This window comes from Streptomyces sp. AM 2-1-1 (assembly GCF_029167645.1).
Taxonomy (GTDB): domain Bacteria; phylum Actinomycetota; class Actinomycetes; order Streptomycetales; family Streptomycetaceae; genus Streptomyces.
Genome location: NZ_CP119147.1, coordinates 5,407,442 through 5,638,127 on the forward strand (window position 1 = coordinate 5,407,442; position 230,686 = coordinate 5,638,127).

Below are 230,686 nucleotides of genomic sequence, written 5' to 3' on the forward strand. Positions count from 1 at the left end.
CGCGGCCGACCTGGCCCGCCAGGGCTGAACCGCACCGCACGACGACGGACGCCCGCCGCGCCCTCCGGGGGGACGGCGGGCGTCCTCGTATCCTGACGCGCATGGTTCTGACGCCGTTGCCCGCATCCGGTACCGAGGCGGACGGATCGGCCGTCGTCCGCGTCCTCAGCTACAACATCCGCTCGCTGCGCGACGACCCCGCCGCCCTGGCCCGGGTCATCCGCGCCTGCGCCCCCGACCTGGTGTTCGTCCAGGAAGCGCCGCGCTTCTTCCGCTGGCGCAAGGCCGCCGCCAAGCTGGCCGCCGCGACCGACCTGGTGGTCCTCTCCGGCGGCGCCACCGCCGCCGGACCACTGCTGCTCTGCTCGCTGCGCGCCACCGTCGAACGCACCGAGGACGTCCTGCTGCCGCGCACCCCGGGGCTGCACCGGCGGGGCTTCGCCACGGCGGTGGTCCGGATCGCCGGCACCCGGATCGGCGTCCTCAGCTGTCACCTCGGCCTGCGGGCGGACGAGCGCCTCACCCAGGCGCACGCGCTGCTGGAGCGGCTGGACGCGATGGAGGTCCCGCACGCGGTGGTGGGCGGCGACCTCAACGAGCCGGCCGGGGGCGGGGCGTTCCGGCTGCTCGCCGGGCGGCTCCAGGACGGCTGGGCGGTCCGCCCGTGGGGAGGGGAGAAGACCTTCCCCTCCGACGGGCCGGTGCGCCGCATCGACGCGATCCTGACCACCGAGGGCATCGAGGTCCTCGGCTGCGGGGTGCCGGCCGGACTGCCCGGGGTGGACGACGCGGACCTGCGGGCGGCCACGGACCATCTGCCGGTGCTGGCCGCAATCCGGGTCCCCGCGGACCACGGCAGCCGGAGGGTGGATCCCTGACCAGGGGGAGGGGCGGGGCCGGTCACCGGGCCCCGGCGTGCGGCCCCGTGACCATCCGGTCGCCGGTCCGCCGGCCCGGACCCGCGACGCACCGGACCGGACCGGTCGCCGGTCCGCCGGCCCGGACCCGCGAGGCATCGGCTCTGACCCGTAACGCATCGGCTCCGACCCGCGACGCACCGGACCGGACCGGTAACCCACCGGCCGGACCCGTCACGCACCGGCCGGCGACGCACGGCCCACCGGCTCAGACCACGGCGCCGTGTCCCGGGTCGCCGAGGTCCTCGTCGTCGTCCTGAGGCATCCGCGCCACCAGCGTCGCGCAGCCGCCGACGAAACCGCCGATGCAGACGGTCGTCAGCCACCAGGTCATCTCCCACCCCAGCAGCACCGCGAGCAGCATCAGCACCGGCGAGCCGACGACCCCGAGCCAGGCGAACTTCGAGGTGGCGTCGGCCTCCGGGAGCGGCGGCGGCTCCGGCGGCACGAAGTGGCCCTCGATGTCCGGGTCGTCGCCGTCCTCACCCGCGGTGGAGCCGTCACCGGCGGCCGTACCGTCCGGCAGCACGTGGTCCCGGGGACCCCGGACGCCGGGTGCGAAGACCACCGAACTGCCCAGCCCGCTCTTGCCGGTGCCCTTGTCCGCGGAGTCGTCGGGCCGGTCGTCCCCGTCCAGCACGTTGATCTGGTCGTCGGTGAGCAGGGCGAGGTCCTCCACCGACTTGAAGGGCTTGGCGCCCGGCGGGTCCGGCGGCTCCTCGCCGTACCCCGCGACGATCGCCGCCCACACGGCGTCCTCGTCCAGCGGGCGCGCCTCGTCGGCCTCCCCGGGCGTCCCGGGCACGGCGGCCCGCTCCTCCGCCTGGGGCGGTTCGCGCTCCTCGTCACTGCCCGTGCGCTCCGCGTCCTGCTCAGCCACCGGACGTACTCCCCTTCTCCGTGACCCCGGATGCGAGACGGGCGAGGAACCGGTGGCTCTCGTCGAAGATCCGCTCCGCGTCATGGTCCAACGTCGCGACGTGGTAGCTCTGTTCCAGCAGCACTTCCTCCACGTCCCGGGAGGACACCCTGCCGAGGATGCGGACCGAGTCGGCCGGCGGCACCACGTGGTCCTGCGAGCTGTGCAGGAGCAGCAACGGCTGTGTCACCTGCGGGAGTTCGGTGTCGACGATGGCGAAGAACCGGCGCAGCGAGTGCGCCGCGTGCAGGGGGACCCGGTCGTAACCGACCTCGTACGCGCCTTCCAGCGCGATGTCCCCGGCCAGGCCCTTCGTGGTGCGGACGAGGTGGCGCGCGACCGGCAGGGCGTACGCGGAGAGGCCGTGCACCCGGTTCGCCGGATTGACCAGCACCAGCCCCTGGACCGCGTCGCCGTGCCGGGCGGCCAGCCGCAGCGCCAGCGCCCCGCCCATGGAGAGACCGAAGACGAAGACCCGCGCGCACCGCTCGCCCAGCACGCGCAACTCCCGGTCCACCTCGGCGTACCAGTCCTGCCAGCCGGTGATCGCCATGTCCTCCCACCGGGTGCCGTGCCCCGGCAGCAGCGGCAACGAGACGGTGTACCCGCGTGCGGCGAGGTAGTCGGCCCACGGGCGCAGCGACTGGGGTGATCCGGTGAAGCCATGACAGAGGAGGACGCCGACCTCTCCGCCCTCGTGGCGGAACGGCTCGGCTCCAGGGAGGACCGGCACCGGTGACTCCTGTTCGTGAGGCTGGGCTCGGGCGGGGGAGAGCGTGGAGGGCTTGCGAAGGGGCGTACGGGGCACCCGCGAGAAGAATGACTTCACCGTACGCGACCGGGCCGACACCGACCAGGGCCGTCGCGCCACCGGCACGGGAGGCCCCCGGACCGTGCGGGAGCGGCGGCCGGGCACCGGTAAGGTCGGTGGCACAGGACACAGGAGGCACCCGAGTTGATCTACGGCGCCATGCACTTCTCCCTCGGGGGATCCCTGAAGCTCGCTTTCCGGCCGTGGGTCGAGGGTCTGGAGAACATCCCCCTCACCGGCCCGGCGATCCTCGCGAGCAACCACCTCTCCTTCTCCGACTCCTTCTTCCTGCCGGCCGTCCTGGACCGCAAGGTCACCTTCATCGCCAAGGCCGAGTACTTCAACGCCCCCGGTGTGAAGGGCAAGCTCACCGCCGCCTTCTTCAAGGGCGTGGGCCAGGTGCCCGTCGACCGCTCCGGGGCCCGGGGCGCGGGCGAGGCCGCGATCAGGTCGGGCATCAAGGTCATCGAGGGCGGCGGCCTCTTCGGCATCTACCCCGAGGGCACCCGCTCGCCGGACGGCCGCCTCTACCGCGGCAAGCCCGGCGGCCTCGCCCGGGTGGCACTGGCCACGGGGGCCCCGGTCATCCCGGTCGCCATGATCGACACGGAGAAGATCCAGCCGCCCGGCACGGTGATCCCCAAGCTGCTGCGTCCCGGCATCCGGATCGGCAAGCCGCTGGACTTCTCCCGCTACCAGGGCATGCAGGGCGACCGGTTCATCCTGCGTTCGCTGACGGACGAGGTCATGTACGAGATCATGAAGCTCTCCGGCCAGGAGTACGTGGACGTCTACGCGACGGCCGCCAAACGCCGGATCGCGGACGAGGCCGAGCAGGCGGCCCAGGAACAGAAGCGGACGGGACCGGAACAGCAGCAGCCGGCACGGCAGGAACAGCGGTCCGGGCCGGAGCGGAAGCGGACGGCGCGGGACGAGGAACACGCGGTGTCACCCCCGCCCGCGCGGTAGCGGGCCCCGCCCGCGAGCGGACGGAAGGGGTGCGCCGCAGCGGCGGAGAAGAGGGTCCGGCCGAAGGGGCACGGACCGCGGGGGGCGGGGGAGATGGCCGGGCGCGAGCGGGTGGTACGGATGTCGGTGGAGCAGCCGCTGTGGCGCGCGCTCACCGGCTACCGGATGCTGACGACGGTCTACGCCCTGGCGCTGGCGGTGATCGGCCGGGCACACTTCGAACGGCCCGCCGTGGCCTTCGGCTTCCTCGCCGTGATGACGGTGTGGACGGTCCTCACGCTGCCCCGGGTCGCCGGCGCGGTCCACTGCACCCGGGCGTTCCTCGGCGCGGACCTGGTGGTGGCGCTCACCGGCATCCTGCTCACCCCGGTCGCCGACCTGGACGCCCCGCAGCTCGACGGATCGACCCTGCCGTCGATCTGGACCGCGGGAGCGGTGCTGGCGTTCGCGCTGAAGGGCGGATGGCGGTGGGCGGCCGTCGCGTCCACCGCGGTCGCCGCCGCCAACATCGTCGAGCGCGGCGAGGTGAGCCGGGACACCTTCCACAACGTCCTGCTGGTCTGGGTCGCCTCCATCGCCATCGGGTACGTCGTCGAGGTCGCCCGGGCCAGTGAGCGCACCCTCGCCCGCGCCCTGGAGATCGAGGCGGCCACCCGCGAACGGGAGCGGCTGGCCCGCGACATCCACGACAGCGTCCTGCAGGTCCTCGCCATGGTCCAGCGCAGGGGTGCGGCCCTCGGCGGCGAGGCCGCCGAACTCGGCCGGATGGCCGGGGAACAGGAGATCGCCCTGCGCACCCTCGTCTCCAGCGGCCTGGTGCCCACCACCCGGGTCTCCGAGGACACCGCGCGGGGCGCCGTCGTCCGCGTGTCCGCCCCCGGCGAGGAGCTCGACGAGGAGCCCGGCGACGTCCCCGACATCGACCTGCGGACCCTGCTCGCCCCGCACGCCGGCTCCCGGGTCAGTTTCGCGGAGCCGGGCGCCCCGGTATTGATGCCGGCCGCCGCGGCGCGGGAGCTCGCGGCGGCCACCGGCGCCGCCCTGGACAACGTGCGGTCCCACGCCGGCGGGGCCGCACAGGCGTGGATCCTGGTCGAGGACGAACCCGGCGAGGTCGTCGTCACGGTCCGGGACGACGGACCGGGCATCCCGGACGGACGGCTGGCCCAGGCCGAGGGCGAGGGCCGGCTCGGCGTGGCGCTCTCCATCCGCGGGCGGCTGCGCGACCTGGGCGGCACGGCCGAGGTGATCTCGGTGCCGGGCCAGGGCACCGAAGTCGAGTTGAAGGTTCCGAAGGCCCCACGGGGGAAGGCAGGATCGATCAGATGAGTACACCGACAGCACCGGGCACACCGCAGACGGCGGGCGCACCGGAGCCGCAGCGACAGACCCACGCCGACGGCACGGTCGTGCGGGTCATGGTGGTGGACGACCACCCGATGTGGCGGGACGCCGTCGCCCGCGACCTGGCCGAGGCCGGTTTCGACGTCGTCGCCACCGCCGGGGACGGCCCGCAGGCCGTCCGCCGCGCCCAGGCGGTCCGGCCCGACGTCCTCGTGCTCGACCTGAATCTGCCGGGGCTGTCCGGCGCCCAGGTCTGCAAGGAGCTGGTGGCGCTCCACCCGCACCTGCGCGTCCTGGTGCTCTCCGCCAGCGGGGAGCACGCCGACGTCCTGGAAGCGGTGAAGTCCGGGGCCACCGGCTACCTGCTCAAGTCCGCCAGCACCCAGGAGCTGATCGAGGCGGTCCGTACGACGGCGGCCGGCGACCCCGTCTTCACCCCGGGGCTGGCCGGACTCGTCCTCGGCGAGTACCGCAGGCTCGCCTCCGACCCGGCCCCCGCGGCCCCCGACGACCCGAAGGCGCCGCGGCTGACCGAGCGCGAGACCGAGGTGCTCCGGCTGGTCGCGAAGGGACTGTCGTACAAGCAGATCGCCGAGCGTCTGGTGATCTCGCACCGCACGGTCCAGAACCACGTCCAGAACACCCTCGGCAAGCTCCAGCTGCACAACCGGGTGGAGCTGGTCCGGTACGCCATCGAGCGCGGTCTGGACGACGCCTAGCGGACGCCGCGCGGGAGGTGCCCGCGACGGCCGGGGCGCGGGACGGCCCCGGCCGCCGCCGAGCGGCGCCCCCGGGAGGCGCGCCGTATATTCGCGGTGACCGGATCATGTGCCGTACCGCAGCACCTACGGGAGACGTCGTGGAAATCCTGGCATTCGGTGTGCAGGCCGACGAGAAGCCGCTGATCGAGAAGGCGTTCGCCGGGAAGCACGAGGTCCGCTGCCTGGAGGTGTTCCTCACCCCGGACACGGCCGTCCTCGCCGCGGGGTACGAGGCCATCTCCACCAGCGTCAACGCCGACCTCGGCCCCCGCGTCCTCGAAACCCTGGCGGCGGGCGGCACCCGGATGATCGCCCAGCGCTCCACCGGGTTCAACAACATCGACCTGGAGGTCGCCGGGCGCCTCGGCCTGCACGTCGCCCGGGTCTCCTTCTACTCGCCCTACTCCGTCGCCGAGTTCGCCTGGACCCTGGCGATGGCCGTGAACCGCAAGGTCATCCGCGCCGTGACCCGCACCCGCGACTTCGACTTCCGGCTCGCCGGCCTCCTCGGCCGGGACATGCACGGGCGGACGGCGGGCGTGATCGGCACCGGCAAGATCGGCGAGGCGTTCACCCGCATCGCCCACGGCTTCGGCATGGACCTCCTCGGCTGGGACGTCGCCGAGAACCCCGCCTGTGTGGAGCTGGGGATGCGGTACGTCGAGAAGGACGAGCTCCTCGCCCGGGCCGACCTCGTCAGCCTGCACGTCCCCCTGCTGCCCGCGACCCACCACATCATCGACGCGCGGGCCCTGGCGCTCATGAAGCACGACGCGATCCTCGTCAACTCCAGCCGCGGCGGACTCGTCGACACCCGCGCCCTGGTCACCGAACTGCGCACCGGCCGCTTCCTCGGGGTCGGGCTCGACGTGTACGAGGAGGAGGCCGGCCTCTTCTTCCTCGACAAGTCGCTGGAGGGCATCGACGACGACACCCTCGCCCGCCTGCTGACCTTCCCGAACGTCCTGGTCACCTCGCACCAGGCGTACTACACCGAGGACGCGGTCGGCCAGATCATCGAGACGACCGCCGCCAACGTCGAGGACTACCTCGCCGGCCACCGCGGGGACAACGTCCTGGTGCCGCCGGCGCCGCGGGGCTGACGACCGCGGGTGCCGGCCCCGCCCCCCGCACGAGCCGGCTCCCGGGTGGGTTCAGCCGCGCACCGGCAGCCCGGCCAGCAGCTCGGTGACGATCGCCGAGCCCCGCAGGGTCAGCACCGACTCCGGGTGGAACTGCACCGAGGCGAACCCCTCGCCCCGCAGCGCGTGCAGCTCACCGGTGGTCTCCTCCCGGCTCACCTCGATGCCGCGCGCCTCCAGTCCGGCGGCGGCGGCCCCGTCGCACCGCGCCGCGAAGCTGTTGTAGAACCCCACGGTCTCCGGCCGTCCGAAGAGCTCGATCCGGGTCTGCGCCCCCTGGTGGGGCACCGCCTTGCGCACCACGTCCAGGCCCAGTTCGGCCGCGATCAGCTCGTGGCCCAGGCACACCCCGAGCAGCCCGTCCCGGTGGTCGCGCACCAGCTCCGCCGTGACCGAGCGCAGCAGCACCATCCTGGGATCGGACGGATCGCCCGGGTTGCCCGGCCCGGGGCCCAGCACCACCGGCCCCCGGTGCGCCCGGACGGTCTCCCGCAGCGCCGGCGCGTCGAACCGGAGGACCGACACGTCGAGCCCCGAGGCGCGCAGCAGATGGGCCAGCATCGAGGTGAAGGTGTCCTCGCCGTCCACCACCAGCGCGTGGCCCGCCGTCGCCGCCGTCCGCTCCTGCATCCGCAGCCAGAACGGCGCCAGCCCGCCGCGCCGGTCGTCGAGCGCGGAGCGCACCCGCGGATCGGCGGCCAGCCGCTGCCCGGTCACCTCCCGCGGCCCGCGGCCCGGGCGCACCCCGAGGGCCGCCAGCACCCCGGCCGCCTTGGCATGGGTCTCGGCGACCTCGCCGTCCGGATCGGAGTGGCGTACGAGGGTGGCCCCCACGCCCACGGCGAGCCCGCCGCCGGCCGCGATGTCGGCCGTGCGGATCAGGATCGGCGAGTCGAGGCTCTGGGCACCGTTCGCGTCCCGGCGCAGCAGGGCCAGCGCACCGCTGTAGTAGCCGCGCCCGGCGGCCTCGTACCGACGGATCACCCGGCAGGCGTTCTGTACCGGGGAACCGGTGACGGTCGCCGCGAACATGGTCTCCTTCAGCACCTCCCGCACGTCGAGCGTCGACTTCCCGCGCAGTTCGTACTCGGTGTGCGCGAGGTGGGCCATCTCCTTGAGCCGGGGACCGACCACCACCCCGCCCATGTCGCCGACCGTGCACATCATCTTCAGCTCCTCGTCGACCACCATGGAGAGTTCCTCGGTCTCCTTGCGGTCGCCCAGGAAGTCCATCAGGCCCTCGACGGTCGGCCCTCCGGCCGGGTAGCGGTACGTCCCGCTGATGGGGTTCATCACCACCGTGCCGCCGGACATCCGGACGTGGACCTCGGGACTCGCACCGACCAGGGTCCGGCCCCCGGCGCCGCCGGTGTGCACCACGAACGTCCAGTACGCGCCGCGCTCACCCGTCAGCAGGCCGCGGAAGAGCGCCAGCGCGTCCGCCCGCCCGTAGCCGGGAATCTCGCCCCGGAAGGTCCGCCGGATCACGAAGTTGGCGCCCTCGCCCTGCCCGATCTCGTCCTCGATCACCCGGCGGACGATCTCCGCGTACTCCCCGTCCGGCACGTCGAAGGCGCCCCCCGTCACCCGTACCTGGTGCGCGGGGAGCGCGGCGAGCACCTCGTCCAGCGGGAGTTCGTCCATCTCGTCGGCGACCAGGACCGCGAGCGGTGTCCCGTCGTCGGTCGCGTCGAAGCCGCGCTCGGCGATCTGCCGGTAGGGCACCAGGGCCAGCGAGGGCAGTTCGCCCACCGGCAGGTCCGCGAGGTGCGCCACCTCCCGGACCTCGCCGGTCAGCACCTCGACGGTGTCGTGGTCGTGGCCGGGCGTGCGGCGGCGCAGCAGGGCGAAGGGCGGGGCGTCGTCCCGGAGCAGACGCTGGACGAGACGCGTGGCGCGGTGCGGCATGAGGAGTTCCTTCCAAGGGGGGAGGAACGGCTCCGCGAACGCGGAAAAGGCCGCCCCTCGGGGCGGCCTTCGCGAGATGTTCAGCGCGAACTGTCAGCGGGCCGCCTACGAGCGGGCCACCACCAGTTCTTGGTCGTCAGCGTGAACATGAGGTGATCCTAGCGGCCCCGCGCCCGCCATGCGAGCACGCGTCTCAAGTGATGAGCGACTGGAGGAACGCGTCCCGTGACCCCGTAGGGTGGACGCCGTGACCGTGAACGCCAACACCTCCGTCGCCGGTGGCAACACCTGGCGAGACCTGCCCGCGGCGCAGCAGCCCGAGTACCCCGACTCCGAGGCGCTGCGCGATGTACTCGCGGACCTCACGTCGTATCCGCCGCTCGTCTTCGCGGGCGAGTGCGACCAGCTGCGCGCCCGGTTGGGAGCCGTCGCCAAGGGCGAGGCGTTCCTGCTGCAGGGGGGCGACTGCGCCGAGGCATTCGACGCGGTGTCCGCCGACCACATCCGGGCCAAGCTGAAGACGCTGCTCCAGATGAGCGCCGTCCTGACCTACGCGGCGGCCGTCCCGGTCGTCAAGGTGGGCCGCATCGCCGGGCAGTACTCCAAGCCGCGCTCCAAGCCGACCGAGACCCGCGACGGCGTGACCCTGCCGACCTACCGCGGCGACTCCGTCAACGGCTTCGAGTTCACCGAGGCCGCACGCATCCCGGACCCCGAGCGCCTGAAGCGGATGTACCACGCGTCCGCTTCCACGCTCAACCTCGTCCGCGCCTTCACCACCGGCGGTTACGCCGACCTGCGCCAGGTGCACGCGTGGAACCAGGACTTCGTGCGCTCCTCCCCCTCGGGGCAGCGCTACGAGGCGCTCGCCCGCGAGATCGACAACGCGATGAACTTCATGAAGGCCTGCGGCACCGACCCGGCCGAGTTCAAGGCGGTCGAGTTCTACTCCTCGCACGAGGCGCTGCTGCTGGACTACGAGACGGCGCTGACCCGCACCGACTCGCGCACCGGCGAGCTCTACAACACCTCCGGCCACATGGTCTGGGTCGGTGAGCGCACCCGCCAGATGGACGGTGCGCACATCGAGTTCGCCTCGAAGATCCGCAACCCGATCGGCATCAAGCTCGGCCCGACGACCTCCGTCGACGACGCGCTCGGCTACGTCGACCGCCTGGACCCCGAGCGCGAGCCCGGCCGGCTGACCTTCGTCGTCCGCATGGGCGCCGACAAGGTCCGCGACAAGCTGCCCGAGCTGGTCGAGAAGGTCACCGCTTCCGGCGCTGTCGTCGCCTGGGTCACCGACCCGATGCACGGCAACACCTTCGAGGCCGCCTCCGGCCACAAGACGCGCCGCTTCGACGACGTCCTGGACGAGGTCAAGGGCTTCTTCGAGGTGCACAAGGGCCTCGGCACCCACCCCGGCGGCATCCACGTCGAGCTCACGGGTGACGACGTCACCGAGTGCGTGGGCGGCGGCCACGAGATCCTCGTCGACGACCTGCACCAGCGCTACGAGACGGCCTGCGACCCCCGGCTCAACCGCAGCCAGTCGCTCGACCTCGCCTTCCTCGTCGCGGAGATGTACCGCGACCAGTAGGCCCGTGGGGCCCCGAGCCCGCGAAGAGCGCCCGTGGGGCACGGATCCATGTGATCCGTGCCCCACGCGCGTTCCGGGGCTTTTGCCCGCCGCACCCGGTGGGTAAGGTTAGGGTTGCCTCACCGCATCGGGCGGCTGAGTGCCCGTACTCCCCGGGAGGTGAACCGCGTGTACGTCTGCTCCTGCTTCGGCGTCACCGAACAGCAGGTGAGGCAGCATGCGGCGGCGGGCGCCTGCACCCCCCGGCAGATCGCCTCCGCCAGCAAGGCCGGTACCGACTGCGGTGGCTGCGTGCGCCGTATCCAGGCCCTGCTGGGCCGGGGCGAGTGCCCGCGCCGCGAACTGCTGGAGCGCCGCGCCGACCCCCTCGCCGCCCCGGCGACCCCGCCCGGGACCGCGCTTCCCGAAGCCGCCTGACCGGACCGCGCTTCCCGAAGCCGCCTGACCGGTCCGCCCGACGGGCGCCGCCCGACGCGGCGGCTCCGCCCGGCGGCTCGCGGGGATCAGCCCTCCGGCTGCTCGATCTGCTGGGCGATGTAGAGCGGCTCCCCGAGCTTCTCCACCAGCTCCAGCTGCGTGTCGAGGTAGTCGATGTGGTGCTCCTCGTCCTCGAGGATCGACTCGAAGATGTTGGCCGAGGTGATGTCCCCCTTGGCCCGCATGACCTCGATGCCGCGCTTGAGGCGGTCGATGGCCTCCACCTCCACCTGGCGGTCGGCCTGGAACATCTCCGTCACCGTCTGGCCGACCCGCACGTGGAAGAGGCGCTGGTAGTTCGGGAGGCCGTCGAGGAAGAGGATCCGGTCGGTCAGGATCTCCGCGTGCTTCATCTCGTCGAACGACTCGGCACGGGTGTACTTCGCGAGCTTCGTCCAGCCGAAGTTGTCCTGCATCTTCGCGTGCAGGAAGTACTGGTTGATGGCAGTCAGTTCGGCGGTCAGCTGCTCGTTCAGGAACTCGATGACCTCGGGGTCGCCCTGCATCGCAGAGGCTCCTTCCAACCGGTGTACCGGACAGTTGCGCGCATCCTCGCACCGCACCCCGCGGCCGTCCAGTAAGTACATGCTTAGTGCGAGTTGTCACCTCCTCCCGTGCCTGGTCACCACCACCCCTGCCTGTCTGTCACCATGGAGGCATGGGTCAGCCGGAGAGCGAGGGGTACCGCGCAGCGGGGCAGTCCGAGCTTCCGCCGGGCCAGCGGCTCCAACGCGGCTGGCCGGTGACCCACTACGGCCCGGTGCCCAAGTTCCGGCCCGAGCGCTGGGAATTCCGGGTCTTCGGAGCCACCGCCGACGGCGGGAAGCACTGCTGGAACCACCAGGAGTTCTCGGCGCTGCCGTTCTCCTCGGTCGTCGCCGACCTGCACTGCGTCACCAAGTTCAGCATGCTGGGCGCCGAGTGGGGCGGGGTGCCCGCGGAGGTCGTCCTCGGCCTCGCACCGCCCGCCGACGACGTCACCCACGTGATGGTGTGGGCCGAGTACGGCTTCTCCTCCAACCTCCGGCTCGCCGACTTCGCCTCCGCGCGCACCCTCTTCGCCACCCACAAGGACGGCGAACTGCTCACCGCGGAGCACGGCTTCCCGCTGCGCCTGGTCGTCCCGCACCTGTACGCCTGGAAGGGCCCGAAGTGGGTCCGCGGCATCGAGTACATGACGGCGGACCGCCGCGGCTTCTGGGAGGAGCGCGGCTACCACAACATCGGCGACCCGTGGAGCGAGCAGCGCTACTCGTACCAGGAGGAGCCCGGGGACGGCCCCGAGCTCTGAGGGCTCAGCGCCCCGCGGAGTCCCGCAGCTCCTTCAGACGGGCCACGTCCGCAGTGTTCCCCTCCTTGCCGCCCGGCGTCTCGACGACCAGCGGCACCCCGGCGGTCGCCGGGTGGGTGAAGAGCTCCCGGAACGGCTCCGCCCCGATGTGACCCGAACCGATCCTCTCGTGCCGGTCCTTGTGGGCGCCGACCACGTCCTTGGAGTCGTTGGCGTGGATCAGCTTGAGCCGCCCCTCGCCGACCGTCTCCACCAGCAGGTCCAGCGTCCGGCGCATCCCACCGGGCACGGCCAGGTCGTGGCCCGCCGCGTGGATGTGGCAGGTGTCCAGGCAGACGCCCAGCTTCGGGTGGGAGTCCAGCGCCTCGAAGTACGGTCCGAAGTCCCAGGTCCGCGAGCAGAGCGAGGACCCCTGACCGGCGGTGGACTCCAGCAGCAGATCGGGATCGTCGTCGTGGGTCAGCTCGTCCAGCAGCGGCAGCAGGTGCGCGCGGACCTGCGCCAGCGCCACCTCGCGGGGCCGGCCGCCGGTCGCCGAACCCGTGTGGACCACGACGCCCCGCGCGCCCGTCGCCCGCGCCCGGCGCAGCGAGTGCCGCAGGGAGTCCACGGACTTCTCCACGGTCGCCCCGGTGTGCGAGCCGAAATTGATCAGGTACGGGGCGTGCACGTACACCGGCATCCGCCGGGCCTCGCACTTCTCGCGGAAGAGCGCGTCCTGGTCGGGCTTCCCGGCGGGGGTGGCCCAGCCGCGCGGGTTCGCGACGAAGATCTGGACGGTCTCGGCCGCCAGCTCGTCGGCGTGGCCGAGACCGGACTTGACGAGGCCGCCGGCCACCGGGACGTGTGCGCCCACCGGATTGCGCACGCTCAGAGTCCCTTGGTCCGGATGGTGACGGTCGATCCCTCGGCCGCCGTGCCGCCGCCGTCGACCGACTGGCTCGCGACCGTGTCGCTGAAGGAGAGGAACGGCCGGTCGACCCGGACCTCGAACCCGGCGTCCTCCAGGAGTTCCCGGGCCTCGTCCACGTCCCTGCCGGTGACGTCGGGGACCTCGACCATCGGGGGGCCCTTGGAGACGGTGAGCCGGACGGTGTCCCCCTCGGCCGCCTCCGCGCCCGCGTCCGGCGCCTGCCGGTCGACGTCGCCGGCCACCTGGGACGACTCGACCCGGCCGGGCTCCACCTCGGCCTTGAGCCCTTCCTCCTCCAGGGCGGCGGTGGCGTCCTCGACGGAGAGCCCGGAGACGTCCGGCACCTCGACCGGGGCGCCCTTGCTCACCACCAGAGCCACGGCCGAGTCCGGGTGGCGTCCGGTGCCCGCCTCGGGGTCGGTACGGACCACCTCGCCGCGCCCCACCTCGTCACTGAACTCGCGGGTCACCATGCCCGGTGCCAGCCCGGCCTCCTTCAGCGCCTTGCGGGCGTCGGCCAGGGAGATCCCCGCCACGTCGGGGACGTCCACGGTCTCCGGCCCGCGCGAGACGACGAGCTTCACCGCGTCGTTGCCCCGGACCCGGTCGCCGGGCGCGGGGTCGCTGCTGATCACCGAACCCCGGTCGACGGTGTCGCTGTAGGCCTTGTCGACGCTCTCCACGTCGAGCCCGGCGTCGCCGAGCCGCTTCTCGGCGTTCGCCTGGGTCTGGCCCAGGAGAGCGGGCACCTCGGTGAACTGCCCGGAGTTGATGTACCAGACGCCGCCGCCCACCAGCAGCACCAGCACCAGCGCGGTCACCACGGCGTAGAGCCCGCGACGCGGCGCTCCGCCGGGGCGTCCCGCCCGCGCGGAGCGCCGGGGCCGCGCGGTCGCGACCGAGGCGGTCGCGGTCGCGGGCATCTCCAGCCGGCTGGTGCGGTGGGTGGTGCCCCGGTCCTCCGGCACCGCGCGCGGCAGCACGCTCGTACGGTTCTCGGCCCCGGCGCTCACCGGGGCGAGCGCCTGCGGAGGCACCGCGTCCAGGTCCGCGTCGCCGAGGACGGCCCGGGCTTCGAGGGTCTGGGCGAGCAGCACCACCGCGTCCTGCGCGCGGGCCTCCGCGTCGCGCGCGGTGGCGCCCGCGACCAGCGCGTCCAGCGCCGGGGACAGCCCGGGGACCGCGGCGGACGGCGGGGGGACGTCCTGGTTGAGGTGCCGGTAGATGATCTGGGCGGCGTTCTCGCCGGTGTGCGGCTTGGCGCCGGTCAGCATCTCGTACAGGACCACACCGCAGGCGTACACGTCGGAGCGGGTGTCCGCCGTGCCGTGCTCGATCTGCTCGGGGGCGAGGTAGGAGACCGTGCCCAGCAGGGAGCCGGTGGTGTCCGTGGAGGTGCCGACCGCGCGGACCAGCCCGAAGTCGGCGACCTTGACCCAGCCGTCGTCCCCGATCAGGACGTTCTCCGGCTTCATGTCGCGGTGCACGAAGCCGGCCCGGTGCGCGGCGCCCAGCGCGGCCAGCACCGGCTCCAGGATGTCGAGCGCGGCACGTGGCTGGAGGGCTCCGCGGTCCCGGAGCACGTCCCGGAGGGTGCAGCCGGCGACGTACTCCATGGCGAGGTAGACCCAGGCGCCCTCGGCGCCCTGGTCGTAGACGGACACCACGTTGGGGTGCGCGAGCCGTGCCACCGACTTGGCCTCGCGGATGAAGCGCTCCACGAAGGAGGCGTCGGCCGCGAGCGCCGGGTGCATCACCTTGAGGGCGAGCACCCGGTCGAGACGGGTGTCCACGGCCCGGTAGACCGTGGCCATCCCGCCCACGGCGATGCGCGCCTCGACGCGGTAGCGGCCGTCGAGCAGCCGTCCGATCAGCGGGTCCTGGAGGGTCGTGTCCACCCGACGAGTCTACGAGCCGCCGCCGGCGCCCCGGGCGCCCCGGAGCGGGCCCGGGGCCGTATCGCAGCTGAGCCGTGACAACGAGGGACCGGGCAGGGGCCGCAGCCGGGGCTCAGAACGCCGGGCGCTCCGGGTCCAGGGCCGCGCGGCCCTCCACCGGGGAGGACGCCTCGGCGAAGTGCCGGCGGGGGATGCGGCCCGCGCGGCGGGCGAGACGGCCGCCGTCCACCGCGTGCCGCATCGCGGACGCCATCAGCTCCGGCTCCTGCGCCCGGGTCACCGCCGAGGCGAGCATCACGGCCGCGCACCCCAGCTCCATCGCCAGCGCCGCGTCCGAGGCGGTGCCCGCCCCGGCGTCCAGGATCACCGGGACACCGGCCCGCTCCACGATCAGCTCGAAGTTGTGCGGGTTGCGGATGCCGAGGCCGGAGCCGATGGGGGAGCCGAGCGGCATCACGGCCGCGCACCCCACGTCCTCCAGCCTCCGCGCCAGCACCGGGTCGTCGCTGGTGTACGGGAGCACGGTGAACCCGTCGTCGACCAGGATCTCCGCCGCGTCCAGCAGCTCGACCGGGTCCGGCAGCAGGGTCCGCTCGTCCGCCACCACCTCCAGCTTCACCCAGTCGGTACCGAGCGCCTCCCGGGCCAGCCGGGCGGTCAGCACCGCCTCGCCGGCGGTGAAGCACCCGGCCGTGTTGGGCAGTACCAGGATCGAGAGGCGCTCCAGGACGGAGAGGACCGAACCCCGCACGGTCGGGTCCAGCCTCCGCATCGCGACGGTGGTCAGCTCGGTGCCGGAGGCGACGAGCGCCCGCTCGAGCACGTCCAGGCTGGGGGCGCCGCCGGTGCCCATGATCAGCCGCGAGGAGAAGTCACGGCCGCCCAGCGAGAAGAGGTCGTCGGACACGGTCAGCCTCCCTGCACCGCGGTGAGGACCTCGATCCGGTCGCCCCCGGCGAGAGGGGTGGTGTCCCACGCCGAACGGGGCACCACGCTCTCGTTGACGGCGGCGGCGACCCCGGAGGGCGCCCGGGTGAGGGACGCCACCAGGGTGGACAGGGAGGTGCCGGCGGGGATCCGGCGGGGATCGCCGTTCACCTGGACGCTCACGTCGGCCGGGTCGGTCATGCGTACTGCTCCTCGCGCACGGGGACGGTGGGGGCGGTGAAACGGCTCGGCGCGAACGGGCGGGCCCACTCGGGCAGTTCGCCGGTGGTCAGGGCGTGCGCCATCGCGTCGCCGGTGACGGGGGTGAGCAGCACCCCGTTGCGGTGGTGGCCGGTCGCGACGAGCAGCCCCGGCAGCGTGGTCGGGCCGAGGACCGGGGCGTTGTCGGGGGTGGCGGGACGGAGTCCGGCCAGGGTCTCGGTGAGCGGCAGTTCGGTGATGCCCGGCACCAGCTCGTGGGCGTCGCGCAGCAGTTCGTACACCCCGCCCGCCGTGACGGTGGTGTCCCAGCCCATCTCCTCGCTGGTCGCGCCGACGACCAGCTCACCGTTCTCGCGCGGTACGAGGTAGAGGTCCTGGCCGCGCACCACGGCGCGCACGGTCCGGCTGAGGAAAGGGGCGAACGCCCGCGGCACGGTCAGTCGCACCACCTGGCCCTTCACCGGGCGCACCGGCGGGGCGACCCCCTCCGGCACCCCCGCGAGCTTGCCGCTGAGGCTTCCGGCGGCCAGCACGACCTGTCCGGCGGAGACCGCCGTACCGTCCGCGAGCAGCGCCCCGGACGCCCGGCCGCGCGCGACCTCCAACCGCTCGCAGGGAGTGCGGTGGAAGACCACCCCGGCCCGTTCGCAGGCCGTCAGCAGCGCGGTCGCCAGCCGCCGCGGGTCGACCTGGTGGTCGCCGTCGACCCGCAGCCCGCCCCGTACGCCCGGTGCCAGCATCGGTTCCAGCCGCCGGCACTCGCGCCCCGACAGCCACTGGGACGCGAGACCGGAACGCTCCTGGAGAGCGTGGAGTTCGCGCAGGTGCGCCCGGTCGTCGGAGTCCAGCGCCACCGCGAGCGTGCCGCAGGCGCGGAAGCCGATGTCCCGGCCGCTCGCCGCCTCCAGCTCGGCGGTGAACTCCGGGTAGCGGGCGGCGGAGGCGAGGTTGAGGCCGAGCAGCATCTGCTCGCCGTAGTGGAGTTCGGTGACGGCGGCGAGCATCCCGGCCGCCACCCGGGCGGCGCCGCCCCCGGGCCCGGGATCGGCGACGGCCGTCCGCAGCCCCGCCAGCGCCGCCCGCCAGGCGGTCACCAGGCCGATGATCCCGCCCCCGACGACGAGCACGTCGTACGAGGGCCCCCGGCGGTCCGCCGCAGCCGTGTTCCCGGCCTCCGTGTTCCCGCCCGCCGTGTTCCCGGCCTCCGTGGCGGACGGGTCTCCTGAAGCACGCATGGGTGTCCAGCCCCTCCCTTCGCCGGCATGACCCGGATCAGGTTCGTACGGTCGGAGGCCGCCGGCCTCCCTCTCAGCCCGGCGCGCCCGGGCTCCCGCGAGTGTCTTTGCGCAGCCACCCTAAACCCCCACAGTCCGCCGGGTACGAGGGAGCCGCCGGGGACCGCCGGCACACCCCGCGAACTGACGGAGCGTCAGGTGCTTAGGGTGGGTACGTGAGCGAAGAGAACGAGCAGCGGACCCCGGCGCACGGCGTCGTCATCGTCGGAGCGGGCATGGCGGGCGTGCGGACCGCGGTGGCGCTGCGGGACGAGGCGTACACCGGTCCCCTCACCCTGATCGGCGCGGAGCCGCACCAGCCCTACGACCGGCCGCCGCTCTCCAAGGCCGTCCTGCTCGGCACCGCCGAACACTCCGCCTTCGGCATCGACTTCGAGGCGCTCGACGTGACGCTGCGCCTCGGACTCCCCGTCACCGGTCTGCGCCCCGCCGACCGGGAGGTGGACACCGGGGCCGGCCCGGTGCCCTACGACGTCCTGGTCGTCGCCACCGGCGCCGAACCCCTCACCCTCCCCGGCTCCCGGGGCGTCCCCGGCGTCCACCTGCTGCGCACCCTGGACGACGCCGCACGGCTGCGGCCCGTCCTCGCTCGGCAGCACGACGTCGTCGTGGTCGGCGCGGGGTGGATCGGCGCCGAGTTCGCGACCGCCGCCCGCGCCGCCGGCTGCGCGGTCACCGTCGTGGAGGCGGCCGACCGCCCGCTCGCCGGGGCGCTGCCCGCCGAGGTGACCGCCCCGATGGCCCGCTGGTACGCGGGCAGTGGCGCCACCCTTCTCACCGGCGCCCGGGTCGCCCGCGTCGAACCCGGCACCGTGGTCCTCACCGACGGCCGCCGTCTCCCGGCCGGCGCGGTGGTCGTCGGGATCGGAGCCCGCCCCGCCACCGGCTGGCTGGACGGCTCAGGCATCGCGCTGGGCCCGGACGGGTCGGTCACCGCCGACGCCAGGCTGCGCACCTCGGCGCCCGGGGTGTACGCGGTCGGGGACTGCGCCTCCTACCCCTCCGCGCGCTACGGCGCCCGCCTCCTGGTCCACCACTGGGACAACGCCCTCCAGGGCCCGCGCACGGTCGCGGCGGACATCACCGCGGCCGGCGGGACCGGCGCCGCGGAGCCGTACGACCCGGTGCCGTACTTCTGGTCCGAGCAGTTCGGGCGCTTCGTCCAGTACGCCGGGCACCACGCGGCGGCCGACACCCTGCTGTGGCGCGGTGACCCCGCCGACGACGCCTGGACCGTGCTGTGGCTGCGCGGCGGCGCGCTCGTCGCCCTGCTGGCGGTCGGCCGTCCGCGCGATCTCACCCAGGGCCGCAAGCTCGTCGAGTCCGGCCGGGTCCTCGACCCCCTACGCGCCGCCGATCCCGCCGTCCCCCTGAAGTCAGCCGTCCGCTGAACCCCGCGCCGGGCCGCACGCGCCCGGCCGGGTCGCGCCGGACCCCGGCGCGACCTGCGGGGACGCCGGTGCGGTGTGGTCCGCGCGGTCGGCCCGGCTTCCGGCTTCCGGTCCCAGATGGCACGCTTGTCCTCGTGACCCAGATTGACGCAAAGATCGATGCTCTCGTCCCCGCCTGGCTCCACCTCCCCGACATCGCGGAACTCCTCGACATCGAGGTGACGCGTGTGCGGCAGCTGGTCAAGGAGGGCCAGCTGATCGCCGTGCGCCGCGGTGAGAACCGGACGCTCCAGGTGCCCGCCGCCTTCATCGACGGTGACAAGGTGGTCAAGGGCCTCGCGGGGACCCTGACGCTCCTGAGGGACGACGGCTACTCCGACGAAGAGATGCTGGAGTGGCTCTTCACCCCCGACCCGAGCCTGCCCGGTACCCCCGCGCAGGCCCTGAGCGAGAATCGCGGGACGGAGGTGAAGCGCCGCGCCCAGGCGCTCGCCGTCTGACCGAGACGACCGCACACGCGGGTACGGGCCGTGCCGAGCACGGCCCGTACCCGCATCGACCCCCGGGGGGACCCATGTCAACGCCGCGCGGCCTGCTCGCCGACGCTCGTCTCTACCTGTGCACGGACGCCCGCAAGCGGCAGGGCGACCTCCCCGCGTTCCTCGACGCCGTGCTCGGCTCCGGGGTGGACATCGTCCAGCTGCGGGACAAGGGGATGGAGGCCGCCGAGGAGCTGGAGCACCTCCAGGTGTTCGCGGAGGCCTGCGCCCGCCACGGCAAGCTCCTCGCCGTCAACGACCGCGCCGACATCGCCCACGCCGCCGGCGCCGACGTGCTCCACCTCGGCCAGGGCGACCTGCCCGTCCCCGCCGCCCGCGCGATCCTCGGAGGGGCCCCGCTGGTCGGGCGCTCCACGCACGCCGAGTCCGAAGTGGACGCCGCCGTCACGCAGCCCGGAGTCGACTACTTCTGCACCGGCCCCTGCTGGCCCACCCCGACCAAGCCCGGCCGGCACGCCCCCGGCCTCGGGCTGGTCCGGTACGCCGCCTCCCTGGACCAGCCGCGCCCGTGGTTCGCCATCGGCGGCATCGACGCCGGCAACCTCGACGAGGTGCTGGACGCCGGCGCCCGTCGCGTCGTGGTGGTCCGGGCGATCACCGAGGCCGACGATCCCGCCCGGGCCGCCGCGTCGCTCGCCGGGCGCGTCCGGGAGCGCTGACCCGGAGCCGGCCCGCCCCGCCGGGCACCCCCGGGCGGAGTGCCCGGCGCGCACTGTCCGAGGCGTGGACGGAATTCACCGCAATACGGACAACAAATCCCGCTCTGGTTGGGGGATGGCCGCGCCCTGGTTAACCTCGCGGTATGGCCCTTGGCACCCCTTCCACCCGGACGGACCGCGCGCACACCGTGCGCGAGCTCCTCGCGTCCGGCAAGACGACGTACTCCTTCGAGTTCTGGGCACCCAAGACCGAGAAGGGCGAGCGGAACCTCTGGAACGCGCTGCGCCGGGTCGAGGCCGTGGGACCCAGCTTCGTCTCCGTCACGTACGGAGCCGGCGGGTCCACCCGGGCCGGCACGGTCCGGGCGACCCAGCAGATCGCCGCCGACTCCACGCTCACCCCGGTCGCGCACCTCACCGCGGTCAACCACTCCGTCGCGGAACTGCGCAACATGATCGGCCAGTACGCCGACGCCGGGATCAGGAACATCCTCGCCGTGCGCGGAGATCCGCCCGGCGACCCGATGGCCGAGTGGGTCGAGCACCCGGAGGGCGTGCGGTACGCCGCCGACCTGGTCCGGCTCATCAAGGAGTCCGGGGACTTCTGCGTCGGCGTCGCGGCCTTTCCCGAGATGCACCCGCGCTCCTCGGACTGGGAGACCGACACCCGCCACTTCGTCGACAAGTGCCGGGCCGGTGCCGACTACGCCATCACCCAGATGTTCTTCGAACCCGGCGACTACCTCCGGATGCGTGACCGGGTGGTCGCGGCGGGTTGCGACACGCCGATCATCCCCGAGGTCATGCCGGTCACCAGCGTCAAACAGCTCGAAAGGTTCCCCCAGCTGAGCAACGCCGCCGTCCCCCGGGCGCTGGAAGAACGCATCCACGCGGTCAAGGACGATCCGGCGGCTGTACGCTCCATTGGCATCGAGTTCGCAACGGAGTTCTGCGCGAAGCTGCTGTCCGAAGGCGTGCCCGGACTGCACTTCATCACGCTCAACAACTCGACGGCAACGCTCGAGATCTACGAAAATCTCGGACTGCACAGGCAGTCGTGACCGGCCGTACCCGCCACCGATTTGGGGGCGGCGGCCGTAGAAGGGGGCGGGCGTGGGCTGGACGGTCCTCTACATCGCTTTCGGCGTGGTGGCGTTGTGGCTGCTGGGCGAGGTGCTCCTGCAGTACAAGGCGCGGCTGCGCTGGAGGCTTCTCGCCTTCACCGGCTTCCTCGTCGTGGTGCTCGGGGTCCTGATCCCGTCCGTGCTGGTCATCGCGTTGGGCGCCATCGCCTTCGCGGTGGGCCAGACCTACGTGACCCTCTCCTTCCGGCGTGGCTTCTCCACCGGCTGGGCCATCGGGGGCAGCCCCGGGGCCAGCCGCCGCCGTCGCGCGGAGCGGCCCGCCGCCCCGCAGGAGCCGGTCCTCGAAGTCTCCGGCCTGGAGTACGAGGAGCCCGTCGCGGCCCCCCCGGACGAACCGGCCGCCGTGTACGAGCCGCAGCCGATGCCGGAGGACACCGGCCAGTACGGCGTGTACAGCCCGAGCCCGTACACGCAGCCCGCCGGCGGCCTCCCGGACGAGCGGCACCCCTCCGGCGCCCAGCCCCAGTACGCCGCCTACGACCCCCACACCGGCTACGGCGACCCGGCGCCGGACCCCTCGCACCAGGGCGGCTACGGCTACGGCACCGACCAGCACGGCTATGCCGCGTACTCCGACCCGTACATCGGTACGGGCGGCACGGCCGCTCCGGCGTACGCGTCCTACGACGCCTACGGCAACGCCACCGGCTACGACGCCCCGGGGGCCGGCGGTTACGAGGGCTACCCGAACCAGCAGCAGTACGCCGCGCAGCCGTACGGCGCCGACACCCCGCCCGGCGGCGTCTGGGTCCCCCAGCAGCGCGAGGGCGAGCAGTACCCGCAGGACGAACCCGCCCCGTACGGCAACGGCCACCCGGCCGGCGGCGACGGATACGGCCAGGGGTACGACACCGGCCAGAACGAGCAGTACCGCTACTGAGGCGGTGCCGGCGGCTCCGCGGTGCGCCCCCTCCCGCGAGGGGGCGCACCCCTGTCATGCCGCGCGCGTCCCGCCCGGCTCACCGCGAGCCCCGGAAACCGTCGCCCTCCACGATCAGGCCGGTGACCAGGGCGCCCGACATCCCCGCGTGGGCCGGACCGCCACCGGGATGCGCCCAGCCGCCCGCCAGGTAGAGGCCCGGCAGACGGGTGCGGTTGGCCGCGTGCAGCAGGGCGCCCGCCGCCCCCGCCAGCGCGGGCGGCGGCACCGAACCTCCTGTCGCGCCGGTCTGCGCCTCCGTCTCCGCGGGGGTGCGCACCTCGGAGTGCAGGACGCGTCCGCGCAGTCCGGGGAGCGCCTTCCCGGCTGCCGCGACCACCGTCGCGGCGTACCGCTCGCGCAGCGCCGGGTCCGTCCAGTCGACCGGACCGTGCGGGGCGACCGTGGCCACCAGCGTCACCGCCTCGTGCTCCTCGTCCGGCCGGGTCGCAGGATCGTCCGGGCGCAGCACGGTGACCGTGGGCACCTCGGCGAGCCGCCCCGCGAAGAGCGCCGCCTGCTCCGCCGCCCCGTCCGGGGCGTGTACCACCGTCCGGTGCGGCGCCCCGGGGTCCCGGCCCCCGCGCAGCGAGAGCATCACCACGAAGCGGCCCGGCAGCGGCCCGGTCCCCGGACGCGGCTGCACCGGCACGTCGTCCGCCCCCAGCGCCCCGGCCGGCACCAGCTCCGGGCGCGGGCGTACGCCCAGCACCACCTGGTCGGCCCCGACCTGCGTACCGTCCGCCAGCTCCACACCGGCCGTCCGGCCGTCCTTCTCCACGACCCGGACCGCCTCCGCGCCGAACACGAACTCCACCCGCCGGGCCCGGCACCGCTCGTACAGCGCCTCGGCCAGCGCCCGCATCCCGCCGGCGACGTACCAGGTACCGAAGGTCTCCTCCATGTACGGCAGCAGCGCGGCGCCCGCCGGCGCCCCGCGCGGGTCGAGCCCGTACGCCAGGGCGTAGCCGTCGAGCAGGGCGGCCAGCCGGGGGTCGCCCAGTTCCCACGCGCCGACCTCCGCCAGGGTGGTGGCCCGCCGCGCGCGCAGCAGCCGGCGCGTGCGGACCGCCGGGTACGGGTCGCGGCCGAGGACCTGCCAGTCCGACCGCAGCGGTTCCTCCAGCAGGGGCCGCCGCGAGCGGTCCCAGGCGTCCCCGGCCCGGTCGAGGAAGGCGCCCCAGCGGCCCCCCGCACCCCCGCCGAGCGCCTCGTCCAGGGCGGCGACGACCCCGGCCCGGGAGGCGTTGGGCAGGGACACCCGGGTGCCGTCCGCGAAGACGTGGTGGCTCGCCGGATCGACCTGGGTCAGCGTCACGCGCTGCTCCAGGGGCTCCTTCCCGGTCTTGACGAAGAGGTCGCGCTGCACGGCAGGCAGATGGAGCAGGGCCGGACCGGTGTCGAAGACGAAACCGTCGCGCTCGTACCGCCCGAGGGAGCCCCCGTACGTGTCCGACCGCTCGTACACCGTCACCCGGTGGCCCGCCACCGCGAGCCGGGCGGCCGCCGCCATGGCGCCCGTGCCGGCGCCGATCACCGCAATTCGTGCCATGCCGGTGACCTTATCGAGCACCTGCGCAAGCCCCGGCGCCAGGTGGCGCCGTCCGCCCGGGTCCGCCGGCCCCGTCAGCCGTACGGCCGGGGCCGGCCCGCCCCGGCCGGCTCCCGCTCCTGCCGCCGCTCGGCCCGGCGGCGGAGGTAGCGGCGGATGCGGGAGGCGAGCAGGAAGAGCGCCAGCAGGCCGAGCACCAGCAGCACCGCGGCGACGACGGCCGCGGCCACCGGATGGAATATCGCGAAGGTGATGATCGCCGCCACGCCCAGGTCCTCCGCCGTGCTGACCACGACGTTGGAGAACGGTTCGGGCGAGGAGTTGACCGCCATGCGCGTACCGGCCTTGACCAAGTGGCTCAGGAGCGCGGTCGAACCGCCGAGCGCGCCCGCCGCGATCTGAGGCAGCGAGCCGGAGTCGCCCGCCAGCAGCGCGGCGACGACCGCCCCGGACGCCGGTCTGACCACCGTGTGGACGGCGTCCCAGGCGGTGTCCAGGTAGGGGATCTTGTCGGCCACCGCCTCGACCAGGAAGAGCAGCGCCGCCACGACGAGTACGTCGGTGCGCTGCAGGGACGCGGGGACCTCGTCGCTCAGGCCGGTCGCGCCGAAGACGCCGAGGAGGAGGACCACCGCGTACGCGTTGATCCCGCTCGCCCAGCCGCTCGTGAAGACCAAGGGGAGTACGGACACGGAGGCGATCGTAACGAGCCGCGGGCGGCCGCGGGTGAGCTCCGGCACACAGGGCTGAGTACGCGTACCCAGGGCCCGGGATGAGTAGGTGCGCGGATGGGCCACCGCCCGCCGAGGCGGAAGAGTGGGGGGCACGGAAGGGGCACGGTGCCCGGACCGCCGGCACGGGGCGGCGGACGGCCCGGGCCCCCACCGCAACGGGGGCACGACGGGGGAGCCGGGGGCCACGGGGGACCGGGGCCACGGGGGAGGGCTCCTCCGGCAGTGCGCGGGACGCCGGTCCGGTGGAGTCCGAGGGGGATCGGACTCCACTGGACCGGCGTCTCCTCCGTCTCGCGGCCGTGCGGCCGCTGAGGGAGCACGGGGCCCGAGGGCCCGCGCCGCCCTTGCCGTCGTCGGGCGGCCCCGCGGACGCTCAGTGCCCGCTGACCCGGCCGTGCAGCAGCAGCGAGAGCGCCGAGTGGACCTCGTCGAGCGAGCGCTCCGGCTGGAACGCCTGCCAGTCCAGCGCCGCCACCAGCACCATCCCGACCAACGCGGCGGCGGTCAGCGGAATGTCGATCTCCGCACTCAGCTCGCCGTTCTCCACCCCCGCCCGCAACTCGTCCTCCACCACCGCGACCGCCTCCTGACGCACCACCAGGAGGGTCGCCTGCCACGCCCTGTTGGTGCGCCACAGCTCGGCCACGTAGAGCTGGGTGAAGGACGGGTAGCGGTCGATGAAGGCGAGCCCCGCCCGGATCATCGCGTCCAGCGCGGCGACCCGGGTCCCCCCGCGTGCGGCGGTCTCCTCGGAGGCCGCCCGCAGCGCGGCGGTCAGCAGGCCGACGCCGTGCCGCAACAACTCCTCGAAGAGCTCGGTCTTGCTCTTGAAGTTGTAGTACACCGTTCCTTTGGCCACACCGGCCCGCTCGGCGATCTCGTCCACCGTGGTCGCCGAGAAACCCTTCTCGGCGATGAGGGTCACGGCCGCCTCGTAGAGCTTCTGCCGGGTCGCCTGGCGGCGCGTGGTGCCACTGCTTTCCATGACGGTGATTCTCACAGGTCCGCCCGCGCTCCGAGCCCGTTCACAGAGCGAGCTCCGGATGCAGCCGCTCCAGGGTCCACACCTGCCGGCGGCGGGCGGCGACGGCCGTCAGCGCCAGGGCCCCCGCCGTGAAGGCGGCGAGCACCGCGCAAGCCTGCCACACGGGCCCGAGCCCGCCGCCGGTGATCAGCCGTCGCAGCGCGTCGACGACGTGACTCATCGGCAGCCAGGGGTGGAGCGCCTCGAAGAAGCCGGGGCTGGTCCGGACGGGGTACGTACCGCCCGCCGAGGTCAGCTGGAGCATCAGCAGCGCCAGCACCAGGATCCGTCCCGCGGCCCCGAAACGGGCGTTCAGCCACTGCACGATCGCGGCGAAAGAGCAGGTCACCAGCGCCAGGAAGGCGACCGTGCCGACCGGGTGCGCCATCTCCAGGCCCAGACCCCAGTGGAGTACGGACATCAGCGCGGCGACCTGCAGCAACCCGATCGCCGCCACCGGCAGCCAGCTCGCGAGCGCGGTCCGGCGGGCCGGGGCGCCGACCGCCAGGGCGCGCCGGTTGAGCGGTTGCATCAGCATGTAGGCGACCATCGCACCGACCCAGAGGGAGAGCGGGATGAAGTAGGGGGCGAAGCCGGTGCCGTAGTTCGGCGCCGCGTGCAGGGACGAGGAGGCCAGCCGGACCGGGTCGGCCATGACGCCGGTACGCGCGTCGCGGTCGGCGTCGTCGTAGTCCGGAATCCTGTCGGCCCCGTCCTTCAGCCCGTCGGCGAGGGTGGTCGACCCGTCGCTCAGACGGTGCAGCCCGGAGTCCAGGCCGGTGGCGCCGGTCCTCAGCTCGCCCACCCCGGTGTCCAGGGCGGTGGCCCCGGACTTCGCCGTCGTGAGCCCGGTGTGCAGGGTCCCGGCGCCCTCGGCGACCCGCTGCGCGCCCGCGTCGAGCGCGTCGACCTTGGCCACGGCCGCGTCCAGATCGTCGTCGAGCGTCGGTGCGCGGCGTTCGAGCTCCCGGGCCCGGCGCTCCAGGTCCGTCAGCCGGGTCCGGAGCGTGGTGAGGTCTCCCTGCTCGTCGGTGACCAGGGCGCTGACGTCGTCGGCGACCTCCGCGACACCGGCCGCTGCCGTCGCGGCCTTCTCCAGGGGTGCGCAGAGGGCCGGGTCCGGCGACGCCGGGTCCTCGCACCGCTGGGTGTGGACGGCGGCGAGGTCGTCGGAGGCGGTGTGCGCGGCGGTGGCGGCGAGGGGTGCGGCCTTCACCAGCTCGTCGAGGTTCTGCCGCACGGTCCGCGAGGCGTCGGCGACCAGCCGGGCGGTGTCACCGATGGACTCGCCGTCGTCGCCGAGGAACGGGCGGATCCCGCTCGCGACGGCGTCGACCCGGTCGGCGAGGAGCCGGGTGCCCTCCGCCACCTGCCGCGAGCCGGTCCGCAGTTCGGCGGAGCCCTGGTCGAGCGCGGTGAGGCCGGCGGCGAGCCGCTCGCTGCCCGCCTTGCTCTCCCCGAGTCCCTCGGCGAGGTCCTTCGACCCCTTCTCGGCCGTCGCGATGCCGCTGTGCAGATCGCCGGCGCCGGCGGCGGCCTTCGCGGTCGCGTCGTGGAGGTCCGAGAAGTCGACGAAGATCCGGTCCAGGAAGCCGCGTGAGGCCTCGGCCGACGCGGCCGCGCGGATCTCGGAGAACACCGTCCGGGAGATCTGGCCGACGATGTAGTTGTTGGCGTCGTTGGTGCGCACCCGCAGGGCCCCGGTCTCCGGGGAGTCCCCGCCGCTCGACGCGATCCGCCGACTGAGGTCGGCCGGCAGGGTGAGCGAGAGGTAGTACGTGCTGTCCTCCACACCCCGCCGGGCCTCGGCCGCGTCCACCCGGTGCCACTCGAAGGTCCGGGAGTCCAGCAGCTTCTCGGTGAGCTCGTCCCCGGCGGCGAGCCGTTCGCCGGAGGACCCGCTCCCCTTCTCCCCGGGCACCCGCGCTCCCCGGTCCTCGTTGACCAGGGCGACGGGGATCCGGTCCAGATGTCCGTACGGGTCCCAGAAGGACCAGAGGTAGAGCGCGCCGTACAGCAGGGGCAGCAGCAGGAGGGCGGCGAGCGCGGCGCGCGGCAGCTTTCCCCTGCCGAAGCGTTTCAGCTCAAGCCCGGCGAGTCCCGTCGCCCGCATGGTCGGCCTCCTTCTCGGTGTGGGTGGTGCCGGGGGTACCAGGGGTGCCGGCGGTGACCGCGGTGGTGGTGCGCCCGGCGCCGGGGGCGGGGCTCCCGGCGGTGTCCGTGGCTGCGGCGCCGGGGGCCGCCCCCGGGCCGGTCCGCACGGTGAACACGTCCTGCGGGGCCTCGGCGCAGACGGCGAGCACGGTCGTGCCCCCGGCGGCGACCGAGCGCAGCAGCTCCCACGCCGCCGCCCGGCCCGCCGCGTCGAGCCCGAGGTCCGTGTCGTCGACCGCGAGCAGCCGGGGCCGGTCCAGCAGGGCCAGGGCCACCGAGAGCCGCAGCGACTCCAGCCGCTCCAGGTCCCGGGCCTGGGTCCGTCCTGCCTTCGGCAGGGCGGCGAGGTCGAGCCCGGCCGCTGCCACCGCCTCGTCGATCCGCTCGGCCACCGCCGCGCGTTCGCGGCCCGGACGGAGCAGCGCCCGCACGGGCCCGGTGTACCGGCTCCGGAGCAGGGCGCGTTCGCGCAGGTGCTCGGCGACGGTCAGTGCCGGGTCGAGCTCGCTGACGCCGGGGACCGGTCCGAGGGCGGTGACGCGGCGGACCGCCGCGAGCCGGCCCGGCAGTGCGAACCCGCCGGTCTCCGCGCGTCCCTCCGTGGTCCGCATCCGGCCGGTGAGCGCCAGCAGCAGTGAGGTGCGGCCGGAACCCGACGGCCCCTGGAGGGCGACGAGCGTGCCGGCCGCGGCATGGAACTCCACGCCCCGGAACGCCCATCCGCGCGGCCCGCGCACCCCGAGGCCGCGCACGTCGACGGCCGCGCCTCCGGGAGGCGCCGGGCCGGGAGCGGCCGTCGGCTCTTCGTCCGTCATCGGTCCCCCTTTGAACTGACTGGTCAGTGCAAAAACGTAGCCGCAACCTGCCCCCGAAGCAAAAGGCCAGGTCACCGAGGGCGTGAACCGGACTGTCAGTGGTACCCGACACCATGGACACATACGGCCACCGTGCCGTCACAGACGACAGGAGGATCGTCATGGCCAGCTCGTCCGCAGCCGCCGCCCCGCGGCGCCGCGCAGGCAGCCCTGCCCCCTCACCGACCGGTCCGCCCGACGACGTCCACCCCGTGTCGCGCCGGGCCGGAGCGCCGCCTGCCGCCCTCGACCTCCTCGCCACGGCCCACGCCGGCCTGACCGAGGCCGCCGTCCTCGACGTCCCCAACGAGCGCTACGCCACCGCACACCTCGCCGCACTGCGCGCCGCCGCCGCGGTGCTCGCCGCCCGCGGCCGCCCCGAGACCAGCAAGCGCCACCGCGAGCGCATCCGCAGCGCCTGGGAGGTGCTCCCCGAGATAGCGCCGGAGCTCACCGAGTGGAGCGCCCTCTTTGCGTCGGGCGCCGCGCGCCGGGCCCGCGCCGAGGCCGGTCTCCCCGGGGCGGCGAGCCGGCGCGACGCCGACGACCTGCTGCGCGACGTCGCGATGTTCCTGCGCCTGGTGGAGCGCCTGCTCAGCCTCCACCCCACCCTCCCGCTGCCGAGGAGCGGCCGCCCCGGCCAGGGGTGACCGGCGCCGGCGGCGGGCCCGGGCGGGCCTCCCGGCGGCCCGCCGCCGACCTGCCGCGGGGTGACGGGGCGGGAGGTGCGAGGCAATAGGGTGGAGTCCACCCGCACCACCTGCACCGTTCACGCTCCGCCGCCCGCGGCGGCACCGCGCCGAGGAGTCATCTGCCGTGTCGGACCAGCCGCGCCCCCGCGCCTCCCTCCGTACCGCCGTGGTCTGGGAGGTCCTCAAGGACGCCCTCGACCGCCAGACGAAGGCGACCGGCAGCGACAGCCTGGAGGTCCTGGACACCGGAGGCGGCACCGGCAACTTCGCCGTGCCCGCCGCCCGGCTGGGGCACCACGTCACCGTCGTCGACCCCAGCCCGGACGCCCTCTTCGCGCTGGAACGCCGGGCCGACGAGGCGGGCGTCGCCGACCGGGTGCGCGGGGTCCAGGGCGACATCCTCGGGCTCTTCGACGTGGTGCGGCGCGGTTCCTTCGACGCGGTGCTCTGCCACGGCGTCCTGGAGTACGTGGACGAGCCGGCCGAAGGCGTACGCAACGCCGTCGAGGCGCTCCGCCCGTCCGGCGCGCTCAGCCTGCTCACCGCCGGGTCGGGCGGCGCCGTGCTGGCCCGCGCCCTCGCCGGCCACTTCGCCGAGGCCCGACGGGCGCTCACCGACCCGGCGGGCCGCTGGGGCGACGGCGACCCCCTGCCCCGCCGCTTCACCGCCGACCAGCTCTCCGGCCTGGTCCGGGACGCGGGTCTCGACGTGGCCTCGGTGCACGGCGTACGGGTCTTCGCCGACCTGGTCCCCGGCGTCCTCGTGGACACCGAACCCGGAGCGCTCCAGGCCCTGCTGCAGCTGGAAGCGGCCGCCGCCGAGCTGCCGGCGTTCCACTCGGTCGCCACCCAGCTGCACGTCCTGGGAGAGCGAAGGGCCTGACGGCCCCGGGGCGCGGCACGGAGCGGGCGGCGGGGGAGCGGCTGATCAGCGGCGCGCCGCCGCACGGACCGGCGCATCACCTCCGGCTCCGGCCCCCCGATCCGGGCCCGGGCCCCGTATGATCGGGTGACAGGATCCGGCATGACGGATCGGTCGCCGGGGAATCAACGCCTCAAGGGCCGAACCGACATGGCGGTACGGACTGGCTGCTGGCTGGTGGGCGGGTTTCCCGGGGGTGAATCCCTGCCTATCCTGGAAGGGCCGCTTACCGGTCGCCCCCGCGGCCGACGACGAGGAGGACTCCGTGCCGCTCTCGGAGCACGAGCAGCGCATGCTCGAGCAGATGGAGCGAGCGCTGTACGCCGAAGATCCCAAGTTCGCGACAGCGCTCGAGGGAAGCGGACTGCGTACGTACACCCGGCGACGGGTCTACCAGGCGGTCGCTGGATTTCTGGTGGGTATCGCGCTCCTCATGGCCGGAATGGTCGCCCAGCAGATCTGGATCAGTGTGGTCGGGTTCCTCGTCATGCTCGGTTGCGCCGTACTCGCGGTCACCGGCTGGCGCAGGGCACCCAAGCCCGGGGAGCAGCCGCAGCGCGGTGCCCCGGCCGCCGGGCGGCAGCCCCGGCAACACCGGTCCGTGATGAACCGCATCGAGCAACGGTGGCAGCGCCGCCGCGACGAACAGGGCCAGTGAACCTTCCCCCGCCGCGGTGAGCGGGACGGGGACGGTAGGACGTACGGCGAGGGGCGGGACGCGCAGGACGCGTCCCGCCCCTCGGCCGTACCCGCTCAGCCCCGCGAGCGGGAGGGGCGCAGCGACCGGCCGAGGGCCGCGAACCGCTCCGAGAGCCGTCGCGCCAGTGCCGTCCGGCTCTCCGAGGCGGCCCACACCACCCGGACGGCCGAGCGGGGGGCGAGTGCGGCCCGGAGCCGGGTGAGCCGGCCCGCCCGGTCGGCCAAGCCCCCGCGCACGGTCACCGCGTCCTCGGCCAGTCGGCTCGCCGGAAGCGGCCGGGGCGCGTACAGCACCTGTTCCACCGCCTCCGCGACCCGCCGTGCCGCCGCCGCCGGCTCGTCCTCGAGACCACCCAGCCGGGCGAGGCGGCAGGCGGCCGCACGCGGGGTCAGCGCCTCGTCCGGGACGATGCCGTAGTCCCAGGCCGAGTCCGTGATCTCCCGCCAGACCGCCAGCGTTCTCGCCGCCGCGTCCGCCGGGGTCCGGCCGCCCGACCGGTACAGCCGCCGGTCCCGCACCCGGGTCCGCCACAGCAGGGGCGACAGGAGGAACAGCACGACCAGCACCACCCCGAGCACCCCCAGGACCACCGTGCCGAGCGGGAAGCCCGGCCCGCCGGTGTCCACGGCGGCCGGGGCCGCCGTCGCACCGCAGTCGCCCTCCCGGCGCATCTGCGCCGGGCAGCTCTCCGAGGCGGACGGGGCGGCCGACGGCCGCTCCGGGGCCGCGGTCGTCGGCGCCGCCGAGGGGTCCGCCGCCCCGGTGGGCGCCTGGGGCACCGTGTACGGGGGCACCGAACCCCGCGTCGGGGTGGGCTCGAACCGGGTCCAGCCCACGCCCTCGAAGTACAGCTCCGGCCAGGCGTGGGCGTCCCGCAGCCCCAGGGAGACCGAACCGTCCGCCTGCGTCGTGCCCGGGGCGAAGCCCACCGCGACCCGGGCCGGGATGCCCAGCGTCCGGGCCATCGCCGCCATCGCGAACGAGAAGTGCACGCAGAAGCCCCGCCGGTCCTTGAGGAACCGCGCGATCGCGGCCGATCCGGTCCCCGAGTTCACCTTCGTGTCGTAGGAGAAGCCGCCGTTCAGCGCGAACCAGTCCTGCAGCGCCACGGCCTGCTCGTAGTGGTTGGCCGAACCCCGCGCGACCTCGGCGGCGGTCTCCGCCACCACGTCCGGCAGGGCCGCCGGGACCTCGGTGTACTCGCGGGTCAGCTCCGCCGGGGGCAGCCCCGCCGACGCCAGTTGCCCGGCCGTCGGCTCCACCACCAGACTGCTGACCTCGTACTCCGCGCCGCGTGTGGTCTGCCCGCCGTCGCCGATGAGGGTGCGCCCCTCGGGCTCGTACCGCCAGCGGCCCTCGACCTCGACCTTCGTCGCCGGGTACGGCATCGGCAGGTAGTCCTGCCGGTAGCCCCCGGAGGCCGAGATCCGCGAGGTGATCTCCCGGGCGGCGACCCCCGCTCCGAGACCCGTCGGCTGCGGAAGCTGGTCCGGCACGTCCCGCAGGGCCCGCTTGGACGGCAGCCATTCGGCGCCGGTGAACCGGTCGAGCGAGAGGATGCGCAGGTAGAGGTCGCCGGGAGTGCCGTCGCTGGAGCGGTACGTCAGCACCTCCCGGTCCTCCGACTGGTTGAGGCTGTCCTGCAGCGAGACCAGCGGGTTCACCGCCGAGATCGTCCCCCCGCCGCCTCCCCGGCCGTTGCCGGTGCCGAAGTCGCCCAGCAGGCCGGTGCCGAGCGAGGGCAGCGCGTACGACACCGCCAGCGTGACGCCCAGCGCCGCCGCGCCGATCCGGCGCCCGGTCCGCACCGGCGACTTCACCACCGGCCGTACCCCGGTGCGGGGCGACGGCCCGCCGAAGAGCCGCCCCCACTGGGCGGTCCGGTCCCGGCCCTCGGCCAGCAGGAGCAGCAGATAGCCCGGCGCCGCGAGGGCGAACCACCATCGGCTCGCCCCGTCGTCGGACAGCCCCGCCGCCACCGAGTAGAGCGCCAGCAGCGGGAGCCCGGCGGGCGCCGCGGCACGCAGCGTCACCGCCAGCACGTCGACGAGCAGCCCCACCACGAGGACCCCGCCGACCAGCAGCAGCCGGATGCCGTCCGTCATGGGCGCCGGGATCGCGTAGCGGCCCACGTCGTCCACGCCCGTCGTCAGCAGGTCCCCCAGCCACTGGACCGCCTGCGGTCCGGGCAGCACCCCGAGCACCGCCCGGTCACCGGCGAAGACCGCCGTCAGCAGCACGAGCGCCACCACCACCTGCACGGCGACGGTCGCGGTCCGCGCCGCGACGAACCGGCGCGCCAGTGACCCCGCCCCGCTCTGCACGGCGAGCAGCAGGGCGGCCTGGCCGATCCACGTCCAGGGATCGACCAGCGGCAGCAGCGCCCCCGCCGCCAGCAGCGTCGCCACGCAGGCCCACAGGGCGAGCCGGACGGGACTGCTCATGACCATCCTCCGGAGAAGCCTGTCGCAGCGCCGCCACCGGCGGGCTGGGTGTCACCGGGCTGCCCGGCCCGCTGCCACACCTGGGCGAGGTCCGCCCCCGGCGGCACCGGCACCGCGGTCCAGCCCTCCTCGCGCAGCAGCCGCAGCCGCTCCCCGAACGGGACCGACGGCGTGGACCCCGCACCCGGCGCCCACGCCTCGCCGTCCAGGACGAACGCGACGGCCGCACCGCTGCGCCGCCGCATGGCGGCCGCAGTCGCCACCTGCTCCTCGTCGAGGTCGCCGAAGAAGGCGAGCAGCAGCCCTTCGTGCCCGCCGCGCAAGACGTCGTGCGCACCGCTCAGCCCGCTCGCGTCGGAGTGCTCGACGACCGCGAGGGCGTCCAGCATCGGCCCGGCCGCCTCCGCCGACCCGTGGGCGGAACCGGTGAAACCGTCACCGCCGTCGCCGGGCGCGGCCCCGCCCTCGTCCGTCAGCAGCCGTACGGCGAAGCCCCGCTCCACCAGGTGGGCCAGCGCGGAGGCCGCGGCCGCCACCGCCCACTCGAACGCGGCGTCGGGCCCGGCGCCCCGGAAAGCCGACCTGCGGGTGTCCAGCAGCACCGAGGCGCGGGCCCGCTGCGGCTGCTCCTCCCGGCGCACCATCAGCTCGCCGTACCGGGCGGTGGAACGCCAGTGCACCCGGCGCAGATCGTCACCGTGCCGGTAGCCGCGCGGCAGCACGTCGTCCTCGCCCGCCTGGGCGAGGGAGCGCTGACGCCCGTCGCCGTACCCGGAGGCCGCGCCGGTGAGACGGAGCGGGGGGAGCGCCTGGGTACGGGGGACCACCACCAGGGTGTCGTGGGCGCTGAAGGAGCGGGTCAGCTCGCACATCCCGAACGGGTCGGCGAGCCGCAGCTGGAGCGGTCCCAGCGGGTAGCGGCCGCGCAGGTCCGAGCGGACCCGGTAGGAGACCTCCCGCCGCCCTCCGGGCTCCATCCGGTCCAGCACGAAGCGGGGCCTCGGACCGAGCACGTACGGGACCCGGTCCTGGAGCATCAGCAGTCCGGAGGGGAGCCGAGAGGTGTTGTCCACCCGCAGGTGCACCCGTGCCTCCGAGCCGGCGGGCACCCGCGAGGGCGAGAGCCGCCGCGTCCCGGCCACCCGGTAGCGGGTGCGGTGGAGCGCGCCGACGCAGACGAGCGGCAGCACCGCGAGCAGCAGCCCGACCAGGAGCAGGTCCGCCTGACCCAGCACGTAGGCGCAGCCCGCGGCGGCGACGCCGGCGGCCAGGAAGGAACGCCCCCGGGTGGTCAGACCGCCGAAGGCCGCCCGCAGGGTGCCCCTGTCACCGGCGTCGCCGGCCGTGCCGGCGCGGGGGCCGGAGCCCCGGTGCGCGTCGTCCATCACGCCCGCCGGGCGCCGGGCGCGTACGCCGGTCCACCCTGCGGGTACGGGGGTATGCGCCGGTCGGCGCCACCGGAGCCGGGAGAGGTGGGCACGGGGGTGCGCTGGAGGATCTCCTGCACCACCTGCTCCGCCGTGCGGCGGTTGAGCTGCGCCTGCGCGGTGGGCAGCAGGCGGTGTGCGAGCACCGGCACCGCGAGGGCCTGGACGTCGTCGGGCAGCGCGTAGTCCCGGCCGCTCAGGGCCGCCGCCGCCTTCGCCGCCCGCAACAGGTGCAGGCTGGCCCGGGGGGAGGCGCCGAGCCGCAGATCCGGGTGGCCGCGGGTGGCCCGGACCAGTTCGACCGTGTACCGCCGCACCGACTCGGCGACGTGGACCGAGCGGACGGCTTCGATGAGCTTCACGATGTCGTGGGCGTGGGCCACCGGCTGCAGGTCGTCCAGCGGCGGGACCCCGCCGTGGGTGTCGAGCATCCGCAGTTCGGCGTCGGGACCGGGGTACCCCATGGACACCCGGGCCATGAACCGGTCGCGCTGGGCCTCCGGCAGCGGATAGGTGCCCTCCATCTCGACCGGGTTCTGGGTCGCGACGACCATGAACGGGTCGGGCAGCGCGTAGGTCTGCCCGTCGGTGGTGACCTGGCGCTCCTCCATCGATTCGAGGAGGGCGGACTGCGTCTTGGGCGAGGCGCGGTTGATCTCGTCGCCGATCACGATCTGCGCGAAGATGGCGCCCGGCTTGAATTCGAAGTCCTTGCTCTGCTGGTCGAAGACGGACACGCCGGTGATGTCCGAGGGGAGCAGGTCCGGGGTGAACTGGATGCGGCGTACGGAGCAGTCGATGGACCGGGCCAGCGCCTTGGCCAGCATGGTCTTGCCGACCCCGGGCACGTCCTCGATCAGCAGGTGGCCCTCGGCGAGCAGCACGGTCAGCGCGATCCGCACGACCTCGGGCTTGCCCTCGATCACGCGTTCCACCGACCCGCGCACCCGCTCCGTCGTGACGGTCAGATCAGTGAGGTTCGCTCGCTCGTCATAGGTGGTCACCCGGTCCTCCTCGGCCCTTCACGCACGGGCCCGCACCGCTGAACGGCGTGACCCACCCCGATTTGCGGACGCCTCTCCGGAAGCCCCGGAGCACGTCACCCCACGCATTGTTGTTGCCGTTACCGCTTCGTGTCACTCGCGCACGGACAACCAGGGCCGATATGTCGGGTGTTGTCGATATTCGGACCCCGGTACGGGGCCGGGACGCGCGCCGCGCCGCCCGGTGCGGCGGCACGGAGGAGGGATCGGCCACGCCGTCCCCCACGCGGCGGGACGGCGGTCGTGGGAGGTCGTGGGCGGCCGGAACGCGAGGTCCCGGCCGCAGCGGCGCCGGCGGCCGGGGCGTCAGGAGGCCGGGGTGATCTCGCGCAGCAGACCGGTCGTGACGTCGAAGACGAAGCCCCGGATGTCGTCGGTGTGGACGAGGAAGGGCGAGGTGCGGACCCGCTGGATGGACTGGCGCACGTCCTGGTCGACGTCGGAGAAGGACTCCACCGCCCACACCGGCCGCTGGCCGACCTCCAGCTCCAGCTCGTGGCGGAAGCCCTCGGTCAGCGACTCCAGGCCGCAGTTGGTGTGGTGGATCAGTATGACGCTGCGGGTGCCGAGGGCCCGCTGGCTGATGGTGAGCGACCGGATCACGTCGTCGGTGACCACACCGCCGGCGTTGCGGATGGTGTGGCAGTCACCGAGTTCCAGTCCCAGCGCGGCGTGCAGGTCGATGCGGGCGTCCATGCAGGCGACCACGGCCACCTTCTGGACCGGGCGGGCATCCATGCCCGGGTCGGTGAACGCGCTCGCGTACCGACCGTTCGCCGCCACCAGGCGGTCCGTGACGGAATCGCCGGAACGCGGGGCGTCCGGGGTGGTGGGGACGGCTGCGGGAGGGGTCTGCGCGGAAGTCGACATGGAGACGACGTTATCCGTCCCGCCTGCTCCGAGCGGCTCGGGGAAGAGGACAAAAAACGCCAACGAGGCTTGTTGTGAGCTAACCCACAGGACTCACCGCGGCTCGCCCGTCCGGGTGAGGACGAGGGGCCACCGGAGCGGGACGACGCGCAGAGCGGTTCGTTGATCCGGAATCGATCGAATGGCAGGGTGGACTAAAGTGACGCGAAGTTACCGACCGGCCCCGAAGGCCGGTTCCGTCCCGTCGGCACCGCATGTTCCGCGTGGCGATCCGGTCCTCGTGGTGGTGCTCGCGCTGGTGCGGTCCTCCGCAGCACGCGCAGCGCAGCCGCTCCGCCCTTCCCCGCACGTCCGATCCTCCCGTGATCCGCGTCGCACGTGCGGCCCGGCCCTCTCCCGCTCGCGGCCGGCCGGCGCCCCTTCCCCGGCGCCGGCAGACCTCCCCTTCCGAGCGGGCGGGGACCAGGCCGCACGTGCCGCCCCACGGACCTGAGCCTGAGAGGGCGCATTGAGCCAGACCCGACACGTCCCGGTGATGCTCCAGCGATGCCTGGACCTGTTGGCCCCGGCTCTGCGGGCGGACGGCCCCCCACCGGTGGTCGTCGACTGCACCCTCGGCCTCGGCGGCCACAGCGAGGCCCTGCTCACCGCCTTCCCCGAGGCGCGCCTGATCGCCCTCGACCGGGACAAGGAGGCGCTCCGGCTCTCCGGCGAGCGCCTCGCCCCGTACGGCGACCGCGCCACCCTGGTGCACGCGGTCTACGACGAGCTGCCGGAGGTGCTCGACCGGCTCGGCGTCCCGAAGGTCCAGGGCGTCCTCTTCGACCTCGGTGTCTCCTCCATGCAGCTCGACGAGGCCGAGCGGGGCTTCGCGTACGCCCAGGACGCGCCGCTCGACATGCGCATGGACCAGACCACCGGGATCGGCGCCGCGGAGGTCCTCAACACCTACCCGCCGGGCGAACTCGTCCGCATCCTGCGCGCCTACGGCGAGGAGAAGCAGGCGAAGCGGATCGTCTCGGCGGTCGTGCGCGCACGTGAGAAGGAACCGTTCACCAACAGCGCCCGCCTCGTCGAACTGATCCGCGACTCCCTGCCGCAGGCCGCCAAGCGCACCGGTGGCAACCCGGCGAAGCGCACCTTCCAGGCGCTGCGCATCGAGGTCAACGGTGAGCTCACCGTCCTGGAGAGGGCCATCCCCGCCGCGGTCGCCTCGCTCGCGGTCGGCGGCCGGATCGCCGTGCTCTCCTACCACTCGCTGGAGGACCGGCTGGTCAAGCAGGTGTTCGCGGCCGGTGCCGCGAACACCGCCCCGCCCGGGCTGCCCGTCGTACCCGAGCGGTACCAGCCCCGGCTCAAGCTGCTGACCCGGGGCGCCGAGCTGCCCACCGAGGAGGAGGTCGCCGAGAACCGGCGCGCCGCCCCCGCCCGGCTGCGCGGCGCCGAACGCATCCGCGCGGAGGAGCGGTGACCGCCCCCCTCGGGCGCGCCCCCTCCGAGGGCGCCGGATCACCGGAGGCGACGCGGTGAGCAGGCCGGCCGTGCCGCGGGGCGGACGGGCCGGCCGGCTCGCCCGGCTGATGCCGTCGGGGCCGAGCAACGCGGCCCGTACCCCCTTCATGCTGCTGGTCGTGGTCCTCCTCGGCGGTGGACTGATCAGCCTGCTGCTGCTCAACTCGGCACTCAACGAGGGTTCGTTCCGACTCAGCGAGCTGCGGAAGCAGACCACCGACCTCACCGACGAGGAGCAGGCGCTCCAGCGGGACGTGGACGGCTTCTCGCAGCCCGACGCGCTGGAACGGCGGGCCAGGGAGCTGGGCATGGTCCCCGGCGGCAGCCCCGCCTTCCTGAACCCGGACGGCACGGTCCGGGGCGTGCCCGCCGAGGTCACCGCGGACCCGCAGCCGTCCCCCGCCTCCTCGCCGCCGGAAGAGCCGCAGACGTCCGAAGACCCTGCGGCGACCGGTACGGCACCGGCCGACGGGACCGGCGCGGGCGCCGAGGACACGTCGTCCACCGGCTCAGCGGGCAGCACCCCACCCCTCGCCGTACCCTCCGCCGCGCCCTCCCCGACGGCCGCCTCCCCGGATCCGGCGTCCCCGGTCGCGCAGGGCGTCCAGGGCGCGCGGACCACCGGCACCGAGCCGGTGGCGGAAGCCGACGCCGAGGACGCGCGGGAGCGCGCCGCGGCGACCACGACCCCGACGACCCCGGGCAGGTGACGCAGTGCCGTCCAAGGAACCGCCGCGCCGCCGTGTGCCCGGCCCCGCACACCCCCGGAGGGCCGCGGGCGGCACGGGACGCCCCCGGCCGCCCGCCCGGCCCGAGGCACGCCGCCCGCACCCCCCGTCCGGCCGGAACCGCCCCGGGCCGCGCTCCCTGCGCCTGGGCAACCCGCGCCCCCGGCTGCGCCTGGTCAGCCTCGGCCTGACCCTCGTCATGCTGGTCTTCGTGGGCCGGCTCCTCCAGGTCCAGGCCATCGACGCGCACGCGTACTCGGCCAAGGCCCGGGAGAACCGCTACCTGGAGTACACCGTCGCCGCCGAACGCGGCGAGATCACCGACCGCAACGGGATCGCGCTGGCCACCAGCGTCGACGCGTACGACATCACCGCCGACCCCAAGATGTTCACCCCCGCCGAGAGTGAGATCCCCGACGCCCCCGAGCAGGCGGCCGCCCTGCTCGCCCCGATCCTCGGCAAGGACGCGGCCACGCTCACCGCGCAGCTCTCGAAGTCCGGCAGCCGCTACACCGTGCTCGCCCGGCGGCAGACCCCGCAGGTCTGGAAGCAGATCAAGGACCTCAAGGCGGTCCTCGCGGAGAAGGCGTCCGCGGCCGGCGCGGAATCCAACGCGCTGGCGGGCGTCTTCCAGGAGCCGACGACCAAGCGCGTCTACCCCAACGGCGATCTCGCCGCCGGGATACTGGGATTCGTCAGCGCCGACGGCAAGGGCGGCGGCGGTCTGGAGTCCCAGCTGAACGAGGAGCTCTCCGGCCAGGACGGGAAGATCAAGTACGCCCAGTCGGGTGGCCGCCGGGTGCCCACCGCCGGCGCCAAGGAGATCCCGGCGGTCGAGGGCACCGACATCGAGCTCACCATCGACCGGGACATCCAGTGGGCCGCCCAGCGGGCCATCACCGACCAGGTCGCGAAGTCCAAGGCGGACGGCGGTTACGTCGTCGTGCAGAACACGAGGACGGGCGAGCTGCTGGCCATGGCCAACGCACCCGGCTTCGACCCGAACGACCTCTCCGCGGTCGACGCCGGCTCCCTGGGCAACGCGGCGCTCCAGGACGTCTACGAGCCCGGCTCCACCGCCAAGGTGATGTCGATGGCCGCCGTGCTGGAGGAGGGCGTCGCCACCCCGGCCACGCACGTCACGGTGCCCAACCGGCTGCACCGCGGGGACCGGCTCTTCAAGGACGACATCGACCACAAGACCTGGTACCTCACGCTCAACGGCGTCCTGGCCAAGTCCAGCAACATCGGCACCATCCTGGCGACCGGTCAGCTCGGAAAGACCCAGCCCGAGGCGAACAGGGTCCTCTACTCCTACCTCCGCAAGTTCGGCATCGGCAGCCCCACCGGTCTCGGCTACCCCGGCGAGTCGGCGGGGCTCCTCACCAGGCCCCAGGACTGGTCGACCTCGCAGCAGTACACGATCCCCTTCGGCCAGGGCCTCTCGCTCAACGCGGTCCAGGCCGCCTCGGTCTACTCCACCATCGCCAACGGCGGGGTACGGATCGCCCCCACGCTGGTGCGCGGCACCAAGGGAGCCGACGGCCGCTACACGCGGGCGGCGGAGCCCGAGGAGACCCGGGTGGTCAGCGAGAAGACGGCCAGGGAGCTCTCCGCCATGCTGGAGTCGGTCGTCGACGACGAAGAGGGCACCGGCACCAAGGCGCGCATCCCGGGGTACCGGGTCGCGGGCAAGACCGGTACCGCCAACCGGGTGGATCCAGTCAGTGGTGTCTACGACGGCTACACCGCCTCCTTCGCCGGGTTCGCGCCCGCCGACGATCCGCAGATCACCGTCTACTGTGCGATCCAGAACCCCACCCGGGGCGACTACTTCGGCGGCCAGATCTGCGGACCGATCTACAAGAAGGTCATGGAGTTCGCGCTGAAGACCCTCCAGACCCAGCCGAGCGGCACCGCCCCGCCCGGACTGCCGGTCTCCTTCGCGCCGGGCGGCTGAGACGGCCGGGCGAGGGGGCGCGGGAGCGCCGCGGCGCGCGCCGGGCGGACGGAGGCGTTCCGCCCGGCGCCGCCGCACCGCGCGCCGGATCCGGCCGTGACCTCGTACGGACCAGGGGAGCACCAGTGACCACCATCACCCCCGATCCGGGGAACCGGAACGAGAAGTTCCGCAACCCCGGCCCCTCGCTTGGCGACAGCCCGGGTCAGCCCGGTACGCTCACCGCCGTGCCCCACGCTGATCAGTACCGAATCACCCAGAAGGACGCCCCCGTGAACTACCCGGGAGCGCCCCGACCGGAACGGCTGCGGCCGGTCCCCCTCGACGGGCCCGCGGCCCGCCTCGGACTCGAACCGCCCACTGCGGCGGAGGTCACCGGCATCACCCACGACTCCCGGGCCGTCCGCCCCGGCGACGTGTACGCCGCCCTGCCCGGTGCGAAGCTGCACGGCGCCGACTTCGCGGCCCAGGCGGCCGGGCTGGGCGCCGTCGCGGTCCTCACCGACCCGAGCGGCGCCGAACGCGCCGCCGCCACCGGTCTGCCGGTGCTGGTCGCCGAGGACCCACGCGCCGTCATGGGCGGCCTCGCCGCCGAGATCTACGGCAGCCCGGGCGCCGGCCTGCTCCAGATCGGGATCACCGGGACCTCCGGCAAGACCACCACCGCCTACCTCGTCGAAGGCGGCCTGCGGGGCGCCGGGCGCACCACCGGGCTCATCGGCACGGTCGAGACGCGCATCGGCGACGAGCGGATCAAGTCCGAGCGCACCACCCCCGAGGCCACCGACCTCCAGGCCCTCTTCGCCGTCATGCGCGAACGCGGGGTCGAGGCCGTCGCCATGGAGGTCTCCAGCCACGCGCTGGTGCTCGGACGGGTCGACGGCTGCGTCTTCGACGTCGCCGTCTTCAACAACCTCAGCCCGGAGCACATGGAGTTCCACTCCGGCATGGAGGACTACTTCCAGGCCAAGGCGCGGCTCTTCACCCCGGAGCGCAGCAGGCGAGGGGTCGTCAACTACGACGACGCGTACGGCCGCAGGCTCGTCACCGAGGCGGGCGTCCCCGTCACCACCTTCTCCGCCGAAGGGCACCCGGACGCCGACTGGCGGGCCGAGGACGTCGAAGTCGGCCCCCGGGACAGCACGTTCACCGTCGTGGGGCCGGAGGGCGAGCGGGTCACCGCCCGGGCCCCGCTGCCCGGCCCGTTCAACGTGGCCAACAGCCTCGCCGCGATCGTCACCCTGGCCGTCGCCGGCATCGACCCGCAGACCGCCGCCGACGGCGTCGCCGCCGTCCCCGGGGTCCCGGGGCGGCTGGAACGCGTCGACGCCGGGCAGCCGTACCTCGCCGTCGTCGACTACGCGCACAAGACCGACGCCGTCGAGTCGGTGCTCCGCTCGCTGCGCAAGGTGACCCGGGGCCGGGTGCACATCGTGCTGGGCTGCGGTGGCGACCGTGACACCACCAAGCGCGCGCCGATGGGCGCGGCCGCGGCCCGCCTCGCCGACACCGCCGTACTGACCTCCGACAACCCCCGCTCGGAGGACCCGCTGCGCATCCTCTCCGCGATGCTGGCGGGCGCCGCCGAGGTGCCGGTCCACGAGCGCGGCGACGTCCTGGTCGACGCCGACCGGGCCGCGGCCGTCGCCGCCGCCGTCGCCCGCGCCGAACCCGGTGACACCGTCCTCGTCGCCGGGAAGGGCCACGAGCAGGGCCAGGACGTCCACGGGGTGGTACGCCCCTTCGACGACCGCGAGGTCCTGCGCGCCGCCATCGCGCGGTCCCTGGGGCGTCCCGGCGCCGAGTCCGCCGTCCCCTCCCCGCAGCAGCACGAAGCCCACCACGAGAACAACAGTCAGGGATGACCAAGTGATCGCCCTCTCCCTCGCCGAGATCGCCGAAATCGTCGGCGGGCAGCCGCACGACATACCGGACATGGCGGCCACCGTCGACGGTCCGGTGGTCATCGACTCCCGGAAGGTGGAGCGCGGCAGCCTGTTCGCCGCGTTCGTCGGTGAACAGGTCGACGGCCACGACTTCGCCCGGGGCGCCGTGGCGGACGGCGCCGTCGCGGTGCTGGCCACCCGCCCCGTCGGGGTGCCCGCGATCGTCGTCGACGACGTCGTCGCGGCGCTCGGCGCCCTCTCCCGCCACGTCGTCGAACGCCTCGGGGTCCCCGTCGTCGCCCTCACCGGCTCGGCCGGCAAGACCTCCACCAAGGACCTCATCGCGCAGCTCCTGGAGCGCATGGGGCCGACCGTCTACCCGGCGGGCAACCTCAACAACGAGATCGGCCTGCCGGTCACGGTGCTGCGCGCCACCGAGGAGACTCAGCACCTCGTGCTGGAGATGGGCGCCCGGTACATCGGTGACATCCGCTACCTCACCGGACTGGTCCCGCCCCGGATCGGTCTCGTCCTCAATGTCGGCACCGCCCACATCGGTGAGTTCGGCGGCCGGGAGCAGATCGCCCAGGCCAAGGGCGAGATGGTCGAGTCGCTCCCCGAGGACGGTGTCGCGGTCCTCAACGCCGACGATCCGCTCGTGAGCGCCATGTCCTCCCGGACCGCGGCGCGGGTCCTCACCTTCGGGGAGTCGCCAGAAGCGGACGTACGGGGAGAGAACGTGCGTCTCACGGCGGACGGGCGCCCCGCGTTCAGCCTTCACACACCCACCGGGTGCAGCGAGGTGACCATGCGCCTGTACGGTGAGCACCACGTGTCGAACGCGCTCGCCGCGGCCGCCGTCGCCCATGAGTTGGGCATGCCCGTACACGAGATCGCCGAGGCGCTCTCCGAGGCGGGCTCCCTCTCCCGCTGGCGCATGGAGGTCACCGAGCGTCCGGACGGTGTGACGTTCGTCAACGACGCCTACAACGCGAACCCCGAATCCATGAGAGCCGCACTCCGTGCGCTGGCCGCCATGGGCCGGGACCGGCGGACCTGGGCGGTGCTCGGTGAGATGGCCGAGCTCGGTGACGAGTCGCTCTCCGAGCACGACGCGGTCGGACGGCTTGCCGTCCGGCTCAACGTCAGCAAGCTCGTCGCGGTCGGGGGAAGAGAAGCCTCCTGGCTGCAACTGGGCGCTTACAACGAGGGTTCGTGGGGTGAGGAGTCGGTGCACGTGTCCGACGCACAGGCGGCCGTCGACCTGTTGCGCAGTGAACTGCGCCCGGGAGACGTCGTGCTGGTGAAGGCGTCCCGGTCGGTCGGCCTGGAGAAGGTCGTCCAGGCACTGCTGGAGAACTCGACCGAGGGCGAGGTCACCGGCCGATGAGGCAGATCCTCTTCGCGGGGGCCATCGGGCTCTTCCTGACCCTGGTCGGTACCCCGCTGCTCATCAAGCTGCTCGCCCGCAAGGGCTACGGGCAGTTCATCCGGGACGACGGCCCGCGCACGCACGGCAGCAAGAAGGGCACGCCCACCATGGGCGGCATCGCCTTCATCATGGCGACGATCATCGCGTACGTCGTGGCGAAGGTGGTCACCGGTGAGGAGATGCGGTTCTCCGGCCTCCTGGTGCTCTTCCTGATGGCGGGGATGGGGCTCGTCGGCTTCCTGGACGACTACATCAAGATCGTCAAGCAGCGTTCGCTCGGGCTGCGGGCCAAGGCGAAGATGGCCGGCCAGCTGATCGTCGGCATCGCGTTCGCGGTGCTCTCGCTCCAGTTCGCCGACGTCCACGGCAACACCCCGGCCTCCACGCGGCTCTCGTTCGTCGAGGACTTCGGCTGGTCGATCGGGCCGGTGCTCTTCGTCGTGTGGGCGCTCTTCATGATTCTCGCCATGTCCAACGGCGTGAACCTGACGGACGGTCTGGACGGCCTCGCCACCGGCGCGTCGGTGATGGTCTTCGGCGCCTACACCTTCATCGGCCTCTGGCAGTTCCAGGAGTCCTGCGCCAACGCGATGGAACTCACCAACCCGAGCGCCTGTTTCGAGGTGCGCGACCCACTCGACCTCGCGGTCGTCGCCTCGGCGCTGATGGGTTCCTGCTTCGGCTTCCTGTGGTGGAACACCTCGCCGGCCAAGATCTTCATGGGTGACACCGGTTCGCTCGCACTCGGCGGCGCCCTCGCGGGCCTCGCCATCTGCTCGCGCACCGAGTTCCTGATGGCCGTCCTCGGCGGTCTCTTCGTGATGATCACCATGTCCGTCGTCATCCAGGTCGGCTCCTTCAAGATGACCGGCAAGCGGGTCTTCCGGATGGCGCCCCTCCAGCACCACTTCGAACTCAAGGGGTGGTCGGAGGTGCTGGTGGTGGTCCGCTTCTGGATCATCCAGGGCATGTGCGTGATCGTCGGTCTCGGACTCTTCTACGCGGGATGGGCAGCCAAGAAGTGAGTGACGCCAAGGGGGCCGACTGGCGGGGGAAGCACGTCACGGTCGCCGGACTCGGGGTCAGCGGGATCCCCGCAGCCCGGGCCCTGCACGGACTCGGGGCGCTGGTCACCGTCGTCAACGACGGCGACGACGAGCGCTCCCGCGCCCAGGCGGCCGGCCTGGAGGCGGAGGGGATCACCGTCCGCCTCGGCGACGGCGACACGCTGCCCGGCTCCACCGAACTGATCGTCACCGCCCCCGGCTGGAAGCCCGACAAGCCGCTCTTCCTCGCGGCCGCGGCGGCCGGTGTCCCCGTCTGGGGCGACGTCGAACTCGCCTGGCGGCTGCGGGGGGTCAAGGGCGGCGAACCGGCCCCCTGGCTCGCGGTGACCGGTACCAACGGCAAGACCACGACGGTCCGGATGCTCGCCTCCATCCTGGAGGCCGCCGGGCTGCGCACCGCGGCCGTCGGCAACATCGGCGTCTCCCTGCTGGACGCCGTGCTCGGCGAGGAGAGCTACGACGTCCTCGCCGTCGAGCTCTCCAGCTACCAGCTGCACTGGGCGCCCTCGGTGCGCGCCCACTCCGCGACCGTGCTCAACCTGGCCCCGGACCACCTCGACTGGCACGGCTCCATGGAGGCGTACGCCGCCGACAAGGGCCGGATCTACGAGGGCAACACCGTCGCCTGCGTCTACAACGCGGCCGACCCCGCCACCGAGGAACTGGTGCGGGGAGCCGACGTGGAGGAGGGCTGCCGGGCCATCGGCTTCACCCTCGGCACACCCGGGCCCTCCCAGCTCGGCGTCGTCGACGGCATCCTCGTCGACCGCGCCTTCGTCACCAACCGGCAGAAGCAGGCCCAGGAGCTGGCCGAGGTCGCCGACGTCGACCCGCCCGCCCCGCACAACATCGCCAACGCCCTCGCCGCCGCCGCGCTGGCCCGCGCCTTCGGCGTGAAGCCCGCCGCCGTCCGCGACGGCCTGCGCGCCTTCCGTCCCGACCCGCATCGCATCGAGCACGTGGCGGACGTCGCCGGGGTCGCCTACGTGGACGACTCGAAGGCCACCAACACCCACGCCACCGAAGCCTCCCTCGCCGCCTACGAGCCGATCGTCTGGATCGCCGGCGGCCTCGCCAAGGGAGCCGCCTTCGACGAGCTGGTGAGCGGTGCCGCCGAGCGCCTGCGCGGCGTGGTCCTCATGGGCCGCGACCGGGCCGTAATCCGCGAAGCCCTGACGCGACACGCGCCCGAGGTACCCGTGGTCGACCTGGACCGGACCGACACTGGGGCCATGTCCGAGGCGGTCGCCGAGGCCGCACGCCTCGCCCGCCCGGGCGACACCGTGCTGCTGGCTCCGGCCTGCGCCTCGATGGACATGTTCACCAACTACAACGAGCGGGGCGACGCGTTCGCGGACGCGGTCCGCGCACTCGCCGGCGACAGCGCCTGACAGGACCGGCCCCCGGGCCGTACCGTCCTGACCGGACGGCTCGGGCCGGAGGCCGCACGCCCGGAGCCCGGGCGGGCGTGCCGCCGCCCCGGGCACGATCAGCGGAGGGGACAGCGACTATGCCGGCCGATGAGGGTCCCGACGCCCGGGGGCGGGTCCGCGCGCGGACGCACGCGACGAGGACCGGCGCCTTCCGCACCCGTCCGCTCCCCGCGTACGGCTCGCCCGGGGCCGGGGTGCCGACGCACCCCGGGACGGCTCTGCGGGGACGTCTCGCCACCGGCTCCGGCCGCCGCCCCCAGCAGCCCCGCACCCCGGGACGGGCCGCCCCCGCCTCCGGCGACCCCCGCGGCGGTGGGGTGCGCCGGGCCTACGAGCAGGCACGGCGGGCCTGGGACCGCCCCCTGACCGCGTACTACGTCATCCTCGGCTCCAGCCTGCTGATCACCGTGCTGGGCCTCGTGATGGTCTACAGCGCCTCCATGATCAAGGCGCTGGAACTCGCCAAACCGAGCACCTACTTCTTCCGCAAGCAGTTCCTGGCCGCCGTCATGGGAGCCGGGCTGATGCTGCTGGCCGCCCGCATGCCGGTCAAACTCCACCGCGGGCTCGCCTACCCGATGCTGCTCGGCACGGTCTTCCTGATGGCGCTGGTCCAGGTTCCCGGGATAGGGAAGTCGGTCAACGGCAACCAGAACTGGCTCTACATCGGCGGACCGTTCCAGCTCCAGCCCAGCGAGTTCGGCAAGCTGGCCCTGGTGCTGTGGGGAGCCGACCTGCTCGCCCGCAAACAGGACAAGCGGCTGCTCACCCAGTGGAAACACATGCTGGTGCCGCTGATCCCGGTCGCCTTCATGCTGCTCGGCCTGATCATGCTCGGCGGCGACATGGGCACCGCGATCATCCTGACCGCGATCCTCTTCGGCCTGCTCTGGCTGGCCGGGGCGCCCACCCGGCTCTTCGTCGGGGTGCTCGGCTTCGCCGCGGCCATCGCCGTCCTGCTGATCAAGACCAACCCGAACCGCATGTCCCGGCTCGACTGCGTGGGCGTCAGCGAACCGGACGCCGCAGGCGGCTGCTGGCAGGCCGCGCACGGGATCTACGCGCTCGCGTCCGGCGGCTGGTTCGGATCCGGACTCGGCGCCAGCGTGGAGAAATGGGGGCAACTTCCCGAACCCCACACCGACTTCATCTTCGCCATCACGGGTGAGGAACTGGGGCTGGCGGGCACTCTGTCGGTGCTCGCCCTCTTCGCGGCTCTAGGCTATGCGGGTATCCGCGTGGCCGGACGCACGGAGGACCCCTTCGTGAGGTACGCCGCGGGAGGTGTGACGACGTGGATCACCGCGCAGGCTGTGATCAACATCGGTGCGGTGCTCGGCCTGCTGCCGATCGCCGGTGTCCCGCTCCCGCTGTTCTCCTACGGGGGGTCGGCCCTGCTGCCGACCATGTTCGCGATCGGGCTGATGATCGCCTTCGCGCGGGACGAGCCCGGCGCGAGAGCGGCCCTGGCCATGCGGAGGCCCGGGGTGAGATGGAAGACGATGAGACGGCGTGTCACCAGGCGCCCGTCCGGAGAGCGGTGAATTTCGGTGCATGTCGTACTCGCCGGCGGGGGGACCGCCGGCCACATCGAGCCCGCGCTTGCCCTCGCAGACGCCCTGCGCAGGCAGGACCCGACCGTGGGCATCACCGCCCTCGGCACGGAACGCGGCCTGGAAACCAGGCTCGTACCCGAGCGGGGGTACGACCTGGCGCTCATCCCGGCCGTACCGCTGCCGCGCAAACCCACACCGGAGCTGATCACCGTGCCGGGCCGGCTGCGCGGCACCATCAAGGCCGCCGAGCAGATCCTGGAGCGCACCAAGGCCGACTGCGTGGTCGGCTTCGGCGGTTACGTGGCGCTGCCCGGGTACCTCGCCGCCAAGCGCGCCGGCGTCCCGATCGTCGTGCACGAGGCCAACGCGCGCCCCGGGCTGGCCAACAAGATCGGCTCCCGGTACGCCCACGGCGTCGCCGTCTCCACCCCCGACAGCAAGCTGCGCGGCGCCCGCTACATCGGCATCCCGCTGCGCCGCACCATCGCCACCCTGGACCGGGCGCGGGTGCGCCCGGAGGCGCGGGCGGCCTTCCGGCTCGACCCCAACCTGCCCACCCTGCTGGTCTCCGGCGGATCGCAGGGCGCCCGCCACCTCAACGAGGTGGTCCAGCGGGTCGCGCCGCTGCTCCAGCGCTCGGGCATCCAGATCCTGCACGTGGTCGGCCCGAAGAACGAATTGCCGCGCATCGACAACATGCCCGGTATGCCGCCCTACATCCCGGTACCGTACGTGGACCGGATGGACCTCGCGTACGCGGCGGCCGACATGATGCTCTGCCGCGCGGGCGCGATGACCGTGGCCGAACTCTCCGCCGTCGGGCTGCCCGCCGCCTACGTCCCGCTGCCGATCGGCAACGGCGAACAGCGGCTCAACGCCCAGCCGGTGGTCAACGCCGGCGGCGGTCTGCTGGTCGACGACGCGGCCCTCACGCCGGAGTGGGTGCAGGCCCAGGTCCTCCCGGTGCTGTCCGACCCGCACCGGCTGTACGAAATGTCGCGGGCCGCGGCGGAGTTCGGCCGGCGTGACGCCGACGACCTGCTCGTCGGCATGGTGTACGAGGCGATTGCCGCGCGCCGCAAGGCGTGAGGCTGGGCGGGCCCGGGGCGTGGTTCCCGGGCCCGGCGAAGGAGCGAGCGTGGCCGGACCGACGACCGCCCAGCGCGGTTCAGGGCAGCAGGCGGACACCCCGGCGCGCGCGCCGCACGCCGGCCCCGGAAAGGGCGGGTCCGCCCGGCGCAGGGCACTGGTCCTCGGCGCCGCCGGGACCGCCCTGTGCGCCGGAGGGCTGGCGTGGGCGCTGTGGGGCTCCTCCTGGCTCCGGCTGGAGCGGGTCGGCGTCAGCGGCACCGACGTCCTCTCCGGGGCCGAGGTGGAGGCGGCGGCGGCCGCTCCGGTGGGCTCGCCGCTCGTCTCCGTGGACACCGGCGCGCTGGAGCGGCGGCTGCGGCAGAAGTTGCCCCGTATCGACACCGTCGTCGTCACGCGTTCCTGGCCGCACGGAATCGACATCGAGGTCATCGAGCGCAAGCCGGTGCTTTTGCTGGAAAAGGGTGCGAAATTCACCGAAGTGGACGCCCAAGGTGTGCGTTTCGCCACCGTGGACCGTGCGCCCGGGGGTGTTCCTCTGCTGGAATTGGCGCCGGAGCGGTCCGCGAGTCTGCGGCGCTTCGGCAGTGACCGTCTGTTGCGGGGAGCGGTCGAAGTGGCCGGTGACCTCCCCGCCGCCGTCGCCCGGGACACCAGGGTCGTGCGCGTCACCTCGTACGATTCGATTTCCCTGGAGCTGACGCGTGACCGGGAAGTGTTCTGGGGCAGTGGTGAACAGGGCGCGGTGAAGGCGAAAGTCCTGACGGCCCTGATGAAAGCGGCACCCGAAGCAGGACACTTCGACGTGAGCGCGCCCACCGCTCCCGCTGTTTCGGAGAGTTGACGCCCATGCGGGCTGACCAGCACCCTGGTTGGTCATCGCTACGGGTGATCACATAGGGTGAAAAGAAAAACGGGAGGTTCGGCGTGTTCGTTGAACGCGCGCCACTTGTCGACTTAGTGTCCTGTTCGGAAGAGTCCAGCAAGCAGACACACTGGTAACCCTAAACTTCAGCGTTAGGGTTTGGGTCGGCGTTCGGACCGTCCCCATCGACATCCGTCGTCGCGGCGGGCCACCGCAGAGCGACGACACGTAAATCGAGGCGAGAGGCCTTCGACGTGGCAGCACCGCAGAACTACCTCGCAGTCATCAAGGTCATCGGTGTCGGCGGCGGTGGTGTCAATGCCATCAACCGAATGATCGAGGTCGGTCTCAAGGGCGTCGAGTTCATCGCGATCAACACGGACGCGCAAGCGCTGTTGATGAGCGACGCCGACGTCAAGCTCGACGTCGGCCGCGAACTCACCCGGGGCCTCGGCGCCGGGGCCAATCCGGCAGTCGGTCGCAAGGCGGCAGAGGACCACCGTGAAGAGATCGAGGAGGTCCTCAAGGGGGCCGACATGGTCTTCGTCACCGCAGGAGAGGGCGGCGGCACCGGCACCGGCGGCGCACCCGTCGTCGCCAACATCGCGCGCTCGCTGGGCGCCCTGACGATCGGTGTGGTCACCCGCCCGTTCACCTTCGAGGGCCGTCGGCGCGCGAACCAGGCGGAGGACGGCATCGCCGAACTCCGCGAAGAGGTCGACACCCTCATCGTCATCCCCAACGACCGGCTGCTGTCCATCTCGGACCGCCAGGTGAGCGTGCTCGACGCGTTCAAGTCGGCCGACCAGGTACTGCTCTCGGGTGTCCAGGGCATCACCGACCTCATCACCACCCCCGGTCTCATCAACCTCGACTTCGCCGACGTCAAGTCGGTCATGTCCGAGGCGGGTTCGGCGCTCATGGGCATCGGCTCGGCGCGCGGCGACGACCGTGCGGTGGCCGCCGCCGAGATGGCGATCTCCTCGCCCCTGCTGGAGGCGTCCATCGACGGCGCCCGGGGCGTGCTGCTCTCCATCTCCGGCGGCAGCGACCTCGGTCTCTTCGAGATCAACGAGGCCGCCCAGCTGGTGAGCGAGGCGGCCCACCCGGAGGCGAACATCATCTTCGGTGCGGTCATCGACGACGCGCTGGGCGACGAGGTGCGGGTCACCGTGATCGCGGCGGGCTTCGACGGCGGTCAGCCGCCGGCCCGGCGCGAGAACGTGATCGGCGCCGGTGCCGCCAAGCGCGAGGAACCCGCGCCGCCGGCCCGCCCCGAGCCGGTCCGGCACTCCGCCGGACTCGGTTCCGTGCCGGTCCGCGAGGAAGCGCCCGCCGAGCCGGCGCCGGTCGCGAACGACGGCTCGCAGTCGCCGGTCGCCCCGCCGCACGTGCCGACGGCCCGCCCCTACCAGGAGACCCAGGCCGAAGAGCTGGACGTACCGGACTTCCTGAAGTGATAGACCGGCACCACACGGCTCCAGCGGTTTCAGCGGTACCCGCAGCGCATCCGTCCGGCGGCGCCGGCGCCCACTTCGCCTTCACCGACAGGTGGGGCGGGGTGAGCGCCGCCCCGTACGGGTCGCTGAACCTCGGCGGCGCGGTCGGAGACGACCCCGCCGCCGTGGTCGCGAACAGGGCCCGCGCGGCCGGCGCCCTCGGCTTCGCTCCGGAGCGGGTCGTCTGGATGAACCAGGTGCACGGCCGTGAGGTCGCCGTGGTCGACGGGCCCTGGGGCCCGGACCGCGAGATCCCGGCGGTGGACGCGCTGGTGACCGCCCGGCGGTCGCTGCCGCTCGCGGTGCTCACCGCGGACTGCGTGCCGGTCCTGCTGGCCGATCCGGTCGCCGGGGTCGTCGGGGCGGCGCACGCCGGGCGCCCCGGCCTCGTCGCCGGAGTCGTCCCCGCCACGGTGGAGGCGATGCTCGCCCTCGGTGCCGAAGCCTCCCGGATCGTCGCCCGTACCGGGCCGGCGGTCTGCGGCGGGTGTTACGAGGTCCCGGCCGCCATGCGGGACGAGGTCGCCGAGCGCGTCCCCGCCGCCCGGGCCGAGACCCGGTGGGGCACTCCGGCGGTGGACGTCGTCGCCGGAGTCCACTGGCAGCTCGACGCCCTCGGGGTGCGTGGTGCGGAGCGCTCGCCGTTCTGCACGCGGGAGTCGGACGACCACTTCTCGTACCGGCGCGACCGCACCACCGGACGGCTCGCCGGATACGTCTGGCTGGACGAGGACCCCCGGGGCGACCGGAGCCGCGAGGACGCACAGGACCACGAGGACGCAGCATGACGGACCGCAGCACGGAACTCGCCGAGAACCTGGGCCGGGTGGAGGAACGTATCGCCTCCGCCTGCGCCGCGGCCGGCCGGTCGCGGGACGAGGTCACCCTCATCGTGGTCACCAAGACCTACCCCGCGAGCGACGTGCGGATCCTGCACGGACTGGGTGTGCGTCAGGTGGCCGAGAACCGGGATCAGGACGCTGCCCCGAAGGCCGCCGATTGTTCGGATCTGCCGCTCACTTGGCACTTCGTCGGTCAACTTCAGACCAACAAGGTTCGTTCGGTTGCACGTTATGCCGATGTGGTGCAGTCGATCGACCGGATCAAGCTCGTTCGCGCACTCTCGGCGGCCGTGGACGGAGAGCGGGAACGCGAACTCGGCTGCCTCGTCCAGGTCGCCCTCGACGCCGGCGACGGCGAACGCGGCGACCGGGGCGGCGTCGCCCCCGGGGACGTGGCGGAGCTCGCCGACGCGGTCGCGGCGGCACCGGGCCTCAGGCTCGACGGCCTGATGACGGTCGCGCCGCTCGCCGGCCCGTACGCGGGACGGCAACGGGCCGCTTTCGAGCGGCTGATGGAAATCTCATCCCGCCTGCGCGCCGACCATCCGACTGCGAACATGGTCTCCGCGGGGATGAGTTCGGACCTCGAGGACGCCGTGGCGGCCGGAGCGACACATGTACGCGTCGGTACTGCGGTGCTCGGAGTCCGACCCCGGCTCGGGTAACGTCGCGAAGAAGGTCGGACCACAGCAGAAAATATGGTCATTCCCGCTCAGTACGGGGCAGACCACCGTGGATCGCTGGCACTTGGTGACGATTGCCGATCCACCACAGAGCGGAGGACTCGGAGCATGGCCGGCGCGATGCGCAAGATGGCGGTCTACCTCGGCCTCGTGGAGGACGATGGGTACGACGGTCCGGGGTTCGACCCCGACGATGAATTCGAACCCGAGCCGGAGCCCGAGCGGGACCGGCGCAGGCATCAGCCCGCGCATCAGGTGGAGCGCGAACGGGACGAACCGGTACGAGTGGTGCAAACCCCCGCGCCGCGCGAGCCTGTTCAGCTCCCCGCGGAGAGCGTGCGACCCGCCCGGATCGCACCCGTGGCATCCATCACACCTGAGCGCCCCAACCTGGAGAAGAACGCACCCGTGATCATGCCCAAGGTCGTCTCCGAGCGGGAGCCGTACCGCATCACCACGTTGCACCCCCGGACCTACAACGAGGCCCGTACCATCGGGGAACACTTCCGCGAGGGCACTCCGGTGATCATGAATCTCACGGAGATGGACGACACGGATGCGAAGCGACTTGTCGACTTTGCCGCGGGACTGGTCTTCGGACTTCATGGCAGCATTGAGCGCGTGACGCAGAAGGTGTTCCTGTTGTCGCCTGCTAACGTCGATGTAACGGCGGAGGACAAGGCCCGCATCGCTGAGGGCGGGTTCTTCAACCAGAGCTGAGAACACGACACGGGAACGACCCGGCCGGGAGGCCGGAGCTACGAGAGCCAGGGGAGAGGGAAGCGCGGTCATGGGCGTCGCACTCGAGGTGGTCAGCATCGTGCTGACGTGCTTCCTCATCGTGCTGATCTTCCGGCTGGTCATGGACTACGTCTTCCAGTTCGCGCGCTCATGGCAGCCGGGCAAGCCGATGGTGGTCGTTCTTGAGGCCACCTACACGGTCACCGATCCACCGCTCAAGCTCCTGCGGCGGTTGATTCCGCCGCTGCGTCTCGGGGGCGTGGCACTCGACCTGTCCTTCTTCGTTCTGATGATCATCGTCTACATACTGCTCAACCTCGTGGGTCGCATTGCGAGCGGCGTGTGAACGATACGGTCTTGCCGACTGCCGACGACTACGTAGAGGTGAAGAAGAGATGCCGCTGACCCCCGAGGACGTGCGGAACAAGCAGTTCACGACCGTCCGCCTCCGAGAAGGCTATGACGAGGACGAGGTCGATGCCTTCCTCGACGAGGTCGAATCCGAGCTGACGCGCCTGCTCCGCGAGAACGAGGACCTGCGCGCGAAGCTCGCAGCGGCGACCCGTGCCGCCGCGCAGAACCAGCAGCAGCAGGCCATGCGCAAGCCGCCGGAGCAGCAGCAGCAGGAGAGGCCCGGGGCTCCCGTGCCCGCCGCCATATCGGGTCCGCCGGTCCAGCAGCAGCCCCCGCAGATGGGTCCGCCGCAGCTGCCCGCCGGTCCCAGCGGCCATGGCCCCCAGGGTCAGCACGGCCCCGGCCCGCAGGGCCAGCACGGCCCCGGTCCCATGCAGGGCGGCCCGATGGGCGGCTCCATGGGCGGTCCGATGGGCGGCTCCATGGGTGGCCCGATGGGCGGTCCCATGGGTGGTCACGCACCCCAGCAGATGCAGCAGCAGATGCAGCCCATGCAGCAGATGCAGCAGCCCATGCAGCAGATGCAGCAGCCCGGTCAGGGCCCCGGCGGCGACAGCGCCGCCCGTGTCCTCTCGCTCGCGCAGCAGACCGCCGACCAGGCGATCGCGGAGGCCCGCTCCGAGGCCAACAAGATCGTCGGCGAGGCGCGCAGCCGCGCGGAGGGACTGGAGCGCGACGCGCGGGCGAAGGCCGACGCGCTGGAGCGGGACGCGCAGGAGAAGCACCGCGTGGCGATGGGCTCGCTGGAGTCGGCCCGCGCGACGCTGGAGCGCAAGGTCGAGGACCTGCGCGGCTTCGAGCGCGAGTACCGCACGCGTCTGAAGTCGTACCTGGAGAGCCAGCTGCGCCAGCTGGAGACCCAGGCGGACGACTCGCTGGCCCCGCCGCGGACCCCCGCCGCCGCGTCCCTGCCGCCGTCGCCCTCGCTGGCTCCGGCCGGTGCCGGTGCGATGGGTCACGGCATGGGCGCCGGCAACCACGGCGGCCCGCCGATGGGCGGCAACCCGTCCATGGGCCCCGGTCCGTCGTTCGGTGGGCAGCAGCAGATGTCACCCGCGATGACGCAGCCGATGGCGCCGGTGCGGCCGCAGGCGCCGCAGCCGATGCAGCAGGCACCGTCGCCGATGCGCGGCTTCCTCATCGACGAGGACGACAACTGACCGGCTCGCGCTCGCGGAGCGCGTAGCCGTCGGCAGGCTGAGGGCCGGGCCCCGGGGATCTCCCCGGGGCCCGGCCCTTTTCGTGTGTCTGCCGCGCGCCGCGTGCTTACCCGCCACCCGCCCCCGGAGTCCGCCGCCCGTCGCCCGCCGGCCCGTGCGGCGCGGCCGGTCACCGGTCCCGGGGACGCCGAAGGCCCGGCGGGAGAGCCGCCGGGCCTTCGGACGGACGCTCCCCGGTGGTCGGGGGCGGCCAGGATCAGTGCTTGCGGAGGCGGAAGCGCAGACCCAGGCCCTCGTCCTCGAACGGTGTGCCGTAGGAGTCGTCGGCCTCGCCCCGGGCGTAGTCCAGGGCGAGCACCTCGTCCGCGATCAGCGAGGCGTGCTCGGTGAGCGCCTCCGCCGTGGCGGGCGAGTCGGACGTCCAGCGCACCGCGATCCGGTCCGCCACGTCCAGGCCGCTGTTCTTGCGGGCCTCCTGGATCAGCCGGATCGCGTCACGGGCGAGGCCGGCGCGGCGCAGCTCCGGGGTGATCTCCAGGTCGAGGGCGACCGTCGCGCCCGAGTCGGACGCCACCGACCAGCCCTCGCGCGGGGTCTCCGTGACGATGACCTCGTCCGGGGTGAGCGGGACCGTCTCGCCGTCCACCTCCACCGACGCGGTGCCCTCGCGCAGCGCCTGCGACAGGGCGGCGGCGTCGGCGGCCGCGACGGCCTTGGCGACCGCCTGCACGCCCTTGCCGAAACGCTTGCCCAGCGCGCGGAAGTTGGCCTTCGCCGTGGTGTCGACCAGCGAGCCGCCCACCTCGGAGAGCGAGGCGAGCGAGGAGACGTTCAGCTCCTCGGTGATCTGCGCGTGCAGTTCGGTGGAGAGGGTTTCGAAGCCTGCCGCCGCGACCAGCGCGCGGGAGAGCGGCTGGCGGGTCTTCACGCCCGACTCGGCGCGCGTGGCCCGTCCGAGCTCCACCAGCCGGCGCACCAGCGCCATCTGCGTGGAGAGTTCCGGGTCGACCGCGGAGGCGTCGGCCACCGGCCACGAGGAGAGGTGCACCGACTCGGGGGCGTCCGGCGTCACCGGGACCACCAGGTCCTGCCAGACCCGCTCGGTGATGAACGGGGTCAGCGGGGCCAGCAGCCGGGTCACCGTCTCGACGACCTCGTGCAGGGTGCGCAGCGCGGCCCTGTCGCCCTGCCAGAAGCGGCGGCGCGAGCGGCGGACGTACCAGTTGGAGAGGTCGTCGACGAACGAGGAGAGCAGCTTGCCCGCCCGCTGGGTGTCGAAGCCGTCCAGCGCGGTCGTCACCTCGCCGACCAGGGCGTTGAGTTCGCTCAGCAGCCAGCGGTCCAGCACCGTGCGGTCCGCCGGCGCCGGGTCGGCCGCCGAGGGCGCCCACTTCGACGTACGGGCGTACAGGGCCTGGAAGGCGACCGTGTTCCAGTACGTCAGGAGCGTCTTGCGGACGACCTCCTGGATGGTGCCGTGACCCACGCGCCGGGCCGCCCACGGAGAGCCGCCCGCGGCCATGAACCAGCGCACCGCGTCGGCGCCGTGCTGGTCCATCAGCGGGATCGGGTCGAGGGTGTTGCCCAGGTGCTTCGACATCTTCCGGCCGTCCTCGGCGAGGATGTGGCCGAGGCAGACCACGTTCTCGTAGGACGACCGGTCGAAGACGAGGGTGCCGACCGCCATCAGCGTGTAGAACCAGCCACGCGTCTGGTCGATGGCCTCCGAGATGAACTGCGCCGGGTAGCGGCTCTCGAAGAGCTCCTTGTTCCGGTACGGGTAGCCCCACTGCGCGAACGGCATCGAACCCGAGTCGTACCAGGCGTCGATGACCTCCGGGACGCGGAACGCCTCCAGCCGGCAGTCCTCCTGGGTGCAGGTGAACGTCACCGCGTCGACGAACGGCCGGTGCGGGTCGAGGCCGGACTGGTCGGTGCCGGTGAGCTCGGTCAGCTCGGCCCGGGAACCGACGCAGGTGAGGTGGCCGTCCTCGCAGCGCCAGATGGGCAGCGGGGTGCCCCAGTAGCGGTTGCGGGAGAGCGCCCAGTCGACGTTGTTCTGCAGCCAGTCGCCGAAGCGGCCGTTCTTCACCGAGTCCGGGAACCAGTTGGTCTTCTCGTTCTCGGCGAGGAGGCGGTCCTTGACGGCGGTCGTGCGGATGTACCAGGACGGCTGCGCGTAGTAGAGCAGCGCGGTGTGGCACCGCCAGCAGTGCGGATAGCTGTGCTCGTACGGGACGTGGCGGAAGAGCTTGCCGCGGGCGGCCAGGTCCTCCGTGAGGGCCTCGTCGGCCTTCTTGAAGAAGACCCCGCCGACCAGCGGCAGACCCTCCTCGAAGGTGCCGTCCGGGCGGACCGGGTTGACCACCGGCAGGCCGTACGCCTTGCAGACCAGGAGGTCGTCGGCGCCGAAGGCGGGGGACTGGTGGACCAGTCCCGTACCGTCCTCGGTGGTGACGTACTCGGCGTTGACGACGAAGTGCGCCTCGGCCGGGAACGGGATCAGGTCGAAGGGGCGCTCGTAGGTCCAGCGCTCCATCTCGCGGCCGGTGTACGACTCCCCGGTGAGCTCCCAGCCCTCGCCGAGCGCCTTCCCGGCCAGCGGGCGGGCCACGACGAGGCGCTCCTCGCCGTCGGACGCCACGACGTACTCGACGTCGGGGTGGGCGGCGACGGCGGTGTTGGAGACCAGGGTCCACGGCGTCGTCGTCCAGACCAGCAGCGACGCCCCGCCGGCCAGCGGGCCGGAGGTGAGCGGGAAGCGGACGAAGACCGAGGGGTCGACGACCGTCTCGTACCCCTGCGCCAGCTCGTGGTCGGAGAGGCCGGTGCCGCAGCGCGGGCACCAGGGGGCGACACGGTGGTCCTGGACCAGCAGGTCCTTGTCGAAGATCTTCTTCAGCGACCACCAGACGGAGTCGACGTACTCCGGGTCCATCGTCCGGTACGCGTCGTCCATGTCGACCCAGTACCCCATGCGGGTCGTCAGGTCGGAGAAGGCGTCGGTGTGGCGGGTCACGGACTCACGGCACTTGGCGTTGAACTCGGCGATGCCGTACGCCTCGATGTCCTTCTTGCCGGTGAAGCCCAGCTCCTTCTCCACCGCGAGCTCGACCGGGAGGCCGTGGCAGTCCCAGCCGGCCTTACGGCCGACGTGGTAGCCCCGCATCGTGCGGAAGCGCGGGAAGACGTCCTTGAAGACGCGGGCTTCGATGTGGTGGGCACCGGGCATGCCGTTGGCGGTCGGCGGGCCCTCGTAGAAGACCCACTCGGGGCGGCCCTCGGACTGTTCGAGGCTCTTGGCGAAGACCTTGGCCTCGCGCCAGAAATCGAGCACGGCGTGCTCCAGCGCGGGCAGGTCGACCTGAGCGGGGACCGGGCGGTACTGCGGCGATGTCATGTTCGGGCTTCCTCCGGCGGACGTCTTCCACTTCCGTCGGAGGGACGAGAGCACGGGGCTCCCGCGGTACCACCCTCCTTGGCCCGGGCAGGTGCCCGCGGCCCCCTCATTGGGGTGCGATGCCGGGTCTACTTGCCTGCCTGCGGCGTTCTTCCGACGGCTCCGGGGTGATCTTCACGACGCGCTCGCCCCCGGGCTTCCACCGACCCCGGGTCGCTCTGGGCTGCGTACGACGCTACTCGTCCCATCCATGCCTCTCGCTGCGCCCAGTGTACGGGGCCGGACGCCGGGCGTCCGACCGGTTTTCCCCGGAGCGCCGCACGGGCTCGGCGGGGCCCCGCGATGACCCGAATGGCGCGTCGGGGGCCCGCGGAACTCCCGGCTCCGCACCCGGGCGGAATACCCGGCGGGGAGCTGGGCACAACGGATGCAGGCGCGCCGCGTCCGGGTACGGGGAGGGGTGGCAGGGCGGCGTGCCCCGTTGCCGAGGGTTATGGGCCGATTTATCGTCCCAGCACGATCCGCGAGCAGGATCACCCGAGGTGAAGGGGCCCCGCCCATGGTGGCGAAGAAGACCGTCGTACCGACGACGGCCGCAGCGGCGTCGGACGACGCGGCGGACGCCGGGACGTACGACGGGAGCGGCGGGGACGCCGGGGGCGGTCACGGCTCCGCGGCGGCCGGGAAGCCGCCGGGGAAGAAGACCGCAGCCGGGAAGTCCGTCGCGAAGAAGACCGCCGGGAAGAAGACCGCAGCCAGGAAGACCGCAGCCAGGAAGAGCGCCGCCGGGACGACGTCGGCCGGGAAGAGCCCGGCCGACAGGAGCGCGGCGCCCCGTACCAGTACGGCGAAGAAGGCCACACCAGCGGCCACGGAGGCGGCCGACGCCGCCGAGCAGACAGGAGAGCAGACGGTGGCAGCCAAGAAGACCGCGGCCCGGACCGCGACCGGCGGACAGAGCGCGACGGCGGTGCCCCCGGCACGCGTGGCGACGGCGCCCGGGGAGCTGGCCGTACGGCCCGGGGAGGATCCCTGGACGCCGGACGAGGTCGCCGGGGCGCGGGCGGAACTCACCGGGGAGGCCACCCGGCTCCGCTCCGAACTGGAGGCGTCCTCGGCGGCCATCGCCGGCCTGATGCGCGACTCCGGGGACGGAGCCGGCGACGACGAGGCGGACACCGGCACCAAGAACATCACCCGGGAACACGAGCTCTCGCTCGCGGCCCACGCCCAGGAGACCCTGGAGCAGACCGAGCGTGCCCTGGCCCGGATGGACGCCGGCACCTACGGCCTCTGCGAGGTCTGCGGCAAGGCCATCGGCAAGGCCCGTATGCAGGCCTTCCCCCGGGCCACCCTCTGCGTGGAGGACAAGCAGAAGCAGGAGAGACGCGGCTGACCACCGGGGGTGTCCGACGGACCGGTGCCGGATCACGGCCCCGGCACCGGACACCCCCGCGGCGTGTCCGGTGTCGTACCCTCGTCCTCAATCGGCACCACGGCCGTCTCCGCACGCCCTTCCGGGCGGCCGGGCGTGCGGGACCGGACACGACCAGGTTGAGGATTCACGTGGCAGAGGCGGAGCGCACCATCGAAACGCCGGACACCCCCGACGCCCCGGGGGCCGACGGTACCGGCCCCCGGACGCCCGCCGACGGCTCCGTCCCGGCCGACGGCCCCGTCCCGGCCGACGGCACCGGGGACACCGCGGAGGGCACGGAGAGCGGGGCCACCGCCGTCGCCGGCAAGGGGAGGCGGCGGCTGGTCGCGCTCTTCACCGTGGCCGTCGTGGCGTACCTCCTCGACCTGGTCAGCAAGACGCTCGTCGTCGCGAAGCTGGAGCACCACGCCCCCGTCGAGATCATCGGCGACTGGCTCAAGCTCGAAGCCGTCCGCAACCCCGGCGCCGCCTTCAGCATGGGCGAGGCCTTCACGGTGGTCTTCACGGTGATCGCCGCCGCGGTGATCGTCGTCATCATCCGGCTCGCCCGCAAGCTCCGCAGCCTGCCCTGGGCCATTGCCCTCGGTCTGCTGCTGGGGGGCGCGCTCGGCAACCTCACCGACCGCCTCTTCCGCGCACCGGGCGTCTTCAAGGGCGCGGTCGTGGACTTCATCTCACCCGCGCACTTCGCGGTCTTCAACCTCGCCGACTCCGCGATCGTCTGCGGAGGCATCCTGATCGTGATCCTCTCCTTCCGGGGACTGGACCCGGACGGCACCGTCCACAAGGAGTGAGGGCGCCCCGTCGGGGCGGTGCCCGGCGGCCGGCCATGAGCACCGGTCACGGCAGCGGTGACCGCAAGGCATACTCGACCAGGTGAGTACGCACCCCGAGATCCGCACCCTGCCCGTACCCGACGGCCTGGAGGGCGAGCGCGTCGACGCCGCCATCTCCCGGATGTTCGGGTTCTCCCGCACCAAGGCCGCCGAGCTGGCGGCCACCGGAAAGGTGCAGGTGGACGGTGCGGTGGCCGGGAAATCCGACCGGGTGCAGGGCGGTGCCTGGCTGGAGGTCGAGATGCCGCGGGCCGCGGCTCCGGTCCAGATCGTCGCCGAGCCCGTCGAGGGCATGGAGATCGTGCACGACGACGACGACATCGTCGTCATCATGAAGCCGGTCGGCGTCGCCGCCCACCCCAGCCCCGGCTGGACCGGCACCACCGTCATCGGCGGGCTCGCCGCGGCCGGTTACCGCATCTCCACCTCGGGGGCCGCCGAGCGCCAGGGCATCGTGCACCGGCTCGACGTGGGCACCTCCGGGCTGATGGTCGTGGCCAAGTCGGAGCGCGCGTACACCCTGCTGAAGGCGCAGTTCCGCGACCGCGTCGTGGAGAAGAAGTACCACGCGCTGGTGCAGGGCCACCCGGACCCGATGAGCGGCACCATCGACGCCCCCATCGGCCGCCACCCGAACCACGACTACAAGTGGGCCGTCGTCCAGGAGGGCAAGCCCTCCGTGACCCACTACGACCTCATCGAGGCCTACCGCGCCGCGAGCCTGCTCGACATCAAGCTGGAGACGGGCCGTACGCACCAGATCCGGGTGCACATGTCCGCGCACCGCCACCCCTGCGTCGGCGACCTCACCTACGGCGCCGACCCGACCATGTCCAAGCGCCTCGGCCTGACCCGGCAGTGGCTGCACGCCGTCCGGCTCGGCTTCGAGCACCCCTCGGACGGCAGTTGGGTCGAGTTCGCCAGCGGCTACCCGGACGACCTCCGGCACGCCCTCGACGTGATCGCCGCGGAGAGCGAATGAACCCCGGCGCCCCCACCCCGTACACCACCCGCCGCACCCGCGACGAGGCGGACCGCGCGGCCTGCTTCCAGGTCCGCAAGGAGGTCTTCGTCGGTGAGCAGGGGGTGCCGCAGGAGCTGGAGTACGACGCGTACGACCGGCCCGACGCCACCACCGTGCACGTGATGGCCGTCGCCGAGGACGGCACGGCGCTCGGCACCGGCCGGCTGCTGCACGGTGCGGCGGCGGCCGGGAAGACCGGCGGCGACCTCACAGTCGGTTCGCTGGGCCGGCTCGCGGTGACCGGGGCCGCCCGCGGCCTCGGCGTCGGGGCGGCCCTGGTCCGCGCCGTCGAGGAGGAGGCACGGGCGCTCGGGCTCGCCGCCGTCGACCTGCACGCCCAGACCCACGCCCTCGGCTTCTACGAGCGCCTCGGCTACCAGGCGTACGGCCCGGAGTTCCAGGACGCCGGGATACCGCACCGCGCCATGCGCCGCGCGCTCGCCCCCTAGCAGCGCGCGCCGCTCACCCGGGGCGGAGGAGTCCTCGCACGTCACGGACCCGTCGTGGCAGGGTGGAACCCCCGCCCGGCCGTGCGCCGGGCGGGCCCCTGCACGCTGCGGAAGGCTCTCCTCGTGGACCAGATGGCACTGCTCCTGCTGCTTCTGCTGGGTGCGGTGGTCACCGTCCCGGTGGGCGAGCGGCTGGGGCTCCCGGCCCCGGTGCTGATGACCCTCATCGGGGTGGGGATGGCCTTCCTCCCCTTCGTGCCGAACATCGACGTCCCGCCGGAGATCATCCTCCCCGCGTTGCTGCCACCCCTGCTCTACGCCTCGGTGCAGCGGACCTCCTGGCGGCAGTTCGCGGCGAACAAGCGGCCGATCTTCCTGCTCGCGGTCGCCCTGGTCTTCGTGACGACGGCGGCGGTCGCGGCCGTCGCCAACGCCGTGGTGCCCGGGCTTCCCGTCGCCGCCGCCGTGGTCCTCGGCGCGCTCGTCGCGCCGCCCGATCCGGTCGCGGCCACGGCCGTCGCCGGCTCACTCGGACTACCCCGCCGCCTCGTCTCCATCCTGGAGGGCGAGGGCCTCTTCAACGACGTGACCGCGATCGTCCTCTACCACGTGGCCGTCGCGGCGGCGGTGAGCGGCACCTTCTCGCTCCCCGAGGCCTTCGGGCTGCTGATCCTCTCGGCCGTGGTCGCCCTCATGGTCGGGCTCGCACTCGGCTGGCTCACGATCAAGCTGATGGGACTGCTCGGGGACGCCACGCTCCAGGTCGGCCTCACCCTGCTCGTACCCTTCGTCGCCTACGTCCTGGCGGAGGAGCTGATGGGCTCCGGGGTCCTCGCCGTCCTCACCACCGCGCTCTTCCTCGCCGAGCACACCGCCGACGCCGACGACGTGCTGGGCCGGCTGACCGGAGCGACCTTCTGGAACATCGTGGACACCCTGGTGACCGGGATCGCCTTCGGCCTCATCGGGCTGGAGCTCCACAACGTCTTCGGCACCGCCGACGGGCGGGAGCTGCGGATGGTCGGCTGGGGGCTCGTGATCGTCGCCGTGGTCGTCGGCGTACGGCTGCTCTGGCTGCTGCCGGCGACCTGGCTCGCCAAGCGGCTGCACACGCGGCGCGACGTGAGCGAGGAGATCCCGACCAGCTGGCGCGAGACCGTCGTCATGTGGTGGGCCGGGATGCGCGGGGTGGCGTCCGTCGCGCTGGCGCTCGCCATCCCGCTGAAGACCGACGACGGCCGGCCGTTCCCGGGCCGCGACGAGATCATCTTCATCGCCTTTGCGGTCATCATGGCGACCCTGGTCTTCCAGGGGCTCACCCTGCCGTGGCTGGTGCGCCGGCTCGGTGTACGGGCCGACACCGACGCCGAACGGGAGCTGGAGCGGCGGCTCGCGGTCCGGGCCGCGAAGGCGGCCAAGGCGCGGCTGAAGGAGATCCAGGAGGTGGAGGAGTTCCCCGACGAGGTGCTGGAACGGCTCCAGCGCGCCGCGTACGACATCGGGGCGCGCATCAGCCCGGACATGGTCGACGACGAGCGGCGCGACGCCTACGCCCAGCGTGCCAAGCGGCTCAAGGCGGTCAACCGCATCCAGCGGGAGCTGCTGTCGGCCGCCCGCCACGAGGTGCTCGCGGCCCGCAGCGAGGCGGGCTCCGACCCCGAGGTGGTCGACCGGGTGCTGCGCTTCCTGGACGTGCGCAGCCTGCGCTGATCACACCGGGCACTCAGCCGCGGCCGGTGTGCGCCGGCTTGCGCAGGGCCGGCCCGTGGCCGTCACGGCGGACCGAAGCGGCGGTGCGGGAGGTCAGTTCCGGCCACTGATCGCCCGCCGGGAGGGTGGCGGGCGCGGTTGCCACCCGGGGCAGGGCGTAGGGGTGGTGGTCCCGCAGCCAGGCGATCAGCTGCTCGCGCACGGCGCACCGGACCGTCCAGACGTCGTCCGCGTCCTTCGCGGTGACCACCGCCCGCACCTGGATGGTGGTCGGCGTGGTGTCCGTCACGGCGAGCGACCAGTCCCGGCCGTCCCAGGCCCCGCACTCGCCGAGGATGTCGCGCATCTTGTCCCGCATCGCCCCCATAGGGGCCGCGTGGTCCAGGTGGAAGTAGACGGTGCCGGTCATCTGCACCCCGCCGCGCGACCAGTTCTCGAAGGGGCGGCTGGTGAAGTACGACACCGGCATGGTGATCCGCCGCTCGTCCCAGGTGCGTACGGCGAGGAAGGTCAGGGTGATCTCCTCCACGGTGCCCCACTCGCCGTCCACCACCACGGTGTCGCCGAGCCGGACCATGTCGCCGAAGGCGATCTGGAAGCCGGCGAAGAGGTTGCCGAGCGTCGACTGGGCGGCGACACCGGCGACGATGCCGAGCACCCCGGCCGAGGCCAGCATCGAGGTGCCGACGGTCCGCATCGCCGGGAAGGTGAGCAGCATCGCGGCGACCCCGACCGTGGTCACCACCGCGATGACCACCCGCTGGATCAGCGTCACCTGGGTGCGCACCCGCCGGACCCGGGCCGGATCGCGGGTGGAGCTGGCGTAGCGGGCGTAGGAGGACTCCACGACGGTCGCCGCGGCGCGCACCACCAGCCACGCCGAGGCGCCGATCAGCACCAGGCTCAGCACCTGGCCGATCGCCTCGCGGTGGTCGCGCACCGGTTCGAGACGCAGGTGGGCGAAGGTGCCACGCAGCAGAGCGGCCCAGATCACCACCTGGAGGGGTGGCCGGCAGCGCCGCAGCAGTCCCCACAGGGGTGTGTCGGGGTGAGCGACGTCGGCCCGCCGCAGCAGCAGGTCCACCAGCCAGCCGAGCAGCAGGGTGACCACCACCGAGCCGCCCACGATCAGTAGCGGGCGCAGCACGTTCTCCATCCTCGTGTCCTCCGGGGTTCGGGTGGCAGCTGGCACGATGGGCGGCATGAACATCATGCTCTTCCACTCGACCTACGGGCTCCGGCCCGCGGTGCACGCCGCTGCCGACCGGCTCCGAGCAGCCGGCCACGAGGTGCGCGTGCCCGATCTGTTCGAGGGGCACACCTTCGAAACCCAGGCGGAGGCGGAGGCATACCGGGAGGAACTGGGCAAGGACGAGCTGCTCAAGCGCGCCGTACTGGCCGCCGCGCCCTACTCCGAGCAGGGCCTGGTCTACGCGGGCTTCTCGCTCGGGGCGGCCGTGGCGCAGACACTCGCCCTGGGCGACGAGAAGGCGCGCGGACTCCTGCTCTTCCACGGCACCTCGGACCTCGCCGCGAACGCGAGCACGGACGAGCTCCCGGTCCAGCTGCACGTCGCCGATCCGGACGCCTCGGAGCCGCACGACTGGCTGAACAGCTGGTACCTGGAGATGCGGCGGGCCGGCGCCGACGTGGAGATCTACCGCTACCCGGGCGCCGGCCACCTCTTCACCGACGACGGGCTGCCGGATTACGACGAGAAGTCGGCCGAGCTGGCGTGGAAGGTCGCGCTGGGCTTCCTCGCGACCCTCTGACGCCGTGCGGTGCCCGTGTGGCGACGGCGTGCCGCGGGCCACGCGGCGGGGTGCGCCGGTGCGTGGCCCGCGGGCGTGCCGGACGGTGGATCAGCCGCGGTAGGCGGCCCAGCTGTCGCTCATGCGCTGCACCTGGCCGGCGGTGAACTGGTACATGCAGGCGTCGTAGGTGTAGTCCATGAAGTTGTGGATCGGGTCGGCCCCGGTCTTGCTCGCGCAGCTGTCCCGTCCGGTCGGGCACGCGTACGCCGCGCTCTTCTCGGCCGGGGTGTCGGCCACGTAGTCCCCGTTTCCGTTGCAGCCGCCCTGGAAGGTGTGGTAGAGCCCCAGCCAGTGGCCGACCTCGTGGGTGGCGGTGTCGCCCTCGTCGTAGTTGGCGGCGGCGCCGCCCGGCAGCGAGGTGTCGAGGATCACCACCCCGTCCATGGCCGGGCTCGACGTGTAGGAGCTGGGGAAGGTGGCCCAGCCGAGGAGACCGCCGCCGAGGTTGGCGGTGTAGAGGTTGAGGGCGTTGGCCCCGCCCTTGTGCAGGGTGCTCTTCATCGTCTTCTCGGCGCTCGAACCGGAGCTGAGGTTGTACCACGTGGCGTTGTCGGTGTAGTCCGTCCCCGCCAGGGTGAAGCTGAACCCGGTGGCGGTGTTGCCCGTACCGGCTCCGGCGTACGCGCTGTTGAGCACGCTCAGCTGGGAGCTGACGGCGCTCGCCGAGAGCTTTCCGGTCGTTCCCGAGTGGATGACGTGCACGTACACCGGTATCGAGGCGCCGGCCGCCGCCGCGGTGACGCCCGCCGAGCGGCGCTGGGCGAGTCTGGTGCGCAGATCGGCGTCCATCTCCTTCGCGGCGGCGCTGCTGACGTCGTTGGGCTCGTGCGCCGCGCTGCCCGCGCCGGGACGGGCCTGGCGCGCGAGGGCGGAGCCCGCGTCGTCGGCGCAGGCGGTGGCCTGCGGAGCGGCGGCGGCGTTGACGGGGGAGGCGGACACCGGTGCCAGGGCCAGGGTGCCGGCCAGGGCGGCGGTGGCGAGCAGGTGGCGACGCACGTGGGGGGAGAGCTTCGAAAGAGCGCGCACGGGGACTCCTCGGGACGCGCGGGCGAGGGATTTCCTCGCCCGCCGCCGGGAGATTACGTGCCCATGTCATGCCAGCGGGAGGGCTCTTCCGGCCTGTTCGGGGGGCGGGCGGACAGGCCCCCCGAGGAGTGCGCCCCGTCCCGGGGCCGCTGCCGGAAGCGAGTCCGTAACCCGGCCGCACGTGCGGAGGGGCAGCGGGTCACTCCGTCCCCCCGGCCGTTACCCCGGGGACACACGGCCGTCGCGCGGGCCGTGGCCCGAATGTGCCGGGAGACCTCGGAGCGAACGCCCCGGAGCACGGGACGGGGGCGGACGGAACACGAGCCGTGTCCGTCCGCCCCCGTCCGGGAGCATCCCCGCGCGTCAGGCCTTGAGCGCCGCGTCGACCGCCTTGGTGAAGTCGGCCACCGTCATGGGCGCGCTGTCGCTGCCCTCGCCGGTCACGTTCTTGCCGTCCATCTTCAGGGTCGGCGTGCCCGTCACCCCACTGGCGTCGAAGGTCTTGGACATCTTCACCGCCCAGGAGTCGTAGGTGCCGTCGTTCACGTTCTTCTGGAACGCCTTGTTGTCCTTGAGGGCGTCCACCGAGTTCGCGACCTCGATGAGGTAGCTGTCCTTGGCGAACTTGTCCTCGCTCTCCTCGGGGTGGTACTTCGCCGAGTACAGCGCCGCCTTGTACTGCAGGAACGCCTCGGGGCTGACGTCGAGAGCCGCACCCAGCGCGCTGAGGGCGTTCTTGGAGCCCTCGCCGTTGTCGCTGTTGTCGATGAAGGTGGCGCCGACGTACTTGACCTTGTACTTGCCGTCCGCGACGTCCTTGCTGATCGTCTCGCCGACGGTCTGCTCGAACTGGGCGCAGATCGGGCAGCGGGAGTCCTCGTACATCTCCAGCGTCTTCTTCGCCGAAGCCTCGCCGATCACGACGGTGGTGCCGTTCTCACCCGTCGTGTTCTTCGGGGCGGCCACCGTCTTCGCGTCGCCCGCCGCCTCCCAGGCGTCCGGCTTGTTCAGCTCGTTGACGCCGTAGGCGATACCGCCGGCTATCGCCAGCACCGCGACGATCGAGACGCCGACGATGACCTGCTTGCGGGCCTTGTCCTTCTTGACCTGGCGCTCGCGCTCCGCGCGCAGCCGCTCGCGGGCCGCTGCCTTGTTCGCCTGGTTGTTGCGGTTGCTCATGATGCGTTCTCCGTGGGGATGTACGTGGAAACAGGACGGGAGGAGTCGATGCCGTGCCGGGGTTCAGGCCGGCAGCGGCGGTCCTCTCCGGCCCACGGAGTGCACGAGGGGACGCGCGGCGACGAACGGACGCCGGCCCACCGCACGCACCGCGTCCCCCACCGGCCGCCGGTACCCGGCGGCCGCCGCCACCGCCACGAGCAGCGGGCGGAACGCGGAGGCGGCCGCGGCCCGCAGCAGGGCCGCGAACGCGGCCTCGCCGCGCCGCAGCCAGGCCGCCGCCAGCAGCCCCACCGTCACGTGTGCGGCGAGCAGCAGCCACGGGACCACCGGCCCCGGGTGGATCGGCAGGGCCGCGGCGGCGGGAGAGCCGACCCCGGTCACCCGAGCCAGGGGGGCTCCCACCCCGTGGCCGTCGCAGAGCACGTCGAAACCGAGGGAGCGCAGCGGACCGGCCACCGGGCCGCCCGCGGCGCCGTAGCAGAGCTGCTGGCCGGTGGTGAAGACGGTGTCGGCGGCCAGCTCCAGCGGGACCAGCAGCCCCGCTATCGCGCCGAAGCCGCGCTCCCGGCCCGCCAGCGCGTACGCGGCGGCGAAGACCAGGACCGCCATCAGCGCCAGCGCGGTCACCGGCAGGGCGGTCCGGGAGAGCAGGACGTGGGAGGCGGAGGACAGCGTGACGACGAGCGCGGTGAAGAGCGCCGCGCGCGCGGTCCTGGGTCGCGTCCCTGATATGTCCATCGCCGGAGAGTCTCGCACGGCCCCCGGTAAGCGACTCCTAAAGGCCCGGGATTCACAGCCCCGGGATGCGGCCGTTGCGGAAGAGGTCCACGAAGATCCGGTGGTCCCGGCGGGCCCGTGCGCCGTAGCCGTGGGCGAAGTCGACGAGGAGATCGCCGAAGCCGTCCTCGTCGGCCGCGATGGCGGCGTCGATGGCCCGCTCGGTGGAGAACGGCACCAGCGAGTGACCGCTCTCGTCGTCGGCCGCCGCGTGCATGGTGGCCGTCGCCCGGCCGAGGTCGGCGACGACCGCCGCGATCTCGTCGGGCTCGTCGATGTCGGACCAGTCCAGGTCCACGGCGTACGGCGAGACCTCGGCGACCAGCTGCCCCGCGCCGTCCAGCTCGGTCCAGCCCAGCCAGGGGTCGGCATGGGCCTGGAGCGCCCGCTGCGAGATCACCGTGCGGTGGCCCTCGTGCTGGAAGTAGTCCCGCACGGAGGCGTCCCGGACGTGCCGGGAGACGGCCGGCGTCTGGGCCTGCTTGAGGTAGATCACGACGTCGTTCTCCAGGGCGTCGCTGTTCCCCTCCAGCAGGATGTTGTACGAGGGCAGCCCGGCCGATCCGATGCCGATGCCCCGCCGGCCCACCACGTCCTTCACCCGGTAGGAGTCCGGGCGGGTCAGGCTCGACTCGGGCAGCGTCTCCAGGTAGCCGTCGAAGGCGGCGAGGACCTTGTACCGGGTCGCGGCGTCCAGATCGATGGCGCCCGCGCCGGGGGCGAACCGGCGCTCGAACTCACGGATCTCCGTCATGGAGTCCAGCAGCGAGAACCGGGTGAGCGACCGGGCCACCCGGAGAGCGCCGAGCAGCGGACCGTCGGCGGTGTCCAGGGTGAAGGGCGGCACCTCGTCGTTCTTCGCGCCGGTCGCCAGGGCGTGGATGCGCTCGCGGTACGCGGCGGCGTAGATCCCGACCAGCTCGGTGATCTGGTCGTCGCTCAGCGCCTTGGCGTACCCGATCAGCGCGACGGAGGCGGCGAAGCGCTTGAGATCCCAGGTGAACGGACCGACGTACGCCTCGTCGAAGTCGTTGACGTTGAAGACCAGGCGGCCGTTGGCGTCCATGTACGTGCCGAAGTTCTCGGCGTGGAGATCACCGTGTATCCAGACCCGGCCGGTGCGCTCGTCGAGGAACGGGCCGCCGGAGGCCTCCTGGGCCAGATCGTCGTAGAACAGGGCGGCGGTGCCCCGGTAGAAGGCGAAGGCCGAGCCCGCCATCTTCCGGAACTTCACCTGGAAAGCGGCCGGGTCCGCCGCCAGCAGCTCCCCGAAGGCGGTCTCGAAGACGGCGAGAATCCGCTCCCCGCGGTCCTCCGCGCCGCTCTGCTGTTCCGACATCGCTGGGTGCCTCCTGGTACATGGCGTCGAACTTCGTCGGACATGGCGTTCACGACAAAGCGGACGAGCGTCCTCGCTCCTCCAACGCGCGACCGTACTCGCAAGTGCCCCTGGGTGTACCGAGCCGCGACGACGTGGACTCCGGGGGCCCTTCCGGACGGCCGCGGCGGGCGCCGGCCGCGGTCGTCGACGATCCGGGTGCGGCGCCGGGCGGTGCGTCGGGAGGGAGCGCACGGCCGGTCGCCGGTGGGCCGCCAGCAGTGCGTGCTCCGCCGGGGCGGCCGCCAACTGCTCCCTGCCGGTGGGGAGTACGGGCCCCGGCCCGGCCCGCGTCCGCGCGCCGGCGCACGGACGGACGTGAGGGGCGCTCCCGCCGATGACGGCGGGAGCGCCCCTCACTGCGGTGTCAGAGCCGTCAGTTGTGGCCGAAACGCCGCTGGTGCTTGCGGGCCACGTCCGCGGGGCTGCCCTGGGCCTGCGACTGCGAGGCGCCGCGGTCCTCGAACGACGTCGACTTCGCCTGCTCGGCTCCGCGCTCCGCGGCGGACGCGCGGTCCTGCTGGCTGCCCTGCTTGCGGTTCTTGTTCTTGGCCATGGTGAATGCCTCCTGTGGGGAGTCCTGGGTGCCAGGACCGATGTCAGATTCACATAGCCCCACAGAGCACGCATGTTGGATCATTACCATCCGTAGTGGACATCGCGGAGTACTTGTCACCAAGGCCCCATTCCGTCCCCGGTGGCGGGGGTCCCCGCATTCGCCACGCCGAAGATCGAGTTCCGGCCGTCTGTCTCCCTGCGGTCGGGCAGACTCGACGGAAACCCTGAGTAACCCGTTCGGCGAATTACCGGAAGAGGGTGGAACGCGTGGACCGTTGCGTCGTCCTGGTGGACGCCGGCTACCTGCTGGGCGCGGCCGCGAGTCTGCTGGCGGGCGAACCAGCCCGGTCGCGCATCACCGTCGACCACGCCGCCCTGATCCAGGGGTTGCGCGAGCTGGCCGAGGCCGACACCGAGCAACCCCTGCTGCGCATCTACTGGTTCGACGGGGCACCCGACCGCGTACCGCAGCCCGAGCACCGCAGGCTGCGGGTGATGCCGCGGGTCACCGTCCGTCTCGGCGCGCTGACCCGGAGCGACGGCCGCTGGGCGCAGAAGGGCGTCGACGCGGCCATGCACGCCGAATTGACCGAACTCGCGCGCAACCGCGCCTGCTCCGACGTGGTCCTGGTCACCGGCGACGGTGACCTGCTGCCCGGACTGATGTCGGCCAAGGAACACGGGGTCGCCGTCCACCTCTGGGCCGTCCAGGCCGCGGACGGCGACTACAACCAGTCCGAGGACCTGGTGGCCGAGGCGGACGAGCGCCGGGTGCTCGACCGCGCCTGGATCACCAGGGCCGTACGCGCCAAGGAGACCGGCGGGGTCTGCGCCCCGCAGCCCGTGCCGCGCCCCGAGATCGCCGCGATCCTCTCCGCGCCCCTGCCCGAGGCGGCCCTCGCGGCCTCCGCCGAACGCGCCTCGGAAGCCCAGGCCGCGGCCCGGGCCGGCGCCCCCGCGCCCGCCCGCCCGGACGCCGGCGCCCCGGAGTCCGGGCCCGGCCACAAGGGCGTCCCCACGCCCAAGGACCTCGCCGCCCTCCGCGCCGCCGCGGGCGCCCCCACCGCCCCGGCGCAGCCCGCGCCGAGCGCCACCCTGCGCTGGTCCTCGGACAAGGGCTGGGTCGACCGCGGCGGTGCGGGGGAGCCCCCGGAGACCGCCTCGCTGCCCACCCTCGCCCAGGTCACCACCGCCGAGCAGCGGTGGGCCGACCGCGAGGAGGACATCACCACGGTCGGCGGCGACCCCTTCGAGGTCGGCCAGGTCTTCGCCCGCCGCTGGATGGAACGGCTGCCGGAGACCGTCCACCTCCAGAAGCTCTCCACCATGTACCCGCGCATCCCGCACCGGATCGACGGCGAACTGCTGCGGTACGCGGCACGCTTCGGACTCCTCGCCCACAAGGACGACCAGATCGACGAGCACGACCGCTACGCCATCCGGGCCGGATTCTGGCGCGAGATCGACATCACCGCCGCCGCGGGGCACGCGCTCGCCCAGGAGTGATCCGGCGGCCCGCACCGGGGGAGCGTGCCGTGCTCCCCGCGCCCCCCGGGCCGCGGCCGACCGTTCCCGCCGGGCGCCCGGCGCCGGCGGGCCCGGCCCGGGGACCGGCCCCCGGCGCCGTCCGGACCGTCCGACCCCGTACTCTCGTACCTCGTGAGTACGGGCACAGCACAGGCGCAGAGGGCCACCGGGACCGTGTGCGCGGTGCGTGATCTGGTGAAGACCTACCCGGCCGTCCGGGGCCGCCGCGGCGCGCCCGCCGCAGCCGAGGTACGGGCCACCGACGGCGTCACCCTGGAGGTGCGGGCCGGCGAGATCTTCGGGCTGCTCGGCCCCAACGGCGCCGGCAAGTCCACCCTGGTGCGCCAGCTCACCGGATTGATGCGCCCCGACTCCGGGAGCGTCGAGGTCCTCGGCCACGACCTCGTGCGCCACCCCGACCGCGCCTCCCGGCTCATCGGCTACCTCGGCCAGGAGTCCACCGCCCTGGACGAGCTCACCGTCTCCCTCGCCGCCGAGACCACCGGGCGGCTGCGCGGCCTCGGTGTCCGCGAGGCCCGCGCCGAGCGCGACGCCGTCCTGGAGGAGCTCGGCCTCACCGAGCTGGCCGGGCGCCCCCTGAAGAAGCTGTCCGGCGGCCAGCGCAGGCTCGCCTGCTTCGCCGCCACCCTCGTCGGACGGCGCCCGGTGCTGATCCTGGACGAGCCGACCACCGGCATGGACCCGGTCGCCCGCCGGGCCGTCTGGGCCGCCGTCGACCGGCGGCGGGCCGAGCACGGCGCGACCGTCCTGCTCGTCACCCACAACGTCATCGAGGCGGAGACGGTCCTCGACCGGGTCGCCGTCGTCGAACGGGGCAAGGTCATCGCCTGCGACACCCCGCAGGGCCTCAAGGAACAGGTGGCCGGTGAGGTCCGCGTCGAACTGATGTGGCGGGAGCGCGCCCCGCTGGACGTACCGGAGGTCGCCGCCCTGCGCCCTTCGGCACAGGAGTCCGGGCGCCGCTGGGTGCTGCGCCTGAAGCCCGACGAGGCGCGGGCCGCCGTCGCGGCGGTGACCGGGGGCGCGGCCTTCGCGGCGCTCGACGACTTCACCCTGGCGACACCCAGCCTGGAAGACGTCTATCTGGCGCTCGGCGGGGACGCGGCGGACGCGCGCAGGGGACTGGTGAAGGGATGAGGGCGGCGGTGACGCCCCCGGCTCCGGCCGGGCGTGGACGCGGGGACGGGCGGGACGTGTGGGGACGGACAGCGGCAGTGGACGGGAGCGGTGCCAGGTGACGAGCATCGTGCCCGCCGAGGCGGTCTCCCCGCACGCCCCGCGGGCGGAGACGGACGCCGGCCCGCCCGCCGGGTGCTGGGTCGGGGAGCCGGCGCCGCTGGCGCCGCGCGCCCGGCTGCTGCCCGCGCTGGCCGCCGTCTACCGGGCGCAGCTCTCCCGGGCCCGGGTGGCCCGCATCCCGCTGCTGTTCGTGGCGACCTTCCAGTCGGTCGGCATCATGGTCATGATGCGCGGGGTCGTCGACGGCGGGAGCGAGGCGCGGTCCGTGGTCGCGGGCTCCAGCGTGCTGGTGGTCGCCTTCGTCGCGCTGAACCTGCTCGCCCAGTACTTCGGCCGGCTCCGTGCCGACGGCGGCCTCGACCACTACGCCACGCTGCCGGTGCCGCCGGCGGCCGTGGTGCTGGGCGCGGCGGGCGCGTACGCCTCGTTCACCGTGCCGGGCACGGTCTTCACGGCGGTCGCCGGGAGCGCCCTCTTCCAGCTGCCCCTGTCGCACCTGTGGGTGCTGGTCGCCGTGGTCCCGCTGGCCGGAGCCGCGCTGGCCGGGCTCGGCGCCGCGCTCGGACTCCTCGCGCCGCGCCAGGAACTGGCCACCCTGCTGGGCCAGCTCGGCATGTCGGCCGCGCTGCTGCTGGGCGTGCTGCCCGCCGAACGGCTGCCCCAGGTGGTGCGCTGGGCGCGCGACCTGCTGCCGTCGACGTACGGGGTGGAGGCGCTGGCCCGGTCCTTCGACGCCCACCCGGACTGGACGGTCGTCGCACTGGACCTCGGGGTCTGCGCGGCGGTGGGCGTGCTCTCGCTGGCCGTGGCGACCTGGGCGTACCGCCGCGCCGCCGTGCGCTGAGGCGCGGGGGAGCGCCGGAGAGCGGCGGCCCGTCCCGGGCCGGGTCCGGTGCGGCGGCGCGCGCGACCGCCTGGCACGATGGCACGGTGACCGCACCCCTGACGCCGCCCGACCCGCCGACGCCCCACGATCCCGGGCCGGTCCCTCCGGCGGGTTCGCACCTGGTCCCCGGCGCCGCCGGCCAGTGGCCGCCCGCCCCTGCCGAGGCGCGGGCCGCGGTCCGGCAGGCCGCCGCGGTCACCGTGGTCCTGGCCCTCGCCGGCGTCGTGCTCGGCCTGCTCTGGCTCTGGCTCGCCCCGCGCATCCCGTTGATCTCCGACAGCACCGCCGTCTACCTCAAGGACAGCGAGGGGGAGGAGGCGATCGGCGCGGACGGCACGTTCGCCCTCCTCGCCGCCGGATTCGGGCTCGTCTCGGCCGTCGTGGCCTTCCTGCTCCGCCGCACCGGCGGCATCGCGACGGTGGTGGCCCTGGCGCTGGGCGGAGTGCTGGGAGCCCTGCTCGCCTGGTGGCTGGGGACGAGCCTCGGCCCGACCTCGGACGTGGTCGCCCACGCCAAGGAGGCGGGTCGGGGGGTGACCTTCGACGCGCCGCTGGAGCTGCACGCGAAGGGCGCGCTCCTGGCCTGGCCGATCGCGGCGATGCTCGTGCACCTGATCCTCACGGCGGCCTTCGCGCCCCGGGACCCCGGACCCGGCATGCCGGGCGAGTACGGCGGCTGGGCGGCGCACGGCGCCGAGGAGGCGTACGGCACGGCCGGACGGCCGCTCCACGGCACACCGGACCCGGCCGGTACCGGCCCCGCGCCGCAGAGCGCGGTCCCGGCCGACCCGCAGGACGCGCCCGGCGCGCGGGCCCGCGCGCGGAGCGACCAGCGGGGACCCGCGGGACCCCAGCCGCCGGCCTGACACCCGGCCTGCGGCCCCCGGCCCGCGGCGGGCGTCACGCCCGGCGGGACGGCCCGCCGGGAGTCACGGGCGGCCGATCGGGGCGAGCACCGCGCCGGTGAGCCGCGCCAGGTCCGCCGCCGCCAGCTCCACCTCCAGGCCCCGCCGCCCCGCCGACACGCAGATGGTGGGGTGCGCCCCGGCCGAGGAGTCGAGGACCGTCCGCAGCCGCTTGCGCTGGCCCAGCGGCGAGATGCCGCCGCGTACGTACCCGGTGGTGCGTTCGGCCGCCGCCGGATCGGCCATGGCCGCCCGCTTCCCGCCGACCGCCGCCGCGAGCGCCTTCAGGTCCAGCGAACCGGCGACCGGAACCACCGCCACCGTCAGTTCGCCGTCCACGTCGGCGACCAGGGTCTTGAAGACCCGCTCGGGCGGGACGCCCAGCGCCTCGGCCGCCTCCTCGCCGTACGAGGGCGACGCCGGGTCGTGCTCGTACGCGTGGACCGTGAAGGCGGTACCGGCCGAGGTCAGCGCGACCGTGGCCGGGGTACCGCCCTGCTGCTTCTTCGTCTTCTTCGCCACGCTCGGAGGGTCCTCGGCTCGCTCGGGTGGGGGTCGGGGGTCAGTTCAGGTGCGTGGGGGCGCGGGTGAGGTCCACCGCGGGCAGCGACGGCAGGTGACGGATGACCGCCGTCTCCTTGCGGAGCAGGGTCAGCTCCTCGCGCAGCCGGGTCGCGGTGTCCGGAGCCTGCAGCAGCCGCTGCTTGGTGGCCACGTCCAGGACGGTGGCGGCGGCCACCAGGTAGGAGACGACGGACGGTTCGTCCGGCAGGTCGCCGCCCGTGGTCAGCGACTGTTCGCTCGCCCCGGCCAGGCGCTTCTGGTACGTGCGGAACGCCCGCATCACACCCTCGGCGAGGGTCCGGGCCTCGCCGGCCTCCGCGTCCTCCGCCACGTCCTCGACCTCGGCCGTCAGGTAGGGACCGCTCGTGTCCACCGAGAGCAGCCGGACCCGGGTGGTGCCGGTGGCGAGGACCTCGAAGGTGCCGTCGGCGCGCTCCCGGATCTTGGCCGCGTCCGCCACGCAGCCGACCCGGTGGAAGGACTGGATCGGGTCGTCGCCGAAGCCGCCGGCGGGGGTGCGCTCGACGGGCACCGCCGCGTCCGACGGCATCCCGGTACCGGTCACCGCCGTCTCCCGGCCGTCACGGACGGCCACCACGACGAAGCGGCGGGGCTCGGTGTCGTCGGTCTTCAGCAGCTCGCGCATCAGGGCGCGATAACGCTCCTCGAAGACGTTCAACGGCAGCACGAGGCCGGGGAACAGAACCGCGTTGAGCGGGAAGAGGGGCAGGTGCGCTGTGGTCACAACGCTCAAGCGTAATGGCCGGGCGGACCGCCGTGTCCGGCCCGGGCCCACAGCGGGGTCGCCGAGGCCACCTGGAGCCGCGCCCCGTCCCTCGCCTCCAGGAAACGGGCCAGCGCGTCCTCGCCCCCCGACGACCACGGGAACGACTGGGCGTACGGCCCGATCAGCCGGAACTGCTCCAGCGCCTCCTCCCAGCGGGCCCGTGCCACCAGCACGTACGCGAGGAGGTTGCGGATCCCCGCGGGCCACGGGTCGCCGGCCGGGTACCGGGCGGAGAGTCCGATCGCCAGATCGGCGGCGTCCTCGATCCGCTCCGGCGGCACGGCGGCGGTGGACCCGCCGGCGCCCGGGTCGAGGAGCAGGTGGAGGGCGGCGCGCACCGGCAGGCCCTGGACGAGGGAGTCCGGGGCGGCGTCCTCGGCGGCGCGCTCGGCGAAGTCGAAGCAGGCGCGGTGCGACCCCTGCCACGAGGCGGAGAGGTAGCGCAGCGCCGCCACGTGGCAGCCGTAGTGGTGCGGGGAGCGCCGGACCGCCTCCTCCCACACCGCCCCGAAGGCGGTGTGCGAGGCGCGGGTGCCGCGCGCGTGGTCCAGGGCGAGCCGCCAGGGGACCGGGTCGTGCGGATCGGCCTCGGCTGCGGCGGTGATCAGCGGGGCGACCTCCCGCAGCCGCTCCACCGCCGCGGGAGCCTCCCACGCCCGGCGCACCGCGAGCGCGGCCCGGACGAGAACCGCGTCCGGGTCACCCGGAGCGGCGGCCAGCCACTCCCGCAGCCAGCCGTCCCGGCCGTGGGCGAAGGCGGCCAGCCTGCCGAGGTAACGGTCCCGCAGCTCCCACGCGGCGGTGTCGCGGGTGGTGGCGAGGAGCTTCGCGGCCGGACCGTACGCGCCCTCGGCCGCGGCCACCAGCGCGGGGGAGAGCCGGCTGTCCGGGGCGTCGAGCATGACCGCGTCGGCCGGGGGAAGCCCTGCTGACAGCCGGAGGCTGTGCCGGACCCTGCGCGCGGTACGGAGCGGAGCGCGAAGCGAAGCCATGGTGCGGACCATTGAAAAACGCTGGTGGGAGAGGCGCCAGGGGGTAGCTGTGAAGCTTTGGTGCCGACGCGGGGGGATCTGGAGGGGTTGCCCCGCACAAGGTCAAGAGTCGGCAAAGAGAGGGAGCTTCCCCCGGGCATTCGCCCCCTCACCCCCGCCGCAGCAGCCGGGAGGCGCCGGCGGCGACCGTGGTGGCCAGCACCCACCCCACCAGCACCAGCCCGGCCGCCCCCCACTGCCAGCCGCCCGTCATCCGCCAGTAGCCGTCCTGGCCCAGACCGATCACCGGGATCAGCAGATCGAGCGCGTAGAGCGCCGGATTCCACTCCGGGTGCTCGTCACCCTTGATCGAGGCCGGCTCGTGCCGGGAGAAGGCCAGCGTGCTCGCCGCCCACAACACGGCCATCCACACCGCCGCGCGCCCCGGCCGGTAGCCGTACGCCACCGTCCAGTCCTGGAGGAACCCCCACAGCTTCCCGGCGACCGGCAGCGTCTCCCGGCGCCGGCGCTGCTTGGCGAGCAGCACCTCGCGGGCGTCCGCGTCCTCGCCGCAACTGCGCAGCACCGTCGCCAGCCGCTCGTACGGCTCGGGGACGTACTCCGGGGTGGCGGCGAGCACCCACTCCAGGCGCCGGGAGAGCGGGAAGTGGCCGTACGGCACGAGGTTCTCGTAGAAGAACCCGCCCATCGCCAGCCCGCCCGGCCCCGGCCAGCTGCTCGACAGGTCGATCAGGGTGACCACCCGCGCGCCGTTCAGCACGACCCGGCCCTCCTCGGGGCGCTCCGGGCTGAACCGGAGCTCGGGCACCACGATCCGGCGCAGCGACAGCTCCTCGTGGGGTTCCAGCACGAAGCGCGCCAGGTGCAGGTCGAGCACGTCCCCGAACCGGCCGTCGTCGAGCCGGACCCCGCCCCGGCACTCGAGGACCTGTGAGCGCGAACCGCGGGCGGGCGTCAGGTCCGACGTCGGCCCGTGGACGATGCCGTACGGGGGAGTGGTGCCCTGGTTCCCGGTCTCGGTGCTGACCCACGCCTCGGTCAGGTAGAGCGAGCGCTCCACCCGCAACTGCGGTGCGTTGAGCGCCTTGCGGCCCTCCGCCGCCCGCAGCCGGCTGCCGCGCAGGCTCAGCGAACCGCCCACCGTGGCCCCGCGCAGACTGACCTCGCCGTACGTCTCGATCATCTCCGCCTGGAGGTCCTGGGCGACGTTGAGCCCGTCGGCGGTGATCGCCCGGCCCCGCCGGTCGCAGCCCACGCTGATCTGGTTGATCAGCAGGTCCGTGCCGATCTGGGCGTCCGTCAGCCGTACGCCCCGGTCGACCCGGCAGCGCGGCAGATGGAGATCGCCCTCGGTGTGCAGCCGGGCCGCCTCCAGCCGGGGCATCGCGCAGCCGACCATCCGCAGCGTCGTGAAGTGGCACTCGGGGAAGACCACTTCCTGCTCGAAGCGGCAGCCGGTCAGCTCGACGTACGGCGACACCCGGCCACCGGCCAGATCCAGCTTGCCGGTGACGCGCACGCCCCTGAGTTTCAGCGCCGCCACCCGGCCCGGGCGGGCCGGCGGGCCGCTCAGCAGCAGCCGGGCCACGACCCGGGCCCCGACGCTGCGCCCCGGCCCCCACATGTGCGGGCCGAACGGATCGTCGCGTTCGGGGTCGTGGGTACGCAGGTCGAAGGTGGTTCCGTTCCGGAAGGACTGCCACATGCCCAGCTCCGCGGCGCTGAGTCCCTCCGGGATGTCGCTCTCGTGCGGCTCCGTCACTTGCGACCTCCCTGTGCACACGCTCTACTGCCGTTCTTCCCCCTGTGTGACCGTATGAACGGAAAACGGCACACAGAGTGACGCGGACGTGTATCAGCCACTGATACGGCCGACCGGACGGCTCGGGCGGTCTGAGAGAATTGGAGGTGTGATCACTCGAATCGATCTGCGCGGCGACGTCCTCCCCGAGGGCGCCCCCCTGCGCGACCTGCTGCCCCGTGCCGAGTTCGACGTGGAAGCCGCCCTGGAGACGGTGCGGCCCATCTGCGAGGACGTACGCCATCGTGGCTCCGCGGCAGTGATCGAGTGGGGGGAGAAATTCGACGGCGTACGCCCCGACTCGCTCCGGGTGCCCGCCGCCGCCCTCGCGGACGCGCTGCGGGAGCTCGACCCCGCCGTCCGCGCCGCCCTCGAGGAGTCGATCCGCCGCGCCCGCCTCGTCCACCGCGAGCAGCGCCGCACCACCCACACCACCCAGGTCGTCCCCGGTGGCACGGTCACCGAGAAGTGGGTGCCGGTCGAGCGCGTCGGGCTCTACGTCCCCGGCGGACGCTCGGTCTACCCGTCCTCCGTCGTCATGAACGTCGTCCCGGCCCAGGAGGCCGGCGTCGAGGGCATCGCCGTCTCCTCCCCGCCGCAGAAGGAGTTCGGCGGCCTGCCGCACCCCACCATCCTGGCCGCCTGCGCCCTGCTCGGCGTGGACGAGGTGTACGCCGCCGGCGGCGCCCAGGCCATCGCCCTCTTCGCCTACGGCACCGAGGGCGAGGACGGCTGCCGCCCGGTGAACCTCGTCACAGGCCCGGGCAACATCTACGTCGCCGCCGCCAAGCGCCTCCTCAAGGGGCGCATCGGCATCGACGCCGAGGCCGGACCCACCGAGATCGCGATCCTCGCGGACTCCACCGCCGACCCGGTCCACCTCGCCGCCGACCTGATCAGCCAGGCCGAGCACGACCCGATGGCCGCCGCCGTCCTCGTCACCGACTCCGAGGAGCTGGCCGCCGCCACCGAGGCCGAGCTCGCCCCGCAGGTCGCCGCATCCAAGCACGTCGCCGACCGCATCGCGCCGGCGCTCGCCGGCCGGCAGTCCGCGATCGTCCTCGTCCGCGACCTGGCGGACGGGCTGAAGGTCGTCGACGCGTACGGCGCCGAACACCTGGAGATCCAGACCGCCGACGCCGCCGCCGTCGCCGACCGCGTCCGCAACGCCGGCGCGATCTTCGTCGGCCCCTGGTCGCCGGTCTCCCTCGGCGACTACTGCGCGGGCTCCAACCACGTGCTGCCCACCGGTGGTTGCGCCTGCCACTCCTCGGGCCTCTCCGTGCAGTCCTTCCTGCGCGGCATCCACATCGTCGACTACACCCGTGACGCGCTGGCCGAGGTGACCCACCACGTGGTGACCCTCGCCGAGGCGGAGGACCTCCCCGCCCACGGCGCCGCACTCAAGGCCCGGTTTGGCTGGAAGGTTCCGCAGGCGTGACCCACGACGACACCACCCGCCCCACCTCTCCCGTCCGCCTCGACGACCTCCCGATCCGGGAGGAGCTGCGCGGCCAGTCCCCGTACGGTGCCCCCCAGCTCGACGTACCCGTCCGGCTGAACACCAACGAGAACCCCTACCCGCTGCCCGACGCCCTCGTCGACCGGATCGCCGAACGCGTCCGCGAGGCCGCCCGCGACCTCAACCGCTACCCGGACCGGGACGCCGTCGAGCTGCGCACCGGGCTCGCCGGCTACCTCGGCCGCACCGCCGGACACGAGGTCACCACCGACCAGGTCTGGGCGGCGAACGGCTCCAACGAGATCATCCAGCAGCTGATGCAGGCCTTCGCCGGCCCCGGCCGCACGGCCATCGGCTTCGAGCCCTCGTACTCGATGCACGCCCTCATCGCGCGCGGCACCGGCACCGGGTGGATCTCCGGCCCGCGCAACGAGGACTTCACCATCGACGTGGAGGCGGCGCGGAAGGCCATCGCCGAGCACCGGCCGAACGTCGTCTTCATCACCTCCCCCAACAACCCCACCGGCACCGCCGTCGGGGCCGACACCGTCCTCGCGCTGTACGACGCGGCGCAGGCGGCCCGGCCGTCCCTCGTCGTCGTCGACGAGGCGTACGGCGAGTTCAGCCACCACCCCTCCCTGCTCCCGCTGATCGCGGGCCGGCCGAACCTGGTCCTCTCGCGCACCATGTCGAAGGCGTTCGGCGCGGCCGGGCTGCGCCTCGGCTACCTCGCCGCCGACGCCGCCGTGGTCGACGCCGTGCAGTTGGTACGCCTGCCGTACCACCTCTCCTCCGTCACCCAGGCCACCGCGCTGGCCGCCCTGGAGCACACCGATACGCTCCTCGGGTACGTCGAGCGACTCAAGGGCGAGCGCGACCGGATCGTCACCGAACTCCGCGCCCTGGGCCACGAGGTCACCGACTCGGACGCCAACTTCGTCCAGTTCGGCCGCTTCGACGACAGCCACGCCATGTGGCGGGCGATCCTCGACCGGGGCGTCCTGGTACGGGACAACGGCGTACCGGGATGGCTGCGGGTCTCCGCGGGGACCCCGGCAGAGAACGACGCGTTCCTCGACGCGGTACGCGACATCAAGAAGGAGCACGACGCATGACGGGCGAGAGCCGCGTGGGCCGCGTGGAGCGCACCACCAAGGAAACCTCCGTACTGGTCGAGATCAACCTCGACGGCAGCGGAAAGGTCGACGTCGCCACCGGCGTCGGCTTCTACGACCACATGCTCGACCAGCTCGGCCGCCACGGCCTCTTCGACCTCACGGTCAAGACCGACGGCGACCTGCACATCGACTCGCACCACACCATCGAGGACACCGCCCTCGCGCTCGGCGCCGCCTTCAAGCAGGCGCTCGGCGACAAGGTCGGCATCTACCGCTTCGGCAACTGCACCGTCCCGCTGGACGAGTCGCTCGCCCAGGTCACCGTCGACCTCTCCGGCCGTCCCTACCTGGTGCACACCGAGCCGGAGAAGATGGCGCCGATGATCGGCGAGTACGACACCACGATGACCCGGCACATCCTGGAGTCCTTCGTCGCGCAGGCCCAGATCGCCCTGCACGTCCACGTCCCGTACGGCCGCAACGCCCACCACATCGTCGAGTGCCAGTTCAAGGCCCTCGCCCGGGCCCTGCGCTACGCCAGTGAGCGCGACCCGCGCGCGGCCGGAATCCTGCCTTCCACGAAGGGCGCCCTGTGACCGGCCTCAACACCATCCTGATCGTCGTCGGCCTCTTCCTGGCCGGCGGCGTCTACTCCTTCTCCAAGCAGGGCATGCCCAAGGGCGTCATCGTGCTGCTCTGCATCGCCTCCGCGCTGTGCCTGGTCGCAGGCGTACTGCGGATCCAGGGACTGTGGGACTGAGGAAGCGGGACAGATGAGCGACAAGAAGAAGGTCGTCGTCTTCGACTACGGCTTCGGCAACGTCCGTTCCGCCGAACGGGCGCTGGCCCGGGTCGGCGCGGACGTCGAGATAACGCGTGACTACGACAGGGCGATGAACGCCGAAGGGCTCCTGGTCCCCGGCGTCGGCGCCTTCTCCGCCTGCATGGGCGGTCTCAAGGCCGCCCGCGGCGACTGGATCATCGACCGCCGGCTCTCCGGCGGCCGCCCCGTGATGGGCATCTGCGTCGGGATGCAGGTCCTCTTCGAGCGGGGCATCGAGCACGGCGTGGAGACCGGGGGCCTGGACGAGTGGCCCGGCACCGTGGGACCGCTCCAGGCGGACGTCGTCCCGCACATGGGCTGGAACACGGTCGAGGCCCCCGAGGGCAGTCAGCTCTTCGCCGGGCTCGACCCCGAGGCCCGCTACTACTTCGTGCACTCCTACGCGGCGCACGACTGGAGCCTCGAAGTCACCAACGCCAAGATCCGTTCCCCCCGCGTCACCTGGGCCACGCACGGAGAGCGGTTCGTGGCCGCCGTGGAGAACGGTGCGCTGTGGGCCACCCAGTTCCACCCCGAGAAGTCCGGCGACGCCGGTGCCCAGCTGCTGACCAACTGGATCGAGACGCTGTAATGCCGAAGCTTGAACTCCTCCCCGCCGTCGACGTCCGCGACGGCCAGGCCGTCCGCCTCGTGCACGGCGAGTCCGGCTCCGAGACCTCCTACGGCTCCCCGCTGGAGGCAGCCCTCGCCTGGCAGTCGGCCGGCGCCGAGTGGCTGCACCTGGTCGACCTCGACGCCGCCTTCGGCACCGGCGACAACCGCGCGCTCATCGCCGAGGTGGCCGGAGCGATGGACATCAAGGTCGAGCTCTCCGGCGGCATCCGTGACGACGCCTCGCTGGAGGCGGCCCTCGCCACCGGCTGCCGCCGCGTCAACCTCGGTACCGCCGCGCTGGAGACCCCCGAGTGGGTCGCCAAGGTCATCGCCGAGTACGGCGACAAGATCGCGGTCGGCCTCGACGTCCGCGGCACCACCCTGCGCGGCCGCGGCTGGACCCGCGACGGAGGCGACCTCTACGAGACGCTCGCCCGCCTCGACTCCGAGGGCTGCGCCCGCTACGTCGTCACCGACATCGCCAAGGACGGCACCCTCCAGGGCCCCAACCTCGGCCTGCTCCGCGACGTCTGCGCCGTCACCGACCGCCCGGTCGTCGCCTCCGGCGGCGTCTCCTCGCTGGACGACCTGCGCGCGATCTCCCTGCTGGCGCCGGAGGGCGTCGAGGGCGCGATCGTCGGCAAGGCGCTCTACGCCAAGGCGTTCACCCTGGAAGAGGCGCTCAAGGCGGTCGCCGCATGACGGACTCCGCCCCCTCCGCGCCCGGCCCCGACGCCACCGGCGACGCCTCCCACCCCGCCGCCACCCCCGATGCCACCGGCTCCGGCGTGCGCCGGTTCGCGTCCGGGGCACCGTGGGAGGAGAAGTTCGGCTACTCCCGTGCCGTCGAACTCCCCGGCGGCCTCGTCCTGGTGGCCGGCTGCACCTCCGTCGTCAACGGCGCCATCGCGTCCGGTTCGCCGTACGAACAGGCCATGACCTCCTTCCAGGTCGCGTTCGCGGCCCTCGGGCAGGCCGGTCTCGGCCGCGAAGACGTGGTGCGCACCCGCATGTACGTCACCCACGCCCGGGACACCGACGACGTGGGCCGCGCCCACAAGGAGCTCTTCGACGACGTGCGGCCCGTCGCCACGATGGTGATCGTCGCCGGTCTCGTCGACCCCAGCCTGGTCGTCGAGGTCGAGGTAGAGGCCTGTCGGGGAGGGGCCCGGTGAGCCTCGCCGTACGCGTCATCCCCTGCCTCGACGTCGACAGGGGCCGGGTCGTCAAGGGAGTCAACTTCCAGAACCTGCGCGATGCGGGCGACCCCGTCGAGATGGCCAAGCTCTACGACGCCGAGGGCGCCGACGAGCTGACCTTCCTCGACATCACCGCCTCCAGCGGTGACCGCGAGACCACCTACGACGTGGTCCGCCGCACCGCCGAGCAGGTCTTCATCCCGCTCACCGTCGGCGGTGGCGTCCGCACCCCCGGGGACGTCGACAAGCTGCTGCGCGCCGGAGCGGACAAGGTCGGCGTCAACACCGCCGCCATCGCCCGCCCGGAGCTGATCCGGGAGATCGCCGAACGCTTCGGCAGCCAGGTCCTCGTGCTCTCCGTCGACGCCCGCCGCACCCCCGCGGGCACCTTCGAGGTCACCACGCACGGCGGCCGGCAGGGCACCGGCATCGACGCCGTCGAGTGGGCGCACCGGGCCGCCGAGCTGGGCGCGGGCGAGATCCTGCTCAACTCGATGGACGCCGACGGCACCAAGGACGGTTACGACACCGAGATGATCAAGGCGGTACGCGCCCGGGTCTCCGTCCCCGTCATCGCCTCCGGCGGCGCGGGCCGGCTGGCCGACTTCGCGCCCGCCGTCGGGGCCGGCGCCGACGCGGTCCTCGCCGCGTCCGTCTTCCACTTCGGCGACCTGCGGATCTCCGAGGTCAAGGGCGCCCTGCGGGAGGCCGGACACCCCGTCCGCTGAGGCACCGGCACGAGCGCGCACGGGGCACGGTCCGCCCCAAGACCGGCGATCTCGCCGATGCGTGACCCCGGGGAGCACCGCCAGAGTGGCCACCGCCAGCGAACGACGCGGCGGTACCACGCGGTGCACCCCGGGACCTCGGACGACGGTCCCCGGGAAGTGTCCGGCGGGGTACGCCCCCACCGAGAGGACTCCCCCCGTGCAGCACCTCCTCACCCCCGGCGACACGGCATCGCGGCGCCGGACGCCCATGAGCCGCTTCCGTGCCGTCAAGGGCATGTTCGCCGCGGCGGCGGTCACCGCCGGTCTGCTCACCGCGTTCAACCCGGCCGGAGCGCAGGCCGCCACCAACCCCTACGAGCGCGGCCCGGCGCCGACCTCCTCCAGCATCGAGGCGCTGCGCGGCTCGTACGCCACCTCGCAGACCTCCGTCTCCTCGCTCGGCGTCACCGGCTTCGGCGGCGGCACGATCTACTACCCGACGTCCACGTCGGACGGCACCTTCGGCGCCGTCGTCATCGCACCCGGGTTCACCGCCTACCAGTCGAGCATCGCGTGGCTCGGCCCGCGTCTCGCCTCGCAGGGCTTCGTGGTCTTCACCATCGACACCAACACCACGCTCGACCAGCCCGACAGCCGCGGCCGCCAGCTCCTGTCCGCGCTCGACTACCTCACCAAGAGCAGCTCGGTGCGCACCCGGATCGACTCCTCCCGCCTCGGCGTGATGGGCCACTCCATGGGCGGCGGCGGCACCCTGGAGGCGGCGAAGAGCCGCACCTCGCTCAAGGCGGCGATCCCGCTGACCGGCTGGAACACCGACACCACCTGGCCCGAGGTGCGCACACCCACCCTGGTGATCGGCGCGGACGGCGACACCATCGCCCCGGTGCTCACCCACTCCAAGCCGTTCTACAACACGCTGCCCGGCACGCTGGACAAGGCGTACCTGGAGCTGCGCGGCGCCACCCACTTCACGCCCAACTCGTCGAACACGACGATCGCGAAGTACAGCATCTCGTGGCTGAAGCGCTTCATCGACGACGACACCCGCTACGAGCAGTTCCTCTGCCCGCTCCCCTCGGCGAGCCTGACCATCTCCGAGTACCGGGGCACCTGCCCGCACACCTCGTAGGACCGCGGGGCCCGTCGGACCGGGAGCCGGATCGCCGTACGCGGTGGTCCGGCTCCTCGTGCTCGCGGGCGCCGGGGCTCAGCCGGCCACCGGCAGGGCGGCGGCTATCGCGTTCCGGTCCTTGCGGCCGACCAGCGGGAAGACGATCCGCAGTCCCTGGACGTCGTCGGGCGAGGAGACGACGAAGGACGAGTTGAGCAGGCGCTCCCTGATCCGGGTGCGGACGAGGCCGGCCCGCGCGAACGTCATCAGATGCTCCCCGGGCCGGGCGAAGTTCGGGTTGGCCCGGAAGACGAAGAAGTGGCGGTCCGTCATGACCAGGTACATGGGGACCGGTACGGGGATCACGCTCATGGCGCCCGCGCTGAGGATGGCCGAGGCAGCCGCGAAGGCCGCCGTCCTGCGTACGGAGACCGTCTTCAGGTTCACGATGGTCGACACCTCGACCCGTTCTCCGGGTGCGCGCAGAGGGGTGACGGCGGCGAGCAGCAGACGGTGGCGCTTGGCGTTCATGGATGTGCTCCTGGAAGGGGATGGTGCGGGGGCGGGCGACGCCACGGAAGACGTGCGCCGTCCCGTGACCGTCCCGCCCGGTCGTGCGCCGGCGAAGCGGGTCGGGCAAGGCCCCGGCCCGCGGCGGCCGGCTCACTGTGTCACACGCTCCCCACGCCTTCGGAGGGAGCCCGGGTCGAAGCCGCGGTCCGGGGGATCCGGGGATCCGGGGATCCCGGTGGGAGCGGTCGAGGAGGCGCGGGTGCGGTACCGGGCGAGTGCGGGCTCCCGACGGGGCGCCCCCGGCCGGATGAGCGCAACACTCGCCCGGTACTCCGGCCGCCGCTCACCCCGCCGCGAGGAACTCCGTGATCGCGGCGGCGAAACCCGGCTCGCGCACCACGGTCAGGTGGTCGCCGGGCAGCACCACCGGCCGGGCGCCCCGGATGGCGCCGGACAGCACCTCGGGACGTACGGCGAGCGGGTCGGCGTCCCCCGCCAGGACGAGGGTGGGCACCGTTATCCGGTCCAGCGGCACCGGGCCCCGGTACGCGGCGCGGATCTGGGCGGCCAGCGCGTACCGGTCGGAGCCGGTGGCGTCGGCCAACGCCCGGAAGCCCCGGGCCTGTTCGGGCACCTCGTCCAGGTCGTCGGCGATCAGCGCGGCCGACACCAGTTCGGGCGGCATCGCCCGGGTGTCCAGGCCACCCACCTCCACCACGCCCGCGCCGACGCCCCCGGTCACCAGCCGGGTGACCCGGGGATCGGCCGCCGCCGTCAGCAGCGCGACGATCGCGCCCATCGAGTATCCGGCGAGGTGGTAGGCGGGGACGTCCAGGTGGTCGGCGAGGCGCCGCACGTCCGCCGCCATCAACTCCTCGCCGTAGCGCGCCTCGTCGTGCGGCTTCTCCGAGGCGCCGTGTCCCCGGGCGTCCAGCGCGTACACCCGGCGGCCGGCCGCGAGGAGCGCCTCCACCACCCCCGGGCCCTCCCAGTTCAGCCGGGAGTGCGCGGCGAAGCCGTGCAGCAGGACGACGGGAGGCAGCGCCGGATCCGGATCGCGGGACCAGGACCAGTAGCGCAGAGTCAGCCCGTCCTCGGTGCGGAGGTCGGAACGGAGTTCGGTCGTCATGCCACGAAAGTACGTTCGGGGCGGGAGGGCGCGCCGGAATCTGTGCGCGCGCACAGGCGCGGGGCCGCCGCCCTGGGACGGCGCACCGCACCCGGCCGCCCGGACGGAAGGCGCGGACGCGTGTCTTCCGGCCCTGTTCACCCGGACGTAGCGTGCGAGTGTGACTCCCTCGACGACCGTGCACAGTCCGCTCCGGCTGTACGGCCGCAGCGGTGAACTCGCCATAGTGGAAACCTTCCTGGGCCGCCTCGCGCAGGGCGACGGCGGCGCCCTGGTGGTGACCGCGCCGCCCGGCCTCGGCCGCAGCGCGCTGCTCGACGCCGCGGTCGCCGCGCACCACGCCCGGAGCGGGGGGCCCGTGCTGCGGGCGGCGGCGGTACCCGCCGAGCGCCGTCTCGCACGCAGCGGCCTGCACGCCCTGCTCTGTTCGGCGCCGGGCCCGCTCTCCGTACCGGCGGACCGGGTGCTGCGCTCCGGCTTCACCCCGGACACGCTGCTCACCCTGCTGCGGGAAGCCGGCGCCGACCGGCCGGCGCTGGTCTGCGTGGACGACGCGCACGCCTGGGACCCCGAATCCAGGGCCGCCCTCGGCTTCGCCGCCCGCAGACTCGGGGCGGGCAGCCGGGCCGCCGTCCTGATCACCGCGGCCGACGAGACGAGCTTCGCCGGCCTGCCCGCCCTCCGCCTCGGCCCGCTCGACGACAGGGCGGCGGCCGCGCTGCTGGAGCGCCTCACCGGCAGGACGGACATCGACCCGGTGGTCCGCGGTGAACTGGTGCGGGAGGCGGCGGGCAACCCCCGGCTGCTGGCCGGGCTCGTCGGGCACCTCACCGCCGACCAGGTGGCCGGCCGCACGGTGCTGCCCTTCCCGCTGCCCGGCGGCGAGAGTGTGCTCGACGCCCACGCCGCCCAGCTCGACGGCCTCCCGGCCGGCACCCGCACCCTGCTGCTGCTCGCCGCCGCGGCCCAGGAACACGAGCCGGAGGGCACCGGTGCGGACGCGGGGCTGCTCCTGCGGGCCGGACACCGGGCCGGGCTCGGCGCCCCGCTGCTCGACCGCGCGCTCTTCGGGCCCGGCGGTATCCCCGGGATCCTCGAACGCACCGGCAGCAGGGTCCACTTCAGCCATCCGCTGCTCTCCCGGGCGGTGCTGCGGCACGCCCCGTCCGCGCACCGGCGGGCCGCCCACGAACTGCTCGCCGCGCTGCTCGGCCAGGTCCCCGCGCTTCCGCTGCCCGCGCTCGTGCAGCGCGCCTGCGCGGCCCCGGCACCGGACGCCGCCCTCGCCGACGCGCTGGAGCGGGCCGCAGCCGCCCCCCGGCCGCACGCCGAGCGCTCCGCCGCCCTCATCCGCGCCGCCCTCCTCTCCACGGACGAGGCGGAGCGGGCCGCCCGGTTCGCCGCGGCCGCCGAACACGCCCGCCTCGCGGGTGACACCGGCCGCGCCCGCGCCCTCCTCGCCCGCGTCGCCGCCGGACCGGGCACCCCGGTGCCTCCCGCGCGGACACCGGCGGGCACCGCGTCCCGGCGCGTACCGGCGGGCGGCCTCGCCCCGTTCACGCGCGGGATGCTCGCGCTGCGCGACGGACCGGCAGCCGACGCCCGCGAGGCCCTGCTCGCCGCGGCGGCCGGACTCGCCCCCCACGACCCCGGCCGTGCCGTCGCCGCCCTGCTCGCCGCGGCCGAGGCCGCCTGGGCGAGCGGTGACGCCATCGCCTACCTCGACGCCCTGGGCCGGATCCCCGACCGCCCGCACGACCCGTCGGTGGCGCCCTACCTCGCGGGCGTGCGGGCGGTCTTCGCGGGACGGACCGCGCAGGGCCACGAGCTGCTCGCCCAGTGCCTGCGCGCGGCCGAGGCCGACGAGGACACCGGCGCCCTGCTGCGGGCGACCGCCTGCGCGCTGGTGGTCGGCGAGGCCGAGAGCGCCTGCCGGGCCGGGGCCCGTGCCCTGGCCGCCGTGCGGAGCACCGGACCCGAGGTCCTTCTCGCGCACGCCCTCGAACAGCTCGCCTACGCGGAACTCCGGGCCGGCCGGCACTCCAGGGCGAGGGCGCACGCCCTGGAGGGCCTGCACGCGGCCCGCCGTACCGGGCAGTCCAACACCTCCACCCACCTGCACGCCGTCCTCGCGCTGGCGGCCTCGGTCGAAGGGCCTGCCGAGGCGTGCGCCGCCCACGCGGACACCGCGCTGGCCGGGGCGGGACCGCACGGTCTCGTCCAGGCCGCCACCCTCGCCACCTGGGCGGTCGCCCGCGCGGACCTGGCGGCGGGCCGTACGGGCGAGGCGGCCGCACGGCTCGCCCCCCTGGTGCGGCCCGGCCCGCGCCACGGCCACTTCGGCATCCGGATGCTCGCCCTGCCGTGCTACGTCGAAGCCGCCGTGCTGGCCGGCCGGAGCGTCGAATGGGCCGCCGAACTAGCCGACGGGGTACGTGAGTTCGAGATCTGGACGGCGCGTACCGTCGATCCGCACGCCCCCGCCCAACTCGCCCGCTGCCGCGCGCTGCTGGCCCCCGCCGACGAGGCCGAGGCGCGGTACACGGAGGCGCTCGCCCACCACGACGTGGCCGGCGGCGACTTCGAACGCGCCCGCACCCAACTCCTGTACGGGCAGTGGCTGCGCCGACGCCGGCGCACCCGCGAGGCGAGGGACCCGCTGCGCGACGCCCTGGTCGGCTTCGAGCGCTGCTCCGCCCGCGCCTGGGCCGAACGGGCGACCGGCGAACTCCGGGCCGCCGGCGAGGCGGTGGACCCGCCGGCCACCGACGGCGGCACGCCGGCCGGTCTCACCCCGCAGCAGCAACGCGTCGCCCGCTGCGTCGCCGAGGGCGCCACCAACCGGGAGATCGCCCGGCGTCTCTCGCTCAGCCCCCGCACCGTCGACCACCACCTGCGCAACGTCTTCGCCGTCCTCGGGGTCCGCTCCCGCACCGAACTCGCCCGTGTGATGGGGGAGTAGCGGCTGCCGCGGCGCCGCCCGACGCTCGGGTCCGCTCCGCCGGCCCGCTGACCTCGGGCGTTCCCCGAGCCGGTGCCGCTCCCGGGGCCGGATGTGTCCGGCAGGTTGCCGGACCGTGATGATAAGGACGCCGCACACCCCTAGGTACCGACTGGCCGGTATGTCATTCTGCGGGCGTCAGGATCGTTCGGTTGCGCTCGCGCCCCCACCGGGCCGAGTGCCCGGGCCGGCGCCCTCGGGTCCGGCCGAATCCCGGTGGAGGCCGCCATGCCACAGGTCGTACGCCCTCGGATCAGGGCGCTGCACACGACGCCCCCCGTCACCCCGCTGCCCCAGCGTTTCCGCTCCCTGGTCGACCGGGAAGCGGTCGGCGTACTGCACCGCGCGGCCCGGGTGCTCCTCGAAGAGCTGCCCGAACTGACCGAACGGCTCGTCGAGACGTTGTACGCGCAGGAGCCCGGTTACCGGGCGGCGATCGAGGCCGCCCGCGCCGACATCTGGCAGGAGGTCCACCACTCGCTGCGCCACAACGTCGGCTCGCTGATCCAGCCCCGCGAGTTCCGGGAGGCCGCCCACCGCACCACCCGGTGGATCGGTGAGATCAGGGCGGAGCAGCGCGTACCGCTCGACGCGGTCCTGCACGCGTTCCGGCTCGGCGGGGCGATGGTGTGGCAGGGGCTGGTCGACGAGACCGCCCGCCGCGACCCGGAGGACGTACGCCTCCTCGTCCACGTCGCCGCCGACGTGTGGAACTTCGTCGACGAGCACTGCCAGGTCCTCACCGAGGCCTACCGACAGGCGGAACGGCGGATCGACTGGCGCCGCGAGAACCAGCAACGGCTGATGACGGCGGCGCTGCTGGACGGCACCGCCCGCATCGCCGACCTGCCCGACGCCGCGACGATGCTGGGACTGGCGGAAGACGGCCGGTACGCGGTCCTCGCCGTGCGGACCGCCCACCGGGCCCCGCACGCCGCCACCTCCCCGCCCCTGGTCCTGCCGGACGGGACCACGGCGCTCTGGCACACCGGCGCCGACGCCGAACTGGCCGTCGTGGCACTGGAACCCGGTGCCTCCGCGGACCGGGCCGGCGAGAGCCGGCGGACGGCGGGGAAGCCCGGTCAGGGCGGCGGACTCGCCCTCCTGACGACGCGCATGACGGTCCCGGCCGGCGTCAGGGTCGGGGTCAGCTCCGTCGTCGAAGGGCTCGCGGCGCTCGGCGAGGCCCGGCGCCACGCCGAGACGGCCCTGCGGGCCTGCCCGGCCTCCGGCGGCCTCGTCCTGCTCGACGAGAACCTGCCGACCGCGCTGGTCGTGTCCTCGCCCGCCCTCGGGAGCGCGCTCGCCGACCGGGTGCTGGGGCCCCTCGACGGCATCGACCCCGCCGACCGCGACGTCCTCATCGAGACGCTCACCGCCTGGCTCGAAGCCGACGGATCGGCCCAGCGCGCCGGAGCCCGGCTCTACTGCCACCGCAACACCGTCCTGAACCGGCTGCGCCGGTTCGAGCAGCTCTCCGGACGCTGCCTGACCCGCCCGGCCGACGCGGTGGAGGTGTGCCTGGCCCTCGCGGCCCGGCGGCTGCTCGGCGGCTGAGCGGCCGCCCGGGAGCGGCGCCCGAGCGGCGTCGAGGACGGGCCGCATGCCCGCGGGGGCGGGGACGGGGACGGGGGCCGCGCCGGGCCGGGCCCGCCGTCCCGGGTGTGGCCGCGCACAAGGTGCGTGCCCGCCCCCTGTACCCGCGCATCCCCGAGTGCCCGTGCCCTGTACGCGGACCGGGCCCTCTGGTGCCGTACCCTCCATGTCCTCCTTTGCCGACGCGCGTTCCCTCGCAGTGGTGATCTTCCTCGGGTTCGTCGCGCTCTCCCTGCTGCTGTGCGGCCTCGCCGCCGCCGACCAGGACGACCCGGAACACTTCTACGCGGGCGGCGGCGCGGCCCTCGGCCCCGTCGGCGGAGGGCTCGCCATCGCCGGCGACTACATCTCCGCCGCCACCCTGCTCTCCACCACCGGCTCGGTGGCGCTCGCCGGCTTCGACGGGATGACCTTCGCCCTCGCGACCGTCGTCTCGCTGGTGCTCGTCATGCGGCTCTTCTCCGAACGGCTGCGGGCCGCGGGGGTGTTCACCCTCGGCGACTTCCTCGCCACCCGCCTCCGAGACCCCTCGGTCCGCAGGGCGCTGGGCATCGCCACGCTGGCCGTGCTGACCCCCCTCCTCCTCGTCCAGCTCACCACCGCGGGCAAGGTGATGGCAGCCATGTTCGGACTGCCGGAGGGGGCCGTGACCGGATGCACCGTCGCCAGCGGGGTCCTGATGGCCGGCTACTCCGCCCTCGGCGGCATGCGCGGCACCGGCTACGTCCAGATCCTCAAGGTCGGCGTGGTGGTCGCCGCCGTCACCCTGCTCGCCGGGCTCGTCCTCGCCCGGTACGGCTGGTCCCCCTTCGCCCTCTACGACGCCGCGCGCACCGGAAGCGGCGACGGCGCCCACTACGCCGTGCCCGGCGGCCAGTTCGGCCGCACCGGCACCGGGGCGCTGGACCTGATCGGCTTTCAGATCACCCTGGTCCTCGGGGCCGCCTGCATGCCGCACCTCACGATGCGCCTGCACCCGCTGCGCGACGCCCGCACCGCGCGCCGGATCCGGATCTGGGCCGTCGCCCCGGTCGCCGTCCTCTGCGCCGGGATCGTCGTGGTGGGGCTCGGCGCGTCCGCCCTGCTCGGCGCGGACGTGCTGCGCGCCGGGGACCCGGGCGGCAACACCGCCCTGCTGATGGTGACCGGCGCGCTCGACCCCGGGGCGGCGGGCCCCCGCCAGAGCCTGCTCTTCGCCCTCGTCGCCTGCGCCGCCTTCGCCACCACGCTCGCCGCCGTCGCCGGCATCACCCTCGCCGCCGCCTCCAGCGTCGCGCGGGACTTCGCGGCGCACTCGGGGGCCCAGGGCGAGGGCCGGGCGTCTGCCCGGGAGATCCGCCGGGCCCGCTGGGCCGTCGTCGCGATCGGCGCGCTCGCGGTCCTCGTCGCCGCGTACACCCACGAGCGCAACCCGCAGGTGCTGCTCTCGCTCTCCTTCGCGGCGGCCGCCTCCGTCCTGCCGCCGATCCTGCTGCACGCCCTCTTCAGGCCCGGTTTCACCGCACGGGGGGTGCGCTGGACGGTCTACGGGACGCTGCCGCTGATCGTCCTGCTGATGGCCTTCTCACCGGCGGTCTCCGGGACCCCGATCGCCCTCTTCCCCGACCACAACTTCCACTGGTTCCCGCTGCAGACCCCGGGGCTCGTCACCGTCCCGGCGGGGTTCCTGCTGGCCTCGCTCGGCTCCCGCCGCCCCGCCCGCACGCGCGGGCCGGAGGGGAAGGAAGCCGCCCCGGCCGCTCCCGCCACCGGCTGGCCGCGCCACGCCCGTCCGGACCCGCGGAGCCACGACACGACGGCCCCGCGGAGCCACGACACGACGGCCCCGCGGAGCCACGACACGACGGCCCCGCGGAGCCACGACACGACGACCCCGGCCTGAGACCACCCGTCGGGGCCGCCCCCGCGCGCCGCCGTTCGCGGGCCGCCGGGGGCGGCCGCCTCACATCCCCAGCTGCGTCAGCCGGAGCCGCTCCACCGCTTCCTCCCCGCCCTCCAGGCCCACCGTCGTCGCCGACTGCCGGCCGAACGCGAAGAGCAGCAACTCGCCCGGCTCCCCGGTCACCGTCACCACCGGCGTGCCCTTGCGCGCCACCGCCGTCCGACCGTCCGGGCGGCGCAGCACCAGTCCCACCGGGGAGCGGTGCCCCAGCATCCGGGCCGTCCGCTCCAACCGCGACCACAGGACGTCCGCGAAGACCGGGTCCAGCTCCCGCCGCGACCAGTCGGGCTGCGCCCGGCGCACGTCCTCGGCGTGGACGTAGAACTCCACGGTGTTGGCCACCTCGTCCACCTGCTTCAGCCCGAACGGGGAGAGACGCGGCGGCCCCGTCCTGATGAGCTGGATCAACTCCTCGTACGGCTTGGCCGCGTACTCCTGCCGCACCCGCTCCAGCCGGTTCTTCAGCGGGCTCAGCACCAGTCCGGCCGCCGCGTCGGCCCGGCGCTCCCGCACCACCAGGTGGGCGGCGAGGTCCCGGGTCAGCCAGCCGTCGCACAGGGTCGGAGCCTCGGGGCCCGCCGCCTCCAACAGGTCGGCGAGCAGAAGACGTTCACGCTTCGCATGGGTCGACATGCCGGCCAGCCTACGACTGCGGCACGCGGTCCGCCCAGTGGACCGGGCGCCGTCCGGCCCCCGCGGTCGCGGCACAATGGGGCCCATGAGCAGCACGCCCCCGTCCGGCACGCCCGGTACCCCGCCCGCAGGCACCCTCGATCCGGCCGTGGCCGCGCGCCTCAAGCGCGGCGCGGACGGACTCGTCCCCGCCATCGCCCAGCAGTACGACACGGGCGAGGTGCTCATGCTCGGCTGGATGGACGACGAGGCCCTGCACCGCACCCTCACCACCGGCCGCTGCACGTACTGGTCCCGCAGCCGCCAGGAGTACTGGGTCAAGGGGGACACCTCCGGTCACACCCAGCGCGTCGTCTCCGTCGCCCTCGACTGCGACGCCGACACCGTCCTCGTCAAGGTCGACCAGACGGGCGCGGCCTGCCACACCGGCGCCCGCACCTGCTTCGACCGCGACGTCCTGCTCACCACCGACACCCCGTGAGGCCTGCCGCCATGGATCTCGACACCTTCCGCAAGCTGGCCGTGGACCGGCGCGTCATCCCCGTCGTCCGGCGGCTCCTCGCGGACGGCGACACCCCGGTCGGCCTCTACCGCAAGCTCGCCGCCGAACGCCCCGGCACCTTCCTGCTGGAATCCGCGGAGAACGGCCGCACCTGGTCGCGGTACTCCTTCATCGGCGTCCGCAGCGACGCCACCCTGACCGCGCGCGACGGCCGGGCACACTGGATCGGCACCCCGCCCGTCGGCGTCCCGCTGGACGGCGACCCGCTCCAGGCGCTCCGTGCGACCACCGAGGCGCTGCACACCCCCCGCGACCTGGCGGACACCGAAGGGCTGCCGCCCTTCACCGGCGGCATGGTCGGCTACCTCGGCTACGACATCGTGCGCCGCCTGGAACGCATCGGCGACCACGGCGGCGACGACCTCCGGCTCCCCGAGCTCACCATGATGCTCACCTCCGACCTCGCCGTGCTCGACCACTGGGACGGCACCGTCCTGCTGATCGCCAACGCGATCAACCACAACGACCTGGAGAGCGGCGTCGACGAGGCGTACACCGACGCCGTCACCCGGCTCGACGCCATGGAGCGGGACCTGCGCCGCCCCGTCGAGAACGCCCCGGCCGTCCTGCCCCCCTCCGCACTGCCCCCCTACACCGCCCTCTGGGGCGGGCCGGCCTACCAGGAGGCCGTCGAGGACATCAAGGAGCGCATCCGGGCCGGGGAAGCCTTCCAGGTCGTGCCCTCCCAGCGCTTCGAGACCCCGTGCACCGCGAGCGCGCTCGACGTCTACCGGGTGCTGCGGGCCACCAACCCCTCCCCGTACATGTACCTCTTCCGCTTCGACGGGTTCGACGTCGTGGGCTCCAGCCCCGAGGCCCTCGTCAAGGTCGAGGACGGCCGCGCCATGGTCCACCCCATCGCCGGCACCCGGCACCGGGGCGCCACCCCGCAGGAGGACCAGGCGCTCGCCGAGGAACTCCTCGCCGACCCCAAGGAGCGCGCCGAGCACCTCATGCTCGTCGACCTCGGCCGCAACGACCTCGGACGCGTCTGCGAACCCGGCAGCGTGGAGGTGGTCGACTTCATGTCCGTGGAGAAGTACTCCCACGTCATGCACATCGTCTCGACCGTCACCGGCCGCGTCGCCGAGGGCCGCACCGCCTTCGACGTCCTCACCGCCTGCTTCCCCGCCGGCACCCTCTCCGGAGCGCCCAAACCGCGCGCCATGCAGATCATCGAGGAGCTCGAACCCAACCGCCGCGGCCTGTACGGGGGCTGCGTCGGCTACCTCGACTTCGCCGGCGACTCCGACACCGCCATCGCGATCCGCACCGCGCTGCTCCGCGACGGCACCGCCTACGTCCAGGCCGGCGCCGGCGTGGTCGCCGACTCCGACCCGGTGGCCGAGGACGACGAGTGCCGCAACAAGGCCGCCGCCGTGCTCCGCGCCGTCCATACGGCCAACCGGCTCCGCGACCACTGAGGCGGTAGGGGATAGTGGAAGGCGTGAGTGCCGTCCCCGTACCCCAGCCCCGTGCCCGTACCACCGCGTCGGACGCCCCGGCGAGCCGCCGGAGCCTGGCCCTCGGGCTGCTCCTCGGCGCGCTCGGGGCCGCCGTCGTCCTGCTGGCCTCCGGGCAGACCTGGGCCCGGGGCGACGCCGCCGTGGCAGGCGGCAGCATCCCGCTGACCGCTGACGGACAGGACGTCACCGGTGTCCCCGCCGCCCTGGCGATCGTCGGCCTCGCCGCGCTCGTCGCCGTGTTCGCCGTCCGCGGGGCCGGCCGTCTCGTCGTCGCCGGACTGCTGGCGGTCAGCGGCCTCGGCGCCGGCATCAGCGCCTGGGCGGGCACCTCGGACGGCGCCGCCCTGGACGAGAAGGCGGCCGCGGCCACCGGTGACTCCGCCGCCACCGTCGCCGCGCTCAGCCACACCGCGTGGCCCTTCGTCACCGCCGCCGGCGGCCTGTTCATCCTGATCGCCGGGGTGCTCGCGCTGCGCTTCGGCAGCCGCTGGCCGACCATGTCCGGCCGGTACGAGCGCGACGGCACCCCCCGCCCCCGCAAGGCCCCCCGCACCCCCCGGGACCCCGACCGGCCCGAGGAGCTGTGGAAGGCCCTGGACCGGGGCGAGGACCCGACGGGGTAGCGGGCCTCCCGCCGGACCCGACCGGGGCCCCGGACACGGCCCGAGGCCCCGGGCACGACCGGGACCACCGACCCCCGGCGCACCCGCCGCCCCGCGTACGGGACAATGGGAGTGGTTCCCACCCACCGCGAGACCCGCGGTACACACCGCACGGACCGCGCAACACCAACGAGGAGCAACTCATGGCGGGCAGCAGCCACGGACACACCCCGGCCGCCTGGACCGGTGTCATCATCGCCTTCATCGGCTTCTGTGTCGCAGGCGTCTTCATGGTCGCGGCCAACCCGGCCGGATTCTGGGCCGGCATGGGCGTGATCCTCGTGGGCGCCCTCGTGGGCCTGGCGATGAAGATGGCCGGACTCGGCACCCCGAAGGAGTCGCCGGAGTACGCCGCCGCCCGCGCCCGCGCCGGTGAGGCCCAGGTCAGCCACTGACGTACGGGTACGCCCGCCGAGCGGGGCCCTGCCCGCACGGGCGCCCGGCCCGCCCCCGGTGAGGTGCGACACGCGAGGCGCAGCCCACCCCGGGCTGCGCCTCTCCGCGTTCCCGGGGCACAATCGGCGCGTGGACGCCTCGCCCCTCCCCGCCGCGCCCCCGCCGCGGGACGCCGCACGCCCCGCCGGGCACGCCCCCGGTAGTCCGTACCCCCACGCCCACCCGCCCCGGCGCCCGGCCGCGGGCCCGCGACGCTTCGCCGCGCCGGCCGCCACCCTGGCCGCCGTCGCCGGGGCCTTCGGCTACGTCGCCACGGTCGACCCCAACGAACCGGGCCACTACCCGGTCTGCCCGCTCTTCCGCCTCACCGGCCTGCTCTGCCCCGGCTGCGGAGGGCTGCGCAGCGCCCACGCCTTCGCCCACGGCGACCTCCTCACCGCCCTCGGCAGCAACGCCGTCGCCACCGCCGGCTACCTCCTCTTCGCCGCCTTCTGGGCGCTCTGGCTCGTACGGACCGCCCGTCGCCGGCCCCTGCGCGTGGGCGTCCCGCCCCGGTGGTGGTGGGGGATCGGCGCCCTCATGGTGGTCTTCAGCGTCGTCCGCAACCTCCCCGCGGGCAGTGCCCTGGCACCCTGAGCGACCACCTGCTGGGACCCGTGGTGGCCGGATGCGAGCCCTCCGGCCTCCTGCGGATACCATCGAGACGGCTGATCCTGTTCCATTCGTTCGTTCCGGAAGGGGGCCGCTCGCGTGAGTGTGCTCGACGAGATCATTGACGGCGTCCGTGCCGACCTCGCGGAGCGGCAGGCGCGCGTCAGCCTCGACGAGCTCAAGGAACGCGCCGCGCGCGCTCCCCGGGCCAAGGACGGAGTCGCCGCGCTGCGCGGCGAGGGCGTGACCGTCATCTGCGAGGTCAAGCGCTCCAGCCCGTCCAAGGGCGCCCTGGCCGCCATCGCCGACCCCGCCGCGCTCGCCGCGGACTACGAGGCCGGCGGCGCCTCCGTCATCTCGGTCCTCACCGAGCAGCGCCGCTTCGGCGGCTCGCTCGCGGACCTGGAAGCGGTCCGCGCCAAGGTCGACATCCCGGTCCTGCGCAAGGACTTCATCGTCACCTCCTACCAGCTGTGGGAGGCCCGCGCCTACGGCGCCGACCTCGCCCTGCTGATCGTCGCCGCCCTCGACCAGGAGGCCCTCGTCTCCCTGATCGAGCGCGCCGAGTCCATCGGCCTCACCCCGCTCGTCGAGGCCCACGACGAGGAGGAGGCCGAGCGCGCGGTCGCCGCCGGGGCCCGGATCATCGGCGTCAACGCCCGCAACCTCAAGGACCTCAAGGTCGACCGCTCCACCTTCGAGCGGGTGGCCCCCGAGATCCCCGACCACATCGTCAAGGTCGCCGAGTCCGGTGTCCGGGGCCCGCACGACCTGATCGCGTACGCCAACGCCGGCGCGGACGCCGTGCTCGTCGGCGAGTCGCTGGTCACCGGTCGCGACCCGCGCGCCGCCGTGGCCGACCTGGTTGCCGCCGGCACCCACCCCGCGCTCCGCCACGGACGGGGCTGACCCCACCGTGACCGGCCGCCCCCCGCGCTCCGCACCGCCGTCCCCGCCGGGCTTCCGCCCCGCCGGGCCGCCGGTGCGTGAGCCGCGCGCGCCCCTGGCGCACGGCGGCGGCCGGCCCGCGCTCCCCCCGCTCGGCCACCCGCAGCCCCGGCGCTGCGCCCCGCCGTTCTGGCACCGGGGGTGCCGGGCCCCCGCCCGCCGGGTGCTCGGCCGCCGGGTCCGTTACGTCATCGGCGACGAGCCCGGACAGGTCAACGGCATGCGATGGCGCACGGCCTGAGCGCCCCGGCGAGCCGGGCCGTCCGCGTACCGCGCCGCACCCACCCGTGACCGGGTCCGTGCCGCGCCGGCGCACGGCCGTGCCGCCCGACCGATACCGGTCGCGGCGGCGTTCCGCCCGCCCCGGCGCTCTCCCGTGCACCCACCCGTAGCCATCTTCAGGAGCACGTCGGATGTCCTCTGACTTCTTCGTCCCGGACCCCGAGGGTCTGATCCCCAGCGCCGAAGGCTACTTCGGCGCCTACGGCGGCAAGTTCATCCCGGAGGCGCTCGTCGCCGCCGTGGACGAGGTCGCCGTCGAGTACGACAAGGCCAAGTCCGACCCGGCCTTCGCCGCCGAGCTCGACGCGCTCATGGTCCACTACACGGGCCGGCCCAGCGCCCTGACCGAGGTCTCCCGCTTCGCCGGACACGCGGGCGGCGCCCGCGTCTTCCTCAAGCGCGAGGACCTCAACCACACCGGCTCGCACAAGATCAACAACGTGCTGGGCCAGGCGCTCCTCACCAAGCGCATGGGCAAGACCCGGGTCATCGCCGAGACCGGCGCCGGCCAGCACGGCGTCGCCACCGCCACCGCCTGCGCGCTCTTCGGCCTGGAGTGCACCATCTACATGGGCGAGATCGACACCGAGCGCCAGGCGCTCAACGTCGCCCGGATGCGGATGCTCGGCGCCGAGGTCGTCGCCGTGAAGTCCGGCTCCCGCACCCTCAAGGACGCCATCAACGAGGCGTTCCGCGACTGGGTCGCCAACGTGGACCGCACCCACTACCTCTTCGGCACGGTCGCCGGCCCGCACCCCTTCCCCGCCATGGTCCGCGACTTCCACCGGGTCATCGGGGTGGAGGCCCGCCGCCAGATCCTGGAGCGGACCGGCCGGCTGCCGGACGCCGCCATCGCCTGCGTCGGCGGCGGCTCCAACGCCATCGGCCTCTTCCACGCCTTCATCCCCGACGCCTCCGTCCGCCTCATCGGCTGCGAGCCCGCCGGGCACGGCGTCGGGACCGGCGAGCACGCGGCGACCCTCACCGCCGGCGAACCCGGCATCCTGCACGGTTCGCGCAGCTACGTCCTCCAGGACGACGAGGGCCAGATCACCGAGCCCTACTCCATCTCGGCGGGCCTGGACTACCCGGGCATCGGCCCGGAGCACTCGTACCTCAAGGACGTCGGGCGCGGCGAGTACCGGGCGGTGACCGACGCCGAGGCGATGTCGGCCCTGCGGCTGCTCTCGCGCACCGAGGGCATCATCCCGGCCATCGAGAGCGCGCACGCGCTGGCCGGTGCCCTGGAGGTCGGCAAGGAACTGGGCGAGGAAGGGCTGATCCTCATCAACCTCTCCGGACGCGGTGACAAGGACATGGACACGGCAGCCCGTTACTTCGGGCTGTACGAGACCGACGCTGCGGTCGAGGCCGACGCGGCGGGCCACGGCGCGGAGATCGAGGGGGACGTCAAGTGAGCGGCACCATCGGACTGCTGGAATCCACCCTCGCGGCCGCGAAGGCCGAGAAGCGCGCCGCCCTCATCGCCTACCTCCCGGCGGGGTTCCCGACCGTGGACGGCGGCATCGAGGCGATCAAGGCCGTGGTGGCCGGCGGCGCGGACGTCGTCGAGGTCGGCCTCCCGCACAGCGACCCGGTGCTCGACGGTCCGGTCATCCAGACCGCCGACGACATCGCGCTGCGCGGCGGCGTGCGCATCGCCGACGTGATGCGCACGGTCCGCGAGGCGTACGAGGCGACCGGCGCCCCGATCCTCGTGATGACCTACTGGAACCCCATCGACCGGTACGGCATCGAGCGGTTCACCGCCGAGCTGGCCGCCGCGGGCGGCGCCGGCTGCATCCTGCCCGACCTGCCCGTCCAGGAGTCGGCGGTGTGGCGCGAGCACGCGGAGAAGCACGGTCTCGCCACCGTCTTCGTCGTCGCCCCCAGCAGCCGCGACGAGCGCCTCGCCACCATCACGGCGGCGGGCTCCGGCTTCGTCTACGCCGCCTCCCTCATGGGGGTCACCGGCACCCGGGAGTCGGTCGGCGACCAGGCCCAGGGGCTGGTGGCCCGTACCCGCGCCACCACCTCCCTGCCGGTCTGCGTCGGTCTCGGCGTCTCCAACGCGGCGCAGGCGGCCGAGGTCGCCGGCTTCGCCGACGGGGTCATCGTCGGTACGGCCTTCGTCAAGGCGATCCTGGACGCGCCCGACGCCGCCGCCGGGACGGCGGCGGTGAAGGCGCTCGCGAGCGAACTCGCCGAGGGTGTTCGAAAGCGCTGACGCTTCACGTCACCCGTACGGGTGGAGTGGGACCGGGGAGGCACGCTCGTGCCTCCCCGGTTCGTTGCTGCGGGTGTGAGCGAGAACCATGAAGGAAGAAGGGCCGCGCGTGAACGGCTCGTCCAGCAGCGTGAGCAGGAGAAGGCGCGGGAGCGCCGCCGCCGCACCCTGATCGTGGCCGGTGCCGTGGTCGGCGTGCTGGCGCTGGCCGCCGTGATCGGCCTGATCGCGGCCAATGCCGGGGACGACGACAGTGGCGCCGCCCCCGTCGTCGCCCCGTCCGGCGCCACCGGCAAGGACGACCTGGCCATCCCGGTGGGAGCGAGCGACGCCCCGTCCACGCTGACGATCTGGGAGGACTTCCGCTGCCCGGTCTGCGCCCAGTTCGAGAACGCGTTCCGCTCCACCATCGAGGAGCTCACCGCGAGCGGACAGCTCCGGGTCGAGTACCACCTGGCCACCATCATCGACGGCAACATGGGCGGCACGGGCTCGGTGCGCGCGGCGAACGCCGCCGCCTGCGCCCAGGATGCGGGCAAGTTCGTGGCCTACCACGACGTCCTCTACAGCAACCAGCCCGCCGAGACCGACGACGCCTTCGGCAAGGACAGCACCCTGATCGACCTCTCCAAGAAGGTCGACGGACTCGACACCCCCACCTTCCGCGGCTGCGTGGAGGACGGCAAGCACAACGGCTGGGTCGCCAAGTCGAACGCCGCGTTCAGCGCGGGCGGCTTCCAGGGCACTCCGACCGCGCTGCTCAACGGCGAATCCGTCTTCCCGAAGAAGGGCGACGAGCAGATCTCGGTCGCCAACCTCAAGAAATGGGTCGAAGAGGCCAACAAGGGCAAGCGGCCCGGCACCCTCACCCCCACCCCGCCGGCCTCCTGATCACGGTGCCGCCGCGGACGGTGGAAACCCGCCCTGTTACCCAGACGTTGCCGGGTGACGTGCCGTCCGTGCGGCCCGGCAGGGTAGCGTCGGTTCCGTCATGAACCTTGCCTTCATCCCCAGCCCGTCGACCGGCGTGATCGATCTCGGACCGATCCCGCTCCGCGGCTACGCGTTCTGCATCATCATCGGTGTCTTCGTCGCCGTCTGGTTCGGCAACAAGCGCTGGATCGCCCGGGGCGGCACCGCCGGCACCGTGGCCGACATCGCCGTCTGGGCGGTGCCCTTCGGCCTGGTGGGCGGCCGTCTCTACCACGTCATCACCGACTACCAGCTGTACTTCGGTGACGGTGAGGACTGGGTCGACGCCTTCAAGGTGTGGGAAGGCGGCCTCGGCATCTGGGGCGCCATCTCCCTCGGCGCGGTCGGCGCCTGGATCGGCTGCCGTCGCCGGGGCATCCCACTGCCCGCCTGGGCCGACGCCCTCGCCCCCGGCATCGCCTTCGCCCAGGCCATCGGGCGGTGGGGCAACTGGTTCAACCAGGAGCTCTACGGCCGCCCGACCGAGCTGCCGTGGGGCCTGAAGATCAGCGAGGCCCCCAACCGGGCCGCGGGCGTCTACCACCCGACGTTCCTCTACGAATCGCTCTGGTGCGTCGGCGTCGCCCTGCTGGTCATCTGGGCGGACCGCCGCTTCCGGCTCGGGCACGGACGGGCCTTCGCCCTGTACGTCGCCGCGTACTGCACCGGCCGCGCCTGGATCGAGTACATGCGGGTCGACGAGGCCCACCACGTGCTCGGCCTGCGGCTGAACGTGTGGACCGCGATCATCGTCTTCGTGCTGGCCGTCACGTACATCGTGATCTCGTCCCGGCTGCGCCCCGGCCGCGAGGAGATCGTGGAGCCCCGCGCCGGCGACGGGACCGGGGACGCCCCGGACACGACGGCGGACGCGCGTGACGGCAGCGGCACCACGGACGCCGACTCGACCGAGGCCGACCTGACGAAGGCCGACAGGGCCGATGCGGCGAAGGCCGGCGGTGGCACCGACACGGTGACCGGCCCGACGGCAGAGACCGTGGCCGTCGCGGACGGGCCGGAGAGCGACGGCGCCGCCCGCACCGGCTGAACCACCCCCGTACGAGGAAGGCCGCCGCACCCCGGACCGGGGTGCGGCGGCCTTCCTCGTACGGGGGGCGCGCGGGCGGCGCCGAACGGTCAACCGACGGACGCCCCGGCCCCGGCCTGAGCCCCGACCCCCGTACCCGCACCTGCCCCGGCGCCCGTGCTCGCTCCCGTCGACGCGGCCGTACGCCGTCCGAGCGCCAGGGTGCGGTGCGCGGCGGCGGCCACCGCCGCGTCCACGAACCGGCCGTCCGGCAGGGCGAGTGCGCCCGAGTCCGTCCGGGCCGCCTCGACGATCTCCTCGGCCGCTTCCAGCTCCGCGTCGGTCGGCCGGAACGCCCGCTCGATCACCGGCAGCTGCCGGGGGTGGATCGCCGCCCGCCCCAGCATCCCCAGCGCCCGCCCCCGCCCGCAGGAGGCCCACAGCCCGTCCAGATCGCGTACGTCGGGGAAGACCGACTGCACCGGCGGCTCCAGCCCGGCCGCCCGCGCCGCCACCACGATCCGGCTCCTGGACCAGTCGAGCCCGACGTCGTCCCGTACGCCCAGATCGGCCCGGAGGTCGGACTCACCGAGCGCGATGCCCCGCACGTCGTGGTGGGCCGAGGCGATGGAGTACGCGTGCTCGATCGCCAGCGCCGACTCGAGCAGCGGGTAGAGCGGGACGCCGGGGGCGAGCGCCGCCACGTGGTGCACGGAGACCGCGTGCGTGATCTTGGGCAGCCGTATCCCGGAGAGCCCGGGCAGCCCCGCCAGTGCCACCACGTCGTCCTCCCCGTGCACCCGCACATGGACCGGCACGGCGTCCCCGGCGGTCGTCACCGGGTCGGTGAGCAGTTCGGCGGTGGCGGAGCGCGCGTACTCCTTGCGGCCGGGGGCGACCGCGTCCTCCAGGTCCACGATCACCACGTCCGCGCCGGCCCTCAGCGCCTTGAGCACCACCTCCGGCCGGTCCCCGGGGACGTACAGCCAGGTCAGCGGCACCGGGCCGGTGTCGTACGGGGAGGTGTCACCCGGCTCGGCGGCCACGGCGGCGCGGGGGCGCGCCCCGGGCGCCGTCACAGCGCCCCTTCGGAGCGCAGCGCCGCGATCCGCGCACCGGAGAGGCCCAGCTCCGTGAGGATCTCCTCGGTGTCGGCCCCGTGCGGGCGGCCCGCCCACCGGATGCCGCCGGGGGTGCCGGAGAGCCGGAAGAGGACGTTCTGCATCCGCAGCGGGCCCAGCTCCGGGTCGTCGACCTCCGTCACGCTGTCCAGCGCCCGGTACTGGGGGTCCTCCATCACGTCCCGGACGTCGTAGACGGGCGCGATGGCCGCCTCCGCCTTCTCGAACGCGGCGAGCGCGTCGTCCCGGGTGTGCCGGGCGATCCAGCGCCCGACCGCCTCGTCCAGCTCGTCCGCGTGCTCGGCGCGGGTCGCCCCCGAGGCGAACCACGGCTCGTCGATCAACTCGGGGCGCCCGACCAGCCGCATGACCCGCTCGGCGATCGACTGCGCCGAGGTGGACACCGCGACCCACTGGCCGTCCGAGGTGCGGTAGGTGTTGCGCGGGGCGTTGTTCCGCGACCGGTTGCCGGTGCGCTGCTGGACATGGCCGAGCTGGTCGAACCAGAGCGGCTGCGGACCCAGCACCGTCAGGATCGGCTCGATGATCGCCATGTCGACGACCTGCCCGCGCCCGGTGCGGTCGCGCCCGGCGAGCGCGGCCATCACGGCGTAGGCGGTGGCGAGCGCCGCGATCGAGTCGGCGAGGCCGAACGGCGGCAGCGTCGGAGGCCCGTCCGGCTCCCCGGTGATCGACGCGAACCCGCTCATCGCCTCGGCCAGCGTCCCGAACCCGGGGCGGTGGGAGTAGGGGCCGAACTGACCGAAGGCCGTCACCCGGGTCAGCACCAGCCGCGGGTTGGCCGCCTCCAGCTCCTCCCAGCCGAGGCCCCACCGCTCCAGGGTCCCGGGCCGGAAGTTCTCGATGATCACGTCGGTCTCCGCGGCCAGCCGCAGCAGCACCTCCCGCCCGCCGGGGCTCGACAGGTCCAGAGTGAGGTTGCGCTTGTTGCGGCCGAGGAGCTTCCACCAGAGGCCGACCCCGTCCTTCGCCGGACCGTGCCCGCGCGAGGGGTCGGGCTTGCGCGGGTGCTCGACCTTGATCACCTCGGCGCCGAAGTCACCGAGCATGGTCGCCGCGAGCGGACCGGCGAAGAGGGTGGCCAGATCCAGGACCCGCAGGCCGGACAGGGGAGGGGAGGCGGGTGCGGTCATGAGGCATCGATCTCGCTTCGGTAGGGCATGGAGGTGGACGCACCGGGCTTCTGCACGCAGAGGGCGGCGGCCGAGGACGCCCAGGCGACCGCCTCGGCGACCGGCCTGCCCTCGCCTAGGGCCACGGCCAGCGTCCCGACGAAGGTGTCGCCCGCGCCGGTCGTGTCGACCGTGGTCACCTCGGGGGCGGCGAAGTGCACGGGTTCGCCGCCCCGGGCCGCGTACAGGCAGCCCTTCGAACCGAGGGTGATGACGACCTCCGGCACCCGGCGGAGCAGGATCTGCGCGGCGGCGTACGGGTCCTCGAAGCCGGAGAGCCGCGCCGCCTCGTGCTCGTTGGGGACCAGCAGGTCCACGTGGTCGAGGAGTTCGTCGGGCAGCGGCTGGACGGGGGCGGGGGTGAGGATGGTGCGCACCCCCTGCGCGTGGGCGGTCCGCGCCCCCTCGGCGACCGCCGGCAGCGGCAGCTCCAGCTGGAGCAGCAGCAGATCGGCCGAGGCCACGGCGGCGGTCTCGGCGGGCCCGAGCCCGGTGAACGTGCCGTTGGCGCCTGGTACCACGACGATCGCGTTGGCGCCTTCGGCGTCGACCACGATGTGCGCCGTGCCGCTCGCGCCCTCGGCGGTGCGCACCAGAGCGGTGTCGATCCCCGCGCTCTCCAGACCGCCCCGCAGCTGCGAGCCGTACGCGTCGGCGCCGACCGCGCCGATCATCGTGACCTCTCCGCCCGCACGCGCGGCGGCCACCGCCTGGTTGGCGCCCTTGCCGCCGGGCACCGTACGGAACTCCTTCCCGGCGACGGTCTCGCCGAGCGCGGGCGCGCGTGCGACGTAGGCGACCAGATCCATGTTGATGCTGCCGAGCACCGCGATACGGGTCATGGGTACAGAGCCTCCTGGTAGGTCTGTTCGGCGAGGGTGTCGAAGCCGGTGCCGTCGAACCCCGCCACCGAGGTGGCGAGCCGGTTCTTCAGCGGGGCGGTCCAGTGGCCGGGCAGGGCGTCCGGGCGGCCCGCGAGCAGGCCGGCGAGCGATCCGGCGGTCGCCCCGTTCGAGTCGGTGTCCCAGCCGCCCATCACGGCGTTGCCGATCGAACGGGTGAAGTCGCCGTCGGCGTGGGTGAGGGCGGCGGCCAGCAGCGCCGCGTTGGGCAGCACGTGCACCCAGTGGTGCGTGGCGGCGTAGACCGCGTGCAGCCGGTCCACCACCGTGTCGAAGTCGCCCCCCGTCCCCGCCGCCCCGATGCCCAGGCGTACCGCGTCGGCGTACCGGGAACCGGGCGGCACCACCCGCAGCCCGGCGGCGAGGCAGCCGTGCACGTCGCTCTCCCCGCCGGCCGCCTCCGCCAGCGCCGCCGCGGTGAACATCGCCCCGTACACGCCGTTCGCGGTGTGGGTCAGGACCGCGTCACGGTGCGCCTGTTCCGCCGCCGCACCCGGATCGCCCGGACAGGTCCAGCCGTGCACGTCGGCGCGGATCTGTGCGCCGATCCACTCGCGGAACGGGTTGCGGTGGCGGGCCGTCCCCGGCGGCTCCACGCCGTCCAGCAGATTGCGGTACGCGATCCGCTCCGCGGTGAAGACCCGGCCGGCCGGCAGCTCGTCGAGCCAGAGCCGCGCCAGGTCGCCGGTGCTGAAGGCACGCCCGTGGCGCTGGAGCAGCACCACGGTCAGCAGCGGGAAGTTGAGGTCGTCGTCCTCCGGCATCCCGTCGATGTTCTCCGCCAGCGAGGTGGGGCCGGAGCGACGGTTCCAGGGGTGCGCGGCCAGGAGGCCGGCGGGCACGCCCCGGGCGGTGAACCAGTCGGTGAGCGGCCAGTTGCCGGTGGCCCGGGCCAGCGCGCGGATGCCCTCCAGCGGGAGCTTCTCCACCGGCTTGCCGAGCAGACAGCCCGCCGCCCTGCCCAGCCACCCGGCGTGCAGCCGGTCCCGGTCCGGGGCCGGCCGAGCGGGCGGCGGAGCCGGCCACCGCGGGCAGAGCGCCCGGACGTCCTGGAGCTCCGTGGGCTCCATCGCCGCCAACGGAGTCTCGAGCAGCGCGAGTTCGTCGAGCAGGCGCTCGGCGAGAGCGCGCAGGCGCGGCGGTGCGGGCGGCTCGGAGGCCCCGGCCCGCTCCGGTGCGGGCGGGCCGCCGGCCGCGTACCACCGGCGGGCGATCCGGGAGGCGTCCCGGCCGTCCTGCTCCGCCTGGCGCAGTTCGTGTCCGATCAGGTCCTCCGGCTGGACCCAGGTCAGCCGTACGTTCACCGCTCACCCGCCAGGACCGCGAAGGCCGCCTCGTGCGCACGGCGGCGGGCGGTGTCGGCGGCGAACACCTCGCGCGCCACCGCCGTCAGGGTCCGCGCGGGGGCGTGCAGGTCGAGCCGGCTCGCCGAGGCGACCGTCTTCGCCCACTCCTCGGGCACCGCCGCCTCGCCGTACAGCGCGCCGACGATCGCCCCGCTCATGGTGGCGATCGAGTCGCAGTCCCTGCCGTAGTTCACCGAACCCAGCACCGTACGGCGGTAGTCACCGCCCCCCGCCAGCAGCATGCCGAGGGCGACGGGCAACTCCTCGATGGAGTGCAGCCGGGAAGGCCGTCGGGCGCCGAGCGAGGGGGAGCGGTAGTCGGGGCCGACCGTGTCGAAGGGGGCGACCGCCTCCCGCAGCGGCGCCAGGGCCGACGCCGTGTCGCCGTGCCGGACCGCCTCCTCGCACACCGCCTCGATCGCCGCGCGGGTACCGTCCTTGGCGAGCGCCAGGCACGCCTCGACCACCGAGCCGGGCGTGGCACCCGGCACGCACGCGGCGGCGACGGCCGCCGCGAACACCCCGGCCGCCTCCCGGCCGTAGGAGGACTGGTGGGGCGCCGCGACCTCCAGTGCCTCCGCGTACGCCGCCTCCGGATGCGCCGCGTTGACCAGCCCGACCGGCGCCATGTACATCGCCGCACCGCAGTTGACGATGTTTCCGCTGCCCGCCTCGCGCGGATCGACGTGACCGTAGTGCACCCGCGCCACGAGCCACTTCTCCGCGAGGAAGATCCGCTGGAGCGGCAGCGCCTCCGCCTCCAGCTCCGGGATCCAGCGCGGGGTGGAGATCAGGTCCGGGACGAGGTGCGTGGCGACGGAGTACGCGTCCAGGTGGCCGCGGACCGCGTCGTAGACCCGCACCAGCGCGTGGGTCATCAAGGTGTCGTCGGTGACGTGCCCATCGCCCTTGTGGTACGGGGCGATCGGGCGGGCCGTGCGCCAGTCGTCGCCGTACCAGGGGCCGACGATCCCGCTCACCGGACCGCCGTGCCGCTCCGCGATCTGCTCGGAGGTCCAGCCTTCGACCGGCCCCCCGAGGGCGTCGCCCACTGCGGCTCCGACGAGGGCTCCGGTCACTCGTTCATCGAGGGAAAGCGTGTCCGATACGGGGTGTTGCGTACTCGCTGTGGGGATCATGGCTGAATTGTCCACCCGTGGCGGCCTGTTCCGTGGCTGCGAGCAGCCCGGCGAGTTCCATCAGATCGGTGCCCGCGAACCGGGGCAGCGCACAGCCGGCGAGCGTCCGGCACGCCTCCCGCCACCCGGACGGTACGGTCCGGATGCCGCCGAGCGCTCCGGTCAGCGCCCCGGCGAGCGCGGGCGCCGAGTCCGCGACCCGGGAGAGGCAGGCGGCCGCCGGGACCGCCTGGGCGATCTCGCCCCGCGCCGCCGTGGTCAGCGCGAGCGCCACCGGGACCGTCTCGGCCGCCGCGATGCCGTAGCTGTAGACGTGGTCGACGATCTGGTGCTCCAGGACCGGGACGAGCGAGAACGCTCCGGCGGGTTCGTCCGCGAACTCCCGCGCGAGGCGCACCGCGTGCACCGCGTTGCGCGCGATCTCGGTGCCCTCGGGGAGCTGCGCGAGCGCCGCGTCCACCACGGCCCGCACGTCGGCCCCGGCGAGAGCCTCGGCGACGGCGGCCGCGATGGCCCGCGCTCCGTGCACCCCGTCACCGTCCTGGGTGTACCGGGCGTCGAACTCGGCGAGCGTGGCGGCGGCGGCCGGATCGCCCGGGTGCACCACCGCGAGCACCGCGGCCCGCACGCAGGCGGCGTCGTCGAAGTAGTGCGGGTTGTCGTGACCGGTGGCGGGCGGGCGCAGCCCGGCGGCGAGGTTGCCGAGCCCGGCGCGCACCGAGATCCGGGCGCGCAGCGGCAGCACCGCCGCCTCCACCTCCGGCGCCCGTTCACTGGCCGCGGCGACCTTGGCGGCCAGCGCGTTCCAGGCGCGGTCCACGGCGTCGCGCATCCGGCGGTCGGGGGCGAGCCCCCGCGCCGTGTCGGCCGCTGCGGCGAGCACCGTACCGGCGGCGAAGGCGGCCCACTCGGCGTCGTCGGAGGGGCCGAGCCGCAGCGGCTCCGGCGGCTGGTTCAGCGCGATCGGCACCGGCAGCGTGGTGGTGGCGTTCAGTTCGGCGAAGGTGTCCAGCTCCCGGGTGAGCCGCCGCGTCCACTCGGGCATCCGGGCCGCCCGGTGCCGGGCGGCGGGCCAGCCGGCCGCGTCCCCGGAGGCGAGCCCCAGCAGCAGGCCCTCGATCCGCTCCCGCCGGGACACCTCGCGCGGCTCCGCCTCCGGCAGCACGGCGTCCGTGCCGGCCGCCGTCACCGGAGCACTCCTTCCGCGTGCGGCAGGGACACCGGTGAGACGTCGTCCGGCGGCGCGCTCCCGGTCGCCGCCACCGGAGCCGCCGCCATCCGAGCCGCGCCCGCCGTCCCGTCGGCGGGCCGTTCCCGCCCGGCCGCGGGTTCGCCCGCCGTCAGCAACTCCGCGACGTCCAGCACGTGGTAGCCCCGCATCGACGGCAGGCAGCTGCCGCGCACCGGGCCGATCGCGGTGGCCCACTCGGAGGGGATCGCCGCCGCACCCTGCCAGGCCCCGGCCAGTGCCCCGGCCACCGCCGCCGTGGTGTCCGCGTCCCGCCCCATGTTCACCGCGGTGAGCACGGCGGCGCGGAAATCTCCCCGCGCGGCCGTGAAGGCGCCGAACGCCAGGCCCACCGCCTCCGGCGCCAGGTCCGTCCACGGATAGCCGGCGATCACCACCGCGGACCGCACCGCCCGCTCCGCCGTCAGCCGGTCCGGGTACGTGTGCTGCGCGGCGGTGACCGCCCGCCGCAGGGAGCGCGCGGTCCACGAGTCCATCGGCACCACCGACAGCGCCGCCGCGACCACGGAAGAGGTGCTCGCCCCGACCATCGCCGCCGCGACCCCGGCCGCGACCGCCTGGCCGCCGTAGATCCCCTCGCCGTCGTGGCTGACCTGCCCGTCGATGGCGACCAGCCGCGCCGCCTCGGCGGGCCGGCCGGCCGCGAACACCCCGAACGGGGCCGCGCGCATCGCCAGTCCGTCGCTCCACGCGTGCCGGTGCTGTGCGGAGATCGGGGCGGCCAGCCCCCGGCGCAGGTTCTCCAGGGTGCCGCGTTCGCTGAACCCGGCTCCCCGGAAGGGCCCTTCGTCCAGATCGGCGATCCAGTGGTGCCAGGCGCGGTCCACGTCCGCGACGGTGAGGGCCGAACCGTGGCGGGCCAGCAGCAGCCCGGAGAAGATCGCGTACTCGGTGTCGTCCGTACCCGCCGGATCGTCGCTGACGAAGCCCTCGATCCGGCCCCAGCGGGCGCGGATCTGCGACGGTCTCAGGTTCTCCGCCGGGGCACCCAGCGCGTCCCCGACGGCCAGCCCGAGCAACGCCCCCCGGGCCCGGTCCTTGCCGGTGATCGGTTCCATCGGTCGACCCTTCGTCCGTACACGATTCCCCCCTGTCCGATCTGTGCCACGCCCGACGGCCGGGAAGGCTGACAACCGGAATAAAAGGGCCATGCGGATGAACCTAGACGAAACGGAGTGAGGGGCTGGACGGAGGAACGGGAAATCCCTGCGGAGAAGCCCCTCTCCCCCTCAGGTCATACCCGAAAGGATGACGGCCGGGTCAGGTGGGCCAGCCGTACGGGTGAACGGGGACAGGCCCTCCGCCGCGCCCCGGGCCGAGACCCTCGGCCGTGTCCTACGGAGCTCCCGGCGAGGGGTGCGCGCGGGGTCGGCAAGGAAGGTGAGCCATACCTGTCTTCGCTGGTCAGCGCGGTGGTAAGTACGGCCTGCCTTGCTGGCGGGCGCCGGAATTCGTGCGTATTTTCGACGGTGTCGGGCGGTGGGCGGAGGGGCTGCGGAACCGTCGGCGGATAGGGGAGCACTGTGTCCATCATCGAGACCGACGCCGCACTGCACGAGGCGCACCGCGACAACCACACCCACCGGGACGTCACCGGCGGCTGGCTGCGCCCCGCCGTGTTCGGCGCGATGGACGGTCTGGTCTCCAACCTCGCGCTGATGACCGGGGTGGCGGGCGGCGACGTCTCGCACCGGACCCTCGTCATCACCGGCCTGGCCGGCCTCGCGGCGGGCGCCTTCTCGATGGCGGCCGGCGAGTACACCTCGGTCGCCTCCCAGCGCGAGCTGGTGGAGGCCGAACTCGACGTCGAGCGGCGGGAGCTGCGCAAGCACCCCTACGACGAGATGCGGGAGCTGGCGGACCTCTACGTCTCCCGGGGCGTCGAACCCGCACTCGCCGCCGAGGTCGCCAAGCAGCTCTCCCGCGACCCGGAACAGGCCCTGGAGATCCACGCACGCGAGGAGCTCGGCATCGACCCCGGCGACCTGCCGTCGCCGCTCGTCGCCGCGGTCTCGTCGTTCGCGGCCTTCGCGCTCGGTGCCCTGCTGCCCCTGCTGCCGTACCTGCTCGGCGCGACCGCGCTCTGGCCCGCCGTCCTGCTCGCGCTCCTCGGCCTCTTCGGCTGCGGCGCGGTGGTGGCCCGGGTGACGGCGCGCAGCTGGTGGTTCAGCGGGTTGCGGCAGTTGCTGCTGGGCGGTACGGCGGCCGCGCTCACCTACGGTCTCGGCGGGCTCTTCGGGGTGGCGGTCGGCGGCTGAGCGGCTCCGTGCACAGGGCGACCTGGAGCACAACCCGCAACGCCCCGGAAATACGTGTGACGTACGTCCTGGTTTCCCTCTCTGGGCGTACGGGGCCCGCACGACGTAAAATGAGAGCCTATGCACGACTCCACATAAGTAATCGTTACTTGCTGGTTTCGATCGCATGGCCGCCGGGCATGAGCCTCAGACACCGCAGGCAACGACGCCTGCGCTCCGTGGCTCCCCGGGCGCTGATCTCTCCGACTGCGACCCCATCGACCGTGATGCAGTGTCCGTATGTTGGAACGGGCCTTCCGGTTAGCGAGAAGCGCCCCATCATGTAACCTGCACGAAATTTCGCAGAGGGCCAACGTCGTCCCTCGGCACTGCATATGCCACGACGACGACGGGAGAGCCGATGCGCATCCACGCCTGGTCGCCCATGGACGGTCGCCCCGCCCAGCAGGGGATGTACGACCCCCGTAACGAGCACGACGCCTGCGGTGTCGGGTTCGTCGCCACCCTGACCGGTGTGGCCAGCCACGCGCTGGTCGAGCAGGCGCTGACCGTACTGCGCAACCTCGAACACCGCGGCGCCACCGGCTCCGAGCCCGACTCGGGCGACGGCGCCGGCATCCTCCTGCAGGTCCCGGACGCCTTCCTCCGCGAGGAGACCGGCTTCGGCCTCCCGGAAGCCGGCGCGTACGCCGTCGGCATCGCCTTCCTCCCCGCCGACGGTTCCGCGGACGCCGTCGCCGAGATCGAGAAGATCGCGGCCGAAGAGGGCCTCGACGTCCTCGGCTGGCGCGAGGTCCCGGTCACCCCCGGCCTCCTCGGCAAGGGCGCCCGCGCCACCATGCCCGAGTTCCGGCAGATCTTCGTCGCCGACGGCACCAGCACCGGCATCGCCCTGGACCGCAAGGCCTTCGTCCTGCGCAAGCGTGCCGAGCGGGAGGCCGGTGTCTACTTCCCGTCGCTCTCCGCTCGCACCCTCGTCTACAAGGGCATGCTCACCACCGGGCAGCTGGAGCCGTTCTTCCCCGACCTGTCCGACCGCCGTCTCGCCACCGCCGTCGCGCTCGTCCACTCCCGCTTCTCCACCAACACCTTCCCCAGCTGGCCGCTGGCACACCCCTACCGCTTCGTCGCGCACAACGGCGAGATCAACACGGTCAAGGGCAACCGCAACTGGATGAAGGCCCGCGAGTCGCAGCTCGCCTCCGGACTCTTCGGAGAGGCCGCGCTCGACCGCATCTTCCCCGTCTGCACCCCGGACGCCTCCGACTCGGCCTCCTTCGACGAGGTCCTGGAGCTGCTCCACCTCGGCGGACGCTCGCTGCCGCACTCGGTGCTGATGATGGTCCCCGAGGCGTGGGAGAACCACGACTCCATGGACCCGGCCCGCCGCGCCTTCTACCAGTACCACGCCACGATGATGGAGCCCTGGGACGGCCCGGCCTGCGTCACCTTCACCGACGGCACCCAGGTCGGCGCGGTCCTCGACCGCAACGGACTGCGCCCCGGCCGCTACTGGGTCACCGACGAGGGCCTCGTCGTCCTCTCCTCCGAGGTCGGCGTCCTCGACATCGACCCCGCCAAGGTCGTCCGCAAGGGCCGCCTCCAGCCCGGCAAGATGTTCCTCGTCGACACCGCCGAACACCGCATCATCGAGGACGACGAGATCAAGGCCGGCCTCGCGGGCGAGAAGCCCTACGAGGAGTGGCTGGAGACCGGCGAGATCGAGCTCGGCGACCTGCCCGAGCGCGAGCACGTCGTGCACACCCACGCCTCGGTCACCCGCCGCCAGCAGACCTTCGGCTACACCGAGGAAGAGCTCCGCGTCATCCTCGCCCCGATGGCCCGCACCGCCGGCGAACCGCTCGGCTCCATGGGCACGGACTCGCCGATCGCCGCGCTCTCCGCCCGGCCCCGGCTCCTCTTCGACTACTTCACCCAGCTCTTCGCCCAGGTCACCAACCCGCCGCTGGACGCCATCCGCGAGGAGCTCGTCACCTCGCTGCGCTCCTCGCTCGGCCCCCAGGGCAACATCCTGGAGCCGACCGCCGCGGCGTGCCGCAGCGTCACGCTGCCCTTCCCGGTGATCGACAACGACGAGCTCGCCAAGCTGATACACATCAACGCCGACGGCGACATGCCCGGAATGAAGGCCGCCACCCTGGCCGGCCTCTACCGCGTCAGCGGCGGCGGCGAGGCGCTCGCCGCCCGCATCGAGGCCATCTGCGCCGAGGTCGACACCGCCATCGAGGACGGCGCCCGCCTCATCGTCCTCTCCGACCGGCACTCCGACGCCGAGCACGCGCCGATCCCGTCGCTGCTGCTCACCTCGGCCGTCCACCACCACCTCATCCGCACCAAGCAGCGCACCCAGGTGGGCCTGCTGGTCGAGGCCGGTGACGTCCGCGAGGTCCACCACGTCGCCCTGCTGATCGGCTACGGCGCCGCCGCGGTCAACCCGTACCTCGCCATGGAGTCCGTCGAGGACCTCGTCCGCGCCGGCACGTTCATCGAGGGCATCGAGCCCGAGCAGGCCATCCGCAACCTGATCTACGCCCTCGGCAAGGGCGTCCTCAAGGTCATGTCGAAGATGGGCATCTCCACCGTCGCCTCCTACCGCGGCGCCCAGGTCTTCGAGGCCGTCGGCCTCGACGAGGCCTTCGTCGCGACGTACTTCAACGGCACCGCCACCAAGATCGGCGGCGCCGGCCTCGACGTCGTCGCCAAGGAGGTCGCCGCCCGGCACACCAAGGCGTACCCGTCCTCCGGCATCGCGGCCTCGCACCGCGCGCTGGAGATCGGCGGCGAGTACCAGTGGCGCCGCGAGGGCGAACCGCACCTCTTCGACCCCGAGACGGTCTTCCGCCTCCAGCACGCCACCCGCAACCGCCGGTACGACATCTTCAAGAAGTACACGGACCGGGTGAACGAGCAGTCCGAGCGGCTGATGACGCTCCGCGGCCTCTTCGGCTTCACCTCCGACCGCGCCCCGATCTCCGTCGACGAGGTCGAGCCGGTCTCCGAGATCGTCAAGCGCTTCTCCACCGGCGCCATGTCGTACGGCTCGATCTCCCGCGAGGCGCACGAGACGCTCGCCATCGCGATGAACCAGCTCGGCGCCAAGTCCAACACCGGCGAGGGCGGCGAGGACGCCGACCGTCTGCACGACCCGGCACGCCGCTCGGCCATCAAGCAGGTCGCCTCCGGCCGCTTCGGTGTCACCAGCGAGTACCTCGTCCACGCCGACGACATCCAGATCAAGATGGCGCAGGGCGCCAAGCCCGGCGAGGGCGGCCAGCTGCCCGGCCACAAGGTCTACCCCTGGGTCGCCAAGACCCGGCACTCCACCCCGGGCGTCGGCCTCATCTCGCCGCCCCCGCACCACGACATCTACTCCATCGAGGACCTGGCTCAGCTGATCCACGACCTCAAGAACGCCAACCCGGCGGCCCGCATCCACGTGAAGCTGGTCTCCGAGGTCGGCGTCGGAACGGTCGCGGCCGGTGTCTCCAAGGCCCACGCGGACGTCGTCCTCATCTCCGGCCACGACGGCGGAACGGGCGCCTCCCCGCTCACCTCGCTCAAGCACGCGGGCGGCCCCTGGGAGCTCGGCCTCGCCGAGACCCAGCAGACGCTGCTCCTCAACGGCCTGCGCGACCGCATCGTCGTGCAGACCGACGGCCAGCTCAAGACCGGCCGCGACGTCGTCATCGCCGCACTGCTCGGTGCCGAGGAGTTCGGTTTCGCGACCGCGCCGCTCGTCGTCTCCGGCTGCGTCATGATGCGCGTCTGCCACCTCGACACCTGCCCGGTCGGCATCGCCACGCAGAACCCGGTGCTGCGCGACCGCTTCTCCGGCAAGGCCGAGTACGTGGTGAACTTCTTCCAGTTCATCGCCGAGGAGGTCCGCGAGATCCTCGCCGAGCTGGGCTTCCGCACGATCGAAGAGGCGGTCGGCCACGCCGAACTCCTCGACACCGACCGGGCGATCACCCACTGGAAGGCCCAGGGCCTCGACCTGGCGCCGCTGTTCCACGTGCCCGCCCTCCCCGAGGGCGCGGTCCGCCACCGGATCCACGAGCAGGACCACGGCCTCGCCAAGGCGCTCGACAACGAGCTGATCAAGCTCGCCGCCGACGCACTCGGTGCCGACAGCCCGGAAGCCGCCCAGCCGGTCCGCGCCCAGGTCGCCATCCGCAACATCAACCGCACCGTCGGTACGATGCTCGGTCACGAGGTCACGAAGAAGTTCGGCGGTGCGGGCCTGCCCGAGAACACCATCGACATCACCTTCACCGGCTCGGCCGGCCAGTCCTTCGGCGCCTTCCTCCCCGCCGGAGTCACCCTCCGCCTGGAGGGCGACGCCAACGACTACGTCGGCAAGGGCCTCTCCGGCGGCCGGGTCGTGGTCCGCCCGGACCGCGGCGCCGACCACCTCGCCGAGTACTCCACCATCGCGGGCAACACCATCGGCTACGGCGCCACCGGCGGCGAGCTGTACCTGCGCGGCCGCACCGGCGAACGCTTCTGCGTCCGCAACTCCGGAGCCACCGTCGTCTCCGAAGGCGTGGGCGACCACGGCTGCGAGTACATGACCGGCGGCTACGCGGTGGTCCTCGGCGAGACCGGCCGCAACTTCGCCGCCGGCATGTCCGGCGGGGTCGCGTACGTCATCGACCTGGAGCGCCCCCACGTCAACCCGGGCAGCCGCAGCGCGATCGAGGAACTCTCCGAGGCCGACGGCCAGTGGCTGCACGACGTCGTGCGCCGCCACCAGGAGGAGACCGGCTCGACCGTCGCCGAGAAGCTCCTCGCCGAGTGGGCCACGTCGGTGACCCGCTTCAGCAAGATCATCCCGTCCACCTACAAGGCAGTGCTCGCCGCCAAGGACGCCGCTGAGCTCGCCGGTCTCTCCGAGCAGGAGACCACCGAGAAGATGATGGAGGCGGCGACCCATGGCTGACCCCAAGGGCTTCCTGACCACCGGGCGCGAGGTCGCGCAGACCCGCCCCGCGGGCGAGCGCGTGAAGGACTGGAACGAGGTCTACGTTCCGGGCTCCCTGCTCCCCATCATCAGCAAGCAGGCCGGCCGCTGCATGGACTGCGGCATCCCGTTTTGCCACAACGGCTGTCCGCTCGGAAACCTCATCCCCGAGTGGAACGACTACGCCTACCGCGAGGACTGGACCGCCGCGTCCGAGCGCCTGCACGCCACGAACAACTTCCCGGAGTTCACCGGGCGGCTGTGCCCGGCTCCCTGCGAGTCGGCGTGCGTGCTCGGCATCAACCAGCCGGCCGTCACCATCAAGAACGTCGAAGTCTCCATCATCGACAAGGCCTGGGACAGCGGCGACGTCACCCCGCAGCCGCCCGAGCGCCTCTCCGGCAAGACCGTCGCCGTCATCGGCTCCGGCCCCGCCGGACTGGCCGCCGCCCAGCAGCTGACCCGGGCCGGCCACACGGTCGTCGTGTACGAGCGCGCCGACCGCATCGGCGGTCTGCTGCGCTACGGCATCCCCGAGTTCAAGATGGAGAAGTCGCACATCAACCGCCGCATCCAGCAGATGCGCGCGGAGGGCACCAAGTTCCGCACCGAGGTGGAGATCGGCGCCGACATGCCGGCCGACGCGCTCCGCCGCCGCTACGACGCGGTCGTCGTCGCTGCCGGTGCCACCGTCTCCCGCGACCTGCCCGTTCCGGGCCGTGAGCTGAACGGGGTGCACTTCGCGATGGAGTACCTCCCGCTCGCCAACAAGGTGCAGGAGGGCGACCTGACGGTCTCCCCGATCACCGCCGAGGGCAAGCACGTCGTGGTCATCGGCGGCGGCGACACCGGAGCCGACTGCGTGGGCACCGCCCACCGCCAGGGCGCGCTCTCCGTCACCCAGCTGGAGATCATGCCCCGGCCCGGTGAGGACCGGAACGCCAACCAGCCCTGGCCGACCTTCCCCATGCTCTACAAGGTCACCTCCGCGCACGAGGAGGGCGGCGAGCGGATCTACTCCGTCTCCACCACCCACTTCGAGGGCGACGAGGACGGCAACGTCCAGGCGCTGCACCTCATCGAGGTGGAGTTCAAGGACGGCAAGCTGGAGCAGAAGTCCGGCACCGAGCGCCGCATCCCGGCCCAGCTCGTCACCCTCGCCATGGGCTTCACCGGCACCGACCAGGCCAACGGCCTCGTCGAGCAGTTCGGACTCGGCCTCGACGAGCGCGGTAACATCGCCCGCGACGCCGACTACGCGACCAACGTCGAAGGCGTCTACGTCGCCGGTGACGCGGGCCGCGGCCAGTCGCTCATCGTGTGGGCCATCGCCGAGGGCCGTTCCGCGGCACGCGGGGTGGACCGCTTCCTGACCGGGACCAGCGCCCTGCCGGCCCCGATCCGCCCCACGGACCGTTCCCTGATGGTCTGACCCCCCTACCGCCGGAACCGGCCGACACGGCCGGACCCGGAGCAGACGTCCCGTACAACGGCGTACGGAACTGAACGCGGCGCCCACCTCGTCCCCGACCGGACCAGGGTGGGCGCCGCGGCGCTTTCCGGGGCGGGGCACGGTACGCGAAGGCCCGGCACGGTTCGTCCGCGCCGGGCCTTCGCGTACCGTGCCCCGCCCCTCATCCGCCGGTGAGCGCGTGGGTCTTCCACACCACCACGCAGGCCAGCAGGACCAGCAGCGCCACGGCCGCGGCGCCCTGGGCGAGTCCGTTGCGCGTCTTGGCCGGCGCGTAGGCCAGTCCGTACATCACCAGGCCGCCGGTGAGGAGGCCGCCGAGGTGCCCCTGCCAGGAGGTGAAGAAGGCGGAGAGCGCCATCCACAGGAGGAACCCGGCCATGAAGCGGTTCAGCGACCGCACGTCGTGCCCCAGCCGCCGGCCGATGACGTAGGACGCGGCGGCCAGGCCGAAGATGGCGCCGGAGGCGCCCACGGCGTTGGAGTCCGGTGCGAGCACGTACACCAGTACCGAACCGCCGGCCGCGGAGAACAGGTAGAGCGCCGCGTACCGCACCGTGCCGAGCCGGGTCTCCACGTCCCGGCCGAGGTTCCAGAGCGCCAGCATGTTGAAGACCAGGTGCATCACGCCGATCGACTCGTCCGGCGGCAGGTGCAGGAACGCTCCGGTCAGCAGCCGGTACCACTCGCCGTCGACCAGCCCGGTCGCCCGGAAACCGGGCGGGCTCCAGCCGTCGTACACGTAGAGGGCGCCGTCCGGCCCGACGAGCGCGGCCCCCAGCGTTCCGAACCGGTCCAGGATCTCCGGCTCCACGACCTCGGCGACGTAGGCGAGGACGTTCAGGGCTATGAGCGCGTAGGTGACCAGCGGCCTCGTGACGGAGGGGACCTTGCCGCCGAAGAGGCTCCGCGCCCGGCGGACCGAGCGGTTGCCGTCCCGGACGCACTCCGGGCACTGGTGGCCGACCGAAGCCTCCCGCATGCACTCCGGACAGATCGGGCGGTCGCAACGGGTGCAGCGCACATACGTCTCGAACGACGGATGGCGGTAACAGGCGGGGGTGTCGGCCTCCATGACCGGCTCCTTCACTGGGCGAGGTGACGCGCGGTGCCGAGGTGACGGCGGCGATCAAGATAGCGAACCCGGAATTCGGACCATATGCGCGGGTGGCCGATGGCAGCCTGGGAACGGCAGCGGGGCGCCAACACCCGTGCCGGACCGGCCCGGAGAGCGTGGGCGGGACGAGGTACCGCTGCTCGGCGTGACCGGATCCGATCAACTGGGATCGGGCCGGATCGGAACGGAGACAGACATGATCGGATCGCCCTCGACCGTGGGGCCCGCGTTCACCCTCGACACGGTGGAGGCCTGCGCCCCGGGCCTCGTCAGCCTCTACAAGAAGGCCGCCGTCTCCCTCCGCACATACGGGCTGAACGGCACGCGGGCGGCGGTCTACCTGGTGCTCGACCACTCGGGTTCGATGAGGGAGTACTACAGGGACGGCAGCGTCCAGGCGCTCGCGGACCAGGTGCTGGGGCTGGCCGCCCACCTCGACGACGACGGCCGTGTGCCCGTCGTCCTCTTCTCCACCGACATCGACGCCGTCACCGACATCGCGCTCGACGACCACCACGGGCGCGTCGACGCGATCGTGGCGGGCCTCGGCCACATGGGCAGGACCAGCTACCACCTGGCGATGGACGCCGTCATCGACCACTACCTCGACAGCGGCTCCACCGCCCCGGCCCTCGTCGTCTTCCAGACCGACGGCGGGCCGACCAGCAGGCTCGCGGCCGAGCGTTACATCTGCAAGGCCTCCCGGCTCCCGCTGTTCTGGCAGTTCGTCGGTTTCGGCAACACCCGCAGCACCCAGTTCGACTTCCTGCGCAAGCTCGACGAACTCCCCGTCCCCGCCAAGCGCGTGGTCGACAACGCCGGCTACTTCCACGCCGGACCCGACCCGCGCACCGTCCCCGACGACGTGCTCTACGACCGGCTGGTCGCGGAGTTCCCGCTCTGGCTCGCGGCGGCCCGGGCGCGCGGCATCGTGGTGTGAGGTCGCACGGCGGACGACGGGCTCCCGGGGGAGGCGGACCCGGTACCGGAGCCGGCGCACGGCGCACCGCCGCGCACCCATTGCGGTGAGCCGGCGGAAATCCTGACAGGAGGTGTCGGGATCGGACGGTTCGATGGGAGGCATGACACCGAACACCTCCGCCTCCGGCGCCTCCGCCCGTGTACCCGGCCCCGTTCCCGGCACCGTCAACTGGGCAGCCTTCCGCGCCGCCGAGCCCGAGTTCGCCGCCACCGTCGAGAGGCGCTTCCGTCTCTACCGCCATCAGGTCCTGGCCACCGTGCGCCAGGACGGGTCCCCCCGCGTGTCCGGGCTGGAGACCGACTTCCGCTTCGGCGAGATGCTGCTCGGCATGATGCCGCGCTCCCGCAAGGCCCTCGACCTCTTCCGCGACCCGCGCTTCGCGATCCAGGCGAACCCCGGCCCGGACGCCGAGATGGCCGACGGCGACGCCCGCGTCGGCGGCCGGGCGATCGAGGTCACCGACCCGGCCCTGCTCGCCCGCTTCATCGAGGAGGCGACGCCCCCCGAGCCGTTCCACCTCTTCCGCGTCGAGATCACCGAGGTGGTCCACACCGGCATGGACGGCGAGCGCATCGTCCTTCGCTCCTGGACACCGGGCCGCGGGATGCGCACGGTCCGCCGGGGCAATGAGGGCCCGGCCGTCTGAGCGGCGCGCGGGGGACCCGCCGGGAGAGGGGCGCGGGGTCCTCGCCGGCGCGGTGTGACGCGCCCCACCAGCTGCCCCGCGAGGGAGAAAGACCAGGTGAAAGGGGGTGGTGAGCGCCCAGTGGAGATCTTCTCGCGATCCGGTGCCTCAAGATCCACCACGCGCCGGACGGACGTGCTACGGTGTTCCAGTTGCAGTTTTGGTACCCATGAACTTTATGTGCGCCTGACGGGAATGCTTCCTCAGGCGCATTATTGTTTTCCGGCTTTCTCCGGATGGGGCTCAATGCGGCGACTTGGAATTCGTGAAGTGCGGATTCTCGGCACTGCACCTCTTTTAGGAGAATGACATGGCTACTGGAACCGTGAAGTGGTTCAACTCGGAAAAGGGCTTCGGCTTCATCGAGCAGGACGGCGGCGGCGCCGACGTCTTCGCCCACTACTCGAACATCGCCACCCAGGGCTTCCGTGAGCTCCAGGAGGGCCAGAAGGTCTCCTTCGACGTCACGCAGGGCCAGAAGGGCCCGCAGGCGGAGAACATCGTCCCCGCCTAATTCGGCCGGACGCGTACCTCGCAGCCGGGGCTCGCACCTTCACGGTGCGGGCCCCGGTTTGCGCTGTCTCCGGGACGTCCTGTCTCCGGAGCACCCGCCATGTGCCGCATCCTGGGGCGCACATGAAAGCGGTCCACAGAGCATCTCGCAGCGACCCAGGAATCCCCCAGGAGGGAATTTCCGTATGACCCGCTTCGAACGCCAGGACCGCCCGACCGGCACCCGCCAGCCCAGTGGCCGGGGCCGCGGCCAGACCCAGGCCGCCCCCGCCGCCCGCCGCGGAGCCGGCAAGGCTCCCGCGCGCCGCCGCGCCGCCGCTCCGCAGGGCGAGTTCGCCCTGCCGGAGTCCCTCACCCCCGCGCTGCCCGCCGTCGAGGCGTTCGCCGATCTGGACATGCCCGCCGCGCTGCTGAAGACGCTGGCCGCGCAGGGCGTCACCGATCCCTTCCCGATCCAGGGCGCCACCCTGCCGAACTCGCTCGCCGGCCGTGACATCCTCGGCCGCGGCCGTACCGGTTCCGGCAAGACGCTGGCCTTCGGCCTCGCGCTGCTGGCCCGTACCGCCGGACGCCGCAGCGAGCCCCACGCCCCGCTGGCCCTGGTCCTCGTGCCGACCCGCGAGCTCGCCCAGCAGGTGACCGACGCCCTCACGCCGTACGCGACCTCCGTGAACCTGCGGCTCGCCACCGTGGTCGGCGGGATGTCCCTCACCAAGCAGGCCGCCACGCTGCGGCGCGGCGCCGAGGTGCTGGTCGCCACTCCGGGCCGGCTCAAGGACCTCATCGAGCGTGGCGACTGCCGCCTGGACGAGGTCTCCATCACGGTCCTCGACGAGGCCGACCAGATGGCCGACATGGGCTTCATGCCGCAGGTCACCGCGCTGCTCAAGCAGGTCGAGAACGACGGCCAGCGGATGCTCTTCTCCGCCACCCTGGACAAGAACATCGACCGGCTGGTCAAGATGTTCCTGACCGACCCGGTCGTGCACTCGGTGGACCCGTCGGCCGGTGCCGTCACCACGATGGAGCACCACGTGCTGCACGTGCTGGACGACACCGACAAGAAGGCCGTCGCCACCCGGATCGCCGCCCGCGAGGGCCGCGTGATCATGTTCGTCGACACCAAGCGTGCCGCCGACCGCTTCGCCAAGCGCCTGCTCGCCGCCGGCGTCCGCGCGGCCGCCCTGCACGGCGGCCGGTCCCAGCCGCAGCGCAACCGCACCCTGGACCAGTTCAAGGACGGCCAGGTCACGGCGCTCGTCGCGACCAACGTGGCGGCCCGGGGCATCCACGTCGACGACCTCGACCTCGTCGTCAACGTCGACCCGCCCACCGACCACAAGGACTACCTCCACCGGGGCGGCCGCACCGCGCGCGCCGGCGAGTCCGGCAGCGTCGTCACGCTGGTGCTGCCCGAGGAGAAGCGGGACATGACCCGCCTCATGCAGGACGCGGGCATCGCCCCGCACACCACCCGCATCACCTCCAGCGACCCGGAGCTCAGCCGGATCACCGGAGCCCGCGAGCCCTCCGGCATCGCGGTCGTCATCGAGGTGCCGCAGCCGACCCCGCCGAAGCAGCGCACCCGCGGCTCCGGCGGCCAGACGGCCGCCCCCACCCGCTCGGGCAGCCGGGGCCGGGGCCGCCGCGGCGGCGCGGGCGGAGCGGCTGCCACCGGCACCACCTCCACCGCCGGCGGCGCGCGCGGTGCGGGCAGCGGTGGCGGTCGCGGCGGAGCCACCGCCGGCGCACCGCGCGGCGAGGCCCGCGGCGCCGGGCGTACGGGCGCGAGCGCCGGCCGCACCGGTTCCGGACGTACCGGCGGCAGCGGTTCCGGCCGTCCCGCCGGCGCCGGCCGGGGCAACGGCACCGGCGGCGGTGCGCCCCGGAGCCGTCGGGCCGCATAAGGCCCCACGGCCCGGCCCCGGTCACGGCCGGGGTGGCGCGGCGCAGGCACGCACGCACGCATGACACCACGACGCCCGGTCCGCACCCGCGGACCGGGCGTCGTGCTGTCCCGGCCCCGGCCCGGTGCCGTGGGGCCCGCCAACCGGCCAGGCCGTAGCACGGGCGAACGAGTGATCATCACATCGGGTGGCCGGGTGCTTCCCCCACCACCCACCGGGGCAGCCTGCCCACCGAAGCGGTGGCGGTGTACCGGAGCGCCGCGCGGACGAAGGGGCGGGACGCGCATGACTTCGCACCAAGGGGGCGACGGCGACGGGGGGCGGTTCCTGTTCGCCGCGGGGCTGGCCGACCTGGCCCTGACCACCTGCACATCGGCGTGGACCGCCGCACGCGGCCTGCTCGCCCGCTCGGACCTCGAAGACCTCGCCGCACAGGGGAAGGAGGACCTCCGGGCGCGCGGCAGGCTGGCCCTGGACCGGGTGGGCGGCGACCCGGCGCACCTGGAGATCCTCGCGCGCCACGCCCGGACCCGGGGCGCCGGCGGGCCCGGTGCCTGAGCCCGCACGCCCCGCTCCCGAACCGCCGGAGCACGCCGCGCTGCGGGCCCGGGTCGACCACGAACTGCGGCGGTTCGTCGACGCGGAAACCGAGGCGCTGCTCACCGTCGACGAGGAACTCGCCCCGCTCGCGGCCGTCCTCACGGACGCCACCGCCCACGGCAAGAGGCTGCGGTCGGCCTTCTGCTACTGGGGCTGGCGGGCGGCCGGCCAGCCGGACAGCGACGCCATGGTCCGCGCGGCGGCGAGCATGGAACTGGTCCACGCGGCGGCCGTCGTCCACGACGACATCATCGACGACAGCCGGCTGCGGCACGGGCTGCCGACCGCCCACGTCGCGCTGCGCCCCTCGGTCACCCGCGGCACCCGGCGCGCCGCCCGTGCCGCCTCGCTCGCGATGCTCGCCGGGGACCTCCTGATGTCCTGGGCCGGGCAGATGTTCACCGGCTGCGGCCTGCCCGGCGCCTACCTGGGCCGGGGCCGCGCCCTCTGGGGCGTCCTGGCGCGCGAACTCGTCGCCGGCGAGGCCCTGGAGATCCTGCGCACCGCCGCCCCGCCCGACGTACGGCGTTCCCTCCAGGTGATCCGGTACAAGACGGCCAAGTACACCGTCGAGCACCCGCTGCACATCGGTGCCGCGCTCGGCGGCGCGGACACCGCCCTCCGGGACGCCTTCACCGCGTACGGGCTTCCGCTCGGCGAGGCGTTCCAGCTCCGCGACGACCTCCTCGGCCTCTTCGGCGAACCGGAGCAGACCGGCAAGCCCAACACCGACGACATCACGGGCGCCCGGCCCACCGCACTGATCGCCGTCACCCTCGGCCGGGCCACCCCCGCCGAGCGCCGCGAACTCTCCGGCATCCTCGGACGCGGTTCCCTCACCGCCGCCCAACTGGACCGGGTGCGCGGCGTCGTGGAGTCCACCGGCGCCCGCAGCCACGTCGAGAGCATGATCGGCGACCGGATCTCCCTCGCCACCCGGGCGCTCCACGACGCCCGCCTCGCCGGACCCGCGCACACCGCGCTCACCCACCTCGCCACGGCGGTCACCGCCCGCCCCGCCTGACGACCAGGCTGCCCCGCCCACCCCGCCCACCGCCCGAAGGAGCCCTCCGTGCACCCGACCGAGCAGTCCCTGAACGCGCTGCGCCAGTGCGGCGACGAACTCGCCGACGCCACGGTCGCCACCCTCTTCGAACGCGGCGAAGCGGGGAAGTTCAACACCCTGATGCGGTACGTCTCCGTCGCCGGGCAACCGTTCCCCGACGGGCTGCCCGACGTCGCCCGCGAGTACCTGCACGCCACCGGCAGCCCGCCCTCGTGGGTCGACTGGGAGGAGATGGAGCGGGCCCGGCTGTTCTTCATCGACAACAACGTGCACATCTCCACCGCCCTCTCGTTCGCCGCGATGCCCGCCTGCTACGTCGTCCCGCACGTCGCGAAACTCCTGTCGGCCACGCACTCGCTGAACTACCCCTCCAAACGCATGGCGGAGACCGGGCAGTTCACCGTCTACCTCATGCGCCCCGACGCCTTCGAAGCCGGTGGCCGCTTCCTCCCCGCCGCCCAGAAGGTGCGTCTGCTGCACGCCTCCATCCGCTACCACCTGCGGCGTGAGGGCCGCTGGGACACGGCGGCCCTCGGGACACCGATCTGCCAGGAGGACATGATCGGCGGGCAGATGATGTTCTCGATCCAGGTGCTGGACGCCCTGCACCGGCTCGGCATCCACATGAGCGTCGAGGGCGCGGAGGCGTACCACTACGCCTGGCGCGTCGTCGGGGCGATGCTCGGCGTCGACCAGGAGCACGCCCCCGAGGACCTGGCCCAGGCCCGCGCGTTCTCCGACCTCTACATGACCCGGCACATGGGCCCCAGCGACGAAGGGGTCGCCCTCACCCGGCAGCTGGTCGGCCTGTACGAGGAAGTCGTCCCCGGCACCCTCCTCGACCCGGTCGTCTCCGCGCTGATCCGCCACCTCGTCGGCGACACCTGCGCCGACTGGCTCGGCGTGGCCCGCACCCCGTGGGACACCCTCGTCAAGGCCGCCCCCGCGCTGATGAACGTCCTGGAGACGATCGAGGACCGCTCACCCCTGGGGGCCTGGGTCCTGGACCGCCTCGGTCACTTCACCACCCAGCTCGAGCTCTCCTCGCTCACCCGGGGCCGGGTGATGCACTACGCGATCCCCGAACACCTCAAGAAGGAGTACGGCCTCTCCACCGCCGTGCCCCGCACCCGGCGCTGGACACCGCCCGCCCCGACCGTCTGACCGGACGCCCGGCCGGAAGAGGAGCGGCCCGGCGGGAGCCACGGGCCGGGGGAGACGTGCCCCCGGTCCACGCACTCATGTGTCGCACTCCCACACGGCGCCGCACACCCCGCAGCGGGCCCGGACCGGTCCGCGCACCGGCACCGCCAGCCGCTGATGGCAGGTCGGGCAGGGGAACACCACCCGCGGCCCCGCCGGCCCGCCGCTCCCGAAGGCGTACGGAGCACCGGGCGTAGCCGCCCCCCGGTGCCGGTCCCGGGAGTACCGCATCCGGCTCATCCCGCCCGCCGCCCGCAGCGGCGGCACCCGCAGATCGCGCAGCGCCCTGGACCGGCCCTCGGTGTACGCCTGGTACGCCCGCGGGCTGGTGAACCACGGCGAGGGGTCCTCCCCGAACGCCAGCGACCTCTTCGCCAGGACGTAGCCGAACTCCTCCGGCGTCAGATAGCCCAGCTTCTGCCGGGTCAGCGCATCCTCGCGGAAGGCGTCCAGCAGCAGCCAGCCCGCGCCGAGGTAGACCGCCACCGTGTCGGTGAGAATCTCGTTCTCCCGCTCGTCCGGGAACTCCAACCCCAGCCGGTGCAGCAGCACATGCGTGACCTCGTGCGTCAACGCGGCCGCCACGTCCCGCCGGTGGGACCGGAACCGGTCGTTCAGCTCGACGACGTACTCGGGACCGGAAGCGAGTTCGACGGTGGCCGCGTGCTCCATCCGCCGGAAGCCGACGAGCAACCGGGCTTCGGGCAAACGAAGATGACCCACCACCGACCGGGCGATCCGCTGCGCACCGGGGTGCAACTCCTCGGTGTCCGCGAACACGGCGTCCGCCGCTGGCAGGCTCGACGCGTACGCGCGCACCCCCGCGCCGCCCATCCGCCGGTAGAGCGCGGTGAGCGCACTGCGCACCGTGTCCAGATGGGGGAAGCCGTGCGCCACGGGACGTCCGCTCCCGCCGCCGTCCGTCATGTCCCCACCCCCCCGGCACGTGGATCCCGCCGCTCACCTCCACCGTACGGGGCGCGACCGGGTCGTGTGATGACCGGATCGCGTGGGGCTTCTCGCCCGCCCCGTACCGGTGGCCTCCGCCCCGGGGGCCACCCGCCGACGGCCACCGGCCGGGGCGCTACGTCTAAGCTCATCGACCATGAACGACATCGATCCGTCCGTACGCGAGGAACTGAACCGGCTGCGCGAGAGCATCGACAACATCGACGCCGCCGTCGTCCACATGCTCGCCGAACGGTTCAAGTGCACCCAGCAGGTCGGCCACCTCAAGGCGGCCCACCACCTGCCGCCCGCCGACCCGGCGCGCGAGGGCCGCCAGATCGAGCGCCTGCGCCAGCTCGCCGGCAGCGCCAAGCTCGACCCGGCCTTCGCGGAGAAACTCCTCAACTTCATCGTCGCCGAGGTGATCCGCCACCACGAGCGCATCGCCGAGGAGACCGTGAGCAGCGACGTGTCGCCGGACGGAAGCGGCGAACCGCCGGCGGCGTGACCACGCCGCCCCGCGCCCACCCGGTGCCGGCCGCGCCCACCCGGTGCCGGCCGGGCCCGCTCGCGGTCCGGGGCGGGCCCGGGCCGCCCTGTGATCGCAGGGGTGTGCGTCCACCCCGGAACACCGTCCGCCACCGGCCGGAGACGGACGGAACGGGCCACGGTTCAGAGCTCGTGGTCCCCGGCCACCTCCTCCCAGGGGATGTCGAGGAAACCGGGTACCTCCCCGGCCTCCGCGACATCCGTGGTGTGCTGGAACCAGACGACGGTCAGGGCCGAGCGGTGCAGCACCGGCTCCAGCCCGGGATCGACCGCCGCCGAAGCGAACGTACCCACACAGGTGACCGGAGGCAGCACCTCGACCGGGCCGAACCCACCGCCCCTCCCCTCCGGGCGGTCCCGGGTGGGCACGACGAGATGCACCCGCCCGTCCCGCACGCCGGCCCCGGCCGTCCGCAGCAGCCCCCCGATCTTCAGGTCGTTGACCAACCGGCAGGGGTAGCCCTCCAGCATGCCGCCGTACGTCGAGGAGACCCGCACCTCGCTGAGAGCGATCGAACGGCCGGAGGCGAGGAGGACGCGCGTCAGGGACATGCGGGCACCCTCGCACCCACCGCGCCCGGCGCGACACCGGATAAACGCGTCCGGCCGACGGACGACCGCACGACCGCACGACGGGACGCGCCGACCGGAGGAGAACCCCCTCGCACGCTCTCCCGGCGGTACGGCAGCATGGAACGATGTCCGTACTGACGCGCGACGAAGCGCAGACCCGAGCCACCTCCATCGACGTCCAGCGATACACGATCGACCTCGACCTCACCACCGGCGACGAGACCTTCGGGTCCAGCACCGTCGTCCGTTTCACCGCACGCACCGCCACCGACACGTTCATCGAGGTCAAACCGGCGGCGCTGCGCTCGATCAGCCTCGACGGACACCCCCTCGACCCCGCTCTCCTCGCCGACGGCCGCTACCCCCTCACCGGGCTCGCGGCCGGCCCCCACGAGCTCCGCGTCGACGCCACCATGCGGTACTCGCACACCGGCGAGGGGATGCACCGCTTCACCGACCCGACCGACGGCGAGAGCTACGTCTACACCCAGCTCTTCCTCGACGACGTGCAGCGGGTCTTCCCCGCCTTCGACCAGCCCGACCTGAAGTCCGTCTTCGAGATCACCGTCACCGCCCCGGACGGGTGGACCGTCCTCGGCAACGGCATCGCCACCCCCACCGGCGACGGACGCTGGACCATCGCCCCCACCCCCCTCATCTCCACCTACCTCGTCGCCGTCGCCGCCGGACCCTGGCACTCCGTCACCACCGAGCACGCCGGGATCCCCTTCGGCATCCACTGCCGCCGCTCGCTCGCCCCCCACCTCGACGCCGACGCCGAGGAGATCCTCGACGTCACGCGCGCCTGCTTCGACCGCTACCACGAGAAGTTCGACGAGCCGTACCCCTTCGACTCGTACGACCAGGCCTTCGTCCCCGAGTTCAACGCCGGCGCCATGGAGAACCCCGGACTCGTCACCTTCCGCGACGAATTCGTCTACCGCTCCGCCGTCACCGACACCGAACGCCAGACCCGCGCCATGGTCATCTCCCACGAGATGGCCCACATGTGGTTCGGCGACCTCGTCACCCTCAGCTGGTGGGACGACATCTGGCTCAACGAGTCCTTCGCCGAGTACATGGGCTACCAGACCCTCACCGAAGCCACCCGCTTCACCGACACCTGGGTCGACTTCGGCGTCGCCCGCAAGGGCTGGGGGTACGACGCCGACCAGCGCCCCTCCACCCACCCCGTCGCCCCCGACCACGCCGCCGTCCCCGACACCGCCTCCGCACTCGTCAACTTCGACGGCATCTCCTACGCCAAGGGCGCCTCCGCGCTGCGCCAGCTCGTCACCTGGATCGGCGAGAAGGACTTCCTCGCCGGCATCAACACCCACTTCGCCCGGCACAAGTTCGCCAACGCCGGCCTCGCCGACTTCATCGACAACCTCGCCTCCACCACCGACCGCGACGTCCACGGCTGGGCCGACGCCTGGCTGCGCACCACCGGCCCCGACACCCTCACCGCCCGCGTCGAGGAGCACGGCAACGAGTGGACCCTCGCCGTCGACCACGGCGGCAGCCGCCCCCACCGCATCGCCGTCGGCCTCTACGACCACGAACTCGGCGTCCAGTCCGGCGTCGGCCGCCTCGTCCTGCGCGACCGCATCGAGACCGACGTCCCCGGCACCGGCGAACCCCTCACCCTCCCCGGCCCGCGCCCCGTCCTCGTCGTCCCCAACGACCACGACCTCACCTACGCCAAGGTCCGGCTCGACCCGGACTCCTGGACGGCCGTCGAGCACAGCCTCTCCGGCATCCCCGACCCCCTCACCCGCGCCGTCATCTGGAACACCGCCCGCGACATGGTCCGCGACGGCGTCCTCCACCCCACCGCCTACCTCACCCTCGCCCGCACCCACCTCCCGCACGAGAGGGACCTCGCGCTCGTCCAGGGCGTCCTCGGCTTCGCCGCCCTGATCACCGACCGCTACCTCACCCCCGACCAGCGCCCCGCCGCGCTCGCCACCCTCACCGACCTCTGCCGCGACCTCGTCCGCCGCACCGAGGACGGCAGCGGCCAGGGCCTGCGCCTCGTCGCCGTACGTCACCTCATCGACGCCGCCACCCAGCCCGACACCCTGAGGGAATGGCTCGCCGACGGCACCGCACCCGGAGGCCCCGAACTCGACCCCGAACTGCGCTGGCGCATCCTCACCCGCCTCGCCGTCCTCGGCGCCACCGACGAGAGCGCCATCGCCGCCGAACTCGCCCAGGACCCCAGCGCCACCGGCCAGGAGGGCGCCGCCCGCTGCCGCGCCGCGTTGCCCGACCCGGAGGCCAAAGCCGCCGCCTGGCGTTCCCTGTTCCACGACGACACCCTGTCGAACTACCTCTTCACCGCCACCGCCCAGGGCTTCTGGCAGCCCGAGCACACCGGACTCACCCGCGAGTACGTGGCGCGCTTCTACCCCGACGCCGCCGCGCTCGCAGCCCGCCGGGGCCCCGCCATCGCCACCGCCGCCGGCCGGGCGGCCTTCCCCGCGTACGACGTGGACACCGACGCCCTCGCGCACGGGACACGCGCCCTGGAGGACGACACCCTCACCCCCGCCCTGCGCCGCAAGCTCGTCGACGAACTCGACGACCTGCGCCGCGCACTGGCGGTACGCGCCACCGCCCCCTGACCCACCCGCCCGGCTTCCGGTCCCCGCGCCACCGTGCCCGGCCCCCTCCACCCGAGGGGCGCCGGGCACGGCCGTGTCCGGCACCCCTCGGCGTGCGAACGTGCGCCCGTTCGTCCCCCGACACCGATGCCCCTCGGCCCAGCGATGCCCGTCCGCCTCGCAACGGCAACCCGATGCCTCTTACCCCGCGACGGTGTGCCCCTCACGCGCACCCGGAACCGCCCCTACGCGGCGTCAACGCCCTTCGCGAGCAAGCCGGTTCACCCGTACGAGGCCATTCGTCTCGAACTCCCGCACGGAGTACGACCATGCGTGCGCTCATCCCGCGGTGCGCACCCAAACCCCTTTAAGGTCGGCATCGTTGGACCGGGCGGCCCAGCCGCGACACGCCCTGGACGCCCGCACGTCCCACGCCACCACATCACCGAAGGGGTCCCACCAGCCATGTCCACCCACCCACCCCTCGCCGGCGGCACCACGGGCCCCGGCCACCTGCGGCCCCTGCTCGACACCGTCCTCGCCGCCCTCCACGAAGGCGCCACCCGCCGGGCCGGGCCCCTCCCCGCCGGCGGCCCCGCCGCCACCACCGCCCGTACGCGCCACACCATGGGGCCCCTCCTCCCCGACGAAGGCACCGGCGCCCACCACGCCCTCACCACCCTCGTCACCGCCCTCGCCGAAGGCGCCGCGGACCCCGCGCACCCCCACTGCACGGCCCACCTCCACACCCCGCCGCTCGCCCTCGCCGCAGCCGCCGACCTCGCCGCCTCCGCCCTCAACCCCTCCATGGACTCCTGGGACCAGGCACCCGCCGCCACCACCCTCGAAACCGAACTCACCACCACGCTCGCCCGCGAGATCTACCCCCACCACCCCCACCCCGACGCCGTCATCACCACCGGCGGCACCGAAGCCAACCAACTCGCCCTCCTCCTCGCCCGCGAACGCCACGGCCCCGTACAGACCATCCACGCCACCAACGCCCACCACAGCATCACCCGCGCCGCCTGGCTCCTCGGCCTCCCCACCCCCCACGCCATCCCCGCACCCCACGGCGTCATGGACCTCGCCGCCCTCCGCGAAGCCCTCACCCACACCTCCGGCCCCCACCTCGTCACCGCCACCGCCGGCACCACCGACACCGGCGCCATCGACCCCCTCACCGACATCGCCGACCTCTGCGACCTGCACGGCGCCGAACTCCACATCGACGCCGCCTACGGCGGAACGCTCCTCTTCAGCCCCACCCACCGCGCCAAGATCAACGGCCTCCACCGCGCCCACAGCGTCACCCTCGACCTGCACAAACTCGGCTGGCAGCCGGCCCCCGCCGGCATCCTCGCCGTCCCCGACCGCCACCACCTCGCCCCCCTCCACCACCTCGCCCCCTACCTCAACGCCGACGACGACACCGAAGCCGGCATCCCCGACACCCTCGGCCGCTCCCTGCGCACCACCCGACGGCCCGACGCCCTCAAGATCGCCGTCACCCTCCAGGCCCTCGGCCGCGACGGACTCGCCGAACTCATCGACCGCACCCTCACCACCGCCCACCACCTCGCCGGCCTCGTCGACCGCACCCCCGGCCTCGAACTCCACGCACCCCCCACCATCAGCACCGTCCTCTTCCGCCCCACCGACGCCGACGACCGCACCGTCGCCACCCTCCGCCGCACCCTCCTCGACCGCGGCCACGCCGTCCTCGGCCGCGCCCACGCCGACGGACGGCTCTGGCTCAAAGCCACCCTCCTCAACCCCCACACCACCCCCGCGGACCTCAGCGCCCTCCTCGCCCGTATCACCCGCCTCAGCACCGAACTCACGGAAGGCAGCACCCCCCGATGACCGACCGCCCCACCCCCGGCACCGACCAGCCGCACGACCTCATCGGCATCGGCATCGGCCCCTTCAACCTCTCCCTCGCCGCCCTCGCCCACGACGTCCGGCACCCCGACACCCCCCGGGCCCCGCTGACCGCCGCCTTCTACGACCAACGCCCCGCCTTCCACTGGCACCCCGGCCTCCTCCTCGACGGCGCCACCCTCCAAGTCCCCTTCCTCGCCGACCTCGTCACCCTCGCCGACCCCACCAGCCCCTGGACCTTCCTCAACTACCTCCGCACGCTGGGCCGCCTCTACCCCTTCTACTTCGCCGAGCGCTTCCACATCCAACGCGCCGAATACGACGCCTACTGCCGCTGGGTCACCCAGCAACTCCCCGGACTCCACTTCGGCCACCACGTCGACGCCGTCCGCTGGATCCCCGAACGCGCCCTCTTCCAGGTCGACTTCACCCAACTCGACCCGGACGGAGAAACCAGAACCCCCGGCCGCGCCCACGCCCGCCACATCGCCCTCGGCATCGGCACCGCACCCCACGTCCCCGAACCCCTCCGGCCCCTCGCGGCAGCCGAGGACATCCCCGTCATCCACTCCGGCGACTACCTCGACCACCGCGAGCGACTCCTGCGCGCCGAACACCTCACCGTCATCGGCTCAGGACAGTCGGGCGCCGAGATCTTCCTCGACCTGCTCCGCGCCCGCCCCCACGGCCACGAACGACTCCACTGGCTCGCCCGGACCTCCGCGTTCGCCCCGATGGAGTACTCCAAACTCGGCCTCGAACACTTCACCCCCGACTACACCCGCTACTTCCACGGCCTGGCCGAAGAAACCCGCGACCACCTCGTCACCCGGCAGTGGCAACTCCACAAGGGCATCGACACCGACACGATCTCCGCCATCCACGACGAGCTCTACCGGCGCACCCTCCACGGCGGCTGGCCCGACGCCACCCTCACCCCCGGCGTCCGCGTCCGCACCGCCGGACGACTCGGCACCACCCGCATCGAACTCCACCTCGAACACATCGAGCAGGGCACCCGCAGCCGCCACACCACCGACGCCGTCGTCCTCGCCACCGGCTACCGCGAACGCCCCCTCGACACCCTCCTCGACGGCATCGCCCCCCACATCCGCCGCGACGGAGCCGGCCGCCCCCGCGTCGACCTCCACCACCGCCTCGAACTCGACCCCGCCATCACCGGCAACATCTACGTCCAGAACGCCGAACGCCACACCCACGGCGTCGGCGCCCCCGACCTCGGCCTCGCCGCCCACCGCAGCGCCACCATCCTCAACCACCTCACCGGCACCACCCCCTACCCCCTCCCCGACCGCACCGCCTTCACCACCTTCGGCCTCACCCCCCACCCCGCGGTCCCCCCGCAGACCTCCCCCCGCGCCCCCCTCCACCAGACCACCTGACCCGCCCACCCGCCCACCACGCGAAAGGGCGGCCACCCCGGCCCGAAAGCCGGAGCGACCGCCCCACCCACCCGACGACAGTCAGCCTCAGAACACCGGCACACCGTCCCGCGTCAGACGCCACCCCACCGTCGCGAACTCCGCCGGGTCGACCTCACCCTTCGCCGTCACCCACGCGATGATCGTGTTCCGGATCTCGTCCGAGTTCGCCCACACCTGCTGCGCACCCGGCACGTGCGGGAAGTTGCCGCCACCGCTCGCCCGGTAGTTGTTCACCGCCAGCACGAACCGCGCGGCCGGGTCGATCGCCGCACCCCCGAACGACAGCCCGACGATCCGCGAGCCCACCGGCTTCGCGATGTCGATGTCGTACGTCACCCCCGACAGCGCGTCGTAGTTGTAGTCCGGCGTACCGCCCGCGTTCGTCAGCTTGGACGTGTCCACCGCGCCGCCCGCCGCCGTCTGCACGTAGTACCGCGCCGAGAACTCCAGGTACTCCTTGACCTGGGCGCCCGTGACGATCCGCGCCTCCAGCGTGTTCTCGAAGGGGTACAGACCCGCCGCGTCCTTGATCGTGACGTTGCCCGCCGGGATCGAGGCCGTCCGCGAGAAGCACGACGCCTGCGAGAGCACCGGCAGCGACGCGAACTCCCCACCCGCCAGAGCACCCTTCACCGTCTCCGCCTGGACGTGGTTGATCAGGTCGATGATCGGCTCGTCCTTCCACGGCGCGTCCACCGTGCTCATCGCCGCGACCGACGTACCGATGACCTGGTTCACATAGGCCACCACCTTCGTGTGCTCGTCCCTGAGGAGCCGTGTGATCTTCTCGTCCTCGGCGACCGTGTGGGAGTTCAGCACCTGTGCGCCGACCTTCTCCACCGTCCAGCGGCCCTTCGACCACACCAGGTCGACGTCGAAGAGGGTCAGACGCTGGCCCCACTTCGCCGGCTCCGAGAGCACGACCGGCTTGCCCGTCTCCTTGTTGACCACGACGTACTCGGGGATCTCCGCGTGCGCGTGACCCACCAGGATCGCGTCGATCCCCGGCACCTGCTCCGCCACCAGACCGGCCGCGTTCTCCACGTACGGAATCTGGTCGCCGTACGACGACGTGCCGGACGAACCCGAGTGCGCCGAGACGATCACGACGTCCGCACCCATCGAGCGCAGCTTCGGCACCCAGTGGGCGGCCTGCTCCTCGAGGCCAGGGAACACCATCTTCCCGCTCACGTTCGCCTTGTCCCAGATCGCGATGCCCGGATTGGTCAGACCCAGCACGGCCACCCGTACGTCCCTGCCGTGCGGCGTCCGCATCCGCTTGATCACGTACGGGGCGAACGCCGGCTTCAGCGTCTTCGCGTCCAGCGCGTTCGCACCGAGCAGCGGGAAGTCGCACTGCTCCTCGAACTTCCGCAGCACCGGGATGCCGTAGTTGAACTCGTGGTTCCCGAGCGCCGCCGCGTCGTACCCGATCGCGTTCATCGCCTGCGCCATCGGGTGCACCGGCCCGCGCTTCGCGGTGATCGGGTCGATCTTCGCGTAGTAGTAGGAGAGCTGGGTGCCCTGGATGGTGTCACCGGCGTCGATCAGCAGCGTGTTGCCGCGCCCCCGCTCCTCGCGGATCTTCTCCACCAGCGTCGAGATCTTCGCCAGGCCGACGTCGTTGTGCGCGGCGTCGTCGTACTCCTTGTCCGTGAAGTAGTCCCAGTTGAAGACGTTGCCGTGCAGGTCCGTCGTGCCCATGACGGTGAACGAGTACCGCTTCGCGTGGCTCTCACCGTGCCCGTGGCCCGACGGCGCGGCGGCCCCGGCCTCTCCCGCGACCACTCCGCCCGCCAGCGCGACACCCGCACCGGCGGCTGCCGAACGGCCCAGAAACGTCCTGCGGTTCAACGGCATCTCTCTTGCTCCTCGTTCACTCGGACGACGCGGACGACCGGTGGTGCGGCGTGATCGATCCGCGTTCATGACGCGCGTAGATTGTTGCGCAGTCCATGCGAAGGGAACAGTCTGTTCGGATGTCGATCTGGTGACCGTCTGCGCACGCGGTCCCCGACGGAACGTCCGGTGCCTTCCGCGAGGGCCGGGAGCGCGGACGCACCGCACCCGGAGCGCGTCCGAACCACCGCGCGCGGGCCCGAAGGCGCTCGTCGGAGCGGCGGGCCGCACACTCCAGCACCTGTCAACATCCCTTAACCGAAAGGATGTTGGTCGGCCACGCGGAGCCCCTTACCTACCCGTAGGTAAGGTTTAGGCTCGAACCATGCGCCGAGCCAAAATCGTCTGCACCCTGGGACCCGCGACCGACTCGTACGACCGGATCAAAGCCCTGGTCGAAGCGGGAATGGACATCGCCCGCTTCAACCTCAGCCACGGCAGTCACGCCGAGCACGAAGAGCGGTACCACCACGTCCGCAAGGCCGCCGAGGAGACCGGCCGCAGCGTCGGCATCCTCGCCGACCTCCAAGGCCCGAAGATCCGCCTCGGGCGGTTCCGCGAAGGCCCCGTACTCCTCGAACGCGGCGACGCCTTCACCCTCACCGTCGAGCCCCTCGCCGACGGCGACAAGAACGGCTGCGGCACCACCTACGACGGCCTCGCCGCCGACGTCACTCCCGGCGAGCGCATCCTCGTCGACGACGGCCGCGTCGCCCTCCAGGTGACCGCGGTCGACGGCCCCCGCGTCCGCACCACCGTCCTCGAAGGCGGCGTGGTCTCCGACAACAAGGGCCTCAACCTCCCCGGCGTCGCCGTCTCCGTCCCCGCCCTCTCCGAGAAGGACATCGACGACCTGCGCTGGGCCCTGCGCATCGGCGCCGACATCGTCGCCCTCTCCTTCGTGCGCAGCGGCAAGGACATCGTCGACGTCCACCGCGTGATGACCGAGGAGGGCCGCCGCGTCCCCGTCGTCGCCAAGGTCGAGAAGCCCCAGGCCGTCGAGAACATCGACTCCATCGTGGCCGCCTTCGACGGCATCATGGTCGCCCGCGGTGACCTCGGCGTCGAAATGCCCCTGGAACAGGTCCCGATCGTCCAGAAGCGCGCCGTCGAACTGGCCCGGCGCAACGCCAAGCCCGTCATCGTCGCCACCCAGATGCTCGAGTCGATGATCGACAACTCCCGGCCCACCCGCGCCGAGGCCTCCGACGTCGCCAACGCCATCATCGACGGCACCGACGCGGTGATGCTCTCCGGCGAGACCAGTGTCGGCAAGCACCCCGTCGAGACGGTGCGCACCATGTCCCGCATCGTCGAAGCCGCCGAGGAGGACCTCCTCGGCCACGGCCTCCCGCCGCTCACCGACCGCAGCAAGCCCCGCACCCAGGGCGGCGCGGTCGCCCGCGCGGCCGCCGAGATGGGCGACTTCCTCGGCGCCAAGTTCCTCGTGGCGTTCACCCAGAGCGGCGACACCGCGAAGCGGCTCTCCCGCTACCGCTCGCCCATCCCGCTCCTGGCCTTCACCCCCGACGCCGCCACCCGCGCCCAGCTCAACCTCACCTGGGGCGTGGAGAGTTTCCTCGGCCCGCACGTCGAGTCCACCGACGCGATGGTCGCCCAGGTGGACGAGGAACTCCTGCGGATCGGCCGCTGCGAGAAGGGCGACGTCATCGTCATCACGGCCGGCTCCCCGCCGGGCGTGACGGGCTCCACCAACCTGGTCCGCGTGCACCACGTCGGCGAGGACGACAGCCCGAAGTAGTACGGCGCACGGTCCGCCGGCGCCCCGGGCCGTCAGTGTTTCGGCCCGACGTGCGCGTCCATCAGCGCGACGGACGCCCGTCGGGCGACGGAGACGTTGTACCGCCGCCCCGCCCGGTCGCAGTGCTTCCACTCCACGCCGAGCGCGTCCAGCGTGTCCGTGTAGAGGCGCCGGATGTCGTCCGAGACGTTGGTGAACCAGTAACGCGGGTACTCGTACCGCTTCCGCACCCCGCCCACGGTCCGCACCGTCCAGTTCGTGGCCCGGCAGCCGTCCGAGTGGACCAGCCCGCGCACGAACTCCCACGGGTGCGCGTCGACGATCTCGCGCTGCCAGCGGGCGAGGACGATGGGGCGCTCGTGCTTCTTGCCGGGGCCGTGCTGGGGGAAGAGGCAGGGCAGGTGCTTCGAGTAGACCTTGACGTTGTGGCAGCCGACCTTCCGGATCCGACAGGTTTTGTTCTCCGGGAAGACCTTGTGCATCGCCGCCTCGGCAGCGTCCTGCAGGCCGGGCCAGGCATCGTCAAGGGTGATGATGAGGCTGGTGACGCGGTGGGCGGGCGCTTGGCTGATATGCCCGTCGCCCAGGTACAGGCCCAGCAGGTAGGCGTACGCGCGCGCATCGAGAGGCGTCCCGTCGCACCGGTGGCATTTCGGATTGTGCCGCCCAGGGCACTCGTCCCGTTTGGCGCGGTCCATGTGTTTCCAATAGCTGATGGTGCCCGCAGGTACGTTCAGCTTTCTCGCCACATCGGCGTTCCTAGCGCCGTCCCGGAGAAGGCTGAGCGCGGTACGCCGGACTTCCGAACGCTGGATGTTCATTCCACTACGATCAGTTACCGCAGCTGCATGTGTCGAAAAATCGCGGATGTTCACGAGAAGGTGAGCATCCGCTTGTCAGACTGTGTGCCGAGTGCGGGATTCGAACCCGCAAGCCCTTTCGGGCAGATGTGTTTGAGACATCCGTGTATACCCTTCCACCAACCCGGCCTGGGGCACTGGGAGGAGTGTACCGGGTGACCGGTCGCTCGCGCTGCTAGGTAGGCTCTTGGGAGCAGTACCCCTGTCCTTACCGAGGAGCACCCGTGACCACGCCCGAGTCGCCCGAGCCCGCAGACGCCGTCGACGACGACAAGTCGCACGTTCCGCCGCTGACGACCCGCGTCGTCATCGCCGAGGACGAAGCGCTCATCCGTCTGGATCTCAAAGAGATGCTGGAGGAAGAGGGGTACGCGGTCGTCGGTGAGGCCGGAGACGGCCAGCAGGCCATCGAGCTGGCCCGGGAGCACCGGCCCGACCTGGTCATCCTGGACGTCAAGATGCCGGTGCTCGACGGGATCTCCGCCGCCGAGAAGATCTCCGAGGAGTCCATCGCGCCGGTCCTCATGCTCACCGCGTTCTCGCAGCGCGACCTCGTGGAGCGGGCCCGCGACGCCGGGGCGATGGCGTACCTCGTGAAGCCGTTCAGCAAGAGCGACGTCGTGCCCGCGATCGAGATGGCGGTCTCCCGCTTCGCCGAGCTGCGTGCGCTGGAGAACGAGGTCGCCGACCTGGCCCAGCGGCTGGAGACCCGCAAGCTGGTGGACCGGGCGAAGAGCATCCTGCAGACCGACTACGGCCTCTCCGAGCCGGCCGCCTTCCGCTGGATCCAGAAGACCTCGATGGACCGGCGGCTCTCGATGCAGCAGCTGGCCGAAGCGCTGATCGCGGACGCCGAGGAGAAGAAGAAGGCGGCCGAGTAGCGGCCTCGGCTTTTCCTTCCGTACGCCGCAGGGCCCGCACCCCGATCGTCCACGGGTGCGGGCCCTGCGGCGCACGTGCGCGGGGTCAGTCCTCGCCGAGGTAGGCCTTGCGGACGGACTCGTCGTGCAGGAGGTCCGCCCCGGTGCCGGAGAGGACGATCTTGCCGATCTCCATGACGTGGCCGTGATCCGCGAGGGAGAGCGCCGCCTGGGCGTTCTGCTCGACGAGGAGGATCGTCGTGCCGGATGCCCGGAGCTCGACGATGGTCTCCATGATCTTCTGCATCATGATCGGGGAGAGCCCCATGGAGGGCTCGTCGAGCATGAGCAGCTTGGGCCGTGACATCAGGGCGCGTCCCATGGCGAGCATCTGCTGCTCACCGCCCGAGAGGGTTCCGGCGGACTGCTTGCGGCGTTCCCCGAGGATGGGGAAGAGGTCGTAGGCGCGCTGGACGTCCTGGGCGATGCCCTCCTTGTCGCTGCGCAGGTAGGCGCCGAGCAGGAGGTTCTCGGCGATCGTCAGCCGGGGGAAGATGTGGCGTCCCTCGGGGGAGTGGGCGAGGCCCAACGCGACGATCTTGTGGGCGGGGACGTCGGCGAGGGGCTTGCCGTCGAAGAGGATGCGGCCCCCGGCCGGCTTGAGGAGCCCGGAGAGGGTGCGCAGGGTCGTGGTCTTCCCGGCGCCGTTGGTGCCGATGAGGGTGACGACCTGGCCGGCTTCGACGCTGAACGAGATGCCCTTGACGGCCTCGATCTTGCCGTAGGCGACGCGGAGGTCCTCGACTTCCAGGAGCGCGGTCATGAGGTTTCCTCCTCGGCGGTGGTGCCGGTCGTGCTCTCCGCGGGGGTGGCCCCCCTGGTCACCGTGGACGCCGAGTGGCCGGCCTCGGCGGCTTCGACCTCGGCGACCTCGTCGGCGCCCGGGGCTCCTTCGAAGGGGGTGCCGAGGTAGGCGGCGATGACGCGTTCGTCGCTCTGGACCGTGCTGGGTACGCCCTCGACGAGTTTCTCGCCCTGGACGAGGCAGGCGACGCGGTCGCAGAGGTTGAAGATGAAGCGCATGTCGTGCTCGATGACGAGCACGGCGATGCCCTGGTCGCGGATGGCGAAGATGAGCTCTTCGGTGACGCGGGTTTCCTGCGGGTTCATGCCGGCGGTGGGCTCGTCGAGGAGGAGGAGTCCGGGGTCGCTGGCGAGGGCGCGCGCGATTTCCAGCTTGCGCTGCTCTCCGTAGGGGAGGTTGCGCGCGAGGTGGTCGGCCTTGTGCGCGAGGCCGATGAACTCGAGCAGCTCCATGGAGCGTTCGCGGCTGGCCTTCTCGGCGCGGCTGTGGCTGGGCAGCCGCAGCAGGGCGGACCAGAGTCCGTCGTCGGTGCGGGTGTGGCGGCCGACGAGGACGTTCTCCAGGACGGTCATGTTGGCGAAGAGCCGGATGTTCTGGAAGGTGCGGGCGATGCCTGCCTGGGTGACGAGGTGGGGCTTGGGCGGCAGGACGGTGCCCTTGTAGCTGACCTTGCCCTCGGTGGGGACGTAGAGGCCGGTGAGGCAGTTGAAGAAGGTGGTCTTGCCGGCGCCGTTGGGGCCGATGAGGCCGACGATCTCGCCGCTGTCGACGGTGAGGGAGACGTCGCGTACGGCGGTGAGTCCGCCGAAGCGCATGGTGACGCCGGTGGCGTCGAGGACGGTGCCGGCGGCCGGGGCGGCCGCGGGGGTGTCGGTGGTGTTCGTGGTGGTGGTCATGGTGTCACGCCCCCGCCTTGGTGATACCGGCGCCGGTGTCCTCGGGCTGCCGTGGTTCGGGTACGTCGGGCTGGTTGGTCGTGTTGTCGGCGTCGGCCTCGTGGAATTCGAGTTGCTTGCGGCGGTCGGCGACGAGGCCTTCGGGGCGGAAGCGCATCAGCAGGATGAGAGCGATGCCGAAGAGGAGCAGCTGGTAGTCCTGCATGAACTGGAGCTTGGCCGGGATGAGGTAGAGGAGTGCGGCGCCGACGAAGGGGCCGCTGAGGGTGCCCATGCCGCCGAGGATGACGGCGGCGAGCAGGAAGGCGGAGTTCGGGGGTACAGAGCCGGCGAACTGGTACTGCTCGGGCGTCACGGTGTAGTTGACGTGGGCCTGGACGGTACCGGCGAGGCCGGCGAGGGTCGCGCCGAGGGCGAAGGCGAGGAGCTTGAGCCGGAAGGCGTTGATGCCCATGGCGGTGGCGGCGGTCTCGTCCTCGCGGATGGCGACCCAGGCGCGGCCGATGCGGGAGTCGCCGGAGCGGCGGAAGACGAGGATGACGACGGCGGTGACGAGGAGCATCAGCAGGTAGTAGTTGGCGGGCCTGCTGAGGCTGAAGGGGCCGACGTCGTGGCTGGTCCCGAACTCGAATCCGAAGAGGTTGAGGTCGGGGATGGAGGGGATGCCCTGGGAGCCGTTGGTGAGGTCGGGTCCGCTGTTGCCGTTGAGGTTGTTGACGGTGACGCGGAAGATCTCGCCGAAGCCGAGGGTGACGATGGCGAGGTAGTCGCCGCGCAGCCGCAGGGTCGGGGCGCCGATGAGGACGCCGAAGACCAGGGAGACGACGGCTCCGGTGAGGACGGCTGCCCAGAAGGGGAAGTGGACGCCGATCGCGGAGGCGGAGGCCCCGGAGACGAGGGCGGATGTGTAGGCGCCGACGCCGAGGAACGCGACGTAGCCGAGGTCGAGGAGGCCGGCCAGGCCGACGACGACGTTGAGGCCGAGGGCGACGGTCGCGAAGATGAGGATGTTCGTGCCGATGAGCGCGTACTCGCCGGTGTTCTGCGTGAACGGGAAGCAGAAGGCCGCGACGAGGGCGGCGGTGAGGGTGACGTTGCGGTGCTTGGACGTCAGGGCGCTGAGGCGGGCGACGAGGCCGGCGCGGTGCAGGGCGGTGAAGCCGAGGCCGGCGGTGAGGAGGAACCCGATGAAGAGCTCGGTGTACTCCGTGTCGATGCCGTACGAGAAGACGTAGAGCGCGACGCCGAAGGCGGCGGCGATGACGAGGATCTCGGCCCAGGAGGGGAGTTCGCGGGCGCGGCCCGGTGCGGGTGCGGTGAGGCTGTTCGCGAACACGGAGCCGCCGCCGGGGTGCGCGTCGCCGGTGGCCTGGTCCGCGGGGAGGCCGAAGGAGGCGACCGCCGCGACGAGGGAGCCGGCGAGGCTGACCCAGGCGCCGGGTTCGAGGTTGACGACGCCGCCGAGTTCGGTGGTGATGGCGCCGACCGCGTATCCGGTGGTGGCCAGGATGCCGAGCGCGGCGAAGCGCACGGAGCTGTTGGTGCCGCCGGGGGTGAGCCAGCCGAGTCCTCGGATCCCGTATCCGGAGAGGACGAGGAGGAGGGTGAGGACGGAGCCGACGAGGGTGAGGATCTGCAGGCCGCCGGGGTAGCCGGTGACGGTGAGGTCGCCGGGGAACTCGTCGGTCCAGGTCCAGGCGAGGAAGGTGCCCACGAGGGTGACGGCCGCGCCGGCGGTGGTGAGGGCGCGTGCGGCGGCGGGGGGCAGCGGGAGGGGCGCGCGGGTGGTGTGCGTGGTCATCCGTATCACGCCCGATCCGCGACGCGTTCGCCGAGCAGGCCTTGTGGCCGCAGCAGCAGGACGACGATGAGGAGGACGAAGGCCCACACGTCCTTCCAGGCGCCGCCGCCGAAGAGGTCCATGCCGGGGACGTCGCTCATGTAGCCGGTGGCGAGGGCTTCGGCGAGGCCGAGGACGACGCCGCCGAGCATGGCGCCGTAGATGTTGCCGATGCCGCCGAGTACCGCTGCGGTGAAGGCCTTGAGGCCCATGATGAAGCCCATTTTGAAGCCGATCTGGCCGTTCTTGAGCCCGTAGGCGACGGCGGCGACGGCGGCGAACGCGGCACCGATGGCGAAGGCCATGACGATGATGCGGTCGGTGTTGATGCCCATGAGCTTGGCGGTGTCGGGGTCCTGCGAGGTGGCCTGCATGCCGCGGCCGGCGCGGGTCTTGGAGACGAAGAGGCCGAGGGCGAGCATGCAGACGGGTGCGGCGATCAGGACGAAGAGGTCGCCGCGCTGGACGTGGGCGCCGAGCAGGTCGAAGGCGCCGCCCTTGAACTGCGGGAAGGAGCGGTCGGCGGTCGCGTCCGGGTACCACTTCCAGATGGCCTGCTGGAGGGCGAGGGAGAGGCCGATCGCGGTGATCAGGGGGGCGAGGCGGGGTGCGTTGCGCAGCGGCCGGTAGGCGAAGCGTTCGGCGGCGAGGCTGACGGCGACGGAGCAGATCACGCCGCCGATGATCATGAGGGGGACGATGGCGAGGAGGTTGGAACCGGAGGGCATCCAGATGTACACGGTGAGTGCTCCGAAGCCTCCGATCATGAAGATTTCGCCGTGTGCGAAGTTGATGAGCTGGATGATTCCGTAGACCATCGTGTAACCGATCGCGATGAGTCCGTACATCGCGCCGAGGATGAGTCCGTTGGCCAGCTGTTGCGGCAGTTCGTGCACCGCAGGGCCTCCGTTGGAGTGGTTCGGATATGGCACCGCGCGGGAGCGCTGGTGGCGCTCCCGCGCGGTCTGGTTGCCTGGTGGCGACCGAAGTGGGGCGGTGTGGCGGTTACTTGGCGACGGCCTCGCTGAGCTTGGAGACCCACTTGCCGCCGTCGACCTGGTAGGCGGTCATCATGGTGTTGGTGGTGTCGCCGTACTCGTCGAAGGCGACCGGGCCGGTGACGCCTTCGAACTGGACCTTGGCCATGGCCTCGAGGACCTTCGCGCGGCTGTCGTCGGGGAGCTTGCCGTCGTTGGCGGCGGCCACGATCTTCACGGCCTCGATGATGGCCCAGGTGGCGTCGTAGGTGCTGCCGCCGTACGCCTCGTAGGCGTCCTTGTAGCCGGCCGTCTGGTAGTCCGCGATGAACTTCTTGGCGGATTCGAGCTCTTCGACGGGCTTGCCGACCGAGGTGGCGATGTCGCCCTGGGCCTTCTTGTTCAGGCTGATGAAGTCGGCGCTGTACATGCCGTCACCGCCCATGAGCGGAATGTTGACGCTGTCCTTGAGCTGCTGGCTCAGGGGGGCGCCGGCGGGGTACTCACCGCCGTAGTAGACGGCCTTGGCGCCGGAGCTCTTCACCTTGGTGACGACGGAGTTGAAGTCGCGGTCGTCGGGGTTGACGTGGTCGGCGCCGACGATCTTCCCGCCGAGGCCGGTGAACGTCGTCTTGAAGGAGGCGGCGAGGCCGGCGCCGTACGTCTTCTGGTCGTCGATCAGGTAGACGTCCTTGATCTTCGCGTTCTTGAACAGGTAGTTCGCGGCGAAGGCACCCTGGATGGCGTCGGTGGTGGCGGTGCGGAAGTACGTCTTGAACGGGCGCTTCTTGGCGCTGTCGCCGTCCTTCCAGTTGTCGCCCTGGGTCAGCTCGGTGCCGGTGTTGGCGGGAGAGACCTGGGTGAGGCTGGCGTCCTCGAACGGCTTCTGCATCGACTGGGCCACGCTGGAGTTCAGCGGGCCGACCACGCCGACGAGGTCCTTGTTGCCGATGAACTTCTGGGCGTTCTGGCCACCGACGGAGGGCTGGGCCTGGTCGTCGAGCGGCTGCAGCTCGAAGGTGATGCCCGGGACCGTCTTGTCCTTGTTCGCCGTCTTGACGGCGAGGTCGGCGGAGTTCTTGATGCCGAGGCCGAGGGCGGAGAGGTCGCCGGTCAGGGGGGCGTCGAGACCGATGACGACGGTCTGGGTCCCACCGCTCTCGCTGCCCTTGTCGTCGTCGCGCGACCCGCAGGCGGTGAGGGTGAGTGCTCCGGTGGTGAGCACTGCGGTGAGTATGAGCAAAGAACGGTGTCGCACGAAAGGTCCTTTCCCTGGCGCGGCCTCCTCCGTTGAGGTGCCTGTCGTTCGCCAAGCCGTACGTGATGGGTACAAGGGCGTGCCGCAGTCGCACCCGTCGGCGCGGTGACTGGCGGTGACTCTAGGCGCAGGTGGTGGGGTCGTGGACGGGTGAGGGCAAGGATGTGACTGTCTTGTTATGAGTTGAGGAAGGCTTGAGGTGGCAGGGAGGACATGTGTCGCTTTCGGGCCGCCGGATCTTTCTCGCATGGTGAGAACGCCCAGCTCTGCTAAGGGGCTTGAGGCGATCTTGGTCCTGACGGGTGGGCCGGGGTGCCGAAGGGCGCGGAGGCTCGGCACGGGGCGCGGAATGGCCACCGCGTTCATTGCGTGCCTGTTACGCAGTGTTACGCCGGACGGCCCGGTATGCGTGCGAGGTGCCCGGGGTGGCGCGAAGTCGCTCACGAACCCCCCTGGACATCACCGAAGTTGGCTGGATCACGCGGTCAACCCCGGTTACGTGTAGTGGGCATGAAACTGCCCGGCCGGTACGGTCCGCAGGCCCGGCCGGGCGGCTGGAGAAGTGGGGGAGGGGGCGGCGGCCGCTCGTCAGCCGGCGGCGGGCGCGTCGCGCAGGAGGCAGGTGAGGCGGGCGGTGCAGACCCGCTTGCCGTGCTCGTCGGTGATGACGATCTCGTAGGTCGCGGTGGAGCGCCCGCGGTGCACGGGGGTGGCGACGCCGGTCACGAGCCCGCTGCGGGCGCCGCGGTGATGGGTGCAGTTGAGGTCGACGCCGACCGCGATCTTCCCGGCGCCGCCGTGGAGCATCGAGCCGACCGAACCGAGGGTCTCGGCGAGCACGGCCGACGCCCCGCCGTGCAGGAGCCCGTAGGGCTGGGTGTTGCCCTCGACCGGCATGGTGGCGACGACGCGGTCCGCGGAGGCCTCCGTGATCCGCAGGCCCATCCGTTCGCCGAGGCGCCCGGCGGAGAAGAGGGCGGGCAGATCGATGCCGAGAGCGGCGTACTCGTCGATGACGTCCTGCGGGAACACGGGTGCGGTCTGCTCGCCCATGGGTCGGCTCCGTTCGTCCGGTGGTGACTTCGCTGTGCGGTCCGTTCTTACCAGAGACCACTGAGCGGGTGCTTAGGGAGTGTCCGGCCGATCGGGGCCGGGGCCCGGCGGTCCGCACGCTCGTGGCCCTCGGGACCACCCGCGGTCATCCGGTGCCCGGCGGCCGTTCACCGGGGTTGGGTAGGTTGGCCCGATGCGGGGATCGGGTGTCGTGGGATGTCGTCGGCTGGGCCTGGCCGGTTCGCTGGCGATCGGCGCGGGCGGCTGGGTGGCCGGGAGACTGCCGGCGCACGACCCGTGGGGCTGGTGGACGGAGCGGAGCCCGGCGGTGACGACGGCCGGCGCCGTCCTCGCCTACGCCGGCCTGGCGCTCCTCGTCGCCGCCTGGTGGGGGTACGGGCGCGCCGGCGCCCCGGTGCGCCACACGCTGGTGACGCTCGCCTGGTGGGCGGCGCCGCTGCTGCTGGCGCCGCCCCTGTACAGCGCGGACGTCTACAGCTACGTCGCCCAGGGGGCGATGGTCCTCGAAGGGCACGACGTGTACGGCGAGGGCCCCTCCGTCCTCGATCCGGCCGGCATCGCCGGAGACGCGGCGGCGAGCGTGGGCGCGCACTGGACCGACACCCCCGCCCCGTACGGCCCCTTCTTCCTGCTGCTGGCGCGGGGCGCGGTGGCGCTGACCGGTGGCACTCTGGTCCCGGCGGTGCTGGTGCTGCGCCTGGTCGCGGTGGCGGCGCTGCTGCTGATCGTGTGGGCGGTGCGGCGTCTCGCCCGGGAGTACGGGGCGGACGAGGGCGGCGCGTTGTGGCTCGCGGCGCTCAACCCCCTGCTGCTGATGCACGTGGTGGGCGGGATGCACAACGACGGCCTGATGGCGGGGCTCGCACTGGCGGGGACGGTGTGCGCGCTGCGGGGCCGCTGGGCACTCGCCGGGGTGCTGATCGGGCTGGCGACGATGGTCAAGTCCCCGGCCGCACTGGCCCTGTTGTTCGTCGGTGTGGCGGTGGGCAGAGCGGCGTCCGGTTCGCCCGCGCGGCGGATCGCCCTCGGGGCCTTCGGACCGGCGGCGGCCGCCGCCGCCACGGTGCTCGCGGTCTCGGCGGTGAGCGGAACCGGCTTCGGCTGGCTGCACACGCAGGGCGTCGCGGGTGCCATCCACACCTCGCTCTCCCTCTCCAGCGACCTGGGCGCCGGTCTCGGTCCGCTCGCCCGGTCGGTGGCCGGAGTGGACCCCGGCACGGTGCTCTCGGCCGTGCGGATGCTCGGACTCGGCGCGGCGGCCGTCCTGGTCGCACGGCTCGGGTGGCGCTCGGCCACCGGCCGGCTGGACCCCGTGCTGGCGCTGGGCCTGGCGCTGACGGCGCTGGTGGCGCTGTCGCCGATGGTGCAGCCCTGGTACGCCCTCTGGGGGGTGCCGTTCGTCGCCGTACGGGCGCGGTGGGGCTGGTCGGGGCGGCTGCTGGCGGTCCTCTCGGCGGCGCTGGTCTTCGAGACGCACCCCTCGGGTTCGACACCGGGATTCGGCTTCGCGGTGGGCGGGGCGGTCGCGGTCGCGGGGCTGGTACTGCTGTGGCGGGACGCCGTGGCGGACCCGGGCAGGGGCGGCGGGGGTCCCGGGGTGCCCAGGCCCCGCCACCCCGGGACGGTGCGCGACGGGGTGCGGGCCGGGGCGCCTCCGGGCTGACCCGGCGGACGGGCCCGGACGGGGGCGCGCCGCCGTCCCGGGGGCCCCGGTGCGACGTCTCCGGTGCGTCGGCCCCGGGGCGGCTTCCGCGACGCGGCCCGCTCCGGTCGGCCCGTCCGCCCGGCACGTGCCGGCCCGGCACCCGCCCGCCGGAGGGGGTCAGCCGGCGCTCTCGAAGCGCACCACGACCGACTTGCTGGCGGGGGTGTTGCTGGTGTCGGCGGTCGAGTCGAGCGGCACGAGGACATTCGTCTCGGGGTAGTAGGCGGCGGCGCACCCCCGGGCGGTGGGGTAGTGGACGACGCGGAAGCCGGGCGCGCGGCGCTCGGTGCCGTCCTTCCACTCGCTGACGAGGTCGGTGTGGGCGCCGTCGGCGAGGCCGAGTTCGCGGGCGTCCTCGGGGTGGACGAGGACGACACGCCGGCCGTTCGTGATACCGCGGTAGCGGTCGTCGAGCCCGTAGATCGTGGTGTTGTACTGGTCGTGGGAGCGCAGGGTCTGCAGGAGCAGCCTGCCGGCGGGGAGTTCGGGGTACTCGACGGGCGCCGCGGTGAAATTGGCCTTGCCGGTGGCCGTGGGGAAGCGGCGGGCGTCGCGCGGCCCGTGGGGGAGGGTGAAGCCGCCCGGGCGGGCGACGCGGGCGTTGAAGTCCTCGAAGCCCGGCACGACACGGGAGATGCGGTCGCGGATGGTGCCGTAGTCCCTCTCGAACTCCTCCCAGGGCGTGGCCGAACCGGGTCCGAGGACGGCGCGCGCCATGCGGGCCACGATGGCGGGTTCGGAGAGCAGGTGCGGGCTCGCGGGGGCGAGGTTGCCGCGGGAGGCGTGCACCATGCTCATGGAGTCCTCGACGGTGACGAACTGCTTGCCGCCGGCCTGGACGTCCTTGTCGGTGCGCCCGAGGGTCGGCAGGATGAGGGCGCGGCTGCCGGTGACGGCGTGCGAGCGGTTGAGCTTGGTCGACACGTGGACGGTGAGGCGGGCCCGGCGCATCGCCGCCTCGGTGACCGCGGTGTCGGGGGTGGCGGCGACGAAGTTGCCGCCCATCGCGAAGAAGACCTTGGCGTCGCCGTCGCGCAGGGCGCGGATGGCGCGCACCACGTCGTACCCGTGGTGGCGCGGTGAGGTGATGCCGAACTCCTTGTCGAGGGCGTCGAGGAAGGCGGGTGCGGGGCGCTCGTAGATGCCCATGGTGCGGTCGCCCTGGACGTTGGAGTGGCCGCGCACGGGGCAGACGCCGGCGCCGGGGCGGCCGATGTTCCCGCGCAGCAGGAGGAAGTTGACGACTTCGCGGATGGTGGGCACGGAGTGCTTGTGCTGGGTGAGACCCATCGCCCAGCAGACGATGGTGCGCTCGGAGGCGAGGACCAGAGCGAGGGCCTTCTCGATGTCGGCGCGTTCCAGCCCGGTGGCGGTGAGGGTGTCGTCCCAGTCGGCCTCCTGCGCGGCGCGCGCGAACTCCTCGTACCCGTGGGTGTGTTCGTCGACGAAAGCGGTGTCCACGGCGCCCTCGGTCTGCAGGATCAGCTTGTTGAGCAGACGGAAGAGAGCCTGGTCGCCGCCGAGGCGTATCTGGAGGAAGAGGTCGGTCAGCGCGGTGCCCCGGATCATGCCCCGGGGGGTCTGCGGGTTCTTGAAGCGCTCCAGACCGGCCTCGGGGAGTGGATTGACCGAGATGATCTTCGCCCCGGCGTGCTTGGCCTTCTCCAGCGCGGAGAGCATGCGCGGGTGGTTGGTGCCGGGGTTCTGGCCCGCGACGATGATCAGATCGGCCTGGTGCAGGTCTTCCAGGGAGACGCTGCCCTTGCCGATGCCGATGGTCTCCATGAGCGCGGAGCCGGACGACTCGTGGCACATGTTGGAGCAGTCCGGAAGGTTGTTCGTGCCGTACTCGCGGGCGAAGAGCTGGAGGAGGAACGCGGCCTCGTTGCTGGTGCGGCCGGAGGTGTAGAAGAGCGCCTCGTCGGGGGAGCCGAGCCCACGGAGTTCTTCAGCAATGATGGCGAAAGCGTCGTCCCACCCGATCGCCTCGTAGGTGTCCGCGCCCTCGGGGAGGTACACCGGCTGCGTGATCCGGCCCTGCTGGCCGAGCCAGTAACCGCTGCGGCCGGCCAGGTCGGAGACCGGGTGGGCGGCGAAGAACTCCGGGGTGACGCGGCGCAGCGTCGCCTCCTCGGCGACGGCCTTGGCCCCGTTCTCGCAGAACTCCGCGGTGTGCCGCCGGTCGCCCTCCGGCCAGGCGCACCCCGGGCAGTCGAAACCGTTCTTCTGGTTGACCTTGAGGAGCGTCCGCGCGGTGCGCCCCACCCCCATCTGCTGCTGGGCCATGAGCAGGGAGTGGGCGACGGCGGGCAGGCCGGCCGCCGCGTGCTGGGCCTGCCGGACCTTCGGTGCGTCCTGGACCGGGTCTCCGGTCGGGGGCTTCGTGGCCATGGTGCTCCCCTTCGAGCGCGTGGATTCCTCTCTTCCGATCCTGTCACGGCCCCCGGGGCCACATTCCGAGGGAGCGGGCGGCGGTGGCCGGGAGCGGTCCGGAATGTCGGTGGGCCGTGGCAGGATCGTGCATGTGGCTGAGACAGCATCGAAGAAGACGGCAGACAACCGACCGCGCCTGCTCCTCATGGACGGGCACTCCCTGGCGTACCGGGCGTTCTTCGCCCTGCCCGCGGAGAATTTCACGACCGGGACGGGGCAGCCGACGAACGCCGTGTACGGCTTCGCCTCGATGCTGGCGAACACGCTGCGCGACGAGGCGCCCACCCACTTCGCGGTGGCGTTCGACGTGTCCCGCAAGACCTGGCGCGCCCAGGAGTTCCCCGAGTACAAGGCGAACCGCTCCAAGACGCCCGACGAGTTCAAGGGGCAGGTCGAGCTGATCGGCGAGCTGCTGGACGCGATGCACGCGGACCGGTTCGCGGTCGACGGCTTCGAGGCCGACGACGTGATCGCCACCCTCGCCACCCAGGCGGAGGCCGCCGGGTTCGAGGTGCTGATCGTCACGGGCGACCGCGACTCCTTCCAGCTCATCACCGAGAACGTCACGGTCCTCTACCCCACCAAGGGCGTCTCCGAGCTGACCCGCTTCACCCCGGCGAAGGTCGAGGAGAAGTACGGCCTCACCCCCGCCCAGTACCCGGACTTCGCGGCGCTGCGCGGCGACCCGTCGGACAACCTCCCCGGCATCCCCAAGGTCGGCGAGAAGACGGCCGCGAAGTGGATCAACCAGTTCGGCTCCTTCGACGAGCTGGTGGCACGCGCCGACGAGGTGAAGGGGGTGGCGGGGCAGAATTTCCGCGACCACCTGGACTCGGTGCGGATGAACCGCCGGCTGACCGAGATGGTCCGTGACGTGGAGCTCCCGAAGGGCCCCGCCGACCTGGAGCGCGCCCCGTACGACCGCACCGCCGTCACCGGGGTGCTCGACGTCCTGGAGATCCGCAACCCGAGTCTGCGGGAGCGGCTGCTCGCCGTCGACCCGGGAGCGGGTCAGGAGGAGGCGCCCGCCCCCGCCGCCGGGGTGGAACTCGACGGCACCGTCCTCGGCACGGGACAGGTCGCCGGATGGCTGGCGGAGCACGGCGGGCAGCCGCTCGGCATGGCCACCGTCGACACCTGGGCGCTGGGCACCGGCACGGTCACCGAGGTCGCCCTGGCGGCGGTCGGCGGCGCGGCGGCCTGGCTGGACCCGAGGGAGCTCGACGCCACGGACGAGAAGGCGTTCACCGCCTGGCTCGCGGACCCGGCGCGGCCCAAGGTCCTGCACAACGCCAAGGCGGCCATGCGGGTCTTCCCCGAACACGGCTGGCACATCGAGGGCGTCACCATGGACACCGCGCTCGCGGCGTACCTGGTGAAGCCGGGACGCCGGTCGTTCGCGCTGGACGCGCTGGCGGTCGAGTACCTCGGCCGCGAACTCGCCCCGGCCGCCTCGGCGGACGGGCAGCTGGCGTTCGGCGCGGACGACCGCGCCGAGGCGGACGCCCTGATGACGCAGGCCCGCGCCGTCCTCGACCTGGGCGCCGCGTTCTCCGTCCGGCTCCGGGAGGTCGGCGCGCTCGACCTCCTGCACGACATGGAACTGCCCACCTCCATCCTGCTGGCCCGGCTGGAGCGGCACGGCATCGCCGCCGACCGTACCCATCTGGAGGCGATGGAGCAGCAGTTCGCGGCCGCCGTGCAGCAGGCCGTGAAGGAAGCGCACGCCGCGGTGGGCCGGGAGTTCAACCTCGGCTCGCCCAAGCAGCTCCAGGAGGTCCTCTTCGGCGAGCTGGGCCTGCCCAAGACGAAGAAGACGAAGACCGGATACACCACCGACGCCGACGCGCTGGCCTGGCTCGCCGCGCAGACCGAGCACGAGCTGCCGGTGATCATGCTGCGCCACCGGGAACAGGCGAAGCTGCGGGTCACCGTCGAGGGTCTGGTCAAGACGATCGCGGCGGACGGCCGAATCCACACCACGTTCAACCAGACGGTGGCGGCGACCGGACGCCTCTCCTCCACCGACCCCAACCTCCAGAACATCCCGGTCCGTACGGACGAGGGGCGCGCGATCCGCCGGGGCTTCGTCGTCGGCGAGGGCTTCGAGACGCTGATGACGGCGGACTACAGCCAGATCGAACTCCGGGTGATGGCCCACCTCTCCGAGGACGCGGGCCTGATCGAGGCGTTCACCTCGGGCGAGGACCTGCACACCACGGTCGCCTCCCAGGTGTTCGGCGTCGACAAGTCGGCCGTCGACCCGGAGATGCGGCGCAAGATCAAGGCCATGTCCTACGGACTCGCCTACGGCCTCTCCGCGTTCGGGCTCTCCCAGCAGCTCAACATCGATGCGGGCGAGGCGCGGGGCCTGATGGACACGTACTTCCAGCGCTTCGGCGGGGTACGCGACTACCTCCACCGGGTCGTCGAAGAAGCCAGGTCCACCGGGTACACCGAGACCGTCTTCGGCCGCCGCCGATACCTCCCCGACCTCAACAGCGACAACCGCCAGCGCCGCGAGACGGCCGAGCGGATGGCGCTCAACGCCCCGATCCAGGGCACCGCCGCGGACATCGTCAAGGTCGCGATGCTCAAGGTCGACCAGGCGTTGACCGCGGCGGAGCTGAAGTCACGGATGCTGCTCCAAGTCCACGACGAAATCGTGCTGGAGATCGCCCCCGGCGAACGCGCCGAGGTCGAGCGGATCCTGCGCCACGAGATGGCCTCGGCCGTCTCGCTGCGCGCCCCGCTCGACGTGTCGGTCGGCGTGGGCCACGACTGGGAGTCCGCCGCGCACTGAACCGCGGGGCGTGCGGAGCACGAGGTGCGCCGGGTTGCTGAGGGGCACGAGATACGCCGGGTTGCTGAGGGGCACGAGGTACGCCGGGGCGTTGAAGGGGCAAGCGACGTGCGCCGGGGTTGGCCGGGTGTACGTGAGGTGGGTGCGGGCCCCGGCACACTGAGAGGGCCGGGCACGTGGGTGCCCGGCCCTTTCCGTGTCCCTGGTGCGAGGGCTTCGACGTGGTCGTGGACCGCGGCGGAGGGACGGGGCGGAGGGACGGGGCGGCGGTCGCCGGCGCGCTGTCGTGGCATGCGCGCCGTCTTGGCCTGCGCGCTGTCTTGGTCGGACGCGCTGTCCTGGTCGGACCCGCTGTCCTGGTCGGCGCCGGGAGGGGCAGACGGGTCGCGAGCGGCCGAGGAGAGCCCGGTGCGGTGAGGGTGGCCGAGCCCGGGAGAGTCGGTCGTGCGGAGTTGGCTGCGGGTCGCGGGAGTCGGTCGCCGCGGCGGTGGCTGCCGGGCCGGGGCGCCGGTGTGGCGCCACCCGTCCGAAAGCGCTGCGCGGTCGCGACCGGTGGGGGAGAGAGCCGGTGCGAACAGGCGGTACCGAGAGCCGGTGTCGGTGGGACGGCGTCCCCCTCCCCAGGCGAGAGGCGGTACAACGTCGGCTGAACACCGTGAAAAACCAGTGAGAACCGGTCAAGCGACTGTGTCTAAGCGTCAGAAGTTGCCGTAGGGTCGCGGGAGTCCTCGCGCTGGGGAGCGCGAACATCCGTCGTCGGGGAGGGACCAGACCATATGGCAGCGCAATTCGGCCGTCGCCTGCGCAGAGGGGCCACCAGCACCGCGGTGGCCGCCGCCGTCATCGCGGCCCTCTCCGCGTCGCAGGCACCCGGCGCCCCCCTGGCCGCGGACACCCCGCCCGGCGGGACCGACCAGCCGACGTCGGCCGAACCCGAGCAGGGCGCCGCCACCGGCAACGACGGTTACCACACGGATCTGCCGCCGCTGACGACTCCCGACGGCCCGATCGCGTCCGTCCAGCTGCCTGCTGCCACCAGCCTCGAATCGGGCATCCCCGCCTCCGTCCTCGCCGCCTACACGCGGGCCCAGTCGACCATCGGCATCACCGACCCGGCCTGCCGGCTGCCCTGGCAACTCCTCGCCGCCATCGGGAAGGTGGAGTCGGGACAGGCGCGCGGCGGCAAGGTCGACGCGCGCGGCACCACCCTCACCCCGATCCTCGGCCCCGCCCTCGACGGCAACGGGTTCGCGCTCATCCAGGACACGGACAACGGCGCGTACGACGCCGACTCCGTCCACGACCGCGCGGTCGGGCCGATGCAGTTCATCCCGTCCACCTGGGCCATGTGGGGCCAGGACGCCAACGGTGACGGACGCAAGGACCCCAACAACGTCTACGACGCGGCGCTCGCCGCCGGACGTTACCTCTGCGCCGGTTCCCGGGACCTGTCCCTCGACCCCGACATCGACCGTGCGGTGCTCAGTTACAACCACTCCACCGCGTACCTGACGACCGTGCGATCGTGGTTCGCGTACTACCAGCGGGGCACGCACACCGTCCCCGACGGAAGCGGTGTCCTGCCGGTCACCCCCGGCCCGGCGACCGGCTCCGGCAGCGGTCCCGCCTCGCTCAGGCCGTTGCTCCCCTCGACCTCGCCGTCGCCGTCGCCCTCGCCGCCCACGCGGCCGTCGCCTACGCCGTCCCCCGACGGGTCGCCGGGAACCGCCTCGCCCTCCCCGAGTCCCACACCGACGCCGGGCAGCCCCGGACACACGCAGCCCACCGAACCGCCCACGACCGGCACCCCGCCGCCGCCCACCCCGACCGTCAAGCTCTCCGGGGTGGAGAACACCGGATCCGGCACGCTGACCGCCATGGCGGGAGAGCAGTTCGCCGGGAAGGTCACCGTGCGGGCAGTGGACGGACGGGGCGAAGGCTTCGCCAAGGCCCCCGTCACCTTCACGATCCAGGGCGACACCGACGCCCGCTTCGTCGGCGGCGGGAGCAGTGCCGAGGCCGTCACCGGAGCGGACGGCACCGCCGTGGCCCCGGCGGTGGTGGCGGGTGAGACCACGGGCGACTTCACCGTCCACGTCGTCGTCGGCACCGCCCCTCAATTCAGCCTGGATGTCGCGGCGACCGTCACCGCCCGCCGGGCCGACGCGGTCACCCCGACGACCGGAACCGTGGCGACAGCCACCACCGGCGGTGATTTCGCCGGGGAGATCCAGGTCAAGGCGACCCTCGACGGAGCCGTCGCCTCCGGCGTCGCCGTCACTGCCACGGTTCTCACCGATGCCGGGCAGCCGGTCGCGGACGGTGAGGGTCCCTCCTTCCCCGGATCGGACGGGGCCGCCGTCAGCACGCTGACCGGAGTGACGACCGACGCGGACGGCCTGCTCACCCTGCCGAAGATCCACGCGGGCGACACCGCGGGCATCTACACGCTCCGGATCACCACCGAAGGCGGCGCCACCGTCGACATCCGGCTGACCGTCGAGGCGGCACCCGCAGCCTGACGCCACCGGCCGACTGATCCCACCCGGCGCACACCACCGGGCGCCTCTGACGCCACCCGGCGCCACGCCGCGCGCCCGTTCCGAACTGCCTCGGTACGGGCGCGCGGCCCGTGGAGGGCCCGGAGTTGCGGGACACCGGGCCGACGGGCGGCGGCTGTATCGGTGACAGCTGTATCCATCCCGTCGGTCCCGCCGTGCCCGGCCGGTACGCGGTGGCGGGCGGGTCGCCGTACCGGGCCGGCGGCTCGGGTCGCAGCGGCCCGAGCGGTCGCAGCCGTCTGTCGGTCCGACAGTCGACGGCCGTACCGAGCCCTCGGCCATGGTCGCACCGCCCTCGGGTGACGGCCGAACGGCGTCGGCGGGTCTCGGCCGGGCCGGGCCGACGGTCCACGTCACGCCGGGACGCCGACTCATGGCCGCACCGGGACGCCGACTCACGGTCGCACCGGGACACCGGCTCACAGTCGCACCGGGACACCGGGACGCCGGCTCACGGTCGCACCGAGACCCCGACTCACGGTCGCACCGGGCCCAAGGCCCATGGCCGCACCGACACACCGGCTCACGGCCGCACCGACACACCGGCTCACGGCCGCACCGAGCCGACGGGTGAGGGTCGTACCGTCACTCGGTCACGGAGGCCCGCCCTCGGGCGACGGCCGCCCCGGGCCCGTGGGCCATGGGGTATTCCGTCCGCAGGCAACGACCGGACCCCGCCCCGCACCTGATGGCCGTGCCCCGCCCGCGGGCCACGACCACACCGGGCCCGCAGCGACGGGCCACCCGGCCCGCCCGCTCGCCCGGCCCGCCCGGCCTGCAGGGGCGCAGGTGACAGCCGCACCGGGTCCTCAGGTCACAGTCCTGCCGAGCCCTCCCCGGGGCGCGGCCGAGTCGAGCAAGCGGGGTCGCGAGCGGTGCCGCCTGCGGGTGGCAGCCGTACCGGTCGACGGGTCAGGGCCGCCCCTCCCGCTTCAGTCGCGCCGAAGTGAACCTGGTGGCCGTCACCGTCGACGGATCTTCCGGCCAGGGATGCTTGGGGTAACGTCCGCGCAGCTCCGCCCTGACCGCTCGGTAACCCTCCCGCCAGAACGAGGCCAGATCCGCGGTGACCGCCGCAGGCCGGCCCGCCGGCGACAACAGGTGGACCAGCACCGGCACTCCGGCCACCGAGGGCGTCTCGGCCAGACCGAACAGCTCCTGCAGCTTGACCGCCAGTACGGGCTGCTCGCCGCCGTACTCCACCCGGACGCGGGAACCGCTCGGCACCTCGATCCGCTCCGGGGCCAGCTCGTCCAGCCGGGACGCCTCACCGGTCGCCCACGGCAGCAGCCGACGCAGCGCCTGCCCCGCGTCGATCCGTCCCAGGTCCGCGCGGCGACGGGCGCGCGACAGCTCCGGCTCCAGCCACTCCCCGGCACGCGCCACCAGAGCCTCGTCCGACACCTCGGGCCACGGCGCCCCCAGTGCCCGGTGCAGGAACGCGAGCCGGGCCCGGAGCTGCTCACCGTCCCTGGTCCACCGCAGCAGCGCGGTGCCTTCCCGGCCCAGCCCTTCCAGCAGCGCCGTCCGTATCAGCTCCGGGGCCGGCTGCCGAAGTGGGCGCACCGCGAGCTCCACCGCCCCCAGCCGGTCCACGACGCGTGCCACCACGTCGCCGTCGCTCCAGCGGACCTCCTCCCCACGGAACCGCAGATGACCCGCGGCCAGCACCGCCGTGTCCTCGTCGATCACCGCGGCCAGCCCCACCCGGGCCGACGCGGCGTGCGCGGGCCGATCGGCCACCGCGACCGCGAGCCACGGCGAGCCGCGCAGCCCTGAACCCTCCCGCAGCTCCGCCCCGGTCCCGGACGCCATCAGGAACGCCTCCCCGCCCCGGTTGCGCGCCACCCGCTCCGGGAACGCCAGCGCCGCCACCAGCCCGACGGCGGCGTCGTCCGTGAGTGCCTGGGCGGCGGCTGCCGGACCGCCGCCGGACGAACCACCCCCGGACGGGTCCCTGCCGGCCGAGTCGGTCAGGGAGGACGACAGCCGTCGCACCTCCTGACGCCAGCGCGCGGCATACCCGTCGCCGCCCCGGCGCGCGGTGCGCAGGGCCGCCGCGAGGTCGTCCCCGTACGCGCGGGGCGGCTCCTCGCTCAGCAGAGCCACCACCTCGGCCGCTCTGCGCCCGCCCACCTCCCGGGCGCCGTCGACCAGGGCCCGCGCCAACCGGGGGTGAACGCCCAGGCGGGACATCCGTGTGCCGCGCGCGGTCGCCCGCCCGTCCGCGTCCACCGCCCCGACCGCCGTCAGCACCTCACGGGCCGCGCTCATCGCCCCTGCGGGTGGGGGGTCGAGCAGCGCCAGGCCCGTCGCCCCCGGGTCTCCCCAGCACGCTGTCCGGAGTGCGAAGCCCGCGAGGTCGGCGACCCGGATCTCCGGGGCCGGGAACCGGGCGAGCCGCCCGTCCTCCGCCTCCGTCCAGCACCGGTACACCGCACCGGGAGCCTCCCGTCCCGCACGGCCCGCCCGTTGCCGCCCGGTCGCCTGCGAGGCCCGCACGGTCGTCAGGGCGCTCAGCCCCCGGGCGTGATCCGTCCGGGGCTCCCGGGCGAGGCCGCTGTCGACCACGACCCGCACCCCGGGCACGGTCAGTGAGGACTCCGCGACCGAGGTCGCCAGCACGACGCGCCGGCCTGCGCCGGAGCCGCCGGCGAGCACCGCGTCCTGGACGGCGGCGGGGGCCTGCCCGTGCACCTGGAGCACCTCCGCCCCGCTCCCCGCCAGCTGCCCCGCGACCCGGGCGATCTCGCCGACGCCGGGCAGGAAACAGAGCACGTCGCCGTCGCGTTCGGCGAGCGCCCTGCGCACCACCGAGGCGACGTGCGTCAACAACGCGGGATCGACCCGCATCCCGTGCGGCGGCCGGACCGGCGCGGCGGGCGGCGCCCAGACCACCTCCACCGGATGGGAGACCCCGGCCGCCTCGATCACCGGAGCGTCACCGAGCAGCCGGGCCCAGCCTTGCGCGTCGGTCGTCGCGGAGGCGGCCACCAGCCGCAGATCCGGGCGAAGGGTCTCCCGCACGTCCAGCAGGAACGCGGCGGCGGTGTCGGCGTCCAGATGGCGTTCGTGGCACTCGTCGAGGATGACCACGTCGGCCCCGGCCAGCTCCTGGTCGCGCTGGAGGCGCTGGAGCAGCACTCCGGTGGTGACGACCTCCACCACGGTCCGGGCCCCGACGGCCCGCTCGCCGCGCACGGTGAAACCGACGCGCTCCCCGGGCCGCTCGCCGAGGAGCCAGGCCATCCGGCGGGCGGCGGCCCGGGCGGCGATCCTGCGGGGCTCGGCGACCACGACCCGGCGGGGCGGACCCTCACCGGTCAGCCCGGCGAGGACCAGCGGCACGAGGGTCGTCTTGCCGGTGCCGGGAGGCGCGCAGAGCACGGCGGTGCCCCGCTCGTCGAGCGCCCGGCGCAGTGCGGGCACGGCGGTGCGGACGGGGAGGGCGACCAGGGCATCGGTTCGGATCACGCACCCAGTGTCGTACGGGTGGGCAATGGCTCCCCACCTCCGCACGGGGGAGCCGTTTCCCCCGTGCGGGGGATACCGCCGGCCGAAGCGCCCGGCAAAGTCGGTCCTGTCGCCGTCCGGCGGTTCCCGCCCGGGGACGGTCGGCAGACTTCTCTCGCGAAAGGGCCCGCCATGCTTCAGCCACGCATCGACCGCCACCCACGCATCGACCGCCACCCGTACGTCGACCGCCAGCCACGTATCGACCGCCTCCCGTACGTCGACCGTCACGCGTTGCCCGACCACCACCCATGCATCGGCCTTCACCCACGCATCGGCGGACGCACGGCACGCCGACCGCACCCGCGGCGAGGGCCGGGAGGGTCAGTCCCGTTCGCAGACGAAGATCGCCGTACCCGGGATGAGGTTGCCGCGCAGCGGGGACCAGCCGCCCCACTCCTGGTGGTTCCAGTCGGGCCACTCCGGTTCGACGAGGTCGACGAGGCGGAAGCCGGCCGCCACCACGTCCCGTACCCGGTCGCCCAGCGTCCGGTGGTGCTCGACGTAGACGGCCTCGCCCGCGTCGTCCTGTTCGACGTAGGGGACGCGGTCGAAGTAGGAGGCGGCGACGGAGAGCCCTTCGGGGCCCGGTTCGTCGGGGAAGGCCCAGCGGATCGGATGGGTCACCGAGAAGACCCAGCGGCCGCCCGGCCGCAGCACCCGCCGGACCTCGCGGAAGACGCGTACCGGGTCGGCGACGAAGGGCACCGCGCCGTAGGCGGAGCAGGCGAGGTCGAAGGTGCCGTCACGGAAGGGCAGCACCCCGGCGTCGGCCTCGACGAGGGGTACCTCGTCGCCGATCCGCAGCGCGTGCTGGAGCTGCCGGTGGGAGAGGTCGAGTGCCACGGGGCGGGCTCCCTGGGTCGCCAGCCAGCGCGAGCACTGCGCCGCGCCCGCGCCGATCTCCAGCACGTCGCGGCCCGCGAGTGAGGCGGCGGGACCGAGCAGCCCGGCTTCCGCCTCGTCGAGCCCTTCCGGCCCCCAGACGAACCGGTCGTCGCCGAGGAACGCCCCGTGGTCGCTCTGGTACGTGTCGGCGTTCCGGTCCCACCAGCCGCGGCTGGCCCGGCTGCTCTCCGTGTCGCCCGCCTCGCGGCGCGTCGCTTCGGGTTCGGTTCCGTAGGTCTCTTGGCTCATCGTGTCCGTCGTTGTAGTTTGCCTTTACCCCGCCGCGTGCGGCCGGGTGCGGTGGGTATCCGTGAGGAGGCCGCCGTGTGCGGGCTCCGGCGTGCGGCGACGCGCGTACGAGAACTTCGCGGCCCCGACATGGCCCGGACGCGGCCGAGTTGCGCCGGATATGGCCCGTTGCGCCCCGCGTGTGCGCCTTCGCGCATTGACCGTGTCCGGCTGCCCCCGTATGCTACAAGTTGCGCTGCGAGCCTGCGCGCCTCAGACCTAGCAGGCCGCGCTCGCGTCTGTTGCATGTCCCCTCGGTTGTCGAGGTGTCCCCCGGAGACGGGTCGGACGCTTTCCCGGCTGTCCGGCTTCTGCAGAGGCGATACGGGCTCACGGCGTAGCAGTACCTACGACTCTCTGTCCGTACCGGAGCCCTTTCCCACATGACGAGCAGCACCGAGACCACCGCCACCACTCCGCAGGTTGCGGTCAACGACATCGGCGACGCGGACGCGTTCCTCGCGGCGATCGACGAGACGATCAAGTACTTCAACGACGGCGACATCGTTGAAGGTGTCATCGTCAAGGTCGACCGCGACGAGGTTCTCCTCGACATCGGTTACAAGACCGAAGGTGTCATCCCGAGCCGCGAGCTCTCGATCAAGCACGACGTCGACCCGAACGAGGTCGTCAAGGTCGGCGACGAGATCGAGGCCCTGGTTCTCCAGAAGGAGGACAAGGAAGGCCGCCTGATCCTCTCGAAGAAGCGCGCGCAGTACGAGCGTGCTTGGGGCACCATCGAGAAGATTAAGGAAGAGGACGGCATCGTCACCGGTACCGTCATCGAGGTCGTCAAGGGTGGTCTCATCCTCGACATCGGCCTCCGTGGCTTCCTGCCGGCGTCGCTCGTCGAGATGCGTCGCGTCCGCGACCTCCAGCCCTACGTGGGCAAGGAGCTCGAGGCGAAGATCATCGAGCTGGACAAGAACCGCAACAACGTGGTCCTGTCCCGCCGTGCCTGGCTGGAGCAGACCCAGTCCGAGGTTCGCCAGACGTTCCTCACCACCCTGCAGAAGGGCCAGGTCCGCTCCGGCGTCGTCTCCTCGATCGTCAACTTCGGTGCCTTCGTGGACCTGGGTGGCGTCGACGGTCTCGTTCACGTCTCCGAGCTGTCCTGGAAGCACATCGACCACCCGTCCGAGGTTGTCGAGGTCGGCCAGGAAGTCACCGTCGAGGTCCTCGACGTCGACATGGACCGTGAGCGCGTCTCCCTGTCGCTGAAGGCGACGCAGGAAGACCCGTGGCAGCAGTTCGCCCGGACGCACCAGATCGGTCAGGTCGTCCCCGGTAAGGTCACCAAGCTCGTTCCGTTCGGTGCGTTCGTCCGCGTCGACGAGGGCATCGAGGGCCTGGTCCACATCTCCGAGCTGGCCGAGCGCCACGTGGAGATCCCGGAGCAGGTCGTCCAGGTCAACGACGAGATCTTCGTCAAGGTCATCGACATCGACCTTGAGCGTCGTCGCATCAGCCTCTCGCTGAAGCAGGCCAACGAGTCCTTCGGCAGCGACCCGGCCTCGGTCGAGTTCGACCCGACCCTGTACGGCATGGCCGCGTCCTACGACGACCAGGGCAACTACATCTACCCCGAGGGCTTCGACCCCGAGACCAACGACTGGCTCGAGGGCTTCGAGTCGCAGCGTGAGGTCTGGGAGACCCAGTACGCCGAGGCGCAGCAGCGCTTCGAGCAGCACCAGGCGCAGGTCATCAAGTCCCGCGAGGCCGACGAGGCCGCCGCTGCCGAGGGTGCTGCTGCCCCGGCCGGCGCCCCGGCTGCCTCCGGCGGCAGCGGTGGCGGCTCCTACTCCTCGGAGTCGGCGGACAACTCCGGCGCCCTGGCGTCGGACGAGGCGCTCGCCGCTCTGCGCGAGAAGCTGGCCGGCGGCCAGAGCTGAAGCTCTGACCCCGGCGACCGCTGACGGACGGCGGTAGCAGGCGTAGGTACGCATGAGGCCCGTCCCCTTCGGGGGGCGGGCCTCATGCTGTGCCCGGGGCCTCCGGGCCGTATGTTCAGGGGCGGCGCGGCGCCGTCAGGGAGTGACGCCGATGTTCGTCAGACCGTACCCACCCCTCACCGTGTTGTCGGCGTACACGGTCGTGGTGCAACTCGGCGTGTTCGCCGTGACGTTGATCGCCAGTCGCAGGGTGCCGGTGGCGCCGGCCAGGTCGGACGCGTTGTCGCGGAAGACCGTGCCGCAGCCCCAGCCCGGCTGCTGGGTGTGGGTCTCGTAGCCGTTGTTGGTCGTACGGAAACCGGTGTTGCCCTGGACGAGGACGTCGTTGCCCTTCACGTCGACCCAGGAGTCGTCGAAGTTCGCTCCGGTGAGCCCGCTGCCGTCGAAGGTGTTGCCGATGATCCGGGCGCCCGTGGTGCCCTCCTTGATGTCGACGTTCTCGCCGCCCACGCCCGGGCCGATGGTGTTGCCGCTGATCTCGACCCGGTCGCTGCGGTCGGTGAGGTCGCCCGCCGTGCCGACGTAGACGCCCTCACCCATCCCGCGCCCGTCGTGCCCGGTGTCGTAGATCCGCGAGTCGCGAAGGACCCCGTCCTTGCTGGACGTGCGGAAGTGCACCCCCTCCATGTCGAGGTCGTGGATGGTCACCGACTCGATGACCACCCCGTTGGCGGCGTCGGTCACGATGCCCTTCTGCCCGCCGGTGACCGTGACGCCCCGGACGGTCCAGTACGAGGCGCCGTTCAGATGCAGTCCGTAGCCGCCGCCGGCGCTGAGTACCGCCCCGGCGGATCCGGTCAGGGTGATGCGGGCGGTCGCGGTACCCGCGACGGTCGCCTTGAAGTTGCCGGTGTACGTGCCGTCCGCCAGGCGGATCGTGTCGCCCGGCACGGCGGCCGCGAGCGCCGCCTTGAGCTGCTTCGCGGTGCTGACGTCGACCACGGTGGCGGCCCCGGCCGGTCCCGCGGAGGCGAGGGTGAGGCCGCAGGTGACGAGGGCGGCGGCGAGCAGGGGGGTGAGGGGGGTGCGGGTGCGCATGGAAGTGCCTTCCCGAAGAGTCCAGAGAGCCCGAATTTTTCTTGTACGTGAATGTGGGGCGAGAACCTGAACGAGCGACCTCGTGACCCGGGGCCTCCCGTCCCGATCGGACTGGGCTTGCGCGGGCGGCGCCCGAACCGGCCCGATCGGGACCGGATGTCCCGGGTCGTTCGTCCGGATCGCGCCGGACCCGCGCCTCCTGTCCGATGCAGACGGAAACCTAGGGCGCGGACCGGAGGGCGTCAAGGTCTGGACCATTGCCCGACTATCGGTCTTCCTTCTCCGCCCAGAGAAACATGTGGGATACACGAGTAACTGACGGGCCGTAACACCCACTTGCCAGGATCCCGGCATCGACAAGATCCACCGAGGAGTCGGGACATGACCTCTACATCCAGCACGCCGAGCGCCGCCGCGTCCGGTTCCAGCCGCCGCAACTTCCTGCGTCAGGTCGGTCTCACCAGCGGTGCCGGCGCCATGTTCGCCACCATGGGGGCGCTCGGCCTCGCTCCCACCGCCCAGGCGGCCGGCCGGGAACCCGCCTTCCACGCCCCCAGCAAGGGTGACTTCCACCTGAAGGGCAAGGCGGCCGCGAAGGTCGTCGTCGTCGGCGGCGGCATCGCCGGCCTCGCCTCCGCGTACGAACTCGGCAAGGCGGGCTACGACTGTACGGTCCTGGAGGCCCGGGGGCGTACCGGTGGCCGCAACACCACCATCCGGGGCGGGGACACCACCACCGACCTGTACGGGAACAAGCAGACGGCGAAGTTCCACGACGGGCAGTACATGAACGCCGGTCCCGGCCGGATTCCCCAGTGGATGGTCACGCTCGACTACTGCCGTGAACTCGGCGTCCCCGTAGAGGTGTTCACCAACGTGAACGCCAACGCCTACATTTTCAACGAGCGCACCGGGATGAAGGCCCCGATGCGCTACCGCACGGCCAAGGCCGACATGTACGGCTACGTCTCCGAACTCCTCGCAAAAGCCACCGACATGGGTGCGCTGGACCGTCAGATCAGCGCGGACGACCAGGAGAAGCTGCTGGAGTTCCTGAAGGACTTCGGTGACATCGGGGACACCCTGGAGTACACGGGCAGCCCGCGACGCGGTTACACCGTCGACCCCGCCGCCGTCGGCACCCCCGGCGAGGTGCTCGGAGGCGTACCGACCGCCTCGGAGATCTTCTCGACCAACGTGGGCCGTTACTTCTCCTTCGAGTTCGAGTACGACCAGGCCATGCTGATGTTCCAGCCCGTCGGCGGCATGGACCAGATACCCGCGGCACTGACCCGGGCGATAGGCAGCCGCCGCATACGGACCGGCGCCGCCGTCACCGACATCACGGACACCCCGCACGGCGTCACCGTCACCTACACCCAGGACGGCCGTACCCGCACCATCGACGCCGACTACTGCATCGCCGCGCTGCCGCCGAACATCCTGGCCAAGACCTCGCACAACCTCGGCTCCGCCGTGCAGACCGCGCTCCAGGGGTGCAGGCCCTCGTCCGCGGGCAAGATCGGACTCGAGTACAAGAACCGCTGGTGGGAGACGGACCACCGGATCTACGGCGGCATCACCGAGACCGACATGGACCTCTCCCACATCTGGTACCCGTCCTACGGCCACAACGGAGACCGCGGGCTCATCATCGGCTACTACAACACCGGCGCCAACGCCGACTCCTACGCCGCGCTCGCGCCCAAGGACCGCGAAGCCCGCGCCCTGGCCCAGGGCGTCAAGATCCACGGCGAGAAGTACCGTACGGAACTCGCCTCGTCCTTCTCGCACCACTGGCGCCAGACCCCCTACCTGGAGGCCGCCTGGCACTCGCTCTCCGGAGGCCCGGAGGCCGCCGCCTTCGCCCCGCTCAACAAGGCGGCCGGCCGCGTCTACTTCGCGGGCGACTACCTGAGCAACACCGACGCCTGGCAGCACGGGGCGTTCACCTCGGCCCGCAAGGCCGTGACCGCCCTGCACAGCCGGGTCCTGGCGTAAGCACTGCCGCCCGGGCAGGAGTGCTCGGGTAAACATCCCGTGACGGGGCGCGGACGGGGAATGTCCGTGCCCCCCGGGGCGTTCTCCTCTGCGAACACGAGGAGGAGCGGTAACCGTGCCTGATCCGCAGAGTCTGTACGAATGGGAGCCGAAGGGGCTGGCCGTCGTCGACATGGCGTTGGCCCAGGAGTCGGCCGGCCTGGTCATGCTCTATCACTTCGACGGGTACATCGACGCCGGCGAGACCGGCGAGCAGGTCGTCGAGGGACTGCTGGAGTCGCTGCCGCACCAGGTGGTGGCCCGCTTCGACCACGACCGGCTGGTGGACTACCGCGCCCGGCGCCCGCTGCTCACCTTCCGGCGCGACCGGTGGACGGCCTACGAGACCCCGACCCTGGACGTCCGCGTCGTCCAGGACGCCACCGGCGCCCCCTTCCTCCTGCTCTCCGGTCCCGAACCGGACGTGGAGTGGGAGCGGTTCGCCGCCGCGGTCGAGCAGATCGTCGAACGCCTCGGCGTGCGGCTCTCCGTGACCGTCCACGGCATCCCCATGGGAGTGCCGCACACCCGGCCGGTCGGCCTCACCCCGCACGGCAACCGCGTCGATCTGATGCCGGGCCACAGCACCCCGTTCGACGAGGCACAGGTCCCCGGCTCGGCCGCCGCCCTCGTCGAATACCGCCTGGCCGAGGCCGGGCACGACGTGCTCGGCGTGGCCGCGCACGTCCCGCACTACGTCGCCCGGTCCGCCTACCCGGACGCGGCGCTCACCAGCCTGGAGGCCATCACCGCCGCCACCGGCCTGGTGCTGCCCACCGTCGCGCACACCCTGCGCACCGCCGCGCACCGCACCCAGACCGAGATCGACCGGCAGATCGGCGAGGGCGACGAAGAACTCGTCGCGCTCGTCGAAGGTCTCGAGCACCAGTACGACGCGATCGCCGGCTCCGAGACCCGCGGCAACCTCGTCGCCGAACCGGTGGACCTGCCGTCCGCCGACGAGATCGGGCTCGAATTCGAGCGGTTCCTCGCCGAGCGCGAGGGCGACGCCTGACGGTGGCGGTTCCGGCCCACCGCACGGGTGCGCCGGACCGCCACCGGGTGGGACACGGGCCGGGCCGCCCCGTAGGCTGCCGCTCATGCTGACAGTGGGCCTGACCGGCGGCATCGGCGCCGGCAAGAGCGAAGTGTCCCGGCTGCTCGCCTCGTACGGAGCGGTACTCATCGACGCCGACCGCCTCGCACGCGAGGTCGTCGCCCCCGGCACGCCGGGACTCGCCGCCGTCGTGGGAGAGTTCGGCGCCGGTGTCCTCCTGGAGGACGGCAGTCTGAACCGGCCCGCACTCGGCTCGATCGTCTTCGCCGACAGCGATCGCCTCGCCGCCCTCAACGCCATCGTGCACCCGCTCGTGAGGGACCGGACCGCCGAACTGGAGAAGTCCGCCGGACCCGGGTCGGTCGTCGTCAACGACGTCCCCCTGCTCACCGAGAACGGTCTCGCTCCCCTCTACGACCTGGTCGTCGTCGTCGACGCCACCCCCGCCACCCAGCTCGACCGGCTCGTCCGGCTGCGCGGCATGACGGAGGCCGACGCCCGGGCCCGGATGGCGGCCCAGGCCAGCCGCGAGGAACGGCTCGCCGTCGCCGATCTCGTCGTGGACAACGACGGCCCCCTCGCCGACCTGGAACCACAGGTGCGCACGGTGTGGGAGGAACTGTCCCGACGGGCGGCCTCCGGTCCCACCCGTGACCGCACGGACGGTCCCGCCCGCGACCGCACGGAATAGCGGGGAACTGCCCGACGTTGGAAACGGCCGAGCCGAGGGAAGGATGCGACCGTGCCCGAACGGAACCCGGAAACCCATGTGATCGACTTCCGTGCCGCCGAGCAACTGCTGGCCGCGCGGGACCCCCAGGGTGCGGTGAAGCTCCTCGACTCGGTGATCGCGGCCCACCCGGAGAACACCGCGGCCCGGTTGCTGCGTGCCAGAGCGTTCTTCGCCGCCGCCCAACTGCGACCGGCGGAGCTGGAGTTCGAGCTCGTCCTGGAGCGGGAGCCGGACAACGCCTTCGCCCACTTCGCACTGGCCCGCACCTTCCAGCGGTCCGGGCGCCCTGAGCAGGCCACCCGCCACTTCCGGCTCGCCGCCGCCCTCGACCCCAACCCGGAGTACTTGAGCGCCGCGCGCTTCGACAGCCGCGACTGAGCGGGCGCGGGGCGCGGGAGCGACCGGGGCGCCCGACCCGCACCGGACAGTCGGCGCGCGTACGCGACAGGCTCGCGCGGCGGCGAGGACCTCCGCGCTCGTGGAGCCCCGCCGAGACGTGGGACTCCCGCAAGCCCTCAAGGAGCACCGCCGGGGCTCCGAGATTCCCGCCCCCACCTCACCTCACGGAGCCCTCGTCCACGGCCGGTCCGTCCGCCCGTCGCCGTGTCCCGGTTCGTACGGGGGGACCTCCCTGCCCGGCTGGAAGTGGGCGCCCTGGCGCATCCGGTGGACGATCACCACGAAGTCCGCCGCCGTCACCGCCAGCAGCACGCCGCAGGCCACCGCCCATCCGGGACGATCGGCGAGGGAGAACGCGACCACCCCGAACAGGGTCCAGGCGACGCCCCACAGACTCAGCCAGAGCCGCATGCGCAGCGGACTGCGCGCGGTCACGGGTTCACTGCCGGTACGCATCTCTCATCACCTCACGTCCAGCATGGACCCGTGCCGTCGTGGATGCGGAATGCCGGAGGGGGATGTGCGTGACGGTACCGGGAGTGCGGGTCGGCATGCGCGGGTGCGGGGCTGTCCGGTGGGCGGCGCCGCCGGCGACGCGCCGGGCAACCCGGCGGAGTTCCTCTCGCCGGCGGGCATACGGCGCGCGTACGGGCCCGCACGTTCTGCGGCAACCCGCTCGGGGCGCTGCACGGCTGGGGGCCGCACGGCTCGGCGCGCTGCACGGCGACGCGCCGCCGCCGGCCGCCCGGCTGGTGCGCACCGAAGGGCCGGCCCCGGTCGCGGGGATCGCGGACGACCGCTCCCGCCGGTCCGGAGGGCCGGTCCACTGGTCGGCGGGCCGTTGCCCCGGGCACTCCGGCGGGCCGTTGCCCCCGGCACTGAGGGCGCGGGCCACGGGCCGCCGGCCCTTCCGAGGGCCGCCGGAGCGGAGGCCGGTCAGTGCACGAGGGTGTAGCTGCGCCAGACCGGGGTGCTCGGGGCGTCCTGGTCGGTGAGGCGGGTGGAGAGGTAGGTGCTGCCCTTGCCGGTGCAGTCGCGGGAGCGGTAGAGAACCATGTCGATGAGAGTGTTGTTGTCGACCGTCTTCGCACCCCCCGGCAGTGCGTGGCAGCCCCGTACCAGCGGACTTTGCTCCATGACCTCGACATCGCGCTCGTTGGTGTAGATGACCGGCCCGACCGCTGTGCGGCCGAGACCCGAACAGCCCGAGGCGGCACCCAGAGCGGTGAGGGCCAGCAGGACGGCCCCCGCGGCGCGGGGACGGCGGATGCGGTGGTGGAGCGTCGCTGTCACGGACATGGGCGGGTCCTCGTCTGCTCGTCCGGATCATCAGGGGGTGCGGGGGTACGGCACGGCGCGAGGGCGCCGCACCTGAGGTGCCGCACGGGAATTCCGTACGGGCGCCTGCCACGCTGCCCGCTCCGGAGCGCCCCGGCACCCGGGGAGGGCCGACCGGGCGACTTCCGGGAGAGTTGGGGGTTCCCTTGGGGTGCGAATAGGGCATAACGTGTTAATAGGCAACGGTTCCGTCCCGGCGCCGTTGTGTGTCGTGCCAGTGGCAGGGGGCCGTCATGGTCCAAGTGCTAGTGATCGCGATCGTCGCGGTGATCGCCGTCTGCGTTCTGTTCGCAGTCGCGGGGGTCCGCGTCGTCCGACAGTACGAGCGAGGGGTGGTGCTCCGGCTCGGCCGGCTGCGCAACGAGATCAGGGGGCCCGGACTCACGATGATCGTCCCTGGCGTGGACCGGCTCCGTAAGGTCAATCTGCAGATCGTCACGATGCCGGTGCCCGCGCAGGACGGGATCACCAGGGACAACGTGACCGTCCGGGTCGACGCGGTCATCTACTTCAAGGTGATCGACGCGGCGAGCGCGGTCATCCAGGTCGAGGACTACCGCTTCGCCGTCTCGCAGATGGCGCAGACGTCGCTCCGTTCGATCATCGGCAAGAGCGACCTGGACGATCTGCTGTCCAACCGCGAGAAGCTCAACGAGGGCCTGGAGCTGATGATCGACAGTCCTGCCGTGGGCTGGGGCGTCCAGATCGACCGGGTGGAGATCAAGGACGTCTCCCTGCCGGAGACGATGAAGCGCTCCATGGCCCGGCAGGCCGAGGCCGACCGCGAGCGCCGGGCCCGCGTGATCAACGCCGACGCCGAACTCCAGGCGTCGAAGAAGCTGGCGGAGGCCGCGGGCCAGATGTCCGCGCAACCCGCCGCCCTCCAGTTGCGACTCCTGCAGACGGTGGTCGCGGTCGCGGCGGAGAAGAACTCGACGCTGGTGCTTCCCTTCCCCGTGGAGCTGCTCCGCTTCCTGGAACGGGCGCAGCAACCGCAGGCGGGCGACGGGCAGTCCCGTCCGGTCGCCTCCGAGGCGCCGCCCACCGGACCCGCGCCGACCGCCGCCCGGAACGGGGCACCGCACGGATCCGGCACCCCGTCCCCCCAGGGGGCCCGCCCTCCGTCGCCCCCGCCCCGGTACGCCGCCACTCCGCGCCCGGCGTCGCCTGCGGACACCGACGCCGACGCCGACGCCCCGCCCCGGTCGGACCGTCTCACCCGGCACTGAAGCGGTCGGGTACCGGAAGGCTCCGGAGGGAGCGAAGACCATCCGGAAGGCCGCGCGTATCCGGAAGGGAGGAGCGCGCGGGGACCGGGTGGGTAGGGCAGCGAGTGGGCAAGGCAGCGAGTGGGCGGTGGCCGCGTCGGGCCCGGGACCGTCAAAGCCGAGCCGGGGCCGCCCGGAACCGAGACCGGCGCGTACGGCCCGGGTACCCGACCCCGTCCACCCGGCCCCCGGCCCCGTCCACCCGGCCTCCGGCCCCCCGGCCCCGCCATCCGAGGCCCGGCCCTCGTTCCCGGTCCCCCCGCGCGGCCCGGACCCGGCCCGACCTGGCCCGATGCCGGGCGCGACCGGCGCTGTCGGACCTCCCGCCTAGACTCGTCGGGGCCGGAGGACGACGCCGGCGACGACATCAGCGACGGGGCGCGGCGCGTCCGGAGAAGAGCGGGAGGGGTGGCCGGTATGGCGGTGCGGGAGCTGTCCGACCGGGACACGGACCGCTTGCTGCGGCGTGCCGCCGTCTTCCTGCCCGCCGCCCTGCCGAGGGACGGGCGGATCGCCTTCTGGGACCCGCAGGACAGCGGCTGGGACCCCGCCGGCCACCTGGCACACCCGGGGGACCCGTCACGCCCGGAGCGGCCGGACGACGAGGCGGGAGCGGCATCCTCCCCGGAGGAGCCCTTCGCCGCCGGCGCTCCGGCCGTTGCCGAGATCACCGTCGTGCGCGCCCACGGCGCGCTGGGGGCCCGCCGCCGCCAGGTGCCTGCCCTGCTCCTCCCGATCGCCGACGCCGTACCGCTGCTCGCCGGCGCCCGGCACCTGCCGTCCTCCCACCCGGCCACCCGATGCTGGGGCGCGGCTACCGTGCACGCCCTGACCCTGGTGGCCCGCGGACGGATGCTGCCCGGGCTGACGCCGGAGGACCACGACGCCTGGCGGGCCGGACCGCGTGACGCCGCGGACGTGGCCCATCTGCGGGCGGTCGCGGCAGCCATGCCGGCCGAGGGGTACGCCGTGCCCCTGCCCGGCACGACCCCGCTCCGCCTCGCCGATCCGGAGTTCCTCGTCGGCGCCTTCCTCGACGCGGTCGCCGACACCCTGCCCAGGACCCCCGCGGCCGCCTTCGCCCCGGGGGCGCCGTTCGCCGCCCGGGAGGCGCAGCACCTCCCCGGCGCCGCCGCCTGGGCGGTGGAGGTGGCGGCCGGGCTCGACGCCGGCGTCCAGGTCTCGCTCCGGCTCGACCTGTCGGCCCTCGAACTCTTCGACAGCGCGGACCCCCACGCGTCCGAGGACGTCTCCGGGGGACCGGCCGCCCCCGCCGCACGGCACGCCGCAGCGGCCGTCGTCCAAGTGCACAGCCTCGCCGACCCGACCCGCGTCACCGATGCGGCGGCCCTCTGGGACGGCGTCGCCGGCGAACCCTTCGGCCCGCGCTCCCGGGTCGACACCGTGCTCGCGCTGCGCAGGGCCGCCCGGGCGTGGGCTCCGCTGGAGCGCCTGCTCGACCAGCCCGTCCCCGACGTGCTCGCCCTCACCGAGGACGAGCTGTACGAACTGCTCGGGCCGGCCGCCGCCCGTCTCGCGGACCTCGGTGTCAGCCTCCACTGGCCGCGCGAACTCGCCCGCTCGCTCACCGCCGCCGCCGTCGTGCGCCCCGCTCCGGGCTCCGCCACCGACGGCACCTCCTTCTTCGACGCCGAACGCCTCTTCGCCTTCGACTGGCAGCTCTCCCTCGGGGACGAGCCGCTGACCGAGGCCGAGATGGACCGCCTCGCCGAATCGCACCGGCCGGTGGTACGGCTGCGCGACCAGTGGGTGGTCGTCGACCCGGGCCTCGTCCGCAGGGCGCGCAAGCGGGAGCTGGGCCTCCTCGCCCCCGTGGAGGCCCTCGCCGTCGCCCTCACCGGCAGCGCCGAACTCGACGGTGAGCAGGTGGAGGCCGTACCCACCGGCACCCTCGCCGCCCTGCGCGCCCGCATCCTCGACGAGGACACCGTCCTCGCACCGCCTCCCGGACTGCACGCCACGCTGCGCGACTACCAGGTGCGCGGCCTGACGTGGCTGGACAGGATGACCTCGCTCGGCCTCGGCGGGTGCCTCGCCGACGACATGGGCCTCGGCAAGACGATCACCGTGATCGCGCTCCACCTCCACCGCGCCCACGCGGCACCGACCCTGGTGGTCTGCCCGGCCTCCCTGCTCGGCAACTGGCACCGCGAGATCAACCGCTTCGCCCCCGGCGTGCCGGTCCGCCGCTTCCACGGCACCGACCGTGCCCTCCCCGGCGAGGAGGGCGGGTTCGTCCTGACCACGTACGGCACCATGCGCTCCAGCGCGGAACAGCTGGCCGGCCACGGCTGGGGGCTGGTCGTCGCCGACGAGGCGCAGCACGTCAAGAACCCGCACTCCTCCACGGCCAAGGCGCTGCGCACCATCCCGGCTCCCGCCCGCGTGGCGCTCACCGGCACCCCGGTGGAGAACAACCTCTCCGAACTCTGGGCCCTGCTCGACTGGACCACCCCGGGCCTGCTCGGACCGCTCAAGGCGTTCCGTTCCCGGCACGCCCGGGCCGCGGAGAACACCGGCACCGCGGCGGGGCTGGGAAACGACGAGGCCGTCGAACGCCTGGCGCGGCTGGTCCGCCCCTTCCTGCTGCGGCGCAAGAAGTCCGATCCGGGCATCGCCCCCGAACTCCCGCCCAAGACGGAGACCGACCACCCGGTCTCCCTGACCCGGGAACAGGCCACGCTCTACGAGGCGGCGGTCCGCGAGACGATGGCCCGGATCGAGGAGTCGGAGGGGATCGCCCGCCGCGGCCTGATCATGAAGCTGCTCGGTTCCCTCAAGCAGATCTGCAACCATCCGGCGCAGTACCTCAAGGAGAGCGCGCCGCGCCTGGACGGACGCTCCGGCAAGCTCGCCCTCCTCGACGAGCTGCTCGACACCATCCTGGCCGAAGACGGGTCGGTGCTGATCTTCACCCAGTACGTCTCGATGGCCCGGCTGCTCTCCGACCACCTGGCCGCGCGCGCCGTCCCCTCGCAGCTGCTGCACGGCGGTACGCCGGTGGCGGAGCGCGAACGCATGGTGGACCGCTTCCAGCAGGGTGAGGTGCCCGTCTTCCTGCTCTCGCTGAAGGCGGCCGGTACGGGCCTCAACCTCACCCGCGCCGCCCACGTGGTGCACTACGACCGCTGGTGGAACCCGGCCGTCGAGGAGCAGGCCACCGACCGCGCGTACCGCATCGGCCAGACGCAGCCCGTCCAGGTGCACCGGCTGATCGCCGAAGGCACCGTCGAGGACCGCATCGGCGAGCTGCTGGAATCCAAGCGCGCCCTCGCCGACGCCGTGCTCGGCAGCGCCGGGGAGAGCGCGCTGACCGAGCTGAGCGACCGTGACCTCGCCGACCTCGTCTCGCTCCGGAGGCCCGCATGAGCCCCCGCCCCGGCGCCCGGGGGCTCGGCGTCCGCACCCCCGTCGCACCGAACGGGAGCCGTGCCCCCGCGGCCCGTCCCGGACCGGACGGGCTGCGCCGGACCTTCGAGGCGGTTCCCGCCCGAGGGTCCGCCGAGGGAGAGCCGTTCGCCGACAGCTGGTGGGGCCGCGCCTGGGTGGACGCGCTGGAAGCGCTGTCGCTGGACGGAGAGCGCCTCGCCCGCGGCCGCGCGTACGCTGACTCCGGCCACGTCGCCGCGATCACCGTCACGCCCGGCCGGGTCGTCGCGTACGTGCACGGCAGCCGGCCCCGCCCGTACCGTGCGGAGATCCGCCTGAGGGTCTTCACCGAGAGCGGCTGGGACACCCTGCTCGACGCGGTGGCGGCCCGCCCCGGGCACTTCTCCGCCCTGCTCGCCAGGACCATGCCGCACGCGCTGGTCGACACGGCGGAAGGGGCCGGCGTCCGGCTGCTGCCGGCCGTCGACGACCTGGACCCCACCTGCTCCTGCCCCGACCGGGCGCTGCCCTGCAAGCACGTCGCGGCGCTCTGCTACCAGACGGCGCGGCTGCTGGACGCCGACCCGTTCGTCCTGCTGCTCCTGCGCGGGCGCGGGGAACGCGAGCTCCTGGACGAGCTCGCCCGGCGCAACGCCGAGCACGCCGCCCGCGAGCGCCCCGAGGTTCCCGAAGCCCCGTCCGTACCCGCCGGGGAGGCGCTCGCCGAGCGCTACCTGCCACCGCTGCCGCCCCCGCCGCCCCTACCCGCTCTCCCCGGCAGGCCGCCCGCCTATCCCGAACTCCCCGGCTCCCGCGACCCGTTGGCGTTGGACCAGCTGGCCACCGACGCGGCGGCCCGCGCCCACGCGATCCTCACCACCGGCCGCGACCCCATCGCCGGACTGAGCGCCTGGCAGGACGCCGTGCGGCTGGCCGCCGCCGGCCCCACCGCCGGCCTCACCGCCACCACCCGGGCCCTCTACCGCGAACTCGCGTACGCCACCGGCCGCACCACCACCGACCTCGCCCGCGCGGTGGCCGCCTGGCGTCAGGGCGGCGCCGAGGGCCTCGCCGTGCTGGAGACCCCGTGGGACCCGCCGGCCGGTCCCTTCGACCGGGCCCGCCCGGCCCTGGCCGCCGCCGACTTCCCCCGCTTCCAGCCCCGGCGCAACCACCTCACCGACCCCGGCGGCCGGCGCCAGCTCCGCTACGGCCGGGACAACCTCTGGTACGGCTACGAATCCGACCCGGGCAGCGAGGACTGGTGGCCCCGCGCCATGCCGGGCACCGACCCGGTGGGCGTCCTGCTGGCGCTGCTCGGCCGCTGAACGACGGCGGCGGCCGTCGGGCGACAGCGGTGACGGCGGGGCGCGAAAAACCGCTGGAGCAGGGCGTGTTGCCGGTGCTAACTTCCTGGACGTGGCGAAACTCAATCAGATCATCGCAGTCGAGAAGGGCGTCAAGTCCAAGGCCCACCAGGACCTCACGGCGGCCCATCACGGACTCCAGAAGCCCGGGTTGCTGGCCGGACTCTCCCGTACGTACCAGCCGAAGGACGAGGAGGGCGAGCAGCTGCCGCCCGAGTCGACGCTGGTGCAGGTCAAGGCCGAGGACGTGCTGCGGGACACCGCCGCCGCGCTGACCCGCCTCTTCGACGTGACCGCCACCAAGGACTGGGCGAACTGCGCGGCCCGCGCGGACGTCACGGTCGAGGGCCGGGTGCTCGTCGCGGACGCTCCCGTCTCCTACCTCCTCTTCCTGGAGAAGCAGCTCACCGACATCGGTACCTTCGTCCGTAAGCTGCCGGTCCTGGACGCCTCCGAGGCGTGGGCGCAGGACCCCTCGACCGACGCCTGGAAGACCGAGCCGGTGCGCACCCTCCGGACGAAGAAGGTGCCCCGCAACCACGTGAAGGCGGAGGCGACCGAGAAACACCCCGCGCAGGTGGAGGTGTACTACGAGGACGTGCCGATCGGTTACTGGACGACGGTGAAGTTCTCCGGCGCCCTCGCCGCCCGCCGCGTACGGGAGCTGACGGAGCGGGTGGAGAAGCTCCAGCAGGCCGTGAAGTACGCCCGCGAGGAGGCCAACGCGGCCGAGGTCACCGACCAGCGGGTGGGTGATGCGGTATTCGGTTACCTCTTCGGGTGACCGACCATGGATTCCCCGGCCGCGGACGACCGCGGCCGGGGTGCGCGAGGAGCGCAAGCTGAAACTGAGGCTTGTCGTGACGGACGCGGTTCCGGTGGAGGTTCGAGTCCTCCCTCCGGCACGGGTGGTCCCTGCCCCGCGGCAGGGCGCCCCCGGTACGCACCGACTCCCGCCGGAGTGGCCCAACAGGCAGAGGCAGACCGCGATCAATCTCAGACTATTGCTCCAGACTCAGCATGGGCCGCCGATCGCCGGATCGACCGGACCGGGGCACAGCGACGTCGAATTGCCAGTTCGAATCTGGCCCGCAGAGCTCGATCTGCGGTAGTCCAAAGGCAGGACGCGACGACATCATGACTGACCCCGGTCCTTAAACGTGCCGGCGTGCGACGAAGGCGGCACCCACAGGGCCCGGAGGCCGGCTACGCCTCCGGGCCCGCTCCCGTTCCCGCGGCGCCACCCCGCGCCGCGACGACTCGCGGCGTGCCCTTCCCGCGCGCGGCGATCCCCCGCGACGACTCGCGGCATGCCCTTCCCGCGCGCGGTGATCCCCCGCGACGACTCGCGGCGTGCCCTTCCCGCGCGCGGCGATCCCCCGCGACGGCCCCGGCGTGCCCGTCATCGGCGTAATCCGGACCGGTGCGGGGGCGGTCCCGTGAAGCTGGCCCGGTGAGCGACGAGCGGGCGGGGTCCGGGACGGGCGACGCGACGGGCGCGGGGGACACGGTCCGGCTGACCGCCCTGTCGGACGGGATCTTCGCGATCGCCATGACCCTGCTGGTGCTCGACGTCCGGGTGCCCCCGGGGCTGGACGACGCCCGTTTCCGGGACGCCGTCCGCGACGCCCTCCCGGACCTGGGGGCCTACGCGCTGAGCTTCGTGATCCTCGCCGGATTCTGGCGGGACCACCGGCGCACCATGGCGCTTGTACCCCGGTTCGAGGGAGCCCCGCTCCGGCTCGCGCTCGTCTGGCTCGGCGCCATCGCCTTCCTCCCCTTTCCGACCTCACTCCTCTCCGAGTACGCCTCCGAGCCGCTCGCGGTCGCCGTCTACGCGGGCACCGTCGCCGTCACCAACCTGCTGGGGCTGGGCGTTCTCCTGACCGGCCGGTCAGGCCCGACCGGCCGGGGGAAGGCCGGGGCGCCGGTGCGCGCCGCCGTGCGGACGGTGACCACGGACTCCTGGACGACGGCACTGGTCTTCGGCGCTTCCGTCCCGCTCGCCTTCGCGGTGCGCCCGGTCGTGGCGATCTGGTTCTGGCTCGCGGTCGTCCCGCTCAGAGCGCTGGTGCGCGGGTCCCGGCGTTCCTGAGGCGCGGGACGAACGCGAGGACGGCCCGGATCACTGCCGGTACCCCTCCAGGAAGCGGCCGATGCGGCTGATCGCGGCGTCCAGGTCGTCCGCCTGCGGCAGGGTGAGGATGCGGAAGTGGTCCGGCCGGGGCCAGTTGAAGCCGGTGCCCTGCACCACCTGGATCTTCTCCCGCAGCAGCAGATCGAGCACGAACCGCTCGTCGTCCACGATCCGGTGCACCTTCGGATCGATCCGGGGGAACGCGTAGAGCGCGCCCTTCGGCTTCACGCACGACACCCCCGGGATCTCGTTCAGCCTCTGCCAGGCGCGGTCGCGCTGTTCGTGCAGTCTGCCGCCCGGCGCGACGAGTTCCCGGATGCTCTGCCGGCCGCCGAGCGCGGCCTGGATGGCGTACTGCGCGGGAGCGTTGGCGCAGAGCCGCATGGAGGCCAGTGTGGTGAGGCCCTCCAGGTAGCCGCGCGCGTGCTGCTGCGGGCCGGTGACCACCAGCCACCCGGAGCGGAACCCCGCGACCCGGTACGTCTTCGACAGCCCGCTGAACGTGAGGCAGAGCAGGTCCGGGGCGAGGGCCGCGACGGGGTGGTGCACGGCGTCGTCGTAAAGGATCTGGTCGTAGATCTCGTCGGCGTACACCAGCAGTCCGTGGCGGCGGGCCAGATCGAGGATGCCTTCCAGCGTCTCCTTCGAGTAGACCGCGCCGGTGGGGTTGTTGGGGTTGATGATCACCACGGCCCTGGTGCGGTCGGTGATCTTCGAGGCCATGTCCGCGAGGTCCGGGTTCCACTCCGCCTGTTCGTCGCAGGCGTAGTGGACCGCCTTGCCGCCGGCCAGGGTGATGACCGCGGTCCACAGCGGGTAGTCGGGGCTCGGTACGAGGACCTCGTCACCGTCCTCGAGGAACGCCTGGACGGCCATGGAGATCAGCTCGGAGACGCCGTTGCCGAGGAAGATGTCGTCCACGTCGACGTCGGGCAGCCCCATCGCCTGGTAGCGCTGGGCGACCGCGCGGCGGGCGGACAGGATGCCGCGCGAGTCGGTGTAGCCGTGTGCCTGGGGGAGCATCCGGATCATGTCCTGAACGATCTCCTCGGGCGCCTCGAAACCGAAGAGCGCGGGGTTGCCCGTGTTGAGGCGGAGCACGCTGTGGCCCGCCTCCTCCAGGGCGTTCGCCTGCTCGATGACCGGTCCTCTGATCTCGTAACAGACCTCGTCGAGCTTGCTGGACTGCCGGAACTCCATGCGGTTCCTCCCCTGCCGATTGCGATACTTGGTTTTACCAAGCCTGACCTTGGAAAGTCCAACAACATGTCTAGACTGCGTCGTATGCCACGTCAGCAGCAGCCCGCAGCGCGCCCCGTACGCCGACGCAGTTACGACCAGTTCTGCGCCACCGCCCGAGCCCTGGACTCCGTCGGAGACCGGTGGACCCTGCTGATCGTCCGTGAACTGCTGGCCGGACCGCGCCGCTACACCGATCTGCACGCGGACCTGCCCGGCGTCAGCACGGACGTCCTCGCCTCCCGCCTCAAGGACATGGAGCAGAGCGGACTCGCCGTCCGCCGCAGGCTGCCGCCTCCCGCGGCCGCCTCCGTCTACGAACTCACCGGCCGGGGCAGGGAGCTCCTCCCCGTCCTCACCGCCCTCGCCCGGTGGGGCGCGCCGGCCCTGGACGAACGCCGCCCCACCGACGCCGTCCGCGCCCACTGGTTCGCTCTCCCGCTGCGGCGCTCCCTCGCGGCGACGGCCCACACCGGTGTGGTCGACGTGCACCTGGACGAGGGGGAGTTCCACGTACGCACCGGCGCGGTGGCCGACGGCGAGGAGGTCTACGGATACGGCGGCGCCCCCCACGCCGACGCCCGGATACTCCTGGAGGCCGAACTCTGCCTGGCCATGGGCCGGGACGAGATCACCTTCGCGCAGGCGGTCAAGGACGGGCGGATCGAGGTGCACGGCGAGAGCCCTCTCGCCACCGAACTGCGCGGCGCCTGACCGGCCGCCCCGCCCCCGGCCGGGGGCGGGGCGGTGGATGATGGGGGCGTGCGACTCGAAGCGATCACCTGGGACCGGCTGGCCGAGGCCCTCGCCGCGCACGCGGACGGGGCGGGCCCCGAGGGCGGCGGACCCTGGCTCCGGATCGGCGTCGACGGCGCCCCCGCCGCCGGCACCGGACCGCTCGCCGAGGCCGTCGCCCAGGAGCTGCGGCTGCGCGGACGCGCCGTGCTCGTCGTCTCCACCGAGGGGTTCCTGCGCCCGGCGAGCCTGCGGTACGAGTACGGCAAGCGGGACCCCGACTCCTACGCGGACGGCTGGTACGACACCAAGGCGCTGTGGCGCGAGGTGTTCGAGCCGCTGGAACCGGGCGGCGACGGCCGGGTGCTGCCGGACCTGTGGGACCCGGTCACCGACCGGGCCACCCGCAGCCCGTACCGGACGCTCCCGGAGGGCGGTGCGGTGGTGGTGCACGGGCCGTTGCTGCTGGGGCAGTGGTACCCCTTCGACCTCGCAGTCCATCTGCGGCTCTCGCCGGGCGCGCTGCGGCGGCGCACGGACGAGGGGGCGCAGTGGACGCTGCCCGCCTTCGCGCGGTACGAGGAGGAGACCGCACCCGCCGACCGCGCCGACGCCGTGGTCCGGGCAGACGACGCCCGCCATCCGGCCTGGACGGGGCTCCGTACGCGGGGGTGACTCCACGGGCCCGCCGTCCTCGGGACCGGCCGGGCGGCACGCCCCCGGGGCCGGTGGTGGCGCTTCCTCCCGGGCGTCCGCCGTAGCCGCAGGGCCCGTCGCGGTGTGCGCGGCGTCGCGGGATGGTGAGGGTCGTCCCCACTCCGGGGAGAAGTGGTGAGGACTCGATCATGAGCGGCGCTTTCTCCACCGCCACCGTCCGCGGGCGATAAAATGCCCCCCTTGTGGTCGCTTGCCGGGTCTCCCGGATTTTCGGCGGAATTCCGGGTCCTCCGGAACTCCGGCCGCACCCGGGCCCCGGTCCCTCGACCAGGACAGCGGCACCGGCCGGCCGGCCGCGACCTGCGGCCTCCCGTGAAACGGCGGGAGGACGGGCCCCGGCCCGCCCGCCGACCGGCTAAGCACCACCAGCACCGCGGTTTTCGTGAAGGGCGTATCCAGCATGCAGGGCACCGTCGACGGCTTCTCCTACGGCCTCGTGACTCCGGTCGCGGCTTTCCTCATGGCCTGCCTCGGCGCCGCGCTGGGGTTGCGCTGCACCGTCCGCTCCGTGCGCGGTGCCGGGCCGAAGCCGGGCCGCCGCCCCCATCGGGCCGGATGGCTCGCGCTCGGCGCGACCTCCATCGGATCGGGCATCTGGACGATGCACTTCATCGCGATGATGGGCTTCTCCATCGACGAGGCGCCGATCCGGTACGACCGCCCGCTGATGTACGCGAGTCTCGCCGTGGCGATCGTCATGGTCGGGATCGGCATCTTCATCGTGGGCTACCGGGGCGCGACCCCGCTGGCGCTGGTCACCGGCGGCACCATCACCGGCCTCGGGGTGGCCACCATGCACTACCTCGGCATGGCGGGCATGGTGTTCCACGGCCGGTTCGCGTACTCCACCGCCACGGTGGCCCTCTCCGTCGTCATCGCCGTGGTCGCCGCCACCGCCGCGCTCTGGGCGGCCGTCTCCCTGCACGGCTTCCTGCCCAGCCTGGGCGCCGCGGTCGTCATGGGGGCCGCCGTGAGCGGGATGCACTACACCGGCATGGCCGCGCTCCGGGTCCATCTGCACGCCGGTGACACCGGCGGGGCGACCGGCGAGCCCGTCGGGGCGATCCTCGTCCCCCTCCTCGTCGGGCCGCTGGCCTTCCTGCTGCTCGCGGGGGCGGTGGTGCTCTTCGACCCGCTGGTGGTCAGGGGCGACCCGGCCCGCGACGCCGGGTCCGGCCGTCCCGGCGACGCCGCGCGCGCCATCCCCGTCCAGCGCCGGCGCGACCCCGCCGCCGAACCCGTGTCCGACCGCGCGGTCCGGCCCCGGCGCCGCTGATCCCGGCGCCGTTGTCAGTCACGGGTCGTACGGTGGAGGCATGCGGCCCGTTTCCAAGATCGAACGTTCGGTGGCGCCTTTCGAGGTCGTCAGTCCCTACCAGCCCAGCGGCGACCAGCCGACGGCCATCGCCGAGCTCGAAAAGCGTGTCCGGGCAGGTGAGAAGGATGTCGTCCTGCTGGGCGCGACCGGTACCGGCAAATCGGCGACCACCGCGTGGATGATCGAGAAGCTCCAGCGGCCCACCCTCGTCATGGCGCCCAACAAGACGCTGGCGGCGCAGCTCGCCAACGAGTTCCGCGAGCTGCTGCCGAACAACGCCGTCGAGTACTTCGTCTCGTACTACGACTACTACCAGCCCGAGGCGTACGTCCCGCAGTCGGACACCTACATCGAGAAGGACTCCTCGATCAACGAGGAGGTCGAGCGGCTGCGCCACTCCGCCACCAACTCCCTGCTCACCCGGCGGGACGTCGTCGTGGTCGCCTCCGTCTCCTGCATCTACGGCCTCGGTACCCCGCAGGAGTACGTCGACCGCATGATCCAGCTCAAGATCGGCGACGAGATCGACCGTGACCAGCTGCTGCGCCGGTTCGTCGAGATCCAGTACACCCGCAACGACCTCGCCTTCACCCGGGGCACCTTCCGGGTGCGCGGCGACACGATCGAGATCTTCCCGGTCTACGAGGAGCTCGCCGTCCGCATCGAGATGTTCGGCGACGAGATCGAGGCGCTCTCCACCCTCCATCCGCTCACCGGCGAGGTGATCAGCGAGGACACCTCGCTCCACGTCTTCCCCGCCACCCACTACGTCGCCGGCCCCGAGCGCCTGGAGAAGGCGATCAACGGCATCGAGCGGGAGCTGGAGGAGCGGCTCGCCTCCATGGAGAAGCAGGGCAAGCTGCTGGAGGCCCAGCGCCTGCGCATGCGCACCACGTACGACATCGAGATGCTCCGCCAGATCGGCACCTGTTCCGGCGTGGAGAACTACTCGATGCACTTCGACGGCCGGCTGCCCGGCACCGCGCCGAACACCCTCCTCGACTACTTCCCCGAGGACTTCCTGCTGGTGCTGGACGAGTCCCACGTCACGGTCCCGCAGATCGGTGCGATGTACGAGGGCGACGCCTCCCGCAAGCGGACCCTCGTGGACCACGGCTTCCGCCTGCCGTCCGCCCTGGACAACCGCCCCCTGAAGTGGGAGGAGTTCCAGGAGCGGATCGACCAGACCGTCTACCTCTCGGCCACTCCGGGCACCTACGAGCTCTCGCGCGGCGACGGCTTCGTCGAGCAGATCATCCGCCCCACCGGACTCATCGACCCGGAGATCGTCGTCAAGCCCACCGAGGGCCAGATCGACGACCTCGTCCACGAGATCCGCACCCGCACCGAGCGCGACGAGCGTGTTCTCGTCACCACCCTCACCAAGAAGATGTCCGAGGACCTCACGGACTACTTCCTGGAGCTGGGCATCCAGGTCAGGTACCTGCACAGCGACGTCGACACCCTGCGCCGCATCGAGCTGCTGCGCGAACTGCGCTCCGGCGAGTACGACGTCCTGGTCGGCATCAACCTCCTGCGGGAGGGCCTCGACCTGCCCGAGGTCTCGCTGGTGGCGATCCTCGACGCCGACAAGCAGGGGTTCCTGCGCTCCGCCACCTCGCTCATCCAGACCATCGGACGCGCCGCGCGCAACGTCTCCGGCCAGGTCCACATGTACGCGGACAAGGTCACGCCCGCCATGGCGCGGGCGATCGACGAGACCAACCGGCGCCGCGAGAAGCAGATCGCCTACAACACCGAGCGCGGCATCGATCCGCAGCCGCTGCGCAAGAAGATCAACGACATCGTCGCCTCCATCGCCCGCGAGGAGGTCGACACCGAGCAGCTCCTCGGGACCGGCTACCGCCAGACCAAGGGGACCAAGGCGCCGGTTCCCGCCCTCGGCGGCAAGGCCGCCAAGGCGGGGGAGGCCAAGGCGGACGCCGGAAAGCCCCGCGCCAGCGGCGCGGTGACCAGCGACCGGCCGGCCGAGGAGCTGGCCGGGATCATCGAGGAGATGACCGAGCGGATGCGGGCCGCCGCCGCCGACCTCCAGTTCGAGGTCGCCGCACGGCTGCGCGACGAGGTGGGCGAGTTGAAGAAGGAGCTGCGGCAGATGAAGGAAGCCGGGATCGCCTGACCCGGGGCGCCGCCGGGGGAGCGCGCGGGGCCGGGGCAACGGTGGTCCGGTGGGAGGGGTGTGACGGGGATTCCGGCCCGCTGTGTTGCAAGAACGACACAGAACGGGCCGGAGCGGCACTCCGCCCGGGCGCAATGCGTAGGGTGCGGGGAAACCGCATACGGATGGTTGCGGGGCATAACGCGGAGAGGGGACAGCGCGTGACGGTCAACATGACCAAGGGTCAGGCGATCAGCCTGCGGAAGCAGGACGGGGGAACCCTGACCGCGGTACGGATGGGGCTCGGCTGGCAGGCGGCGCCGCGCCGCGGCCTCTTCGGATCGCGCACCCGGGAGATCGACCTGGACGCCTCGGCGGTCCTGTTCGCCGACAAGCAGCCGGTGGACGTGGTCTTCTTCCGTCACCTCGTCAGCGACGACGGTTCGGTCAAGCACACCGGTGACAACCTCGTCGGTGGCGCGGGATCGGGCGGCGACGACGAGTCGATCCTGGTGGACCTGGCGAGGGTGCCGGTCCACATCGACCAGATCGTCTTCACGGTGAACAGCTTCACCGGCCAGACGTTCCAGGAGGTGCAGAACGCCTTCTGCCGCATCGTCGACGAGACGAACGGCCAGGAACTGGCCCGTTACACCCTCGACGGCGGCGGCCAGTACACCGCCCAGATCATGGCGAAGGTGCACCGTGCCGGTGGCGGCTGGCAGATGACCGCGCTCGGGAACCCGGCCAACGGCCGCACTTTCCAGGACCTGATGCCGGCGATCCTGCCGCACCTCTGACGGCCCGTACGCGACCCGGGCCCTCGACCGGCCCACCCAGCTCCCGGAGGCGAACGCCCCCGGGAGCTGCGCGTACTCCGGGCGCGCCGCGCCCACCGACACGGTCACCCACCAGCACACGCTCACCACACGGTCACGCAGCAAGGGGACAGGGCAATGACGGCCGAACTCGTCCGGGGGCAGAACCACCCGCTCCCCTCGACCCGTCTGGAGGTCCGGGTGTCGGCGGGTTCCCCCGTCGTGGCCGGCGCCGCCCTCGCCGACGAGCGGGGCACCGTACGGGGTGCGGAGTGGATCGCCCATCCCGGGGAGCCGCGGCTGCCCGGCGTCGAGGTCCCCCGTCGGGCCGCCACCGAACACCGGCTCGCTCTCGACCTGGACGCGCTGCCCGGCGAGGTGCACCGGGTCACCGTGCTGCTGGTCCTGCCGCGCACGTCCGGCTCCGCCGCCGGCTTCGGCGCGGTCGCCGCCCCCTTCGTGGCCGTCGGCGAGCCCGGCGGCGCCCCGATCGCCGACTTCACCCTCACCGGCCTGGACACGGAGTCCGCCGTCGCCGTCCTGGAGTTCTACCGGCGCGCCGGAGCCTGGAAGGTGCGGGCCGTCGGTCAGGGGTACGACTCCGGGCTCGCGGGCATGCTCGCCGACCAGGGGGTGAGCGGGGCCGACGCACTGGCCGCCTCCATCATGGCGGCCGCCGGACCGCTCGTCCCGGCGCAGCCCGGACCGTCGGTGGACCCGTCCAAGTCCACCGCCCCCGCCACCTCCTCGGCGGAGTCCGTGACGGCGGCGGACGCCAGGACGGTGACCGGTGGCCGTATCGACTACGCGCACCCCCGGCGCCGGGTCACGGCGCCCGCAGCCACCGCCCCGCCCGCAGCCACCGCTCCGCCCGGCACACCCGTCCCGTCCGCCCCGCCCTCCGGACCGGCCGCGCCGGTCGCCGGGGACGCCCCCGGCGACTCCCTGGACGAGCGGCTCTACAACCAGGTCTGGGGCATGTTCGAGGACCTGGCCCGCTGCGTCGCCGCCTACCGCGGCGCCGTCGACTTCGCCGAGTCGCGCCGGGAGCAGGAGCTCGACGGGGTCCTCTCCGACCCGCGCAACCGCATCGGTGGGGCGGGCGACGCCGCGCGCGCGGAGGCCAGGGCGAAACACGACGAGCTGATCGCCCGCGCCCGGGAGGTGCTCGACCGGGACCTGGCCCAGCTGGCCGCCGAGTCCGATGTGGTGGAACCCGCGCTCCCCGCCGCCTTCGCCGGCTGGGACAGCCCGGTCTGGCACGCCCACCGGGCTCCGGCCGGACCGCCCTGGGCCCTGCGACTGGGCGACGTCCACCTCCCCGAAGCCCCGGAGCTGCGCGTTCCGCTGCTCGTCCGGCTCCCGCTGGAGCGCGGCCTGTGGATCGACGCCGGCCGGAGCGCCTCGGCGGCGGACGGCCTGCTGGACGGAGCGGAGCTGAAACACCTGGCGCTGGAGAGCGCGCTCACACACGCCGTACGGCTGCTCGCCGCGTATCCGGCGGGGGAGATGGCGGTCCACGTCATCGACCCGGCCGGGGCCGGCGCGGCCTCCCTCGCGCCGCTGGTGGGGGCCGGAGTGCTCGCCGGGCCGCCCGCGGTGGGCGCCGCCGGGGTGACGGCCGTCCTCGACCGGCTCACGCAGCGCGTCGACCTGGTCCAGATGGCGCTCCGGGCCGGCGCGGCCGACGCACTGCCGCCGGATCTCGACCCCGCCGGGCAACTGCTCGTCGTCAACGACTTCCCGCACGGCTTCGACGACCGCGCGGTCACCCGGCTCCGTTACCTCGCCGACGAGGGTCCTTCGGTCGGGGTGCACCTGCTGCTCGTCGCGGACCAGGAGGAGGCGTCCGCGTACGGACCCCTGCTCGCTCCGTTCTGGCGAGGGCTCCTCCGGCTCACCCCACTCGCCGGTGACCACCTCGCCGACCCCTGGGTCCGGCACGTATGGACGTACGAGCCGCCCCGGGTGCCGCGGGGCAGCCGGGTCCTGGAGCAGGTGCTCGCCACGGTGGCCCGGGAGCGGCGGGCCCGGGGCCGCTGACCCCGCCGCCCTTACGCGAGGACCGGCGGATCCAGGGGTTTTGATTCTTCTTTGCCACTCTCTTTACCTTTTCTTGGGTATGCCTGTACTGTCTCTTGAACGGAGGGGAGTATTCCCACACGTGGCGTTCCCGTCAGTACGGACTGTGACCGGTCCCGGGGCGTCGGCCCGGCGTACATCCCGTACGCCCCGGGTGGAAGAGACCTCCGGCAGCGACGACGCTGATCAGTAGCCGTAGCGAACTGCCGGAGGCGCAGTGGACGTTTCATGGACCCTCTGGGTGCTGACCATTCTTGGTCTGGCAGCCCTCATCGCCGTCGACTTCCTCATCGGGCGCAAGCCCCATGACGTGTCGACCAAGGAAGCCGGAATCTGGACGGTCGTCTGGATCGTGCTGGCCGCACTCTTCGGGCTGGGCCTGCTGGTCTTCGGCAACAGCCAGGCCTCCGGCGAGTTCTTCGCCGGATTCATCACGGAGAAGTCGCTCAGCGTCGACAACCTCTTCGTCTTCGTCCTGATCATGGCGAAGTTCTCGGTGCCCTCGCACCTCCAGCAGCGGGTACTGCTGGTCGGTGTCCTGATCGCCCTGGTGCTCCGGGCGATCTTCATCGCGGCCGGTGCGGCCGTCATCGCCAACTTCTCCTGGATCTTCTACATCTTCGGCGCGTTCCTGATCTACACCGCGTGGAAGCTGATCAAGGAGGCGCGGGCCGACGAGGACGAGGAGGAGTTCGAGGAGAACCGCCTGCTCAAGTCGATCGAGCACCGCTTCGGCGTCGCCGACCGGTACCACGGCACCAAGCTCTTCATCCGGAACAACGGCAAGCGCGTCATGACCCCGCTGATGGTCGTCATGCTGGCGATCGGCACCACCGACGTGCTCTTCGCGCTCGACTCCATCCCCGCGATCTTCGGCCTGACCCAGGACCCGTACATCGTCTTCACGGCCAACGCGTTCGCACTGATGGGCCTGCGCCAGCTGTACTTCCTCATCGGCGGGCTGCTGAAGAAGCTGGTCCACCTCAGCTACGGACTCTCGGTGATCCTCGGGTTCATCGGCGTCAAGCTGGTGCTGCACGCGCTGCACGAATCCGGAGTGCACGTCCCGGAGATCTCGATCCCGTTCTCGCTCTCCGTCATCTGCGGCGTGCTGGTGATCACCACCATCACCAGTCTGATCGCGGGGCGGAAGCAGACCGCCGCGGCCGAGGCCGCCGCCGCGTCCCGGCCGGAAGGCCCCGGGGCCGGCACCGGCTCCGAGAACGGATCCGAGGACGGCGACACCGGCACCGCGTCCCGCAAGGGCAGCAGCAGCGTCGGCGGCTGAGCCGTCCGGCATCCGTTCCCCCCCTTCCACGACGAGGGGCGCCCCGGTACCGCTCTCGGTACCGGGGCGCCCCTCGTCCGTGCGTCGGGCGGTGTCCGCGCCTCACCAGCCCCGGGCGCGCCACTGGGGGAGCTGCCCGCGCTCGTCGCCGAGCGTGGTGTCGTGGCCGTGGCCGGGGTAGACCCAGGTCTCGTCGGGGAGCTGGTCGAAGAGCTTCGTCTCCACGTCGTGGAGGAGGCTCGCGAAGGCTTCCGGGTCCTTGCGGGTGTTGCCGAGGCCGCCGGGGAAGAGGCAGTCGCCGGTGAAGAGGTGCGGAGCGCCGTGCGGGTCGTCGTAGACCAGCGCGATGGAGCCCGGGGTGTGGCCGACCAGGTGGCGGGCGGTCAGGGTGACCCGGCCCACCCGGATCGTGTCCCCGTCCTCCACCGGCACGTCGGTCGGCACCGGGATGCCCTCGGCGTCGTACCGGCCGGCGTAGGTGACGGCGCCGGTGGCGGCCACCACCTCGGCCAGCGCCTGCCAGTGGTCACCGTGCCGGTGCGTGGTGACCACCGAGGCGATGCCGTCCCCGCCGACGAGCCTCAGCAGGGTGTCCGCCTCCGCCGCGGCGTCGATGAGGAGCTGCTCGCCGGTGGCCCGGCAGCGCAGCAGGTAGGCGTTGTTGTTCATCGGGCCCACCGCGACCTTGGAGATCATCAGGTCGGTCAGCTCGTGCACGTCCGCGGGTCCGCCGACCCGCACCGCTCCGCTGTACGTCATGGGCGGCAGCCTATAGCGGCGGCAGTACGGGGAGGGGGCCGCCCTCCGCGGTGAGCGCGGAGCCGTCGCGGCGGCCGGAGAGCCAGCCCAGCAGCTCCGGAGCCGGGCCGCGCACTTCGACCGGGGGAGCGTCCGCGCGACCGCCGCCGGTCGTCCGGACGCGGCCGTCGTCGGCCGCGAACCGGATCGGGCCCAGCGTCGGGTGGTCCTGGAACCGGTCCGCCAGGAAGTCGGTCTCCCGGAGCACGAACTCCTCCGGCAGGTCCTCCAGCTCGTACCCCGCGCCGAGGTCCACGTGGTGCAGCTCGACCTCGGCCCAGCGCCGGAACGGTACCCGGGAGGCGAGATCCGTCACCCCGCCCCGCAGCTCCACGGTGCGTGACCAGTCGGCCGGTGCCGCCCCCTGGGCCAGGAACCGCTCGCCGCTCGCCCGCAGGTCGGCGAGGTGCTCGGCGAGGGAACGGGGCGCCCCGGCCTCGATGTCGCGGTCCCGGATTTCGCCGCTCGCGTACATCGGGCGTCCGCGGAGAACATTTCGGAGCGCGTCGGCGTTACGTGAAAGGTGGGCCAGCACATGGCCCCGGCTCCAACCGGGCAGTAGGGACGGTTCGGGGACAGTGGAGTTGTCCCACGTGCTCGCCGCGGTGAGCAGCCGTTCCGTAGCCCCGCGTACAGATGCCAGGTCGCGCACATGATCGCTCATGCGACCGAGCGTAGCTCCGCCACCCGTTCGGGTGAAGGAGGTTTCGGTCGGCCGGAATTCGAATGTGCGTGCTATACGCTCGAAGTCGAAAGATTTCTACACCTCTGTGGCGCCCCCCATACCCTGGAGCAGGGGGCTCAGTTCCCCCGTTTCTCTCAAGAAAGGTGCGGACCGGCGTGGCCGACCGTCTCATCGTCCGTGGTGCGCGCGAGCACAACCTGAAGAACGTCTCGCTCGACCTGCCCCGTGACTCCCTCATCGTCTTCACCGGGCTCTCCGGGTCGGGCAAGTCCTCCCTCGCGTTCGACACGATCTTCGCCGAGGGCCAGCGGCGCTACGTCGAGTCGCTCTCCTCGTACGCCCGGCAGTTCCTCGGTCAGATGGACAAGCCGGACGTCGACTTCATCGAGGGTCTCTCGCCCGCCGTCTCCATCGACCAGAAGTCGACCTCGCGCAACCCGCGCTCGACGGTCGGCACCATCACGGAGGTCTACGACTACCTCCGCCTGCTCTTCGCCCGCATCGGCAAGCCGCACTGCCCCGAGTGCCGGCGGCCGATCTCCCGCCAGTCGCCGCAGGCGATCGTGGACAAGGTCCTCGGCCTGCCCGAGGGCAGCCGCTTCCAGGTGCTCTCCCCGCTGGTGCGCGAGCGCAAGGGCGAGTTCGTCGACCTCTTCGCCGACCTCCAGACCAAGGGATACAGCCGCGCCCGGGTCGACGGTGCCACCATCCAGCTCTCCGAGCCCCCCACGCTGAAGAAGCAGGAGAAGCACACCATCGAGGTGGTCATCGACCGCCTCACGGTGAAGGACAGCGCCAAGCGGCGGCTGACCGACTCGGTGGAGACGGCCCTCGGCCTCTCCGGCGGCATGGTCGTGCTCGACTTCGTCGACCTCCCCGAGGAGGACCCCGAGCGCGAGCGGATGTACTCCGAGCACCTCTACTGCCCCTACGACGACCTCTCCTTCGAGGAGCTGGAGCCCCGCTCCTTCTCCTTCAACTCGCCCTTCGGCGCCTGTCCCGACTGCTCCGGCATCGGTACCCGTATGGAGGTCGACGCCGAGCTGGTCGTCCCGGACGAGGACAAGAGCCTCGACGAGGGGGCCATCCACCCCTGGTCGCACGGCCACACCAAGGAGTACTTCGGCCGTCTGATCGGTGCGCTCGCCGAGGCCCTCGGCTTCCGTACGGACATTCCGTGGGCCGGACTGCCGCAGCGCGCCAAGAAGGCCCTGCTCCACGGCCACAAGATCAAGACCGAGGTGCGCTACCGCAACCGCTACGGCCGCGAGCGCGCCTACACCACCCCCTCCTTCGAGGGCGCGGTGCAGTTCGTCAAGCGGCGGCACTCCGAGGCCGAGAGCGACTCCAGCCGGGAGCGCTTCGAGGGGTACATGCGCGAGGTGCCCTGTCCGACCTGTGAGGGCACCCGGCTCAAGCCGATCGTCCTCGCGGTGACGGTGATGGAGAAGTCCATCGCCGAGGTCGCCGCGATGTCGATCAGCGACTGCGCGGAGTTCCTGTCCCGGCTCAAGCTCGACGCCCGGGACAAGAAGATCGCCGAGCGGGTCCTCAAGGAGGTCAACGAGCGCCTGAGGTTCCTCGTCGACGTCGGCCTCGACTACCTCTCGCTCAACCGAGCGGCCGGCACCCTCTCCGGCGGTGAGGCCCAGCGCATCCGGCTCGCCACCCAGATCGGCTCCGGCCTGGTCGGCGTCCTGTACGTCCTGGACGAGCCGTCCATCGGTCTGCACCAGCGCGACAACCACCGGCTGATCGAGACCCTCGTCAGGCTGCGCGACATGGGCAACACGCTCATCGTCGTCGAGCACGACGAGGACACCATCAAGGTCGCCGACTGGGTCGTGGACATCGGCCCCGGCGCGGGGGAGCACGGCGGCAAGGTGGTCCACTCCGGATCGCTGAAGGAACTGCTGGCCAACAAGGACTCGATCACCGGCCAGTACCTGGCGGGCAAGCGGGCGATCGGTGTCCCCGACGTCCGGCGCCCCGTCGACCCGAGCCGCCGGCTCACCGTGCACGGTGCCCGGGAGAACAACCTCCAGGACATCGACGTCTCCTTCCCGCTCGGCGTCCTGACGGCCGTCACGGGGGTGTCGGGTTCCGGCAAGTCGACCCTGGTCAACGACATCCTCTACACCCACCTCGCCCGGGAGCTCAACGGCGCCAAGTCGGTGCCCGGCCGGCACACCCGGGTGGACGGGGACGACCTCGTCGACAAGGTGGTGCACGTCGACCAGTCGCCCATCGGCCGGACCCCCCGGTCCAACCCGGCGACCTACACCGGCGTCTTCGACCACGTCCGCAAGCTCTTCGCGGAGACGATGGAGGCGAAGGTGCGCGGCTACCTGCCGGGCCGCTTCTCCTTCAACGTCAAGGGCGGCCGCTGCGAGAACTGCTCCGGCGACGGCACCATCAAGATCGAGATGAACTTCCTGCCCGACGTGTACGTGCCGTGCGAGGTCTGCCACGGCGCCCGGTACAACCGGGAGACCCTGGAGGTCCACTACAAGGGCAAGTCCATCGCCGAGGTGCTGGACATGCCGATCGAGGAGGGCCTGGAGTTCTTCGAGGCCGTCCCGACCATCGCCCGGCATCTGCGCACCCTCCACGAGGTGGGCCTCGGATACGTCCGCCTCGGCCAGTCCGCGCCGACCCTCTCCGGCGGTGAGGCGCAGCGCGTGAAGCTGGCGAGCGAGCTCCAGAAGCGCTCCACCGGCCGCACGGTCTACGTCCTGGACGAGCCGACCACCGGCCTGCACTTCGAGGACATCAGCAAGCTGATCAAGGTCCTCTCGGGCCTGGTCGACAAGGGCAACTCCGTCGTCGTCATCGAGCACAACCTCGATGTGATCAAGACGGCGGACTGGGTCATCGACATGGGTCCCGAGGGAGGCAACGGCGGCGGTCTGGTCGTCGCCGAGGGCACCCCGGAGGAGGTGGCGGCCGTACCCGCCAGCCACACCGGGAAGTTCCTCCAGGACGTCCTGGACACCGACCGGGTCAACGAGGCGGCGGCAGCCGTACCCGCCGCGCGCAAGCCGGTGCGCAAGGGTGCGGCGAAGGCGGTGGCCGCCAAGGCCGGCTCCACCCGGCGGACCGCCACCGCGACCGCCTCGGCGAAGCAGCCCGCCGCGAAGAAGCCGGCGGCCAGGAAGGCGACCGGCGCCCGCAAGGCCTGATCCCGCCTCGGCACGGCCCGCCGGTGGTCCCCGCTCCTTCCGGGAGAGGGGACCCCGGCGGGTCGCGCCGCGTGCCGGCCGCGTCCGCGAGCCGTGCTCCGGACCCGGGCGCCGGGGCGCCGATCTCCGCCGGTATCGTCGGTTCTGTCGTCCCGCCCCGGTGGTCCGCCCCCGTCCCGGCCGGCCCGCACCTCCCCGTACCACCGACCCCCGTGGAGACCGCCATGTCCGGCTCGCCCGCCGCCCGTCGCACCGTCCTGAAGGGCGCCGCGCTCGTCGGTGCCGCCGGGCTCGGAGCGGCCGCCTGCTCCACCGAGTCCAAGCTCGGCCACGCGCAGAACCCCACCCCGACCGCGCCGGTGGACCTCGGCGCGGCCGACGCCGTACCGGTCGGCGGGTCGAAGCTCTACCGGGAGCAGCGCCTCCTGGTGACCTGTCCGGCGAAGGGGGAGTACAAGGCCTTCAGCGCCCAGTGCACCCACGCCGGCTGCGTGCTGACCAGGATCGAGGGCACCGAGGGCCACTGCCCCTGCCACGGTTCCGTCTTCGACACCACGACCGGGAAGGTCGTCCACGGCCCGGCCACCGTGCCGCTGCCCGCCGTACCGGTCAGCGCGGAGGGCGGCCGGCTCGTCGCCGGCCACGACGCCTGACCCCGGCGCGGGGGCGGGCCGCCCGCCCGCCTCGCGTCGGGGCGCGGCACGGCGGTGCGGCAATCGCGGCCGGGGCCGAACCGTACAACCCTTCCCCCGCACGTGCCGGAGCGTTCGGGGGGAGGACGGCACCCCGGGGTGTCACCGGCCGGAAGTAGGGTGTGAGACATGGCAGACCCCTCCAGCTACCGCCCCAAGCCGGGACAGATCCCCGACTCCCCGGGGGTCTACAAGTTCCGCGACGAGCACCGCCGGGTGATCTACGTCGGCAAGGCGAAGAACCTCCGCCAGCGCCTGGCCAACTACTTCCAGGACCTGGCGGGCCTCCACCCGCGCACCCGCACCATGGTGACCACGGCCGCCTCCGTGGAGTGGACGGTCGTCTCCACCGAGGTCGAGGCACTCCAGCTGGAGTACTCCTGGATCAAGGAGTTCGACCCGCGGTTCAACGTCAAGTACCGCGACGACAAGAGCTATCCCTACCTCGCGGTCACCCTCGACGAGGAGTTCCCCCGGGTCCAGGTCATGCGCGGCGCCAAGAAGAAGGGCGTGCGCTACTTCGGCCCGTACGGCCACGCCTGGGCGATCCGCGAGACCGTCGACCTGATGCTCCGCGTCTTCCCCGTCCGTACCTGCTCCGCCGGGGTCTTCAAGAACGCCGCCCGCACCGGACGCCCCTGCCTGCTCGGCTACATCGGCAAGTGCTCGGCCCCGTGCGTGGGCCGCGTCAGCCCCGAGGAGCACCGCGAACTCGCCGAGGAATTCTGTGACTTCATGGCCGGGCGCACCGGTTCCTACATGCGCCGGCTGGAGAAGGAGATGATGATCGCGGCCGAGGACATGGAGTACGAGCGGGCCGCCCGGCTCCGGGACGACCTCGGGGCGCTGCGCCGGGCGATGGAGAAGAGCGCGGTCGTCCTCGCCGACGCCACCGACGCCGACCTCATCGCCGTCGCCGAGGACGAACTGGAGGCGGCCGTCCAGATCTTCCACGTGCGCGGCGGCCGGGTCCGCGGCCAGCGCGGCTGGGTCACCGACAAGGTCGAGGCGGTCGACACCTCCGGTCTGGTCGAACACGCCCTCCAGCAGCTCTACGGGGAGGAGACCGGTGACTCCGTACCCAAGGAGGTCCTCGTCCCCGCCCTGCCCGAGGACCCCGACGCGGTCTCCGAATGGCTCGCGCACCGCCGGGGCTCCCAGGTCAGCCTGCGCATCCCGCAGCGCGGTGACAAGAAGGACCTGATGGCGACGGTCCAGCGCAACGCCCAGCAGGCGCTCGGACTGCACAAGACCAAGCGCGCCTCCGACCTGACCACCCGCTCCCGGGCCCTGGAGGAGATCGCCGAGGCGCTCGGCCTCGACACCGCCCCGCTGCGCATCGAGTGCTACGACATCTCCCACCTGCAGGGCGACGACGTCGTCGCGTCGATGGTCGTCTTCGAGGACGGGCTCGCCCGCAAGAGCGAGTACCGCCGCTTCCAGATCAAGGGCTTCGAGGGTCAGGACGACGTCCGGTCGATGCACGAGGTGATCGGCCGCAGGTTCCGCCGCTACCTCCAGGAGAAGGAGCGCCTGGGGGAGTGGGAGGAGACCCCCGCCGCCACCGGTGAAGTGGCCGGCCCCGCACCCCTCCCCCCGGGCAGCGCCCCCGCCGGTGCGCACGAGGGCACCCCCGCCGGTGCACAGGCAGGAGCCCTCGCCGACGCCCCCGACGAGACCGAGCCGCGCGAGGACGACGGCCGCCCCAAGCGGTTCGCCTATCCACCGCAGCTCGTCGTCGTCGACGGGGGGCAGCCCCAGGTGGCCGCGGCGAAGCGGGCCCTCGACGAGCTGGGCATCGACGACATCGCCGTCTGCGGCCTCGCCAAGCGCCTCGAAGAGGTCTGGCTGCCCGACGACGACGATCCCGTGGTGCTGCCCCGCTCCAGCGAGGGCCTCTACCTCCTCCAGCGCGTCCGCGACGAGGCCCACCGCTTCGCCATCACCTACCAGCGGGCCAAGCGGGCCAAGCGGGTCCGCAGCAGCCCCCTGGACAGCGTCCCCGGCCTCGGCGAGGGCCGGAAACTCGCGCTGCTCAAGCATTTCGGCTCCGTCAAGAAGCTGCGGCAGGCGACAATCGAAGAGATCTGCGAGGTCCCGGGGATAGGGCGCAGGACCGCGGAATCGGTGGCCGCGGCCCTCGCCGCGGCCACCCCGGCCGCGCCCGCCGTGAACACGGCCACAGGAGAGATCATGGAAGACGACGACGGGGACACGCCATGACCGACCACGAACAGCGCCCCGCCGAGCCCTCGCACCCGGACCGAACAGACGGAGCAGCACACGTGAGCACGGGCACCACCAACGAGACGGGCGACGCCGTCCCGGCGGCCATTCCCGAACTGGTGATCATCTCCGGGATGTCCGGCGCCGGCCGTTCCACGGCCGCGAAGTGTCTGGAGGACCTCGGCTGGTTCGTCGTCGACAACCTCCCGCCCGCGCTGATCCCGACCATGGTCGAACTCGGCGCGCGGTCCCAGGGCAACGTGGCGCGGATCGCGGTGGTCGTCGACGTACGCGGCCGGCGCTTCTTCGACAACCTCCGCGAGTCCCTCGCGGACCTGGAGGCCAAGCACGTCACCCGGCGGATCGTCTTCCTGGAATCCTCGGACGACGCACTGGTGCGCCGTTTCGAGTCGGTCCGCCGCCCCCACCCCCTCCAGGGCGACGGGCGCATCGTCGACGGCATCGCGGCCGAGCGCGACCTGCTGCGCGAGCTGCGCGGCGACGCAGACCTGGTGATCGACACCTCCAGCCTCAACGTGCACGAACTGCGCGCCAAGATGGACGCGCAGTTCGCCGGCGACCAGGAGCCGGAGCTGCGCGCCACCGTGATGTCGTTCGGCTACAAGTACGGCCTGCCGGTCGACGCCGACCTCGTGGTGGACTGCCGCTTCCTGCCGAACCCGCACTGGGTGCCCGAGCTGCGCCCCTTCACCGGCCTGAACGAGGAGGTGTCCGCGTACGTCTTCGACCAGCCGGGCGCCAAGGAGTTCCTCAACCAGTACACCGAGCTGCTCCAGCTCGTCGCCGCCGGGTACCGCCGCGAGGGCAAGCGCTACGTGACCATCGCGGTCGGCTGCACGGGCGGCAAGCACCGCTCCGTCGCCATGTCGGAGAAGCTCTCCGCGCGCCTCGCCGCCGAAGGCATCGAGACCGTCCTCGTCCACCGGGACATGGGGCGCGAGTGACCACCGTCAACCATCGGTTGCGGAGACTGAGCAGGGCGGCCTCGCTCCGCTCCGGGCGCAGACGAGGCGGTCCGCCCAAGGTCGTCGCCCTCGGCGGCGGCCACGGACTCTCCGCCTCGCTCGCCGCTCTGCGCCGGATCACCGGGGACCTGACCGCGGTGGTCACCGTCGCCGACGACGGCGGCTCCAGCGGCCGGCTCCGCGACGAGTTCGGGGTGCTGCCCCCCGGCGATCTCCGCAAGGCCCTGGCGGCCCTCTGCGGTGACGACGACTGGGGGCAGACCTGGGCGCGGGTCTTCCAGCACCGTTTCGAGTCCCGGGGCGACCTGCACGGGCACGCGGTCGGAAACCTGCTGATCGTGGCGCTCTGGGAGCAGCTCGGCGACCCGGTGCAGGCGCTCGACCTGGTCGGCACCCTCCTCGGTGCACATGGCCGGGTCCTGCCGATGTCCGCCGTCCCCCTGGAACTCCAGGCGCAGGTCAGGGGCCACGAACCGGAGCGCCCCGACGTGGTCGTGACCGTACGCGGCCAGGCGACGGTGGCGCTCACCCCCGGCGAGGTGCAGTCCGTACAGGTGGTGCCGCACGCCCCGCCCGCCGTCCCGGAGGCGGTCGAAGCGGTCCTGGACGCGGACTGGGTGGTGCTCGGCCCCGGCTCCTGGTTCTCCTCGGTCATCCCCCATCTGCTGGTACCCGATCTGCTCGACGCGCTGGTCGCGACCAAGGCCCGGAAGGTGCTGTCGCTCAACCTCGCGCCCCAACCCGGTGAAACAGATGGCTTCTCCCCGCAGCGTCATTTGGAGGTTTTGGGGCGACACGCCCCTAAACTCGCCTTGGACGTGGTGCTGGCCGACGAGGCCGCCGTTCCTGACCGCGAGTCCCTCGCCGATGCCGCGAAGCGGCTCGGAGCCGCGGTGGAGCTGGCGCCGGTGGCCTCGCCGGACGGTGTTCCGATTCATGATCCGGAGCTGCTGGCCGCCGCGTACGACCGTATTTTTCGGATGCATGGAAGGATCGGCCCATGGCGATGACGCCAGCGGTGAAGGACGAAATCTCTCGGCTTCCCGTCACCCGGACCTGCTGCAGGAAGGCGGAGGTCTCCGCGATCCTCCGCTTCGCGGGCGGGCTCCACCTGGTGAGCGGCCGGATCGTGATCGAGGCGGAGCTGGACACCGCGATGGCTGCCCGCCGGCTCAAGCGCGACATCCTGGAGATCTTCGGGCACGCCTCGGAGCTGATCGTGATGGCGCCCGGCGGGCTGCGGCGCGGCTCCCGGTACGTCGTACGCGTCGTGGCGGGCGGCGACCAGCTGGCCCGGCAGACCGGGCTGGTGGACGGCCGCGGCCGTCCCATCCGCGGGCTGCCCCCGCAGGTGGTCTCGGGGGCCACCTGCGATGCCGAGGCGGCGTGGCGCGGGGCTTTCCTGGCACACGGCTCGCTCACCGAGCCGGGCAGGTCCTCCTCGCTGGAGGTCACCTGCCCCGGACCGGAGGCGGCGCTCGCCCTGGTCGGCGCCGCACGCAGGCTCTCCATCGCCGCCAAGGCCCGTGAGGTACGGGGAGTGGACCGGGTGGTGGTCCGCGACGGCGACGCGATCGGGGCCCTGCTGACCCGGCTCGGCGCCCACGAGTCCGTGCTGGCCTGGGAGGAGCGCCGGATGCGGCGCGAGGTGCGGGCCACCGCGAACCGCCTCGCCAACTTCGACGACGCCAACCTGCGCCGCTCCGCCCGTGCGGCGGTGGCCGCCGGTGCGCGGGTGGGACGCGCCCTGGAGATCCTGGGCGAGGAGGTCCCCGAGCACCTGGCCGCCGCCGGCCGGCTGCGCATGGAGCACAAGCAGGCGTCGCTGGAGGAGCTGGGGGCGCTCGCCGACCCGCCGCTGACGAAGGACGCCGTCGCCGGGCGCATCCGGCGGCTGCTGGCGATGGCCGACAAGCGCGCCCAGGACCTCGGCATCCCCGGGACGGAGTCCACCCTCAGCGAGGAGATGGCGGACGGCCTGGTCGGCTGAGGGCCGCCCCACCCGTCGTATACGGCCGCCGCCGGCGTCTCCTCGTGAAGACGCCGGCGGCGGTCTTTTCGCCGGCCGCCGGTGCACCGGCCGGGGACGCCCGCGGCGGGCGGGCCGCCCGGCCCCGCCGGACCCCGTGCCGCGGCGCCGGAAGGCCCGGATCGTTGGTCCGCGCAAGGGCGTTGGAGCCGCACCGGCCGTCGCGGGACGGAAGCCGCCCGGTGACCGGGCCCGGGTCCGTCCGGGGAGCGGAGGCACCGGAACGACCTGTTCCTACTGGTCAGTAGGCCCTATCGGGGCGCGGGCGAGGGCTCTCGATGTCACCCGGGGGCCACATGAGAGGTAGGGTCGGAGGCGGTCGGGGACATCCCATACATCTCGCCGGCGTCGAAACCCGGCGTACCTAACGAGGAGATCGGTTCGTGACGATCCGCGTAGGCATCAACGGCTTTGGCCGCATCGGTCGTAACTACTTCCGCGCGCTGCTGGAGCAGGGTGCGGACATCGAGATCGTGGCTGTCAACGACCTGGGTGACACCGCGACCACGGCGCACCTGCTGAAGTACGACACCATTCTGGGTCGTCTCAAGGCCGAGGTCAGCCACACCGCCGACACCATCACCGTCGACGGACACACCATCAAGGTGCTCTCCGAGCGCAACCCGGCCGACATCCCCTGGGGTGAGCTGGGTGTCGACGTCGTCATCGAGTCGACCGGCTTCTTCACCAAGAAGGCCGACGCCGAGAAGCACATCGCGGGCGGCGCCAAGAAGGTCCTCATCTCGGCTCCGGCCAAGGACGAGGACATCACCATCGTGATGGGCGTCAACCACGACAAGTACGACGCGGCCAACCACCACGTCATCTCCAACGCCTCCTGCACCACCAACTGTGTGGCGCCGATGGCGAAGGTCCTGGACGAGAACTTCGGTGTCGTCAAGGGTCTGATGACGACGGTCCACGCGTACACGAACGACCAGCGCATCCTGGACTACCCGCACTCGGACCTGCGCCGCGCCCGCGCCGCCGCCGAGAACATCATCCCGACCACGACGGGTGCCGCCAAGGCCACCGCCCTGGTCCTGCCCCAGCTCAAGGGCAAGCTCGACGGCATCGCGATGCGCGTGCCGGTCCCGACCGGTTCGGCCACCGACCTGGTCGTCGAACTCGGCCGCGAGGTCACCAAGGACGAGGTCAACGCCGCGTTCAAGAAGGCCGCCGACGACGGCGACCTCAAGGGCTTCCTCACGTACACGGAGGACCCGATCGTCTCCTCCGACATCGTGGGCGACCCGTCCTCCTGCACCTTCGACTCCTCCCTGACGATGGTTCAGGAAGGCAAGACGGTGAAGATCCTCGGCTGGTACGACAACGAGTGGGGTTACTCCAACCGCCTCGTCGACCTGACCGTCTTCGTCGGCGGCCAGCTCTGATCCTCGGATCGGCAGGCATCTCGATGTGGTGAGGGGCTCGGACGGCGCGACGCAGCGCCGTCCGGGCCCCTCGCGTGCTCATCCGTCCTTTTCCAAGGAGTCCTGGAACAGATGAAGACGATCGACGAACTTCTCGCCGCAGGGGTCGAGGGCAAGCGGGTATTCGTCCGCGCCGACCTCAACGTGCCGCTCGACGGCACCACCATCACCGACGACGGCCGCATCCGCGCCGTCCAGCCGACCGTCGCCAAGCTCGCCGAGGCCGGCGCGCGGGTCATCGTCGCCTCGCACCTCGGCCGCCCGAAGGGCGCCCCGGACCCGGCGTTCTCGCTGGCCCCCGCCGCCGCCCGGCTCGGTGAACTGCTCGGCACCGAGGTCGCGTTCGCCACCGACACCGTCGGCGAGTCCGCCACGGCCACGGTCGCCGCCCTCACCGACGGCCAGGTCGCCGTCGTCGAGAACCTCCGCTTCAACGCCGGTGAGACGTCCAAGGACGACGCCGAGCGCGGTGCCTTCGCCGACCAGCTCGCTTCCCTCGCCGACGTGTACGTGGGCGACGGCTTCGGCGCCGTGCACCGCAAGCACGCCTCGGTCTTCGACCTCCCGGCCCGGCTGCCGCACTTCGCCGGCTACCTCATCGCCACCGAGGTCGGCGTCCTGAAGAAGCTCACCAGCGACGTCAAGCGCCCCTACGCGGTCGTCCTCGGGGGCGCCAAGGTCTCCGACAAGCTCGGCGTCATCGACCACCTGCTGGAGAAGGCCGACCGCATCCTGGTCGGCGGCGGCATGGTGTACACCTTCCTCAAGGCCCAGGGCCACGAGATCGGCATCTCGCTGCTCCAGGAGGACCAGGTCCCCGTCGTGCAGGAGTACCTCAAGCGCGCCGACGAGCGCGGTGTGGAGTTCGTGCTCCCCGTCGACGTCCTCGTCGCGCCCGAGTTCCCGGACCTGAAGACGAAGGCCCCGGCGCACCCCACCGTCGTCGCCCACGACGCCATGCCGGCGGACCAGCAGGGGCTGGACATCGGCCCCGAGACGCGCAAGCTGTACGCGGCGAAGCTCGCCGACGCGGCCACCGTCTTCTGGAACGGCCCGATGGGTGTCTTCGAGCACCCCGACTACGCCGAGGGCACCCGCGCGGTCGCCCAGGCGCTCGTCGACTCCCCGGCCTTCAGCGTCGTCGGTGGAGGCGACTCCGCCGCCGCCGTCCGCATCCTGGGCTTCGACGAGAACGCCTTCGGCCACATCTCGACCGGTGGCGGCGCCAGCCTCGAATACCTTGAGGGCAAGAGCCTTCCCGGCCTCGCCGCATTGGAGAACTGAGCCAGATGAGCACCCGTACCCCGCTGATGGCGGGCAACTGGAAGATGAACCTCAACCACCTCGAGGCCATCGCCCACACCCAGAAGCTCGCCTTCGCGCTGGCCGACAAGGACTACGACGCGGTCGAGGTCGCCGTCCTGCCGCCCTTCACCGACCTGCGCTCCGTGCAGACCCTGGTGGACGGCGACAAGCTGAAGATCAAGTACGGCGCCCAGGACATCTCGGCGCAGGACTCCGGTGCGTACACCGGCGAGATCTCCGGCTCCATGCTCGCCAAGCTGAAGTGCACTTACGTGGCCGTCGGCCACAGCGAGCGCCGTCAGTACCACGGTGAGAACGACGAGATCTGCAACGCCAAGGTGAAGGCCGCCTACCGTCACGGGCTGACCCCGATCCTCTGCGTCGGCGAGGGCCTGGACATCCGCAAGGCCGGTGACCAGGTCTCCTACACCCTCGCGCAGCTCGACGGCGCCCTCGCGGACATCCCGGCCGAGCAGGCCGAGTCGATCGTGATCGCGTACGAGCCGGTCTGGGCGATCGGGACCGGCGAGGTCGCCACCCCCGAGGACGCCCAGGAGGTGTGCGGAGCCATCCGCCGCCGGCTCGCCGAGCTGTACTCGCAGGAGCTGGCCGACGCGGTCCGCATCCAGTACGGCGGCTCCGTGAAGTCCGGCAACGTCGCCGCGATCATGGCGCAGCCCGACGTCGACGGCGCTCTCGTCGGCGGTGCCGCGCTGGACGCCGACGAGTTCGTCAAGATCGTTCGCTTCCGCGACCAGTGAGTATGCGCTAGCGCCGATCCGTCGTACCCTTGCGGGGGCCGGGGTGGGTTCCACTCCCCGGCCCCCGCTGTGCGTAGCGGCGATCATCCGTAGTAGCCGTGTCTGTGGAAGCAGTCCAGGAATTTCCGGAAAGTAGGGACCAGCCGTGATTTTGGCGTTCGAGATCGCCCTGATCGTCTTCAGCCTGCTGCTGATGCTGCTGGTGCTGATGCACAAGGGCAAGGGCGGCGGCCTCTCCGACATGTTCGGTGGCGGCATGCAGTCCTCGGTCGGCGGTTCCTCGGTGGCCGAGCGCAACCTCGACCGCATCACCGTGGTCGTCGGCCTGTGCTGGTTCGCGAGCATCGTGGTGCTCGGCCTGCTCATCAAGCTGGACAACTGACGCTCCGTCCGCGATTACCGGTGACGGTGTAACTCCAACCACTGGACGCGCGTTGGGCCTTACGTAGACTGGGGCACCTTCGAGCACCATCACGCAGGGAGTTACGACCGTGGCAAGTGGCAACGCGATCCGGGGAAGCCGGGTCGGAGCGGGGCCGATGGGGGAGGCCGAGCGGGGCGAGTCCGCGCCGCGCCTCCGCATCTCCTTCTGGTGCTCGAACGGGCACGAGACGCAGCCGAGCTTCGCCCATGACGCGCAGGTACCGGAGACGTGGGACTGCCCCCGGTGCGGCTTCCCGGCAGGCCAGGACAAGGACAGTCCGCCGGCCCCGCCGCGCACGGAACCGTACAAGACCCACCTCGCGTACGTCCGCGAGCGGCGCAGTGACGCGGACGGCGAGGCCATTCTCGCCGAGGCGCTCGCCAAGCTCCGCGGCGAGATCTGAGGACAGCGGCCCCGTCCGCGTCACGGACTCGGCCCGCGTTCCCCGGGCGGGAGCCGCCGCGCCCCGCCCGCCCGTTCACCGGCCGGACACCTCCTGGGTGCCGGCCGGACCGTTTGCCGGTCCTCCCGGCCCTCGTTCCCTCCCTCTTCCCGTGCGGAGCCATGCCCGCTCGGCGCCCGCGAGCGGGATCAATTAGGTTGGGGGTGCAGCGGGGAGCAGGTACGAGAAGAATGGGCTGATACCCGGGATGAACGCACAAAGCCGAACCAAGCTCAACCGGACGCCCGAGTGGGCGGCCCTCGGCAAGCACCGTGAGGAACTGGGCGCGACCCACCTGCGGGAGCTTTTCGCCGACGACGCGAACCGCGGCGCCGCCTACACCCTCCGGGTGGGCGACCTGCACATCGACTACTCCAAGCAGCTGGTGACCGACGAGACGCTGCGTCTGCTGCGTGACCTCGCCGCCGCCACCGGCGTCGCCGAGCTCCGGGACGCGATGTTCCGCGGCGAGAAGATCAACACCACCGAGGACCGCGCCGTCCTGCACACCGCGCTCCGCGCTCCGCGCGACGCCGTGATCGAGGTCGACGGCGAGAACGTCGTGCCGGCCGTGCACGCGGTGCTGGACAAGATGGCCGGCTTCGCCGAGCGCGTCCGCTCCGGCGAGTGGACCGGCCACACCGGCCGCCCCATCAAGAACATCGTCAACATCGGCATCGGCGGCTCCGACCTCGGCCCCGCCATGGCGTACGAGGTGCTGCGCTCCTTCACGGACCGCTCGCTCACCCTCCGCTTCGTCTCCAACGTCGACGGCGCCGACCTCCACGAGGCCGTGCGCGACCTGGACGCCGCCGAGACGCTCTTCATCATCGCCTCGAAGACCTTCACCACCATCGAGACGATCACCAACGCGACCTCCGCCCGCGACTGGCTGCTCACCGAGCTGAGGGCCGGTCAGGACGCCGTCGCCAAGCACTTCGTGGCGCTGTCGACCAACGCCGAGAAGGTGTCGGACTTCGGCATCGACACGGCCAACATGTTCGAGTTCTGGGACTGGGTCGGCGGTCGCTACTCCTACGACTCCGCCATCGGCCTCTCGCTGATGATCGCCATCGGCCCGGACCGGTTCCGCGAGATGCTCGACGGCTTCCACCTCGTCGACGAGCACTTCCGCACCGCCCCGGCCGAGGAGAACGCCCCGCTGCTGCTGGGCCTGCTGGGCGTCTGGTACGGCCAGTTCTTCGACGCCCAGGCGCACGCGGTGCTGCCCTACAGCCACTACCTCTCCAAGTTCACCGCCTACTTGCAGCAGCTGGACATGGAGTCCAACGGCAAGTCCGTCGACCGGGACGGCGATCCGGTCGAGTGGCAGACCGGACCGGTGGTCTGGGGAACCCCCGGCACCAACGGCCAGCACGCGTACTACCAGTTGATCCACCAGGGCACCAAGGTCATCCCGGCCGACTTCATCGGCTTCGCCGCCCCGGTCGCCGACCTGCTGCCCGGACTCATCGCGCAGCACGACCTGTTGATGGCCAACTTCTTCGCGCAGACGCAGGCGCTCGCCTTCGGCAAGACGCCCGAAGAGGTCCGCGCCGAGGGAGTGCCCGAGGAGCTGGTCCCGCACAAGACCTTCCGGGGCAACCACCCCACGACGACGATCCTCGCCGAGAAGCTCACCCCTTCGGTCCTCGGGCAGCTCATCGCGCTGTACGAGCACAAGGTGTTCGTCCAGGGCGCGATCTGGAACATCGACTCCTTCGACCAGTGGGGCGTCGAACTCGGCAAGGTCCTCGCCAAGAAGATCGAGCCGGTCCTCACCGGGGGCACCGGCGGCGAGCAGCTGGACAGCTCCACCGCCGCCCTCGTCACCACCTACCGGTCGCTGCGCGGCCGTTGAGCCGGTGACCGACGGGGAGGGCGGGACGGTGACGGCTCGGGCGGCACCACCTCGCCTGAGACCTCCGGCCCACGAGCTCGACCGGCGTGCGGTCGGTTGGTGGCGGGCCCGGTGGTCACTGCTGACGGCGGCGCCGGTGACCGTCATCGGTGTGCTCGCCGCCCTCCTCGTCCCGGCCCGGCCGTGGCTGCTGCTCTGCGCGGCCGTCACGGCCGGGCTCGGCGTGTGCTGTGCGGCCCTGCTGCCGCGCTGGTGGTTCCGCACCCACCGCTGGGAGGTCACCGAGGACGCCGTCTACGTCCGCACCGGTCTCTTCGTCCAGGAGTGGCGGATCGCGCCGATGTCGCGCATCCAGACCGTCGACACGGTCCGCGGCCCGCTGGAGCAGCTCTTCGGGCTCGCCACCCTCACCGTCACCACCGCCTCCGCCAAGGGAGCGGTACGGATCGCGGGGCTCGGGCACGAGCCCGCCGCCGCGCTCGCCGAACGGCTGACCCGGATCACCCGGGACACACCCGGCGACGCCACATGACGGCACCCGGCACCCCCGGCGCCCTCGACGACGGGTGGCGCCGCCTCGACCCGCGGACCGCACTCGTCACCGCGGTCCTCACGGCCGGTGTGGTGGTGGGCACCGCCGTCCCGCTGGTGATGGGGTTCCTCGGCCACTTCGGTGCCGCCCGGGCCGGACTCTGGACCTCGGCCGGTGCCGTCCTGCTCACCGGCTGCGCTGCCCTCGCCGGCCACGTCCGGTGGCGCCGCACCCGCTACCGGATCGGTACCGGTCACGTGGACCTGCACTCCGGACTGCTGCTCGTCCGCCGTCGCTCGCTCGCCCTGGACCGCGTACGCACCGTCGACCTCACCGCCCGCCCGTTGCTGCGGCTCCTCGGCCTGGTCACCGTACGGATCGGCACCGGCGAGCACCAGGACGGCGAATCCACCCTGGAACTCGACCCGGTCACCCGCGCCGAGGGCGAACGGCTGCGCCGGCTGTTGCTGGCACGCGGCGCGGCACCGGACGGCGACGCCACCGCCGCCGCCATCGGGGAGAGCGACGGCGTGCTGGCCGTCCTCGACCCCCGCTGGATCCGTTACGCCCCGGTCTCCTTCGTCGCCCCGATGCTCGGGGGCGCGGCGGCGGGCGGGGTGATGCAGATCAGCGAGTGGGCCGGAGCGCAGGGCGACGTCATCCACTGGGCCGTCGAACTCTTCCAGGCCCTGCCGCTCTTCTGGACGCTCGCCGTCCTCGTCGCGGCGGCCCTCCTCACCGGTGGGGCCGGGGCGCTGGGGCTCTGGACCGAGATGTGGTGGAACTACCGCCTGGAGCGCGAGGCGGGCGGCACCCTGCGGGTCCGCCGAGGGCTGCTGACCTCCCGCTCCACCACGGTCGAGGAGGCCCGGCTGCGCGGCGCCGACCTGGTGGAGCCGCTGGGGATCCGGCTGTTCGGCGCCGCCCGGGTGGACGCCATCACCACCGGACTGGCCGACGACGAGGAGGCGAAGGAGGCGAGCCACCGCACGCTGCTGCCCGCGGTCCCCCGGCCCGTCGCGAACCGGATCGTGGCGGCCGTCCTGCGGCAGGAGTCCGCCCCCACCGCCACACCCCTGACCCGCCACCCGCGCGCCGCCCGGGGCCGCCGGCTGCGGCGGGCGCTCGCCGCGGTGCTGGCCCCGGTGGTGGTGCTGACCGTGCTCGCGGCAGCGCTGACGCCCGTCCTGTACTGGGCCGCCCTGGGCTTGGCCCTGGTGGGCATACCGGTCGCGGTGGCGCTGGCCCTGGACGCGTACCGGAGCCTGGGTCACGCCCTCACCGACCGGCACCTGGTGACCCGCTCCGGCACCGTACGGCGCTCGACCGCGGCCCTGGAAAGGTCCGGGGTGATCGGCTGGACGGTCCGGCAGTCGTACTTCCAGCGGCGGGCGGGCCTGCTGGACCTCACGGCCACCACGGCCGCCGGGACGGGCGCCTACGCGGTGTACGACACCGGAGCGGGCGAAGGGCTCCGCCTCGCCTCCGAGGCCGTACCGGGGCTGTTGGCGCCGTTCCTGGAGGGGGACGGCGGCGACCCGGACACGGTGGCCCGGCCGGAACGCGAGCGGTCCGCCTCCACGCGATGAACAGCCGGCGGCCGAGGTCCGCCGCGACGAGGCCGGTGAGGGTGCTGTCGCACGCGGCCCACCGGCCGGAACGGAGATCGTCACCGGGGCTCCGCACCGCCCGCCGCTCGGCCGCGGGCCCGACCCTCCGCTCCGGGGCGCCCCGCGGAACCGGGGTCAACAGTCGGTGCGGTCCCGCGGCGATGCCACCAGGGCGAGGGCGGCCACCCGCACCTCGGCCGCCCACGCTGCCGGGTCGAGGCCCACGGTGTACTCGAGGCAACACGCGCACGGCGGGATCAGGGCGACGAACGATCGTTCCTCCGCGGTTCCGGCCTCCGTGTCCCACCCGTCGTCCGTCGCCAGACCGGCGAGGGTGACCGACCCGTCGAGCAGCCTCGCCGCCAGTCGGCGCAGGCCGTGGCGCCGCGCCAGAGCCAAAGCGGGCAACTCGACTCCCGACTCGCGCAGTGCCTGCTCGAACACGTCGCGGATGTCGCGGGTGTCCGTGTTCCGGGGCAGCCCGGCGAGTTCGCACAGCGCGGGGGTGTCCAGCCCGGCCGCGAGGGCCTCGGCGGAGCGCATCGGCAGGTCCTCCGGCCGCACTTCGTCCGCCCGGTAGCGGCAGGCGAGCTCACGCAGGGACGCGAGGGCCCTTCGCGCCGAAACTTCTGAGGGTGTCATTCGTGCTGCTCCCATGGCTCGTACGAGGAGGGGGACGAGGACGTGGGGAAGTCGAGTGGCAGACCGGTACTTCGACCCCACGTGAGACGTCCGGGAGATCCGTCCCTCACTCACGCCTCTCCCGGGCGGGCGTGCGACGGCGAGAGGCCCGGCCCCCGCTCGTGACGAGCGGGAACCGGGCCTCCCCGTACAGCGGGTGACGACCTCTCAGGGAGAGGCCGGCGGGTAGAGCGCGCGGGGGAGCCGGGAGGCGGCCGCCGCGTCGAGCAGCCAGAGCGTCCGGGCGCGGCCGTACGCGCCCGCCGCCGGAGCCTGGATCTCCCCGGCGCCGGACAGGGCGATGGCCGCGGCCTCCGCCTTGTCCTCGCCCGCCGCGAGCAGCCACACCTCGCGCGCCGCCCGGATGGCCGGGAGCGTGAGGGTGACCCGGGTGGGCGGCGGCTTGGGGGCGCCGTGCACACCGACGACGGTGCGCTCGGTCTCCCGTACCGCGGGCAGCTCGGGGAAGAGCGAGGCGACATGGGTGTCGGGTCCGACGCCCAGCATCAGCACGTCGAACGTCGGGACCGGCCCGTGGTCCTCCGGGCGGGCGGCGGCCGCGAGCTCCGCGGCGTACCCCGCGGCGGCCGCGTCCACGTCGTTCCCGAACGGACCGTCCGACGCCGGCATCGGGTGCACCCGCGCCGGGTCCAGGGCGACCGCGTCGAGCAGGGCCTCACGGGCCTGCGTGACGTTGCGCTCCGGGTCGCCGTCCGGCTCGAACCGCTCGTCGCCCCACCACAGGTCGAGCCGCGACCAGTCGACGGCGTCCCGCGCGGGCGCGGCGGCGAGCGCGGCCAGCAGGCCGTTGCCGTTGCGCCCGCCGGTCAGCACCACCGAGGCGTATCCGCGTGCGGCCTGGGCGTCCACGATCTTCGTGATCAGCCGGGCCGCCGCGGCCTGCGCCATCAGTTCCTTGTCGCGGTGCACGACCAGTTGCGGGGCACTCACTTGGACGCCGCCTTCTTGGCCGGAGCGGCCTTCTTCGCGGGGGCGGCGGCCTTCGGCTTCTCCGCGTCACCCGATCCGTCGGCCGGCTCCCCGGCCGTCTGGGGCGCGGGAGCCGCCGCGCCCTCGTCGGGGCGGCTCAGCTTGTCGATGCCGAACTTCACCGTCGCGGCGTACGTGTTGTCCGGGTCGAGGCGCCGCAGCTCCTCCGCCAGCAGCTCGGCGGTCTCGCGCCGCTTCAGCGCCACACCGCGGTCGGGCTGACCGGTCATCGAGAGGGTGGCGAGCGAGCCGTTCGCGCGGTCGAGCACGATCGGGCCGTTCTTCGTCTCCAACCGGACGGCGGTCAGACCCGGTCCCTGGGAGCGCGTACGCCCCACCGGGACGCCGAGCCGGTCCGCGAGCCACATCGCGAGCAGTTCGCAGCTCGGGTTGTCGCTCTCGCCCTCGACGGTCGCCGAGACGACCTGCGCGGGCTGCTGGTCCAGGGCGGCGGCCAGCATCGAACGCCACGGCGTGATGCGGGTCCAGGCCAGGTCGGTGTCGCCGGGCTCGTACGACGCCGCGCGGACGGCCAGCTCGTCGAGCGGGTGCTCGGCCGAGTAGGCGTCCGTGATGCGGCGCTGGGCGAGCGCGCCGAGCGGGTCCTTCGCCGGGTCGGCGGGGGCGTCCTCGGCCCACCACACCACGACCGGGGCGTCCGGCAGCAGCAGCGGCAGGACCACCGACTGGGCGTGGTTGGCGAGTTCGCCGTGGAGCCGCAGGACGACCGTCTCACCGCTGCCCGCGTCGGAACCGACCCGGATCTCGGCGTCGAGACGCGCGTCGCGGCGGCTGCGCGGCGAGCGGCTGACCCGCTTGATGACCGCGATGATCCGCGAGGGGTGCTCGCGGGAGGAGTCGCTCGCCGCCTTGAGGGCGTCGTAGGCGTTCTCCTCGTCCGTGACGACCACCAGCGTGAGCACCATGCCGATGGCAGGGGTGCCGACGGCGCGGCGGGCGGAGATCAGCGCGTTGTTGATCTTGCTGGACGTGGTTTCCGTGAGATCGATCTTCATGGCCGGCGCCAGCTCCGTCCGTCGCGTGCGAGCATCTCGTCCGCCTCGGCCGGACCCCAGGTACCGGCCGCGTACTGCGCGGGCTTGCCGTGCTTGTCCCAGTACTCCTCGATCGGGTCGAGGATGTTCCAGGAGAGCTCGACCTCCTGGTGGCGGGGGAAGAGGTTGGCGTCACCGAGCAGCACATCGAGGATGAGCCGCTCGTACGCCTCCGGGCTGGACTCGGTGAAGGACTCGCCGTAGGCGAAGTCCATCGTGACGTCCCGGACCTCCATGGAGGTGCCCGGCACCTTCGAGCCGAACCGCACCGTCACGCCCTCGTCCGGCTGGACGCGGATGACCAGGGCGTTTCCGCCCAGTTCCTCCGTGGCGCCGGACTCGAACGGGAGGTAGGGGGCGCGCTTGAAGACGACCGCGATCTCCGTGACCCGGCGGCCGAGGCGCTTTCCGGTGCGGAGGTAGAACGGGACGCCCGCCCAGCGGCGGTTGTTGATCGTCAGCTTGATCGCCGCGAAGGTGTCCGTCGTCGACTTGGGGTCGATGCCGTCCTCTTCGAGGTAGCCCGGGACTTCCTCGCCGCCCTGCCACGCGTGGCTGTACTGGCCGCGCACCGTGTGCTTGCCCAGGTCCTCGGGCAGCTCGACGGCGGTGAGCACCTTGAGCTTCTCCGCGACCAGCGCCTTCGGGTGGAAGGAGCCGGGCTCCTCCATCGCGGTGAGCGCCAGCAGCTGGAGCAGGTGGTTCTGGATGACGTCGCGGGCGGCGCCGATGCCGTCGTAGTATCCGGCCCGGCCGCCGATGCCGATGTCCTCGGCCATCGTGATCTGGACGTGGTCGACGTACGACCTGTTCCAGATCGGCTCGAACATCGTGTTGGCGAAGCGCAGCGCCAGGATGTTCTGGACGGTCTCCTTGCCCAGGTAGTGGTCGATGCGGAAGACCTCGTTGGGCGGGAAGACGTCGTGCACGAGCTGGTTCAGCTCCTGCGCGCTCTCCAGGTCGTGCCCGAACGGCTTCTCGATGACGGCGCGGCGCCAGGCGCCCTCCGTCTGCTCCGCGAGACCGTGCTTCTTGAGCTGCTCGACGACCTTGGGGAAGAACTTCGGCGGCACGGACAGGTAGAAGGCGAAGTTGCCTCCGGTGCCCTGGGCCTTGTTGAGTTCGTCGATCGTCTCCTTGAGAGTCTCGAACGCCTCGTCGTCGTCGAAGTTGCCGGGCACGAACCGCATGCCCTGGCTCAGCTGCTGCCAGACCTCCTCGCGGAAGGGGGTGCGGGAGTGCTCCTTGACGGCGTCGTGGACGACCTGGGCGAAGTCCTCGTCCTCCCAGTCGCGGCGCGCGAAGCCGATGAGCGAGAAGCCCGGCGGCAGCAGGCCGCGATTGGCCAGGTCGTAAACGGCGGGCATGAGCTTTTTTCTTGACAAATCGCCCGTGACACCGAAGATGACCAGGCCCGACGGCCCCGCGATGCGCGGGAGCCGTCGGTCCTGGGGGTCACGAAGCGGATTTGCTCCGGGAACACCAGACAAAGTGGTCAGCCCTCCGAAGGAGCGAGGCGCGCGAGCTCCGCCTCGGTCGACTTGAGCAGGTCGTTCCATGCGGCCTCGAACTTGTCGACGCCCTCTTCTTCCAGCAGCGCCACGACCTCGTCGTAGCTGACGCCGAGCTTCTTGATGGCGTCGAGGGCGGCGCGCGCCCGGTCGTAGCCGCCGGCGACCGTGTTGCCCGAGATCTCACCGTGGTCGGCCACGGCCTCCAGGGTCGCCTCCGGCATGGTGTTGACCGTGTTCGGGGCGACGAGGTCGTCGACGTACAGGGTGTCCTTGAGCTCCGGGTCCTTGACGCCGGTGGAGGCCCACAGCGGACGCTGCTTGTTGGCCTGCGCCTTGTCGAGGGCGGCCCAGCGGTCGGAGGAGAAGAGCTCCTCGTACGCCTCGTACGCCAGACGGGCGTTGGCGAGGGCGACCTTGCCCTTGGCGGCCTTCGCCTCGTCGGTGCCGAGGGCGTCCAGCCGCTTGTCGATCTCGGTGTCCACGCGGGACACGAAGAAGGAGGCGACCGAGTGGATCTTCGACAGGTCCAGGCCCGCGGCCTTCGCCTGCTCCAGGCCGGTGATGTAGGCGTCCACGACCTCGCGGTAGCGCTCCAGCGAGAAGATCAGCGTCACGTTGACGCTGATGCCCTTCGCGATGACCTCGGTGATCGCCGGCAGACCGGCCTTCGTCGCCGGGATCTTGATGAGCGTGTTCGGCCGGTCCACCAGCCAGGCCAGCTGCTTGGCCTCGGCGACGGTCGGCACGGTGTGGTGGGCCAGACGCGGGTCGACCTCGATGGAGACCCGGCCGTCCTGGCCGTCGGTGCGGTCGAAGACCGGACGCAGGATGTCGGCGGCGTCGCGGACGTCCGCCGTCGTGATCATGCGGATGGCTTCCTCGACGGTGACCTTGCGGGACGCGAGGTCGGTGAGCTGCTGCTCGTAACCGTCGCCCGAGGAGATCGCCTTCTGGAAGATCGACGGGTTGGTCGTGACACCGACGACGTGGCTCTGGTCGATCAGCTCGGCGAGGTTGCCGGAGGTGATGCGCTTGCGGGACAGGTCGTCGAGCCAGATCGCGACGCCCTCGTCGGAAAGGCGCTTCAGTGCGTCTGTCATGGAATTACATCTCCTACTAGTCGTATGAGTGCGTCAGCGCGCGGCGGCGTCGAGGGATTCCCGGGCGGCGGCGACCACGTGCTCGGGAGTGAACCCGAACTCGCGGAAGAGCACCTTCGCGTCGGCCGAGGCACCGAAGTGCTCCAGCGACACGATGCGGCCCGCGTCACCCACGTACCGGTACCAGGTCAGGCCGATGCCCGCCTCGACGGCGACCCGGGCCTTCACGGCCTTCGGCAGGACGCTCTCGCGGTACTCCGGGGTCTGCTCCTCGAACCACTCGACGCACGGCATCGAGACGACCCGGGTCGGCACACCGGCCGCCTGGAGCTGCTCGCGCGCCTCGACGGCGAGGTGCACCTCGGAACCGGTGCCGATGAGGACGACCTGCGGCTCGCCGCCGTCGGCCTCGAAGAGCACGTAGCCGCCCTTGGCCGCGTCCTCGTTCGCCTCGTACGTGGGCACGCCCTGGCGGGTGAGCGCCAGACCGTGCGGGGCGCCCTTGCCGAAGACCTTGGTCCAGCGGCGCAGGATCTCGCGCCAGGCGATGGCGGTCTCGTTGGCGTCGGCAGGGCGCACGACGTTCAGGCCCGGGATGGCGCGGAGCGACGCGATGTGCTCGACCGGCTGGTGCGTCGGGCCGTCCTCGCCCAGACCGATGGAGTCGTGGGTCCAGACGTACGTCACCGGCAGGTGCATCAGCGCGGAGAGCCGGACGGCGTTGCGCATGTAGTCCGAGAACACCAGGAAGGTGCCGCCGTAGACGCGGGTGTTGCCGTGCAGCGCGATGCCGTTCATCTCCGCGGCCATGGAGTGCTCGCGGATGCCGAAGTGGATCGTGCGGCCGTAGGGGTTCGCCTCGGGCAGCGGGTTGCCGGCCGGGAGGAACGACGACGACTTGTCGATCGTGGTGTTGTTCGAGCCGGCGAGGTCGGCGGAGCCGCCCCACAGCTCGGGGATCACGTCACCGAGGGACTGGAGCACCTTGCCGGACGCGGCACGGGTCGCGACGGCCTTGCCGGCCTCGAAGACGGGGAGCTTCTCCTCCCAGCCCGCGGGCAGCTCGCCGGCGTTGATCCGGTCGAACTCGGCGGCGCGCTCCGGGTTGGCGGTGCGCCAGGCGGCGAAGGACTTCTCCCACTCGGCCTTGGCGTCGCGGCCGCGGTCCAGCGCCTCGCGGGTGTGCGCGATGACCTCGTCGGAGACCTCGAAGGTCTTCTCCGGGTCGAAGCCGAGGACCTTCTTGGTCGCGGCGACCTCGTCGTCGCCGAGCGCCGAGCCGTGCGCGGCCTCGGTGTTCTGGGCGTGCGGGGCGGGCCAGGCGATGATCGAGCGGGCCGCGATGAACGAGGGGCGCTCCGTCTCGGCCTTGGCCGCCAGCAGCGCCTTGTAGAGGCCCGCCGGGTCCAGGTCGCCGTTGGCCTGCTGCTCGACGCGCTGGACGTGCCAGCCGTACGCCTCGTACCGCTTGAGGGTGTCCTCGGAGACCGCGGTCTCCGTGTCGCCCTCGATCGAGATGTGGTTGTCGTCCCAGAGCAGCGTCAGGTTGCCGAGCTTCTGGTGGCCGGCCATCGAGGACGCCTCGGCGGAGATGCCCTCCTGGAGACAGCCGTCACCGGCGATGACCCAGATGTCGTGGTCGAAGGGCGAGGTGCCGGGGGCCGCGTCCGGGTCGAACAGACCGCGCTCGTAGCGGGCGGCCATGGCCATGCCGACGGCGTTGGCGACACCCTGGCCGAGCGGGCCGGTGGTGGTCTCCACGCCGGTGGTGTGGCCGTACTCCGGGTGGCCCGGGGTCTTCGAGCCCCAGGTGCGGAAGGCCTTCAGGTCGTCCAGCTCCAGGCCGTAACCGGCCAGGTAGAGCTGGATGTACAGAGTCAGGCTGGAGTGACCCGCGGACAGCACGAAACGGTCGCGGCCCGTCCAGTCGGCGTCGGCGGGGTCGTGCCGCATCACCTTCTGGAAGAGGGTGTAGGCGGCCGGCGCCAGGCTCATCGCCGTGCCCGGGTGGCCGTTTCCGACCTTCTGTACGGCGTCGGCCGCGAGGACGCGAGCGGTGTCCACCGCCCGCTGGTCCAATTCGGTCCACTGGAGGTCTGTGGTGGTCGGCTTGGTGCTCACCCTGAGTCAGGGCTCCTCTCCACTGTTCGGAAAACCGGGGGCTGGTGACCGCACCGGACGTTCTTGAGCCTACCCCCGTAACAGCAAGGGATTTCCGGTCGTATTCCAGGGTGCGCGGCATCGGCGGAGTTCGCCTTCCGTATGAGCGGGACGGTTCTCCATTGGGCTTCTCCAATGAGCGTGACCAGCGACTTCTGTGCTTCTCGCACGAGCGGCGCACCTCTCGTCGGAGCCCTTTGCGGCGGGGCGCTCGAAAGGGCGTCGCCCCGCCCCGGTCGCGCCACCCCAACACGAGTCCACCCCCGCGAAGGACGGCCTGTCCCCAACGTCTACAGTGGTCTGGTTCGCGCAAGTCTTTACCGGGCCCTCACGCCCGGTGCTTGCTGGGATTTCTCTGTCAGGGGTGTGCGTGACGGCCGTCGAGTCCCGACCCGCAGGGGTCGCCTTGACTCCGAGCCCAGGGGGCCATCGCCCGTACGGGGCCCGCATCAAGGCATTCGTGGCGCTGACGAAGCCGCGGATCATCGAGCTGTTGCTCATCACCACCGTTCCGGTGATGTTCCTGGCCGCTCAGGGTGTGCCCGATCTGTGGCTCGTCCTCGCAACCACCATCGGCGGATTCATCTCCGCGGGCGGTGCGAATGCGCTCAACATGTACATCGACCGCGACATCGACGCGTTGATGGACCGTACGTCGCAGCGACCGCTGGTCACCGGAATGGTGAGCCCGCGCGAGTGCCTGGCCTTCGGGATCACCCTCGGGGTCGTCTCCACCGTCTGGTTCGGTCTGCTGGTCAACTGGCTCTCCGCGGCCCTCAGCCTCGGCGCGCTGCTCTTCTACGTCGTCGTCTACACGATGCTGCTGAAGCGCCGGACCTCGCAGAACATCGTCTGGGGCGGGATCGCCGGCTGCATGCCGGTCCTCATCGGCTGGTCGTCGGTGACGGACTCGGTGTCCTGGGCCGCCGTCATCCTCTTCGCGGTCATCTTCTTCTGGACGCCCCCGCACTACTGGCCGCTGTCGATGAAGGTGAAGGACGACTACGCCCGCGTCGGCGTCCCGATGCTGCCGGTCATCGCCTCCAACCGCGTGGTCGCCCGCCAGATCGTCATCTACAGCTGGGTGATGGTGGCGGTCTCGCTGCTGCTGACCCCGCTCGGTTACACCGGCTGGTTCTACACCGTGGTGGCGCTGCTCTCGGGCGGCTTCTGGCTCTGGGAGGCGCACGGCCTGCAGAACCGGGCCAAGGCCGGCGTCGCCGGTGCCAAGCTGAAGGAGATGCGGCTGTTCCACTGGTCCATCACCTATGTCTCGCTCCTCTTCGTCGCCGTCGCGGTGGACCCCTTCCTCCGCTGACCGCAGACTCTCGCCGACGGGCGGGTGACGTGGCCCAGGCCACGTCACCCGCCCGTCGCCCGTCGCGCTACCCATCGGTAGCATCCTGTCCATGGCAGAGACCGATGAGACCCAGGTGACCCAGCAGGTGGACGGCAAGCGGGAAGCCCGCGACGCGCGCAGGGCGGCCCGGCTCGCCAAGGAGATCCGTACCTTCGCCGAGGCGCACGGCGGCGCGGAGGGACAGCTGGCATACCTCGGCCAGGCGGGCACCCGGATCGTCCTGGTGGGCGAGGACGGCGGCTGGGGCGACCTCGTCGCCCCCTCGCACGCGGTCGCCGAGAGCGCCGCGCAGAAGTCGGGCCTCACGCTGCACGAGAGCTTCGACGGCGACTTCGCGGCGAAGGTCCGCACCGGCCCGTACGAGTGGACCCGGATGGCGGGCATCCAGGTGGGCGGCCCCGCCAACCGGGACTGAGGACCCGGCACGGACACGCGGGGGGCGCGGACCCGGGCGGTCACTGCCGCCCGGGTCCGCGCCCCGTCAGCGGGCCATCAGTGCGAAGACGCCCCAGCCGAGGTGCTCCCGCGTCCAGCGCGCGTAGCGGGCGGGCGCGGTGGTGAGTTCGGCACGGACCTCGGCGGCCATCGCGTCGCCGGGGTTGGCGTCCAGCCAGCGCCGGAGGCTGAGCCACTGCGCCGCCTGGTACCGGTCCCAGCTGTCCTGGGACGCGAGCACCATCTCCACGACGTCGTACCCGAGAGCGCCGAACCGCTCGATCAGCTCCGGCAGGACCAGGAAATCGTCCCTGCCGGCACCGAGGCAGGCCCGGGCGGTCTCCTCGTCCGGCACGTCCCGGCGCCAGAACGGCTCACCGATCAGCATCAGACCGCCGGGACGCAGGCTGCGGGCCAGCAGTTCGGCGGTGCCGGCCACACCGCCCCCGATCCAGGTGGCACCCAGGCACGCGACGAGGTCGACCGGTTCGTCCGCGACGTGACCGGAGGCGTCGCCGTGCACGAAGGTGACCCGGTCGGCGACGCCGAGTGCGCCCGCGCGGGCGCGGGCCCGCTCGGTGAAGACGGTGCTGATGTCCACCCCGGTGCCGGTGACGCCGTGGTCGCGGGCCCAGGTGCAGAGCATCTCGCCCGAACCACTGGCGAGATCGAGGGCGCGCGTTCCGGGCGCCAGGCGCAGGGCCTCGCCCAGGGCGGCGAGCTTGCCCGGGGTGAACGGGTTGTGGATGCGGTGGTCACCCTCGCGGAGGGTGTGGATGCGTGGAAGATCCACGGGAGGTGCCCCTTGGGGTCGAAGAGATGAGGGCCGTGGGGGAGGACAGCGGGCCGGAGCCTGCCGCCGCGGTGCGGACCGTCATCTCGCATACACCTCGTTCTACGCCTGCGGGTCGGTGACCCGCACACGCTAGGCCCGTCCGGGCCGGGGCACCACCGGTTTTCCCGGCCCGGACACCGCCTAGACGGCCGTCAGCGCCCCGCCGGACCGGGGGAGCGGCGCATCGGCGACCGCCACCGGGCGTTCCCGCTGGGCGAGCAGGACCCGCAGGACCCAGATCCAGACCAGGCAGGCGCCCACCATGTGCAGGCCCACCAGGATCTCCGGGGTGTCCAGGAAGTACTGGACGTACCCGATGACGCCCTGGCCCATCAGCACGAGGAAGAGCTCGCCGGCGCGGCGGCGCGGTCCCGGGGGGGCGTCGACCGCCTTCAGGACGAACCACAGCGCCAGGGTCAGCGCGACCACGACCCAGGCGAGGTCCGCGTGGAGCTGGCTGATCAGCTTCCAGTCGATCGGGATGCGGTGCACGTCGCTGGAGTCGCCCGCGTGCCGGCCCGCCCCGGTCACCACCGTGCCGACGGCTACCAGCAGGCCCGAGGCCACCACCAGGATCCAGGTCAGCTGCGAGACGGCCTTGCCGACCAGCGGCTTCGGCGCGCCGTCGCCCTCACCGGTCCGGTGGTGCATCACCACGGCGACGGTGATCAGGGCGGCGGAGAGGAGGAAGTGCGCGGCCACGGTGTAGGGGTTGAGGCCGACCAGGACCACGACGCCGCCGAGGACGGCGTTGCCCATGACCACCCAGAACTGGGCCCAGCCGAGCCGGGTGAGGCCGCGGCGCCGGGGCTTGAGGGCACGGGCCGCGACGATCGCCCAGCCGACCGCCGCGCAGAGCACGTACGTCAGCATCCGGTTGCCGAACTCGATGACTCCGTGGAAGCCCATCTCGCTCGTCGTCGTCAGGCTCTCGTCGGTGCACTTGGGCCAGGTGGGGCAGCCGAGGCCGGAGCCGGTCAGCCGTACCGCGCCCCCGGTGGCGACGATGATCACCGCCATCACGACGGCGGAGAGGGCGGCCCGGCGGACGGTCCGGAGATCCGGGGTCCACCGTTCGGCGATGTACTGGAGCGGGTTCCGCGCGGCGTGAGCGACGTCGGCTCGGGTCAGCTGAGGCACGCCCACCATCGTAAGCGGCAGCTTGTGCAAGCTTTCACGAGGGGGACGAGTCACCCCGAAGTGTCACCCCCGACCGTTACCGGCGAGGACGCCCCCGGCCCCGCTCACTCCCAGCGGAAGAACTTCGCCGCCGCGCCGAGGCCGAGCACCGACCAGAGCGACAGGACGCCCAGATCGCCCCAGGGGACGCCCGCGCCGTGCTGGAGCACGTCCCGCAGCCCGTCCGAGAGCGCCGCGATCGGCAGCAGGCCGAGCACCGACGCCACCGCGTCCGGGAACTTCTCCATCGGCACCACCACCCCGCCGCCGACCAGCAGCAGCAGGAAGACCAGGTTGGCCGCGGCGAGGGTCGCCTCCGCCTTCAGCGTCCCGGCCATCAGCAGGCCCAGCCCCGAGAACGCGGCAGTGCCCAGCACCACCAGGAGCAGCACGGAGAGGGGGTTGCCGTGCGGGGACCAGCCGAGGGCGAAGGCGATCGCCGTCAGCAGGACCACCTGGAGCACCTCGGTCACCAGGACCGACAGCGTCTTGGAGGTCATCAGCGCCCAGCGGGGCAGCGGGGAGGCGCCGAGCCGCTTCAGGACGCCGTAGCGGCGCTCGAAGCCGGTGGCGATGGCCTGGCCGGTGAAGGCCGTGGACATCACCGCGAGCGCCAGGACGCCGGGCGCCAGGAAGTCGACGGGGTCGCCGGCGCCGGTGTCCACGATGTCGACGGAGCCGAAGAGCACCAGCAGCAGCGCCGGGATGACCACCGTCAGCAGCAGCTGCTCGCCGTTGCGCAGCAGCATCCGGGTCTCCAGCGCGGTCTGCGCGGCGATCATCCGGGACAGCGGGGCGGCGCCCGGCCGCGGGGCGTACGTACCGGCGCTCATGCGCGCAGCTCCTTGCCGGTGAGTTCCAGGAAGACGTCCTCCAGGGTGTGCCGCTCGACGGCGATGCCGTCCGGCATGACCCCGTGCTGCGCGCACCAGGAGGTGACGGTGGCGAGCAGCTGCGGGTCGATGGTCCCGGAGATGCGGTACGTGCCGGGGACGGGTTCGGCGGCGCCCGAGCCGTCGGGCAGCGCCTTGATGAGCGAGCCGAGGTCCAGCCCGGGCCGGCCCGAGAAACGCAGGGTGTTCTCGGCGCCGCCCCGGCACAGCTCCTCGGGGCTGCCCTGGGCGACGACACGCCCGGCGTCGACGATCGCGACGTCGTCGGCGAGCTCCTCGGCCTCGTCCATGAAGTGGGTGGTGAGCACGGCGGACACGCCGTCGGCGCGCAGCTCCCGGACGAGCTCCCAGGTGGCGCGGCGGGCCTGCGGGTCGAGTCCGGCGGTGGGTTCGTCGAGGAAGACGAGCTCCGGGCGGCCGACGACGGCCATCGCGAGCGCGAGGCGCTGCTGCTGCCCCCCGGAGAGGCGCCGGTAGGTGGTCCGGCCGCAACCGCCGAGGCCCAGGCGTTCGACGAGGGCGTCGACGTCGAGGGGGTGGGCGTGGAGCTTCGCCATGTGGCGGAGCATCTCCTCGGCGCGGGCGCCGGAGTAGACGCCGCCGGACTGGAGCATGACGCCGACGCGGGGGCGCAGCCGGGCCGCGTCGGCGACGGGGTCGAGGCCCAGGACGCGGACGGTGCCGGCGTCCGGGCGGCGGTAGCCCTCGCAGGTCTCGATCGTGGTGGTCTTGCCGGCGCCGTTGGGGCCCAGGACCGCGGTCACCGTGCCCGCCGCGACGCTCAGATCGAGTCCGTCGACGGCTGTCTTGGCGCCGTACCGCTTCACCAGGCCTTCGACCCGCACGACAGGCTCGTTGCTCATGGCCGGTAAGTCTAAGTCCCGGGCACTCCCGCCTCCCCGGCCGGGGAGGGCCGGGGCCCTTGCCGGGCAAGGGTCCCGGCGCCCTGCTTAGGTGACCCTAAGTGACCAACCGCACCGTTGATCGTTCCGGACCGTGGTTGTCATGCCGCGCCGAATTACGCAACAATGGCGTTGTGAAATACGTCGGTGAGGCTCCGCAGGAGGAACTCGCGATCGGTGAGCGCTCGACGCGCAACCGGATCGCGCGCTCCATCCTGGACCACGGCCCCTCCACCGCCGCCGACCTCGCGCAGCGACTCGGCCTCACCCAGGCGGCCGTCCGGCGCCATCTGGACGCGCTCGGCTGCGACGGGGTCGTCGAACCCCGCGAGCAGCGGGTGTACGGCACCCGGACGCGCGGCCGCCCCGCCAAGGTCTTCGCACTGACCGACAGCGGCCGGGACGCCTTCGACCAGTCCTACGACAAGCTCGCGGCCGAGGCGCTCCGCTGGATCGCCGAGAGCGCGGGTGACGAGGCGGTCGTCGCGTTCGCCCGCTCCCGGATGGCGGCCCAGGCGGAGAAGTACCGCGCGGCGGTCGAGGCCGCCGCCCCCGGCGACCGTACGGCGGCGCTGGCCAGGGCCTTGTCCGCGGACGGGTACGCTGCTACGGCGCGCGGCGCGCCGGGCCCCCAGCAGGGCGAACAGCTCTGCCAGCACCACTGCCCGGTCGCCCACGTCGCCGAGCAGTTCCCGCAGCTCTGCGAGGCGGAGACGGAGTTCTTCTCCGCACTGCTCGGGACCCACGTGCAGCGTCTGGCCACCCTCGCCCACGGCGACGGCGTGTGCACGACGTACGTGCCCGGGTCGGGCGGTGCCACCGAGGCCGCCACGCCCCCACAGACCACCACCTCAGTATCTGCAAGCACTGCCGGGAGGAACCCCGCATGACGCTCCCTACGGAGACTGCCCACCCCGAACTCGAGGGCCTGGGTACGTACGAATTCGGCTGGGCCGACTCCGACGCGGCAGGCGCGGCGGCCAAGCGCGGCCTCTCGGAGGATGTCGTCCGCGACATCTCGGCGAAGAAGAACGAGCCCGAGTGGATGCTGAAGCTCCGCCTCAAGGGCCTGAAGCTCTTCGGCAAGAAGCCGATGCCGAACTGGGGCTCGGACCTGTCGGGCATCGACTTCGACAACATCAAGTACTTCGTGCGGTCCACGGAGAAGCAGGCGGAGTCCTGGGAGGACCTGCCCGAGGACATCAAGAACACGTACGACAAGCTCGGCATCCCCGAGGCGGAGAAGCAGCGCCTCGTCGCCGGTGTCGCCGCGCAGTACGAGTCCGAGGTCGTCTACCACCAGATCAACGAGGAGCTGGAGGCGCAGGGTGTCATCTTCATGGACACCGACACCGCGCTGAAGGAGCACCCGGAGCTCTTCAAGGAGTACTTCGGCACGATCATCCCCGTCGGTGACAACAAGTTCGCCTCGCTGAACTCGGCCGTGTGGTCCGGCGGCTCCTTCATCTACGTGCCGAAGGGCGTGCACGTGGAGATCCCGCTCCAGGCCTACTTCCGCATCAACACGGAGAACATGGGCCAGTTCGAGCGGACGCTGATCATCGTCGACGAGGACGCCTACGTCCACTACGTCGAGGGCTGCACCGCGCCGATCTACTCCTCGGACTCGCTGCACAGCGCCGTGGTCGAGATCATCGTGAAGAAGGGCGGCCGCTGCCGCTACACGACCATCCAGAACTGGTCGAACAACGTCTACAACCTCGTCACCAAGCGCGCCGTGGCGTACGAGGGCGCGACCATGGAGTGGGTCGACGGCAACATCGGCTCCAAGGTCACCATGAAGTACCCGGCCGTCTACCTCATGGGTGAGCACGCCAAGGGCGAGACGCTCTCCATCGCCTTCGCGGGCGAGGGCCAGCACCAGGACGCCGGCGCCAAGATGGTCCACATGGCCCCGAACACCTCGTCCAACATCGTCTCCAAGTCGGTGGCGCGGGGCGGCGGCCGCACCTCCTACCGCGGTCTCATCGAGATCGGCGAGGGCGCGCCGGGCGCGAAGTCGAACGTGCTCTGCGACGCGCTGCTCGTCGACACGATCTCGCGCTCGGACACCTACCCGTACGTCGACGTCCGCGAGGACGACGTGTCGATGGGCCACGAGGCGACCGTCTCCAAGGTCTCCGAGGACCAGCTCTTCTACCTGATGAGCCGAGGCCTCACCGAGTTCGAGGCCATGGCGATGATCGTGCGCGGATTCGTCGAGCCGATCGCCAAGGAGCTCCCGATGGAGTACGCCCTGGAGCTGAACCGGCTGATCGAGCTGCAGATGGAGGGTTCGGTCGGTTAGTACGGCCCTCGCCGCAGACCCGACCGCACCCCACTTCTCGACCTAAGAAAGCGAGCACTACGACAGCCATGGCTGAGGCTCAGAATTCCCCGGTGGGTTCCACCACCGCCGGTTCCATCGCGGTGGCCGCCGAGTCGACCGTCGCCACGCGCATGAGCGCCCCGCCCTCCTTCGACGTGGCGGACTTCCCGGTCCCGCACGGCCGCGAGGAGGAGTGGCGCTTCACGCCGCTGGAGCGCCTGCGCGGGCTGCACGACGGCACCGCGGTGGCGAACGGCGGCGGCGTCAAGGTCGTCGTGGAGGCCCCCGGGGGCGTCACGGTGGAGACCGTGGGCCGCGACGACGCCCGGCTCGGCCGGGCCGGCACGCCGGTGGACCGGGTCGCCGCCCAGGCGTACTCCGCCTTCACCCAGGCCTCGGTCGTCACCGTCGCCAAGGAGGCCGTGCTCACCGAGCCGATCCGGATCGCGGTGCACGGCGAGGGCGGGGTGGCCTACGGCCACCAGCTCGTCGAGCTGGGCGCCTTCGCCGAGGCGGTCGTGGTCATCGACCACACCGGTGACGCGGTGCTCGCCGCCAACGTCGACTTCGTCGTCGGCGACGGCGCCAAGCTCACCGTCGTCTCCGTCCAGGACTGGGACGACACCGCGGTCCACGTCGGCCAGCACAACGCGCTGATCGGCCGCGACGCCTCGTTCAAGTCCGTGGTCGTCACCTTCGGCGGCGACGTGGTCCGGCTGCACCCCCGGGTCGCGTACGCGGGCACCGGCGGCGAGGCCGAGCTGTTCGGCCTGTACTTCACGGACAAGGGCCAGCACCAGGAGCACCGCCTCCTGGTCGACCACAACACCCCGCACTGCACGTCCAACGCGGTGTACAAGGGCGCCCTCCAGGGCGACGGCGCCCACGCGGTCTGGATCGGGGACGTCCTCATCCGGGCGAAGGCCGAGGGCACCGACACGTACGAGATGAACCGCAACCTGGTCCTGACCGACGGCGCCCGCGTCGACTCGGTGCCGAACCTGGAGATCGAGACCGGCGAGATCGTCGGCGCCGGCCACGCCTCGGCGACCGGCCGTTTCGACGACGAGCAGCTCTTCTACCTCCAGTCCCGCGGCATCCCGGCCGAGGAGGCCCGCCGTCTCGTCGTGCGCGGCTTCTTCGCCGAGCTGGTCCAGCAGATCGGTCTGCCGGACGTCGAGGCACGGCTGCTCGACAAGATCGAGGCAGAGCTGAAGGCGTCCGTCTGATGGCGTTCGTCAAGGTGTGCGCGCTGAGCGAGCTGGAGGACGACACCCCCAGGAGGGTGGAGCTCGACGGCACCGCGGTCTCGGTCGTCCGTACCGAGGGCGAGGTGTTCGCCATCAACGACATCTGCTCGCACGCCAATGTGTCGCTGTCGGAGGGCGAGGTGGAGGACTGCATGATCGAGTGCTGGCTGCACGGCTCCTCCTTCGACCTGCGCACCGGCAAGCCGTCCGGCCTTCCCGCGACGCGCCCCGTCCCCGTTTACCCCGTAAAGATCGAAGGGGACGATGTGCTCGTCTCCGTCACCCAGGAGTCCTGAGTCACCCATGGCAACGCTTGAAATCCGCGACCTGCACGTCTCCGTCGAGGCCGACAACGCCACGAAGGAGATCCTCAAGGGCGTCGACCTGACCGTGAAGCAGGGCGAGACCCACGCCATCATGGGCCCCAACGGGTCCGGCAAGTCCACCCTGGCGTACTCGCTCGCAGGTCACCCCAAGTACACGATCACGAGCGGCACCGTCACCCTGGACGGCGAGGACGTCCTGGAGATGTCCGTCGACGAGCGGGCCCGCGCCGGCCTGTTCCTCGCCATGCAGTACCCGGTCGAGATCCCCGGTGTCTCGGTCTCCAACTTCCTGCGCACCTCCGCCACCGCCATCCGCGGCGAGGCCCCCAAGCTGCGCACGTGGGTGAAGGAGGTCAAGGAGACGATGGCCGGCCTCCAGATGGACCCCGCCTTCGCCGAGCGCAACGTCAACGAGGGCTTCTCCGGCGGTGAGAAGAAGCGCCACGAGATCCTGCAGCTGGAGCTCCTCAAGCCGAAGATCGCCATCCTCGACGAGACCGACTCCGGTCTGGACGTCGACGCCCTGCGCGTCGTCTCCGAGGGCGTCAACCGCGTCCGCGAGTCGGGCGAGGTCGGCACCCTGCTGATCACCCACTACACCCGGATCCTCCGCTACATCAAGCCCGACTTCGTGCACGTCTTCGCCAACGGCCGCATCGCCGAGTCCGGCGGCGCGGAGCTGGCCGACAAGCTGGAGAACGAGGGCTACGAGGCATATGTGAAGGGTGGCGCTTCCGCGTGACTGACGCCCGCCAGGGGCTCACCGGCCTCCTCGACACCGAGGCGATCCGCAAGGACTTCCCCATCCTGGGCCGAACGGTCCACGACGGCAAGAAGATCGTGTACCTGGACAGCGCGGCGACCTCGCAGAAGCCGCGTCAGGTCCTCGACGCCCTCAGTGAGTACTACGAGCGGCACAACGCCAACGTCCACCGCGGTGTGTACACCATCGCCGAGGAGGCCACCGCGCTGTACGAGGGCGCCCGCGACAAGGTCGCCGCCTTCATCAACGCGCCGAGCCGCGACGAGGTCATCTTCACGAAGAACGCCTCGGAGTCGCTCAACCTCGTCGCGAACATGCTCGGCTGGGCCGACGAGCCCTACCGGGTCGACCGCGACACCGAGATCGTCACCACCGAGATGGAGCACCACTCCAACATCGTCCCGTGGCAGCTGCTCGCGCAGCGCACCGGCGCGAAGCTGAAGTGGTTCGGCATCACGGACGACGGCCGGCTCGACCTGTCGAACATCGACGAGATCATCACCGAGAAGACGAAGATCGTCACCTTCACGCTGGTCTCGAACATCCTGGGCACGGTCAACCCGGTCGAGCAGATCATCCGGCGCGCCCAGCAGGTCGGCGCGCTGGTCTGCATCGACGCCTCGCAGGCCGCCCCGCACATGGTGCTCGACGTGCAGGCGCTCCAGGCCGACTTCGTGGCCTTCACCGGTCACAAGATGGTCGGCCCGACCGGCATCGGCGTCCTGTGGGGACGGCAGGAGCTCCTGGAGGACCTGCCGCCGTTCCTCGGCGGCGGCGAGATGATCGAGACCGTGTCGATGCACTCGTCGACGTACGCCCCCGCACCGCACAAGTTCGAGGCGGGTACGCCCCCGATCGCGCAGGCCGTCGGCCTCGGCGCGGCGGTGGACTACCTCTCCGCCATCGGCATGGAGAACATCCACCGCCACGAGCAGGCCATCACCGAGTACGCGGTGGCCCGGCTCCTGGAGGTCCCGGACCTGCGGATCATCGGCCCGACCACGGCCGAGAACCGCGGCGCCACGATCTCCTTCACGCTCGGCGACATCCACCCCCACGACGTGGGCCAGGTGCTCGACGAACAGGGCATCGCGGTCCGGGTCGGTCACCACTGCGCACGGCCGGTCTGCCTGCGGTACGGAATTCCGGCGACCACGCGGGCGTCGTTCTATCTGTACTCCACGCCCGCCGAGGTCGACGCCCTGGTGGACGGCCTGGAGCACGTACGGAACTTCTTCGGGTGAGGGGCAGAGTGTTGACGGGCGAAGTGCTGAGGGCTGACGGGTGAAGCTGGAATCGATGTACCAGGAAGTGATCCTGGACCACTACAAGCACCCCCACGGGCGCGGCCTGCGGGACGGCGACGCCGAGGTGCACCACACCAATCCCACCTGCGGCGACGAGATCACGCTCCGCGTGCGGTACGAGGGCGACACCCTCGCCGACGTCAGCTACGAGGGGCAGGGCTGCTCGATCAGCCAGGCCAGCGCCTCGGTGCTGAACGACCTGCTGGTCGGCAAGGAGCTGGACCAGGCGCAAAGGATCCAGGAGGCCTTCCTGGAGCTGATGCAGTCCAAGGGCCAGCTGGAGCCCGACGACGCGATGGAGGAGGTGCTGGAGGACGCGGTCGCGTTCGCCGGTGTCTCCAAGTACCCGGCTCGCGTCAAGTGCGCGCTGCTGAGCTGGATGGCGTGGAAGGACGCGACGGCCAAGGCGCTGTCCGAAGGGAAGAGCTCATGAGCGAGAACGAGACTGTGGCACTGAAGCCGGCCTCCGAGGAGGAGGTCCGCGAGGCGCTGTACGACGTCGTCGACCCCGAGCTGGGCATCGACGTCGTCAACCTGGGCCTGATCTACGGCATCCACATCGACGACGCCAACATCGCCACCCTGGACATGACGCTGACGTCCGCGGCCTGCCCGCTGACCGACGTCATCGAGGACCAGGCGAAGTCCGCGACCGACGGCATCGTCAGCGAACTGCGGATCAACTGGGTCTGGATGCCGCCGTGGGGCCCGGACAAGATCACGGACGACGGGCGCGAGCAGCTCCGCGCGCTCGGCTTCAACGTCTGAGCACCCCGGCCCGTCGCGGTCTCGAGGACGGCCCCCACGCCGGGGGGCCGTCCTCGTGTTGTTCGCCCGCCGGACCGGTGATGTGTGCCCCCCGTTGGCACCGTAACCGGAACCTGTTCGTCGAGACCACGCCGACGAGAGGTACGCCGTGACGCACCAGCTTTCCCCCCAGCACCACCGGGCAGCCCAGCACCGCCAGGCACCCCGGTACCGCCGGGTCGCCGCCGCGGCGGCCGGGATGCTCGCCCTGGGTGCCCTGGGGATCACCGCCCCCGCGCACGCCGTGACCTACGGGACACCCACCATCGCCCTCTCGGCGACGTACCTCTCCGGCGCGGTGGGCGGGACCGGCGCCGCCGACAACACGGTCACCGTCACGATCGCGCAGAGCGGCGCCGACGTCTCCGCCCTCACCGTGGCCGCCTCCGCCAGCTCCCGGACCTCGGTCGCCGCGACCTCCGACGTCACCGTGACCGGCACCGGCGCGACCCGCCGGATCTCCGTCGCCGCCCACGCCCGCGGCTACACCGACCTCACCATCAAGGTCACCGGCCTCGGCGGCAAGACGGCCACCAAGAAGCTGTACTACGCCGCCTCGGCCGCCGTGCGGAACGCCGCCGACACCCGCTACCTCACCGGCTCCTCGGACGCCTCCGCCGCCGTCGACGTCGGCGGCGGGTACGCCGTCGTCGCCGACGACGAGTCGAACGTGCTCCGCCTCTACAACCTCGCGGTCTCCGGCGCGCCCGTGAAGACCTGGGACGTCGCGTCCAAGCTGGGGGTGGAGAAGGAGATCGACATCGAGGGCGCGGCCCGGGTCGGCAACACGATCTACTGGACCGGCTCGCTCGGCAACAACAAGGACGGCGAGTACAAGGCCGACCGCAACACCGTCTTCACCACCACCGTCTCCGGTTCCGGCGCCACCACCGCGCTCACGGTCGGCACCTCGTACAAGAAGCTCCGCGACGACCTCGTCGCCTGGGACGAGGCCAACGGCGACCGGTACGGCTTCGCCGCGGGTACCGAGGACGGCGAGGCGCCCAAGCAGATCGACGGGTTCAACGTGGAGGGCCTGGAGTTCGCGCCCGGCTCGACGACCACCGCGTACGTCGGCTTCCGCGCACCCCTCGTCCCGCCGAAGTCGGGCGGCAAGGGGCTCGTCGTGCCGGTGACCAACTTCGACAAGGTCGTCGGCAGCGGCGCCAAGGCGGTCTTCGGCACCCCGATCGAGCTCGACCTCGGCGGCCTCGCCCTCCGTGACATCCGCAAGAACGCCTCCGACCAGTACCTCGTCGTGGCCGGTTCCTGGGCAGCGGACGACAACTCCGACCCGTACGCCCTCTACAGCTGGGACGGCGTCGCCGGCCACGCCCCGGTCAAGCGGACCGACCTGCCCACCACCGACCCGGGCGGCTGGGAGGCCGTCGTCTCGGTTCCCGACCTCACCGTGGCGGGCACCCGCGCCCAGCTGATCACCGACGCCGGCGCGGCCGACCTCTACGGGGACGGCACCGAGGCGAAGGACCTGGACCACGCCGAGTTCAAGAAGTCCCGGGCGACCTGGTTCACGGTCGGCGGCTGACGGCCGGCGGCTGACCGGCGGCCGGTGGGAGGTCAGGCCCGGACGAACGGCCCCCGGCCCGCCGGAGGCCGTTCACCCGGGGATCATCCGCAGGTCCGGTGACCTCCCCGTCGAGGGGGCATGCTGACGCGCGGCGTGCCGCAGGGGCACCCGCGGGACGGAGGCGGGCGAATGACACCGATCAGTCGTAGGGGCTTCGTGGGGATCGGTGCCTCGGTGGCGGCCGGCATGACGCTGGGCGCGGGGACGCGCACGGCGTCGGCGGCGGCCACCGCCGCGACCGGCACCATCAAGGACGT

196 protein-coding genes, 1 tRNA gene, 3 pseudogenes and 1 riboswitch (2 of these 201 cut by a window edge) are annotated in these 230,686 nt (G+C 72.7%); of the genes and pseudogenes, 129 read left to right on the forward strand and 71 right to left on the reverse strand.

The window, feature by feature from the left end:
- Nucleotides 1-28, forward strand: partial view of an ROK family glucokinase gene (locus PZB77_RS23610; RefSeq protein WP_275494622.1) — the 3' portion only. Its footprint begins 914 nt before the window's first position; 28 of the gene's 942 nt are visible here — the last part of the coding sequence; the start codon falls outside the window, past its left edge; its stop codon occupies nucleotides 26-28.
- A gap of 73 nt (nucleotides 29-101) precedes the next feature.
- Nucleotides 102-878: an endonuclease/exonuclease/phosphatase family protein gene (locus PZB77_RS23615; RefSeq protein WP_275494623.1), complete on the forward strand. Its 777-nt coding sequence runs from the start codon at nucleotides 102-104 to the stop codon at nucleotides 876-878.
- Between the two features lie 247 nt (nucleotides 879-1,125).
- Here the strand turns inward: PZB77_RS23615 and PZB77_RS23620 are convergent, their stop codons facing one another.
- Together PZB77_RS23620 and PZB77_RS23625 are read right to left on the reverse strand one after the other, a co-directional pair.
- Nucleotides 1,126-1,797 (reverse strand): hypothetical protein, encoded by a 672-nt coding sequence (locus tag PZB77_RS23620; protein WP_275494624.1) that lies wholly within the window; start codon nucleotides 1,795-1,797, stop codon nucleotides 1,126-1,128.
- Complete coding sequence (locus PZB77_RS23625; RefSeq protein WP_275494625.1) at nucleotides 1,790-2,569, reverse strand: alpha/beta fold hydrolase; 780 nt, start codon at nucleotides 2,567-2,569, stop codon at nucleotides 1,790-1,792. Before PZB77_RS23625 ends, PZB77_RS23620 begins: the two co-directional genes overlap by 8 nt.
- A 222-nt stretch (nucleotides 2,570-2,791) precedes the next feature.
- Here PZB77_RS23625 and PZB77_RS23630 point away from each other — a divergent pair, with 222 nt between their 5' ends.
- The 4 genes from PZB77_RS23630 to PZB77_RS23645 all read left to right on the forward strand — a co-directional run bounded on the left by PZB77_RS23630 (nucleotide 2,792) and on the right by PZB77_RS23645 (nucleotide 6,824).
- On the forward strand, nucleotides 2,792-3,616 hold the full coding sequence (locus tag PZB77_RS23630) for a 1-acyl-sn-glycerol-3-phosphate acyltransferase (RefSeq protein ID WP_275494626.1): 825 nt from the start codon (nucleotides 2,792-2,794) through the stop codon (nucleotides 3,614-3,616).
- A gap of 93 nt (nucleotides 3,617-3,709) precedes the next feature.
- Entirely contained in the window at nucleotides 3,710-4,945 is a 1,236-nt protein-coding gene (locus PZB77_RS23635; protein WP_275494627.1) for a DUF5931 domain-containing protein, read from the forward strand.
- Nucleotides 4,946-5,034: 89 nt separating this feature from the next.
- Nucleotides 5,035-5,679 (forward strand): response regulator transcription factor, encoded by a 645-nt coding sequence (locus PZB77_RS23640; protein WP_275496185.1) that lies wholly within the window; start codon nucleotides 5,035-5,037, stop codon nucleotides 5,677-5,679.
- Between the two features lie 140 nt (nucleotides 5,680-5,819).
- Entirely contained in the window at nucleotides 5,820-6,824 is a 1,005-nt protein-coding gene (locus tag PZB77_RS23645) for a 2-hydroxyacid dehydrogenase (protein ID WP_275494628.1), read from the forward strand.
- Between the two features lie 51 nt (nucleotides 6,825-6,875).
- Here the strand turns inward: PZB77_RS23645 and PZB77_RS23650 are convergent, their stop codons facing one another.
- Nucleotides 6,876-8,771, reverse strand: a complete 1,896-nt coding sequence (locus tag PZB77_RS23650; RefSeq protein WP_275494629.1) for an anthranilate synthase family protein — start codon at nucleotides 8,769-8,771, stop codon at nucleotides 6,876-6,878.
- A gap of 253 nt (nucleotides 8,772-9,024) precedes the next feature.
- Between PZB77_RS23650 and PZB77_RS23655 the strand changes: the two genes are divergently transcribed.
- A complete protein-coding gene (locus tag PZB77_RS23655) occupies nucleotides 9,025-10,371 on the forward strand; it encodes a 3-deoxy-7-phosphoheptulonate synthase class II (protein ID WP_275496186.1) in 1,347 nt (448 codons plus the stop codon).
- A gap of 168 nt (nucleotides 10,372-10,539) precedes the next feature.
- A complete protein-coding gene (locus PZB77_RS23660) occupies nucleotides 10,540-10,788 on the forward strand; it encodes a (2Fe-2S)-binding protein (RefSeq protein WP_275496187.1) in 249 nt (82 codons plus the stop codon).
- An 86-nt stretch (nucleotides 10,789-10,874) separates the two neighbouring features.
- Here PZB77_RS23660 and bfr read toward each other — a convergent pair whose 3' ends face one another.
- Nucleotides 10,875-11,354: a bacterioferritin gene (bfr, locus tag PZB77_RS23665; RefSeq protein WP_275494630.1), complete on the reverse strand. Its 480-nt coding sequence runs from the start codon at nucleotides 11,352-11,354 to the stop codon at nucleotides 10,875-10,877.
- 152 nt (nucleotides 11,355-11,506) lie between these two features.
- Here bfr and PZB77_RS23670 point away from each other — a divergent pair, with 152 nt between their 5' ends.
- Complete coding sequence (locus PZB77_RS23670; protein ID WP_275494631.1) at nucleotides 11,507-12,139, forward strand: sulfite oxidase-like oxidoreductase; 633 nt, start codon at nucleotides 11,507-11,509, stop codon at nucleotides 12,137-12,139.
- A gap of 4 nt (nucleotides 12,140-12,143) precedes the next feature.
- Here the strand turns inward: PZB77_RS23670 and PZB77_RS23675 are convergent, their stop codons facing one another.
- From PZB77_RS23675 to thiO, 5 genes are all read right to left on the reverse strand, one after another.
- Nucleotides 12,144-13,007, reverse strand: coding sequence for a deoxyribonuclease IV (locus tag PZB77_RS23675; protein ID WP_275494632.1), 864 nt, complete (start codon nucleotides 13,005-13,007; stop codon nucleotides 12,144-12,146).
- A 2-nt stretch (nucleotides 13,008-13,009) separates the two neighbouring features.
- The gene (pknB, locus tag PZB77_RS23680; protein ID WP_275494633.1) at nucleotides 13,010-14,950 is read right to left on the reverse strand and encodes a Stk1 family PASTA domain-containing Ser/Thr kinase; all 1,941 of its coding nucleotides are present in this window, start codon (nucleotides 14,948-14,950) and stop codon (nucleotides 13,010-13,012) included.
- 112 nt (nucleotides 14,951-15,062) lie between these two features.
- Nucleotides 15,063-15,857, reverse strand: coding sequence for a thiazole synthase (locus tag PZB77_RS23685; protein ID WP_275494634.1), 795 nt, complete (start codon nucleotides 15,855-15,857; stop codon nucleotides 15,063-15,065).
- Nucleotides 15,858-15,859: 2 nt separating this feature from the next.
- On the reverse strand, nucleotides 15,860-16,078 hold the full coding sequence (gene thiS / locus PZB77_RS23690; RefSeq protein ID WP_275494635.1) for a sulfur carrier protein ThiS: 219 nt from the start codon (nucleotides 16,076-16,078) through the stop codon (nucleotides 15,860-15,862).
- Complete coding sequence (thiO, locus tag PZB77_RS23695) at nucleotides 16,075-17,334, reverse strand: glycine oxidase ThiO (RefSeq protein WP_275494636.1); 1,260 nt, start codon at nucleotides 17,332-17,334, stop codon at nucleotides 16,075-16,077. The genes thiS and thiO overlap by 4 nt, the downstream gene beginning before the upstream one ends.
- A riboswitch (TPP riboswitch) is annotated at nucleotides 17,332-17,443 on the reverse strand. It overlaps the preceding gene by 3 nt.
- Before the next feature lie 166 nt (nucleotides 17,444-17,609).
- Here thiO and PZB77_RS23700 point away from each other — a divergent pair.
- The 5 genes from PZB77_RS23700 to PZB77_RS23720 all read left to right on the forward strand — a co-directional run bounded on the left by PZB77_RS23700 (nucleotide 17,610) and on the right by PZB77_RS23720 (nucleotide 22,029).
- Nucleotides 17,610-18,785 (forward strand): FAD-dependent oxidoreductase, encoded by a 1,176-nt coding sequence (locus PZB77_RS23700; RefSeq protein ID WP_275496188.1) that lies wholly within the window; start codon nucleotides 17,610-17,612, stop codon nucleotides 18,783-18,785.
- 134 nt (nucleotides 18,786-18,919) lie between these two features.
- Nucleotides 18,920-19,285, forward strand: a complete 366-nt coding sequence (locus PZB77_RS23705) for an Rv2175c family DNA-binding protein (protein WP_275494637.1) — start codon at nucleotides 18,920-18,922, stop codon at nucleotides 19,283-19,285.
- 74 nt (nucleotides 19,286-19,359) lie between these two features.
- Nucleotides 19,360-20,004, forward strand: coding sequence for a thiamine phosphate synthase (gene thiE / locus PZB77_RS23710; RefSeq protein WP_275494638.1), 645 nt, complete (start codon nucleotides 19,360-19,362; stop codon nucleotides 20,002-20,004).
- Nucleotides 20,005-20,147: 143 nt separating this feature from the next.
- Nucleotides 20,148-21,065, forward strand: coding sequence for a methylenetetrahydrofolate reductase [NAD(P)H] (gene metF / locus PZB77_RS23715; protein WP_275494639.1), 918 nt, complete (start codon nucleotides 20,148-20,150; stop codon nucleotides 21,063-21,065).
- Between the two features lie 52 nt (nucleotides 21,066-21,117).
- Nucleotides 21,118-22,029 (forward strand): hypothetical protein, encoded by a 912-nt coding sequence (locus tag PZB77_RS23720; RefSeq protein ID WP_275494640.1) that lies wholly within the window; start codon nucleotides 21,118-21,120, stop codon nucleotides 22,027-22,029.
- 79 nt (nucleotides 22,030-22,108) lie between these two features.
- Here PZB77_RS23720 and PZB77_RS23725 read toward each other — a convergent pair whose 3' ends face one another.
- The 5 genes from PZB77_RS23725 to PZB77_RS23745 form a co-directional block, all read right to left on the reverse strand.
- Entirely contained in the window at nucleotides 22,109-23,620 is a 1,512-nt protein-coding gene (locus PZB77_RS23725) for an NAD(P)/FAD-dependent oxidoreductase (RefSeq protein ID WP_275494641.1), read from the reverse strand.
- A gap of 74 nt (nucleotides 23,621-23,694) precedes the next feature.
- A complete protein-coding gene (locus PZB77_RS23730) occupies nucleotides 23,695-24,312 on the reverse strand; it encodes a DUF4126 domain-containing protein (RefSeq protein ID WP_275494642.1) in 618 nt (205 codons plus the stop codon).
- Nucleotides 24,313-24,727: 415 nt separating this feature from the next.
- A complete protein-coding gene (locus PZB77_RS23735; protein WP_275494643.1) occupies nucleotides 24,728-25,339 on the reverse strand; it encodes a TetR/AcrR family transcriptional regulator in 612 nt (203 codons plus the stop codon).
- A 40-nt stretch (nucleotides 25,340-25,379) separates the two neighbouring features.
- The gene (locus PZB77_RS23740; RefSeq protein ID WP_275494644.1) at nucleotides 25,380-27,491 is read right to left on the reverse strand and encodes a YhgE/Pip domain-containing protein; all 2,112 of its coding nucleotides are present in this window, start codon (nucleotides 27,489-27,491) and stop codon (nucleotides 25,380-25,382) included.
- A complete protein-coding gene (locus PZB77_RS23745) occupies nucleotides 27,463-28,347 on the reverse strand; it encodes an ATP-binding cassette domain-containing protein (RefSeq protein ID WP_275494645.1) in 885 nt (294 codons plus the stop codon). Before PZB77_RS23745 ends, PZB77_RS23740 begins: the two co-directional genes overlap by 29 nt.
- A gap of 161 nt (nucleotides 28,348-28,508) precedes the next feature.
- On the opposite strand from PZB77_RS23745, the gene PZB77_RS23750 reads away from it, so the two are divergent.
- The 3 genes from PZB77_RS23750 to PZB77_RS23760 all read left to right on the forward strand — a co-directional run bounded on the left by PZB77_RS23750 (nucleotide 28,509) and on the right by PZB77_RS23760 (nucleotide 30,658).
- Nucleotides 28,509-29,036, forward strand: a complete 528-nt coding sequence (locus PZB77_RS23750) for an SAV_6107 family HEPN domain-containing protein (RefSeq protein ID WP_275494646.1) — start codon at nucleotides 28,509-28,511, stop codon at nucleotides 29,034-29,036.
- 166 nt (nucleotides 29,037-29,202) lie between these two features.
- Nucleotides 29,203-29,961 (forward strand): methyltransferase, encoded by a 759-nt coding sequence (locus PZB77_RS23755; protein WP_275494647.1) that lies wholly within the window; start codon nucleotides 29,203-29,205, stop codon nucleotides 29,959-29,961.
- A gap of 304 nt (nucleotides 29,962-30,265) precedes the next feature.
- Nucleotides 30,266-30,658, forward strand: coding sequence for a DUF3040 domain-containing protein (locus PZB77_RS23760; protein ID WP_275494648.1), 393 nt, complete (start codon nucleotides 30,266-30,268; stop codon nucleotides 30,656-30,658).
- A 95-nt stretch (nucleotides 30,659-30,753) separates the two neighbouring features.
- On the opposite strand, the gene PZB77_RS23765 is transcribed toward PZB77_RS23760, so the two are convergent.
- The 4 genes from PZB77_RS23765 to PZB77_RS23780 all read right to left on the reverse strand — a co-directional run bounded on the left by PZB77_RS23765 (nucleotide 30,754) and on the right by PZB77_RS23780 (nucleotide 36,484).
- On the reverse strand, nucleotides 30,754-33,144 hold the full coding sequence (locus tag PZB77_RS23765; RefSeq protein WP_275494649.1) for a transglutaminaseTgpA domain-containing protein: 2,391 nt from the start codon (nucleotides 33,142-33,144) through the stop codon (nucleotides 30,754-30,756).
- A complete protein-coding gene (locus tag PZB77_RS23770) occupies nucleotides 33,141-34,529 on the reverse strand; it encodes a DUF58 domain-containing protein (RefSeq protein WP_275494650.1) in 1,389 nt (462 codons plus the stop codon). Before PZB77_RS23770 ends, PZB77_RS23765 begins: the two co-directional genes overlap by 4 nt.
- Entirely contained in the window at nucleotides 34,529-35,575 is a 1,047-nt protein-coding gene (locus PZB77_RS23775; RefSeq protein ID WP_275494651.1) for a MoxR family ATPase, read from the reverse strand. Before PZB77_RS23775 ends, PZB77_RS23770 begins: the two co-directional genes overlap by 1 nt.
- A 345-nt stretch (nucleotides 35,576-35,920) precedes the next feature.
- Entirely contained in the window at nucleotides 35,921-36,484 is a 564-nt protein-coding gene (locus PZB77_RS23780; RefSeq protein ID WP_275494652.1) for a carbonic anhydrase, read from the reverse strand.
- 508 nt (nucleotides 36,485-36,992) lie between these two features.
- Between PZB77_RS23780 and rsmH the strand changes: the two genes are divergently transcribed.
- The 16 genes from rsmH to PZB77_RS23860 all read left to right on the forward strand — a co-directional run bounded on the left by rsmH (nucleotide 36,993) and on the right by PZB77_RS23860 (nucleotide 55,351).
- Nucleotides 36,993-37,955, forward strand: coding sequence for a 16S rRNA (cytosine(1402)-N(4))-methyltransferase RsmH (rsmH, locus tag PZB77_RS23785; RefSeq protein ID WP_275494653.1), 963 nt, complete (start codon nucleotides 36,993-36,995; stop codon nucleotides 37,953-37,955).
- 55 nt (nucleotides 37,956-38,010) lie between these two features.
- Entirely contained in the window at nucleotides 38,011-38,706 is a 696-nt protein-coding gene (locus tag PZB77_RS23790; RefSeq protein WP_275494654.1) for a septum formation initiator, read from the forward strand.
- Nucleotides 38,707-38,710: 4 nt separating this feature from the next.
- Nucleotides 38,711-40,684: a penicillin-binding transpeptidase domain-containing protein gene (locus tag PZB77_RS23795; protein ID WP_275494655.1), complete on the forward strand. Its 1,974-nt coding sequence runs from the start codon at nucleotides 38,711-38,713 to the stop codon at nucleotides 40,682-40,684.
- 272 nt (nucleotides 40,685-40,956) lie between these two features.
- Complete coding sequence (locus PZB77_RS23800) at nucleotides 40,957-42,549, forward strand: UDP-N-acetylmuramoyl-L-alanyl-D-glutamate--2,6-diaminopimelate ligase (protein WP_275496189.1); 1,593 nt, start codon at nucleotides 40,957-40,959, stop codon at nucleotides 42,547-42,549.
- A gap of 4 nt (nucleotides 42,550-42,553) precedes the next feature.
- Complete coding sequence (gene murF / locus PZB77_RS23805; protein ID WP_275494656.1) at nucleotides 42,554-43,960, forward strand: UDP-N-acetylmuramoyl-tripeptide--D-alanyl-D-alanine ligase; 1,407 nt, start codon at nucleotides 42,554-42,556, stop codon at nucleotides 43,958-43,960.
- Nucleotides 43,957-45,027: a phospho-N-acetylmuramoyl-pentapeptide-transferase gene (gene mraY, locus PZB77_RS23810; RefSeq protein ID WP_275494657.1), complete on the forward strand. Its 1,071-nt coding sequence runs from the start codon at nucleotides 43,957-43,959 to the stop codon at nucleotides 45,025-45,027. Before murF ends, mraY begins: the two co-directional genes overlap by 4 nt.
- The gene (gene murD, locus PZB77_RS23815) at nucleotides 45,009-46,460 is read left to right on the forward strand and encodes a UDP-N-acetylmuramoyl-L-alanine--D-glutamate ligase (protein ID WP_275494658.1); all 1,452 of its coding nucleotides are present in this window, start codon (nucleotides 45,009-45,011) and stop codon (nucleotides 46,458-46,460) included. The genes mraY and murD overlap by 19 nt, the downstream gene beginning before the upstream one ends.
- A 119-nt stretch (nucleotides 46,461-46,579) precedes the next feature.
- The gene (ftsW, locus tag PZB77_RS23820) at nucleotides 46,580-48,046 is read left to right on the forward strand and encodes a putative lipid II flippase FtsW (protein ID WP_275494659.1); all 1,467 of its coding nucleotides are present in this window, start codon (nucleotides 46,580-46,582) and stop codon (nucleotides 48,044-48,046) included.
- A 6-nt stretch (nucleotides 48,047-48,052) separates the two neighbouring features.
- Nucleotides 48,053-49,147: an undecaprenyldiphospho-muramoylpentapeptide beta-N-acetylglucosaminyltransferase gene (gene murG, locus PZB77_RS23825; protein ID WP_275494660.1), complete on the forward strand. Its 1,095-nt coding sequence runs from the start codon at nucleotides 48,053-48,055 to the stop codon at nucleotides 49,145-49,147.
- Nucleotides 49,148-49,196: 49 nt separating this feature from the next.
- Entirely contained in the window at nucleotides 49,197-49,991 is a 795-nt protein-coding gene (locus PZB77_RS23830) for an FtsQ-type POTRA domain-containing protein (RefSeq protein ID WP_275494661.1), read from the forward strand.
- A 275-nt stretch (nucleotides 49,992-50,266) separates the two neighbouring features.
- The gene (gene ftsZ / locus PZB77_RS23835) at nucleotides 50,267-51,472 is read left to right on the forward strand and encodes a cell division protein FtsZ (protein ID WP_275494662.1); all 1,206 of its coding nucleotides are present in this window, start codon (nucleotides 50,267-50,269) and stop codon (nucleotides 51,470-51,472) included.
- Nucleotides 51,472-52,299, forward strand: a complete 828-nt coding sequence (gene pgeF / locus PZB77_RS23840; protein WP_275496190.1) for a peptidoglycan editing factor PgeF — start codon at nucleotides 51,472-51,474, stop codon at nucleotides 52,297-52,299. Before ftsZ ends, pgeF begins: the two co-directional genes overlap by 1 nt.
- The gene (locus tag PZB77_RS23845; protein ID WP_275494663.1) at nucleotides 52,296-53,018 is read left to right on the forward strand and encodes a YggS family pyridoxal phosphate-dependent enzyme; all 723 of its coding nucleotides are present in this window, start codon (nucleotides 52,296-52,298) and stop codon (nucleotides 53,016-53,018) included. Before pgeF ends, PZB77_RS23845 begins: the two co-directional genes overlap by 4 nt.
- Nucleotides 53,019-53,144: 126 nt before the next feature.
- Complete coding sequence (gene sepF / locus PZB77_RS23850) at nucleotides 53,145-53,756, forward strand: cell division protein SepF (protein ID WP_275494664.1); 612 nt, start codon at nucleotides 53,145-53,147, stop codon at nucleotides 53,754-53,756.
- Between the two features lie 70 nt (nucleotides 53,757-53,826).
- The gene (locus PZB77_RS23855; protein ID WP_275494665.1) at nucleotides 53,827-54,123 is read left to right on the forward strand and encodes a YggT family protein; all 297 of its coding nucleotides are present in this window, start codon (nucleotides 53,827-53,829) and stop codon (nucleotides 54,121-54,123) included.
- 49 nt (nucleotides 54,124-54,172) lie between these two features.
- Nucleotides 54,173-55,351 carry a DivIVA domain-containing protein gene (locus PZB77_RS23860; protein ID WP_275494666.1) on the forward strand — a complete coding sequence of 393 codons (1,179 nt, stop codon included), beginning with the start codon at nucleotides 54,173-54,175 and terminating at the stop codon, nucleotides 55,349-55,351.
- Between the two features lie 256 nt (nucleotides 55,352-55,607).
- Here PZB77_RS23860 and ileS read toward each other — a convergent pair whose 3' ends face one another.
- Nucleotides 55,608-58,751: an isoleucine--tRNA ligase gene (ileS, locus tag PZB77_RS23865; protein WP_275494667.1), complete on the reverse strand. Its 3,144-nt coding sequence runs from the start codon at nucleotides 58,749-58,751 to the stop codon at nucleotides 55,608-55,610.
- A 559-nt stretch (nucleotides 58,752-59,310) separates the two neighbouring features.
- On the opposite strand from ileS, the gene PZB77_RS23870 reads away from it, so the two are divergent.
- The 5 genes from PZB77_RS23870 (at nucleotide 59,311) to PZB77_RS23890 (ending at nucleotide 64,208) form a co-directional block, all read left to right on the forward strand.
- Entirely contained in the window at nucleotides 59,311-60,147 is an 837-nt protein-coding gene (locus tag PZB77_RS23870) for a TraR/DksA C4-type zinc finger protein (RefSeq protein WP_275494668.1), read from the forward strand.
- Nucleotides 60,148-60,317: 170 nt separating this feature from the next.
- Nucleotides 60,318-60,983, forward strand: a complete 666-nt coding sequence (lspA, locus tag PZB77_RS23875) for a signal peptidase II (protein ID WP_275494669.1) — start codon at nucleotides 60,318-60,320, stop codon at nucleotides 60,981-60,983.
- 82 nt (nucleotides 60,984-61,065) lie between these two features.
- The gene (locus PZB77_RS23880) at nucleotides 61,066-62,007 is read left to right on the forward strand and encodes an RluA family pseudouridine synthase (protein WP_275494670.1); all 942 of its coding nucleotides are present in this window, start codon (nucleotides 61,066-61,068) and stop codon (nucleotides 62,005-62,007) included.
- Entirely contained in the window at nucleotides 62,004-62,498 is a 495-nt protein-coding gene (locus PZB77_RS23885; protein WP_275494671.1) for a GNAT family N-acetyltransferase, read from the forward strand. Before PZB77_RS23880 ends, PZB77_RS23885 begins: the two co-directional genes overlap by 4 nt.
- Before the next feature lie 123 nt (nucleotides 62,499-62,621).
- The gene (locus tag PZB77_RS23890) at nucleotides 62,622-64,208 is read left to right on the forward strand and encodes a Na+/H+ antiporter (RefSeq protein ID WP_275494672.1); all 1,587 of its coding nucleotides are present in this window, start codon (nucleotides 62,622-62,624) and stop codon (nucleotides 64,206-64,208) included.
- Nucleotides 64,209-64,221: 13 nt separating this feature from the next.
- Here the strand turns inward: PZB77_RS23890 and PZB77_RS23895 are convergent, their stop codons facing one another.
- A complete protein-coding gene (locus PZB77_RS23895; protein WP_275494673.1) occupies nucleotides 64,222-65,364 on the reverse strand; it encodes a mechanosensitive ion channel domain-containing protein in 1,143 nt (380 codons plus the stop codon).
- Nucleotides 65,365-65,401: 37 nt separating this feature from the next.
- Between PZB77_RS23895 and PZB77_RS23900 the strand changes: the two genes are divergently transcribed.
- Nucleotides 65,402-65,980 (forward strand): dienelactone hydrolase family protein, encoded by a 579-nt coding sequence (locus PZB77_RS23900; protein ID WP_275496191.1) that lies wholly within the window; start codon nucleotides 65,402-65,404, stop codon nucleotides 65,978-65,980.
- A 90-nt stretch (nucleotides 65,981-66,070) separates the two neighbouring features.
- On the opposite strand, the gene PZB77_RS23905 is transcribed toward PZB77_RS23900, so the two are convergent.
- The 5 genes from PZB77_RS23905 to PZB77_RS23925 all read right to left on the reverse strand — a co-directional run bounded on the left by PZB77_RS23905 (nucleotide 66,071) and on the right by PZB77_RS23925 (nucleotide 70,941).
- Nucleotides 66,071-67,048, reverse strand: a complete 978-nt coding sequence (locus PZB77_RS23905) for a zinc metalloprotease (protein WP_275494674.1) — start codon at nucleotides 67,046-67,048, stop codon at nucleotides 66,071-66,073.
- A gap of 363 nt (nucleotides 67,049-67,411) precedes the next feature.
- Nucleotides 67,412-68,227 (reverse strand): DsbA family protein, encoded by an 816-nt coding sequence (locus tag PZB77_RS23910; protein ID WP_275494675.1) that lies wholly within the window; start codon nucleotides 68,225-68,227, stop codon nucleotides 67,412-67,414.
- Nucleotides 68,228-68,290: 63 nt separating this feature from the next.
- Entirely contained in the window at nucleotides 68,291-68,968 is a 678-nt protein-coding gene (locus PZB77_RS23915) for a hypothetical protein (RefSeq protein ID WP_275494676.1), read from the reverse strand.
- Between the two features lie 52 nt (nucleotides 68,969-69,020).
- Nucleotides 69,021-70,346 (reverse strand): DUF2252 domain-containing protein, encoded by a 1,326-nt coding sequence (locus PZB77_RS23920; RefSeq protein ID WP_275494677.1) that lies wholly within the window; start codon nucleotides 70,344-70,346, stop codon nucleotides 69,021-69,023.
- Between the two features lie 415 nt (nucleotides 70,347-70,761).
- Complete coding sequence (locus PZB77_RS23925) at nucleotides 70,762-70,941, reverse strand: hypothetical protein (protein ID WP_275494678.1); 180 nt, start codon at nucleotides 70,939-70,941, stop codon at nucleotides 70,762-70,764.
- Between the two features lie 260 nt (nucleotides 70,942-71,201).
- Between PZB77_RS23925 and PZB77_RS23930 the strand changes: the two genes are divergently transcribed.
- From PZB77_RS23930 to PZB77_RS23945, 4 genes are all read left to right on the forward strand, one after another.
- On the forward strand, nucleotides 71,202-72,449 hold the full coding sequence (locus PZB77_RS23930) for an NYN domain-containing protein (RefSeq protein WP_275494679.1): 1,248 nt from the start codon (nucleotides 71,202-71,204) through the stop codon (nucleotides 72,447-72,449).
- Nucleotides 72,450-72,644: 195 nt separating this feature from the next.
- The gene (locus PZB77_RS23935) at nucleotides 72,645-73,628 is read left to right on the forward strand and encodes an ABC transporter ATP-binding protein (protein ID WP_275496192.1); all 984 of its coding nucleotides are present in this window, start codon (nucleotides 72,645-72,647) and stop codon (nucleotides 73,626-73,628) included.
- Nucleotides 73,629-73,827: 199 nt separating this feature from the next.
- Complete coding sequence (locus tag PZB77_RS23940) at nucleotides 73,828-74,574, forward strand: ABC transporter permease (protein WP_275496193.1); 747 nt, start codon at nucleotides 73,828-73,830, stop codon at nucleotides 74,572-74,574.
- Between the two features lie 86 nt (nucleotides 74,575-74,660).
- Entirely contained in the window at nucleotides 74,661-75,482 is an 822-nt protein-coding gene (locus PZB77_RS23945; protein WP_275494680.1) for an ABC transporter permease, read from the forward strand.
- Between the two features lie 63 nt (nucleotides 75,483-75,545).
- Here PZB77_RS23945 and ybaK read toward each other — a convergent pair whose 3' ends face one another.
- The 4 genes from ybaK to PZB77_RS23965 form a co-directional block, all read right to left on the reverse strand.
- A complete protein-coding gene (gene ybaK, locus PZB77_RS23950; protein ID WP_275494681.1) occupies nucleotides 75,546-76,043 on the reverse strand; it encodes a Cys-tRNA(Pro) deacylase in 498 nt (165 codons plus the stop codon).
- Nucleotides 76,044-76,083: 40 nt separating this feature from the next.
- On the reverse strand, nucleotides 76,084-76,830 hold the full coding sequence (locus PZB77_RS23955) for an LON peptidase substrate-binding domain-containing protein (protein ID WP_275494682.1): 747 nt from the start codon (nucleotides 76,828-76,830) through the stop codon (nucleotides 76,084-76,086).
- 5 nt (nucleotides 76,831-76,835) lie between these two features.
- Nucleotides 76,836-77,876 carry a hypothetical protein gene (locus tag PZB77_RS23960; protein ID WP_275494683.1) on the reverse strand — a complete coding sequence of 347 codons (1,041 nt, stop codon included), beginning with the start codon at nucleotides 77,874-77,876 and terminating at the stop codon, nucleotides 76,836-76,838.
- Between the two features lie 136 nt (nucleotides 77,877-78,012).
- Nucleotides 78,013-79,626, reverse strand: coding sequence for an oxidoreductase (locus tag PZB77_RS23965; protein WP_275494684.1), 1,614 nt, complete (start codon nucleotides 79,624-79,626; stop codon nucleotides 78,013-78,015).
- A 148-nt stretch (nucleotides 79,627-79,774) separates the two neighbouring features.
- Between PZB77_RS23965 and hisD the strand changes: the two genes are divergently transcribed.
- The 9 genes from hisD to PZB77_RS24010 all read left to right on the forward strand — a co-directional run bounded on the left by hisD (nucleotide 79,775) and on the right by PZB77_RS24010 (nucleotide 86,742).
- Nucleotides 79,775-81,106 carry a histidinol dehydrogenase gene (gene hisD / locus PZB77_RS23970; RefSeq protein ID WP_275494685.1) on the forward strand — a complete coding sequence of 444 codons (1,332 nt, stop codon included), beginning with the start codon at nucleotides 79,775-79,777 and terminating at the stop codon, nucleotides 81,104-81,106.
- Nucleotides 81,103-82,242, forward strand: coding sequence for a histidinol-phosphate transaminase (locus PZB77_RS23975; protein ID WP_275494686.1), 1,140 nt, complete (start codon nucleotides 81,103-81,105; stop codon nucleotides 82,240-82,242). The genes hisD and PZB77_RS23975 overlap by 4 nt, the downstream gene beginning before the upstream one ends.
- On the forward strand, nucleotides 82,239-82,841 hold the full coding sequence (hisB, locus tag PZB77_RS23980; RefSeq protein WP_275494687.1) for an imidazoleglycerol-phosphate dehydratase HisB: 603 nt from the start codon (nucleotides 82,239-82,241) through the stop codon (nucleotides 82,839-82,841). The genes PZB77_RS23975 and hisB overlap by 4 nt, the downstream gene beginning before the upstream one ends.
- On the forward strand, nucleotides 82,838-83,005 hold the full coding sequence (locus tag PZB77_RS23985) for a hypothetical protein (protein ID WP_275494688.1): 168 nt from the start codon (nucleotides 82,838-82,840) through the stop codon (nucleotides 83,003-83,005). Before hisB ends, PZB77_RS23985 begins: the two co-directional genes overlap by 4 nt.
- A 13-nt stretch (nucleotides 83,006-83,018) precedes the next feature.
- Entirely contained in the window at nucleotides 83,019-83,660 is a 642-nt protein-coding gene (hisH, locus tag PZB77_RS23990) for an imidazole glycerol phosphate synthase subunit HisH (RefSeq protein ID WP_275494689.1), read from the forward strand.
- Nucleotides 83,660-84,385 (forward strand): bifunctional 1-(5-phosphoribosyl)-5-((5-phosphoribosylamino)methylideneamino)imidazole-4-carboxamide isomerase/phosphoribosylanthranilate isomerase PriA, encoded by a 726-nt coding sequence (gene priA, locus PZB77_RS23995; protein ID WP_275494690.1) that lies wholly within the window; start codon nucleotides 83,660-83,662, stop codon nucleotides 84,383-84,385. The genes hisH and priA overlap by 1 nt, the downstream gene beginning before the upstream one ends.
- Entirely contained in the window at nucleotides 84,382-84,858 is a 477-nt protein-coding gene (locus PZB77_RS24000; RefSeq protein ID WP_275494691.1) for a RidA family protein, read from the forward strand. The genes priA and PZB77_RS24000 overlap by 4 nt, the downstream gene beginning before the upstream one ends.
- Nucleotides 84,855-85,610 carry an imidazole glycerol phosphate synthase subunit HisF gene (gene hisF, locus PZB77_RS24005; RefSeq protein WP_275494692.1) on the forward strand — a complete coding sequence of 252 codons (756 nt, stop codon included), beginning with the start codon at nucleotides 84,855-84,857 and terminating at the stop codon, nucleotides 85,608-85,610. Before PZB77_RS24000 ends, hisF begins: the two co-directional genes overlap by 4 nt.
- Nucleotides 85,611-85,887: 277 nt before the next feature.
- Nucleotides 85,888-86,742, forward strand: coding sequence for a dienelactone hydrolase family protein (locus tag PZB77_RS24010; protein ID WP_275496194.1), 855 nt, complete (start codon nucleotides 85,888-85,890; stop codon nucleotides 86,740-86,742).
- Nucleotides 86,743-86,820: 78 nt separating this feature from the next.
- Here the strand turns inward: PZB77_RS24010 and PZB77_RS24015 are convergent, their stop codons facing one another.
- Both PZB77_RS24015 and PZB77_RS24020 read right to left on the reverse strand, forming a co-directional pair.
- Complete coding sequence (locus PZB77_RS24015) at nucleotides 86,821-87,255, reverse strand: hypothetical protein (protein WP_275494693.1); 435 nt, start codon at nucleotides 87,253-87,255, stop codon at nucleotides 86,821-86,823.
- Nucleotides 87,256-87,580: 325 nt separating this feature from the next.
- A complete protein-coding gene (locus PZB77_RS24020) occupies nucleotides 87,581-88,366 on the reverse strand; it encodes an alpha/beta fold hydrolase (protein ID WP_275494694.1) in 786 nt (261 codons plus the stop codon).
- 178 nt (nucleotides 88,367-88,544) lie between these two features.
- Between PZB77_RS24020 and PZB77_RS24025 the strand changes: the two genes are divergently transcribed.
- From PZB77_RS24025 to PZB77_RS24035, 3 genes are all read left to right on the forward strand, one after another.
- A complete protein-coding gene (locus PZB77_RS24025; protein WP_275496196.1) occupies nucleotides 88,545-91,328 on the forward strand; it encodes a LuxR family transcriptional regulator in 2,784 nt (927 codons plus the stop codon).
- A gap of 267 nt (nucleotides 91,329-91,595) precedes the next feature.
- Entirely contained in the window at nucleotides 91,596-92,924 is a 1,329-nt protein-coding gene (locus tag PZB77_RS24030) for a PucR family transcriptional regulator (protein ID WP_275494695.1), read from the forward strand.
- Nucleotides 92,925-93,129: 205 nt separating this feature from the next.
- On the forward strand, nucleotides 93,130-94,845 hold the full coding sequence (locus tag PZB77_RS24035; protein ID WP_275494696.1) for a cation acetate symporter: 1,716 nt from the start codon (nucleotides 93,130-93,132) through the stop codon (nucleotides 94,843-94,845).
- A gap of 60 nt (nucleotides 94,846-94,905) precedes the next feature.
- Here the strand turns inward: PZB77_RS24035 and PZB77_RS24040 are convergent, their stop codons facing one another.
- Nucleotides 94,906-95,538, reverse strand: coding sequence for a TIGR03085 family metal-binding protein (locus PZB77_RS24040; RefSeq protein ID WP_275494697.1), 633 nt, complete (start codon nucleotides 95,536-95,538; stop codon nucleotides 94,906-94,908).
- Between the two features lie 85 nt (nucleotides 95,539-95,623).
- On the opposite strand from PZB77_RS24040, the gene hisI reads away from it, so the two are divergent.
- The 11 genes from hisI (at nucleotide 95,624) to lgt (ending at nucleotide 104,752) form a co-directional block, all read left to right on the forward strand.
- Nucleotides 95,624-96,019, forward strand: a complete 396-nt coding sequence (gene hisI / locus PZB77_RS24045) for a phosphoribosyl-AMP cyclohydrolase (RefSeq protein ID WP_275494698.1) — start codon at nucleotides 95,624-95,626, stop codon at nucleotides 96,017-96,019.
- A gap of 11 nt (nucleotides 96,020-96,030) precedes the next feature.
- Nucleotides 96,031-97,524 (forward strand): anthranilate synthase component I, encoded by a 1,494-nt coding sequence (locus tag PZB77_RS24050; RefSeq protein ID WP_275494699.1) that lies wholly within the window; start codon nucleotides 96,031-96,033, stop codon nucleotides 97,522-97,524.
- A 14-nt stretch (nucleotides 97,525-97,538) separates the two neighbouring features.
- Nucleotides 97,539-98,189 carry a TIGR02234 family membrane protein gene (locus tag PZB77_RS24055; protein ID WP_275494700.1) on the forward strand — a complete coding sequence of 217 codons (651 nt, stop codon included), beginning with the start codon at nucleotides 97,539-97,541 and terminating at the stop codon, nucleotides 98,187-98,189.
- A gap of 182 nt (nucleotides 98,190-98,371) precedes the next feature.
- On the forward strand, nucleotides 98,372-98,623 hold the full coding sequence (locus tag PZB77_RS24060; protein WP_275494701.1) for an HGxxPAAW family protein: 252 nt from the start codon (nucleotides 98,372-98,374) through the stop codon (nucleotides 98,621-98,623).
- Nucleotides 98,624-98,753: 130 nt separating this feature from the next.
- Complete coding sequence (locus PZB77_RS24065) at nucleotides 98,754-99,260, forward strand: DUF2752 domain-containing protein (RefSeq protein ID WP_275494702.1); 507 nt, start codon at nucleotides 98,754-98,756, stop codon at nucleotides 99,258-99,260.
- Nucleotides 99,261-99,374: 114 nt separating this feature from the next.
- Entirely contained in the window at nucleotides 99,375-100,184 is an 810-nt protein-coding gene (gene trpC, locus PZB77_RS24070; protein WP_275494703.1) for an indole-3-glycerol phosphate synthase TrpC, read from the forward strand.
- A gap of 7 nt (nucleotides 100,185-100,191) precedes the next feature.
- A complete protein-coding gene (locus PZB77_RS24075; RefSeq protein ID WP_275494704.1) occupies nucleotides 100,192-100,464 on the forward strand; it encodes a tryptophan synthase subunit(beta) in 273 nt (90 codons plus the stop codon).
- A 172-nt stretch (nucleotides 100,465-100,636) separates the two neighbouring features.
- Complete coding sequence (trpB, locus tag PZB77_RS24080) at nucleotides 100,637-101,923, forward strand: tryptophan synthase subunit beta (protein WP_275494705.1); 1,287 nt, start codon at nucleotides 100,637-100,639, stop codon at nucleotides 101,921-101,923.
- Complete coding sequence (gene trpA, locus PZB77_RS24085; protein ID WP_275494706.1) at nucleotides 101,920-102,732, forward strand: tryptophan synthase subunit alpha; 813 nt, start codon at nucleotides 101,920-101,922, stop codon at nucleotides 102,730-102,732. The genes trpB and trpA overlap by 4 nt, the downstream gene beginning before the upstream one ends.
- Nucleotides 102,733-102,807: 75 nt before the next feature.
- On the forward strand, nucleotides 102,808-103,623 hold the full coding sequence (locus PZB77_RS24090) for a thioredoxin domain-containing protein (protein ID WP_275494707.1): 816 nt from the start codon (nucleotides 102,808-102,810) through the stop codon (nucleotides 103,621-103,623).
- 100 nt (nucleotides 103,624-103,723) lie between these two features.
- Nucleotides 103,724-104,752 (forward strand): prolipoprotein diacylglyceryl transferase, encoded by a 1,029-nt coding sequence (gene lgt / locus PZB77_RS24095; protein WP_275494708.1) that lies wholly within the window; start codon nucleotides 103,724-103,726, stop codon nucleotides 104,750-104,752.
- A 191-nt stretch (nucleotides 104,753-104,943) separates the two neighbouring features.
- On the opposite strand, the pseudogene PZB77_RS24100 reads toward lgt, so the two are convergent.
- From PZB77_RS24100 to PZB77_RS24130, 7 genes and pseudogenes are all read right to left on the reverse strand, one after another.
- A pseudogene (locus PZB77_RS24100) lies at nucleotides 104,944-105,777 on the reverse strand (CoA ester lyase); the annotation flags it as partial.
- Between the two features lie 29 nt (nucleotides 105,778-105,806).
- Nucleotides 105,807-107,006, reverse strand: coding sequence for a CoA transferase (locus PZB77_RS24105; protein ID WP_275494709.1), 1,200 nt, complete (start codon nucleotides 107,004-107,006; stop codon nucleotides 105,807-105,809).
- Complete coding sequence (rbsK, locus tag PZB77_RS24110; RefSeq protein ID WP_275494710.1) at nucleotides 107,003-107,887, reverse strand: ribokinase; 885 nt, start codon at nucleotides 107,885-107,887, stop codon at nucleotides 107,003-107,005. The genes PZB77_RS24105 and rbsK overlap by 4 nt, the downstream gene beginning before the upstream one ends.
- A complete protein-coding gene (locus PZB77_RS24115) occupies nucleotides 107,884-109,251 on the reverse strand; it encodes an ADP-ribosylglycohydrolase family protein (protein WP_275494711.1) in 1,368 nt (455 codons plus the stop codon). Before PZB77_RS24115 ends, rbsK begins: the two co-directional genes overlap by 4 nt.
- Nucleotides 109,248-110,432: an ADP-ribosylglycohydrolase family protein gene (locus tag PZB77_RS24120; RefSeq protein WP_275494712.1), complete on the reverse strand. Its 1,185-nt coding sequence runs from the start codon at nucleotides 110,430-110,432 to the stop codon at nucleotides 109,248-109,250. The genes PZB77_RS24115 and PZB77_RS24120 overlap by 4 nt, the downstream gene beginning before the upstream one ends.
- The gene (locus PZB77_RS24125) at nucleotides 110,377-111,597 is read right to left on the reverse strand and encodes an ADP-ribosylglycohydrolase family protein (protein ID WP_275496198.1); all 1,221 of its coding nucleotides are present in this window, start codon (nucleotides 111,595-111,597) and stop codon (nucleotides 110,377-110,379) included. The genes PZB77_RS24120 and PZB77_RS24125 overlap by 56 nt, the downstream gene beginning before the upstream one ends.
- Nucleotides 111,598-111,617: 20 nt before the next feature.
- Complete coding sequence (locus tag PZB77_RS24130; RefSeq protein ID WP_275494713.1) at nucleotides 111,618-112,739, reverse strand: ADP-ribosylglycohydrolase family protein; 1,122 nt, start codon at nucleotides 112,737-112,739, stop codon at nucleotides 111,618-111,620.
- Between the two features lie 465 nt (nucleotides 112,740-113,204).
- Here PZB77_RS24130 and PZB77_RS24135 point away from each other — a divergent pair, with 465 nt between their 5' ends.
- From PZB77_RS24135 to PZB77_RS24145, 3 genes are all read left to right on the forward strand, one after another.
- The gene (locus tag PZB77_RS24135) at nucleotides 113,205-113,939 is read left to right on the forward strand and encodes a VIT1/CCC1 transporter family protein (RefSeq protein ID WP_275494714.1); all 735 of its coding nucleotides are present in this window, start codon (nucleotides 113,205-113,207) and stop codon (nucleotides 113,937-113,939) included.
- Nucleotides 113,940-114,339: 400 nt separating this feature from the next.
- Nucleotides 114,340-118,899, forward strand: a complete 4,560-nt coding sequence (gene gltB, locus PZB77_RS24140) for a glutamate synthase large subunit (RefSeq protein ID WP_275494715.1) — start codon at nucleotides 114,340-114,342, stop codon at nucleotides 118,897-118,899.
- The gene (locus PZB77_RS24145; RefSeq protein WP_275494716.1) at nucleotides 118,892-120,352 is read left to right on the forward strand and encodes a glutamate synthase subunit beta; all 1,461 of its coding nucleotides are present in this window, start codon (nucleotides 118,892-118,894) and stop codon (nucleotides 120,350-120,352) included. The genes gltB and PZB77_RS24145 overlap by 8 nt, the downstream gene beginning before the upstream one ends.
- A 202-nt stretch (nucleotides 120,353-120,554) precedes the next feature.
- On the opposite strand, the gene PZB77_RS24150 is transcribed toward PZB77_RS24145, so the two are convergent.
- Nucleotides 120,555-121,466, reverse strand: a complete 912-nt coding sequence (locus PZB77_RS24150; protein WP_275494717.1) for a rhomboid family intramembrane serine protease — start codon at nucleotides 121,464-121,466, stop codon at nucleotides 120,555-120,557.
- A gap of 238 nt (nucleotides 121,467-121,704) precedes the next feature.
- Here PZB77_RS24150 and PZB77_RS24155 point away from each other — a divergent pair, with 238 nt between their 5' ends.
- From PZB77_RS24155 to PZB77_RS24185, 7 genes are all read left to right on the forward strand, one after another.
- Nucleotides 121,705-122,448 (forward strand): VWA domain-containing protein, encoded by a 744-nt coding sequence (locus tag PZB77_RS24155; protein WP_275494718.1) that lies wholly within the window; start codon nucleotides 121,705-121,707, stop codon nucleotides 122,446-122,448.
- Between the two features lie 142 nt (nucleotides 122,449-122,590).
- Nucleotides 122,591-123,136, forward strand: coding sequence for a pyridoxamine 5'-phosphate oxidase family protein (locus tag PZB77_RS24160; RefSeq protein ID WP_275494719.1), 546 nt, complete (start codon nucleotides 122,591-122,593; stop codon nucleotides 123,134-123,136).
- A gap of 349 nt (nucleotides 123,137-123,485) precedes the next feature.
- Nucleotides 123,486-123,689: a cold-shock protein gene (locus PZB77_RS24165; protein WP_015607926.1), complete on the forward strand. Its 204-nt coding sequence runs from the start codon at nucleotides 123,486-123,488 to the stop codon at nucleotides 123,687-123,689.
- Nucleotides 123,690-123,873: 184 nt separating this feature from the next.
- Entirely contained in the window at nucleotides 123,874-125,595 is a 1,722-nt protein-coding gene (locus PZB77_RS24170; protein ID WP_275494720.1) for a DEAD/DEAH box helicase, read from the forward strand.
- A gap of 285 nt (nucleotides 125,596-125,880) precedes the next feature.
- Nucleotides 125,881-126,153: a polyprenyl synthetase gene (locus PZB77_RS24175; RefSeq protein WP_275494721.1), complete on the forward strand. Its 273-nt coding sequence runs from the start codon at nucleotides 125,881-125,883 to the stop codon at nucleotides 126,151-126,153.
- Nucleotides 126,146-127,219: a polyprenyl synthetase family protein gene (locus tag PZB77_RS24180; RefSeq protein WP_275494722.1), complete on the forward strand. Its 1,074-nt coding sequence runs from the start codon at nucleotides 126,146-126,148 to the stop codon at nucleotides 127,217-127,219. The genes PZB77_RS24175 and PZB77_RS24180 overlap by 8 nt, the downstream gene beginning before the upstream one ends.
- 48 nt (nucleotides 127,220-127,267) lie before the next feature.
- Entirely contained in the window at nucleotides 127,268-128,425 is a 1,158-nt protein-coding gene (locus PZB77_RS24185) for an oxygenase MpaB family protein (protein ID WP_275494723.1), read from the forward strand.
- A 75-nt stretch (nucleotides 128,426-128,500) separates the two neighbouring features.
- Here PZB77_RS24185 and PZB77_RS24190 read toward each other — a convergent pair whose 3' ends face one another.
- Nucleotides 128,501-129,391, reverse strand: a complete 891-nt coding sequence (locus tag PZB77_RS24190; protein WP_275494724.1) for a hypothetical protein — start codon at nucleotides 129,389-129,391, stop codon at nucleotides 128,501-128,503.
- A gap of 178 nt (nucleotides 129,392-129,569) precedes the next feature.
- Here PZB77_RS24190 and PZB77_RS24195 point away from each other — a divergent pair, with 178 nt between their 5' ends.
- The gene (locus tag PZB77_RS24195; protein ID WP_275494725.1) at nucleotides 129,570-129,920 is read left to right on the forward strand and encodes a chorismate mutase; all 351 of its coding nucleotides are present in this window, start codon (nucleotides 129,570-129,572) and stop codon (nucleotides 129,918-129,920) included.
- A gap of 164 nt (nucleotides 129,921-130,084) precedes the next feature.
- Here the strand turns inward: PZB77_RS24195 and PZB77_RS24200 are convergent, their stop codons facing one another.
- Nucleotides 130,085-130,513, reverse strand: coding sequence for a hypothetical protein (locus PZB77_RS24200; protein WP_275494726.1), 429 nt, complete (start codon nucleotides 130,511-130,513; stop codon nucleotides 130,085-130,087).
- Nucleotides 130,514-130,659: 146 nt separating this feature from the next.
- Between PZB77_RS24200 and pepN the strand changes: the two genes are divergently transcribed.
- The 3 genes from pepN to PZB77_RS24215 all read left to right on the forward strand — a co-directional run bounded on the left by pepN (nucleotide 130,660) and on the right by PZB77_RS24215 (nucleotide 136,430).
- Nucleotides 130,660-133,164 carry an aminopeptidase N gene (gene pepN / locus PZB77_RS24205; protein WP_275494727.1) on the forward strand — a complete coding sequence of 835 codons (2,505 nt, stop codon included), beginning with the start codon at nucleotides 130,660-130,662 and terminating at the stop codon, nucleotides 133,162-133,164.
- Nucleotides 133,165-133,608: 444 nt separating this feature from the next.
- Entirely contained in the window at nucleotides 133,609-135,009 is a 1,401-nt protein-coding gene (locus PZB77_RS24210) for an aminotransferase class V-fold PLP-dependent enzyme (protein WP_275494728.1), read from the forward strand.
- On the forward strand, nucleotides 135,006-136,430 hold the full coding sequence (locus PZB77_RS24215) for a SidA/IucD/PvdA family monooxygenase (protein ID WP_275494729.1): 1,425 nt from the start codon (nucleotides 135,006-135,008) through the stop codon (nucleotides 136,428-136,430). The genes PZB77_RS24210 and PZB77_RS24215 overlap by 4 nt, the downstream gene beginning before the upstream one ends.
- 87 nt (nucleotides 136,431-136,517) lie before the next feature.
- On the opposite strand, the gene PZB77_RS24220 is transcribed toward PZB77_RS24215, so the two are convergent.
- The gene (locus PZB77_RS24220) at nucleotides 136,518-138,332 is read right to left on the reverse strand and encodes a 5'-nucleotidase C-terminal domain-containing protein (protein ID WP_275494730.1); all 1,815 of its coding nucleotides are present in this window, start codon (nucleotides 138,330-138,332) and stop codon (nucleotides 136,518-136,520) included.
- A gap of 364 nt (nucleotides 138,333-138,696) precedes the next feature.
- On the opposite strand from PZB77_RS24220, the gene pyk reads away from it, so the two are divergent.
- Entirely contained in the window at nucleotides 138,697-140,133 is a 1,437-nt protein-coding gene (pyk, locus tag PZB77_RS24225) for a pyruvate kinase (protein WP_275494731.1), read from the forward strand.
- A 32-nt stretch (nucleotides 140,134-140,165) separates the two neighbouring features.
- Here pyk and PZB77_RS24230 read toward each other — a convergent pair whose 3' ends face one another.
- Both PZB77_RS24230 and PZB77_RS24235 read right to left on the reverse strand, forming a co-directional pair.
- Complete coding sequence (locus PZB77_RS24230) at nucleotides 140,166-140,954, reverse strand: helix-turn-helix domain-containing protein (protein ID WP_275494732.1); 789 nt, start codon at nucleotides 140,952-140,954, stop codon at nucleotides 140,166-140,168.
- An 85-nt stretch (nucleotides 140,955-141,039) separates the two neighbouring features.
- Nucleotides 141,040-141,122 (reverse strand) — tRNA-Leu (locus PZB77_RS24235).
- Between the two features lie 95 nt (nucleotides 141,123-141,217).
- Here PZB77_RS24235 and PZB77_RS24240 point away from each other — a divergent pair.
- The gene (locus tag PZB77_RS24240) at nucleotides 141,218-141,874 is read left to right on the forward strand and encodes a response regulator (RefSeq protein WP_275494733.1); all 657 of its coding nucleotides are present in this window, start codon (nucleotides 141,218-141,220) and stop codon (nucleotides 141,872-141,874) included.
- 85 nt (nucleotides 141,875-141,959) lie between these two features.
- On the opposite strand, the gene PZB77_RS24245 is transcribed toward PZB77_RS24240, so the two are convergent.
- The 6 genes from PZB77_RS24245 to PZB77_RS24270 all read right to left on the reverse strand — a co-directional run bounded on the left by PZB77_RS24245 (nucleotide 141,960) and on the right by PZB77_RS24270 (nucleotide 148,742).
- A complete protein-coding gene (locus PZB77_RS24245) occupies nucleotides 141,960-142,676 on the reverse strand; it encodes an ABC transporter ATP-binding protein (RefSeq protein WP_275494734.1) in 717 nt (238 codons plus the stop codon).
- Nucleotides 142,673-143,614, reverse strand: coding sequence for an ABC transporter ATP-binding protein (locus tag PZB77_RS24250; RefSeq protein ID WP_275494735.1), 942 nt, complete (start codon nucleotides 143,612-143,614; stop codon nucleotides 142,673-142,675). Before PZB77_RS24250 ends, PZB77_RS24245 begins: the two co-directional genes overlap by 4 nt.
- Before the next feature lie 4 nt (nucleotides 143,615-143,618).
- Nucleotides 143,619-145,415, reverse strand: coding sequence for a branched-chain amino acid ABC transporter permease (locus PZB77_RS24255; RefSeq protein WP_275494736.1), 1,797 nt, complete (start codon nucleotides 145,413-145,415; stop codon nucleotides 143,619-143,621).
- A 5-nt stretch (nucleotides 145,416-145,420) separates the two neighbouring features.
- The gene (locus PZB77_RS24260) at nucleotides 145,421-146,350 is read right to left on the reverse strand and encodes a branched-chain amino acid ABC transporter permease (RefSeq protein WP_275494737.1); all 930 of its coding nucleotides are present in this window, start codon (nucleotides 146,348-146,350) and stop codon (nucleotides 145,421-145,423) included.
- Nucleotides 146,351-146,459: 109 nt separating this feature from the next.
- A complete protein-coding gene (locus PZB77_RS24265) occupies nucleotides 146,460-147,674 on the reverse strand; it encodes a branched-chain amino acid ABC transporter substrate-binding protein (protein WP_275496199.1) in 1,215 nt (404 codons plus the stop codon).
- Between the two features lie 603 nt (nucleotides 147,675-148,277).
- Complete coding sequence (locus PZB77_RS24270; RefSeq protein WP_275494738.1) at nucleotides 148,278-148,742, reverse strand: hotdog fold thioesterase; 465 nt, start codon at nucleotides 148,740-148,742, stop codon at nucleotides 148,278-148,280.
- Between the two features lie 211 nt (nucleotides 148,743-148,953).
- Here PZB77_RS24270 and mptB point away from each other — a divergent pair, with 211 nt between their 5' ends.
- The gene (gene mptB / locus PZB77_RS24275; RefSeq protein ID WP_275494739.1) at nucleotides 148,954-150,426 is read left to right on the forward strand and encodes a polyprenol phosphomannose-dependent alpha 1,6 mannosyltransferase MptB; all 1,473 of its coding nucleotides are present in this window, start codon (nucleotides 148,954-148,956) and stop codon (nucleotides 150,424-150,426) included.
- Nucleotides 150,427-150,585: 159 nt separating this feature from the next.
- Here the strand turns inward: mptB and PZB77_RS24280 are convergent, their stop codons facing one another.
- Complete coding sequence (locus PZB77_RS24280; RefSeq protein WP_275494740.1) at nucleotides 150,586-152,859, reverse strand: FdhF/YdeP family oxidoreductase; 2,274 nt, start codon at nucleotides 152,857-152,859, stop codon at nucleotides 150,586-150,588.
- Between the two features lie 133 nt (nucleotides 152,860-152,992).
- Between PZB77_RS24280 and polA the strand changes: the two genes are divergently transcribed.
- Both polA and PZB77_RS24290 read left to right on the forward strand, forming a co-directional pair.
- A complete protein-coding gene (gene polA / locus PZB77_RS24285) occupies nucleotides 152,993-155,704 on the forward strand; it encodes a DNA polymerase I (RefSeq protein ID WP_275494741.1) in 2,712 nt (903 codons plus the stop codon).
- Nucleotides 155,705-156,480: 776 nt separating this feature from the next.
- The gene (locus PZB77_RS24290) at nucleotides 156,481-158,226 is read left to right on the forward strand and encodes a lytic transglycosylase domain-containing protein (protein ID WP_275494742.1); all 1,746 of its coding nucleotides are present in this window, start codon (nucleotides 156,481-156,483) and stop codon (nucleotides 158,224-158,226) included.
- A gap of 951 nt (nucleotides 158,227-159,177) precedes the next feature.
- Here PZB77_RS24290 and hrpB read toward each other — a convergent pair.
- Together hrpB and PZB77_RS24300 are read right to left on the reverse strand one after the other, a co-directional pair.
- Entirely contained in the window at nucleotides 159,178-161,739 is a 2,562-nt protein-coding gene (hrpB, locus tag PZB77_RS24295; protein WP_275494743.1) for an ATP-dependent helicase HrpB, read from the reverse strand.
- A 363-nt stretch (nucleotides 161,740-162,102) separates the two neighbouring features.
- Nucleotides 162,103-162,915 carry a methyltransferase domain-containing protein gene (locus tag PZB77_RS24300; protein WP_275494744.1) on the reverse strand — a complete coding sequence of 271 codons (813 nt, stop codon included), beginning with the start codon at nucleotides 162,913-162,915 and terminating at the stop codon, nucleotides 162,103-162,105.
- 422 nt (nucleotides 162,916-163,337) lie between these two features.
- On the opposite strand from PZB77_RS24300, the gene rpsA reads away from it, so the two are divergent.
- Nucleotides 163,338-164,846 (forward strand): 30S ribosomal protein S1, encoded by a 1,509-nt coding sequence (gene rpsA / locus PZB77_RS24305; protein WP_275494745.1) that lies wholly within the window; start codon nucleotides 163,338-163,340, stop codon nucleotides 164,844-164,846.
- Nucleotides 164,847-164,981: 135 nt separating this feature from the next.
- Here rpsA and PZB77_RS24310 read toward each other — a convergent pair whose 3' ends face one another.
- Nucleotides 164,982-165,944: a right-handed parallel beta-helix repeat-containing protein gene (locus PZB77_RS24310; RefSeq protein WP_275494746.1), complete on the reverse strand. Its 963-nt coding sequence runs from the start codon at nucleotides 165,942-165,944 to the stop codon at nucleotides 164,982-164,984.
- A 477-nt stretch (nucleotides 165,945-166,421) separates the two neighbouring features.
- On the opposite strand from PZB77_RS24310, the gene PZB77_RS24315 reads away from it, so the two are divergent.
- From PZB77_RS24315 to PZB77_RS24330, 4 genes are all read left to right on the forward strand, one after another.
- On the forward strand, nucleotides 166,422-167,945 hold the full coding sequence (locus PZB77_RS24315; RefSeq protein ID WP_275496200.1) for an FAD-dependent oxidoreductase: 1,524 nt from the start codon (nucleotides 166,422-166,424) through the stop codon (nucleotides 167,943-167,945).
- Between the two features lie 115 nt (nucleotides 167,946-168,060).
- Complete coding sequence (locus PZB77_RS24320; RefSeq protein ID WP_275494747.1) at nucleotides 168,061-168,999, forward strand: PAC2 family protein; 939 nt, start codon at nucleotides 168,061-168,063, stop codon at nucleotides 168,997-168,999.
- Nucleotides 169,000-169,084: 85 nt separating this feature from the next.
- Nucleotides 169,085-169,732, forward strand: a complete 648-nt coding sequence (coaE, locus tag PZB77_RS24325; RefSeq protein WP_275494748.1) for a dephospho-CoA kinase — start codon at nucleotides 169,085-169,087, stop codon at nucleotides 169,730-169,732.
- 51 nt (nucleotides 169,733-169,783) lie between these two features.
- Nucleotides 169,784-170,152 (forward strand): tetratricopeptide repeat protein, encoded by a 369-nt coding sequence (locus tag PZB77_RS24330; protein ID WP_275494749.1) that lies wholly within the window; start codon nucleotides 169,784-169,786, stop codon nucleotides 170,150-170,152.
- Nucleotides 170,153-170,335: 183 nt separating this feature from the next.
- On the opposite strand, the gene PZB77_RS24335 is transcribed toward PZB77_RS24330, so the two are convergent.
- Together PZB77_RS24335 and PZB77_RS24340 are read right to left on the reverse strand one after the other, a co-directional pair.
- Nucleotides 170,336-170,629, reverse strand: a complete 294-nt coding sequence (locus PZB77_RS24335; RefSeq protein WP_275494750.1) for a DUF6343 family protein — start codon at nucleotides 170,627-170,629, stop codon at nucleotides 170,336-170,338.
- 480 nt (nucleotides 170,630-171,109) lie between these two features.
- Complete coding sequence (locus PZB77_RS24340; protein ID WP_275494751.1) at nucleotides 171,110-171,472, reverse strand: hypothetical protein; 363 nt, start codon at nucleotides 171,470-171,472, stop codon at nucleotides 171,110-171,112.
- A gap of 272 nt (nucleotides 171,473-171,744) precedes the next feature.
- On the opposite strand from PZB77_RS24340, the gene PZB77_RS24345 reads away from it, so the two are divergent.
- The 6 genes and pseudogenes from PZB77_RS24345 to PZB77_RS24370 all read left to right on the forward strand — a co-directional run bounded on the left by PZB77_RS24345 (nucleotide 171,745) and on the right by PZB77_RS24370 (nucleotide 179,631).
- Nucleotides 171,745-172,740 (forward strand): SPFH domain-containing protein, encoded by a 996-nt coding sequence (locus PZB77_RS24345; RefSeq protein WP_275494752.1) that lies wholly within the window; start codon nucleotides 171,745-171,747, stop codon nucleotides 172,738-172,740.
- A gap of 456 nt (nucleotides 172,741-173,196) precedes the next feature.
- The gene (locus PZB77_RS24350) at nucleotides 173,197-176,169 is read left to right on the forward strand and encodes a DEAD/DEAH box helicase (RefSeq protein WP_275496201.1); all 2,973 of its coding nucleotides are present in this window, start codon (nucleotides 173,197-173,199) and stop codon (nucleotides 176,167-176,169) included.
- Nucleotides 176,166-177,497, forward strand: coding sequence for an SWIM zinc finger family protein (locus PZB77_RS24355; RefSeq protein ID WP_275494753.1), 1,332 nt, complete (start codon nucleotides 176,166-176,168; stop codon nucleotides 177,495-177,497). Before PZB77_RS24350 ends, PZB77_RS24355 begins: the two co-directional genes overlap by 4 nt.
- Before the next feature lie 91 nt (nucleotides 177,498-177,588).
- Nucleotides 177,589-178,320 (forward strand): hypothetical protein, encoded by a 732-nt coding sequence (locus tag PZB77_RS24360; protein ID WP_275494754.1) that lies wholly within the window; start codon nucleotides 177,589-177,591, stop codon nucleotides 178,318-178,320.
- 34 nt (nucleotides 178,321-178,354) lie between these two features.
- Nucleotides 178,355-178,441: pseudogene (locus PZB77_RS24365) on the forward strand.
- A 548-nt stretch (nucleotides 178,442-178,989) separates the two neighbouring features.
- A complete protein-coding gene (locus tag PZB77_RS24370) occupies nucleotides 178,990-179,631 on the forward strand; it encodes a TMEM175 family protein (RefSeq protein ID WP_275494755.1) in 642 nt (213 codons plus the stop codon).
- A gap of 30 nt (nucleotides 179,632-179,661) precedes the next feature.
- On the opposite strand, the gene PZB77_RS24375 is transcribed toward PZB77_RS24370, so the two are convergent.
- Nucleotides 179,662-180,873 carry a pyridoxal phosphate-dependent aminotransferase gene (locus PZB77_RS24375; protein WP_275494756.1) on the reverse strand — a complete coding sequence of 404 codons (1,212 nt, stop codon included), beginning with the start codon at nucleotides 180,871-180,873 and terminating at the stop codon, nucleotides 179,662-179,664.
- An 84-nt stretch (nucleotides 180,874-180,957) separates the two neighbouring features.
- Between PZB77_RS24375 and PZB77_RS24380 the strand changes: the two genes are divergently transcribed.
- The 7 genes from PZB77_RS24380 to PZB77_RS24410 all read left to right on the forward strand — a co-directional run bounded on the left by PZB77_RS24380 (nucleotide 180,958) and on the right by PZB77_RS24410 (nucleotide 189,989).
- Nucleotides 180,958-181,626 (forward strand): helix-turn-helix domain-containing protein, encoded by a 669-nt coding sequence (locus PZB77_RS24380; protein ID WP_275494757.1) that lies wholly within the window; start codon nucleotides 180,958-180,960, stop codon nucleotides 181,624-181,626.
- 48 nt (nucleotides 181,627-181,674) lie between these two features.
- Entirely contained in the window at nucleotides 181,675-182,322 is a 648-nt protein-coding gene (locus tag PZB77_RS24385) for a uridine kinase (protein ID WP_275494758.1), read from the forward strand.
- Nucleotides 182,323-182,764: 442 nt separating this feature from the next.
- Nucleotides 182,765-183,640 (forward strand): MHYT domain-containing protein, encoded by an 876-nt coding sequence (locus PZB77_RS24390; protein WP_275494759.1) that lies wholly within the window; start codon nucleotides 182,765-182,767, stop codon nucleotides 183,638-183,640.
- 40 nt (nucleotides 183,641-183,680) lie between these two features.
- Nucleotides 183,681-185,822: an excinuclease ABC subunit UvrB gene (uvrB, locus tag PZB77_RS24395; RefSeq protein ID WP_275494760.1), complete on the forward strand. Its 2,142-nt coding sequence runs from the start codon at nucleotides 183,681-183,683 to the stop codon at nucleotides 185,820-185,822.
- Nucleotides 185,823-186,022: 200 nt separating this feature from the next.
- Entirely contained in the window at nucleotides 186,023-186,601 is a 579-nt protein-coding gene (locus PZB77_RS24400; protein WP_275494761.1) for a TerD family protein, read from the forward strand.
- A 156-nt stretch (nucleotides 186,602-186,757) separates the two neighbouring features.
- Entirely contained in the window at nucleotides 186,758-188,662 is a 1,905-nt protein-coding gene (locus PZB77_RS24405; RefSeq protein WP_275494762.1) for a TerD family protein, read from the forward strand.
- Between the two features lie 256 nt (nucleotides 188,663-188,918).
- The gene (locus tag PZB77_RS24410; protein WP_275494763.1) at nucleotides 188,919-189,989 is read left to right on the forward strand and encodes a TerC family protein; all 1,071 of its coding nucleotides are present in this window, start codon (nucleotides 188,919-188,921) and stop codon (nucleotides 189,987-189,989) included.
- 102 nt (nucleotides 189,990-190,091) lie between these two features.
- Here PZB77_RS24410 and PZB77_RS24415 read toward each other — a convergent pair whose 3' ends face one another.
- Together PZB77_RS24415 and PZB77_RS24420 are read right to left on the reverse strand one after the other, a co-directional pair.
- Nucleotides 190,092-190,748 (reverse strand): MBL fold metallo-hydrolase, encoded by a 657-nt coding sequence (locus tag PZB77_RS24415; protein ID WP_275494764.1) that lies wholly within the window; start codon nucleotides 190,746-190,748, stop codon nucleotides 190,092-190,094.
- Between the two features lie 10 nt (nucleotides 190,749-190,758).
- Nucleotides 190,759-191,451, reverse strand: coding sequence for a maleylpyruvate isomerase family mycothiol-dependent enzyme (locus PZB77_RS24420; protein WP_275494765.1), 693 nt, complete (start codon nucleotides 191,449-191,451; stop codon nucleotides 190,759-190,761).
- 176 nt (nucleotides 191,452-191,627) lie between these two features.
- Between PZB77_RS24420 and uvrA the strand changes: the two genes are divergently transcribed.
- The 14 genes from uvrA (at nucleotide 191,628) to PZB77_RS24490 (ending at nucleotide 208,934) form a co-directional block, all read left to right on the forward strand.
- A complete protein-coding gene (gene uvrA, locus PZB77_RS24425; protein WP_275494766.1) occupies nucleotides 191,628-194,654 on the forward strand; it encodes an excinuclease ABC subunit UvrA in 3,027 nt (1,008 codons plus the stop codon).
- 224 nt (nucleotides 194,655-194,878) lie between these two features.
- Nucleotides 194,879-195,307 (forward strand): Rieske (2Fe-2S) protein, encoded by a 429-nt coding sequence (locus PZB77_RS24430; protein ID WP_275494767.1) that lies wholly within the window; start codon nucleotides 194,879-194,881, stop codon nucleotides 195,305-195,307.
- 168 nt (nucleotides 195,308-195,475) lie between these two features.
- Nucleotides 195,476-197,569, forward strand: a complete 2,094-nt coding sequence (gene uvrC / locus PZB77_RS24435; RefSeq protein WP_275494768.1) for an excinuclease ABC subunit UvrC — start codon at nucleotides 195,476-195,478, stop codon at nucleotides 197,567-197,569.
- Complete coding sequence (gene rapZ, locus PZB77_RS24440; protein ID WP_275494769.1) at nucleotides 197,566-198,537, forward strand: RNase adapter RapZ; 972 nt, start codon at nucleotides 197,566-197,568, stop codon at nucleotides 198,535-198,537. Before uvrC ends, rapZ begins: the two co-directional genes overlap by 4 nt.
- The gene (gene yvcK, locus PZB77_RS24445; RefSeq protein ID WP_275494770.1) at nucleotides 198,534-199,568 is read left to right on the forward strand and encodes a uridine diphosphate-N-acetylglucosamine-binding protein YvcK; all 1,035 of its coding nucleotides are present in this window, start codon (nucleotides 198,534-198,536) and stop codon (nucleotides 199,566-199,568) included. The genes rapZ and yvcK overlap by 4 nt, the downstream gene beginning before the upstream one ends.
- Nucleotides 199,559-200,548 (forward strand): DNA-binding protein WhiA, encoded by a 990-nt coding sequence (whiA, locus tag PZB77_RS24450; protein ID WP_266703180.1) that lies wholly within the window; start codon nucleotides 199,559-199,561, stop codon nucleotides 200,546-200,548. Before yvcK ends, whiA begins: the two co-directional genes overlap by 10 nt.
- Nucleotides 200,549-200,970: 422 nt before the next feature.
- A complete protein-coding gene (gene gap / locus PZB77_RS24455; protein ID WP_275494771.1) occupies nucleotides 200,971-201,981 on the forward strand; it encodes a type I glyceraldehyde-3-phosphate dehydrogenase in 1,011 nt (336 codons plus the stop codon).
- Between the two features lie 111 nt (nucleotides 201,982-202,092).
- Complete coding sequence (locus PZB77_RS24460; RefSeq protein WP_275494772.1) at nucleotides 202,093-203,304, forward strand: phosphoglycerate kinase; 1,212 nt, start codon at nucleotides 202,093-202,095, stop codon at nucleotides 203,302-203,304.
- A gap of 5 nt (nucleotides 203,305-203,309) precedes the next feature.
- Nucleotides 203,310-204,086, forward strand: coding sequence for a triose-phosphate isomerase (gene tpiA, locus PZB77_RS24465; protein ID WP_275494773.1), 777 nt, complete (start codon nucleotides 203,310-203,312; stop codon nucleotides 204,084-204,086).
- Between the two features lie 145 nt (nucleotides 204,087-204,231).
- A complete protein-coding gene (gene secG / locus PZB77_RS24470) occupies nucleotides 204,232-204,468 on the forward strand; it encodes a preprotein translocase subunit SecG (RefSeq protein WP_275494774.1) in 237 nt (78 codons plus the stop codon).
- A 109-nt stretch (nucleotides 204,469-204,577) separates the two neighbouring features.
- The gene (locus PZB77_RS24475; protein WP_275494775.1) at nucleotides 204,578-204,913 is read left to right on the forward strand and encodes an RNA polymerase-binding protein RbpA; all 336 of its coding nucleotides are present in this window, start codon (nucleotides 204,578-204,580) and stop codon (nucleotides 204,911-204,913) included.
- 247 nt (nucleotides 204,914-205,160) lie between these two features.
- The gene (gene pgi, locus PZB77_RS24480) at nucleotides 205,161-206,813 is read left to right on the forward strand and encodes a glucose-6-phosphate isomerase (protein ID WP_275494776.1); all 1,653 of its coding nucleotides are present in this window, start codon (nucleotides 205,161-205,163) and stop codon (nucleotides 206,811-206,813) included.
- A 28-nt stretch (nucleotides 206,814-206,841) separates the two neighbouring features.
- Complete coding sequence (locus PZB77_RS24485; protein ID WP_275496202.1) at nucleotides 206,842-207,345, forward strand: PH domain-containing protein; 504 nt, start codon at nucleotides 206,842-206,844, stop codon at nucleotides 207,343-207,345.
- Nucleotides 207,342-208,934 (forward strand): PH domain-containing protein, encoded by a 1,593-nt coding sequence (locus PZB77_RS24490; RefSeq protein WP_275494777.1) that lies wholly within the window; start codon nucleotides 207,342-207,344, stop codon nucleotides 208,932-208,934. The genes PZB77_RS24485 and PZB77_RS24490 overlap by 4 nt, the downstream gene beginning before the upstream one ends.
- Here PZB77_RS24490 and PZB77_RS24495 read toward each other — a convergent pair.
- The 7 genes and pseudogenes from PZB77_RS24495 to tkt form a co-directional block, all read right to left on the reverse strand.
- Nucleotides 208,927-209,061, reverse strand: a pseudogene (locus tag PZB77_RS24495) (MerR family transcriptional regulator); the annotation flags it as partial. The gene PZB77_RS24490 and the pseudogene PZB77_RS24495 sit on opposite strands and share 8 nt — an antisense overlap.
- Nucleotides 209,062-209,090: 29 nt before the next feature.
- Nucleotides 209,091-209,597: a hypothetical protein gene (locus tag PZB77_RS24500; protein ID WP_275494778.1), complete on the reverse strand. Its 507-nt coding sequence runs from the start codon at nucleotides 209,595-209,597 to the stop codon at nucleotides 209,091-209,093.
- Nucleotides 209,598-209,804: 207 nt separating this feature from the next.
- The gene (pgl, locus tag PZB77_RS24505) at nucleotides 209,805-210,587 is read right to left on the reverse strand and encodes a 6-phosphogluconolactonase (protein WP_275494779.1); all 783 of its coding nucleotides are present in this window, start codon (nucleotides 210,585-210,587) and stop codon (nucleotides 209,805-209,807) included.
- Nucleotides 210,584-211,642: a glucose-6-phosphate dehydrogenase assembly protein OpcA gene (opcA, locus tag PZB77_RS24510; protein WP_275494780.1), complete on the reverse strand. Its 1,059-nt coding sequence runs from the start codon at nucleotides 211,640-211,642 to the stop codon at nucleotides 210,584-210,586. Before opcA ends, pgl begins: the two co-directional genes overlap by 4 nt.
- Complete coding sequence (gene zwf, locus PZB77_RS24515; protein ID WP_275494781.1) at nucleotides 211,639-213,171, reverse strand: glucose-6-phosphate dehydrogenase; 1,533 nt, start codon at nucleotides 213,169-213,171, stop codon at nucleotides 211,639-211,641. The genes opcA and zwf overlap by 4 nt, the downstream gene beginning before the upstream one ends.
- A gap of 5 nt (nucleotides 213,172-213,176) precedes the next feature.
- Entirely contained in the window at nucleotides 213,177-214,295 is a 1,119-nt protein-coding gene (gene tal, locus PZB77_RS24520; RefSeq protein ID WP_275494782.1) for a transaldolase, read from the reverse strand.
- Nucleotides 214,296-214,328: 33 nt separating this feature from the next.
- Nucleotides 214,329-216,416, reverse strand: coding sequence for a transketolase (gene tkt, locus PZB77_RS24525; protein WP_275494783.1), 2,088 nt, complete (start codon nucleotides 216,414-216,416; stop codon nucleotides 214,329-214,331).
- A 403-nt stretch (nucleotides 216,417-216,819) separates the two neighbouring features.
- Between tkt and PZB77_RS24530 the strand changes: the two genes are divergently transcribed.
- Entirely contained in the window at nucleotides 216,820-217,773 is a 954-nt protein-coding gene (locus PZB77_RS24530) for a heme o synthase (protein ID WP_275494784.1), read from the forward strand.
- A gap of 91 nt (nucleotides 217,774-217,864) precedes the next feature.
- Nucleotides 217,865-218,230, forward strand: coding sequence for a hypothetical protein (locus tag PZB77_RS24535; protein ID WP_275494785.1), 366 nt, complete (start codon nucleotides 217,865-217,867; stop codon nucleotides 218,228-218,230).
- Between the two features lie 66 nt (nucleotides 218,231-218,296).
- Here PZB77_RS24535 and PZB77_RS24540 read toward each other — a convergent pair whose 3' ends face one another.
- The 4 genes from PZB77_RS24540 to PZB77_RS24555 form a co-directional block, all read right to left on the reverse strand.
- Complete coding sequence (locus tag PZB77_RS24540) at nucleotides 218,297-219,043, reverse strand: class I SAM-dependent methyltransferase (protein WP_275494786.1); 747 nt, start codon at nucleotides 219,041-219,043, stop codon at nucleotides 218,297-218,299.
- 183 nt (nucleotides 219,044-219,226) lie between these two features.
- Nucleotides 219,227-220,234: a COX15/CtaA family protein gene (locus tag PZB77_RS24545; protein WP_275494787.1), complete on the reverse strand. Its 1,008-nt coding sequence runs from the start codon at nucleotides 220,232-220,234 to the stop codon at nucleotides 219,227-219,229.
- A 95-nt stretch (nucleotides 220,235-220,329) separates the two neighbouring features.
- Nucleotides 220,330-221,097, reverse strand: a complete 768-nt coding sequence (locus PZB77_RS24550; RefSeq protein ID WP_275494788.1) for an ABC transporter permease — start codon at nucleotides 221,095-221,097, stop codon at nucleotides 220,330-220,332.
- Nucleotides 221,094-222,020 (reverse strand): ABC transporter ATP-binding protein, encoded by a 927-nt coding sequence (locus PZB77_RS24555; RefSeq protein ID WP_275494789.1) that lies wholly within the window; start codon nucleotides 222,018-222,020, stop codon nucleotides 221,094-221,096. The genes PZB77_RS24550 and PZB77_RS24555 overlap by 4 nt, the downstream gene beginning before the upstream one ends.
- A gap of 173 nt (nucleotides 222,021-222,193) precedes the next feature.
- Between PZB77_RS24555 and PZB77_RS24560 the strand changes: the two genes are divergently transcribed.
- The 10 genes from PZB77_RS24560 to PZB77_RS24605 all read left to right on the forward strand — a co-directional run.
- A complete protein-coding gene (locus tag PZB77_RS24560) occupies nucleotides 222,194-222,949 on the forward strand; it encodes a metalloregulator ArsR/SmtB family transcription factor (protein ID WP_275494790.1) in 756 nt (251 codons plus the stop codon).
- On the forward strand, nucleotides 222,946-224,367 hold the full coding sequence (gene sufB, locus PZB77_RS24565) for a Fe-S cluster assembly protein SufB (protein WP_275494791.1): 1,422 nt from the start codon (nucleotides 222,946-222,948) through the stop codon (nucleotides 224,365-224,367). Before PZB77_RS24560 ends, sufB begins: the two co-directional genes overlap by 4 nt.
- A 68-nt stretch (nucleotides 224,368-224,435) precedes the next feature.
- The gene (sufD, locus tag PZB77_RS24570) at nucleotides 224,436-225,617 is read left to right on the forward strand and encodes a Fe-S cluster assembly protein SufD (RefSeq protein WP_275494792.1); all 1,182 of its coding nucleotides are present in this window, start codon (nucleotides 224,436-224,438) and stop codon (nucleotides 225,615-225,617) included.
- Nucleotides 225,617-225,934, forward strand: coding sequence for a bifunctional 3-phenylpropionate/cinnamic acid dioxygenase ferredoxin subunit (locus tag PZB77_RS24575; RefSeq protein ID WP_275494793.1), 318 nt, complete (start codon nucleotides 225,617-225,619; stop codon nucleotides 225,932-225,934). The genes sufD and PZB77_RS24575 overlap by 1 nt, the downstream gene beginning before the upstream one ends.
- A gap of 7 nt (nucleotides 225,935-225,941) precedes the next feature.
- A complete protein-coding gene (gene sufC, locus PZB77_RS24580; protein ID WP_275494794.1) occupies nucleotides 225,942-226,706 on the forward strand; it encodes a Fe-S cluster assembly ATPase SufC in 765 nt (254 codons plus the stop codon).
- Nucleotides 226,703-227,971, forward strand: coding sequence for a cysteine desulfurase (locus PZB77_RS24585; protein WP_275494795.1), 1,269 nt, complete (start codon nucleotides 226,703-226,705; stop codon nucleotides 227,969-227,971). Before sufC ends, PZB77_RS24585 begins: the two co-directional genes overlap by 4 nt.
- Before the next feature lie 40 nt (nucleotides 227,972-228,011).
- On the forward strand, nucleotides 228,012-228,467 hold the full coding sequence (sufU, locus tag PZB77_RS24590) for a Fe-S cluster assembly sulfur transfer protein SufU (RefSeq protein ID WP_275494796.1): 456 nt from the start codon (nucleotides 228,012-228,014) through the stop codon (nucleotides 228,465-228,467).
- Nucleotides 228,464-228,802: a metal-sulfur cluster assembly factor gene (locus PZB77_RS24595; RefSeq protein ID WP_266703120.1), complete on the forward strand. Its 339-nt coding sequence runs from the start codon at nucleotides 228,464-228,466 to the stop codon at nucleotides 228,800-228,802. The genes sufU and PZB77_RS24595 overlap by 4 nt, the downstream gene beginning before the upstream one ends.
- Before the next feature lie 238 nt (nucleotides 228,803-229,040).
- Entirely contained in the window at nucleotides 229,041-230,387 is a 1,347-nt protein-coding gene (locus PZB77_RS24600; RefSeq protein WP_275496203.1) for a hypothetical protein, read from the forward strand.
- Nucleotides 230,388-230,558: 171 nt separating this feature from the next.
- Nucleotides 230,559-230,686 carry the start of a phospholipase C, phosphocholine-specific gene (locus tag PZB77_RS24605; protein ID WP_275494797.1) on the forward strand. It continues 1,897 nt past the right edge of the window, so only the first 128 of its 2,025 coding nucleotides appear in the window; the start codon lies at nucleotides 230,559-230,561; the stop codon falls past the right edge of the window.

Bases quoted from the DNA above. Each gene is read 5' to 3' on its own strand.
- PZB77_RS24340 (WP_275494751.1), bottom strand. From the start codon at position 171,472: ATGTCCGTGACAGCGACGCTCCACCACCGCATCCGCCGTCCCCGCGCC.
- PZB77_RS24015 (WP_275494693.1), bottom strand. From the start codon at position 87,255: ATGAACGCCAAGCGCCACCGTCTGCTGCTCGCCGCCGTCACCCCTCTG.
- PZB77_RS24430 (WP_275494767.1), top strand. From the start codon at position 194,879: ATGTCCGGCTCGCCCGCCGCCCGTCGCACCGTCCTGAAGGGCGCCGCG.
- PZB77_RS23920 (WP_275494677.1), bottom strand. From the start codon at position 70,346: ATGTCGGAACAGCAGAGCGGCGCGGAGGACCGCGGGGAGCGGATTCTC.
- PZB77_RS23870 (WP_275494668.1), top strand. From the start codon at position 59,311: ATGGTGGCGAAGAAGACCGTCGTACCGACGACGGCCGCAGCGGCGTCG.
- PZB77_RS23750 (WP_275494646.1), top strand. From the start codon at position 28,509: ATGGCCAGCTCGTCCGCAGCCGCCGCCCCGCGGCGCCGCGCAGGCAGC.
- PZB77_RS24195 (WP_275494725.1), top strand. From the start codon at position 129,570: ATGAACGACATCGATCCGTCCGTACGCGAGGAACTGAACCGGCTGCGC.
- uvrB (WP_275494760.1), top strand. From the start codon at position 183,681: ATGCGGCCCGTTTCCAAGATCGAACGTTCGGTGGCGCCTTTCGAGGTC.
- PZB77_RS24315 (WP_275496200.1), top strand. From the start codon at position 166,422: ATGTTCGCCACCATGGGGGCGCTCGGCCTCGCTCCCACCGCCCAGGCG.
- thiO (WP_275494636.1), bottom strand. From the start codon at position 17,334: ATGCGTGCTTCAGGAGACCCGTCCGCCACGGAGGCCGGGAACACGGCG.
- hisH (WP_275494689.1), top strand. From the start codon at position 83,019: ATGAGCGACAAGAAGAAGGTCGTCGTCTTCGACTACGGCTTCGGCAAC.
- hisI (WP_275494698.1), top strand. From the start codon at position 95,624: ATGAGCAGCACGCCCCCGTCCGGCACGCCCGGTACCCCGCCCGCAGGC.
- PZB77_RS24155 (WP_275494718.1), top strand. From the start codon at position 121,705: ATGATCGGATCGCCCTCGACCGTGGGGCCCGCGTTCACCCTCGACACG.
- PZB77_RS24250 (WP_275494735.1), bottom strand. From the start codon at position 143,614: ATGACCACCACCACGAACACCACCGACACCCCCGCGGCCGCCCCGGCC.
- PZB77_RS24150 (WP_275494717.1), bottom strand. From the start codon at position 121,466: ATGGAGGCCGACACCCCCGCCTGTTACCGCCATCCGTCGTTCGAGACG.
- PZB77_RS23860 (WP_275494666.1), top strand. From the start codon at position 54,173: ATGCCGCTGACCCCCGAGGACGTGCGGAACAAGCAGTTCACGACCGTC.
- PZB77_RS23735 (WP_275494643.1), bottom strand. From the start codon at position 25,339: ATGGAAAGCAGTGGCACCACGCGCCGCCAGGCGACCCGGCAGAAGCTC.
- PZB77_RS23885 (WP_275494671.1), top strand. From the start codon at position 62,004: ATGAACCCCGGCGCCCCCACCCCGTACACCACCCGCCGCACCCGCGAC.
- PZB77_RS24300 (WP_275494744.1), bottom strand. From the start codon at position 162,915: ATGAGCCAAGAGACCTACGGAACCGAACCCGAAGCGACGCGCCGCGAG.
- pgi (WP_275494776.1), top strand. From the start codon at position 205,161: ATGAACGCACAAAGCCGAACCAAGCTCAACCGGACGCCCGAGTGGGCG.
- PZB77_RS24375 (WP_275494756.1), bottom strand. From the start codon at position 180,873: ATGGAGTTCCGGCAGTCCAGCAAGCTCGACGAGGTCTGTTACGAGATC.
- PZB77_RS23900 (WP_275496191.1), top strand. From the start codon at position 65,402: ATGGGCGGCATGAACATCATGCTCTTCCACTCGACCTACGGGCTCCGG.
- PZB77_RS24290 (WP_275494742.1), top strand. From the start codon at position 156,481: ATGGCAGCGCAATTCGGCCGTCGCCTGCGCAGAGGGGCCACCAGCACC.
- pepN (WP_275494727.1), top strand. From the start codon at position 130,660: ATGTCCGTACTGACGCGCGACGAAGCGCAGACCCGAGCCACCTCCATC.
- PZB77_RS24030 (WP_275494695.1), top strand. From the start codon at position 91,596: ATGCCACAGGTCGTACGCCCTCGGATCAGGGCGCTGCACACGACGCCC.
- PZB77_RS23780 (WP_275494652.1), bottom strand. From the start codon at position 36,484: ATGTCGACTTCCGCGCAGACCCCTCCCGCAGCCGTCCCCACCACCCCG.
- murD (WP_275494658.1), top strand. From the start codon at position 45,009: ATGGGCAGCCAAGAAGTGAGTGACGCCAAGGGGGCCGACTGGCGGGGG.
- thiS (WP_275494635.1), bottom strand. From the start codon at position 16,078: ATGACCGACCCGGCCGACGTGAGCGTCCAGGTGAACGGCGATCCCCGC.
- PZB77_RS23640 (WP_275496185.1), top strand. From the start codon at position 5,035: ATGGTGGTGGACGACCACCCGATGTGGCGGGACGCCGTCGCCCGCGAC.
- PZB77_RS24230 (WP_275494732.1), bottom strand. From the start codon at position 140,954: ATGAACATCCAGCGTTCGGAAGTCCGGCGTACCGCGCTCAGCCTTCTC.
- PZB77_RS24420 (WP_275494765.1), bottom strand. From the start codon at position 191,451: ATGAGCGATCATGTGCGCGACCTGGCATCTGTACGCGGGGCTACGGAA.
- thiE (WP_275494638.1), top strand. From the start codon at position 19,360: ATGTCAACGCCGCGCGGCCTGCTCGCCGACGCTCGTCTCTACCTGTGC.
- PZB77_RS24160 (WP_275494719.1), top strand. From the start codon at position 122,591: ATGACACCGAACACCTCCGCCTCCGGCGCCTCCGCCCGTGTACCCGGC.
- PZB77_RS24280 (WP_275494740.1), bottom strand. From the start codon at position 152,859: ATGGCCACGAAGCCCCCGACCGGAGACCCGGTCCAGGACGCACCGAAG.
- PZB77_RS24035 (WP_275494696.1), top strand. From the start codon at position 93,130: ATGTCCTCCTTTGCCGACGCGCGTTCCCTCGCAGTGGTGATCTTCCTC.
- PZB77_RS24050 (WP_275494699.1), top strand. From the start codon at position 96,031: ATGGATCTCGACACCTTCCGCAAGCTGGCCGTGGACCGGCGCGTCATC.
- PZB77_RS23770 (WP_275494650.1), bottom strand. From the start codon at position 34,529: ATGGACGACGCGCACCGGGGCTCCGGCCCCCGCGCCGGCACGGCCGGC.
- PZB77_RS24270 (WP_275494738.1), bottom strand. From the start codon at position 148,742: ATGGGCGAGCAGACCGCACCCGTGTTCCCGCAGGACGTCATCGACGAG.
- sufB (WP_275494791.1), top strand. From the start codon at position 222,946: ATGACGCTCCCTACGGAGACTGCCCACCCCGAACTCGAGGGCCTGGGT.
- PZB77_RS24405 (WP_275494762.1), top strand. From the start codon at position 186,758: ATGACGGCCGAACTCGTCCGGGGGCAGAACCACCCGCTCCCCTCGACC.
- rapZ (WP_275494769.1), top strand. From the start codon at position 197,566: ATGACCGACCACGAACAGCGCCCCGCCGAGCCCTCGCACCCGGACCGA.
- PZB77_RS24490 (WP_275494777.1), top strand. From the start codon at position 207,342: ATGACGGCACCCGGCACCCCCGGCGCCCTCGACGACGGGTGGCGCCGC.
- whiA (WP_266703180.1), top strand. From the start codon at position 199,559: ATGGCGATGACGCCAGCGGTGAAGGACGAAATCTCTCGGCTTCCCGTC.
- PZB77_RS24595 (WP_266703120.1), top strand. From the start codon at position 228,464: ATGAGCGAGAACGAGACTGTGGCACTGAAGCCGGCCTCCGAGGAGGAG.
- PZB77_RS24310 (WP_275494746.1), bottom strand. From the start codon at position 165,944: ATGCGCACCCGCACCCCCCTCACCCCCCTGCTCGCCGCCGCCCTCGTC.
- hisB (WP_275494687.1), top strand. From the start codon at position 82,239: ATGACGGGCGAGAGCCGCGTGGGCCGCGTGGAGCGCACCACCAAGGAA.
- PZB77_RS24600 (WP_275496203.1), top strand. From the start codon at position 229,041: ATGCTCGCCCTGGGTGCCCTGGGGATCACCGCCCCCGCGCACGCCGTG.
- PZB77_RS23925 (WP_275494678.1), bottom strand. From the start codon at position 70,941: ATGGCCAAGAACAAGAACCGCAAGCAGGGCAGCCAGCAGGACCGCGCG.
- priA (WP_275494690.1), top strand. From the start codon at position 83,660: ATGCCGAAGCTTGAACTCCTCCCCGCCGTCGACGTCCGCGACGGCCAG.
- opcA (WP_275494780.1), bottom strand. From the start codon at position 211,642: ATGAAGATCGATCTCACGGAAACCACGTCCAGCAAGATCAACAACGCG.
- PZB77_RS23745 (WP_275494645.1), bottom strand. From the start codon at position 28,347: ATGACGGACGAAGAGCCGACGGCCGCTCCCGGCCCGGCGCCTCCCGGA.
- PZB77_RS23915 (WP_275494676.1), bottom strand. From the start codon at position 68,968: ATGGACATATCAGGGACGCGACCCAGGACCGCGCGCGCGGCGCTCTTC.
- PZB77_RS23615 (WP_275494623.1), top strand. From the start codon at position 102: ATGGTTCTGACGCCGTTGCCCGCATCCGGTACCGAGGCGGACGGATCG.
- PZB77_RS24060 (WP_275494701.1), top strand. From the start codon at position 98,372: ATGGCGGGCAGCAGCCACGGACACACCCCGGCCGCCTGGACCGGTGTC.
- PZB77_RS24120 (WP_275494712.1), bottom strand. From the start codon at position 110,432: ATGATCCCCACAGCGAGTACGCAACACCCCGTATCGGACACGCTTTCC.
- rpsA (WP_275494745.1), top strand. From the start codon at position 163,338: ATGACGAGCAGCACCGAGACCACCGCCACCACTCCGCAGGTTGCGGTC.
- PZB77_RS24575 (WP_275494793.1), top strand. From the start codon at position 225,617: ATGGCGTTCGTCAAGGTGTGCGCGCTGAGCGAGCTGGAGGACGACACC.
- PZB77_RS24535 (WP_275494785.1), top strand. From the start codon at position 217,865: ATGGCAGAGACCGATGAGACCCAGGTGACCCAGCAGGTGGACGGCAAG.
- PZB77_RS23910 (WP_275494675.1), bottom strand. From the start codon at position 68,227: ATGAGCAACCGCAACAACCAGGCGAACAAGGCAGCGGCCCGCGAGCGG.
- PZB77_RS23725 (WP_275494641.1), bottom strand. From the start codon at position 23,620: ATGGCACGAATTGCGGTGATCGGCGCCGGCACGGGCGCCATGGCGGCG.
- sufD (WP_275494792.1), top strand. From the start codon at position 224,436: ATGGCTGAGGCTCAGAATTCCCCGGTGGGTTCCACCACCGCCGGTTCC.
- PZB77_RS24545 (WP_275494787.1), bottom strand. From the start codon at position 220,234: ATGGTGGGCGTGCCTCAGCTGACCCGAGCCGACGTCGCTCACGCCGCG.
- pyk (WP_275494731.1), top strand. From the start codon at position 138,697: ATGCGCCGAGCCAAAATCGTCTGCACCCTGGGACCCGCGACCGACTCG.
- PZB77_RS23700 (WP_275496188.1), top strand. From the start codon at position 17,610: ATGGCGGGCGTGCGGACCGCGGTGGCGCTGCGGGACGAGGCGTACACC.
- PZB77_RS24415 (WP_275494764.1), bottom strand. From the start codon at position 190,748: ATGACGTACAGCGGAGCGGTGCGGGTCGGCGGACCCGCGGACGTGCAC.
- gltB (WP_275494715.1), top strand. From the start codon at position 114,340: ATGCGCATCCACGCCTGGTCGCCCATGGACGGTCGCCCCGCCCAGCAG.
- PZB77_RS24460 (WP_275494772.1), top strand. From the start codon at position 202,093: ATGAAGACGATCGACGAACTTCTCGCCGCAGGGGTCGAGGGCAAGCGG.
- coaE (WP_275494748.1), top strand. From the start codon at position 169,085: ATGCTGACAGTGGGCCTGACCGGCGGCATCGGCGCCGGCAAGAGCGAA.
- PZB77_RS24350 (WP_275496201.1), top strand. From the start codon at position 173,197: ATGGCGGTGCGGGAGCTGTCCGACCGGGACACGGACCGCTTGCTGCGG.
- PZB77_RS24555 (WP_275494789.1), bottom strand. From the start codon at position 222,020: ATGAGCAACGAGCCTGTCGTGCGGGTCGAAGGCCTGGTGAAGCGGTAC.
- PZB77_RS24130 (WP_275494713.1), bottom strand. From the start codon at position 112,739: ATGGAACCGATCACCGGCAAGGACCGGGCCCGGGGGGCGTTGCTCGGG.
- lgt (WP_275494708.1), top strand. From the start codon at position 103,724: ATGAACCTTGCCTTCATCCCCAGCCCGTCGACCGGCGTGATCGATCTC.
- PZB77_RS23670 (WP_275494631.1), top strand. From the start codon at position 11,507: ATGGGTCAGCCGGAGAGCGAGGGGTACCGCGCAGCGGGGCAGTCCGAG.
- mraY (WP_275494657.1), top strand. From the start codon at position 43,957: ATGAGGCAGATCCTCTTCGCGGGGGCCATCGGGCTCTTCCTGACCCTG.
- trpB (WP_275494705.1), top strand. From the start codon at position 100,637: ATGTCCTCTGACTTCTTCGTCCCGGACCCCGAGGGTCTGATCCCCAGC.
- PZB77_RS24380 (WP_275494757.1), top strand. From the start codon at position 180,958: ATGCCACGTCAGCAGCAGCCCGCAGCGCGCCCCGTACGCCGACGCAGT.
- PZB77_RS23845 (WP_275494663.1), top strand. From the start codon at position 52,296: ATGACGGACCGCAGCACGGAACTCGCCGAGAACCTGGGCCGGGTGGAG.
- PZB77_RS24040 (WP_275494697.1), bottom strand. From the start codon at position 95,538: ATGTCGACCCATGCGAAGCGTGAACGTCTTCTGCTCGCCGACCTGTTG.
- PZB77_RS24220 (WP_275494730.1), bottom strand. From the start codon at position 138,332: ATGCCGTTGAACCGCAGGACGTTTCTGGGCCGTTCGGCAGCCGCCGGT.
- PZB77_RS24105 (WP_275494709.1), bottom strand. From the start codon at position 107,006: ATGACCGCACCCGCCTCCCCTCCCCTGTCCGGCCTGCGGGTCCTGGAT.
- PZB77_RS24145 (WP_275494716.1), top strand. From the start codon at position 118,892: ATGGCTGACCCCAAGGGCTTCCTGACCACCGGGCGCGAGGTCGCGCAG.
- PZB77_RS24255 (WP_275494736.1), bottom strand. From the start codon at position 145,415: ATGACCACGCACACCACCCGCGCGCCCCTCCCGCTGCCCCCCGCCGCC.
- metF (WP_275494639.1), top strand. From the start codon at position 20,148: ATGGCCCTTGGCACCCCTTCCACCCGGACGGACCGCGCGCACACCGTG.
- PZB77_RS24215 (WP_275494729.1), top strand. From the start codon at position 135,006: ATGACCGACCGCCCCACCCCCGGCACCGACCAGCCGCACGACCTCATC.
- bfr (WP_275494630.1), bottom strand. From the start codon at position 11,354: ATGCAGGGCGACCCCGAGGTCATCGAGTTCCTGAACGAGCAGCTGACC.
- PZB77_RS24550 (WP_275494788.1), bottom strand. From the start codon at position 221,097: ATGAGCGCCGGTACGTACGCCCCGCGGCCGGGCGCCGCCCCGCTGTCC.
- PZB77_RS24355 (WP_275494753.1), top strand. From the start codon at position 176,166: ATGAGCCCCCGCCCCGGCGCCCGGGGGCTCGGCGTCCGCACCCCCGTC.
- PZB77_RS24165 (WP_015607926.1), top strand. From the start codon at position 123,486: ATGGCTACTGGAACCGTGAAGTGGTTCAACTCGGAAAAGGGCTTCGGC.
- ileS (WP_275494667.1), bottom strand. From the start codon at position 58,751: ATGACATCGCCGCAGTACCGCCCGGTCCCCGCTCAGGTCGACCTGCCC.
- PZB77_RS24390 (WP_275494759.1), top strand. From the start codon at position 182,765: ATGCAGGGCACCGTCGACGGCTTCTCCTACGGCCTCGTGACTCCGGTC.
- PZB77_RS24010 (WP_275496194.1), top strand. From the start codon at position 85,888: ATGTTCGCCGCGGCGGCGGTCACCGCCGGTCTGCTCACCGCGTTCAAC.
- tal (WP_275494782.1), bottom strand. From the start codon at position 214,295: ATGACAGACGCACTGAAGCGCCTTTCCGACGAGGGCGTCGCGATCTGG.
- PZB77_RS24200 (WP_275494726.1), bottom strand. From the start codon at position 130,513: ATGTCCCTGACGCGCGTCCTCCTCGCCTCCGGCCGTTCGATCGCTCTC.
- uvrC (WP_275494768.1), top strand. From the start codon at position 195,476: ATGGCAGACCCCTCCAGCTACCGCCCCAAGCCGGGACAGATCCCCGAC.
- PZB77_RS23855 (WP_275494665.1), top strand. From the start codon at position 53,827: ATGGGCGTCGCACTCGAGGTGGTCAGCATCGTGCTGACGTGCTTCCTC.
- PZB77_RS23635 (WP_275494627.1), top strand. From the start codon at position 3,710: ATGGCCGGGCGCGAGCGGGTGGTACGGATGTCGGTGGAGCAGCCGCTG.
- PZB77_RS24335 (WP_275494750.1), bottom strand. From the start codon at position 170,629: ATGCGTACCGGCAGTGAACCCGTGACCGCGCGCAGTCCGCTGCGCATG.
- ftsW (WP_275494659.1), top strand. From the start codon at position 46,580: ATGCCGGCCGATGAGGGTCCCGACGCCCGGGGGCGGGTCCGCGCGCGG.
- PZB77_RS24345 (WP_275494752.1), top strand. From the start codon at position 171,745: ATGGTCCAAGTGCTAGTGATCGCGATCGTCGCGGTGATCGCCGTCTGC.
- PZB77_RS24170 (WP_275494720.1), top strand. From the start codon at position 123,874: ATGACCCGCTTCGAACGCCAGGACCGCCCGACCGGCACCCGCCAGCCC.
- sufC (WP_275494794.1), top strand. From the start codon at position 225,942: ATGGCAACGCTTGAAATCCGCGACCTGCACGTCTCCGTCGAGGCCGAC.
- PZB77_RS24245 (WP_275494734.1), bottom strand. From the start codon at position 142,676: ATGACCGCGCTCCTGGAAGTCGAGGACCTCCGCGTCGCCTACGGCAAG.
- sepF (WP_275494664.1), top strand. From the start codon at position 53,145: ATGGCCGGCGCGATGCGCAAGATGGCGGTCTACCTCGGCCTCGTGGAG.
- rbsK (WP_275494710.1), bottom strand. From the start codon at position 107,887: ATGACCCGTATCGCGGTGCTCGGCAGCATCAACATGGATCTGGTCGCC.
- PZB77_RS23740 (WP_275494644.1), bottom strand. From the start codon at position 27,491: ATGCGGGCGACGGGACTCGCCGGGCTTGAGCTGAAACGCTTCGGCAGG.
- PZB77_RS23960 (WP_275494683.1), bottom strand. From the start codon at position 77,876: ATGGTCCGCACCATGGCTTCGCTTCGCGCTCCGCTCCGTACCGCGCGC.
- PZB77_RS23895 (WP_275494673.1), bottom strand. From the start codon at position 65,364: ATGGAGAACGTGCTGCGCCCGCTACTGATCGTGGGCGGCTCGGTGGTG.
- PZB77_RS24175 (WP_275494721.1), top strand. From the start codon at position 125,881: ATGACTTCGCACCAAGGGGGCGACGGCGACGGGGGGCGGTTCCTGTTC.
- PZB77_RS23765 (WP_275494649.1), bottom strand. From the start codon at position 33,144: ATGAGCAGTCCCGTCCGGCTCGCCCTGTGGGCCTGCGTGGCGACGCTG.
- PZB77_RS24020 (WP_275494694.1), bottom strand. From the start codon at position 88,366: ATGACGACCGAACTCCGTTCCGACCTCCGCACCGAGGACGGGCTGACT.
- PZB77_RS24500 (WP_275494778.1), bottom strand. From the start codon at position 209,597: ATGACACCCTCAGAAGTTTCGGCGCGAAGGGCCCTCGCGTCCCTGCGT.
- PZB77_RS24000 (WP_275494691.1), top strand. From the start codon at position 84,382: ATGACGGACTCCGCCCCCTCCGCGCCCGGCCCCGACGCCACCGGCGAC.
- PZB77_RS23650 (WP_275494629.1), bottom strand. From the start codon at position 8,771: ATGCCGCACCGCGCCACGCGTCTCGTCCAGCGTCTGCTCCGGGACGAC.
- PZB77_RS24210 (WP_275494728.1), top strand. From the start codon at position 133,609: ATGTCCACCCACCCACCCCTCGCCGGCGGCACCACGGGCCCCGGCCAC.
- tpiA (WP_275494773.1), top strand. From the start codon at position 203,310: ATGAGCACCCGTACCCCGCTGATGGCGGGCAACTGGAAGATGAACCTC.
- PZB77_RS24190 (WP_275494724.1), bottom strand. From the start codon at position 129,391: ATGACGGACGGCGGCGGGAGCGGACGTCCCGTGGCGCACGGCTTCCCC.